176 protein-coding genes, 2 tRNA genes, 2 rRNA genes and 9 pseudogenes (2 of these 189 cut by a window edge) are annotated in these 199,835 nt (G+C 41.8%); 84 read left to right on the top strand and 105 right to left on the bottom strand.

Annotated features, from left to right (window positions below; genetic code table 11):
* The 4 genes from HUN01_RS24035 to HUN01_RS24020 form a co-directional block, all read right to left on the bottom strand.
* Positions 1-831 (bottom strand): 23S ribosomal RNA (locus HUN01_RS24035) (it extends 2,066 nt beyond the left edge of the window).
* A 251-nt stretch (positions 832-1,082) separates the two neighbouring features.
* Positions 1,083-1,155 (bottom strand) — tRNA-Ala (locus tag HUN01_RS24030).
* A gap of 88 nt (positions 1,156-1,243) precedes the next feature.
* A tRNA-Ile gene (locus HUN01_RS24025) sits at positions 1,244-1,317 on the bottom strand.
* 123 nt (positions 1,318-1,440) lie between these two features.
* Positions 1,441-2,939 (bottom strand): 16S ribosomal RNA (locus tag HUN01_RS24020).
* Together the 16S and 23S rRNA genes with 2 tRNA genes alongside form the textbook arrangement of a ribosomal RNA operon.
* A gap of 314 nt (positions 2,940-3,253) precedes the next feature.
* Here HUN01_RS24020 and glyQ point away from each other — a divergent pair.
* The 4 genes from glyQ to HUN01_RS24000 all read left to right on the top strand — a co-directional run bounded on the left by glyQ (position 3,254) and on the right by HUN01_RS24000 (position 8,875).
* On the top strand, positions 3,254-4,153 hold the full coding sequence (gene glyQ / locus HUN01_RS24015; protein WP_181928289.1) for a glycine--tRNA ligase subunit alpha: 900 nt from the start codon (positions 3,254-3,256) through the stop codon (positions 4,151-4,153).
* A gap of 491 nt (positions 4,154-4,644) precedes the next feature.
* Positions 4,645-6,999, top strand: coding sequence for a ComEC/Rec2 family competence protein (locus HUN01_RS24010; protein WP_181928288.1), 2,355 nt, complete (start codon positions 4,645-4,647; stop codon positions 6,997-6,999).
* Between the two features lie 42 nt (positions 7,000-7,041).
* Positions 7,042-7,512 carry an NADAR family protein gene (locus HUN01_RS24005; protein ID WP_181928287.1) on the top strand — a complete coding sequence of 157 codons (471 nt, stop codon included), beginning with the start codon at positions 7,042-7,044 and terminating at the stop codon, positions 7,510-7,512.
* 262 nt (positions 7,513-7,774) lie between these two features.
* Positions 7,775-8,875 (top strand): tetratricopeptide repeat protein, encoded by a 1,101-nt coding sequence (locus HUN01_RS24000; protein ID WP_181928286.1) that lies wholly within the window; start codon positions 7,775-7,777, stop codon positions 8,873-8,875.
* A 21-nt stretch (positions 8,876-8,896) separates the two neighbouring features.
* Here the strand turns inward: HUN01_RS24000 and HUN01_RS23995 are convergent, their stop codons facing one another.
* On the bottom strand, positions 8,897-9,601 hold the full coding sequence (locus HUN01_RS23995; protein ID WP_181928285.1) for a phosphoribosyltransferase: 705 nt from the start codon (positions 9,599-9,601) through the stop codon (positions 8,897-8,899).
* A 192-nt stretch (positions 9,602-9,793) separates the two neighbouring features.
* On the opposite strand from HUN01_RS23995, the gene HUN01_RS23990 reads away from it, so the two are divergent.
* Positions 9,794-10,474, top strand: a complete 681-nt coding sequence (locus HUN01_RS23990; RefSeq protein WP_181928284.1) for a uracil-DNA glycosylase — start codon at positions 9,794-9,796, stop codon at positions 10,472-10,474.
* Positions 10,475-10,642: 168 nt separating this feature from the next.
* Here HUN01_RS23990 and HUN01_RS23985 read toward each other — a convergent pair whose 3' ends face one another.
* Positions 10,643-10,891 carry a helix-turn-helix domain-containing protein gene (locus tag HUN01_RS23985; protein WP_181928283.1) on the bottom strand — a complete coding sequence of 83 codons (249 nt, stop codon included), beginning with the start codon at positions 10,889-10,891 and terminating at the stop codon, positions 10,643-10,645.
* A gap of 232 nt (positions 10,892-11,123) precedes the next feature.
* On the opposite strand from HUN01_RS23985, the gene HUN01_RS23980 reads away from it, so the two are divergent.
* Positions 11,124-13,226, top strand: coding sequence for an N-6 DNA methylase (locus HUN01_RS23980; RefSeq protein ID WP_181928282.1), 2,103 nt, complete (start codon positions 11,124-11,126; stop codon positions 13,224-13,226).
* A gap of 156 nt (positions 13,227-13,382) precedes the next feature.
* Here HUN01_RS23980 and HUN01_RS23975 read toward each other — a convergent pair whose 3' ends face one another.
* The 4 genes from HUN01_RS23975 to hetZ all read right to left on the bottom strand — a co-directional run bounded on the left by HUN01_RS23975 (position 13,383) and on the right by hetZ (position 18,688).
* Complete coding sequence (locus HUN01_RS23975) at positions 13,383-13,787, bottom strand: hypothetical protein (RefSeq protein ID WP_181928281.1); 405 nt, start codon at positions 13,785-13,787, stop codon at positions 13,383-13,385.
* A gap of 92 nt (positions 13,788-13,879) precedes the next feature.
* A complete protein-coding gene (locus HUN01_RS23970) occupies positions 13,880-16,183 on the bottom strand; it encodes a transglutaminase TgpA family protein (protein ID WP_181928280.1) in 2,304 nt (767 codons plus the stop codon).
* 329 nt (positions 16,184-16,512) lie between these two features.
* Positions 16,513-17,490, bottom strand: coding sequence for a PatU (locus tag HUN01_RS23965; RefSeq protein WP_181928279.1), 978 nt, complete (start codon positions 17,488-17,490; stop codon positions 16,513-16,515).
* The gene (gene hetZ, locus HUN01_RS23960; RefSeq protein ID WP_181928278.1) at positions 17,483-18,688 is read right to left on the bottom strand and encodes a heterocyst differentiation protein HetZ; all 1,206 of its coding nucleotides are present in this window, start codon (positions 18,686-18,688) and stop codon (positions 17,483-17,485) included. The genes HUN01_RS23965 and hetZ overlap by 8 nt, the downstream gene beginning before the upstream one ends.
* Before the next feature lie 204 nt (positions 18,689-18,892).
* Here hetZ and HUN01_RS23955 point away from each other — a divergent pair, with 204 nt between their 5' ends.
* The 7 genes from HUN01_RS23955 (at position 18,893) to HUN01_RS23925 (ending at position 28,492) form a co-directional block, all read left to right on the top strand.
* Positions 18,893-19,366, top strand: coding sequence for a hypothetical protein (locus HUN01_RS23955; protein WP_181928277.1), 474 nt, complete (start codon positions 18,893-18,895; stop codon positions 19,364-19,366).
* Positions 19,367-19,998: 632 nt separating this feature from the next.
* On the top strand, positions 19,999-20,841 hold the full coding sequence (hpsJ-B, locus tag HUN01_RS23950) for a hormogonium polysaccharide biosynthesis protein HpsJ (protein WP_181928276.1): 843 nt from the start codon (positions 19,999-20,001) through the stop codon (positions 20,839-20,841).
* Between the two features lie 89 nt (positions 20,842-20,930).
* Positions 20,931-21,839: a glycosyltransferase family 2 protein gene (locus HUN01_RS23945; RefSeq protein ID WP_181928275.1), complete on the top strand. Its 909-nt coding sequence runs from the start codon at positions 20,931-20,933 to the stop codon at positions 21,837-21,839.
* 533 nt (positions 21,840-22,372) lie between these two features.
* Complete coding sequence (locus HUN01_RS23940) at positions 22,373-23,137, top strand: DUF502 domain-containing protein (RefSeq protein WP_181928274.1); 765 nt, start codon at positions 22,373-22,375, stop codon at positions 23,135-23,137.
* Between the two features lie 122 nt (positions 23,138-23,259).
* Complete coding sequence (gene nusB, locus HUN01_RS23935) at positions 23,260-23,901, top strand: transcription antitermination factor NusB (protein ID WP_181928273.1); 642 nt, start codon at positions 23,260-23,262, stop codon at positions 23,899-23,901.
* A gap of 252 nt (positions 23,902-24,153) precedes the next feature.
* Positions 24,154-25,791 carry a signal recognition particle-docking protein FtsY gene (gene ftsY / locus HUN01_RS23930; RefSeq protein ID WP_181928272.1) on the top strand — a complete coding sequence of 546 codons (1,638 nt, stop codon included), beginning with the start codon at positions 24,154-24,156 and terminating at the stop codon, positions 25,789-25,791.
* A 1,309-nt stretch (positions 25,792-27,100) separates the two neighbouring features.
* Positions 27,101-28,492: a PP2C family protein-serine/threonine phosphatase gene (locus tag HUN01_RS23925; RefSeq protein ID WP_181928271.1), complete on the top strand. Its 1,392-nt coding sequence runs from the start codon at positions 27,101-27,103 to the stop codon at positions 28,490-28,492.
* Positions 28,493-29,187: 695 nt separating this feature from the next.
* Here HUN01_RS23925 and HUN01_RS23920 read toward each other — a convergent pair.
* A complete protein-coding gene (locus tag HUN01_RS23920) occupies positions 29,188-30,471 on the bottom strand; it encodes an ankyrin repeat domain-containing protein (protein ID WP_181928270.1) in 1,284 nt (427 codons plus the stop codon).
* A 298-nt stretch (positions 30,472-30,769) separates the two neighbouring features.
* Between HUN01_RS23920 and HUN01_RS23915 the strand changes: the two genes are divergently transcribed.
* The 8 genes from HUN01_RS23915 (at position 30,770) to mtnA (ending at position 44,101) form a co-directional block, all read left to right on the top strand.
* The gene (locus HUN01_RS23915; RefSeq protein WP_084227405.1) at positions 30,770-31,240 is read left to right on the top strand and encodes a DUF4079 domain-containing protein; all 471 of its coding nucleotides are present in this window, start codon (positions 30,770-30,772) and stop codon (positions 31,238-31,240) included.
* Positions 31,241-31,404: 164 nt separating this feature from the next.
* Positions 31,405-31,710, top strand: a complete 306-nt coding sequence (locus HUN01_RS23910; protein ID WP_100898458.1) for a small RNA NsiR4-regulated ssr1528 family protein — start codon at positions 31,405-31,407, stop codon at positions 31,708-31,710.
* A 326-nt stretch (positions 31,711-32,036) separates the two neighbouring features.
* The gene (locus tag HUN01_RS23905; RefSeq protein ID WP_181928269.1) at positions 32,037-32,999 is read left to right on the top strand and encodes an aldo/keto reductase; all 963 of its coding nucleotides are present in this window, start codon (positions 32,037-32,039) and stop codon (positions 32,997-32,999) included.
* Between the two features lie 286 nt (positions 33,000-33,285).
* Complete coding sequence (locus HUN01_RS23900) at positions 33,286-33,732, top strand: hypothetical protein (protein WP_181928268.1); 447 nt, start codon at positions 33,286-33,288, stop codon at positions 33,730-33,732.
* A 702-nt stretch (positions 33,733-34,434) separates the two neighbouring features.
* Entirely contained in the window at positions 34,435-36,342 is a 1,908-nt protein-coding gene (dxs, locus tag HUN01_RS23895) for a 1-deoxy-D-xylulose-5-phosphate synthase (RefSeq protein ID WP_181928267.1), read from the top strand.
* Between the two features lie 357 nt (positions 36,343-36,699).
* Positions 36,700-40,344, top strand: coding sequence for a calcium-binding protein (locus HUN01_RS23890; RefSeq protein WP_181928266.1), 3,645 nt, complete (start codon positions 36,700-36,702; stop codon positions 40,342-40,344).
* A 624-nt stretch (positions 40,345-40,968) separates the two neighbouring features.
* Positions 40,969-42,978 (top strand): cation:proton antiporter domain-containing protein, encoded by a 2,010-nt coding sequence (locus HUN01_RS23885; protein ID WP_181928265.1) that lies wholly within the window; start codon positions 40,969-40,971, stop codon positions 42,976-42,978.
* Between the two features lie 61 nt (positions 42,979-43,039).
* Positions 43,040-44,101, top strand: coding sequence for an S-methyl-5-thioribose-1-phosphate isomerase (gene mtnA / locus HUN01_RS23880; RefSeq protein WP_181928264.1), 1,062 nt, complete (start codon positions 43,040-43,042; stop codon positions 44,099-44,101).
* A 148-nt stretch (positions 44,102-44,249) separates the two neighbouring features.
* Here the strand turns inward: mtnA and HUN01_RS23875 are convergent, their stop codons facing one another.
* The 4 genes from HUN01_RS23875 to HUN01_RS23860 form a co-directional block, all read right to left on the bottom strand.
* Positions 44,250-44,693: an SRPBCC family protein gene (locus HUN01_RS23875; RefSeq protein WP_181928263.1), complete on the bottom strand. Its 444-nt coding sequence runs from the start codon at positions 44,691-44,693 to the stop codon at positions 44,250-44,252.
* Positions 44,694-44,822: 129 nt separating this feature from the next.
* Positions 44,823-46,262: a 9,9'-di-cis-zeta-carotene desaturase gene (gene zds / locus HUN01_RS23870; RefSeq protein ID WP_181928262.1), complete on the bottom strand. Its 1,440-nt coding sequence runs from the start codon at positions 46,260-46,262 to the stop codon at positions 44,823-44,825.
* Positions 46,263-46,541: 279 nt separating this feature from the next.
* On the bottom strand, positions 46,542-46,706 hold the full coding sequence (locus HUN01_RS23865) for a ribbon-helix-helix domain-containing protein (RefSeq protein ID WP_181928261.1): 165 nt from the start codon (positions 46,704-46,706) through the stop codon (positions 46,542-46,544).
* A 1,896-nt stretch (positions 46,707-48,602) separates the two neighbouring features.
* Positions 48,603-50,231 carry a DUF6930 domain-containing protein gene (locus HUN01_RS23860; protein ID WP_181928260.1) on the bottom strand — a complete coding sequence of 543 codons (1,629 nt, stop codon included), beginning with the start codon at positions 50,229-50,231 and terminating at the stop codon, positions 48,603-48,605.
* Positions 50,232-50,850: 619 nt separating this feature from the next.
* On the opposite strand from HUN01_RS23860, the gene HUN01_RS23855 reads away from it, so the two are divergent.
* The 3 genes from HUN01_RS23855 to HUN01_RS23845 all read left to right on the top strand — a co-directional run bounded on the left by HUN01_RS23855 (position 50,851) and on the right by HUN01_RS23845 (position 52,094).
* Positions 50,851-51,207, top strand: coding sequence for an iron-sulfur cluster assembly accessory protein (locus HUN01_RS23855; protein WP_181928259.1), 357 nt, complete (start codon positions 50,851-50,853; stop codon positions 51,205-51,207).
* 92 nt (positions 51,208-51,299) lie between these two features.
* Positions 51,300-51,722 (top strand): tetratricopeptide repeat protein, encoded by a 423-nt coding sequence (locus HUN01_RS23850; RefSeq protein WP_181928258.1) that lies wholly within the window; start codon positions 51,300-51,302, stop codon positions 51,720-51,722.
* 126 nt (positions 51,723-51,848) lie between these two features.
* On the top strand, positions 51,849-52,094 hold the full coding sequence (locus HUN01_RS23845; protein WP_181928257.1) for a hypothetical protein: 246 nt from the start codon (positions 51,849-51,851) through the stop codon (positions 52,092-52,094).
* Positions 52,095-52,204: 110 nt separating this feature from the next.
* Here the strand turns inward: HUN01_RS23845 and thyD are convergent, their stop codons facing one another.
* A complete protein-coding gene (gene thyD, locus HUN01_RS23840; protein WP_181928256.1) occupies positions 52,205-53,170 on the bottom strand; it encodes a thylakoid membrane protein ThyD in 966 nt (321 codons plus the stop codon).
* 330 nt (positions 53,171-53,500) lie between these two features.
* Here thyD and HUN01_RS23835 point away from each other — a divergent pair, with 330 nt between their 5' ends.
* Positions 53,501-53,848, top strand: coding sequence for a hypothetical protein (locus HUN01_RS23835; protein ID WP_181928255.1), 348 nt, complete (start codon positions 53,501-53,503; stop codon positions 53,846-53,848).
* 72 nt (positions 53,849-53,920) lie between these two features.
* On the opposite strand, the gene HUN01_RS23830 is transcribed toward HUN01_RS23835, so the two are convergent.
* From HUN01_RS23830 to HUN01_RS23800, 6 genes are all read right to left on the bottom strand, one after another.
* Positions 53,921-54,361: an FHA domain-containing protein gene (locus HUN01_RS23830; protein ID WP_181928254.1), complete on the bottom strand. Its 441-nt coding sequence runs from the start codon at positions 54,359-54,361 to the stop codon at positions 53,921-53,923.
* 275 nt (positions 54,362-54,636) lie between these two features.
* On the bottom strand, positions 54,637-57,201 hold the full coding sequence (locus tag HUN01_RS23825) for a heavy metal translocating P-type ATPase (RefSeq protein ID WP_181928253.1): 2,565 nt from the start codon (positions 57,199-57,201) through the stop codon (positions 54,637-54,639).
* Between the two features lie 135 nt (positions 57,202-57,336).
* Positions 57,337-57,516 carry a hypothetical protein gene (locus HUN01_RS23820; protein ID WP_084227281.1) on the bottom strand — a complete coding sequence of 60 codons (180 nt, stop codon included), beginning with the start codon at positions 57,514-57,516 and terminating at the stop codon, positions 57,337-57,339.
* A 458-nt stretch (positions 57,517-57,974) separates the two neighbouring features.
* Positions 57,975-58,241, bottom strand: coding sequence for a TM2 domain-containing protein (locus HUN01_RS23810; RefSeq protein ID WP_181928252.1), 267 nt, complete (start codon positions 58,239-58,241; stop codon positions 57,975-57,977).
* A gap of 427 nt (positions 58,242-58,668) precedes the next feature.
* On the bottom strand, positions 58,669-58,944 hold the full coding sequence (locus tag HUN01_RS23805) for a TM2 domain-containing protein (RefSeq protein WP_181928251.1): 276 nt from the start codon (positions 58,942-58,944) through the stop codon (positions 58,669-58,671).
* Positions 58,945-59,520: 576 nt separating this feature from the next.
* A complete protein-coding gene (locus HUN01_RS23800; RefSeq protein WP_181928250.1) occupies positions 59,521-61,092 on the bottom strand; it encodes a CPBP family intramembrane glutamic endopeptidase in 1,572 nt (523 codons plus the stop codon).
* Between the two features lie 113 nt (positions 61,093-61,205).
* Here HUN01_RS23800 and HUN01_RS23795 point away from each other — a divergent pair, with 113 nt between their 5' ends.
* Positions 61,206-61,904 carry a Uma2 family endonuclease gene (locus tag HUN01_RS23795; protein ID WP_181928249.1) on the top strand — a complete coding sequence of 233 codons (699 nt, stop codon included), beginning with the start codon at positions 61,206-61,208 and terminating at the stop codon, positions 61,902-61,904.
* Between the two features lie 24 nt (positions 61,905-61,928).
* On the opposite strand, the gene HUN01_RS23790 is transcribed toward HUN01_RS23795, so the two are convergent.
* From HUN01_RS23790 to HUN01_RS23780, 3 genes are all read right to left on the bottom strand, one after another.
* Positions 61,929-62,561 (bottom strand): Imm1 family immunity protein, encoded by a 633-nt coding sequence (locus HUN01_RS23790; RefSeq protein WP_238845576.1) that lies wholly within the window; start codon positions 62,559-62,561, stop codon positions 61,929-61,931.
* A gap of 77 nt (positions 62,562-62,638) precedes the next feature.
* Entirely contained in the window at positions 62,639-62,938 is a 300-nt protein-coding gene (locus HUN01_RS23785; RefSeq protein ID WP_181928248.1) for a type II toxin-antitoxin system RelE/ParE family toxin, read from the bottom strand.
* The gene (locus HUN01_RS23780) at positions 62,935-63,156 is read right to left on the bottom strand and encodes an addiction module protein (RefSeq protein ID WP_094351740.1); all 222 of its coding nucleotides are present in this window, start codon (positions 63,154-63,156) and stop codon (positions 62,935-62,937) included. Before HUN01_RS23780 ends, HUN01_RS23785 begins: the two co-directional genes overlap by 4 nt.
* 317 nt (positions 63,157-63,473) lie before the next feature.
* Between HUN01_RS23780 and HUN01_RS23775 the strand changes: the two genes are divergently transcribed.
* Positions 63,474-64,145, top strand: a complete 672-nt coding sequence (locus tag HUN01_RS23775; protein WP_181928247.1) for a hypothetical protein — start codon at positions 63,474-63,476, stop codon at positions 64,143-64,145.
* Between the two features lie 28 nt (positions 64,146-64,173).
* On the opposite strand, the gene HUN01_RS23770 is transcribed toward HUN01_RS23775, so the two are convergent.
* The 6 genes from HUN01_RS23770 to sufB all read right to left on the bottom strand — a co-directional run bounded on the left by HUN01_RS23770 (position 64,174) and on the right by sufB (position 70,931).
* Complete coding sequence (locus HUN01_RS23770) at positions 64,174-64,812, bottom strand: Uma2 family endonuclease (protein WP_181928246.1); 639 nt, start codon at positions 64,810-64,812, stop codon at positions 64,174-64,176.
* Between the two features lie 58 nt (positions 64,813-64,870).
* The gene (locus tag HUN01_RS23765) at positions 64,871-65,503 is read right to left on the bottom strand and encodes a Uma2 family endonuclease (RefSeq protein ID WP_181928245.1); all 633 of its coding nucleotides are present in this window, start codon (positions 65,501-65,503) and stop codon (positions 64,871-64,873) included.
* A 362-nt stretch (positions 65,504-65,865) separates the two neighbouring features.
* The gene (locus HUN01_RS23760; protein ID WP_181928244.1) at positions 65,866-67,128 is read right to left on the bottom strand and encodes a cysteine desulfurase; all 1,263 of its coding nucleotides are present in this window, start codon (positions 67,126-67,128) and stop codon (positions 65,866-65,868) included.
* A 28-nt stretch (positions 67,129-67,156) separates the two neighbouring features.
* On the bottom strand, positions 67,157-68,524 hold the full coding sequence (gene sufD / locus HUN01_RS23755; protein ID WP_181928243.1) for a Fe-S cluster assembly protein SufD: 1,368 nt from the start codon (positions 68,522-68,524) through the stop codon (positions 67,157-67,159).
* A 70-nt stretch (positions 68,525-68,594) separates the two neighbouring features.
* On the bottom strand, positions 68,595-69,386 hold the full coding sequence (gene sufC / locus HUN01_RS23750) for a Fe-S cluster assembly ATPase SufC (RefSeq protein ID WP_181928242.1): 792 nt from the start codon (positions 69,384-69,386) through the stop codon (positions 68,595-68,597).
* Positions 69,387-69,491: 105 nt separating this feature from the next.
* Positions 69,492-70,931, bottom strand: coding sequence for a Fe-S cluster assembly protein SufB (gene sufB / locus HUN01_RS23745; RefSeq protein ID WP_181928241.1), 1,440 nt, complete (start codon positions 70,929-70,931; stop codon positions 69,492-69,494).
* 241 nt (positions 70,932-71,172) lie between these two features.
* Here sufB and sufR point away from each other — a divergent pair, with 241 nt between their 5' ends.
* Together sufR and HUN01_RS23735 are read left to right on the top strand one after the other, a co-directional pair.
* Positions 71,173-71,856 carry an iron-sulfur cluster biosynthesis transcriptional regulator SufR gene (gene sufR, locus HUN01_RS23740; protein WP_181928240.1) on the top strand — a complete coding sequence of 228 codons (684 nt, stop codon included), beginning with the start codon at positions 71,173-71,175 and terminating at the stop codon, positions 71,854-71,856.
* 53 nt (positions 71,857-71,909) lie between these two features.
* The gene (locus HUN01_RS23735; RefSeq protein ID WP_181928239.1) at positions 71,910-72,170 is read left to right on the top strand and encodes a hypothetical protein; all 261 of its coding nucleotides are present in this window, start codon (positions 71,910-71,912) and stop codon (positions 72,168-72,170) included.
* A 146-nt stretch (positions 72,171-72,316) separates the two neighbouring features.
* On the opposite strand, the gene HUN01_RS23730 is transcribed toward HUN01_RS23735, so the two are convergent.
* Entirely contained in the window at positions 72,317-72,952 is a 636-nt protein-coding gene (locus HUN01_RS23730) for a hypothetical protein (protein ID WP_181928238.1), read from the bottom strand.
* Between the two features lie 359 nt (positions 72,953-73,311).
* Positions 73,312-73,650 carry a YbjQ family protein gene (locus HUN01_RS23725; RefSeq protein WP_069072825.1) on the bottom strand — a complete coding sequence of 113 codons (339 nt, stop codon included), beginning with the start codon at positions 73,648-73,650 and terminating at the stop codon, positions 73,312-73,314.
* A gap of 662 nt (positions 73,651-74,312) precedes the next feature.
* Between HUN01_RS23725 and HUN01_RS23720 the strand changes: the two genes are divergently transcribed.
* Positions 74,313-74,993: a tetratricopeptide repeat protein gene (locus tag HUN01_RS23720; protein WP_181928237.1), complete on the top strand. Its 681-nt coding sequence runs from the start codon at positions 74,313-74,315 to the stop codon at positions 74,991-74,993.
* A gap of 2 nt (positions 74,994-74,995) precedes the next feature.
* On the opposite strand, the gene HUN01_RS23715 is transcribed toward HUN01_RS23720, so the two are convergent.
* Together HUN01_RS23715 and HUN01_RS23710 are read right to left on the bottom strand one after the other, a co-directional pair.
* Positions 74,996-75,898 (bottom strand): ABC transporter ATP-binding protein, encoded by a 903-nt coding sequence (locus HUN01_RS23715; protein WP_181928236.1) that lies wholly within the window; start codon positions 75,896-75,898, stop codon positions 74,996-74,998.
* Between the two features lie 147 nt (positions 75,899-76,045).
* Positions 76,046-77,374 (bottom strand): hemolysin family protein, encoded by a 1,329-nt coding sequence (locus HUN01_RS23710; RefSeq protein WP_181928235.1) that lies wholly within the window; start codon positions 77,372-77,374, stop codon positions 76,046-76,048.
* A gap of 240 nt (positions 77,375-77,614) precedes the next feature.
* Between HUN01_RS23710 and mfd the strand changes: the two genes are divergently transcribed.
* The 14 genes and pseudogenes from mfd (at position 77,615) to HUN01_RS23640 (ending at position 85,250) form a co-directional block, all read left to right on the top strand.
* Positions 77,615-81,205: a transcription-repair coupling factor gene (gene mfd / locus HUN01_RS23705; protein ID WP_181928234.1), complete on the top strand. Its 3,591-nt coding sequence runs from the start codon at positions 77,615-77,617 to the stop codon at positions 81,203-81,205.
* A gap of 120 nt (positions 81,206-81,325) precedes the next feature.
* The gene (locus HUN01_RS23700) at positions 81,326-81,538 is read left to right on the top strand and encodes a hypothetical protein (protein ID WP_181928233.1); all 213 of its coding nucleotides are present in this window, start codon (positions 81,326-81,328) and stop codon (positions 81,536-81,538) included.
* Positions 81,535-81,798, top strand: coding sequence for a type II toxin-antitoxin system RelE family toxin (locus HUN01_RS23695; RefSeq protein ID WP_181928232.1), 264 nt, complete (start codon positions 81,535-81,537; stop codon positions 81,796-81,798). The genes HUN01_RS23700 and HUN01_RS23695 overlap by 4 nt, the downstream gene beginning before the upstream one ends.
* Before the next feature lie 83 nt (positions 81,799-81,881).
* Entirely contained in the window at positions 81,882-82,145 is a 264-nt protein-coding gene (locus HUN01_RS23690) for a hypothetical protein (RefSeq protein ID WP_181928231.1), read from the top strand.
* Between the two features lie 94 nt (positions 82,146-82,239).
* Positions 82,240-82,467: a hypothetical protein gene (locus HUN01_RS23685; RefSeq protein ID WP_238845573.1), complete on the top strand. Its 228-nt coding sequence runs from the start codon at positions 82,240-82,242 to the stop codon at positions 82,465-82,467.
* 44 nt (positions 82,468-82,511) lie between these two features.
* Positions 82,512-82,828 (top strand): annotated as a pseudogene (locus tag HUN01_RS23680) (TRCF domain-containing protein); the annotation flags it as partial.
* Between the two features lie 35 nt (positions 82,829-82,863).
* Positions 82,864-83,088: a DUF433 domain-containing protein gene (locus HUN01_RS23675; protein ID WP_181928230.1), complete on the top strand. Its 225-nt coding sequence runs from the start codon at positions 82,864-82,866 to the stop codon at positions 83,086-83,088.
* Positions 83,085-83,423, top strand: a complete 339-nt coding sequence (locus tag HUN01_RS23670; RefSeq protein WP_181928229.1) for a DUF5615 family PIN-like protein — start codon at positions 83,085-83,087, stop codon at positions 83,421-83,423. The genes HUN01_RS23675 and HUN01_RS23670 overlap by 4 nt, the downstream gene beginning before the upstream one ends.
* A gap of 67 nt (positions 83,424-83,490) precedes the next feature.
* Positions 83,491-83,811: pseudogene (locus HUN01_RS23665) on the top strand (TRCF domain-containing protein); the annotation flags it as partial.
* Positions 83,812-83,931: 120 nt separating this feature from the next.
* Complete coding sequence (locus HUN01_RS23660; protein WP_181928228.1) at positions 83,932-84,144, top strand: hypothetical protein; 213 nt, start codon at positions 83,932-83,934, stop codon at positions 84,142-84,144.
* Positions 84,141-84,314 carry a hypothetical protein gene (locus tag HUN01_RS23655; RefSeq protein ID WP_181932958.1) on the top strand — a complete coding sequence of 58 codons (174 nt, stop codon included), beginning with the start codon at positions 84,141-84,143 and terminating at the stop codon, positions 84,312-84,314. Before HUN01_RS23660 ends, HUN01_RS23655 begins: the two co-directional genes overlap by 4 nt.
* Positions 84,311-84,667 carry a DUF5615 family PIN-like protein gene (locus HUN01_RS23650; protein WP_181928227.1) on the top strand — a complete coding sequence of 119 codons (357 nt, stop codon included), beginning with the start codon at positions 84,311-84,313 and terminating at the stop codon, positions 84,665-84,667. Before HUN01_RS23655 ends, HUN01_RS23650 begins: the two co-directional genes overlap by 4 nt.
* A 173-nt stretch (positions 84,668-84,840) precedes the next feature.
* Positions 84,841-85,044, top strand: coding sequence for a type II toxin-antitoxin system HicB family antitoxin (locus HUN01_RS23645; RefSeq protein ID WP_181928226.1), 204 nt, complete (start codon positions 84,841-84,843; stop codon positions 85,042-85,044).
* Positions 85,045-85,097: 53 nt separating this feature from the next.
* Positions 85,098-85,250: a type II toxin-antitoxin system HicA family toxin gene (locus HUN01_RS23640; protein WP_238845568.1), complete on the top strand. Its 153-nt coding sequence runs from the start codon at positions 85,098-85,100 to the stop codon at positions 85,248-85,250.
* A 7-nt stretch (positions 85,251-85,257) separates the two neighbouring features.
* On the opposite strand, the gene HUN01_RS23635 is transcribed toward HUN01_RS23640, so the two are convergent.
* Together HUN01_RS23635 and HUN01_RS23630 are read right to left on the bottom strand one after the other, a co-directional pair.
* Entirely contained in the window at positions 85,258-85,728 is a 471-nt protein-coding gene (locus HUN01_RS23635; protein ID WP_203219498.1) for a DUF29 domain-containing protein, read from the bottom strand.
* A 313-nt stretch (positions 85,729-86,041) separates the two neighbouring features.
* Positions 86,042-86,413, bottom strand: a complete 372-nt coding sequence (locus tag HUN01_RS23630) for a hypothetical protein (RefSeq protein WP_181928224.1) — start codon at positions 86,411-86,413, stop codon at positions 86,042-86,044.
* 487 nt (positions 86,414-86,900) lie between these two features.
* On the opposite strand from HUN01_RS23630, the gene HUN01_RS23625 reads away from it, so the two are divergent.
* A complete protein-coding gene (locus HUN01_RS23625; protein ID WP_181928223.1) occupies positions 86,901-88,058 on the top strand; it encodes an extracellular solute-binding protein in 1,158 nt (385 codons plus the stop codon).
* Between the two features lie 83 nt (positions 88,059-88,141).
* Here HUN01_RS23625 and HUN01_RS23620 read toward each other — a convergent pair whose 3' ends face one another.
* From HUN01_RS23620 to HUN01_RS23605, 4 genes are all read right to left on the bottom strand, one after another.
* Positions 88,142-88,693 (bottom strand): hypothetical protein, encoded by a 552-nt coding sequence (locus HUN01_RS23620; RefSeq protein WP_238845566.1) that lies wholly within the window; start codon positions 88,691-88,693, stop codon positions 88,142-88,144.
* 54 nt (positions 88,694-88,747) lie between these two features.
* The gene (locus tag HUN01_RS23615; protein WP_181928222.1) at positions 88,748-89,521 is read right to left on the bottom strand and encodes a class I SAM-dependent methyltransferase; all 774 of its coding nucleotides are present in this window, start codon (positions 89,519-89,521) and stop codon (positions 88,748-88,750) included.
* A gap of 398 nt (positions 89,522-89,919) precedes the next feature.
* Entirely contained in the window at positions 89,920-90,420 is a 501-nt protein-coding gene (locus HUN01_RS23610) for a transposase (RefSeq protein ID WP_181927395.1), read from the bottom strand.
* Between the two features lie 53 nt (positions 90,421-90,473).
* Positions 90,474-90,866, bottom strand: coding sequence for a helix-turn-helix domain-containing protein (locus tag HUN01_RS23605; protein WP_181927396.1), 393 nt, complete (start codon positions 90,864-90,866; stop codon positions 90,474-90,476).
* A 128-nt stretch (positions 90,867-90,994) separates the two neighbouring features.
* On the opposite strand from HUN01_RS23605, the gene HUN01_RS23600 reads away from it, so the two are divergent.
* Positions 90,995-91,165, top strand: a complete 171-nt coding sequence (locus HUN01_RS23600) for a hypothetical protein (protein ID WP_181932957.1) — start codon at positions 90,995-90,997, stop codon at positions 91,163-91,165.
* Here HUN01_RS23600 and HUN01_RS23595 read toward each other — a convergent pair.
* The 4 genes from HUN01_RS23595 to HUN01_RS23580 all read right to left on the bottom strand — a co-directional run bounded on the left by HUN01_RS23595 (position 91,160) and on the right by HUN01_RS23580 (position 98,094).
* Positions 91,160-93,832 carry a U32 family peptidase gene (locus HUN01_RS23595; protein ID WP_181928221.1) on the bottom strand — a complete coding sequence of 891 codons (2,673 nt, stop codon included), beginning with the start codon at positions 93,830-93,832 and terminating at the stop codon, positions 91,160-91,162. The genes HUN01_RS23600 and HUN01_RS23595 overlap by 6 nt on opposite strands.
* A 175-nt stretch (positions 93,833-94,007) precedes the next feature.
* On the bottom strand, positions 94,008-95,405 hold the full coding sequence (locus tag HUN01_RS23590; protein WP_238845563.1) for a deoxyguanosinetriphosphate triphosphohydrolase: 1,398 nt from the start codon (positions 95,403-95,405) through the stop codon (positions 94,008-94,010).
* A 113-nt stretch (positions 95,406-95,518) separates the two neighbouring features.
* Positions 95,519-96,136: a Uma2 family endonuclease gene (locus tag HUN01_RS23585; protein WP_181928220.1), complete on the bottom strand. Its 618-nt coding sequence runs from the start codon at positions 96,134-96,136 to the stop codon at positions 95,519-95,521.
* Between the two features lie 164 nt (positions 96,137-96,300).
* Positions 96,301-98,094, bottom strand: a complete 1,794-nt coding sequence (locus HUN01_RS23580; RefSeq protein ID WP_238845561.1) for an ABC transporter ATP-binding protein — start codon at positions 98,092-98,094, stop codon at positions 96,301-96,303.
* Positions 98,095-98,435: 341 nt separating this feature from the next.
* On the opposite strand from HUN01_RS23580, the gene HUN01_RS23575 reads away from it, so the two are divergent.
* The gene (locus tag HUN01_RS23575) at positions 98,436-98,654 is read left to right on the top strand and encodes a hypothetical protein (protein WP_181928219.1); all 219 of its coding nucleotides are present in this window, start codon (positions 98,436-98,438) and stop codon (positions 98,652-98,654) included.
* A gap of 55 nt (positions 98,655-98,709) precedes the next feature.
* A complete protein-coding gene (locus HUN01_RS23570; RefSeq protein ID WP_181928218.1) occupies positions 98,710-99,069 on the top strand; it encodes an aspartyl protease family protein in 360 nt (119 codons plus the stop codon).
* A 236-nt stretch (positions 99,070-99,305) separates the two neighbouring features.
* Here HUN01_RS23570 and HUN01_RS23565 read toward each other — a convergent pair whose 3' ends face one another.
* Positions 99,306-100,436 (bottom strand): aldo/keto reductase, encoded by a 1,131-nt coding sequence (locus HUN01_RS23565; protein WP_181928217.1) that lies wholly within the window; start codon positions 100,434-100,436, stop codon positions 99,306-99,308.
* Positions 100,437-100,588: 152 nt separating this feature from the next.
* Positions 100,589-101,086 carry a bifunctional nuclease family protein gene (locus HUN01_RS23560; protein WP_094349146.1) on the bottom strand — a complete coding sequence of 166 codons (498 nt, stop codon included), beginning with the start codon at positions 101,084-101,086 and terminating at the stop codon, positions 100,589-100,591.
* A gap of 340 nt (positions 101,087-101,426) precedes the next feature.
* On the opposite strand from HUN01_RS23560, the gene HUN01_RS23555 reads away from it, so the two are divergent.
* The gene (locus HUN01_RS23555; RefSeq protein ID WP_181928216.1) at positions 101,427-102,107 is read left to right on the top strand and encodes a riboflavin synthase; all 681 of its coding nucleotides are present in this window, start codon (positions 101,427-101,429) and stop codon (positions 102,105-102,107) included.
* 92 nt (positions 102,108-102,199) lie between these two features.
* Here the strand turns inward: HUN01_RS23555 and HUN01_RS23550 are convergent, their stop codons facing one another.
* Complete coding sequence (locus tag HUN01_RS23550) at positions 102,200-103,756, bottom strand: M23 family metallopeptidase (RefSeq protein ID WP_181928215.1); 1,557 nt, start codon at positions 103,754-103,756, stop codon at positions 102,200-102,202.
* Positions 103,757-103,846: 90 nt separating this feature from the next.
* Entirely contained in the window at positions 103,847-104,665 is an 819-nt protein-coding gene (locus HUN01_RS23545) for a biotin--[acetyl-CoA-carboxylase] ligase (RefSeq protein ID WP_181928214.1), read from the bottom strand.
* Positions 104,666-104,742: 77 nt separating this feature from the next.
* Here HUN01_RS23545 and pgeF point away from each other — a divergent pair, with 77 nt between their 5' ends.
* Positions 104,743-105,573, top strand: a complete 831-nt coding sequence (gene pgeF / locus HUN01_RS23540; RefSeq protein WP_181928213.1) for a peptidoglycan editing factor PgeF — start codon at positions 104,743-104,745, stop codon at positions 105,571-105,573.
* Here the strand turns inward: pgeF and HUN01_RS23535 are convergent.
* Complete coding sequence (locus tag HUN01_RS23535; RefSeq protein ID WP_181928212.1) at positions 105,506-106,987, bottom strand: glycosyltransferase family 87 protein; 1,482 nt, start codon at positions 106,985-106,987, stop codon at positions 105,506-105,508. The genes pgeF and HUN01_RS23535 overlap by 68 nt on opposite strands.
* 452 nt (positions 106,988-107,439) lie before the next feature.
* Positions 107,440-108,486, bottom strand: coding sequence for a polysaccharide pyruvyl transferase CsaB (gene csaB, locus HUN01_RS23530; protein ID WP_181928211.1), 1,047 nt, complete (start codon positions 108,484-108,486; stop codon positions 107,440-107,442).
* Between the two features lie 343 nt (positions 108,487-108,829).
* On the opposite strand from csaB, the gene HUN01_RS23525 reads away from it, so the two are divergent.
* From HUN01_RS23525 to HUN01_RS23510, 4 genes and pseudogenes are all read left to right on the top strand, one after another.
* Entirely contained in the window at positions 108,830-109,165 is a 336-nt protein-coding gene (locus HUN01_RS23525; RefSeq protein WP_069072856.1) for a DUF2499 domain-containing protein, read from the top strand.
* On the top strand, positions 109,162-109,461 hold the full coding sequence (locus HUN01_RS23520) for a DUF3593 domain-containing protein (protein WP_069072857.1): 300 nt from the start codon (positions 109,162-109,164) through the stop codon (positions 109,459-109,461). Before HUN01_RS23525 ends, HUN01_RS23520 begins: the two co-directional genes overlap by 4 nt.
* 198 nt (positions 109,462-109,659) lie before the next feature.
* Positions 109,660-110,433, top strand: a complete 774-nt coding sequence (gene hisA / locus HUN01_RS23515) for a 1-(5-phosphoribosyl)-5-[(5-phosphoribosylamino)methylideneamino]imidazole-4-carboxamide isomerase (protein WP_181928210.1) — start codon at positions 109,660-109,662, stop codon at positions 110,431-110,433.
* Between the two features lie 539 nt (positions 110,434-110,972).
* A pseudogene (locus tag HUN01_RS23510) lies at positions 110,973-111,200 on the top strand (MFS transporter); the annotation flags it as partial.
* Positions 111,201-111,270: 70 nt separating this feature from the next.
* On the opposite strand, the pseudogene HUN01_RS23505 reads toward HUN01_RS23510, so the two are convergent.
* A pseudogene (locus tag HUN01_RS23505) lies at positions 111,271-112,294 on the bottom strand (IS4 family transposase).
* Positions 112,295-112,385: 91 nt separating this feature from the next.
* Here HUN01_RS23505 and HUN01_RS23500 point away from each other — a divergent pair.
* Both HUN01_RS23500 and HUN01_RS23495 read left to right on the top strand, forming a co-directional pair.
* A pseudogene (locus HUN01_RS23500) lies at positions 112,386-113,429 on the top strand (MFS transporter); the annotation flags it as partial.
* Between the two features lie 14 nt (positions 113,430-113,443).
* Complete coding sequence (locus HUN01_RS23495; protein WP_181928209.1) at positions 113,444-114,403, top strand: N-acetylglucosamine kinase; 960 nt, start codon at positions 113,444-113,446, stop codon at positions 114,401-114,403.
* Positions 114,404-114,429: 26 nt separating this feature from the next.
* On the opposite strand, the gene HUN01_RS23490 is transcribed toward HUN01_RS23495, so the two are convergent.
* Positions 114,430-115,170 (bottom strand): dienelactone hydrolase family protein, encoded by a 741-nt coding sequence (locus tag HUN01_RS23490; protein ID WP_181928208.1) that lies wholly within the window; start codon positions 115,168-115,170, stop codon positions 114,430-114,432.
* Between the two features lie 364 nt (positions 115,171-115,534).
* Between HUN01_RS23490 and HUN01_RS35605 the strand changes: the two genes are divergently transcribed.
* Positions 115,535-115,720 carry a hypothetical protein gene (locus HUN01_RS35605; protein ID WP_238845559.1) on the top strand — a complete coding sequence of 62 codons (186 nt, stop codon included), beginning with the start codon at positions 115,535-115,537 and terminating at the stop codon, positions 115,718-115,720.
* A 73-nt stretch (positions 115,721-115,793) separates the two neighbouring features.
* On the opposite strand, the gene HUN01_RS23480 is transcribed toward HUN01_RS35605, so the two are convergent.
* A complete protein-coding gene (locus tag HUN01_RS23480) occupies positions 115,794-117,125 on the bottom strand; it encodes an FGGY-family carbohydrate kinase (RefSeq protein ID WP_181928207.1) in 1,332 nt (443 codons plus the stop codon).
* Positions 117,126-117,324: 199 nt separating this feature from the next.
* Between HUN01_RS23480 and psaM the strand changes: the two genes are divergently transcribed.
* Complete coding sequence (gene psaM / locus HUN01_RS23475) at positions 117,325-117,414, top strand: photosystem I reaction center subunit XII (RefSeq protein WP_040630342.1); 90 nt, start codon at positions 117,325-117,327, stop codon at positions 117,412-117,414.
* Positions 117,415-117,766: 352 nt separating this feature from the next.
* Positions 117,767-118,177, top strand: coding sequence for a slr1601 family putative cell division protein (locus HUN01_RS23470; protein WP_181928206.1), 411 nt, complete (start codon positions 117,767-117,769; stop codon positions 118,175-118,177).
* 226 nt (positions 118,178-118,403) lie between these two features.
* On the opposite strand, the gene HUN01_RS23465 is transcribed toward HUN01_RS23470, so the two are convergent.
* Positions 118,404-119,123 carry a tetratricopeptide repeat protein gene (locus HUN01_RS23465; protein ID WP_181928205.1) on the bottom strand — a complete coding sequence of 240 codons (720 nt, stop codon included), beginning with the start codon at positions 119,121-119,123 and terminating at the stop codon, positions 118,404-118,406.
* 448 nt (positions 119,124-119,571) lie between these two features.
* On the opposite strand from HUN01_RS23465, the gene HUN01_RS23460 reads away from it, so the two are divergent.
* Both HUN01_RS23460 and HUN01_RS23455 read left to right on the top strand, forming a co-directional pair.
* Positions 119,572-120,036: a hypothetical protein gene (locus HUN01_RS23460; protein ID WP_181928204.1), complete on the top strand. Its 465-nt coding sequence runs from the start codon at positions 119,572-119,574 to the stop codon at positions 120,034-120,036.
* A gap of 6 nt (positions 120,037-120,042) precedes the next feature.
* On the top strand, positions 120,043-120,600 hold the full coding sequence (locus HUN01_RS23455; protein ID WP_181928203.1) for a glutathione S-transferase family protein: 558 nt from the start codon (positions 120,043-120,045) through the stop codon (positions 120,598-120,600).
* Positions 120,601-120,644: 44 nt separating this feature from the next.
* Here the strand turns inward: HUN01_RS23455 and HUN01_RS23450 are convergent, their stop codons facing one another.
* From HUN01_RS23450 to HUN01_RS23435, 4 genes and pseudogenes are all read right to left on the bottom strand, one after another.
* On the bottom strand, positions 120,645-121,136 hold the full coding sequence (locus HUN01_RS23450) for a YajQ family cyclic di-GMP-binding protein (RefSeq protein WP_069072865.1): 492 nt from the start codon (positions 121,134-121,136) through the stop codon (positions 120,645-120,647).
* A 94-nt stretch (positions 121,137-121,230) separates the two neighbouring features.
* Positions 121,231-121,653: pseudogene (locus HUN01_RS23445) on the bottom strand (MAPEG family protein).
* Between the two features lie 87 nt (positions 121,654-121,740).
* Positions 121,741-122,244 (bottom strand): DNA recombination-mediator protein A, encoded by a 504-nt coding sequence (locus tag HUN01_RS23440; RefSeq protein ID WP_181928202.1) that lies wholly within the window; start codon positions 122,242-122,244, stop codon positions 121,741-121,743.
* A gap of 311 nt (positions 122,245-122,555) precedes the next feature.
* Positions 122,556-123,650 (bottom strand): phosphotransacetylase family protein, encoded by a 1,095-nt coding sequence (locus tag HUN01_RS23435; protein WP_181928201.1) that lies wholly within the window; start codon positions 123,648-123,650, stop codon positions 122,556-122,558.
* Between the two features lie 534 nt (positions 123,651-124,184).
* On the opposite strand from HUN01_RS23435, the gene HUN01_RS23430 reads away from it, so the two are divergent.
* Positions 124,185-125,165: an aldo/keto reductase gene (locus tag HUN01_RS23430; protein ID WP_181928200.1), complete on the top strand. Its 981-nt coding sequence runs from the start codon at positions 124,185-124,187 to the stop codon at positions 125,163-125,165.
* Positions 125,166-125,245: 80 nt separating this feature from the next.
* Here the strand turns inward: HUN01_RS23430 and HUN01_RS23425 are convergent, their stop codons facing one another.
* The 4 genes from HUN01_RS23425 to HUN01_RS23405 all read right to left on the bottom strand — a co-directional run bounded on the left by HUN01_RS23425 (position 125,246) and on the right by HUN01_RS23405 (position 131,750).
* Entirely contained in the window at positions 125,246-125,623 is a 378-nt protein-coding gene (locus HUN01_RS23425; protein WP_181928199.1) for a response regulator transcription factor, read from the bottom strand.
* A gap of 125 nt (positions 125,624-125,748) precedes the next feature.
* Positions 125,749-129,501 (bottom strand): PAS domain S-box protein, encoded by a 3,753-nt coding sequence (locus HUN01_RS23420; RefSeq protein WP_238845557.1) that lies wholly within the window; start codon positions 129,499-129,501, stop codon positions 125,749-125,751.
* A gap of 13 nt (positions 129,502-129,514) precedes the next feature.
* Positions 129,515-131,518 (bottom strand): GAF domain-containing sensor histidine kinase, encoded by a 2,004-nt coding sequence (locus HUN01_RS23410; protein WP_181928198.1) that lies wholly within the window; start codon positions 131,516-131,518, stop codon positions 129,515-129,517.
* Complete coding sequence (locus tag HUN01_RS23405) at positions 131,505-131,750, bottom strand: hypothetical protein (protein ID WP_181928197.1); 246 nt, start codon at positions 131,748-131,750, stop codon at positions 131,505-131,507. Before HUN01_RS23405 ends, HUN01_RS23410 begins: the two co-directional genes overlap by 14 nt.
* 334 nt (positions 131,751-132,084) lie before the next feature.
* Between HUN01_RS23405 and HUN01_RS36235 the strand changes: the two genes are divergently transcribed.
* Positions 132,085-132,216, top strand: coding sequence for a hypothetical protein (locus HUN01_RS36235; RefSeq protein ID WP_257798001.1), 132 nt, complete (start codon positions 132,085-132,087; stop codon positions 132,214-132,216).
* Between the two features lie 6 nt (positions 132,217-132,222).
* On the opposite strand, the gene HUN01_RS23400 is transcribed toward HUN01_RS36235, so the two are convergent.
* Together HUN01_RS23400 and HUN01_RS23395 are read right to left on the bottom strand one after the other, a co-directional pair.
* On the bottom strand, positions 132,223-132,723 hold the full coding sequence (locus HUN01_RS23400; protein ID WP_181928196.1) for a sterol desaturase family protein: 501 nt from the start codon (positions 132,721-132,723) through the stop codon (positions 132,223-132,225).
* A 1,488-nt stretch (positions 132,724-134,211) separates the two neighbouring features.
* A complete protein-coding gene (locus HUN01_RS23395; protein ID WP_069073736.1) occupies positions 134,212-134,391 on the bottom strand; it encodes a ribbon-helix-helix domain-containing protein in 180 nt (59 codons plus the stop codon).
* A 442-nt stretch (positions 134,392-134,833) separates the two neighbouring features.
* Here HUN01_RS23395 and HUN01_RS23390 point away from each other — a divergent pair, with 442 nt between their 5' ends.
* Positions 134,834-138,379 (top strand): WD40 domain-containing protein, encoded by a 3,546-nt coding sequence (locus HUN01_RS23390; RefSeq protein WP_181928195.1) that lies wholly within the window; start codon positions 134,834-134,836, stop codon positions 138,377-138,379.
* 61 nt (positions 138,380-138,440) lie between these two features.
* On the opposite strand, the gene HUN01_RS23385 is transcribed toward HUN01_RS23390, so the two are convergent.
* From HUN01_RS23385 to HUN01_RS23375, 3 genes are all read right to left on the bottom strand, one after another.
* Positions 138,441-139,421 (bottom strand): SGNH/GDSL hydrolase family protein, encoded by a 981-nt coding sequence (locus HUN01_RS23385; protein WP_181928194.1) that lies wholly within the window; start codon positions 139,419-139,421, stop codon positions 138,441-138,443.
* A gap of 62 nt (positions 139,422-139,483) precedes the next feature.
* Positions 139,484-140,596, bottom strand: a complete 1,113-nt coding sequence (locus HUN01_RS23380) for a 3-oxoacyl-ACP synthase III family protein (protein WP_181928193.1) — start codon at positions 140,594-140,596, stop codon at positions 139,484-139,486.
* A 20-nt stretch (positions 140,597-140,616) separates the two neighbouring features.
* The gene (locus HUN01_RS23375) at positions 140,617-142,374 is read right to left on the bottom strand and encodes a ScyA-related TPP-binding enzyme (protein WP_181928192.1); all 1,758 of its coding nucleotides are present in this window, start codon (positions 142,372-142,374) and stop codon (positions 140,617-140,619) included.
* 381 nt (positions 142,375-142,755) lie between these two features.
* Here HUN01_RS23375 and HUN01_RS23370 point away from each other — a divergent pair, with 381 nt between their 5' ends.
* From HUN01_RS23370 to HUN01_RS23360, 3 genes are all read left to right on the top strand, one after another.
* Positions 142,756-143,460, top strand: coding sequence for a haloacid dehalogenase type II (locus HUN01_RS23370; RefSeq protein WP_181928191.1), 705 nt, complete (start codon positions 142,756-142,758; stop codon positions 143,458-143,460).
* A 255-nt stretch (positions 143,461-143,715) separates the two neighbouring features.
* Positions 143,716-144,585 (top strand): DUF5895 domain-containing protein, encoded by an 870-nt coding sequence (locus HUN01_RS23365; protein WP_181928190.1) that lies wholly within the window; start codon positions 143,716-143,718, stop codon positions 144,583-144,585.
* 6 nt (positions 144,586-144,591) lie between these two features.
* The gene (locus HUN01_RS23360) at positions 144,592-144,774 is read left to right on the top strand and encodes a hypothetical protein (RefSeq protein ID WP_238845555.1); all 183 of its coding nucleotides are present in this window, start codon (positions 144,592-144,594) and stop codon (positions 144,772-144,774) included.
* Here HUN01_RS23360 and mltA read toward each other — a convergent pair.
* The gene (gene mltA / locus HUN01_RS23355) at positions 144,757-146,007 is read right to left on the bottom strand and encodes a murein transglycosylase A (RefSeq protein WP_181932792.1); all 1,251 of its coding nucleotides are present in this window, start codon (positions 146,005-146,007) and stop codon (positions 144,757-144,759) included. The genes HUN01_RS23360 and mltA overlap by 18 nt on opposite strands.
* Positions 146,008-146,010: 3 nt before the next feature.
* Positions 146,011-146,265 (bottom strand): hypothetical protein, encoded by a 255-nt coding sequence (locus tag HUN01_RS23350; protein ID WP_181928189.1) that lies wholly within the window; start codon positions 146,263-146,265, stop codon positions 146,011-146,013.
* Positions 146,266-146,605: 340 nt separating this feature from the next.
* Here HUN01_RS23350 and HUN01_RS23345 point away from each other — a divergent pair, with 340 nt between their 5' ends.
* A complete protein-coding gene (locus HUN01_RS23345) occupies positions 146,606-146,929 on the top strand; it encodes a DUF4278 domain-containing protein (protein ID WP_181928188.1) in 324 nt (107 codons plus the stop codon).
* 164 nt (positions 146,930-147,093) lie between these two features.
* Positions 147,094-148,473 carry a serine/threonine-protein kinase gene (locus HUN01_RS23340; protein ID WP_181928187.1) on the top strand — a complete coding sequence of 460 codons (1,380 nt, stop codon included), beginning with the start codon at positions 147,094-147,096 and terminating at the stop codon, positions 148,471-148,473.
* A gap of 272 nt (positions 148,474-148,745) precedes the next feature.
* Here HUN01_RS23340 and HUN01_RS23335 read toward each other — a convergent pair whose 3' ends face one another.
* Positions 148,746-149,660 (bottom strand): Tll0287-like domain-containing protein, encoded by a 915-nt coding sequence (locus HUN01_RS23335; protein ID WP_181928186.1) that lies wholly within the window; start codon positions 149,658-149,660, stop codon positions 148,746-148,748.
* Between the two features lie 180 nt (positions 149,661-149,840).
* Here HUN01_RS23335 and HUN01_RS23330 point away from each other — a divergent pair, with 180 nt between their 5' ends.
* The gene (locus HUN01_RS23330) at positions 149,841-150,695 is read left to right on the top strand and encodes a phosphate/phosphite/phosphonate ABC transporter substrate-binding protein (protein ID WP_181928185.1); all 855 of its coding nucleotides are present in this window, start codon (positions 149,841-149,843) and stop codon (positions 150,693-150,695) included.
* A 117-nt stretch (positions 150,696-150,812) separates the two neighbouring features.
* Here the strand turns inward: HUN01_RS23330 and HUN01_RS23325 are convergent, their stop codons facing one another.
* Positions 150,813-151,583 carry a hypothetical protein gene (locus tag HUN01_RS23325; RefSeq protein WP_181928184.1) on the bottom strand — a complete coding sequence of 257 codons (771 nt, stop codon included), beginning with the start codon at positions 151,581-151,583 and terminating at the stop codon, positions 150,813-150,815.
* Positions 151,584-152,394: 811 nt separating this feature from the next.
* On the opposite strand from HUN01_RS23325, the gene HUN01_RS23320 reads away from it, so the two are divergent.
* From HUN01_RS23320 to HUN01_RS23305, 4 genes are all read left to right on the top strand, one after another.
* On the top strand, positions 152,395-153,576 hold the full coding sequence (locus tag HUN01_RS23320) for an aldo/keto reductase (RefSeq protein ID WP_181928183.1): 1,182 nt from the start codon (positions 152,395-152,397) through the stop codon (positions 153,574-153,576).
* A 332-nt stretch (positions 153,577-153,908) separates the two neighbouring features.
* On the top strand, positions 153,909-155,510 hold the full coding sequence (locus HUN01_RS23315; RefSeq protein WP_181928182.1) for an alkaline phosphatase D family protein: 1,602 nt from the start codon (positions 153,909-153,911) through the stop codon (positions 155,508-155,510).
* A gap of 191 nt (positions 155,511-155,701) precedes the next feature.
* Positions 155,702-157,078 carry an AAA family ATPase gene (locus tag HUN01_RS23310; RefSeq protein WP_181928181.1) on the top strand — a complete coding sequence of 459 codons (1,377 nt, stop codon included), beginning with the start codon at positions 155,702-155,704 and terminating at the stop codon, positions 157,076-157,078.
* An 8-nt stretch (positions 157,079-157,086) separates the two neighbouring features.
* Complete coding sequence (locus HUN01_RS23305) at positions 157,087-157,611, top strand: hypothetical protein (protein ID WP_181928180.1); 525 nt, start codon at positions 157,087-157,089, stop codon at positions 157,609-157,611.
* Between the two features lie 85 nt (positions 157,612-157,696).
* Here HUN01_RS23305 and HUN01_RS23300 read toward each other — a convergent pair whose 3' ends face one another.
* A complete protein-coding gene (locus tag HUN01_RS23300) occupies positions 157,697-159,085 on the bottom strand; it encodes an ATP-binding protein (protein ID WP_181928179.1) in 1,389 nt (462 codons plus the stop codon).
* A 347-nt stretch (positions 159,086-159,432) separates the two neighbouring features.
* The gene (locus tag HUN01_RS23295) at positions 159,433-160,656 is read right to left on the bottom strand and encodes a sensor histidine kinase (protein ID WP_181928178.1); all 1,224 of its coding nucleotides are present in this window, start codon (positions 160,654-160,656) and stop codon (positions 159,433-159,435) included.
* Positions 160,657-161,224: 568 nt separating this feature from the next.
* Between HUN01_RS23295 and mutS the strand changes: the two genes are divergently transcribed.
* On the top strand, positions 161,225-163,888 hold the full coding sequence (gene mutS, locus HUN01_RS23290; protein WP_181928177.1) for a DNA mismatch repair protein MutS: 2,664 nt from the start codon (positions 161,225-161,227) through the stop codon (positions 163,886-163,888).
* Between the two features lie 72 nt (positions 163,889-163,960).
* On the opposite strand, the gene HUN01_RS23285 is transcribed toward mutS, so the two are convergent.
* Entirely contained in the window at positions 163,961-164,530 is a 570-nt protein-coding gene (locus tag HUN01_RS23285; protein WP_181928176.1) for a peptidylprolyl isomerase, read from the bottom strand.
* A gap of 340 nt (positions 164,531-164,870) precedes the next feature.
* Positions 164,871-166,853: a primary-amine oxidase gene (locus HUN01_RS23280; RefSeq protein WP_181928175.1), complete on the bottom strand. Its 1,983-nt coding sequence runs from the start codon at positions 166,851-166,853 to the stop codon at positions 164,871-164,873.
* A 291-nt stretch (positions 166,854-167,144) separates the two neighbouring features.
* Here HUN01_RS23280 and HUN01_RS23275 point away from each other — a divergent pair, with 291 nt between their 5' ends.
* The gene (locus HUN01_RS23275) at positions 167,145-167,945 is read left to right on the top strand and encodes a hypothetical protein (RefSeq protein ID WP_181928174.1); all 801 of its coding nucleotides are present in this window, start codon (positions 167,145-167,147) and stop codon (positions 167,943-167,945) included.
* Between the two features lie 105 nt (positions 167,946-168,050).
* Here HUN01_RS23275 and HUN01_RS23270 read toward each other — a convergent pair whose 3' ends face one another.
* The 8 genes from HUN01_RS23270 to HUN01_RS23235 form a co-directional block, all read right to left on the bottom strand.
* Complete coding sequence (locus HUN01_RS23270; RefSeq protein WP_181932791.1) at positions 168,051-168,575, bottom strand: tetratricopeptide repeat protein; 525 nt, start codon at positions 168,573-168,575, stop codon at positions 168,051-168,053.
* 111 nt (positions 168,576-168,686) lie between these two features.
* Positions 168,687-169,502 carry a transporter substrate-binding domain-containing protein gene (locus tag HUN01_RS23265; RefSeq protein ID WP_181928173.1) on the bottom strand — a complete coding sequence of 272 codons (816 nt, stop codon included), beginning with the start codon at positions 169,500-169,502 and terminating at the stop codon, positions 168,687-168,689.
* Between the two features lie 12 nt (positions 169,503-169,514).
* Positions 169,515-169,871, bottom strand: coding sequence for a 50S ribosomal protein L20 (gene rplT, locus HUN01_RS23260; protein WP_069069781.1), 357 nt, complete (start codon positions 169,869-169,871; stop codon positions 169,515-169,517).
* Positions 169,872-169,890: 19 nt separating this feature from the next.
* Positions 169,891-170,088 carry a 50S ribosomal protein L35 gene (rpmI, locus tag HUN01_RS23255; RefSeq protein ID WP_109007939.1) on the bottom strand — a complete coding sequence of 66 codons (198 nt, stop codon included), beginning with the start codon at positions 170,086-170,088 and terminating at the stop codon, positions 169,891-169,893.
* 381 nt (positions 170,089-170,469) lie between these two features.
* Positions 170,470-171,204 (bottom strand): hypothetical protein, encoded by a 735-nt coding sequence (locus HUN01_RS23250; protein ID WP_181928172.1) that lies wholly within the window; start codon positions 171,202-171,204, stop codon positions 170,470-170,472.
* A 130-nt stretch (positions 171,205-171,334) separates the two neighbouring features.
* Complete coding sequence (locus HUN01_RS23245) at positions 171,335-173,785, bottom strand: ATP-dependent helicase (RefSeq protein ID WP_181928171.1); 2,451 nt, start codon at positions 173,783-173,785, stop codon at positions 171,335-171,337.
* Between the two features lie 474 nt (positions 173,786-174,259).
* On the bottom strand, positions 174,260-175,033 hold the full coding sequence (gene aqpZ, locus HUN01_RS23240; RefSeq protein WP_181928170.1) for an aquaporin Z: 774 nt from the start codon (positions 175,031-175,033) through the stop codon (positions 174,260-174,262).
* Between the two features lie 773 nt (positions 175,034-175,806).
* Positions 175,807-176,895, bottom strand: coding sequence for a RuBisCO accumulation factor 1 (locus tag HUN01_RS23235; protein ID WP_181928169.1), 1,089 nt, complete (start codon positions 176,893-176,895; stop codon positions 175,807-175,809).
* A 341-nt stretch (positions 176,896-177,236) separates the two neighbouring features.
* Between HUN01_RS23235 and HUN01_RS23230 the strand changes: the two genes are divergently transcribed.
* The 4 genes from HUN01_RS23230 (at position 177,237) to HUN01_RS23215 (ending at position 180,521) form a co-directional block, all read left to right on the top strand.
* Positions 177,237-178,181 carry a response regulator gene (locus tag HUN01_RS23230; RefSeq protein WP_181928168.1) on the top strand — a complete coding sequence of 315 codons (945 nt, stop codon included), beginning with the start codon at positions 177,237-177,239 and terminating at the stop codon, positions 178,179-178,181.
* A gap of 88 nt (positions 178,182-178,269) precedes the next feature.
* Positions 178,270-178,962: a bifunctional demethylmenaquinone methyltransferase/2-methoxy-6-polyprenyl-1,4-benzoquinol methylase UbiE gene (ubiE, locus tag HUN01_RS23225; protein ID WP_181928167.1), complete on the top strand. Its 693-nt coding sequence runs from the start codon at positions 178,270-178,272 to the stop codon at positions 178,960-178,962.
* A 36-nt stretch (positions 178,963-178,998) separates the two neighbouring features.
* Entirely contained in the window at positions 178,999-179,208 is a 210-nt protein-coding gene (locus tag HUN01_RS23220; RefSeq protein WP_181928166.1) for a hypothetical protein, read from the top strand.
* A 77-nt stretch (positions 179,209-179,285) separates the two neighbouring features.
* Positions 179,286-180,521 (top strand): DUF445 domain-containing protein, encoded by a 1,236-nt coding sequence (locus HUN01_RS23215; RefSeq protein WP_181928165.1) that lies wholly within the window; start codon positions 179,286-179,288, stop codon positions 180,519-180,521.
* Between the two features lie 184 nt (positions 180,522-180,705).
* Here HUN01_RS23215 and HUN01_RS23210 read toward each other — a convergent pair.
* Positions 180,706-181,497, bottom strand: a pseudogene (locus HUN01_RS23210) (Rpn family recombination-promoting nuclease/putative transposase).
* Between the two features lie 178 nt (positions 181,498-181,675).
* Between HUN01_RS23210 and HUN01_RS23205 the strand changes: the two are divergent.
* Positions 181,676-182,146 (top strand): hydrogenase maturation protease, encoded by a 471-nt coding sequence (locus HUN01_RS23205; protein WP_181928164.1) that lies wholly within the window; start codon positions 181,676-181,678, stop codon positions 182,144-182,146.
* A 49-nt stretch (positions 182,147-182,195) separates the two neighbouring features.
* Here HUN01_RS23205 and HUN01_RS23200 read toward each other — a convergent pair whose 3' ends face one another.
* The 4 genes from HUN01_RS23200 to lysS all read right to left on the bottom strand — a co-directional run bounded on the left by HUN01_RS23200 (position 182,196) and on the right by lysS (position 186,075).
* Positions 182,196-182,570, bottom strand: a complete 375-nt coding sequence (locus tag HUN01_RS23200) for a hypothetical protein (RefSeq protein ID WP_181928163.1) — start codon at positions 182,568-182,570, stop codon at positions 182,196-182,198.
* An 18-nt stretch (positions 182,571-182,588) separates the two neighbouring features.
* Positions 182,589-183,875, bottom strand: coding sequence for a nitroreductase family protein (locus HUN01_RS23195; RefSeq protein WP_181928162.1), 1,287 nt, complete (start codon positions 183,873-183,875; stop codon positions 182,589-182,591).
* Positions 183,838-184,326, bottom strand: coding sequence for an ankyrin repeat domain-containing protein (locus tag HUN01_RS23190; protein ID WP_181928161.1), 489 nt, complete (start codon positions 184,324-184,326; stop codon positions 183,838-183,840). The genes HUN01_RS23195 and HUN01_RS23190 overlap by 38 nt, the downstream gene beginning before the upstream one ends.
* A 609-nt stretch (positions 184,327-184,935) precedes the next feature.
* Positions 184,936-186,075 (bottom strand): homocitrate synthase, encoded by a 1,140-nt coding sequence (gene lysS, locus HUN01_RS23185; RefSeq protein ID WP_181928160.1) that lies wholly within the window; start codon positions 186,073-186,075, stop codon positions 184,936-184,938.
* A gap of 429 nt (positions 186,076-186,504) precedes the next feature.
* On the opposite strand from lysS, the gene HUN01_RS23180 reads away from it, so the two are divergent.
* A complete protein-coding gene (locus HUN01_RS23180) occupies positions 186,505-186,714 on the top strand; it encodes a TOBE domain-containing protein (RefSeq protein WP_181928159.1) in 210 nt (69 codons plus the stop codon).
* A 52-nt stretch (positions 186,715-186,766) separates the two neighbouring features.
* On the opposite strand, the gene HUN01_RS23175 is transcribed toward HUN01_RS23180, so the two are convergent.
* From HUN01_RS23175 to HUN01_RS36650, 13 genes and pseudogenes are all read right to left on the bottom strand, one after another.
* On the bottom strand, positions 186,767-187,027 hold the full coding sequence (locus tag HUN01_RS23175) for a FeoA family protein (protein WP_181928158.1): 261 nt from the start codon (positions 187,025-187,027) through the stop codon (positions 186,767-186,769).
* A 103-nt stretch (positions 187,028-187,130) separates the two neighbouring features.
* Positions 187,131-187,430 (bottom strand): 2Fe-2S iron-sulfur cluster-binding protein, encoded by a 300-nt coding sequence (locus HUN01_RS23170; protein WP_069069799.1) that lies wholly within the window; start codon positions 187,428-187,430, stop codon positions 187,131-187,133.
* A 263-nt stretch (positions 187,431-187,693) separates the two neighbouring features.
* The gene (locus tag HUN01_RS23165; RefSeq protein WP_181928157.1) at positions 187,694-188,065 is read right to left on the bottom strand and encodes a HesB/IscA family protein; all 372 of its coding nucleotides are present in this window, start codon (positions 188,063-188,065) and stop codon (positions 187,694-187,696) included.
* Between the two features lie 179 nt (positions 188,066-188,244).
* On the bottom strand, positions 188,245-189,051 hold the full coding sequence (locus HUN01_RS23160; protein WP_069069801.1) for a HesA/MoeB/ThiF family protein: 807 nt from the start codon (positions 189,049-189,051) through the stop codon (positions 188,245-188,247).
* Between the two features lie 10 nt (positions 189,052-189,061).
* Entirely contained in the window at positions 189,062-189,379 is a 318-nt protein-coding gene (nifW, locus tag HUN01_RS23155; RefSeq protein ID WP_181928156.1) for a nitrogenase-stabilizing/protective protein NifW, read from the bottom strand.
* The gene (locus tag HUN01_RS23150; protein ID WP_181928155.1) at positions 189,376-189,576 is read right to left on the bottom strand and encodes a CCE_0567 family metalloprotein; all 201 of its coding nucleotides are present in this window, start codon (positions 189,574-189,576) and stop codon (positions 189,376-189,378) included. The genes nifW and HUN01_RS23150 overlap by 4 nt, the downstream gene beginning before the upstream one ends.
* Positions 189,577-189,653: 77 nt before the next feature.
* Positions 189,654-190,130, bottom strand: a complete 477-nt coding sequence (locus tag HUN01_RS23145; RefSeq protein ID WP_100900532.1) for a NifX-associated nitrogen fixation protein — start codon at positions 190,128-190,130, stop codon at positions 189,654-189,656.
* Positions 190,127-190,540, bottom strand: a complete 414-nt coding sequence (gene nifX, locus HUN01_RS23140) for a nitrogen fixation protein NifX (RefSeq protein ID WP_069069804.1) — start codon at positions 190,538-190,540, stop codon at positions 190,127-190,129. Before nifX ends, HUN01_RS23145 begins: the two co-directional genes overlap by 4 nt.
* Before the next feature lie 210 nt (positions 190,541-190,750).
* Complete coding sequence (nifN, locus tag HUN01_RS23135; protein WP_181928154.1) at positions 190,751-192,088, bottom strand: nitrogenase iron-molybdenum cofactor biosynthesis protein NifN; 1,338 nt, start codon at positions 192,086-192,088, stop codon at positions 190,751-190,753.
* Positions 192,088-193,470 (bottom strand): nitrogenase iron-molybdenum cofactor biosynthesis protein NifE, encoded by a 1,383-nt coding sequence (gene nifE / locus HUN01_RS23130; RefSeq protein ID WP_181932790.1) that lies wholly within the window; start codon positions 193,468-193,470, stop codon positions 192,088-192,090. Before nifE ends, nifN begins: the two co-directional genes overlap by 1 nt.
* A gap of 99 nt (positions 193,471-193,569) precedes the next feature.
* Entirely contained in the window at positions 193,570-193,917 is a 348-nt protein-coding gene (locus tag HUN01_RS23125) for a Mo-dependent nitrogenase C-terminal domain-containing protein (RefSeq protein WP_181928153.1), read from the bottom strand.
* A 183-nt stretch (positions 193,918-194,100) separates the two neighbouring features.
* Positions 194,101-195,636: a nitrogenase molybdenum-iron protein subunit beta gene (gene nifK, locus HUN01_RS23120; RefSeq protein ID WP_181928152.1), complete on the bottom strand. Its 1,536-nt coding sequence runs from the start codon at positions 195,634-195,636 to the stop codon at positions 194,101-194,103.
* A 229-nt stretch (positions 195,637-195,865) separates the two neighbouring features.
* A pseudogene (locus HUN01_RS36650) lies at positions 195,866-196,033 on the bottom strand (nitrogenase molybdenum-iron protein alpha chain); the annotation flags it as partial.
* 335 nt (positions 196,034-196,368) lie between these two features.
* Between HUN01_RS36650 and HUN01_RS23110 the strand changes: the two are divergent.
* A complete protein-coding gene (locus HUN01_RS23110) occupies positions 196,369-197,670 on the top strand; it encodes a site-specific integrase (protein ID WP_181928151.1) in 1,302 nt (433 codons plus the stop codon).
* A gap of 68 nt (positions 197,671-197,738) precedes the next feature.
* Here HUN01_RS23110 and HUN01_RS23105 read toward each other — a convergent pair whose 3' ends face one another.
* The 3 genes and pseudogenes from HUN01_RS23105 to HUN01_RS23095 all read right to left on the bottom strand — a co-directional run.
* Positions 197,739-199,001, bottom strand: a complete 1,263-nt coding sequence (locus HUN01_RS23105) for an ATP-binding protein (RefSeq protein WP_181928150.1) — start codon at positions 198,999-199,001, stop codon at positions 197,739-197,741.
* A gap of 190 nt (positions 199,002-199,191) precedes the next feature.
* Positions 199,192-199,368, bottom strand: coding sequence for a hypothetical protein (locus HUN01_RS23100; protein WP_181928149.1), 177 nt, complete (start codon positions 199,366-199,368; stop codon positions 199,192-199,194).
* A gap of 147 nt (positions 199,369-199,515) precedes the next feature.
* A pseudogene (locus HUN01_RS23095) lies at positions 199,516-199,644 on the bottom strand (Uma2 family endonuclease); the annotation flags it as partial.
* A 132-nt stretch (positions 199,645-199,776) separates the two neighbouring features.
* Here HUN01_RS23095 and HUN01_RS23090 point away from each other — a divergent pair.
* Positions 199,777-199,835: the 5' end (the start) of a dienelactone hydrolase family protein gene (locus HUN01_RS23090; RefSeq protein ID WP_181928148.1), read on the top strand. 739 nt of this gene lie beyond the right edge of the window; 59 of the gene's 798 nt are visible here — the first part of the coding sequence; its start codon is at positions 199,777-199,779; its stop codon lies beyond the right edge, outside the window.

Genomic DNA, 199,835 nt, shown 5'->3' with positions numbered 1-199,835 from the left:
CAGCTAGCTCCTGGTTCGATTGGCATTTCACCCCTAACCACAACTCATCCGCTGATTTTTCAACATCAGTCGGTGCGACCTCCACTTGGTGTTACCCAAGCTTCATCCCTGGCCCATGGTTAGATCACCAGGGTTCGGGTCTATAAACACTGATTATCGCCCTTTTCAGACTCGGTTTCCCTTTGGCTCCAGCATTCTCGCTTTAACCTACCAGTGCCTATAAGTCGCCGGCTCATTCTTCAACAGGCACGCGGTCAGACTTTAAATAGTCCTCCCACTGCTTGTAAGCTAACGGTTTCATGTTCTATTTCACTCCCCTTCCGGGGTTCTTTTCACCTTTCCCTCGCGGTACTGGTTCACTATCGGTCACACAGTAGTATTTAGCCTTACGAGGTGGTCCTCGCTGATTCACATGGGATTCCTCGTGCCCCATGCTACTCGGGATTCAGCTACTATCCTTTAACTTTCGACTACAGGACTTTCACCTTCTTTGGTGCAGTATTTAGCTGCTTCGTCTAGCCTCCAGATTCGATATCGCTGTCCCACTACCCCAATCGGTAAACCAATTGGTTTAGGCTCTTCCCCTTTCGCTCACCACTACTGAGGGAATCTCTGTTTTGATTTCTCTTCCTCCAGCTACTAAGATGTTTCAATTCGCTGGGTTGGCTCTCTCCTGCCTATATATTCAGCAGGTAGTATTAAGGGTTGCCCCATTCGGAAATCTCCGGATCTCTGTTTGCTTCCAACTCCCCGGAGCATATCGTCGGTAACCACGTCCTTCATCGCCTCTGTGTGCCTAGGTATCCACCGTTAGCCCTTATTAACTTGACCACTCAAACATTTGCTGTTCTACAAATTGCATTCACAAATAGTTAGTTCTGCTTACTTCGTCACTTCCTACTGATTTTACTCAGCACTCAGCACTCAGTACTCAGCACTAAAAAATGTCTGTGTCTGCCTGCTAATTTCGCGTTACTATGCAGTTTTCAAGGTTCTGGCTGAGAACTAACTCAGCAGTCTGACTCAATTAAGTCATGTTGCTGATTTCTCACTAGTTTTTCTGTTTTGGCAATCGCCACAGGTGGAGGTTAGCGGACTCGAACCGCTGACATCCTGCTTGCAAAGCAGGCGCTCTACCAACTGAGCTAAACCCCCAGATACAATTAAAAATTGATAATTAAAAATTAAAAATTGAATTTTCTTCATTTTTAATTTTGCATTTTACATTTTTAATTGATTCAGGTGGGCCATCCTGGACTCGAACCAGGGACCTCACCCTTATCAGGGGTGCGCTCTAACCACCTGAGCTAATAGCCCATATCGAACCAAATCATAGTTTGAAAGCTTTCAACAAATGTCTGCGACCGACCTAGGTTAGACCAACTTACTATCTATATAGCTGTATGCTTTTTGATATGTAAGGGGTGTAGGTCTCCCTAAAAAGGAGGTGATCCAGCCACACCTTCCGGTACGGCTACCTTGTTACGACTTCACCCCAGTCACCAGTCCTGCCTTAGGCATCCTCCCCCCCGAAAGGTTGGAGTAATGACTTCGGGCACTACCAGCTTCCATGGTGTGACGGGCGGTGTGTACAAGCGCCCTGGGAACGAATTCACTGCAGTATGCTGACCTGCAATTACTAGCGATTCCTCCTTCACGCAGGCGAGTTGCAGCCTGCGATCTGAACTGGCTCCGGTTTACGGGATTTGCTTGCATTCGCATGCTTGCTGCCCTCTGTCCGGAGCATTGTAGTACGTGTGTAGCCCAAGGCGTAAGGGGCATGCTGACTTGACGTCATCCCCACCTTCCTCCGGTTTGTCACCGGCAGTCTCTCTAGAGTGCCCAACTTAATGCTGGCAACTAAAAACGAGGGTTGCGCTCGTTGCGGGACTTAACCCAACATCTCACGACACGAGCTGACGACAGCCATGCACCACCTGTGTTCGCGCTCCCGAAGGCACTCCCAGCTTTCACCAGGATTCGCGACATGTCAAGCCTTGGTAAGGTTCTTCGCGTTGCATCGAATTAAACCACATACTCCACCGCTTGTGCGGGCTCCCCCGTCAATTCCTTTGAGTTTCACCGTTGCTTTAGCGTACTCCCCAGGCGGGATACTTAACGCGTTAGCTACGGCACGGCTCGGGTCGATACAAGCCACGCCTAGTATCCATCGTTTACGGCTAGGACTACTGGGGTATCTAATCCCATTCGCTCCCCCTAGCTTTCGTCCCTCAGTGTCAGTTGCGGCCTAGCAGAGCGCCTTCGCCACCTAGTGTTCTTCCCTGATCTCTACGCATTTCACCGCTACACCAGGAATTCCCTCTGCCCCGAACGCACTCTAGCCATGTAGTTTCCACTGCTCTTATCTAGTTGAGCTAGACTCTTTAACAGCAGACTTACATAGCCACCTGCGGACGCTTTACGCCCAATCATTCCGGATAACGCTTGCATCCTCCGTATTACCGCGGCTGCTGGCACGGAGTTAGCCGATGCTTATTCCTCAGGTACCGTCATTGTGTTCTTCCCTGAGAAAAGAGGTTTACGACCCAAGAGCCTTCCTCCCTCACGCGGTATTGCTCCGTCAGGCTTTCGCCCATTGCGGAAAATTCCCCACTGCTGCCTCCCGTAGGAGTCTGGGCCGTGTCTCAGTCCCAGTGTGGCTGATCGTCCTCTCAGACCAGCTACTGATCGTCGCCTAGGTAGTCCTTTACACTACCTACTAGCTAATCAGACGCGAGCTCATCTTCAGGCAGTTAACCTTTCACCTTGCGGCACATCCGGTATTAGCCACCGTTTCCAGTGGTTGTCCCAGACCTGAAGGCAGATTCTCACGCGTTACTCACCCGTCCGCCACTAAATCCCGAAGGATTTCGTTCGACTTGCATGTGTTAAGCATACCGCCAGCGTTCATCCTGAGCCAGGATCAAACTCTCCGTTTTGTATTGGAAAGCTCTATAGCTCAATTAGCTGCTCTTTTAAAACTTCAGCTTAGTTCTCTTTATTTGCTTGACGCAGGCCACTTGTTGTATAATGGCTTTCAAACTATAATATTTTCAAGGTTCGGTGTCCTTCAGGCGTCGCTCTTTCGCGCTCCGCTTCAGGCACTTATTCAATATAGCGAACCTACTTCATTGTGTCAACTACTTTTTCCAAAATATTTTTGGATTGTTTCTTAGTCCACTGAAACTGACTACAGTGCTGGGTTGTAGGCAACAATGGTTTATGCACTGTGTTGACTAAGGGTGGGTGAAGCGTGAATTTTCAGTCGGTAATAGCTTTATTGCATCAGTTTTGGGGCGATCGCGGTTGTCTTATTGCCCAGCCCTACGATATTGAAAAGGGGGCTGGTACTAAGAATCCCCATACATTTTTAAGAGCATTGGGGCCAGAACCGTGGGCAGTTGCCTACGTTGAACCATGTCGTCGCCCTACAGATGGGCGCTATGGCGAAAACCCGAATCGCTTCCAACACTATTATCAGTACCAAGTTTTGATTAAGCCATCACCAGATAATATTCAAGAGATATATCTGGATTCCTTGAGGGCTTTAGGCATCCGTCCTGAAGACCACGATATTAGGTTTGTTGAGGATAACTGGGAAGATGCAACGGTAGGAGCTTGGGGCACTGGGTGGGAAGTATGGTTAGATGGGATGGAAGTTACTCAATTTACCTACTTCCAACAGTGTGGAGGAATTGATTGCCGTCCGGTGTCGATTGAGATTACATACGGCTTAGAGCGGCTGACAATGTATCTCCAGCAAGTAGAAGCATTTACAAAGATTCAGTGGACAGACAACATTACTTATGGAGATGTTTTCCTGCAAAGTGAGATTGAGCAGTCTACTTATAACTTTGAAGCGTCGAATCCTGAGTTGCTACTGACGCTGTTTAGTTTGTATGAGCAGGAAGCTACCCAATTGACGGAGCGAGGATTGGTCTTGCCTAGCTTAGATTATGTAATGAAGTGTTCACACACATTTAATCTGCTGGATGCTAGAGGAGTGATTTCGGTGACAGAGAGAACTCGCTATATTGCCAGGATTCGGCATTTGGCTAGGAAGGTGGCTCATTTATATGTTGAGCAAAGGGAAAAATTAGGTTTTCCGTTGCTCAAAGATACTATGAGTTCAACAGGAAGCCCAAGATGCTAAAGGGTGCGGCTACACGGACTAAGTACAGCTTTGTGTGAAAGCATAGCGTTTTTAACTCAGGGAACGCAAAGGTACGCAGAGTCTTGCCAAATTTAATTTGCTACGACTTTGTGTTCTGTTTATCCGTGCTGTGCTGAGGTTTAAGCTAGATATATCTTTAATAATTTGGCTTTTGCTAAAAGACAGAAATACGGTTAAATATTGAGTCTAGAACATTAAAGCTATAAGGATAAGGCCCGCCTGTGCGGGCTTTGTTTGTATAAACTTGATGGACTATACTTCACCAGAAGCATAAAAAATTTTGGCTGTTGCTGATTAAAGAAATGAAAAGCTCACCCAGAGATGCTTGAAGCGCAGATAATAAGAGTTTGGAATATTTTATTTTTGAATTTTATAGCCAAATTCAGAAATCCGATTTTTCTCTATTGCTACCCTCATTATTTTTAAATCAGCTGCAAATTCAGGTTGTCAGGCGCTTTTACAAAAATCTTATGATTCAAGCTAGTGGTGTAATTATTTGTCTTGGCTACATTTTTGGATTGCTGTTTACAGCAGTTCCTTGGGGTGGTGTGTGGATTTTGGTTCTAGGGATAGTAGGAGCAGTTATCTTTAGAAGACGCACTATCCTACGGCAATTTGCTCAGAAACCAGAAAATGTTGGAAGTAAAAATAAGGCAGTGCCTAACACTTGGCAAACTATTCCCCGTCCTCGAATATGGCTAGCTGCTGGCTTGGTGGGATTATTGGCAACTCTATATTTTCAATGGCGAGTGCCGCAACCAGGTGCAAAAGATATTAGTCAGTTCGTTCCGCCTGGAAATAGCAGTAATCAAGAACAACTTGTGATTATTCGTGGTGAAGTGGCGAGTAATCCCCGCTTGACTCGCAGTCAGCGAGGACAATTTTGGCTGGAAGCGACTCAGCTAGATGAGGTCAAAAATGATAAAGGTTCAGCAAGTGTCCCACAAGGGGTGACAGGCAAATTGTATGTGACAGTGCCTATACTTCAAGCTACTGGGTTATACCCTAGTCAACAAGTCGCTGTGACTGGCATTTTGTATAAACCAAAGGCGGCTTCCAATCCTGGTGGTTTTGACTTTCAGAAGTTTCTTAAACAGGAAGGAACGTTTGCTGGTTTGATTGGGCGACAAATAAATGTTTTAGAGCAGGAACGGAAATGGGGATGGTGGCAAATTCGGGAGCGAATTGTGCGATCGCAAGTTCGTTGGTTGGGTGTCCCTGAAGGGCCTCTTGTCAGTGCAATGGTTTTAGGTAGCAAAGCTGTTGATTTACCCTACGATATCCGCGACTTGTTTGTACAAGCTGGATTAGCTCATGCTTTAGCAGCTTCTGGATTCCAAACTTCCTTGATTTTGAGTGTGATCTTGCAGTTAACGAGGCGGGCAAAAAAAGGAACCCAATTTACCCTTGGTTTTTTGGCTTTAATAATTTTTCTGAGCTTAACAGGTTTTCAGCCTGCGGTTCTCAGAGCGGTAATTATGGGTTTTGCGGCATTAGTAGGGCTGCTATTAAAAAGGAAGGTAAAACAGTTAGGTTCGCTACTATTGGCGGCAACTCTGTTATTAGTATTTAATCCTCTATGGATTTGGGATTTAGGCTTTCAATTGAGTTTTTTAGCAACGCTGGGATTAGTTGTAACAGTACCCGCATTAGTCAACCGCCTAGCGTGGCTACCACCTGCGATCGCTTCTTTGATTGCCGTTCCCCTCGCTGCAACTATTTGGACTTTACCTGTGCAACTTTTTGTCTTTGGGGTTGTACCATCCTACAGTTTATTACTAAATGTTCTTAGTACTCCCCTAGTTTCAATCATTAGTATAGGTGGCATCATTAGCGCCATAACAGCGTTAATCTGGACTCAGGCCGGAAGCTTTTTAGCTACTGTGTTGCATTACCCGACTGATTGGCTAATTAAACTAGTGGAATTTTTTAGCAAGCTGCCAGGAAATTCTGTAGCTGTAGGTAGTATATCTACTTGGCAGCTTCTGACAATTTATTTACTGATTCTAATGGTTTGGCTAGTGCCGTGGTGGCAGCGGCGGTGGTGGTTTGCTAATGTGATTGCGATTGGTTTAGTATTTATACCCCTTTGGCATTCTACAAATACATTGTTTAGGATAACTGTATTAGAATCTGGTACGGAACCAATTGTAGTAGTTCAAGATCGAGGTACTGTAACTGTAATTAATAGTGGTGATGAAGGTACAGGACGTTTCACAATTCTACCGTTTTTACAACAGCAGGGTGTCAATCAAATTAATTGGGCAATCGCAACTGATTTCCAAGGCAATGAAAGTAATGCTTGGTTTGAATTAATGCGACGTTTGCCAATCAAAAACTTTTATGAGTATTCCCCCAAATCAGAAAATTCTATTACAATTCAGGCAATTCAACAAGAACTACAAAAGAATCAAGGAGTTTATCAACCTTTAGCTGTTGGTCAAGCTGTGAAAGCTGGTTCGATAGTAGCACAATTAATCAACGACCAATTACCCATCTTACAATTGCAAATTTTAGATCAGAATTGGTTATTAGTAGGTAATGTTAAGTCTAAAGAGGTTCAACAACTAGTTAAAAATGGAAGTCTGCCTCGCCCACAAGTACTTTGGTGTGCCCCTGAATCCTTGAAAGATTTAGTTATTGCTCTGCAACCACAAGTAGCGATTGCTTCTTCTGCAAATTTTGATACAAAAGCTTTATATGAACTTAATCAAAGTAAAACAAAACTGTTCTTTACAGGACGAGATGGAGCTATTCAATGGACACCTAATGGTCAATTTGAAGCGTTTATTGAAGCAACAGAAAATAAATCATCTGTTTTATAAAAAGCTCATAAATTCAGTAAATTCAAACTGGTATCAAATTCTATGACAATCTATTTTTATAGCACTCGTGAAGAATATGGTTGTTTCTCTAACTTTTCGCCCCACGGCTTTCAATTAGATGAATTGTATTGGTCAACTAGCGAACACTACTTTCAAGCACAAAAGTTTGTGGGTACACTTCATGTAGAACAAATCCGTCTAGTTAAAACACCTAAAGATGCGGCAAAAATGGGACGTGAGAGAACCCGTCCCCTACGTCAAGATTGGGAACAAGTTAAAGACGACATCATGCGGCAAGCTGTGCTGTATAAATTTCAAACCCATACAGATATCAGGGATATCTTACTTTCCACAGGCAATGCAGAAATTGTTGAAAACTCACCGATCGATTTTTACTGGGGTTGCGGAGCCGATGGTAGTGGTAAAAATATGCTAGGAAAAATTTTAATGGAGGTACGAGAGATCCTACACCATACATACAATACAGATGTTGATAATAAAAATGTTAAATAATATTATTGCTATGAATATTTGCACCAGTATCGATTTTTAGAATCTAACTTGAAGCAGAGAGATAATTAAAGGTATGAAACTAAGATTACTAGGCTTAAATATTTAGTACTCTATTGCTATAAAAAATATTTTTATTAGCGATCGCTTCATTGGTAAACTCTTATCCATACTAAACTTAGGCTGTGGTAAGCCAGTCTGATGAAAGATATATCCTGTTTTTGGGAACAATAGATTTATCACCAGACTTAACAGGAAGGGGTTGATGCCTAAAGGTGCATGGAATGATAGATCAAAAAATACAGTTCCCCTGCAATTACCCATAACATACCTAAAACCAGTGAAGCGTAATACGATTACCCATGAATTTGACTCTGGTTCACAAGCAGAAATACTACCTCCACAGGAAAGTGATGATAATTCATCGGAAGCGTCAAACCTACTAAGGCAAGGAATTCAACAGCAGCAAGCTGGTGAATTAATAGTAGCGATGAAGTCTTTACAACAATCCTTGGGGCTGTTTCAAGAAGTTGGGGATTTGCAAAAACAGGCACAGGTACTTTCTTTTTTAGCACTGGTAACTTACAGCGCTGGAGACTACAAAGGTGCTATTTCCTACTCCCAACAGTGTCTGTCTTTGCTCAATAACACCTCAGATTTAGCAGTGCAAATGCAAGCACTTTCCCATTTAGGCAATGCATACCGCCACCTGAATGAACATAAAAAGGCAATTGAATTTCTGGAAAAGTGTTTAAAAATAACGAAGCAACTGCAAGATAAACGGAGTCAAGTGGCAGCACTGAATAATTTGGGATTGGTGTATAAAGCTTTGGGCAACTTTACACAGGCTATTGAGTATCAGCAGCAAAGCCTGGAGATTGTGCGGGAACTCAAAGATAACTGGGGTGAGGAACAGGTACTCAAGAATTTAGGTAATGCTTGGTATGCTTTGGATAATTACCCGAAAGCGATCGCCTATTATGAGCAGTGTGTAGTACTAGCACGCTCCTTAAAAAATGTTCGCAGTGCTTCTCAGGTATTGAAGAATTTGGGAAATGCTTGTTATGCCTTAGGTGATTATGCTAAAGCCATTAAGTATTATGAAGATCGGTTGCAATTATCCAAAGAAATTCAAGACAAACGCAGCGAGGAACAATCTTTAGGTAGTTTAGGAGTTGCTTGTGAAGCTTTGGGTGATTACAACAAAGCAATTACATATTATGAAGAACGTTTAGTGTTAGCTAGGAATATCAAAGACCGCCGCAGCGAAGAACAAGCTCTTGCCAGTCTGAGAGTTGCTTGCTACGCCTTGGGTGATTATGCCAAAGCTATGCAGTACCAGCAGGGAACATCTTCAAATAGTTAAAAAGCAAGCGAGGGAAACAATTCAAAATGACTCGCACTGGTCAATTCCTCCCATTGTCTTTTGTTGCTGGAGATATACAAGGACTTCTAATGTATCTACTTGGGGAAATTCTGTGTAAAAGTTACTCACACTCCGGAAGGGTTCGGGTGTTTCCAAAACTATTGTGCGATCGCCCCACTGTTCTAACCAGGGTAGCAATTTTTGTGGCGCTACTGGAGTACATAGCCAAACTGTTGCTGGAGAAAGCGCTTTGAGAGCAGTTGCCGCTACCGCTATTGTCATACCTGTAGCAATGCCATCATCAACTAAGATGAGCGTAGCGTCCTGTGTATTCACTTGGGGACAAGCAGAAATTAATTGAGCCTCAAGATACTTCGCTTGGTTGATGGCTTTATTTAAAGCCACTTCCCGCCACCGCCCATCATGTTTAAGACGAAGTAGCTTTTGATCAGTCCAGAGGACATTTCCAGAAGTAGTTACTGCACCAATTGCTAACTCTGGGTTTTCTGGATGGCTAATCTTTTTTGCTACGACAATTGTCAACGGACAATCTAAAAGACGTGCTATTGGTGCTGCTACTGGTACACCCCCTCTGGGCAAAGCATAAACAATTGGTATAGGCTTTACCCCAGAATCAATAGTTTGCTGAGTCAAAACATCATGGATTACTCGCGCTAATATCTCACCCGCATGGGTGCGATCGGCAAAAAGTGGGGTATATGACATGGTTTTCCCCAGCATCTTAGGACGGGATTGCTTTTATCATGACCGAATTTTGTCTCAAATTAACTGATACAATAAGATTTGTATAAATAATTAAGTATTCAGCAAAAGTCTATTTATCTTGATAAATCTCCAACCAAAGCGGTATTTAACTCAGATAAAACAGCTGGCGCTGATGCCAAAATCCTGATTTTCATGAGCAGCGAAACCCAACTCAGCCTCTTCGACGACTCAAGCTTTAACCAACGAGAACTGATTCCTACAGACGCGAAAATTGCGATCGCTCCAGGAACTTATTCCAGCATCACGGAGTTGACACAGGATTGCGATCGCTGTCACCGTTGTCCATTAGGGGACACTCGGACTCATGCGGTTGTTGGACGCGGTAATCTCAAAGCCCCAATTATGGTTATAGGAGAAGCGCCTGGTCAAAATGAAGATGAAACGGGTTTACCATTTGTGGGCAGATCAGGGCAGTTGTTAGAGAAAATTTTGGCATCAGTGAATCTGACTACTGATCATGATGTATACATTGCCAATATCAACAAATGTCGCCCACCAGATAATAGAGTTCCCACTCCTATAGAAGTGGCGGCTTGTTTACCCTACTTACTAGAACAAATTCGCTTAGTTGACCCCAAAATAATTCTGTTAACAGGTGCAACTGCTGTCAAAGGTATCACTGGCGATAAGCGAGGGATTACGAAAATTCGCGGTCAGTGGCTAGAGTGGGAAGGGCGGTTATGTATGCCAATTTTTCATCCTTCCTACTTGTTGCGTAACCCTTCTAAAGAAAGAGGTGCGCCGAAATGGTTGATGTGGCAGGATATCCAGGCTGTGCGTGCCAAGTTAGACGAAATCCAAAATAATAGCTAATGTGTTAAATTCGCTTAAATCATAGTGTATTTCACTAATTGCGATCGCCTATTTTCGATTGAAGTGGAAGCGATCGCATTTTTAGGTTTTCACTCCAATTAAGCAACATTTCTCTCTCGATTGCTTTTAACAGGCAACAACGGAAGCATTGCCATCTTCAACTATTTTTTATCCATTAAATTTCACTCCTAAGTCAATATTTAGAACTGCCTCAATCTTACGGATGATTCCTTCTGTTGCAGGCGCTCTCAAGTTTTCAGCCTCTAATTGATACCAATAGGCACGACTAATACCAGCCTCTCGGCAAATTTGTGTGAGAGACCGTCCATCTCTCTCTCTTGCCTGCTTCATCCGTTTTCCAATATCTGGAAAGTCCTGCACCACTTCCACTACTCGCTTAACTTGCACTACTGTCATACGGCTCAACTTCAAATCATGATTTTAGTGTAAGTTGTCTAAAAATAGTTGACAACTGTCTACAGACGGTAGACAATAATGGATGTAAATTTAGGATTGCGACAAAATATGATAAAAACCTGTAAGGTAATCTTCAGAGTTTTGATCTACTTCGATCCCAGCAATTACTTTAAATAGCTTGCTAATAGTCTCGATAATTTCAACCCATAATAAGGTTTTATAATGTTTTGCCATGTCTAAATACTTGTCGAGCAAAGCTCTGCACCATGTTAACTCTGTTGAAACTGCCTCGCCCAAGGAACTTCAACAACAGCTTAAGCTATTTTCAGAGAAGACAGGTTTCGTGTCGTCAGATGTGTTCGACTTAAGAAGTATTCGCCTACTGGTATCTCGGCTTCATGACATTCTCCGTGACAATGATAGCCAGAGCAATATCATCAGCCGCTTTGACGAAATCACGAAACTAGTCTTCGCCAAGATTATATCTGATAAAACTTACAACAGTGGAGCATCCACACCCTTCTCCCCTTCTGAACTTTCCGTAAATCCCTGCGTTGTCCGAAAATACTATCAGCACCTTTCACACCAGCACAGCAACCTTATTCCAAAACGGTTTAGTGAACTTGATTGCTCTGATAGTGCAATCATGAAATGTGTCTTAGCCCTTCAATCGTTCAATTTCACATCTACACAATTTGATGTGAAAGGATTGGCTTATGAAGAAATTGTTCGTAATACTTTTGGCAAAGGCGATCATCAACAATTTTTCACACCGCCTCATATTATTGATTTTATTGTTTCCGCTTGCCAGCCTTATATTAAAGGTGATATCTGTGATCCAGCATCCGGGACGGGTGGATTTCTCTGTAGCATTACAAGGCATCAAATAAATTATTCATCCCTTACAAGTATTGAGATTGACGAGCGACTCTCTTGGGTTTCGGGAATTAATATGCTTCTTCACGGAGCAAAAAACATTCGTACAGTGTTTCTTCCTTCTGGGGGAACGCTTGGTAATCAAGCTAAACAATTCTTTTCATGTTTTGATGCAATAATCACTAACCCCCCATTTGGCAGCGATTTTACTGAGTCTGATGTTTTAGAAACATTTGAATTAGGATTAGGTAAATCATCTCGTCGGCGTGGAATTCTCTTTATAGAACGTTGCCATGCTCTTTTACGTAAAAAGGGTACACTTGCCATAATTCTTGACGAGGGTGTTTTAAATTTGCCTCACGCAACTGACGTAAGACAGTTTATTATTAAAAACTTTGATCTAAAAGCTGTTATCAGTCTTCCTGAAACTGCATTCATGCCTTATGCTACCGTGAATGCCTCCATTTTAATAATGTCTAAAAAAACTTGTGCTGAGAATAGCAATCTTTCAGTATTTTTTGCTAAAGCAGATAAAGTTGGACGTAAAACAAGTGGCGATGAAGACATTCGTTATGACGAGGATGGGAAAAATTATCTTAATAGCGATCTTCCCTCTATATTAAATGCTTGGCACAAATACCTTCAAGAAGGCCAGGTTGATGAATCAGAAAATATCTATACTGCTGATATTTATTCTAATTTTGACAAAGAGAGAAATGGGTATCGAATAGATTTTCAGTATCATCACCCGTCTAGAATAAAAAGCCAACAATTAATTGCTACTTGTATTTATCCATTAAAACGTTTAGCCGATATTTGTGCAGAAAGGAATGTATCTATTTCTCCATGTAAAGAACTCTCAAGTGCAATTATTCGGTATACAGGGTTGGCAAATATTGAATCAAATACTGGACAATTTGAACAAGTTCCAACTCCATCTGACTCATTGAAAAGCTCAGTCAAGATGTACCAACCTAGTGATATAGTTTTTGCAAAAATGCGTCCTAACCTGCGAAAGGTTGCATTAATGAGTTTTGCAGAACCAGGTTTTGTCTCGTCAGAATGTTCAGTTTTTGCTGTCAATAAAGCATCTGATGGCACATATCTAATTGACCCTCTTATACTAAGCGTTTTACTTAGGTCAGACTTTGTTTATGGGCAAATTATGCATTTGGTAGCAGGTATTGGCCGTCTGAGAATTAACTCAAAGGAATTGTTGCAAGTAATGATTCCACTTCCACCTAAAGATGTTCAAGAGGAAATTCGCCGTCAGTATTTGAGTCAGCACCAAAAAATAGAGAATCTCAAATCGGATATTGGAAGCTTTTTAGACCGCTCTCAATTAATGCTCACATCGTCGGTACAAGAACTGGTTTGTTCTTTTATTGGAAGCCCAAAGACATCCTCCACGAGAATGAGCGAGTTGGTTGGCAATCAGATGAAGTTTGCTTCTTATTAAGCTCTGCTGTTTCAACAAAGAAAAAACAAAATTTAGTTCTCAGCCAGCTAAGAGTCAGCAAAGTTTACTTACTTACAGATAAATATGCTTGGAGAGAATTTGAGTATAAAAAAGGAAAATTGACATTAAAGCGAACAGGAAAAAAACCAAAGCGACTTATTCAAGGGAATCAAACTCCGTAGATTCAAGTTCAGCAGATTCAGGTTCATCTGGATCAAGCCGGAAATTAATAACTGATTGGCAGAATTGAAATACCCATTCGTTGAACTCCAAGCCTGAACAATGATTTATAAAGAGGGTTATCTGTTCGACAGGTAATGTAGCAACTAACGTTTTCTCAAAGTTGTATAACTCGCATTTGCTTAAATCACTGTCTTTAGGCAGGACATGAAAGAAGTACCCGCCTCGGTTAGTGTGTCCCTCTGTACTACGAATGCAGATACTAGCTCCCTTTTGTCGCTCCCTCAAAATGTTTGAAACTTGATCTATAGAAATTGGAGTATCCGTATCAATGCTGACTAAAGGAGAAAAGGGAATATCTTCAAACTTCTTCTTTGGCATCTAAATTATTTGTCTAATTGGGTCTGTCTCAATAAGTGGATATTCTCTTAAAAGAGATAACCTGAAAATTTAGCGCTCTGCTAGGATTTAAATTACTTAGCAGTCTTTTTCAAACCTTGCCATCTTTCTCGCAGTCGCTTCAAGTTAGGCGTATGATCACCATAACGCCAGCCAACATAGGCTTGGCTAATCTCATCTATTACCTCAGCAGTTGCAGGGGCGTGATGCTGGTATGAGACTCTGGCATACTCTAAAGGTGTTTGTGCTGGATGCTTACCCAAACCTTTTTGGGTTGTCCATTGCAGCATTTGTTGATACAGGCTTTCCATTGCTGGCAATTTCTTTAACCATCGACGATTGCGCCACTGTCGCCACTGACCCCAACCCAGCCAAGCGAAAAAAGCCGTTGTAGTACCCACAATTAAGCCAGTCAATACGCCAAACCAACCTTGAGAAAATAAAGCGATAAACCAAGCGATCGCTCTAATCACCCACCTAAATATTGTCTCAAATACATTATTCAAAAAACCTGTCACCGGAGAAGGCAACCATCCAGCAACCCAATTCCACAATTGGCGCAAGACACTAAAAGTCTGAGTGTCTTCAATAGATGGGGGAATCAGGGGATGATTGGGAATGGGGTCAAAGGCAAACCAACCATATTTAGGAAAATACACTTCCGTCATCGCATAAGCGTCAGTATTACGGACAATATACAGCCCTGTAAATGGATTAAACTGTCCAGGACTAAACCCCGCTACTAATCGTGCTGGAATGCCAATGGAGCGCAGCATCACCGTGAGAACTGTCGAAAAGTGGTCTGGATATCCTCCTTTATACTTGAACAAAAAAGCCTCTACCAAGTCTTCTTTTTCACTTAAATAAGGCAGTTCTAAGGGATTTTGGGGAACAGAGTAGTTTTGCTTTAGGTATTGAGCTAAGTAGAGAGCCTTTTCATAGGGTGAATCTAGGCTTTTAGAAGACTTTGCGACTCGTTCACGATTGTAGTTGGCGAGGATTTCTTCGGTGCGTTGACGGACTTTTTCCGAAATTTCGGGAGGAATTTGCAGATAATGCTTCTTAATCTGTTGCGGGTATTTTGTAGAAGCTTGACCTAATAAAGTGCGATCGCGGTATGGTACTTCGGAAATTACAGTGTAGGTGAGTCCTTCTGATAATTCCACAGGCGATCGCAATCCGTCTTCTTTATCAACTGCGATCATCGGTGTGGGAAAGTAAATCTCTTTGGGATAAGCCATCGTTGGAATTAGATTAGGCAAATCCGCTACTACTGTATAAGTTTGTACTATCTCCTGGGTTTTAGTATTAATCAGAGGTGGGGGAAGAAAAATTTGGTAAGACCAAGGCGATCGCCTGATAGTCGTAACATCTTCATTCCGAGAAACTTCCCATCCCTTACCTGTATAACGGTCAAATCCTAGCACCCGCCAAAAACCCTCAGCTTGCGATCGCACCCGCATCACAACTTTAGGTTTCATCTCGCCACGCAGGTTTTGATTAATTTGGCTATTAAAACCGTAATAAAAGTTATTATCTACTTTTCCTGGTTGACCAGCTTGGTTTTGCCTCGTACCACCGCTACCACCGCCTTGACCATTACCATTGCCTTCGCGGACATAACCGGGATTAATGATACTACGTCCTGTAAAATTACCTTTTACTTGAATAGCAGAACTTACAGGAAAATTCCGTAATTGATAGCCAGGGAATCTGGGTAAAACAGCAAAAATTGCCAGTCCCAGACCGACAATTAGCAAAAAATTCAGAATTAAAAATTTAAAATTAAGAGTTGAGGAATTATTCTTATTGAATTTTTCCTTTTGAGTTTTTAATGGTTGCAAACCCAAGCGTGAGCGGTAATCTAATACTAAAGTTGGTAAAGCGATCGCTAAAAACAACAGCAACACAGGTGCAAATGCTAAAGTCTGACTTAGCGTTGCTGCCACACCCAATAAAATCAGTCCTATAACAATTGAATAGCCCAAATTTTTGCGGCGGGGTGTATCAAAGCTATGCAACACCTGGAGTTGAATTAATAACTCTGCCAAACTCAACCGCGTATCATTTAACTCCCCCACTAATCGCCCAAAAAAAGCACCCAGTGCTACTAACATTCCGATGGCGATGCAGAACTTAACTGCAACATTGCGATCGCAGCGACGATAGTAACTCCAAATCGCGCCTACTACACTTAGGGGTAACGCCCAAAAACTAAATGAAGTCTCAGCTGCGATATCCGTCGCCACAATTCCCAAAATAACCAACGCTAGCACTAGCACCCGCAAGGAAATTGAATCTTCTACTTCTATCAAATGCGACCCCTGCGGATTTTGCGGCCAGAAATTACCTACAGGGAGACGCCAAAACCGATTCATCCTGGATAAGTTAAACATTTGAGTCTAATGGAAGCAATTATGTAGATGCGACAGACACAATGCGGGGGACGTCATTAGCCACCTACTACTGTGTCAAAAAAATGATAGATAGGGGGAGATCGGCGAAGCAAGAAGATACGGAGAGAGAGACGTGGAGACACGGAGAAATGATCAAATTTCTCCGTGTCCTTGTGTCTTTGTAATAACTGCTTCTCGTAGACACCCTAATGACCGCTTGTTGAAAAATAGGATGAGCTTCAAAACTAGGAAAATCCTCTTAATATATGTCGGCGTTGGGCGACGTAGTGTGCTAGCGGTGGTAATTTAAACTAAATCGCGGGATTAATGACGAACAACAATGGCTGTTGATCTATTTCTGGAAACTCAACTTCTAGGGTATAAGTTGGGTTAAGTTGTTCGCAGCTTAACTCTACACTTAAGTATTCTGAAGTTGAAGATGTTGCCATTGCTAATGTGCCACTTCCTCGCAGCGTTAAAGTTCCTTTAACTGGTAACTCGGCTTGAACAAGTAACTTCGTAAGTTTACCTAGAGACTGATACTCTACTCTGATGTTCAAAGTACCAACACTGGTTAGCCATTCTCTTTCTACCACTGGACTGGTTGCTGAAAGTGGTAGAGTCAGATTTTCCAGCAGTTGTTTAGCTGCTAGCAACGACAAAGCCATCTGTTGACGCGGTTGTAAATCTGAGTAATCGCTCTGAATAGTGGGCATTGTCTCCAGAGTATTTACAGAGCGATAGGTGCTTCTTAGCACCAATCCAGCTATGTCATTTAGTGCTTGAGACTCGTTGGGAAAAAAGTTCTCCACCACTTGAACTAATTTTGCCCCCAACGGCACTGAAGATGTCACCAAAGCCTGACACTGTTCTAGCAATTGTTGGAAAACTCTTTCCGGTAAGCGAGTCGGTAAGTTCAACTTTGACTGTTGTACCATCCATCCCCACGTAGGAACGAGTGTCATTGAAGGCTCATCAACAAAATCAGGATATTCGATTAATTGTGTTTCCCAAGGAAACAACGGTGGGTGGTCTTGGGCTTGGATTTGTAACCGATGCTTAAGGACGGCTTGAAAACGATCTTGCACAGTAGGAATTTCTCCCAATTGAAAGGCCTGGGGTGTTCCTCCCAATTTTGGCTCACTGCTTTTTGAAGCAGTGGCTTCTTTGAGGAGGTTTTTTACCCCGTCATTTTCCTCACATTCTACCGATTGCTCGTTATTTTTGACATCATCTGTCAATAACCAACCGAGACACTGGTGTTGTAAGGATTCTGAGTCACTATTCATGAGTAGATGCACCTGATCCGGAAACTAATGAGTTACGAATTTCCCAAGCTTGCTCAAGAATCTTAAACCATCGCTTTTGAAGTTGTGCCATTGACAGCCCTAAAGTTTTTGCTATTTTTTCATCAGCTTGTCCTTGTTGCTTCAACTCTAATAAAGACCGTTGCTTATTGTCCAGCTGTGCTGTATATACTTGCCATTGCTGGGGAGTTAAGCCCAAATTGGTGTGTAAAGAAGCTTCCAGCCACTCGTGAACTAATTCCCAACGGTGTAACAAGGCAAACCGAATCAAATGATACTTAAAGCGCTGCTGCAAATAATCTCTCTGACGAGGAGTTAAACCTAAAATCGACTCAATTTCCTGTGCTGATAAATCCTGGAGGCGGAGGGAAAAGTAATCAGCACAGTCAGATTGTTGCCGTTGTTCGAGATAATTCATTAATTCCGTAACGACAACGGAGCGCAAGGTGTCTTCTTCGGGTTCGGGTTCAGCTTGCGTCGCCATTGTGGAGCGCAATTGATGCACTGCTGGTTCTTCCCAAGAACCATCACCTTCATTATTGCTACCTTCTGCGGCTTGTTCTATATCTACACTAGTTTCCGGGGGCTGCTGTTGGGAAAAAGTTTGTGCCCGGAGGATAATTAGCTGCTGCTGACGGCCTGGTAAAGGAATGCGTCGCTTGCCGTAGCGCTCGGTAAATGCCATATACTCGGACAATTCCAAGAGTGTCTGAGGGCGATAAGTAGCACCGAGTTGATTTTCTCGCCGGAAAGCATTCAACGCTTCCAGATAAAAACTCTGGAGAAAATCTTCAATTATGGTCAGCCGCCCTTGATAGCTCAATTGTCTCTGAGGCGGATTAATGTATCGATAAATAATTGCACTCAGAGTACTGTGTAATTCTACCCTGCCCCGATTTGAACCCAACTGATAGTATCTGAGACATTGTTGCAGCCGATGCCGAGCCAGAGTCATTGCCGAGCTTTCTACAGACCCAGAAGCTTGAATACGTTTGCTTTCATGACAAATCCGGTAGACTTCGGTAGTAATACGTGTTGCGACATCGTGGCAATTTTTTTCCGAAGCTTTAGTTGACTGCTGAAACTCCTTGGACAGGAGTTGAAAGATCACCTCCACGCCTTTAGAATTGTCTCCCAGAATAGTTGCAGATGGAATAGTTGCGGTTGCGGCTGAATTCATAGTCTCGGTTTTCAAAAGACCCTAAGTATTTAAATACAACCTGTACGACTGTGGGTATTGGCTTTTTGAGTTTTACGTATAAGCTAAACGCAGACCAATCCGACATTGAGGATGTGGCTGATTTTATTATTCCCAACTTTGATGGGATTGTTCACACTTTGATAGATGTTATTGCCATTACCCAGGAGCCGTATACAAGTCATTATGGATTTAGAAGCACAAATTCAATTGCTGATTGACAATGCACCCCGCGATGGTATAACACCAAATCTGATTGCAGCAATTGCTCCTGCTCTTAGAGCGATCGCTCAAAAATTACGCTACTCCCAGTACTATATTCTCCAAAATTCGGAGTCAAGCTGGGTTTTAACTACATTGAGCAATCGTGCTAATCCAGGATTGGAAAAGCGTGTGATTTACGCTTTCCCTACCATACAGGATGTCTCTCTAATTTCCCCTGCTGGGCTTGACCCTCAAATGCTAGCTAAAATTGTTCCCGTCACCCATATTTTGTTTCAATTGGTGGCATTAGAACCCGTAGAGAGTATCGTTTTTTTGGAGACGCCGGGTAAGACCACTCATACCGTTGAAGTTCGGCGTTCTGAACTAGAAAAACTCATGCAACAACAGTTGCGACAACAGCGATCGCCAAAACAGATACCCCCTGATATTGCATAGAAAAAATTTGGATGTGAGATTTTTTAAATACAATCCCACATCCAAATTTTTAAATCTAAAATTCATTGAGAAAAGTTTTCTAAGTTGAGAAGAAAAGAATTTTTTTTCTTTCCCTTACACCATGTTGCTGGCTCAACCTTGGTGAAACCTAAAATTGGTTAATAAACAGTTATCAGTGAACATTTTTTAGTTTTAGTTTTCCAGTAAACCAGAGTTTATTCGTGAAATGTCCTCGACCCACAAATATTACCTCCCTAAGTCGTGGCTGATTTATGACGAAGATGGAGAATTGAATCTTGCTTTTTATGTAGTTAAACGTTCGTTGGGACTATTTTATTAATGGTGTGAAGTTAGACGACCGATTGAGAACTGCTATATATGGTAATTCGAGTAATTAATAAGTTTTTTCCTTCAGCCCTGTATTAAGTTAGTATTTTAATATACCAGGAATTTCCTGAAGACACTGTACATAACAAATGTTACTGTGGCCTAGTTGAAAACCAAGAGGCAGATAGCCTTTACCAGTATTGAATCTGCTTTGTGTTTCTACACAACAGTCATGGTCATGGGCACAATATTTAAGTAGCTTGAAATATGAAAATCACTCGTATTCACCGCCAGTTTGAAAAACTATGGTTAACCGTTTTACTTCCGTGAGTACTGCCCTCACAGTTAAGGTAGTTGGAATAATCTGCATTTTGTCCTTTTTCGTTGACTTTTTGATTCTATTGTTACCTTTTCAACCGACTGATCGAGTATGGCAAATCAATTTGGCAACAGCGCTAGTTGATCGGGGAATTGTTCCTCTGGTAGGACTGGGGCTTTTGTTTGCAGGGTATTGGTTTGATAGTGCTGATGCCGGAAGCGATCGCCCCCAAGGTATCGATTTAAGATTGCCCGCTCTGATCATCTCAAGTATTTTAGGGTTGATGTTCTTGCTGATTTTTCCCCTGCACCTCAATAACGTCAATCAAGCTAAGACTCAAACACTCAACCGAATCACCCAAGAAGCAGATCAGGCAGAAACTCAACTGAACACTCGATTATCGCAATTGCAAGCACAACTGAATACTGAGCAAGGAAAAGCTCAACTAGAGCAGCTGCGAAACCAAACCAAAGCTCAGTTTAGTGAAATCCTCAAAGATGAGCAGAGATATAAGCAAGCACTTGAAAGCGCTCAAATTCCCGCAAACATCAAAGAGTTACTGAAGAAGGCTAAAACAGATCCCCAAGTACTTGAGAAAGCTATCGAGCAACAAACAGATATTCAAACGCTCCAAACTCAACAATTGAGCCAAGTTCGCCAGCGCAGAGACGAAGCACTGCAACAAGCTAAAGATACTGCTTGGAAGTCTGGACTGCGGATTGGGATTAGCAGTTTGCTGTTGTCTATTGGTTACATTATCATCGGCTGGACAGGCTTAAGAGGTAGGGGTGCTGTACAAGGTGGTAAACCTAGAGCTACTGCACGCTAATCCTTTCAGGAGTGGGGAGTAAGGAAGAATAACTTCTAACTCCTAACTCCTAACTCCTAACTTTTAACTTTTAACTATAAAACTTGGTAATGTTCTCAATTTACATACTGACATATAACGAAGAGTTAGATATTGCTGCTTGTATCGAATCGGCGATGCTATCGGATGACATCATTGTTGTAGACTCATGCAGTAGCGATCGCACTGTGGAAATTGCTGGTCGCTATCCTATCCGCGTCGTTCAACACGCTTTTGAAAGCCACGGACGCCAACGCACCTGGATGTTAGAGTCTATCCCCCCAAAGCACCAATGGGTTTACATTCTCGAAGCTGACGAGCGTATGACACCAGAACTGTTTGCAGAATGTGAAAAGGCAAGTCAGAATCCAGACTACATCGGTTACTACGTGGCTGAACGTGTCATGTTCATGAATCATTGGATTCGCTACAGCACACAGTATCCCCGTTACCAAATGCGACTCTTCCGCCACGGGAAAGTGTGGTTTACAGACTACGGTCATACTGAGCGGGAAGTTTGTGACGGTGCAACTAGCTTTTTAAAAGAAACATACCCACACTACACTTGCAGCAAAGGTTTGAGCCGTTGGATTGACAAGCACAACCGTTATTCTACAGATGAAGCTCAAGAAACATTGTATCAACTAGAACAGGGAAAGGTTAACTGGCAAGATTTATTCTTTGGTAAATCGGAAGTCGAAAAACGCCGCGCCCTAAAAGATTTGTCTTTACGTTTACCCGCTAGACCGTTGCTACGGTTTGTATATATGTATTTTATCTTAGGCGGCTGTTTAGATGGACGCGCCGGAATCGCTTGGTGTACATTGCAGGCATTCTACGAATATCTAATTTTGCTCAAAGTCTGGGAAATGAAGTATCTACCAAAACCTAATTTAGATACAACAACAATTCTGGTACAAGAGAGTACAGAACAGTTGCAGTGCGTAGATTCTGAAACTACACAGGCTGATGCGGCGTAAAGAGGATTAGAGATTAGAAGGATTCCTAGAGAAATAAACAAGCAGCGATCAGGCGAGTATGCGATCGCAAAATCATAATTCAGAAGTAGGGGCGCATAGTTAACTGTGCGCCCCTACCGCCTTTTACATCTAAAAAAATACGACCATTATAAATTAATATTTTTAACAGAACATTTTCATAAAAGCCCCTCCTGCTCAAAGGTGAGTGAATGACCAGAGAAAATAATTCTTTAGGTTACTCTATAGTACTTTCACAATCATGAGCAGCTTTTGGTTGAGCGCGGTAGATTAGTAATATCTCAGGACTTGCAACAATCATTTACAAGTCTTGCAAAGAAAAGTAACATCCTCTGAAAATAACCAGTCGCCATCGTATTGGTTAAGGTCTATGTGTATGCTTATAGGAAAATAGCTGGTTTACAGCAACAAGTGCGTGTTTTTGCGGCAGCAACAACTTGCTAGCCTTTTGGACAGTTACTTGTGGCAACAACTGCCTAAAGTTAAAGTCTTCGGAATTTGACAAATCTGCTGGTATGGATACCAATAACAAAAGTTCCTCTAGCTTAAAACAGGAGAATCTGAGCTTGGTAATCGATCGCCTAAAACAGGACTTAAAAAACGACCTGATTGCTGGTTTGTTGGTAGTAATTCCCCTAGCAACCACTATCTGGCTGACAATTACCATTGCTACTTGGGTAATCAACTTCCTCACCCAAATTCCCAAACAACTAAATCCCTTTGATGGGTTAAATCCACTTTTAGTAAATCTACTGAATTTGTTAGTAGGATTAGCTGTACCACTACTGTGTATCCTCCTAATGGGCTTGATGGCTCGGAATATTGCTGGGCGGTGGTTACTAGATTTTGGTGAGCGGTTTTTACAGGCAATTCCCTTAGCTGGACAGGTATACAAAACTCTCAAACAGCTTTTAGAAACAATACTAAAAGATTCTAATGGCAAGTTTCGCCGGGTAATTTTGATAGAGTATCCCCGCCGAGGAATTTGGGCGATCGCCTTTGTCACTGGTGCAATTAGCAGTGATATCCAAGCTCAGATGCCTCGCCCCGTGCTAAGTGTTTTTATCCCCACCACTCCTAATCCTACTACTGGATGGTATGCAGTCGTTCCTGAAGACGAGGTGGTGAACCTCTCCATGTCCATTGAAGACGCCTTTAAAATAGTTGTATCAGGTGGCATTGTCGCCCCTAATACACCCTTGGTTTTCCCCAAAGAGTCAACCTTGGAGGTGAAACACAACGAAATCAAGCAGCAAGCTATTCCCGTTGAAGAAACTTAAAATCAATCTGGCAAAGTCACAAGCAAATCCGTAATGTTGTTGTTTGACTGTGCCAAAATTGATAGACTTGTAAGTTTGTCCAGCCAAGTTAATCAGTTCTCGCACAATCACCAATCACTTTTATGCAACCTCGTAAACCCCAACAAATTGCTCGTGAATTGGCGCTTTTAAGCCTTAGCCAATTGCCAGTCAACCCAAAAAAATTAGATAAATTGGAAGACGATCAACTAGTATCCAAGTTGGTGCTAGGAGCAGTACGCACTCTGACTACAGAAGTGCAAGATACCCTCGATAATGCCGCAGGGGAACTCCAACGCAGTAACGATCGCCTTTTAAGTAGCCAAACTCGGGCTTCCGACCTTAATTCTGCCAGAACAATGCTTCAAGAAGCGATCGCCTGCACCCAGACAGCAATCAATCAGTTAGGTACGGCAGTTGAGTTCCCAGTATTGATTCAGTTAGCTAATCAGGACAAGGGAGTTCGGAATTACGCTAAAGAGCTTGTGATTACCGTCCACGAAAATCGACATATTATAGATGAACTCATTTCTGCTGCCTTAGTAGATTGGCAAGTAACTCGCCTCGCCCAAATTGACCGCGACATCTTGCAAATCGCCGTTGCAGAAATGAAGTTCTTAGGAGTTCCAGACAGTATCGCCATCAACGAAGCTGTGGAACTAGCTAAACGCTACAGTGGAGATGATGGGCATCGATTTATTAACGGTGTTTTGCGCCGAGTCACTGAACAGAAAAAAACAGCATAGTACCACTGCGTAATTCGTAATTTTTATACTGCTATGGAGAAAAATTTGTAGCCGCTTCTGCGGCTTCCTCCGAGCGGAATTTCTCCCTTCGAGACGCTGCGTGAACGCAGGGAAACTTCTGTTGTAACGATTTTCCGGAAACTGGCGCTCAAAGGTGAGGATAACCCGGAAGTTTTCACCCCAAGAAAAAGTGCAAAGTTAAATTAAACTCATAACTTATAACTTATAGCTCATATAACTAATACTGCTGCAATGGTATTTAATTGGTTCCGTCGTCAACATAACGATTCCTCTGATCAGAAACAGGAAAAAACTCCTCCTGTACAAGAACCCCAAGCAGAGCCAGCCGAAACGTCAACACCAACTGCTGAAACTGCACCAGATTCGACGGCAGATTTGTTGGCGTTTGCTAAAGCTGCCTACAAAAATATTCAGCAAAAACAACAAGCTGAGGTAGTAGAAACCCCGCCTGATTCAGCAGATACCTCAGCACCATCAGTACAACCTGAAACCCCAGAAATTACCGAGCCAGAAGCAACTGAGGAACCTGTTAATACAACCGCAGAAACAGCACAGCCAGAAGTTATCCCAGCTGCTACTGAGAAAGCAATTACAGAAGATTCCTCAGTCGCGGCAATTACTGATCAGCCAAATGTCGCCAGCCCAGAAGTAACGCTAAGTGAAGTTGAACCAACACCCACCGAACCAATAGCGACAGTAGAGGCAACACAGCCAACAGCACCATCCTTCTTAGAAAGGGCGGCGGCAGAACGGCAAGCCAAGCTGGAACAACTAATAGCCACCGCCATTGAAGTTCCAGAACCGGAGGTAGTACAGCCAGTAGCTACAACCTCAGAAACAGGAGAGGAAATTCCCGGACTGCTATTTGATGATGGGTTTGTCTGGTCGGCGAAAGTTTTAGCAGCTCAAGGTAGAAATCCAGAAGACGTTTCTATTGAAGAAATTACCTGGCTGAAAAAACTCCGGCAAGGGTTAGACAAAACTCGTCGTAGTATTCTTAACCAACTGAAGGCGATCGTCGGTCAAGGGCCTCTTAACCAGGCTGCTGTGACGGAAATTGAGGCATTGCTCCTGCAAGCTGATGTGGGTGTAGAGGCGACAGACTTTATTATCAATGCCCTACAGACAAAACTTCGAGAAGAAGTTACCGCACCTGAAGAAGCGATCGCTTACTTGAAAAAAATCCTGCGGGATATGCTGGATGCACCGAGCAAAACATCCCACAAAACTAGCTTTACCCCAGAAAAAGAAACCTTAAATATTTGGTTAATCACTGGGGTGAATGGTGCCGGCAAAACCACTACCATCGGCAAAATTGCCCATCTGGGACAAAAATCTGGTTATAAATGCTTGATTGGGGCGGCAGACACCTTCCGCGCCGCTGCTGTAGAACAGGTGAAGGTTTGGGGTAGTAGAAGTGGCGTCGATGTAATTGCCAATCCGGGAAAGAATACAGATCCGGCAGCAGTTGTCTTTGATGCGATCGCAGCCGCCCAAGCGCGTCAAACGGAATTACTTCTGGTAGATACAGCGGGGCGACTGCAAAACAAGAAAAATTTAATGGACGAACTCGGCAAAATTCGGCGAATTATCGACAAAAAAGCCCCAAATGCCAAAGTAGAATCTCTTTTGGTTCTAGATGCCACTTTAGGGCAAAATGGACTACGGCAAGCCGAAGTTTTCTCCCAAGCTGCTCAACTGAGTGGCGTTGTCTTAACCAAGCTGGATGGAACTGCTAAAGGCGGCGTTGCCCTTGCAGTTGTGCAGCAGCTAGGTTTACCCATTCGCTTTATTGGTGCTGGCGAAGGAATTGAAGACCTGCGTCCCTTTTCGAGCTATGAGTTTGTCGAAGCCCTCTTGAGTGGCTAGTTGAAAAATTTGAAGTTAAAAATTTTTCTTGACAAATTGATAAATTTAGGGATAACTGATCTGGTATTATCACTTGAACTAACTAGAAACAGTTGAAGTCCTAAAACCATGAGTTTTTTACAACAAATGGGTGACTTTTGCTAAAATTTCAAGCTAATGCCCTTTTTCCATGCCCTGAATGGGCTTTTTAAATGTAGCAGCACGGGCATTTAGTTGCGACACTGCGGGAGGGTTCTCCTCCCTCGGTTACTGTTGCTAGCTATGGCTCTTGTACTCCTACGGAGAAGTAATACGGCAGGCTGCATCTAGCTTACTCAAGAGTAGAGTTACGAGCCTCATCTGTTTGCCCAACGCCTATCTCTCAAGAAGGACGGTTTCTGAACATTAGAATTTCGGAGAATCGTTCACTGTGGACTCAAAAAGAGAATTGGTGTAAGTAAGCTGGTTCAACACTCTCAGGTGTATTCTCATCTGCTACTTGCTAAAGTATCTACAAATCTTTTTAGTAAATTGAGAGGTTTGAATTCTCATGGTTAAACAAGAACACTCTTTCTGGTTTTTGACTTAAAGTTATTGGAGGAGATTTTTTTAGATTTAGTGTCATCTTTTGTATTCATATCCTACACTTACCAAATGGCTTAACCTTAAAATCAATTACAGGCTAATATTTTAAGTCTGTTACCGTTGAATCAAAAGATTGGGTTATCTCATTTTTATTCCGTTTAAATGCGTTGAAGTTTTGCATCTTCAGCAACTCAAAATTCGCAAAATGAGAAAATCAAAATGGAAAAACTCGATTTTGGCAATTATCCCAGCAATTATGGTATACAAATTAAGTATTTGAAGACTTATTTACATAATTCTCAGGTTTGGGAATGAGTGTAAGTCGTTTTTTTACCAAACCAAGCTTGATTTGAGAACTACTAGAGGTTTTGACTCAGAAGACTTATAGTCTCCTAGTTGCATCTTTCCAAGCAGTTATTCTGAATTATTCTTTGAAAAAAGTATTTTTATGACTTTAGAGATATGCTTTGGAAATTAAGTTATGAAAAAATGAAAAGCTTTATGAACTATCACCGAAACTAGTAATTTTTACTGGTTGGGTTTGGACTAAAAATACATGATTTGGAATTGCTAATATTCCATCATAAATACAATAAGCAAATAAAATACTTATAAAATTTGTCTGCTACGTCTTTATACTCTTGCTAAAATGACAAGTCTTGTCTAAATATGGTTTAGCAATGCCAAAGCCAAAAAGTTTATAAGTAATCTAATTAATCTGCCAATATAAAGTGCAATAGTACCTGTGCCTGTGTCTCAACTGCCCTCTCAACCCACTGACAGCAATAGTAGTGCCGCGACAGATGTCACACCAGTCGTAGCACTTAAAGAACTCGTGGCAAGGTTGCACCGGGAACAGAACAAAATTCAAGATTTGCTAAGTTCTTTAGGATTTGCCCTAAGAAGTTTCAATAATTTGAATCAGTTTTTGGAACTGATTCCGCTGATGGCAACAAGAGTGACAGATGCAGACGGCAGCGCCCTGTTTCTCTATAAACCTAATGGTCAAGTCAGGTTAGAACAGTTACATTGGCAAGATAGTGGTCAGCGCAAGAATATCCGCAAAGCGCTAGAAATAGCCAGTAGTCAAATCACGCTTTTGCCCAATACTGCGCCCCTAGCCAATGCCACGGGGATTTTGGATGACCACATGCATCGCTATTTGGGGCCAGATGTGCAAATCTTTGGTACGGCGATTCTGGTGAAGCATACAGAACGGGGATGGCTCTATGTCTTAAGCCGCGATCCAGAATATAGTTGGACAGAAACTAGGCAAAAGTTAGTTAGGTTAGTGGCAGACCAAACAGCAGTAGCGATCGAAAACGATGAACTAGCTGTAGAACTAAGAAAAAAAGAACGCCTAGACCAAGAACTAGAAATTGGCGCAGAAATTCAACGGCGGCTTTTGCCACGTCAATGTCCCACAATCCCTGGTGTAGTCCTAGCGGCACGCTGTAAACCTGCCAATCGCGTTGGCGGAGACTACTACGACTTTATTGCTACCAATCACAATAAGATTCAGCCCAAGACCAAAGGCGGCACGGAAACTAGTCGCTGGGGTTTGGTTATTGGAGATGTTATGGGTAAGGGTGTACCCGCTGGGCTGATTATGACGATGATGCGGGGAATGTTACGGGGAGAAGTGTTACATGGTAATTCCCCAGCAGGAATTCTGCAAAATTTAAATAGAGTTATGTATGCGGATTTGGAAAATTCCCACCGCTTTGTAACCCTATTTTATTCAGAATATAATCCCCATAACCGAGTTTTGTCTTATAGCAATGCGGCACACAATCCTCCGTTGTGGTGGCACGCAGCTACAAAAACTGTCAGCCGTTTAGATACTCTCGGTATGCTAATCGGTTTGGATGCTAACAGCCAATATGAGGATGCCCAGGCACAGTTAGAACCTGGAGATACAATTATCTACTATACAGATGGTTTGACTGATGCTGCTGCCGCTGGTGGCGATCGCTTCGATGAAGATAATTTTGTCGCTAGCTTCAATACTGCTTGTAAGTACTGCAATGGGCCACAGGAGATTGTGGATTATCTATTTGACCAAGTTCAGCAATTCATTGGTGCTGATAAGCAAAACACTGATGATATGACACTAGTAGTTCTGCAAATTTTATAAGAGAAGGCAGGAGGCAGGAGGAAAGAATTATGAATGAAATACTTTCCTTCTCTACGACAGGCTGCGCCAACGACAAGCTCAATAACGACAGTTCTGGGTTATTACCCAGTTTAAAAAAAGGAAGAATTGTTTGAAGCCAAAAGTGCAGTCATTAGCTAATGCTTAAGATTATGGTGACTGAGGATTCACTACAGTAATTCTACTAAATTTAATTTTTTATTTATTTTTCTTTGATTTTCCGTAACTATTGCCCAAATTGTTGCATATCAACCTTTTTTGGCAAATTGTTTGTATTCAGCCTTTTGGATAATACACAAAAAATGATCGTTAGAATACTTTTCTGCTCAAGCAAAAACTATATATTTTGCACATCTAGCACAGTAGGAAACGCCAAGGGGGAGAGCAGGTAAAAGGTAAAAGGTACAGGGTAAAAAGTAAAAGGTAAATTTACTTCTTCATTTTTGCTTTCTTTCTATCCTCGTGACGCAAGCATTTAGCCTGCTCCCTCTTGGCGTTTTAATTTTTCTTTTCTCCGCCGTAGCAAGTTCACAACAGCTACGACGGAGTTTTGCTTTTTTTGTTTCTTAGGTCTAGAATTGGTTGTTTTAAACTTCCTTGGTATTTAAGTAAATAACCTTCATTTAATGATTTGTCAAGATATTTCTGAAAATATTTTAGATGAAGAATTCAGATCGCTATTCTTGTGCCCCAGCTTTTTGCAGACTCCGCACTACATTCTTATAACCATTAAATTCTGCAATCATCAAAGCAGTATAACCACCCCGGTTTTTCAAATTCATATCTGCCCCAGCTTGAAGTAATAACTGCACAATTTCGCCATAACCTGCTGAAGCAGCCCACATCAATGATGTTGCTCTCGCTGAGTCTTGAAAATTTACATCTGCTCCCTTTGCCAGCAGCAAATGTATAATCTCTGTGTGTTTGCGTTCGGTTGCCTTGATCAAAGCAGTTTTGCCATCGTCCCCTACAATGTTGGCATCAGCACCATACTCTAGCAACACTTTCACTGTTTGGGTGTGTCCTTGTGATGCAGCCAATGTCAAAGGTAATTCACCAAGATTTTTCCCATTAATATCTCCGCCAGAATGCAGCAATGCCTGGACAATTTGGCTATGTCCTTGCAATGCTGCTACAAGCAGTGGTGTATCACCTAGGTGGTTCCTAATTTGGACATTTGCATTCCTGTTAAGTAAGACTTGCACGACATCAATGTAGCCTTCCACAACAGCAATATGTAGGGCAGTTTCACCATCTTGGTCTTGGAGATTAATTTCGGCACCTCGATCCAGTAAAGGTGCTGCGATCGCACTGTGTCCAGCGGCGGCGGCCGCCGATAGGGCAGTTCCACCATCAGGATTTTTCACATTCACATCAGCCCCCGCTGCTAGCAGTGCTTCCACAATTTCCAGATGTCCTAAATCTGCCGCTAGCATTAAGAGTGTCTCACCCTCCTCATCTTGGATGTTGACATCAACACCAGTTTGGAGAATTGCTTCTAAAACTTCTATTTTTCCCTGCTTAACGGCGATTTTCAATGCAGTATCATTATCTTGATCTGCGATATTGACCTTTGCACCAGCAGCTAATAAAACTCGCACTACATCTATATAACCTTTGAGGACTGCTGCCATTAAAGCTGTGCTGCCATCTTCATTTGTGGCATTGACATTAGCACCTCTAGATAGTAAAAGCTGCACAATGTCAAGCTGTTTAGCACTAGCCGCCAACATCAAAGCTGTCAAACCATAGAGTTTTCTGGGCAAGTCGATATTTGCCCCAGCATCTAGCAGCGATCGCACAATTTCTGTGTAGCCTAAATTGGCAGCAAACATTAACGCCGTCGTACCTTGGCGATCGCACGCGTCCACCCTTGCACCAGCAGTCAGTAGCCCACGCAACCCTTTAATATCGCCGCTTTTAGCAGCTTTTAACAGCAAAGTATCGTTATTTTCAGTCATGGATGAGATCCCATACAGGGGATTTTGTTCGTCTACCCTCAAAATTTAGTCTGAGATTGTTTATCCACTTTGGCAAGAGGGTTATGCAATTAAAAATTGAAAATTAAAAATTAAAAATTAAGAAATGCAGTCCTGGCAAGCATTCTATCTGTTGACTGGATGCAAATTAAGGCTAAGGGAGGCTTTACTCTTGTCTTCTCTCCTCATCTCTTAGTCTCTTTTAATTTGTGCAACTTTAAGCACAGAAAATAGAGTTATGCTAATTTTTATGAAGATTTAAGAATTAGGCGAGAACACCATGAATCTGGAACTTTCTGCATCGGTAAAATATTGGCTGAACTTCTTCCATCCGGTGCTGATGTGGGCGCTATTAGTACTCTCAATTTATGCCGCCTATTTGGGGCTGCAATTACAGCGTACCAGAAATGCTCAGGGGGAAGAAAAGAAAGAACTGATTAAAGGTAGATATAACGTCAGACACTACCAAATCGGGTCTATACTCCTAGCTTTGATGGTGGCAGGTGCGATCGGCGGGATGGCCGTCACTTACATCAATAACGGTAAGTTATTTGTGCAGCCTCACTTGTTAGCAGGATTAGGTATGACAGGTTTAATTGCATTTTCTGCTGCTTTGTCTCCTTATATGCAAAAAGGAGCAAATTGGGCGCGTGCAACTCACATTTTAATAAATTTCACGCTTTTGGGACTTTTTGCTTGGCAGGCTGTGACTGGAGTGCAAATTGTCCAAAGAATTCTCACTAAAGCATAGTTCAGTAAGTCGGAATCATATTAAGCCTAGTACGGGGCGAGTGGCGATCGCCCCGTTAAAACAGTAATGAACCACGGTTTATCAGGAGAGGCAGAGAGGAGTAGGCAGCTTTGGTGTCAGCAAGGCTGGTAAAATTTATCCATAGCGAAGAGGAGAAAATCACCATGCCTACCGAAACTAACCCAGGGAATCAAACCACTACAGGTGCTGATGCTATTGATGAAGCGATCGCACAGGGAATTGATTTTGATGGTTCTCCCATTCCGCCTGCCAAGCTAGAACTTTATGGTAAAGTCATGGCGCTAGAAGGCAATAGACAGCGTAGTGGTGTATCTAATACTATGCGATCGCGCATTGTGCGAATTGGCGCAAAACATATTCCCCAAGCAGAACTCGACCAACTACTTGTAGATGCTGGTTTCGCACCCCTTAAAGAGAAAGAAATTGCCTTTTTCTATAGTGGCAAATAATTGTTGGTTGATGTTTTACAACAATTTTCATTTATTTGAAACAAATATGTTGTAGGGGCACAGCAATGCTGTGCCCTCAATACTGTTCGGTTAAGGCAAGAGACGCAATGAATCACAGGCAAGAGACGCGATGAATCGCCGTCTCTACAATAATCTCAATTTTTTACCTCACAAATCCTAAATTGCCATCGGTATTTTGGCTTCCTGAGTATTTTCCTGATTGGATCGAAAAGTGTCTCTTCAGCAAGATATTGTTAACTTTTCCTTGTGTTTCAATTAGCACAGCTATATGTACTTAAGTAATAGCTGATAGACAAGGAGAATACATGTCAGGAAGTATGCCAAATTCAGAAATGCCATACCGAGTTCTCGGCAATACGGGAGAAAAAGTTTCTGCTATTGGATTGGGTGGTTGGCACATCGGCTTGAAGCACATTGATGAACAACTGGCTATCCGCATTGTTAGAACAGCCATTGATCGTGGCATCAACTTTATGGATAACAGTTGGGATTACAACGGTGGAGTCAGTGAGATTCGCATGGGAAAAGCGCTGCGCGATCGCTATCGAGACAAAGCCTTCCTAATGACAAAAATCGACGGTCGCTCTAAGCAAGAAGCAGCAAGACAGCTAGACGAATCACTTCAACGTCTGCAAGTTGATTATATCGATCTGGTGCAGCACCATGAAATCATTCGATACGAAGATCCCCATCGAATTTTTGACAAAGAAGGGGCTAATGCTGCTTTAATTGAAGCGCGAGAAGCTGGCAAACTCAGATATATAGGCTTTACTGGGCACAAAGATCCCCATATTCATCTGCATACACTGGAAGTTGCAGCTACTTACGGCTTTAAATTTGATACAGTGCAGATGCCGCTCAATGTTATGGATGCTCACTACCGGAGCTTTGCAAAACTAGTTCTACCAGAACTGGTTAAACAAAACATTGGTGTTTTGGGGATGAAAAGCTTGGCAAACGGTATTCTTTTGAAATCAAACACTGTAACGCCAATTGAATGTTTACATTATGCTTTGAATCTGCCTACATCGGTTGTGATTACCGGAATTGACAGTATGGAGATTTTAGAGCAAGCCTTTGAAGCAGTGCGGACGTTCCAGCCAATGAACGACGAGCAGGTGCGATCGCTCTTAGCAAAAACAGCAGAAGTAGCATCAAGTGGCGAGTTTGAACCTTTCAAAACCTCATCAATTTTCGACAGCACTGCCCAAAATCCAGATTGGCTGGGAGAGGAGCCACAGCGCATCCAGCAATTGATGCCAGCATGATGTTTCAGCAGGCAGCCGAAAAGTTGCTGCTACACAGGCAAAACACACCTGCATGGGTTTGAAATTCTTGATTTTGCATTAGTCCATGCTGGTGGACTTTGCTTTTGTAGTAGTGAATTCCATCCGCCAATACTTGTCAAAAATCTTCCAAGCTTAAAATTCAATCTATCAAAATAGTGAATTCATTTAATAACTAATGACGCCAGAACCTCTATCTAGGGATCGATATGGCTAATAAGCTAAATGAAGTAAAAATAGTATACTAAATCACATGAGATTGTATTGTATGAAATCAAATTATGTTGCAAAACAGCTTTCCAACGTAAAACGCTGGATGGCTACAACACTGTTTTGTATGTTAGCGATCGCTTTCGTTTGGCAAGGTGCATTTTTCTCGAACACTTCAGCAATGGCTGATCCCGCTGCAACCTTGATTGCATCGTCAGACGCAGGCGATCGCGCTCAAGAAAAAGCCAGTAAAGATGCTGGACGAACCAAAAATTTCATCGAAGATACGGCAGATAAAGTTAAGCAAGCTGCCAAGAGCAACGCCAATAAAGTTGACCAAGCAACAGACAATGGTAGTTTTGCTGAACGCAAAGCCAAGAAAGATGCGGCTACAATTCAGAAAAGAGCAGACGAAGATGCTGCTCGGACTAAAAAAGCAGTAGACGACACAAAGAATGTTGTTGAACGTACTGTTGACAACATCAAGGATGCTTTTGGTCAATAGAGAATAGATATAGCAATCCTATTGGATTTGTGAAAATCGAAAACCTCAGATTTCCGATTTCTTAGAGAAATCGGAAATCTTGTTATTTAGGAAAGTATAAGGTTACGTAAATAACACCAATAGAGGAGAGGGGATTGTGTTTAAAAACTCATTTTCACTCAGAGACTCTTAGCGAGACATAGGAATATTAATTTACTAAATAAATACTGAAGTTATATCAAAAAAGCCAGTAATTTTAAATACATATTCATTGCGTCCGTATGAACTAGCGATCGCTAATAAAATTATCTGATGTTACCAAATAGCAGAATAAACAATTGTTAAATATTTACCAGTAAATATGCTAGATATATAGTTAGAAATAAAATATTTAACTTTCTTTTTTACTAACCTTAAAAGGTAAAATTGAAGAACATGATTAGGAAATTTCCGCAAATTACTCCTGGAAAACTTGTTTTTCTATACGGATTACAGACTGTTTTTAAGTAGCATTACTTATTGACAAACGTGTTATAACCTTAACTGATTGCAACCTCATTTGACGAATTGTTAATGGTTAACAAATTTTTCGCCATTATCAATTACGAAATTATACTTTCCACAACAACTTAGTAACAATGTAAGAGTTTGATTCTGTGGACAACCCGACCGTGGGAAAATCAAAATACCGAGACTAGAAGTTAGAGAGGAAAACCCTATAATATGCATCTGAGCGAAATCACCCATCCTAATCAGTTGCACGGTTTATCTGTTCGCCAACTGCAACAGATTGCCCGTCAGATTCGAGATAAGCATCTCCAAACGGTAGCGGTTAATGGTGGACACTTGGGGCCAGGGTTGGGTGTTGTCGAATTAACACTAGGACTTTACCAAACACTGGACTTAGATCGAGATAAAGTGATTTGGGATGTAGGACACCAGGCTTATCCCCATAAACTGCTTACAGGACGTTACGATAGCTTCCACACCCTCAGACAAAAAGACGGAGTTGCGGGTTATCTCAAACGCGGTGAGAACAAGTTTGACCACTTTGGGGCTGGACACGCTTCTACAAGTATTTCAGCGGCATTGGGCATGGCTTTGGCGCGAGACTTGAAAGGCGAAAAATTTAAAGCTGTTGCTGTTATTGGCGATGGGGCGCTGACTGGGGGTATGGCTTTAGAGGCCATCAACCATGCTGGACACATGCCGAAAACTAACTTGTTGGTTGTTCTCAACGACAACGACATGTCTATATCTCGCAACGTTGGCGCAATTCCCCGCTATCTGAACAAAATGCGTCTCAGCCAACCGGTGCAATTTATTAAAGATAATCTTGAGGAACAATTTAAGCAAATTCCCTTCGTGGGTGAATCTTTGTCTCCCGAACTCGGACGCATCAAAGAAAGTATGAAACGCTTGGCTGTTCCCAAGGTAGGTGCAGTTTTTGAAGAACTCGGCTTTACCTATATTGGGCCAGTGGATGGTCATAATCTCGAAGAATTGATTGCCACCTTCCAACAGGCACATCAGATACAAGGCCCAGTTTTGGTACATGTAGCAACAGTCAAGGGCAAAGGCTATGAAATTGCCGAACTAGATCAAGTTGGCTACCACGCCCAAAGCCCCTTCAACGTAGCAACTGGCAAAGCCATTCCTTCCAGTAAACCCAAACCCCCGGCTTATGCCAAAGTCTTTTCTCACACTCTGGTAAAACTTGCCGAACAAAACCCAAAAATCGTTGGCATTACTGCGGCGATGGCAACGGGGACAGGCTTAGATAAACTTCAGGCAAAATTGCCCAATCAATATGTTGATGTCGGCATTGCTGAACAACATGCAATCACCCTAGCAGCAGGACTTGCAACCGAAGGAATGCGCCCCGTTGCTGCTATTTATTCCACCTTTCTGCAACGTGCTTACGACCAGATAATTCATGATGTCTGCATCCAAAACCTGCCAGTGTTCTTCTGCTTGGATCGGGCAGGAATTGTCGGATCTGATGGCCCCACACACCAAGGTATGTATGACATTGCCTATCTGCGTTGCATTCCCAACATAGCAATCATGGCACCCAAAGACGAAGCAGAACTGCAACGCATGGTAGTAACTGGTGTTAATCATACCAGTGGCCCCATCGCCATGCGCTATCCTCGTGGCAATGGCTACGGCGTTCCCTTGATGGAAGAAGGCTGGGAACCTTTGGAAATCGGCAAAGGCGAGATCCTACGTACAGGCGATGACGTGTTAATCGTCGCTTATGGCACAATGGTCTATCCAGGAATGCAAGCTGCTGAAATTCTCAGCGAACACGGCATTGAAGCAACTGTAATTAATGCCCGTTTTGTGAAGCCTCTGGATACCGAGTTGATTTTGCCTTTAGCGAAGAAAATCGGCCGGGTTGTCACCTTAGAGGAAGGCTGTGTGATGGGTGGCTTTGGTAGTGCGATCGCAGAAGCTTTAATGGATGCAGAGATTCTAGTTCCTGTGAAGCGATTCGGTGTACCAGATGTGTTAGTAGATCATGCTGAACCCAATGAATCTAAGACAGAATTAGGTTTAACTAGTCATCAAATAGCAGAGAGAGTGTTGCAAGCTTTCTTTAAACAGCAAGTATCTGCTGTGGTTTAGCTAATTCTTTGTAGAATGAATCGCCCATACTTGTTACTCAGGTGTGGGCGATTCCGTTTTGAAAACGACAAGTTTAATATCCGTAATATGATGTTTGGTTAAACCTTAGTCAATTACCGAAAACTATCAGGTATTAAATAATTACTTAAATTAATTTTTATCGCTTTATTATCTGTATACTTAATCTAGTTAATTACTACGATTCTTATACCATCAATTCACTAGCAGTATCAATTTGGTAGCAAGCGATCGCTTTCTAGTTTTCATGGGTTTAACTTCAATCGTTGAACCCCCTCTTTTGTCGTAGTCTTTTTCAACAATCAAACCGAATTCCAATATTCAAAGGACTGTAAAAGTATGGCTATTGTAGGAACAAACAATAACGATAATTTAGTCGGCACTTCTGGAAATGATACGATTGAAGGCTTAAACGGTAATGATAGCCTTTCTGGTCAAGGTGGAAACGACAGATTATTAGGTGGTGCTGGAAATGATACCTTGTATGGTGGTGCCGGGAATGATGAATTTGTCTTCGAGTACTTTAATAATTCTATCGGTGCCAAAGAGCAAGATATCGTCACAGATTTTCAGAAAGGACAAGACAAAATAGATCTGAGAACTCTAGGCATCAGTGACTTCAATAATCTGTTATTGCTGACAACTAATGATACCGATGGTAACGTCATCATTAGCGTCAGATATCGAGTATTAGATGGCGATTATTATTATCGATTGAAACTCAATGGCATTAGCAAAAGCCAATTACAAGTGAGTGATTTGATTTTCAACAGTGCAGTTGTAGATAACAACGTTATAGGAACTGCTTACAATGATGATTTGTTTGGTGGTTTCGGTAACGATACCCTGCAAGGCGATGGCGGGAATGACCGTTTGTTCGGGGAACAAGGAAACGACAGATTATTAGGTGGTGCTGGCAATGATACCTTGTATGGTGGTGCCGGGAATGATGAATTTGTCTTCGAGTACTTTAATAATTCTATCGGTGCCAAAGAGCAAGATATCGTCACAGATTTTCAGAAAGGACAAGACAAAATAGATCTGAGAACTCTAGGCATCAGTGACTTCAATAATCTGTTATTGCTGACAACTAATGATACCGATGGTAACGTCATCATTAGCGTCAGATATCGAGTATTAGATGGCGATTATTATTATCGATTGAAACTCAATGGCATTAGCAAAAGCCAATTACAAGTGAGTGATTTGATTTTCAACAGTGCAGTTGTAGATAACAACGTTATAGGAACTGCTTACAATGATGATTTGTTTGGTGGTTTCGGTAACGATACCCTGCAAGGCGATGGCGGGAATGACCGTTTGTTCGGGGAACAAGGAAACGACAGATTATTAGGTGGTGCTGGCAATGATACCTTGTATGGTGGTGCCGGGAATGATGAATTTGTCTTCGAGTACTTTAATAATTCTATCGGTGCCAAAGAGCAAGATATCGTCACAGATTTTCAGAAAGGACAAGACAAAATAGATCTGAGAACTCTAGGCATCAGTGACTTCAATAATCTGTTATTGCTGACAACTAATGATACCGATGGTAACGTCATCATTAGCGTCAGATATCGAGTATTAGATGGCGATTATTATTATCGATTGAAACTCAATGGCATTAGCAAAAGCCAATTACAAGTGAGTGATTTGATTTTCAACAGTGCAGTTGTAGATAACAACGTTATAGGAACTGCTTACAATGATGATTTGTTTGGTGGTTTCGGTAACGATACCCTGCAAGGCGATGGCGGGAATGACCGTTTGTTCGGGGAACAAGGAAATGACAGATTATTAGGTGGTGCTGGCAATGATACCTTGTATGGTGGTGCCGGGAATGATGAATTTGTCTTCGAGTACTTTAATAATTCTATCGGTGCCAAAGAGCAAGATATCGTCACAGATTTTCAGAAAGGACAAGACAAAATAGATCTGAGAACTCTAGGCATCAGTGACTTCAATAATCTGTTATTGCTGACAACTAATGATACCGATGGTAACGTCATCATTAGCGTCAGATATCGAGTATTAGATGGCGATTATTATTATCGATTGAAACTCAATGGCATTAGCAAAAGCCAATTACAAGTGAGTGATTTGATTTTCAACAGTGCAGTTGTAGATAACAACGTTATAGGAACTGCTTACAATGATGATTTGTTTGGTGGTTTCGGTAACGATACCCTGCAAGGCGATGGCGGGAATGACCGTTTGTTCGGGGAACAAGGAAACGACAGATTATTAGGTGGTGCTGGCAATGATACCTTGTATGGTGGTGCCGGGAATGATGAATTTGTCTTCGAGTACTTTAATAATTCTATCGGTGCCAAAGAGCAAGATATCGTCACAGATTTTCAGAAAGGACAAGACAAAATAGATCTGAGAACTCTAGGCATCAGTGACTTCAATAATCTGTTATTGCTGACAACTAATGATACCGATGGTAACGTCATCATTAGCGTCAGATATCGAGTATTAGATGGCGATTATTATTATCGATTGAAACTCAATGGCATTAGCAAAAGCCAATTACAAGTGAGTGATTTGATTTTCAACAGTGCAGTTGTAGATAACAACGTTATAGGAACTGCTTACAATGATGATTTGTTTGGTGGTTTCGGTAACGATACCCTGCAAGGCGATGGCGGGAATGACCGTTTGTTCGGGGAACAAGGAAACGACAGATTATTAGGTGGTGCTGGCAATGATACCTTGTATGGTGGTGCCGGGAATGATACTTATTCTTTCCTCGCTAATACTGCCTTGGGAACTGACACAATTATAGAAACCACAACAGATGGTACTGATACTATTGACTTGAGCGGTACTACATCTGCTGTCAACCTAAATCTAGGTGTCACTACCACGCAAACGATTAATAGTAATCTCAAACTGATTCTCTCTGCCAATAACGTTATTGAAAATGCAACAGGTGGCACAGGCAATGACACTCTCACTGGTAATACACTCAATAACAATCTGATTGGCAGTGGCGGAAATGACCAACTCCAAGGGTTAACAGGAAATGATACCTATTCTTTCATAGCTAATAGTGCCTTGGGAACCGACACAATTACAGAAACCTCAACCGGTGGTACTGATACTATTAACTTTAGCGGTACTACAGTTGCCGTCAACCTAAATCTAGGTTTAACCACCTCACAAACGGTTAATAGTAATCTCAAACTGATTCTCTCTGCCAATAACGTTATTGAAAATGCAACAGGTGGCACAGGCAATGACACTCTTACTGGTAATACACTCAATAACACCTTGATTGGCGGTGGCGGAAATGACCAACTCCAAGGGTTAACAGGAAATGATACCTATTCTTTCATAGCTAATAGTACCTTGGGAACCGACACAATTACAGAAACCTCAACCGGTGGTACTGATACTATTAACTTTGGCGGGACTACATCTGCTGTCAACCTAAATCTAGGTGTCACTACCACGCAAACAGTTAATAGCAATCTCAAACTCATTCTCTCTGCCAATAACGTTATTGAAAATGCAACGGGTGGCACAGGCAATGATATTCTCACTGGTAATACACTGAATAACACTCTGATTGGCGGTGACGGAAATGACACTCTTGGAGGAGGCAATGGTAATGATACTCTTACAGGTGGAGTTGGTAATGATAAATATCTGTTCCAAAGCAATGGTGTATTTAACACAAGCTTAGGTGTTGATTACATCACCGATTTTCAAGCCGGACAAGACCAGATTGTGCTGAGTAAAACCACCTTTAATGCTGTTACTAATAGTGCAGGTCAGGCTTTAACTGACTTTGCAGTTGTCACTGGTAATCAATTCGTCAACGCTAGTAATGCGCGTATTGTCTTTAGCCAAAGTAGTGGTAGCCTATTCTATAACCAAGATGGCAACGTTCTGGGTACAGGAACAGTGTTTGAATTTGCCCGTTTAGGAAATTCTGATATTACTCTCAGTAGTAGCAATTTTAGTCTGATTGCCTAGTACTCTGTCAACTTTCAATTGATAGATAATCAAGTTCGTAGTAAGGACTAAAGTCTTTACTACAAACCCTCAAAACTAGCTTAAAAAAGTACTAGTATCACCTTGCCATAATTAGAAAATCCAAATGCTTAGGAATTTCTAATACCATTTTTGATTTACAATTGTGGATTTTGGATTTCGCTCGTTCAAGGTTGTCAACCAATACTGCTACGAGTGATTGAATACACAATTGAACATCCACGCAACTTTGAAAACACGCCGTAGATACTTTTTCTTACCACAGTGTATTGCATATAAATACTAAGCAGTATAGAGTTAAGTCGCTAGTACTGCTTTGCGTAATTCATAATCCGTAATTCGTAATGATGCTCCTACGGACGCTTGATCGTTAACGTAATTACCATTTTTGCAAGGGTTTCAGACATTTGAAATGAGTGATTTATTTTCGCCGTACTGTGCTAGCATTTACCACTATTAATTTAAAAATATTTATGCTAGTTATGCAACATGGCCATATCAAACAATATTAAATCTATTGCCAAAGTATGAGCGTGCCTACATTGGGCTTCGTCCCATTAACGCTCTCGGATGAAATCAGATGTTAACGCAACTCTAGAGCAGAGTATGACAAATTTTTTTCTAGCTTCTGTATTATCTACACCAATTAAAGAACCAGTACCGATTTTTCTGATGATGTTGGGGATTATGTTAATTGCGCCCCTGCTATTTGAAAAAATCAACCTGCCGGGTATTGTCGGATTAATTTTGGCCGGTGTTGTAGTCGGGCCCAATGGACTGGGATTATTGGCACGAGATAATACAATTGTGCTTTTGGGTACAGTTGGTTTGCTATTTCTCATGTTTATGGCAGGACTGGAAACTAGCTTGGATGATCTGAAATATAACGCTGATAAAGCAGTCATATTCGGATTAGCTACCTTTGGTGTGCCGATGGTATTAGGTACCGCAGCCATGATGGCCATTGGCTATGGTGTATTACCTGCCATTTTAGTTGCTTCTTGTTTTGCTTCCCATACGCTACTAGCACTACCGATAGTCAGTAAATTGGGAATTATGCGCTCTCAGACATTAACTACCACTCTCGGAGGCACATTAATCACCAATGTTTTAGCACTTTTGGTTTTAGCGGTGGTAGTGAGAGCGCATCAAGGCAGCTTAAGCCTACAGTTTTGGTTATTCCTGATTCCTTCACTAATTATCTACACATTTCTGACACTATGGGGTCTACCTCGTCTCGGTCGCTGGTTCTTTCAGCGGTTTGGACACGATGAAGGGGCAGAGTTTACCTTTGTTTTAGCTACCCTGTTTGTGGTTTCCTATGGGGCAGAATTAATCCAAATTGAGCCGATTATTGGCGCTTTTTTAGCTGGAGTTGCTATTACCCAGCTAATTCCCCAACTTAGCCCTCTAATGAATCGGATTCAATTTATTGGGAATACATTGTTTGTACCCTTTTTCTTGATTTCTGTGGGAATGTTGGTGAATCCCCTGATTCTGATTCAAGAACCGCGATCGCTCGTAGTATCCGCTGTCATGGTAACTGTTGCGATTATTGCCAAGTTCATACCTGCATGGGGTTCAGGTAAATTGTTCGGATTCAATTTTGACAATATCATGTTGATGTTTGGGCTATCAGTAGCTCAGGCAGCCTCTACCCTAGCTGCAATCACCGTTGCTTACAAAATCGAGTTGGTCGATCAGTTAACAGTGAATGGCACGATCGCCATGATTTTAGTTACCTGCATTGCTTCTCCTTGGGTGACAGATCGGTGGGGGAAAAAAATCAGGCCAGGAGAGGCTAGTATTCAAAGTCATCAGCTAGGAAATCTAGGCGATCGCGTTTTAGTACCAGTTGCCAATCCCAGCACTGAAGATAACCTACTCAAGTTGGCAATACTCCTAACAAAATCAGCAGATGGTACTTTATTGCCACTCCATATTTTACTAGAACAAAGTTCCCCCATTTCTCCAGGGGACAAAGCCAGACAAAGCCAATTATTATCAACCGCAGAAATGATTGCCCATGCTGCCGTGGTCAATGTTAGTCCCATTGGTCGGATTGACGAATCAATTGATAAGGGAATTGCTCGTGTAGCAGAAGAAAAGCAGGCCAGTGTGATTGTCTGCGGCTGGAAAGGTTACTCTACTTATCAGGAAAATCTCTTTGGTGGTGTTATTGACAAGATTGTAAATCGCAGTACAGTGCCTGTTTTGGTAACTCGATTCCCGTTGCCAATTGAGCATACAACACGAGTCTTTCTAGCTTTCACCACCCAGCAAACTTATGCTAGTTCTTTTGGAGAGAGTATTCAATTAGTCAAAAGTTTGGCAACAGAACTCAAAGCTACCGTACAACTTTTGCAAGTTGTCACAAAACAAGGAGTAGATATCGATTTGACTAATGCCGGATTGCCAGAAGATACACCCATTCAAAAAGTGCGGGGCAATTTTGTGCAGCAAGTTTCTCGTTTACTCAAAACCAACGATCTGCTAGTGTTAAACGGGTCTGTTGAGCAGAAAACTCAGCTAGTTTCACTTTTTGGTCGAATACCAGAAGCGATCGCTCGCAATCATCCTGAAGTTGCCATGATTATTGCCTACTTTCCCAAATAGCCCCAAAATTGGGAAGAAAAGGTGAGAATGCTCAATCTATCCCCAATACCAATACCTTCCTATGACACCTTCCCCAAACCAAGTTTATCCCGTTATTTGGCACAACAACTCAGTGTCACTAATTGACCAAACTCGCTTACCTAACGAATATACATTTGTGGAAATTCACCGCAGTGAAGATATGGCGCGGGCGATTAAAACCATGATTGTGCGAGGTGCACCTGCAATTGGTGTGGCTGCGGCTTATGGAATGTATCTTGGTGCAAGGGAAATTGAAACAAGCGATCGCCACGAATTTCTGCAAAACTTAGATAAAGTAGCCCAGTTGTTGCGTTCTACCCGGCCAACAGCGGTAAATTTATTTTGGGCAATTAGTCGGATGATCAAAGCCGCCTACGAAACTTTGGGAACAGTAGAAGACATCAAGCAAACCCTGTTCCAAACAGCCCAAGCTATTAACGCTGAAGATTTGCAAACCTGTCAAGCAATTGGTGACAATGGTTTGACAGTCTTGCCCACTACCCCAGAAAAGCTGACGCTGCTTACCCATTGCAACGCTGGGGCACTAGCTACTGCTGGTTATGGCACTGCTTTGGGTGTTGTGCGTTCTGCTTGGAGGGAAGGACGTTTGGAGCGTTTATTTGCCGATGAAACCCGTCCCCGCTTACAAGGCGCAAAACTCACCACTTGGGAATGTGTCCAAGAAGGTATTCCTGTGACATTAATTACTGATAATATGGCAGCCCATTGCATGAAACAAGGTTTGATTCATGCTGTAGTTGTGGGTGCTGATCGAATTGCCGCTAATGGTGACACTGCCAATAAAATTGGTACATATAGTGTAGCGATCGCAGCTAAAGCACATAATATACCCTTCTTTGTCGCTGCACCCCTTTCCACCGTTGATTTTGAATTAGCCGATGGCAGCAAAATTCCCATTGAAGAACGCGAACCAACAGAAATCTATCAAGTTGGTGATACCATTCTCACACCTGCGGGTGTAGATTTTTACAACCCAGCTTTTGATGTCACTCCGGCTGAGTTGATTACAGCAATCATTACAGAGAATGGAGTATTTGCTCCTGGAGAATTAGTGAAATCTCAGCCACAGCAAGTAGCCTAACATCAATCCCAATACTGCTGGAATTTTGAATTTTAAACTGGAATTTAGTTGGGGGAAAAGGTTACTGGGTTTGGGTTAAAAGTTTTTTCTTTCCCCTTTCCCATTCCCCTTTTCCCCCTAACCGACAAGTATTAATATCAATCCTGTATCAATTAGCTTTAACATTCAGCGCATATTCTTTAAACCTTTCCAAATCAGCTTGAATCGTCGATTCAACTATCCGTCCCAAAAATAAGTTATCCATAATTTTGCCAATAATGCCGGGGATGGCGTAGGAAATTGTCATTTTAACAATGCTACTATTGTGGCGATCGTAAAAACGAATTGCTCCTTGATTGGGCAAACCATCAATCGATTCCCATTGGATAATTTGATTGGGAATAACTTTAAGAATTCGGGATTGCCAATTAAATTCTAGACTGCCAGTTTTTAATTTCCAAAGAGATATATCTGGATTATCTGGCGGAATTTTCACCGAATCAATCCATTTCATCCACCGAGGCATTTGCTCTAAATCAGACCAGAGGCTCCATACTAAATCTATAGGAACTTCTACTTCTACCTGCACAGTATGCTCTAACCAATCTGACATGATCTGTTTTTCCTTCTCTACGAGACGCTTTGCGTAGCTTGCTTGTTTGCAGGAGTACGGGCCCGGGCCCTTTGCGCCCTTCCCTTTACGCGAACGCGGTAGCCTGTGGCAAGCTACTCCGTGTCTATATCAATTCTTCAAACTCTCCAAAATCACCTTGGCCGCACGCCGTCCAGAAATAGTGGCTCCTTCCATGCTGTCGATGTAGTCTTGCTGAGTATAACTCCCTGCAAGGAAGAAATTATCTACTGGTGTTTTTTGGTTGGGACGGTACGCATCCATCCCTGGTGCTTCTCGGTAGAGAGATTGAGCAAGTTTTACCACGCTGTACCAAGTCATATTTAGTTCCCGCGACGAGGGAAACAGTTCATGAACTTGCTTGAGGACATGCTGTGCGATCGCTTCATTACTTTGTGCAATAAACGGATCTCCCGGTGTCAGCACTAGTTGTAACAAAGACCCCTGTCCTGGGCGATAATAATCAGCAGGGCTAGTCAACGCCAAATCGGCAAAACAAGAAAAGTCAGCATCGGCTGTGTAAAGTAAATTATCGATTCCAGCCGCATGATTTAGCTGTTTACGTTCCCTTCCATCGTTCAGTTCTGTTACCCAACCATCGAAGCGTAACTGCACTGTAGCTACTGGCACTGCATCCAGTTTGTAAATATTGTCAAATTCTGACCACTTACGCCACTCGTGGGGTAGGATGCGTTGGATTCCTGGAACATCACAGGCAAAAACGTAAGCATCAGCGGTGATATTTTCCACTGTATCACCTTGGGCAACTACTATACCAGTGACGCGGGTTTGTTTGTCTGACTCTGTAAACTGAATTTCCCGAACTTGTCGGCGCGTGTAAATTTTGGTGCCTCTAGCTTCCAGATATTCCAGAATGGGCTTGTGTAAATATTCAGATGGAGAACCTTCCAGCATTCGCAAAACTGAAGCTTCAGTTCTAACTGCAAATAGCTGGAATATGGTTAACATACAACGGGCAGACATATTTTCGCAATCAATAAATCCCAATGCATAGGCAATTGGGTTCCACATACGCTTAATACTGCCATTGCTCCCACCGTGACTGCGGAACCAGTCGGCAAAGCTAACTTTATCTAAATTGCGGATGGTTTTCATCGCCCCATTAAAGTCTACCAATCCGCGAACTATCGGACTAGTACCCAAAGCGATCGCATTTTGCAGTTTATCCTGCAACGATAGTTGAGAAGTTGTAAAAAATGCCTTTAAGCCATTGAAAGGCGCACCTGTAAGGAAGCGAAAATCCAAAGCACCAGTGCGCCCCCCTTTATTAATAAAAGTGTGGGTATGTTCTTTGAGGCGTAAGTTTTCTAACACCCCCACTTTCTTCATCAAGTCAAAAAGTTGGTAGTAGCACCCGAAAAATACATGCAACCCCATTTCTAGATGGTTGCCATCTCCATCAACCCAACTGCCAACTTTACCACCCACAAACGGACGAGACTCAAAAATCTCTACTTCACAACCAGCATCAGCTAGATCTACTGCGGTTGCTAGTCCAGCCAGTCCCGCACCTACGATTGCAACGCGCATTCCGTCGTTCCTTTTCAGTTTCTTTACAGATTGTAACTGGGTTGGGGTCGGAATTTGCTACTTAATATCAACTCCACCAGCATATTAAGGGATGGCAATGTCGATACTAAAACCTCTTTGTTCGCTTCTTTTAGTCCCGAATAAATAACCAGACGCGTTTTTCTCGCGTCTGTATCAGCTAGACAAACTCTTGTCATAGCGGCAGACTCAAAAAAGTATCATAGCTATTTTTTGGTGGCAAAGTAGTTATCTGGATAAGTATTTAAAGCATCTTCTTACCTATTTGCTGTCGTCGGAGACAGGCAAACTTCTAATCAGTTCACGAATCACGTCGGTTGCGGGTCTACCTGTTTGTTGGCAATATTTTTCCAGTTTTTCCGCTTCTTGTGTTGCCAGATTGACTGTTATACGTTTAACGGCCCATTTTTTATTTGTCATTATCATGCTATCTGCTGTATATTTTAGATTGTCGAAAGAGTCTAAGTAAAGAGGGAACCGATAAGATTATCAGAGTTTGTCTCAGGAAACAAGTCATATCATTAATATTAAAAATGTTCGTTTTGTCAAAGGATTCATCATTTTCTAAAAAAATCAAAAAACTACACTTTATTGGTTACGATTGTGACAGCAGAAAAAGCACATTGTTGCTTGTGAAGATAATAACCCTACTAACAGCATGAGTAAAGCCTGAGAATGAAATTTGATAGATGAATTGAGACACCTAATGTTGACTCAATTAAGATTTCCAAAGTTATTCTCCATTGAAAGCATTTGACCTTATTTCTTAAGCAAGTTCGCCAAACCCACTTAGAGAGAACATCTACTACAACACCATAAAATAAAGCTTTCAGAATCATTATTATGCTGAAATGCTACCTTACACGCAGGTTAGAGTGGTATTTGTAGATCGTGAATAATCCCCTATGAAGTAGGCAAATGAGCGATCGCTCCATAACAAACACCCATCTGCACCCATTAAGTTAAGAGCTACTTGAACGGTTATGATTTTTGGCTTACCTCGATCAAGCTCATTGCTTTTACGTGCCAATATAGTAACCAGAAAAAAGAAGAGAAGATTCAGTTTACTGGGTGTAAATAGCCCAGACTGTTGGTAAATTTTTACAGCATTATCTGTAATTTCACACAGATGAATTAGCCCGTAAATAGATATGATGTTACTTGACTGTTGCCGATAATAATATTTTAGTTTTGTTTCATGCTTTTGCACTAAACTTCCCGTAAAGATACGATGAAATTTTGCCTATTTTTTATCTTCCCTCTAGCGATATAGTTTGATTTCAACCCAGAGATTTTTTCCATTCTTTGTATTCATCTATCTAGAGGTTAAAAAAAATCATTTTTAGCCAATTATGTAGCTAAAAATTGGACAATATACCTTCTTTTTAGATTTAAACCAAGAGATAAATTATCGGCAAAAAAGTATTGATTCACAAGCATTTTGTATTTGGCAAGTATACCTATAAAAACAATTGTGCATTTCAATCTTTTTTGCTGGTGTGTTCATTATAGCCATTATTTACGCACTTTAAATAATCTTCATTTAGAGACTAAATAATCTTATTTTTATCCTTTATAAAAAAATTACAAAGAAAAAGATAGACATTTGAACCTTTGCTTAATGATATTGATATATAACAAGATGCTAAACTCTAAAACTTCTAAAAAAAAAGATTTCGATATCTAAGAGTGTCAGTAAGGTTTGATTAAACCAAACTTTGCGGATATTATTTTATTGATTAGTAGTTATTTATACTGAGATTATCTGAGTAAAATAACTGGAAAACGATGAAAATATAGGTACTTCATGAAATTGAGGTAAAGTTAACTTCTAATCATTGGTCGCCTAAAACACCGTTTCAATAATCAAAAACCTAACCCCTTTATCTTCCTCGTTATCTGGCTCCGCCAGGTAAGTGTATTAAGAGTAGAGACGGCGATTTATCGCGTCTCTCTAACCGTCAAAATGAATTTGACGGACTACTAATACCAATTTGACAAAAGAATGCAACACAAAGATAATACGCTTCCCCAACCCTACCCTTACTTTGGGAAGATGCGCGTCGTGCGGATGGGGTTATTCGTCCAAACATTTTTTAATTTGGTATAACTCTGGTTAAAAGACCACTTACAAGAGATAAGTACTTTTACTTCACTCAACACCAGTAGGTAAAAAGAAGAGGGGTAAATTTTAAAAGGTAAAGCCTTTCTTTTTTCCCCTCCCAAGTGCAGTTTCAGTTAACATGTAAATCAAATACACATTGACTTAATCTCTCATACCCATAATTTGAGATTAAGGATGGCAGGAATTGGTGCAACTATTCAAAGTTTAAGTTGGGGCATCAGTTGGAGAGTGCCAATACCTAAATCTTTGGGTGAAAGCGATCGCGCTTCAAACAAAGCCATCATATCTCGTAACTGAGGATTGCCACGGGAAGCTCCCGTTAGTCCTTTGGCAATGATTAAACCACAGTAGCCCTTAGTATTTTTACACCGTTGATTCCATTTCTTTCGGGCTTCTACATGAATCGGATCTTCGTCTAAGAATTCACCGAATAGGAACAATTCGCCATTTTGAGTTTGCAATAAACCCAGGTCATAGCGATCGCCATCGAAGGGGTCGGCACCTGGATTAAAGCAAATTGCTCTCAATCCACCTGCTGTTTCAATTCTTTCAATTACAGTCTTCGCCTTGGGACGAGAAGTTTGGATTAAAATCACCGGCAAACCATCACCTACGTGTTTGATTTCACCAGCCGGATGGTAGCTGACTCCCTTACGCAGGTGTTCCAACATTTCCCAGGACACCACACCTAAGCTGAGGAAGGAATCTTCTGGTATCAAGTCATCTTGCAATGATTGAAAATTAGGGTTGTCAATCTCTTGATCATCGACACCGAAGCCTGCCATTTCCTCTAATTCTGCTGCTAACTGCGGCATGGTAGAGACTGTCACAGGCACAGATTTAGTTGATTCTTCCGACTGTGGCAGAGAAATCCGATAGCGACGGCTGAGGGTAGGGAAGATGTCTTCATGAAGCGGGCGACGGTGATCGCGAATAAAGCGGATCAGGCTTTCGATCGCAACCAAGATTACCAATGCTTCTTCGTCATATAAAACAGAACGGAGTCCTTCTAAGGGGTGGATGTTACCGAATGTGGGGTCAATTTCTGATAATGGCAGATCGGCCAAATCATCTTCTTCATCTTCTTCATCCTCATCTTCATCAGCAGTCTCAAAAGTGAGAAACAGGCAATCTTGCTTAAGGAACGCTTCTTCTAGATGCTCCGTTGATTCTTCATCTCTTAAAACGGCGGCGCGAAACTGTTTTAAAGACTCTTCTGAGCGATAAAACAAAATCCCATACTCCATTCCCAGCATTCCCATGATTGAGGCGTAGAGTGTGCCAACATCCCACTTATTAATCTCAATGGATAAAATTTGCTGTTCTTCCAAAAATTCCCAAGGTGCTGCTTGCCAAATTGCAAATGCTTTCTCTCGCAAGATTTGTGCATACTGTGGGGGTAAGTCGGGCGTTTGACTATCGAGGATGTCGGCGAATCCACGAAATAGTTCGTCAATTAAAGGCAGTTCTGGTGCGTAATCAATGGCAATATCTAAATCTTGTAGCACTCCCCGCAGGTAAAATTGGATCTCGCGGTCTTTGACTACAATTCTTTGGGGTCTGGCAGGTCTTGCCGGACTCTGAGGATGCTCCATTGCTTGCATTAAGGTGCGAACAATTGCTTCTGGGCCGATATCTGAAGCTACCACGTCCATTCCTCGGACAACACCTTGGGAGTAATCTACCCAAAGAATGCATTCTCCCTTTGCCTCTGAGTCTGAGAACTGGTTTGGTGATGACAACGGACGGCGATCGCCCTCCCATACAGAAGGAATTTGAGTTAATTTTTTCAACCGACGACTGGTAGAGCGATTAAAACTTGTCATAGAGATCAAAAGAAGCAATTTGGAAGTAAACTTTGGGGGATAGCTAGCCTCAGATTAAATTTTTATGGCTGCACCTGAAGGTGGTTGCTTTTCAGGTTGCCATAAGGCTTTAACTTAAAAAATACCAACTGTTTTAGGAGGCAGGAGTAACCCATATTTAAAAGCGTGAGACTTAGGCTGTGGACGACGATGCCAAATTAATCCACTTGGAATGTATCCTAGACCCTCTCTAGGAGACACTGCGCGTAGCTGACTTCTTTGTAGAAGAAGGGGAGACGCCAATAGAGAAGACCAGATCGGCTACGAATGTATTTTCTGCTATATGTCTCGATACAATTCATCTTTTTAAACTGAATCTTATACCGAGAACTAAAATTTTCATTCATAATTATTTCCTCCTGCCTCTTGCCTCTTGCCTCCTGTCTTCTCCTATAAACACACTGAGTCTCTCAATTCTAGAATAAAAATTTTTGGCTGCTTTTAACGGAGTGTTTACAATTTGGCATCTAGCGGCATCTAAGCCGCTAGAATGAATACAAAAACACCAAGGGCAACCTACAGGCATTAACAAGCTGATATAGGGTAAAGCTTAAACTAAATTAAGGAGTTGAAAAAGCAGATGACACAAGCAATTCAGGCTCAACAACGCGGAATTCTGTTGAGTGAAGCCGCATTGAAGCAGGTAAAATCCCTCCGGGACAAGCAAGGCACAGACTTCTGCTTACGGGTAGGAGTCCGTCAGGGTGGCTGTTCTGGGATGTCTTACATGATGGACTTTGAAGACACTAGCAAGATCACCCCTCAGGATGAAGTTTTTGACTATGATGGCTTCAAAATTGTCAGCGATCGCAAGAGCCTGTTATATCTCTACGGTTTAATGCTCGATTATAGCGATGCCATGATTGGCGGTGGCTTCCAATTCACTAACCCCAATGCCAACCAAACTTGTGGTTGCGGTAAGTCATTTGGGGTGTAATATTGTCATTTGTCATTTGTCCATTGTCTTTTGTCCTTTACAAATGACCAATGACTAATGACTAATGACTAATGACCAATGACTAATGACAAATGACTAATACAGTTGAATCCCTGTTTGATACAGGTTTAGAACGCTATAAAGCTGGAGAATCAGTAGAATCTTTAATCCCTGTGTTTAAAGAAGTATGCGATCGCGCTCCTAAAACCAGTGCTGCTTGGATTTGTTTAGCGTGGTTGTATCTACTTGATAACAAACCCAACTTGGCATACAAAGCCGCACAGAAGGCAGTCAAGTTAAACCCACAAGATCCACAAGCTAGAGTAAATCTCGCCTTAGCAATGCTGGAAACGGGTCAAAAAGGTTTGCGAGAACACATTGACATAGCACAACAGTTGATATTTGTCAATGAAGAATGGAGTGATGAAATAAAAAATAGTATTGAAGACGGTTTAAGTAGAAAACCAGATTGGCAGAGTTTGACAAAAGTCAAAAATTGGCTGTTTGAAAAATGATGATTGGGGACTGGGGACTAGGGACTAGGGGGAATTTATTGAAGTAAGTCTCTAAGTTGTCTCTTCCCATTCCCCATTCCCCATTCCCCATTCCCCATTCCCAATTCCCAATTCCCCAATTCAATCATGAAAGATAAATTGTTAAATTGGCTAAACATGGTTTTAGTCGCAGATGTTTTTTTGGTTTTGTTTGGCTTTGGCTGGTTAGCGATCGCAGCGATCGGTGATGCTGTGGGAATAAACCTGGGTTTGGATTTGTGGCATCAACTGTGGCAACCTGTGTTTAACCCAGCAATTGGTATCCTCATGGGCGGTGCTATTCTCAGCGGTATTATCAGTTGGGTTTCCAGAAAATTTCTCTCTAGTCAATAGTCAAGAGACTGGGGACTAGGGACTGGGTACTGGAGAATAGGGAATAGGGAACAGGGAACAGGGAAAAGTTTTTAAATCCCCAATCCCCAATCCCCACTCCCCACTCCCTTTTAATTAAGAATTTGTGTTAATGCGGATTGCAAATTAGGATATTTGTACTCAAAACCTGTTTCTAACGTGCGTTTTGGGATGACTTGCTGACCTTCTAAAACTACTATAGCCCCGTCTCCTAAAAGAGCTTCGATCGCAAAAGCAGGAACAGGCAACCAAGAAGGGCGATTCATGACTTGTCCCAAAGTTTGGCTTAAATCTGCCATCCGAACTGGTTTAGGGGCGGTTGCATTATATACGCCTTCTATTTCCGGTTTAGTTAAAGCTTCCAGAATCAGGCTAACTAAATCGTCTACGTGAATCCATGAGAACCACTGCCGACCACTACCAATAGGCCCACCAGCGAAGAGTTTGAAAGGCGGAATCATTTTACCTAAAGCACCACCATTGCCCAGAACAATCCCAAAACGTAGAATTACCAGCCGGACACCAGCATCTTTTACCTTTCTCGCTTCAGCTTCCCAGGCTTGGCAGACTTGGGCAAGAAAATCGTTACCAGATAGATTTGTTTCATCAAAGATTGCCGTTTCACTGGTGCCGTAGTAGCCAATAGCTGAAGCGTTAATTAACACAGTTGGAAGGCAGCGCGTTGCGGGAGTTCCCCCAGTTGTAGCGACTGCCGTTTTGGGGTTAGCGTTGGCTATTGCTTCAACTACTTTTTGTGTACCAAACTTCCGACTATTGAGGATTTCTTGTTTCCGTTCTGGTGTCCAGCGTCCTTCACCAATAGGTTCTCCTGCCAAATTAACTACGCCATCACAACTAGCAATGACACCTTGCCAAGAACCAGATGCATTTGGTGTATAGGCAACAATTTCTACATTGGGGAAAGCCTCAGATGGAAAAACCTTTTGAGCAAAGGTGGTATTCCGAGTTAATACTACTATTTTGTGACCTTTTCCGTGGAGTCGTTGTACCAAACGGCTACCAACAAATCCTGTTGCTCCAGTAATTGCGACTTTCATTTTCTACCTCAGCCAAACCTTTATTGTAAAGTTTTTGATCAAACTTTCAGCTTACCAAAGAAGGCAGAGGGCAAGAGGTAGGAGTTAGGAGGCAGGACGAAGAAAATATATTTTATCCTTTTCGCTAACGGAGCGTTGGTTACCAGCGCTCTGACTTTTCGCTCTATCACAGGATTATGAGCCGCCTAAGATTATTTATAAAATTAGGTAAATTGTATATCTTGGTAATGCCTAACCTCAAAACTCAAAAACTTTGCTTTTATAATGACTTTCCGTTTAGATACTTCGGTATTATAGGATGGACGGAGTGTTGCAAGGCGTGGGGCTATTATGGCTCGCTATACCTGTTCATTTATTGTTTCTGTTCCTAGTGACCATCTGTTGCCGTTACTTGTAGAACTTCTACAGGACTGTCAGTTGGATATTCAATACAATACGGCCGATTACATTATCGCTCGTGAGGTTCCTGGCAATGTTCCTTTTCCTAAATTGGTAACAGTAGAAGTACTGATTGATAAATCAAAATCTACTGAAGCAGAAACCCGGATGAGTATTGTGCTTAAAAATGAAGAACTACCACTCCAACTAGATAATTACTGCCGACAAATGTTTGAATTCATCAAGCAGGCTATTGAAAATAGCCGCCATTGGCATTTGATTGAAAGTCTTGCAGGATAGCTTTGGTGGTTGAATTGACACTCCCACAGCTTGAAGTTGTGGGAATGTCAGACTTTGATTGGTAGTTATAATTCAGTCTTCTATATCCTCTAAATCCTCGGCCATACCGGGGTTTATTAGTGTAATATCGTACTCGCTCGAATCCGTTTGTCCCAAACGCTGAGTGTTTCTTAAAAGGTAATAAATGGCACGTACTTGAGGCCCAAAAACGATCTCGTCTTCATTTCTGAGATCGTGAGATGGTATCTTGCGTCCATTAATCATTAAACCGTTAGAACTAGACTTACCTTTAGCATCGCCATCTACAATCCGGTAATAGTAGCTATGACTATTATGATCTCGTGGCAATCTCACTAATGTGGCATGGCGTCGGGAGACAAATTGCGACATCAAACGGATATTACATTCGCGATCTCTACCAATAGAGTAGACGGGTTGCTCCAGAGAAAATTCTTTGCGACCTTGATCGTCTTCAATAATCAGTAGATGGTTTTCATTGGTTTCTGCTGCCATTGACAAATTTGTGGAACTGTGATTTAAGATTTTTTAGTATCGTATCCTGTCATTTTCGCGCACCATAAGTCTGTGGTGCCGGTCTAAATAAGCTTTAAAATTGCATGATACCTTGAAAGAGTAGAACATATCCGTTCTACTCCAGTAGCTATGATAGCTTTGGTAAGTGTCTTAAGAAGTTTTTTGGGCTGCGTAAAAACTGAATACGACTCAGTTTAACTTTATATGGGAATAACCAAGATTTGTGCTTGGAAATTCACCTGTAAAAGACTATTCTACGAGTGATGAGCTAATCGCCTTAATAATATTGAGTTGGTGACGACGCTGACAGAGCTAAAAGCCATTAGTGCAGCTGCACCAGATGGGTTCAGGACAAAACCCAGACTAGGGAACAAAACACCTGCTGCTAAAGGAATGCCAACAGTATTGTATGCAAAAGCCCAGAATAAATTTTGGCGGATTTTGTTGAAGGTGGCGCGACTAAGCTGAATAGATTCGACGACATCATTTAAGCGATCGCGCATTAGGATAATTTCAGCAGTTTCCATCGCCACATCTGTCCCTGAGTGTAAAGCAATTCCTACATCTGCTTGGGATAAAGCTGGAGCATCGTTGATTCCATCTCCTACCATTGCGACTACTGAGTGGGGAGTGGGGAGTGCTGAGTGCTGAGTGCTGAGTGCTGAGTGGGGAGTTAGGAGTGGAGAGTTAGGATCTTTCTTTGTCCCCTTGTCTCCTTGTCCTCTTGTCCCTTCTAACTGGAGAGATTGTATTGCCGCCGCTTTTTTGGCTGGGGGGACACCTGCTATTACATCAACGCTATCTATTCCTAGTTGTTTGGCTATAGCGCTAGCTACTTCTTTGCGATCGCCACTGAGCAACATTACCCGTAAGCCCATCTGACGTAATTTGTCTACGGTAGAACGGGCATCTGGTCTGAGGGTATCAGAAACAGCAATTAATCCGGCTAAAGTTCCCGCAACTGCTACGCAAACGACTGTTTTACCATCTGTTGCTAAATCCTGTGCTACCTGTTGTGCAGTTTCACTACTTGAAATACCGTGCCAACTCAACCAGTCCCAGTTACCCAAGAGTACAACTGTACCCTCCACCACAGCAGACACCCCTAATCCTGCTTCTGTGTGAAAATCCACAGCCTCTGGAATAGATAACTGTTGCCGCTGTGCTTCTTGCTGAATCGCTTTTGCTAGAGGGTGGTGAGTACCGCTTTCTACGGCTGCTGCTAATTGTATTAGGGATTGGGCATTGGGCATTGGGCATTGGGCATTGTTATTCTTCTCCTGTTCTTCTGCCTCTTCCCCAGTCCCCATTTCCTCAATTAACAGACAATCTGTGACGATAGGATTACCTGTGGTCAAAGTGCCGGTTTTATCAAATACTACGGTGTCTAACTGGTGTACTCTTTCTAAAACGTCGCCGCCTTTAATTAATAAACCCCGTTCTGCGCCCATAGCAGTCCCGACAAGAATGGCTGTTGGGGTAGCAAGTCCCAAAGCACAGGGACAGGCGACTACCATAACTGCGATCGCTAGTTTTAAACTAATTAATAAAGGGGATTGGGGAGTGCTGAGTGAGGAATGGCGAGCATTATGTGAAGCGTGGCTCATCATTTCCATGCCACCAGACATGGTGATATCAGTCCAGATGTGAGTGCCAAAAAAGTACCAAAAGACAAATGTCAATATAGATGCTGTCAGTACCCCGTAGGTAAAGTAACCAGCTACCGTATCTGCTAATTTTTGTACTGGTGCTTTCCGAGTTTGGGCGGCTTCTACTAGGGTGACAATTTGAGCTAGAGTTGTATCACTTCCAATACGGGTTGCCTGAATAGCGATCGCTCCTGACTGGTTTAGTGTGCCCCCTGTCACCGTATCTCCGGGTTGCTTAATTACTGGTACGGCTTCCCCAGTTAGCATTGACTCATCGACCGTTGTTTGACCAACCATCAATTCACCATCAACGGGGATTTTATCACCTGGCAGCACTTGTAACCATTCACCAACACGCACCTGTTCAGCGGGAATTTCTACACTAGAAGATCCCACTCCTCCTTTCTCTGGGTTGGCAATCAATCGCGCTACTTGTGGCTGGAGTGCTAGCAATTTCCTAAATGCCGCAGCGGCGCGACCTCTAGCTTGTTGCTCTAATGTCCTTCCCAAAAGAATAAAGCCCAGCATCATTACTGGTTCATCAAAGAAGCACTCCCAACCCAATTGGGGAAAGAGTAGCGCTACTAAACTAGCAATGTAGGCTGTCAGCGTTCCTAATCCCACCAGGGTGTTCATGTTGGGTGCATTTCGCCGCCAGCCCAGCCAACCATCTACTAAAATCGGGCGACCGGGAATTAATAGTGCCACTGTCGCCAATCCACAGTGAAACCAGATGTTATTCAGTACTGGCAGCACTGAGCTACCAAGATTACCAAAATGCCCACTTCCCGACAATATTAGCAACATCGCTGCGATCGCCAACTGCCTAAAAGAAGATCGCATTTCTCGGCGTTGTCGTTCTGCTGGGTCTGGTAAGGTAGATATTTCGCCTGTGACTGTGCCGCTAGCTTTTCGGGGTTGAGTTGGGAATCCCACCCCTGTTAATCGCTCTGCCAGTGCATCTGCATCTACTGCACCAACTTCTGATTCTACAACAGCTACCTCTGTGGCCAGGTTCACACAGGCACTCTTGACTCCTGGATGTTGGGTTAGCTGTCGCTCTACTGCATTCACACACCCGGCACACTTCATACCCCCAACATCGAGAATAATTTTCTCTAAGATTGGGTCAAGTTCTGGGGCTAGCTTAGTTTTCGGGACAAGTTGCATGGCAAGTGTTTAGATTCGCTACAGAAATTCAACGCCTGACTAAAAGCGTCTCTAATTTGAGAGTAGGCGAAATATTGAACTACGACTGTATGTCAACCCTATTGAATTTCTTAATTTATCCTACTCTGCTGAGGGTCACTGACGGCTCCATCGTAGGTAAGTTACATAAACAATAGCTCCAACCTGCATTGGCATGAGTACAATTAGGCTTTTCCAAAAATTGTGAATTTCCAAATTAGACATGGCGCTGAAATAGCCCAAGCCCAACAACAAGAAGAATATCCAGATTAGCTGTTTACGTTTGATAGTTGGCATAGAAGTAGAATTGAGAATTTTTTAGAAAAAATTTCTAGTAATACTTAGAAATACTGTACAAAAGACACAATAAATTTTAAATTTTCTGCCACTGCTTGAACCAAATTTCTTGGGAAATAGCCATAAAAGAGCAAGTCACGCCACAAGTTTGACATGAAATTCCAGTTAAGTTCCGTATTGGGAAAACTAAGAATCTTACTCTATAACCTACCTTGGTGATCAAAATATAGAGTTTTCTAATCATACAAGGTACATCATAGTCCCCTATCAAAGAAGGGGGAGGGTTCTTGTATCTCACCCAAGTGAGAACCGCTACAAGTACCAAGTAGGGGTGTACAGGAAAATCCTAGTAAACCCCAGCGAACTAATTTACTTTGGGATGAAAAAAGATAAAGGGATAATTCAAACACCAATGAACATTAAATCAAAACGGCAAACAAAACTTCAGAAGCAGGTAATCAAAACCAGCCTTTCTTTTCGACAATGTAAGCATTGAGGAATTGTTCATCAGTCTTGGTTAAGTAGATGATACCCTCAACCAAACCGATAATCCCCATTATTGCCCCACCCAAACCAAATGTAAGTAGGGTGACAAGCAGCATGATCAGACCTTCAGTCTTGTAACCAAGAATAAACTTGTGAACACCTAAAGCTCCTAACAAGATAGCGCAGATGCCAGCTGCAATTTTTTTGCTGTTAGCATCACTGGGGTTGATATTAGACACTATGAGTCATACTCCTCAACTATAAATGACAGCCTCAATTTTAATGTAATTATTCTTACTTGGCATCTCCATATCTTTCGCAATAATAAATTGTCAAATTTTAGCCAATTTAGAAGATATATAGAAATCTGGTTTTATTCGGAGAGTTTACTCACTTGGGCAGGGAACTCGTAACAAAAAATAAGGGATAGATGCGTACTGAGTCTTGTTCAAAAATCCGACAGCAGTTTTATAAATTTACACCTAAGTTTTTCGCTAGATGTAAGCATTAATCGAATAACTCATAATTAAAGAATGAGTACAGAGTCAACACTAAATCAAAAATTCAATGTTAGCTCTGTACTCTCACAGGTTGAAATTATTAATTATTTTGACAAATTCGTTATATGTAACTTCACGCAAGAATGCAAACGTGAAAAATAAGTTTCTAAAACCAACCCTGCTTATTCACAAAGTAGGTATTTACAAATCCTTCAGGAGACTTATTCAAGTAGATCATGCCTTCAATTAAACCTACAAGTTGCATAATTAACAAGGCAATGCCGTAGGTGAAAGAACCCGCAACTACGGAAATCACCAACATGATAAAGCCTTCCGAAGCGTATCCTAGAATAAACTTATGAACCCCAAATGCTCCAAGGATAATGCCACAGTAACCAGCTAGAAGTTGTTTGGTAGGGTGACTGGGGTTGAGATTTGACATAATTGAGTCCTGCTCCTTGATAAGTGAGTATAAAAATAAAGTCTTTATTGTAATGAAAGCAAGTAAATATATTTGCTTAATCAATAGATTTTTAGGTAAGACATTTATCTTGAGAAAAATGAACCTCAGTAATCAGCAAAAGCTGCTACATACACTACTTTTTACAAGTCCGTCAGTATTATTTCCGGATTTTTTTGCGTAGTTGCAGCCCGTCGTAGACATCGCTTCCAGTGAGCGTGAAACGCCCACATCATTATGAGACTAGTTAAATATAGAAGCGCAAGAGACATCTTCCATATCTTTCTAACCTGTTTTTAGTTGCCAATACCTACTTCCATAAGCGCAAAACGGAATTGCAATCAAATTTATGACAGCTCAAACGGTTTCGGAAGACAATTAAAATAATTCGTAATGACGCTCTTTACGAGACGCTAAAAGCGAATGCGGACTCGCTACCGCTACGCTAACGTAATGCCGCTCTCTACGAGACGCTGCGCTAACGTAATTCGTAAATTATCCCCACTTATGCAGATAAAAGCAAATATTTTCGTTTTAGGCAACAGTAATTTTATTGTACTAATTGCTACCCAAAACAAATAAGCTTAATAGTGTACCACTATTCCAGAGACTGTGGAGGAGCATAGGAGCGAGGAGGTTTCGCGATCGCGTGTAAACTACCCCTAAAACGATCCCCAATGCGGTGAGGGGAAGAATTTCCGACAAGCTGAGGTGAGCGATCGCAAACAATAAACTGCTAATCAGAATCGATCCCCACACGGGTAAGTAGCGAGTTAGAGAAGGTAACAAAAAGCCGCGAAATAAAATTTCTTCAAAAAATGGAGCTGCGATCGCTGCTGTAGAGAAAAATATGCCAAGTGCAACACCATCTTGGCTTTCCAGCGCTAGTTGTAACAGTGGGTTACTACCACCCTGTCCTTGCCATAGCTGTTGATTAATTAAAGATACCACCACAACTATAGGTAAAGCCGCACAATAGCCTCCCAGTCCCCATAAAAACCACTTATCTTGAAAACGGAAGCGAAACCAAAATTCTGGTAGTGGAAAAAAGCGCTTAAGAGAAAAATACAGCACTAACAGCGCACCCGATGCTACCAATAAGTAACTAACCAAAACATAAAAAGCCTGAAGTCGCACATCACCTACAGGACGAGGGATGGGGAACAGCAATAGCAATGAAGGGACAAAAATTTGCCCCATGAAGAAAAAGCCGACGATAAAAACCTGTAAAATCGTTTCACCATCCCACGGCGTTGACCAAGGGATATCAGCATTTTGAGCTAGTAACGAGGCTTTTCCTTTCAGTAAGCGTTGAGCAAATAAGAAAATCAGCAATATTAGACCACTTAAAGCTGCCAATGTAGGAATAGTGCCAATAACCGCTAATTTCAACACTGCTTGAGCAGCAGATTCTTGTTGTGTAGCTTTAACTGCTGATAAAGCATCTTGTCGTTGCTGAAGTTGGTATAGCTGAACCAAAGCAGTAGAGCGAAACCAACCTTCTAAATTCTTTTGAATTCGTTCTTGAGAATTTTGGAGCAGACGGGGAGGATTGCTCCACAGTCCACTCAATACAGCTGCGGTTTCTCCAAATTCTGGATTAATACCTGAACGTTGTTGTAATTCGCTCCAAGTTTTGAGAGCTGTATCCGTCTGTCCTTGCTGTGCTTGTAAAATTCCCAGCCGCAAGTCTAATTCAGCTAGTAATTTTTGTAATTGCTTAAAAGACTGCTCTAACTGTTGCTGTCCCTGTTTAGAGGTTTTAGTCGTGGGAGGAACATCAGGTAGAGGTTTTGGAGGTGTGGGAGTTATTTCAGGTTGAGAGCGTAATTGTGTAAGTTGATTGTTAACTTTGTCCAAATTAGCTTGAACTGATTGACGCGCCTCCTGATACTGCTTCGTAGCGGCCTCCAGGGGTTGCTCACCAAGTATTGCTTCCCGAATCGCCTGAAGATTGTCATCGTTGCTATCTTCTGATTGCCAAGCTTGAGCTTGTAAAGCAATATTGGTTTGGTATAGTTCTAGGCGACTTTGAAACTGAGGTTTTTGCCAACTACTCAGTAAAGCCGAAACTGCCAACAGAACTGCTATTAGCGTCACAAAAATTAAAACCAACCGCTTGATTGTCATCTATCCCCCTTTTACGAACCAGTAGGGAACGCGTCCCCCTTGGGAATTATCGCAAGAAAAAGTCAGAGGTGGATAGATATCATCAATATTATAAGTTTTCGCTTGCACCCACCATGTTAAATTACAACCCATTGCACTGCTTACCCTCCGCCGAGGATCTGCCTGATTCGGACGATGAACCTGTGGATAATCAACTACAACATTTGATTCCTGGATTGCTGGAAGCCATATTAGCTTGGCTGTGGACAAGCCGGATGGATTGGTTTTTTGGCGTTGATATGGGGATATATTACGATCCCGAACTACAGCCGATTGTCCCTGATGGGTTTTTAAGTTTAGGAGTCGAGCGAGTTTTTGATGAGAACTTGCGTTTAAGTTATGTGTTGTGGGAAGAAAAGGTGATGCCGATTATGGCATTAGAAGTTGTTTCTCACAGACGGCGTGGGGAATACACCAGCAAAAAGAAACTTTATGCTGAGATGGAGATTTTGTATTATGTTGTCTACAATCCTCAACGGCGGAGAAAACCACCTTTAGAAGTTTATCGCTTTGTAAATGGTGAATATGTATTGCAGCCAGGAAATCTCGTTTGGTTGTCAGAGATAGGTTTAGCAATTGGTTATGAACGGGGAACCTATCAGGGAATTACGCGGGATTGGTTGTATTGGTATGACAAACAAGGAGTCAGATATTTAACACCAGAAGAACGAGCGATAGTAACCGAACAACGCGCTACCACTGCTGAAGAACGCGCTCAAAGACTGGCGCAAGAATTGCGAAAGTTGGGGATAGATCCAGATTCTTTGAGTTGACTTTGCGGGGTGCGATCGCTTTGATTACACTGTTACTAATGACTTATCTTCTTCCCAATAAAGTAATGGATCAAGTTTACCTGATTCAGTAAATGTTCTAGCAGCTACTAAACAGCGCAGCAAATCAACACACATTTTGGCAGGATAATTTTTTTCTTCTCCATCGACTACTAATGTTTCTATTTCATCAGATTTTGATAAATCAACTAAAACATCAAAAATTTTGCTATTCAAAGTTGCATTTACAACATATTTAGCTGACTTACCGCCTCCAATATTCATGTAAGTCTCATCATCAGATTTCAAGGTTACTAAAGTTTTGCTTTTGCCATCTAACTCGCAGATAGCTGCTTCAATTTGAATCCAATTTGGATCTTTTACTAATTCAGCTTGATTGCTATTAGTAACCCATTTTTCTGCTGATAGCTTAAATACTAAACTGGTTTCGCTTTTTTGTGGCAAATCTGGCCAGCGATCGAAACCAAGTAACTTACCAATCTCAGAATTTTTGAGAAATGCCTGTCGTTCAGCATAGCTCATAATTACATTGGTTCCAGCCCGGACTTGCTCAGGAGTCAACAGGCGTGGGGATTCCCCATTGGCTTTCGTGTCTTCTGCTGAAGGCTGCGGCGTTGTCTCTTGAGAATTTGAACACATAGCCATCTTCTCCAGACTTATTTGAGAACAGGAATTATAGATGTTTTCGGTGATTGTAGGCGAGAACATACAAGCGTTCAAATATTCCTGCTCTGCCATTGTTTAGGATTACGTTTGACGTGGTAACAAGCAATGATAGTGATAACATTTTCTTCTACAACATAAATAACACCATAGGGAAACCTACGTATCAATAATCGCCGCGCTTGTTGATATACCACGGGATAAGCTGAAGGGTTACGTCCGATTAATGCTAAACAGCTATCAACTGCGCGTACAAACTCCGAACCTACTCCAGATTCACGTTGCTCATACCATTCAAAAGCATCTTGAATATCCAGTTCTGCTTCTGGACTAATTATTAACTGATAGCTCATTCAGTTAAACCTAGTCTTTGCTTCACGGATTGCCAGGTTGAACCTTGGTTTGGGTTTTGGCGATGCATCTCCAAGCGTCTATCTAATTCTTGTTTTTGCTCATCGCTGAGAGGAACTTCATCTGGTGTAGTAAGAATGCTGTCCCATAAGTCTTCGGCAAGCTGTATACGTTCAGATACACTTAGTTCAGAAATATCGACTTTTAATATAGGGTGCATGGTTGTTGTTAATGTAGTTGCTCAATATAATCTTATTTTAGATTGTAAATTACTTATCTTATTCACAATAAAGTAAAGCATCAAGTTTACCTGATTCGGTAAATGTTCTAGCAGCTAGGAAACAGTGCAGTAATTCCGCTTGCATGGCGTTAAGGAATGAGGGTGCGATCGCCTTTTAGACTCAAACAAGCAATATATTTTGATTCTTTGCTCTTTTTGATACATTAATACCACTGTTAGATTAGAGTAGTACATCAGACACAGTGTGACTTCGTAATTAGACTAAATGGCAAACATTCAGATTAAAGAACGCAAGATTGTTGAACTTCATCCACATCCAAAAAATTGTATCAGCTATTGATGAGGCAATTATAGCTGGAAATTTTGACAAAGCAGAGGAATTACGAAAGACATTAAATAACAAAAGTGTAAATGCTGCTATCAAAATGATTAGTAGTGCTGAAACTTTTAACGAAATACAACATACCCAAATACAGTGGATATTAGCTAAGTTAGGTAAAAAGTTTTGTGGTTCGGTATGGATTGATATTACTGACAGTTCAGATGTGTGGGATAAAGAAAAATTGGGAAGCTTGAGTATTGATTCTTTGCCGCCACTAGGAATTGGTGATGATGAACGATCAACAGTTCAGTACATTGATGTCATTTGGCTCACTGGTAGGAATCAAATTACTGCGGCATTTGAAGTTGAAATGACTACACCTGTTTACTCCGGTTTGCTAAGGATGGCAGATTTAGTAACGCTTTGTCCAAACTTAAATTTTCCACTTTATATAGTAGTTCCAGAATCACGTATTAATAAAGTGAAGGATGAACTGAAACGTCCTACTTTTAAGAAGCTTAAACTTCAGGATAAATGTAGTTACATAGTCGCTGAAGAAATGGTGCAAGAATGGGATATTATTATGAAATATGGTCATCTAGACTCTATTAAGGAAATATCCCACAATTTTGATAGTGACTCATAAATAGGATGGTGAAAATATAATTAAAAAATCACTCTATCTTAATCTTCTCCCTTACCCAAGCGCGAAATGATTTAAGCAAAGTAATTTCCCCCATACTTTTACTTTGCTCAATAAATCTGCTTATCTCACTGACTGATACTATAGGGAAGGCAATACTAAACTTACACTCGACATATTGCCCTTCTATCAACTGATAAAATTCTAAATTTTGCCCATCATATCTCCAAAGTTCAGTTACACCCAACGCTGAATAAATCCCCAATTTGTTAACTGAACTACTGGTAATGTCAATCTCAATTGCTAAATCAGGCGACGGATCATTTTCTAAATCTAAAGTTTGCTTACCCCTAATAGCTAGTTCATTCTGGATATAATAGCAAGTATCTGGTTCTATTCCCCGCTTTGATATTTTCCGGTTCAATGTTGTTGAACCAGCACTTCTAATTTCAATTCCTAATTCTTCGGCTAAAACTAGAATAAAACGGTCAAATTGAATTTTGGTGTTTTCATGTTCAAAAAGTGGAGTCATGATTTCTAAAACACCGCAGTCATAAGCAAACCGAGAACCTCTATCCTCACCTGTATCTCTCAACAAGGCTTCAAAGGTTTCCCAGCTAATGTTATGTAGCACTGTTCTTTGTTCACCAACCGTTGACTTCACAAGCATATTAAAATAATTCGTAATTCGTAATTCGTAATTCGTAATTCGTAATTAATTCATGATTTTAAGCTATCTTTCCACGCACCCAAGCGCTGAAGGATTGCACCAGATCAATTTCATCCATAGTTTTACTTTGCTGGATAAATCTATTCATATCACTAACAGAAATTAGAGGAAAAGCAATACTCGACTTTATTTCAATATATTCGCTTGCTACTAATTGATAAAATTTTAAAATTTCACCATTATATCTCCACAATTCTCCGACACCTAAAGCCGCATAAATCTTAAATTTATTAATAGAAGTGCTAGTAATATCAATTTCAACTGCTAAATCTGGTGCTGGGTCTGTTGTTAAATCTAATTCTTGTTTACCTCTAATTAGTGACTCAGTTTGAATATAATAGCAATTATCAGGTTCTATTCCCTTTGCTATTGGTTTACATTTTAATGTTGTAGAACCAGCACTTCTAATTTTAGTTTTTAATTCCACTGCTAAAGCGAATATCAATCGGTCAAACTGAATTTTAGGATTTTCGTGTTCAAAAAGTGGAGTCATTATTTCTAAAACACCGCAGTCGTAAGCAAACCTAGAGCCTCTATCCTCACCTGTATCTCTCAGTAAGGCTTCAAAAGTTTCCCAGCTAACGTTGTCTAAGACTGTTCTTTGTTCTGCAAGGGTTAACTTAACAAGCATATTACAATCCTTTTTCTATCAGGATGTTATAGCGGTTCCCGACCTAGTGAGGTACGTTTTTAAAGCTATATTAACCTTGGTGAGCAAGATTTGGATGTACCTCAGTTGCCTGGGAAACGCTATAGATAAAACCCCGATGATTTTACCTATGTCATTAATATAATACTCGCCCAAATTAATTTCAAGCACTTGCCCAATGAGCTTGAGAAACTTACTGTTAGTTTTAGTGATGACAACACCATAAATTTTTTGAATTTTATTGCCTTCACGTTCATTAAACTCCAGATAATTAAATTGTGCCAAATATTAGCAAGGTATGTTGCTGATATTTGGCACAATAAGGATCTAAATATTTTCTAACTTTAAGCAAGGAAACCCGCAAAAAAGTCCAAAGTTTCTTTCAGCGCTTTGATGAAAACATCAATTTCGTCGCGGGTGTTGTAGAAAGATAGACTTGCTCGTGCGGTTGCAGGAAGACCTAAGTAACGGTGTAATGGTTGAGTACAGTGGTGTCCAGAACGGATGGCAACGCCTTCTTGATCTAATAATGTAGATAAGTCGTTAGCGTGAACTTCTCCGGCTGTGAACGATGCAAGAGCGGCTCTACCTTCACCTTTTGCATTTGGTTTGGGGCCGTAAATTCTAATTTGGGGAATTTGCTCTAATTGTTGGAACAAATAAGCTGTTAATTCTGCTTCGTAGGCGTGGATTTTATCCATGCCGATACTGCTAAGATAATCTATCGCAGCACCAAGTGCGATCGCTTCTCCAATTGCAGGTGTACCAGCTTCAAATTTGTGCGGTAATTCTGCATAAGTGGAATGGTCTAAATATACCTCTGCAATCATCTCACCACCACCAAAAAATGGTGGCATTGATTCTAACAATTCCAACTTGCCATACAGAAATCCTATACCAGTTGGCGCACACATTTTATGACCAGATGCTACCAACCAGTCACAATCTATCTGCTGCACGTCAATGGGGTAGTGAGGAACACTTTGACAAGCATCAACTAAGAATTTAGCACCGTATTTGTGAGCGATCGCAGCAATTTCTGCCACTGGGTTAATGCAACCCAACGTATTGGAAATATGCACCACCGACACCAATTTTGTTTTGTCAGAAATCAGCTTTTTAAACTGTTCTAAATCAAAAGTTTCTTCTGGTGTTAATTCTACAAATTTCAGTACTGCACCCGTTTTTTGTGCCACCAATTGCCAAGGCACAATATTACTGTGGTGTTCCATCACCGAGAGAATAATCTCATCTCCCGGCTGCAAATTGTTCATTCCCCAACTGTAGGCTACTAGGTTAATCGCCTCTGTTGCGTTGCGGGTGTAGACGATTTCCTGACGCGAAGCAGCATTGATGAATTTGGCAACTTTATCTCTAGCACCTTCATAAGCATCAGTAGCTTTAGCACTGAGGGTATGGGCACCGCGATGCACGTTAGCATTATATCGCTCGTAATAATCCCGTAGGGTATTTAATACGGACAAAGGCTTTTGCGATGTCGCAGCATTATCGAGATAAACCAAGGGTTTCTCATTGACTTCCTGATGCAATATCGGGAAGTCAGCGCGAACTTTATCAGCAATAGTTTTGGTAGAGGTAAAAGTCATTGGTAGATTAGTTATTAGTCAGTAGTCATTAGTCGTTAGTCAGGGACTTAAGATTATTGACTGTGTTTAACAGGATTTCTCGGAGAGAAGGAACTGGTATTTTGTTGATGACTTCAGCGGCGAAGGCGTTAATTAACAACTTCCGAGCATCGTTTTCATCAATTCCCCGACTTTGCAGATAGAATATTTCATCATCTTCCAATTGGCTAACGGTAGCACCGTGAGCGCATTTGACATTATCGGCTGTAATTTCCAATTGGGGTTTGGTATCAACTCTGGCTTTCGATGATAGCAGCAAATTACGATTCAACTGGGCTGCATTTGTCAACTGCGCTCGTTTGGGGACAAAAACTTTACCGTTGAACACCGCATGAGCGCGATCGCCTACAATACATTTATGCAATTGGTCACTTGTACCGTGAGGATAGTTAAGTGCGATCGCACTGTGAGTATCAGACAACTGCTTACCAGAAATTATCGTCAAACCATTGAGAGTCGTTTGTGTCTGCTCACCAGTTTGCAAAATCTCCAAATTGTGCCGAGACAGCTTTGCACCTAGAGTTATGGCATGACAAGTATATCGACTATCACGAGCCTGTGCGATCGCAGTTTTCCCAATATGAAAAGCCTCTGCACCTTCCCACTCAACCCTAGTGTGGCTCACCTCAGCATTGTCACCAACCCAAACTTCCGTAACCGCGTTAGTTAAATAAACTTCTTCCTTCGCGCCCTTCGCGCCTTCGCGGTTCGTATACTCCTCAACCAAAGTCACCTGCGAACCACTTTCCGCCACCACCAAACAACGCGGCTGCGAAATTGTCAGCGTCTCACCTGAAATAAACACCAGATGAATAGGCGTTTCAACTACCACATTCTTCTTCACCCACACCACAGCTGCATCAGTTATCCCAGCCGTATTGAGAGCAGTAAAAACCTCCTGCGCTCCCTCAGCTTGAGCTAAATACTGCTGTACAGCTTGCTGCTCAACCGCAGACAAACCAGCCAAATTACTTACCACAATTCCATCTGGCAAATCTGAAACTGCGGATAACTCCGGTGCAAAAACGCCATTAACAAAAACCAAACGACTATTAGCCGCTTCTGGCAAAATATCAAATTCTAAAGACGCGTAATTTACCGTCTCTACATTAAATTGAAGCTTTCGCAGAGACGACAAATCAGTAAATCGCCATTCTTCCTCGCGGGTGGTGGGAATAGTCGAGTGGCGTACCCAACTAGCAGCACTTTGGCGTAATTGCTGCAACCACCCCTCTGTTTTGGGTGCAGTTACCTGATTTAACAATTCAGTTAGATAGGTATCTTTATCTAACAGAGGAGATGTCAAACTGACTAAATTTGAATTAGGTATTGGACTGGGAGATACTTGAATACTCATTAGATACTCGTAACTGGTTTACAATATTAAGTAGTGCTGGAATTAAAAATCCCTATCAGGGATTGAAACATTACACACCCACCTCAGCAGCTGCAAATTCTTCCAGCACCCAGTCATAACCGCGAGACTCTAATTCCAGCGCTAATTCCTTACCACCACTGGTAATAATTCGCCCCTGCGCCATCACATGCACAAAATCAGGCACAATATAATCAAGTAATCGCTGATAGTGAGTAATCAAAATTGTCGAATTGTCTGGACTTGCCAGTTGATTTACCCCATTCGCCACAATTCTGAGCGCGTCAATATCCAAACCCGAATCTGTTTCATCCAAAATTCCCAACTTTGGTTCTAGAAGCGCCATTTGCAGAATTTCATTCCGCTTTTTCTCACCACCAGAAAACCCTTCATTCAAACTCCGACTGAGGAAACTGGGATTCATCTTCACCACATCCAGCTTTTCCTCAATCAAATCGTCAAAATCAAAAGCGTCTATTTCCTCTAATCCTTGCGCCTTACGACGGGAATTGTACGCCACTCGCAAGAAATCCAAATTGCTCACACCGGGAATTTCTAATGGATACTGAAACGCCAAAAATACACCGCTTCTAGCGCGTTCTTCTGGTTCCAATTCCAGGAGATTTTGTCCCTGAAAAATCACTTCACCGCCAGTTACCTCATACGCCGGATGTCCTGCCAATACCTTAGAAAAGGTACTCTTACCAGAACCATTCGGCCCCATGATCGCATGAATTTCACCCGATCGCACATCCAGATTCACACCCTTCAAAATCGGTGTTCCATCAACATTAGCCGTCAGATTCCGTACTGACAGCACAACTTCACTATTTTCAATAATCATCTTCTCTCCCTTCTCTCTTCGCGCTCTTAGCGTCTTCGCGGTTCGTTACTCTTCTAAAAGATAAACACAGAACACCGATGTCCCTGTGTTTATCCTTGCTTCCATTTATCCAACACTGCCTTCCAACTTCAAACTCAACAACTTATCAGCTTCCACAGCAAACTCCATCGGTAGCTGATTGAAAACATCCTTACAGAAGCCGCTAATCATCATCGAAATAGCATCTTCCGAAGAAATACCCCGTTGAGCAAAGTAAAATAACTGATCTTCCCCAATCTTAGAAGTAGAAGCTTCATGCTCCACCTTCGCACCATTATTTTGCACCTGAATATAAGGGAAAGTATTCGCATGGGCATTATCCCCAATCAGCATTGAGTCACACTGAGAATAATTTCTCGCCCCTTTAGCCGTCGGGTTAACTTTCACCAAACCCCGATAGCTATTACTAGATTTACCTGCGGAGATTCCTTTAGAAATAATTGTACTGCGGGTATTCTTCCCAACGTGAATCATCTTACTACCCGTATCAGCTTGCTGCATGTGATTTGTCAGCGCCACCGAGTAAAACTCACCCACAGAATTATCACCCACCAAAACACAGCTAGGATATTTCCAAGTAATTGCCGAACCTGTTTCTACTTGAGTCCAGGAAATCTTAGAATTTACGCCCTGACACAAACCGCGCTTGGTGACAAAGTTGTAAATACCGCCTTTACCGTTGGCATCGCCAGCGTACCAGTTTTGGACGGTGGAGTATTTAATTTCGGCGTTGTCAAGGGCGACAAGTTCCACCACTGCGGCGTGCAATTGGTTGCTGTCATACATCGGTGCGGTGCAACCTTCGAGGTAAGAAACATAACTACCTTCTTCGGCGACAATCAAAGTCCGCTCAAATTGTCCCGTGTCACCAGAGTTGATGCGGAAGTAGGTAGACAGTTCCATTGGGCATTTTACGCCTTTAGGAATGTATACAAAAGAACCATCGCTAAATACGGCAGCGTTCAAGGCGGCAAAATAATTGTCAGCGATGGGAACAACGCTACCCAAATATTTTTTAATTAATTCTGGGTGTTCTTGTAACGCTTCCGAAAACGAGCAGAAAATAACGCCATCTTCCGCTAGCTTTTCTTTAAATGTAGTGGCGACAGAAACGCTATCGAAAATTGCATCGACGGCGACATTTGCCAGTCGCTTCTGTTCAGATAGGGAAATACCTAACTTCTCAAAGGTTTCTAAAAGGGTTGGATCAACTTCGTCCAAGCTGTTCAGCTTTTTTTTCTTCTGTTTCGGCGCTGAGTAATAAATGATATCCTGATAATTGATTGGCGGATACTTGACATTCGGCCAAGTTGGTTCCGTCATTTTTTGCCACTGGCGATAAGCTCTGAGGCGAAAGTCCAGCATGAACTGTGGCTCGTTCTTCTTAGAAGAGATCAAGCGGATAACGTCCTCGTCTAGTCCACGCGGAATAGTGTCGGCTTCAATATCTGTAATAAAGCCGTACTTGTAGGGTTGGTTGACTAAGGTTTTGACAGTGGCACTCATCAGTAATAATCTCTCGTGTTCGGAACTCTTTTAGGATGGGAGGCGGATTGCGGCTAACCGATTCCCATCTCCCGTTACGGAATGGTTACACGGCTGCTAGAATATGGGTGGAGACTAAAACAACAGCTTTGTTGTTTAACGTATCTTCATTTTACGCTAAATTAACAACAACAATGTTGTCAAAGTCAAATTTTCCAAAAAATTTTTGTGATGTTCGCTGAACGTCTCGCACCAAATGAAGATGGCGACTACCCACCAGTCCTCAACCAAGCAAGATATCCTTGAGTATCTGCACAAACACGAAAAAGCAACGGCTTTGGAGCTAGCTGAAGTTTTAGACGTTACCCCCCAAGCTATTCGTCGCCATCTCAAAGATTTGGAGACGGAGGAGCTAGTTTTGTATTCGACATCAGTGCAGGCGGCGGGGATGGGGCGGCCGCAGCATCTTTATGAATTGAGTCGTCAAGGACGCGATCGCTTGCATCGAACAATGAGCGATCGCTTTGGTGATGGCCACGGAAATTTTGCGGTTTCGTTGCTGGACACTTTAGCCGAAACGGTAGGACACGACCAATTTAAATCGATTTTAGAGAAGCAGTGGCAGCGTAAAGCTAAAGAATATCGCGATCGCGTCGGTAATGGTTCACTGCGAGAACGTGTAGCCAACTTAGTAGAGTTAAGAAAAGCGGAAGGCTTCATGGCGGAGTATCATGCTGTTGATGTAAATGACTCCTTTGAGTGCGATCGCTTTATCTTAATGGAGCATAACTGTGCGATTTCTAATGTTGCCGAGTCTTTCCCCAGCATTTGTGGTCACGAATTAGAAATGTTTGCAGCTGTATTACCAGATTGTACCGTAGAACGCACCCACTGGATTATTGATGGTGAACATCGTTGTGGGTATTTGGTACAAGTTCGTCATTAGTCATTTGTCATTTTTTCAAGAACCAATGCCCAACTAAATTTGAGATAGCGTTTATGGACGTACTACCACAGCAACCATCAGCACAATTTTTAACCCTGGAAGAGTCAGCAAAAGTAGACGCGGCTTTGTTGTCTTCCCCAGAAAAGTTTTTAACAAGATTGACAATTTCATCACTTAAGCTTTTGAAGCATATCGCCCAAGAGTATGATGTTGCTATTGAAGATTTGACAGCACCACAAGTAATTGCTTGGTTTGAAAAAGATGGCAAAATTCGGCGTGAAGAGGGGATTGAAGGTTCATACCTGAAATGGTGAACTAAGGATACAAGTCAACCCTCATGTAGAGACGCGATTTATCGCGTCTTCAAAGACCAATTATCTACACCAATAACCCAGATCCCCAACTTTTAGCAAGAAGTTGAGGATCTGGGTTATTAATATTTGATTTTTCAGATACTTCTTTAAGCTGTGTAATTGTTAGTCCGGGGACTACGAGCACCAGCTACGGCTCCCATCATTGCGGCTACTAAACCCAATAAGGAACCAAACACAAACCACCATAATCCCGAACGTATATTTGCTGCAATGTCACGAGCTTGTTGAGCAGTTACATTTGTTTGCGGTATGTTGGGGGCAGTACCCTGCTGTTGTACCTGGTTTATCACTTCCCCAGCGTTGGAAGCCGCAACACCAAAAGCACCCGATACTCCACTTGCAAAGAGCCATGAGCTAACTGCCAAAGTCGTTGCCCAAAGAATTGCGCCGTTAAGAAGCGCTGTATTGCGATTCATTGGCCCACAAGCACGGGCTGTAACCCAACCACCAGTAAATAAGGAAATTAGTAAAGCGATAGTTGACCAAAGCCCCGCATTACCCGTAGCATCAGGGGCAATTGTTCTAGGCGCACCTGAACCTTCCACTGTACCAGCTGCGATCGCACCAATTATAGAACTCAAAATTAGTTGTGTAGCTAAAGAAACCAACAAACCGGCAATAATTGGCCCCCAGCGAACACGGTCATGATATTCGGCTACTCGACCTGCTACCACAGTGTCAGTAGGAATAACGTCATTGCCTGTTCGATTTACGTATGACATAGCTTATGTTCTCCAGTGCTTTTTCAGCAAAGTTCTTGCTCAGGTATATTCATCTTTATGATTAAGATTAAATAACTAAATCACCTACTTTTATCTCTATCAATAGAAAGAGTTAATACCTATGTCTTTAGTGATAAAAAATAGACTTTTGTTTAACAAGTTTTAATATAATTTAGTATTTTTTAATGTCCAAAATAATTATTTAGAAATTATCAATTATGAAAATTTTTAAATTAGGATTAAATTATTAATTTTTACAAGAAACTAGCTTGAATTGTGTATGCAATTAGACTTCATACAAAACTGAATTGCCAGTTAAAAAGTCCGGGAGCGCCATTACGAATTACGAATTTTACAAATTACGAATTATTTGAACGCATCCTCACAGCTGTGCCTGTGGCAGTAATCAGCAAAAGAACTCCTGACTGATCAAGATTGATTGTGCCAGTATCAATTTCAATCCCGATCACAGCATTAGCTCCTAAACGTTGTGCTCGTTGTTCTAATTCTTCTAATGCCTTGCGTTGACCCTGCTCAAATAGACGCTCATAGCTAGCAGTGCGTCCACCGATAATATCTCGAATACCAGCCAAAAAGTCCCGCAAGAAATTGCTGCCGTAGACTACTTCTGCTGTCACAATGCCTAAATACGACTCAATCATGGCTCCTTGAATTACATCAGTGGTCGTTATAATCATAAATTAGCCTCCTAGATAGAATATAGGTTGATATTTATTATCAAAGTGTTTATCAAAATACTTTAGCGATTGTAACTTCGATTACAGAAGATAAGTGTGAGAGAATGTTTCTCACACAATTTTAGCTCGCGTTTGCATCTGTAATATTTTCCTCAACAGAAACTAAGACTTAAAGGAACATTTGACTGATTAAGTTTATCTTACCGTGTAATGACAAAAAAATGATGTTAACGCCTGGATCATTACTTCTCAAAGGGTAGTATTAAAGACTAAAAAGATGAGCAAAGTTGGATACAGAGCCAGCAAATTCTTAAACTCAATAAAAACAGGAATGAATCTCAAAGCCTGTAAGCTTGGCAAATCAATATCTAGAATTAAGTCAGATGGCTGTTGGGATTTCTAGGAAACACGTATAACTACTGACAAAAAACAGTGTTATTTCGCGATTGTACTGATTTATATGTAGGGTAACTTCATCTGAAACTTGATATCTTACACTTTATCCTTCAGTAAAAACTCTGTTATGAAGTGCTGATTGTAAAGGAAAGAGTGGATGAAATATTGACATCTTAATTAATACGAAGAAATACAGTTTTCAAAAGTCCATATTTTTGTTTTAATGTACAAGAAAAAAAGTCCTCTAAAATTTCAGGAAATTTACTGTGTACAAGCCAACATCATTCGTGTTTAGTGTGGTGTTACTAGGATGTTTTACCTTCACCATACCTTCAGTAGCTCAGGCTGAGGTATTAGTGGCGCAAGCCAAAAACCCAGAGTTAAAGCAACTACTAGAAGAAGGACGGAGGTTAGTAGATGCTGGTGATTATGGTGGTGCGATCGCGGTTTATCAGCAAGCAGCTAGCATAGATCCCAAGAATGCTAAAATCCATTCAGGTATTGGCTACTTATACGCTCAACAGGGAAATTACCAGGCAGCATTAACTGCTTATCGTCGTGCGATCGGTATCAACCCTAACAATAGTGATTTTTACTACGCTGTGGGTTACATCAAAGCCAATTTGGGCGACACACGTGGGGCAAAGGAAGGCTACCGTCGTGCTATACAACTGAACCGTAACAACGTTAACGCCTATTTAGGATTGGCTGTAACGCAATCGCGTATGGGAGACTATACTGCTGCTACCTGGGCTTATGAACAAGCAATCAGCTTAGATAAAAACAACGCCCAGACTTATGAATTGATGGGTTCGATGTATAAACAGCGACGACAAGCCAAACAAGCAAACAGCTTGCTTCAGAAAGCGCGTGACTTGTACAAGCGACGCAATGACTCAGATGGCGTAGAAAGGGTAGAAACCATGCTGCGACAGTTAGGAGGATGAGGTTAATCTAACTGGCGTCCCGTTAATTCCACAAAAATATCTTCCAGGTTAGAGGGACGCACCATCATTCCGGTTTTATCGGGCTGTTCATTCAAGTAGATATTTGCTGCTTCCAAGGATGGGAAAAACAGATATTCCCAACTACGAGCGCCATCACTTCCCACATCAGACACACCTAATTGTTTCATCACTAAACCTTCACCGTGAGCAGAACGCAGTTGTTGTAAAGTTCCCAAAGAAATCAGCTTACCGCTATCCATAATGCCGATGCGTCCTGGCTTGGTAGAGCCGAAAGCATCGCACAAATATTCGACCTCATCCATATAATGGGTCGTCAGTAGCATCGTCATCCCTTGTTTATTCAAATCCCGAATAATTTCCCAGAGGCGTCGCCTGGTTTGGGGGTCTAGTCCTACCGTTGGTTCATCCAAAAACAAAATTTGTGGTTGATGTAATAAAGCTCTCGCAATCTGCAACCGTCGTTTCATACCCCCAGACAAAGTTTTTACCAAATCATCGCGTTTTTCTGTGAGTTCAACATACTCTAGCCATTGATTAATCAATTTTTGTCGCTGCGGGTTACTAATGTGATGTAGTCTCCCGTGCAGTTCCATATTTTCCCAGACGGTTAAATCATTATCCACACTGACTTGTTGCAAAACCGCGCCAATACTCTGTTTTGCCAACATTCCTTGGCTCATCACATCATATCCACCTACTTCTATCCGTCCTTGGGACGGTTTCGTGAGTGTAGTCAGCATCCGAATTGTGGTTGATTTACCCGCACCATTCGGGCCAAGTAGAGCAAATATCTCTCCCGCCTCAATTTTGAATGACAGGTCATTGACTACAGGTACATTGTTGTAAAACTTGTAGACGTTTTCTAAAAAGACAGCAGCAGTCACGTCGCTTCGCTCCGAATTCAAAATTCAAAATTCAAAATTAACCATCCCTATAAATAAATGTAGGGACTTGTATCCGTTTAAGTAAAAGTTGCAAACGGCATGACTTTATAATCGTCAAATGCCCAATGCCCAATGCTCTAGCGATCGCTAGTCAGATTTTCTCGTATCCGCTGATTTACTTGCCTTTGGTACGACTAGCACTTTATCAACGCGGTTACCATCCATATCCATCACTTCAATTCGCATCCCCTGCCATTCAAAATGATCTGCTGCGGCAGGAATACGTCCTAAATGGGTGATGACAAAACCGCCTAGTGTTTGATAACTGCCGCGTTCATCAGATTCCCACTCTTCCATACCGAAAAGTTCCAAAAACTCCTCTACAGGTAACATCCCATCCAAAAGCCAGGAACCATCTTCACGTTGCACAGCTTGTGGTTGATCCTGTCCATCTGTTGAAGGAACATCACCCACGATTTCGCTCATGATGTCGTTGAGAGTGACTAATCCTTGAATCACGCCGTATTCATCGACTACCAGCGCCATGTGAGTAATGGTTTGCTTGAACAATTCCAAAACTTTCAAGCCACGGGTGCTTTCTGGCACAAATACGGGCTGGCGCAATCCGATAGTCAAGTCGAGTGGTTCTCCTCGGAAACTCCTAGCTAATAAGTCGGTGACTGGGATAACACCCAGCACATTGTCAAGTCCCCCCTGACAAACTGGATAACGAGAATAGGCACTATCAACCATTTTTTGGCGATTTTCTTCAGCAGAGTCGTCTAAGTCGAGCCAAACAATATCGGGACGGGGTGTCATTAAGTAGCTGACAGGGCGATCGCCTAAACGAAAGACTCGCTCCACCATATCCTGTTCAGCTTCCTCAAAAGTTCCTGCCTCAGTGCCTTGCTCAATTAAGATTTTAATTTCTTCCTCGGTGACTTGCGGCTCGGTAGAAGCTGTAATTCCCAGCACTCGCAGGATCAAATCTGTAGAGGCGCTTAAGAGATAAACCATTGGAGAAGCGATCGCCGATAAAGCACGCATTGGAATCGCTACAATCGATGCAATCCTTTCTGGGTTATTTAACGCCAGACGCTTCGGAACCAATTCGCCAATAATCAGTGACAAATAGGTAATAATCAAAACCACTATTCCAAAGGATAGCGGTTCACTATAAGGTGCTAACAAGGGGACAAGTTTTACATAGACTGCCAATCGACTGGCAATTGTTGCTCCTCCAAAAGCACCAGTCAGGATACCGATCAGGGAAATACCCACTTGAACGGTTGACAGGAAATGATTTGGAGACTCCGCTAGTTTCAATGCTGCCTTTGCCTTGACATCTCCTTGATTAGCAAGCTGCTGTAGCCTAACTTTCCGTGCCGAGACGATCGCCATCTCAGACATAGAAAACACGCCATTGGCAATAATTAGCACCAAAATGATTAAAATTTCAAAAGTGATGGAGGACATGTTTAAAATTGCCGCTTATCAGAGCGAACGTAGCTCAATCCCTAGTATCTAGTATTAAAGGTGTTTTGATAAATGCTTTGACTGTACACAAAGTAATAGTTATAGTTCTTAAGTTTATTAGTCGCTGTAGATTATTCTTCCACCGAAGGAATAAGAAGGCTGTTAACACTTTTAAAATAGTTGACATAAACTGCCTCAAGACTTGCTGACCCACAAAGACTCCCATCGCTAGTAGTACTTATGTCATTTTCTTCTATTGTGCGTGCCTTAGGCCGATCGTCGCTTACTACTGAATTTATTTCTAAGCTGAATCGACAACAAGAATTGCGGTTAAATGGCATTCCCAGACTGCCCAAATCTCTGGTGGCTTCGGCATTAGCACAGGCTCAGGGCAAAGATTTATTCGTAGTTTGCGCCACTCTGGAAGAAGCTGGACGCGTTTACGCACAACTGGAGGCAATGGGATGGCAAACAGTACATTTTTACCCCACCTCCGAGGCTTCTCCCTACGAACCTTTTGACCCGGAAACTGAGATGAGTTGGGGGCAAATGCAGGTATTGGCGGATTTGGGAATGGGGCATGGGGCATTGGGCATGGGGCATGGGGAAGAAAACCAGATCCCATCCAATTCTCAATTACCCAAGATGGCGATCGTGGCTACTCAAGGGGCGCTGCAACCTCATTTGCCACCACCAGAAGCTTTTGAGCAATTCTGTCTTACCCTGAAAAAAGGGATGGAATTAGACTTGAATGCCTTCAGTGAGAAAATAACTATTTTGGGGTACGAAAGAGTTCCTTTGGTGGAAATGGAAGGGCAATGGAGTCGGCGGGGCGATATTGTTGATGTGTTCCCGGTTTCCTCTGAGTTTCCAGTCCGATTGGAATGGTTTGGTGATGAAATTGAGCAAATGCGGGAATTTGACCCCGCAACCCAACGTTCCGCCCTCGACAAAGTTGACCAGTTAATTCTTACCCCCACTAGCTTTACTCCCATCGTCATGGCTGCACTGAAAAATAGTGCTGAGTTTGGAGTGCTGAGTGCTGAGTTAAATTCTGACTCAGAACGGGCTGAACGCCCCGCTACCGCTAACAGCACTCAGCAATCATCACTGATTGAGGGTAGTCGTCGCTTTTTGGGGTTAGCGTTTGAGCAACCAGCATCTCTGCTAAACTACTTAGCAGAAAATACCCTGATTGCTATTGATGAGCCAGAACAGTGTCATGCTCATAGCGATCGCTGGGTAGAAAATGCTGAGGAACAATGGGGAATTGGGCATAGGGCATGGGGCATGGGGCATGGGGAGGAATCTACCCCCACTTCCTTAACATTGCCAAAAATCCATCGTTCTTTTGATGAGTGTTTGGCTGATGTTGCTAAGTTTAAAACATTATATTTATCGGAACTTTCAGAAGAAAATAGTGGGATAAATCTTGCTAGCCGTCCTGTTCCAGCTACGCCACACCAGTTTGCGAAACTAGCTGAAACCATCCGCCAAGAACGCGATCGCAATTTCTCGATCTGGCTGCTTTCTGCTCAACCTTCGCGTTCTGTCTCGCTGTTGCAAGAACATGATTGTCCGGCTCAGTTTATCCCGAATCCCCGCGACTACCAAGCGATTGATAAGCTGCAAATTAACCATATTCCCATAGCCCTAAAATATTCTGGGCTTGCAGAATTAGAAGGTTTTATCCTGCCTACCTACCGCTTGGTAATCGTTACAGATCGGGAATTTTTTGGGCAGCATTCCTTGGCGACTCCCGGCTATATCCGCAAGCGCCACAAAGCGACTTCTAAGCAAGTTGATCCCAATAAGCTGCGTCCAGGTGATTATGTAGTTCACAGAAATCATGGTGTTGGCAAATTTGTCAAGCTGGAAAGTTTGGCGATTAATAACGAAACTCGTGATTATTTGGTGGTGCAGTATGCTGACGGATTACTCAGAGTTGCAGCCGATCAAGTAGGTGCTTTATCCCGGTTCCGCGCCGCAGGGGATAAAGCACCAGAACTCAATCGGATGACTGGTAAAGCTTGGGAAAATACCAAGAATAAAGTCCGCAAAGCCATTAAAAAATTGGCAGTGGACTTGTTGAAACTGTATGCAGCGCGATCGAAACAAGAAGGTTTTCGCTTTCCAGGTGATATGCCTTGGCAAGAGGAACTGGAAGATTCTTTTCCCTACCAAGCTACAACGGATCAACTCAAAGCTGTCCAAGATGTAAAAAGAGACATGGAAAGCGATCGCCCAATGGATCGCTTAGTTTGTGGCGATGTCGGTTTCGGGAAGACGGAAGTGGCGATTCGTGCTGTTTTTAAAGCAGTCACCGCCGGTAAACAAGTGGCACTCCTTGCGCCGACGACTATTTTAACACAGCAGCACTACCATACACTTAAAGAACGTTTTGCACCGTACCCTGTGAATGTCGGTTTACTCAACCGTTTTCGCTCCGCTGAAGAACGCCGTGATATTCAAAAGCGATTGGCAACTGGTGAATTAGATGTAGTAATTGGTACACACCAACTTTTAGGTAAAGGTGTGACATTCCGCGATTTAGGACTATTGGTAGTAGATGAAGAACAACGGTTTGGAGTGAACCAAAAAGAGAAAATTAAAAGCCTGAAAACTCAAGTGGACGTGCTTACCCTCTCAGCTACTCCCATTCCCCGGACTTTGTATATGTCGCTGTCGGGAATTCGGGAAATGAGTTTGATTACCACGCCACCTCCAACCAGACGCCCGATTAAAACTCATCTGTCACCGATTAATTCCGAAAGTATCCGCACTGCTATTCGTCAAGAATTAGACAGAGGTGGACAGGTATTTTATGTAGTTCCACGAGTAGATGGAATTGAAGAGACAACAGCCAATTTGCGAGAAGTGATACCGGGAGCTAGATTTGCGATCGCTCACGGTCAAATGGATGAAAGTGAGTTAGAGTCAACCATGCTAACTTTCAGCAATGGCGACGCAGACATCCTCGTTTGTACGACAATTATTGAATCTGGCTTAGATATTCCACGAGTCAACACCATTTTGATTGAAGATGCTCACCGCTTTGGGTTATCACAGTTGTATCAATTACGCGGTCGTGTGGGGCGTGCAGGTATCCAAGCTCACGCTTGGTTATTTTATCCGAAACAGCGGACGTTATCTGACGCGGCACGGCAACGATTACGAGCAATTCAGGAATTCACTCAGTTAGGTTCTGGATATCAGCTAGCGATGCGCGATATGGAAATCAGAGGCGTGGGTAACTTGCTAGGTGCAGAACAATCTGGTCAAATGGACGCCATCGGTTTTGATTTGTATATGGAAATGCTAGAAGAAGCAATTCGGGAAATCCGAGGACAAGAAATTCCGAAAGTGGAGGATACCCAAATTGACCTCAACCTGACGGCATTTATCCCCGCAGATTACATCACCGATTTGGATCAAAAGATGAGTGCATACCGGGCGGTAGCTACAGCCAAATCTAAATCAGAATTAAAGCTAATTGCAGCCGAGTGGAGCGATCGCTATGGTAGTTTACCTGTCCCTGCAAATCAACTTTTGCGAGTCATGGAACTCAAACAGCTAGCAAAAAAACTCGGATTTAGCCGGATTAAACCAGAAAACAAGCAACACGTTGTTTTAGAAACACCGATGGAGGAACCTGCTTGGAATTTGTTGGCGGCGAATTTACCAGACAATCTGAAGACGCGTTTTGTGTATTCTCCTGGAAAAGTGACGGTGCGCGGGTTAGGAGTTTTTAAAGCAGATCAACAATTGCAGAATTTGATTGATGCTTTCGGGAGAATGCAGGGTGCGATTCCAGAGGCGGCTGTTGTTTGATCAGTAGAAAAAGATTAGTCATCAAGTGAAAACATATCTCAGACTTACTGAGAAGTAGTTTAGAGTAAAATAAGGTGTTCAAAGTATAGACAATGACGAGCAGTTGAAAAGAGTGGAAACATGGAAACTACAACTAAAAGGCAAGCGTTAATCAAGGCTATTAATGAACTAATAGAACTGGCTTATGACGATACATTGCAAGAAATTTTATCACTGTTGGAAATCCGTAAACAGGAAGACGAGTCCGACGAAAGAGACTTTGAAGAGGGATTAAAAGATATCGTAGAAAATGGCACTTTAACTTGGTCAGAACATCAGCAAAAAACTGCATGAGCTACCAAGTAGAAATTTCCAAAAGTGCATCTAAACAGATCAAAAAGTTATCCGTAGATATTCAAGAAAGGCTAGAGAGCAAAATTCAACAATTAGCTCTTGATCCACGCCCTGATGGTGTTGGAAAATTAAAAAATGGTGAAAATCGTTATCGCATCAGGGTAGGAGATTATCGGATTTTGTATCATATTTATGATGATGTCCTAGTCGTAACTGTTGTCAGAGTAGGGCATCGTAGAGAAGTTTATAAAGGTGATTGACGCTTGAGTAGGCAAGAATTTCAGATCCAGACCTTTGAGACTAATTAGTAGAATTAAAGGAAATACCAACCCAACTTCAACTCATGATAAAAACTATCGAAGGCATTTATCAGGATGGACAAATTCACCTTACCCAACTACCGCAAGATATTAGCGATCGCTCTCAATTTCTTGTTACCTTTCTAGATCCTGGCAAAATCGACCCTACCAAATTACGCCAACTGATTGATCAGTTGGAGACAATTGCTGGAATTGGACAAGGTTTCGAGGAACTCAACGCTGGTCAAACTCGCCCCATTGGGGATTTTTTCCAAGAAATGCAGCAAAAGTATGGCATTTCAGGTTGAGATTACCCCAATCGCGGAAACTCAGATTGAGCAAACTTATCGCTGGTATCGAGAGCGGAATCCTGAATTTGCTGATCGTTAGTTTCGAGGATTGATGAATGCTATTGCTACCTTACAAGAGAAGCCCCAACGTTGTGCTTTAGCAGTCGAACATGAAATTTTTCCAGAAGAAGTACGCCAACTCCTTTATGGGAAAGCCAAAAACTTATACCGAATACTTTTTACGATTCGAGGTACTACAGTTAATGTGTTGTATGTGCGCCACAGTGGCCAAGCACCACTGACAGCAAATGACCTAGAGGAGTTAGAAGGCGGAGTTTAGCATTTCAAGGCGTAGTCTCTCGTAGAGAAGTCCGTCGCAAACATCGCTATGGTAGTTTACCTGTCCCTGAAATCAACTTTTGCGAGTCATGGAACTCAAACAGCTAGCGAAAAAACTCGGATTTAGCCGAATAAAACCAGAAAACAAGCAGCACGTTGTTTTAGAAACACCGATGGAAGAACCCGCTTGGAATTTGTTGGCGGTGAATTTACCAGACAATCTCAAAACGCGTTTTGTGTATTCTCCTGGGAAAGTGACGGTGCGCAGGTTAGGAGTTTTTAAAGCAGATCAACAATTGCAGAATTTGATTGATGCTTTCGGGAGAATGCAGGGTGCGATTCCAGAGGCGGCTGTTGTTTGATCAGTAGAAAAAGATTAGTCATCAAGTGAAAACCTATGTCAGACTTACTTAGAAGAATTACAGTTAATCCCAAACAATGTAGTGGTCGCCCATGCATTCGGGGCATGAGAATTCGGGTATCAGATGTACTGGACTTGTTTGCTGCGGGACTTAGTGCAGAACAAATTTTAGAAGAAATGCCTGATCTTGAAGCCGACGATCTCAAAGCAGCACTACTATATGCTTCGCGGAAGCTTAATCATCCAGTGTTAGTAGCATGACAATCTGGGTAGATGCACATTTATCCCCTGCGATCGCAACTTGGATCAGCCATACTTTTGGTATAACAGCTTTAGCTTTACGTGATGTTGGTCTGAGAGATGCTGAAGACCTTGAGATTTTTGAGGCAGCAAAAGCTCAAGGAGTTATCTTGATAACCAAGGATAGCGATTTTGTTGACTTGGTTGAGCGTTTGGGAACACCACCGCAGATTATCTGGTTAACTTGCGGAAACACATCAAATGCTCGGTTGCAAGAAATTTTAAATGCCACTTTGCTACAAGCACTAGAACTTTTACGAACAGGTGAAACGTTAGTCGAAATCAGCAAAGACTAGCAATTGTACTGCCACATAAGTTAACAGCCACCCAACACTGCGACGTTTTGATTAAAATGCAAAGTGCGATCGCTATGGTAGTTTACCAGTGTCGGCAAATCAACTTTTGCGAGTCATGGAACTCAAACAGCTAGCGAAAAAACTCGGATTTAGCCGGATTAAACCAGAAAACAAGCAGCACGTTGTTTTAGAAACACCGATGGAAGAACCAGCTTGGAATTTGTTGGCGGCGAATTTACCAGACAATCTGAAGACGCGTTTTGTGTATTCTCCTGGGAAAGTGACGGTGCGCGGGTTAGGAGTTTTTAAAGCAGATCAACAATTGCAGAATTTGATTGATGCTTTCGGGAGAATGCAGGGTGCGATTCCAGAGGCGGCTGTTGTTTGATCAGTAGAAAAAGATTAGTCATCAAGTGAAAACATATCTCAGACTTACTGAGAAGTAGTTTAGAGTAAAATAAGGTGTTCAAAGTATAGACAATGACGAGCAGTTGAAAAGAGTGGAAACATGGAAACTACAACTAAAAGGCAAGCGTTAATCAAGGCTATTAATGAACAAATAGAACTGGCTTATGACGATACATTGCAAGAGATTTTGTCACTGTTGAAAATCCGTAAGCAGGAAGATGAGTCCGACGAAATAGACTTTGAAGACGGATTAAAAGATATCGCAGAAAATGGTACTTTAACTTGGTCAGAACATCAGCAAAAAACTACATGAGCTACCAAGTAGAAATTTCCAATCTAGCCAATCGTGCTGATATTGATGCTGATCTAGAAGCCGAGTCAGCAGCATTTGATACTATGCCTCAACCACTACAAGCCGCCGATCCTGCTTTGTATAACAAGCTTATGGCAGCCAAGGCAGCAAGACAACAGGTAGAATCGTGAATATTATTAGCTACCAAGCCGATGCTGATTTGAAGCAAGCGATCGTTACGGGAGTTCTGCGACAAGAACGCTGGATTGACTTCCAAACAGCCAAGGCTGCTGGATTAAAAGGTGTAAAAGATTCTGAAGTATTAGCGATCGCAGCACAGCAGGAACGTATCCTCGTCAGCCATGATCTTAAAACAATGCCATCAGAGTTTCGCAAGTTCATCAGAAGCAATTATAGTCCAGGACTGATCATTGTTCCCCAGAAGTTGCCAGTTGAAGTCGCGATCAAGGAACTGCTGATGATTTGGGAGATATACAGTGCAGAGGAATTGGTTGATCTGATTTTAATACGGCCTATATTTTAAATGCGCTGGAATGGTTGATCAATGTATCGGTGTAGACCAAACTAATTGCAAAGTGCGATCGCAGCAGCAGCTATTGTTTGAACCATAGCAACCAACATTAATTTGAGTAGCCACATTTAAGAGCAAACAGGTATGGTTACTAACATATTCTCACAAACTAGCTCAACAGGTTTATGAAAATCAGAGCAATCATTCATCCAGCAGAAGAAGGCGGCTTTTGGGCAGAAGTTCCCGCGCTTCTCTGTTGTATTACCGAAGGAGACACCATAGAAGAGGTGATGGCTAATTTAAAAGATGCTATTGAAGGTTGGCTTGAAGTTGCCAATAATCGTAATGCAATTGAGTCAACAGATCAAGTTGTCGAAATTGCTGTATGAAATCGGTTTCTGGCAAGCAACTTTGTAAGATTGTGGAATAAAAAGTTTGGGTTTTGCAAAGAATTACTGGCAGTCATTATATTTATGAAAACCCCGAAGTAGAAAAAATCCTGTCAATTTCTGTTCACCGCAATCAAGATTTGAAAGTTGGAACCTTGAAAGCCTTGATGAAAATAGCCCAGCTATCTGAAGAAGATTTACTTTAATTGTGAATTACTGCTCTGATTCATCCACTAACTTGCTTGGTTCACCGGGGTAAAAATCATAGTCCACAATCTCTGATAAACTGTAAGGACACTCTAGCGGAAAAGTCCGCTTGGGCAAATCTGTTTCTCCAACAGCTAATTCGACACCTTTAAGGTAGGCTTTGCGAAGTGCTTCTTCAAGGTAGGGTTTGAGGCTAGGATTGTCTTCGAGCAGTTCAGCAATATCTAAGCGTTGAATCCGGAGTGTTGCTAACCAGCTACGGCTACGGCGTTGAGATTGGTACTGCCATTTTAGTAAATGTCCAATCAACACACTTAGACGGTTTCGCAATTCTTGACGTTGCTGTTTACCCAAAGATTGAATCTCCTCAATCAGATTGTGCAGATCAATCTGACTCCACTGCTCATTACGAAGTAAAGTTACTTGTTCCTGTGTCCAAGCGTAAAAATCACTTTCGTAGAGGCTTGGTGAAGGCATTGGTATCTTTGGGTTTATTTCAGGTATACCCATTAGGTTAGTTCAACCTTAATGTCTTTGCTTTTATTGTAGAACTGTCTCAAATAGAGGCGAGCAATAAGACGCTCAACTGAATCGTATTAGCTTATAGGTAGATATATCACACTATTACGTAGATATATGTAATAGTGTGTTTAACTTGTTTATCAATTTGATGGCTGAATTAGTTGTTTATACTTAATATATTCCTACAAAGCCATCACTCGACATTGAGCCTAAAGGCTTGTCTTCCCTAACTCTAGACATTTTTTCATTCGTCAAACTCAGGTTAAATTCAATGAATTCTCTCTCTAAGTAATTGTTCTTCTAAAGCAGCAATACGATTGTATGCCGCTGTTAATTGTGCTGTCAGTCGTTGTATTTGAATTTCTGGTGTTATGTTATTTCCAGCTTGACGATGCATGTCTAAATAAATGCCATCTGTCAATACATCCTTGTGTTCCATTTCTGGATTTAAACTGATACGTCCTTTGAACTGGTAGCCCCCAATCGAGCCATTTTCCTGATAATTATCCTTTGCTTGTGTATTCGCTAAAGAACACTCTGAGAAAGCTTGAGTAACTTTAACATCAAGTTGCTCAATCACTTGGCAGAGGGCATCCAGTTTTTCGCTTAAAGTCAGGATCTGCTGCTGTAATGGCTCCATTTAATACCCTGTATCCGTACATTTTCTCTATGTTATTCAATTTACTCCCAACCTTAACAATACTTATGGATTATTTAAGTATTGATAATTTTTGGCGGAAATTCTAAATATAAGTAAAGTTTGACCATGAGTACCACTAAGGAAATTTATGGAGAAAAATTAATCTTTAGGTAGTGATTTGCTGACAAACTTGCTAAGTTGAGTAAAATCTTCAAATTTATACGTGTTACCAATAAAAAATACTGGTAATTTTCCAACTCTACTTTTCAGCTAATCAGCCTCTGGTAAATCTCTGCTTAATCAGGACTTACGCAAACAATAGCCAAAAAAGAATGATTTTCAGGTAGGGGCAATTCATGTAGACACAAAGCGGCTACTCTTACGAGAACATTTTCAGTAAACTCGCAGGTATTGCCCCAGAGCGCTTATAGTTTTGCGTCACTCCTATTAATATTAGGTATAATCAAAAATTTTAAATCCAAAATCAATGGATCGACGGTATTTTTTGTTAAGTACAAGTACGCTGGCACTTTCACAACTGCTTTTTGGCTGTGGTGGAAACAAGCAGACACAACTAAAAGTGCAGTTATTAAAAGGTTCTATACCTGGTCAGGTGGTGAATCAGTTCCACAACGGTTTGCAGCAACAGGTGCAGTTAAAGTTTTCTCCAGTCGAGCAGTTACAGGATTTATTTCAGCAATTACAAAATTGGCAGCAGAAACCGAAAAGTACTGATGAGCAGGGATGGAGTCGCTTTATACCCTTTAGGCAAGGTCAAAAAGCAGCTGAGGCAGACCTAGTGACATTGGGAGATTACTGGCTAAAGGCAGCTATTGAGCAGAAATTGATTCAACCACTCCAAGAAGTAGGGGGAAACCAATTAAAACAGTGGTCTGCTTTAGATGAAAGGTGGAAGAAATTAGTAACGCGCAACGACCAAGGTAACTTGGATACTCAAGGGAAGGTGTGGGGTGCGCCTTACCGCTGGGGTAGCACGGTGATTGTTTATAACCGTGACAAGTTGCGAAATTTGGGATGGATACCCAAAGATTGGAGTGATTTATGGCGAGATGAAATGCAGCAGCACATTTCCCTACTCAATCAACCACGAGAAGTTATTGGTCTGGTCTTAAAGAAGCTAGGAAAATCTTATAATACAGAGAATCTTGACCAAGTACCAGACTTGGAAAAAGAATTACAGACATTAAATCAACAGGTGAAATTTTACAGTTCCAATAACTATTTGGAACCCCTAATTATGGGAGACACTTGGCTAGCGGTTGGTTGGTCAAGCGATGTACTACCAGCTTTGGCACGTTATCCGCAACTCGGCGCAGTTATCCCCCAGTCAGGAACAGCAATGTGGGCAGATTTGTGGGTACGTCCGGCAGGTATTACTAAGGATACTTTATCAGATCAATGGATTGATTTTTGTTGGAAACCAAGTACAGCTAAACAAATTTCGGTGCTGACCAAAAGTAATTCACCAATTTCTACAAACATTGTCACTTCCGATATCCAAGAACCATTATTGAGCATCTTACAGAGCGATCGCAACATTTTCAATAAAAGCGAATTTTTACTTCCCTTACCCCCATCAGTAATAAAACAATACGAGTCTTTATTCGCCAAAATTAAGGTTTAATTAGGAATTGGGAATTGGGCATGGTTATTCTCCTTGTCCGTTTCATCTCTCCCAGTCACCAGTCCCCAGTCCCTACTAATTGTCTAGAGTGAACGCTGTAACCCTATCTTGTTCTTAAGATTTGTTTGGATACTGCATAAAGCTGGACTTGTACTAAAGTTACAGGTGTAGGTTGCCAAGGGTTCTTTTTGATAGTTAAATACCCTGACGTTGTAACCAAAGTTCCGTGCAGCGCTACCCAAGCGATTTACGAAGTCGTAGCGCTCCACATACTCTAGTAAGCTCCAAATTTGCTGATTCACGATCAAGTCTACTCGTGCAGGTTCTTTGTTAGAAGCTGGATATGCTATCCAATTATCCAATAGCTTTTTCTCAGAGTTTTGTTGTGCCCACCATAAGCTGGGAACGGTTAATTGTACTGGGTTAATGGTGTTAGCTGTAATTACATAGTCTTTTGGCTTGGTTAATAAGTCTAGTTCCAGAGGCGCACTAGAAGGTGACGGTATTGAGGAAGTTTGCGCTAGTGAGGGCGGGACTAATAAAGCTGAGAGGGTAATGGTTAGTAGTAATGAAAAGGATATCTGGCGATCGCTACACCAATGCCAAGGGCGATCGCACAATTTAGGTATATGCATAGCTGATACTAATTCGTAATTCGTAATTAAGGCACAAGTCAAAATTTGTACAATTTAAAGTTTAATGGCAACTATACGAATTCTTCGATAGTCTGCTTTCCAAGTTCCCTGTTGATACAGTGTTGGCTTAAGATATTCCTCGATGACGCGAATTACTTGTATTTGTTGCTCATCAGAAAGTGCTGCTAAAAAACTGCTGGCGAACATCCGAATCCAGTTTGCCATACCTGCTTCTCCTTCTGCTAATGGAGTTGGACGAGCAAATAGAGTGCTATAGATGACATCAAAGCCTTGCTGTTCTAATAGGGTGGCGTATTCACCAATACTAGGGAAATACCAAGGATTTAGGGCTTGTGCGGGGATATTAATTGCTTCTAAGGCGTTAGATAAAGCTGTGGCGATCGCTAGCACATTTCCCTTACCACCAAATTCTGCCACAAAACGCCCCCCTGGTTTTAGGGATTGATGGATGGATGCGATCGCTTGATCTGCTTCTTTCACCCAATGCAACACAGCGTTAGAAAACACAGCATCTAATGGCTTATTTACTTGAAAGTTCCTAGCATCAGCAACTTCAAAGCGCAAATGGGGATAGTTTTCTCTTGCCTTTTCGATCATTGCAGATGCATAATCAACTCCCATTACTTCAGCCTGAGATTGGGCAATTTTTTCTGTGAGTTGTCCAGTACCACAGCCGAGATCCAAAATCGATTCTCCTGGCTGAGGGTTCAGTAATTGCAATAAGTCTTCGCCATATTGCCACACAAAGGCGTGTTTATCTTGGTAAAGCGAAGTGTCCCAATAATTGCTTGTCGAAATATTATTCATAAATACCCCTCTTCTGTCACTTTCCGGGAAAGTGATCGCTAGAAGCCTCATGAGGCAATCAATACAAGCTATACTATTAGAAAAAAATAGGACTTGTATTTGTTATTAGAAAATAATCGCGCAATCGCTTGTTATACAAAAGCTCTAGATTTTAGAAAAGGCAAATGTTTTCGGAGAGTGACAGAAGAGGGATACCCCTCTTCTGTCACTTTCCGGGAAAGTGATCGCTAGAAGCCTCATGAGGCAATCAATACAAGCTATACTATTAGAAAAAAATAGGACTTGTATTTGTTATTAGAAAATAATCGCGCAATCGCTTGTTATACAAAAGCTCTAGATTTTAGAAAAGGCAAATGTTTTCGGAGAGTGACAGAAGAGGGATACAGCACCTACGGCTGTTATGAGGTACAGTAGCAGCAACTAGCAAACCAGTTTCTTAAATGTTGAGGATTTATTAAGTCGAGTGCAACTGAGATTAGTTTATCAACCATTTCTGTTGTAGTTGGAGCAAAATTGCGTAAAAAAGATTTAAGTTGTGACCACCATAATTCAATTGGATTAAAATCGGGGGAGTATGAGGATAAACAAATAACTTTCGCACCTACAGCTTCAATCATTGGCACAATTGAATCTAGTTTATGTGCGGATAAATTATCCATCACCACTACTGCTCCTGACCATAAATGTGGTACTAAAAACTTCTCAATAAATAATTCAAATGCAATGCCATCCATTGAACCATTCATTGTCATTAATGCAACTACTTTTTTAAGACTAATTGCTCCAATTACTGTAACTTTTGAGCCTCTATAGAAGGGGTTAAGAGAGTAAGCTCTTGTTCCCATTTGTGAACGGGCATGAGTCCTCGCTAACCCAAGTAGGACACCAGTTTCATCCAAAAATACTAAATTTTCTGGCTCTATATTTTTGACCTTTTCCCAATAATCTAATCTTAAATGCAGGACTCTCTCAGTAAGAGCTTGGGTACTCCGCTTCGTTTTTTTTTACGATTTAATCCTAATTTCTGTAACGCCCGACACATTGCACTTTGACCTACCCAATTACCAGTCTTGTCTGCAAATAATTCACACAACTCTATCAATGTTGCATCTGGATATGATTCAACTAATTCTCTCAACTCTATGTCAGCATTTGTTAGATGACTAAATTGTGGCTTTCCTCGCGGCTTGGATTGTAAATTTCCTTCAAGTTTTTGTTGTTTTACAAGCTTTTGAACTAAACTTTTTGAGACGGAAAATATGTTAGCTACTTTTCTGATTGAGATATTTTTTTGAAGATGTGCTGCAACTATTTTTTCTCGAAGATCGACAGAGTATGACTTCATTTAGAGGTATTTATATTTTAATTTATTGTACCTCATAACAGACGCAAGTGCTGTAACTATGGTGGATTTTAATTGAATAGAATAAAACCTTTATCTTGTGATGGTTAGATTCCTGACTTTTAAACAAGTTGGGAATTTTATCGGTTTATTATTTGCTGGATGGTGAGTATCAAATTAACCTGTTTCGGGGAAGCGATGCCTGCGGCGGTAAACAACGCATCATATCGCCTACATTCCCAGAATTAAACTTGACCGCCGAACAGATTTTTCAAGCTGGGCGTTCAGAAAATCAATTATGACCGCAGTGCAGATACTCCCATCGGGCCACGAGTTACGCCTAGCTGATTTTGCAACTTCAACTCTCGCCATAGTTGGGAACCTGTAATCTCACCTCGCAATAATTGACTATAGCAATGTATTGTTTTACTCACTTGCTCTGGCGTTTCATTCACAAACTCGATACGAAAGTAACGTAATCCCAGTTCTATAAGACGCTGTACGTACTCGGCTCCAGTTTGAGCAGTGCCGTTAAATACAGTATTACGACAGCCTACATCTGCTTTGAGAACGTGTTCGCTACCTACACGGTCTTTTAATTTCACTTCCTGCTTTTCACAGGGTCGTCCACAGTTTGTATAGTCAGTACCCGTTGATAGAAAGGCACAAAAAACACAATGTTCCATGTGGAACATGGGCATGTGTTGATGGATTGTCACCTCAAACCACTGGGGTGGACAACTGGTAAGTAGGTCTTGCAGTTGGGTAATATTCAGGTCATAGGATGCCGTCAGCCGTTCTAAACCAAAGCGTTGCTGAAAGTAGTCTGCTGTTAAGGGATTAGCAACGTTGAGCGAAAAATCTCCAATGCAACGGTCTGCTGCAAAGAATTGCAATTGGTCATAGTTCCGCACCAGATAGCCATCTGCCTCACAAGCACGTACCTGCTGCAAAATCCAATTTTCGCCCGGTTTGGTAATTCGGGGTGGTGCAACCCAAATTGTGGGGAGTGGGGAGTTAGGAGAGACGCGATGAATCGCGTCTGTACAAAAAGGAGTTAAAAGTGAAGAATTTTCTGCTTTGTTTTTTTGCTCTTGTTGGCGCACCATTTGCACCGCTTCTCGATAAGCGCGGGGGTCTTCAAATTCACAGTATAGTGTTTTAACACCAGCTTTGAGGGCGGCTTGGAGTTGCTTGAGGTTTCGTACTAAGACAATGAGTGAGGGAGATGTAGCTTTAGCTTCCCGCAGGGTGGGAGATGAAGAGGGTAGTAGGTCTTGGAAAGAGACATCAGAATGTAATTGCCAGCGTTTGGGTTGACTTCGCAATTCTTCCAACTGCGTCACGATTTCCCGCCGCATCCGGTTCAACTCACTTACGGGTAGCATAAAAGTACCACTGAGGTGGTTAGTTAGCGTTCCCAAACAGAAAGGGGTGTTACCGAGACGACCAAATTGTTCTTGTAAACGGTCTGTATCTAGGGGTTTGGTGTGCGCTTCAACTAGTGAAATTGCGGACTCTACCTGTACAATATTACCAAGTTGATCACGAGCGATCGCAATCAATGCCTGACCAACTTCTCCATAAACCTCCAAGTCAATCGGACGCTGAAATTGTGGGTTATCGCCAGCAAAACTTTGACGTAGTTGCTTATCTAATTCTGGATCACTGGTTTTCCAAATGCGATCGCCTATATGCACTCGACGCAGATTCAAGTCATTTCGCCCAAAGGACAGCATGGTTTCTTTACCTTTGGACACCACAGCATAAACCCGGCCGCCTTCTTCCTTCGCCTCTGGATGACCGCAGTCAAAGACAATTCCATCTCCCGGTTTTACAGGCGCTTCCAGTTTGACTGTTACCTGTTCGTTGTGAATGCGGCTGACTTCACCTAAATAAACCCCACGTTTTTTACCAAAACGGGCGTGAACTAGTTCTTGATTATTAATCCCGCCAAACCAACCTGTGTAAAGTCCGCGAGAAAATGCCATCTCTAAGTTGTAGTGTTCTTGATCTGATTGACCTCTCCCCCAGCCCCTCTCCGAAACGGAAAGGGGAGCTTTAATTCCCCCTTCCCTTGTAGGGAAGGGGGTTAGGGGGTTAGGTCTTTCCAGTTCCTCCATCACCCGATCTAAAGCTTGCCGATAAACACGGGTGACATTGGCAACATACTCTGGAGCTTTCAAACGACCTTCAATTTTGAGACAAGTTACTCCTGATTTCACCAAATCTGGCAAAACATCCAACCCTGCTAGGTCTTGAGGACTGAGTAAATATTTGCGTTCTTTTAAATTTACAACTTGCCCATCAGCGATTAAATCGTAGGGCATCCGGCAAGCTTGGGCACATTCACCTCGATTGGCAGAACGTCCGCCTAAAGCCTCACTAGTCAAACACTGACCGGAATACGCCACACACAAAGCACCGTGAACAAAGACTTCCAAAGGCAGCGAAGTTTCCTGTTGGGCGATCTGCTGCTGAATTTTATTGATTTCCTGAAGAGAACATTCACGCGCCAGCACCACTAATTGACAGCCGAGAGACTTGGCAAATTCCACCCCAGGCGCACTGGTGATGGTCATTTGCGTGGAAGCATGAATAGGAAAATCAGGCGACAGGTGACGGATGAGACGGCATATACCAATATCTTGGACAATCACCGCATCCACACCTGCGGCAATAATTGTGCGGAGATATTGCTGTGCTTCTGCTAGTTCTTTGGGAAATATTAGTGTGTTGACAGTGACATAACCCTTTACGCCGCGCTGATGCAGAAATGTCATCAATTGAGGTAAGTCCGCCTCAGTAAAATTTTCTGCCCGCATTCTGGCGTTGAAGCGATCCAAACCGAAGTAAATCGCATCTGCCCCATTTTCCACAGCAGCTTTAGCACATTCCCAGTTACCTGCTGGCGCGAGTAGTTCGGGACGTTGAAGGGAGGGTTGAGAAGGGGAGCGATCGCTTTTCATTAGACTTAGGGTTAAGTAGCACCATAGTGATTTTATCTAAGTTGGTAGGGAAATGAGGGGAAGGGTGCGATCGCTGTCACTTTAGAGACTTCCAGTGAAAAAACATCCCGTAGGGGCACTGTGCGCCCCTACGAATGTACACATAATTTGGGATAATTTATTTTTTGGAATTCCCTCATCCCAAAGAAATACCGCTAAATTGTTGGAATAAACTGGTAGCGTAAGAATCAGTCATGCCGGAGATATAGTCTGTAACTCTAAGAATTTTGTTATAGGTATCTTCATCTGGATTTGGATCATTATATTCTTTAGGAAGCATGTAATAGACCAAATTGCCTTTTTTACTATTGTGCAGTACGGCATTAACAAATTCAGCAAATAATTTCCCTAAAACTTCATACCCAGCAATCTGGATACTAACAACGTCAGGATGTTGAAAAACAGCCGACCGAGTTTCCTTTCCAATTTCTTGTAGGTGGTTTGCATAAGTGCTTAGAGATAACAAGTCCTTATCAAATTCTCCAGAAAGTATATCTTCTTCGTGTTTCAGGAAAATATCACTTGCCTCATTTATGAGTTTATTGATAGCTAAAGCCCGCAATCGCTTAACTATTTCTGTATTGCTTTCACCATGTTCTTGAATATCTTTATTTGCAATAACGTTAAGTAATTCCTTGGTTTTGTCAAATGAGATGTAACCCATACGATGGGCGTCTTCTACATCAACAATTGAGTAACAAATGTCATCTGCTGCCTCAACAAGAAAAGCAAGCGGATGTCGGGACCACCATGCTGCATTGTCATGACGGCGAATTAGTCCAACTGTCTCTGCTACCTCAGCAAATAAATCTTTTTCTGCCTGAAAGAAACCATATTTTTTAACACTTCTACCTGAGTAACAGTTTAAGGTAGGTTCTGATAGTAATGATTCTCTAGGGTACTTTGTGAAAGCAGCTAAAGTTGGGCAGGTGAGTTGCATTCCCCCTTTTTTAGGAGGCATTTCAAGCTTGGTTAAAATACGAAAGCCTTGTGCATTGCCCTCAAATGAATCAAAGTCAGCTTCTTGAGACTTGCTGAGAAGTTTTTCTCCTACATGGTTAACAGTGTTGTACCACGATTCAAATCCTGTACGAATAGCATCCTCTCCAGAATGGCCAAAGGGAGGATTCCCAATATCATGAGCTAGACAAGCAGCAAATACGATATCACCAAAGTCTGAAGCACGTAACCCATCCTGATTAAAGTCGTATTTTTTTACAATTGCCTCACCCACTATTCTGCCAAGGGAACGACCGACGCAAGACACTTCAAGGCTATGAATGAGACGAGTACGAATGTAATCATTTGTGGACAAAGAAAAAACCTGAGTTTTATCTTTGAGACGACGAAAAGGTGAGGAAAACACTAGGCGATCATAGTCTTTTTGAAAGGGAGTACGATCAAACTGAAGATTTTCTACTTCAGTTTTGCCAAGTCTTTTTGGTGTCAGGAGTTTCTTCCAATCCATCATTGCTGTGTTATGTGAAAGTAGGTTAGACAATGCCACTGAGCTAGAAGCAATGGGCAATGCCACATTGTAACCATACTTGTTCAAAAGTAAAATTTATTCTGTGTTATTAAACTAATTTAAGTAATAACCACATTTTCCATTACTCTAATCAAATCAAGTGATCGCATGATCGCATCTTACCCCAATCCTTCAACATCAGTACTGTCCGCTTCCGACTCAACAGGCTCAAATTTCACCTTGTTATATAAATCCTGTAGGGAAATCTCAAATGGTACGGTTACAAGTGCGATCGCTTCATCTTCTTCATCATATTCACGAAGCGTCCATTGCTTTTTCCCAATTTTGGAAAATTGCTCTACATGAATCCGAGTTTGGTCAATTAATAGGTATTCTTGAAACGTAGAAATAGTTCGATAAGCCTGAAATTTATCTTCGCGATCGTACCCTTTTGTTGATTTTGATAAAACCTCAACAATAATCTGTGGATTCAGAATTACATCCTTCCGGTTGTTAAAAAACTCTGGTTCACCTGCCAGAATCATCACATCTGGATAGGTATAGGTAAGCTTTTGGGGTATCCACAGACGAACATCACCCATGAAAACTTCGTAATCTTGCTGGCGAAACGCAAAATTTAAGGCAGCACTGAGATTCAACGAGATTCGATTGTGATTTATTGTTCCACCCGCCATAGGAATTATTTGCCCGTCAATGTATTCACTTTTGTATTCAGCAGCTTCTTCTAGCTCTAAATATTCCTCTGGGGTATAGTATCGCTGTTTTGTTATTTGCATAATTTATCAGGTAGCAATGTTTAACAATACGGAGTGTCTAGTGACCCATGTTTACTGAACAGTTTAACGTGGTTAGATAGAGATGTTATGTGCTTTCTACACAGTGAGCGTAGACGCAGCCCAACCTAGGCATCGCTATCTAAATCCACACAATAGCTCACATCCTATTGATAACCGGCTGCTTGCAACAGAAACAACTTGGCATAACGTCCTCCTAGCTGTAACAACTCTTCGTGAGTTCCCTGTTCTATAACTTCCCCGTTTTCTATAACCACGATTTTGTCAGCCATCCGTACCGTTGAGAAGCGATGGGAAATCAAAAGTACCATCTGATTTTGAGTAATAGCGCGAAAATGATTGAAAATCTCAAACTCAGCTTGGGCATCTATTGCTGATGTTGGTTCATCTAACACCAAGATATCTGCTTGCGATCGCATAAATGCACGAGACAAGGCAATTTTCTGCCACTGTCCCCCAGAAAGTTCCTGTCCTCCCTTAAACCAACGACCAAGTTGAGTCTGGAAGCTTTGGGGTAATTGGTCGATAAAAGATTGGGACATGCCTTTTTCAGCAGCAGTTTGCCAACGGGTTTTGTTTTCGAGATGTTCTACATCGCCCACGCCAATATTCTCACCCACAGTAAATTGATAGCGAACAAAGTTCTGAAAAATCACTCCAATGCGACGCCGCAACACATCCACATCCCATTCCTGCAAGTCCAAGCCATCTAAGAAAATTCGCCCAGAGTCCGGCGTGTATAGTCGGGTAAGTAGTTTGATTAAGGTAGTCTTACCGGAACCGTTTTCACCCACAATTGCCAGTTTCTCTCTGGGTTTTAAGTGCAGCGAAATGTTTGTCAACGCTGGCTTGGAACTTCCTGGATAAGTAAATGATACGTTCTCAAAACGGATACCATCTTGAGGATTTAAACCAATGGTTGCCTTACCCCAAGATTTTGGTACTTCTTCTTCGAGAAAATCATAGAGATTTGATAGATATAGGTTGTCTTCATACATCCCTCCAATAGAAGTGAGGGCATTGGAGAAAGTAGACTGTCCTTGGCGAAACACAGTGAGATACATGGTCATATCTCCCAAGGAAATCCTACCTAGCACTGTTTCCAGCACAATCCAAGCATAAGCTAGGTAAAAAGCACCAGTACTAACTAAACTCAAGAGATATCCCCACAATCCTCGCCGCAGAGTTAAATCACGGTCTTCGCCATAGAGTTGTTCAAATAGGCTGCGGTAACGTCCTAGCAACATCTCTCCCAAGTGGTAGAGTTTAACTTCTGTGACAAAATCTTCTCTTGCTATGAGATTTTCTAAGTAATGCTGTTGGCGGGTTTCTGCTGCACGCCAACTAAACAAACGAAAGGCTTCTCCGGCAAATTTCGTTTCGGCAATAAATACAGGCATAGCTGCCAAAACCAGTACCACCACCGCCCAAACTGAGAAATTTACTAGCAAAATCCCGTAGGTAATCAGGGAAAGGGCATTTTGTACTAACCCAAAGGTGCGGTTTACTAAAGAAAGGGGACGAACCGATGCTTCTCGTCGGGCATTGGTCAATTTGTCATAAAATTCTGAGTCTTCAAACTGCCTCAAATCCAGTGTTAGCGCCTTTTCTAAGATGAGTACATTCACCCGTTGACCCATTAGCGCCCGCAATAACGACTGACAAATGATGATTCCCCGTTGACTGCCTGCTAGTAAAATTACAGCGATCGCTTCTAATCCTACATAAAATAGTGAGGGATAAATATTGACAAAATCATTGCTGTCTGAGTTAACTTGAGATGCAAATACCACTGCATCAACGATTAACTTGCTTATGTAAGATATCGCCGCCGGTAAAAGACCAGCAACTATTGTTAAACTCGCCAAAAAAATAGTAAGCGATCGGCTAGTAGTCCATACTAAGCTGACAGCCCGTCCACTGTAGCGGAAAACCGTCAATGATTGACGTAGGATATTTCTTTTTTTTTAATTTTCATCTTTTTTTGGCGAGATACCCCAGCTTTGGCTTGATCTTCCTGACTCTATTTAATCTTTATAAATTTTACATTTTTATCAGAATGTTGGCTGAAAACCCCGAAGTTGAAACCTAAAAACTAGTTTTGTATGGTGTGTTATGCCGTAGGCTGGGTTGACAACAGGAAACCCAGCATTATTACTTTCTGGCAGTACTAATCAGAAGCCAGATTGCACTTTAAGCTGCAACCGTGGATGCGATCGCAAGGCTAAAATGAGAGGGCGATCGCTTCCTTTCACCAGCCCTCAAACGAGGAGATTCTCAAATGCCATTAGCTGAACTCATGTCACAAATCCAGGAACTTTCAAAAATTGACAAGCTTCGGCTAATGCAGTTCCTTGCCACAGAACTGGTCAAAGAAGAAGATGCAAACTTCTTTGTTGCGAACCGGGAGTATCCAGTCTGGTCGCCGTACAATTGTTCTGAGGCTGCTAATGTCTTGATGAATCTTCTGGCGACAAAGCAGCAAGAGAAGAATGGTTGACACTCAAAAATTTCCCTACAAAATCATTGATAGCAGCCTTGGCATGGTTGATTAAATGCCATACCTACCTTTGATGCTCAGTCTTGATGGTCAATCTCTAAACACTGAAGGTTTATTGGATACAGGTGCAAGCGTTAATGTTTTGCCCTATGAGTTGGGTTTACAACTGGGCTTAATTTGGGAGGATGAAACTCTCTCAGTTCTATTGGCTGGGAACTTGGCTCGATTTGAAGCTCGTGCAGTCGTTGTTGATGCTCAAGTCAGTTCATTCCCCACCATTAATCTTGCATTTGCTTGGACACAAACACCTAATGTGCCTTTAATCTTGGGGCAAGCTAATTTCTTCTTTGAGTTTGATGTTCGTTTCTTCCGTGCGCGTTCTGAATTTGAAGTTCGTCCCAAACAAGTTGGATAAAATGAAGACAGGAGCGTTAGTTGGCAGCGATCGCTGAGGTACGGTCTAACAATCCCGTTGTACACCGACCGTACAGAGTCTCTTTGTTGAGTCCGAGAGGTTGCTTGCGGCGGGTGAACGGGGGCGTTATACGTCGTTATACATATAAGTCCATAACGCACCCTACCAGATTCAAGCCAATGTGGATGAGGTTTTACGACTCGTGTTTACACAGTAAGTCTTTAGACCGGAGAGTGTCAACCCCACAATCTCCTACCTGCTTTCCCACTTAATTGTTGGTGAGTATCTGACAATAAGGCTGGAATATCTAACTTTTCTGGACACCGAGGCAAACAGTCACCGCATTCTGTACAGCGGTTGCCTTTCATTCCAGGGAACCAATGACCGGCATTTTCAAACATTCCGTAACGATATTGCCCGTAATCTTTCATGTCGTATGCCACTGCGAGATTTCGTAATCGCAATATCTCTGGAATATTGATATTTTCTGGACAGGGCAAACAAGCATAACACTGGCTACAATTATCAGTTTCCAAAGCAAGTTTTTGGTGATTTTCTAAACGCCAAAAAGCAGAAATTTCTGCCGATGTTAACTCTCCATCATGGTCAGCAACTTGCAAAGGTTCCCTTAATTCTTCTGGGTTTGCTGGCCCTATACTCAAAGTAGTAATACGGTGATCAGCAAGTAAAAATCGATAATTCAATTCTAGGGGTGAATACGGCTGACACAGGTCTTTTAAGATTTGGGGTGGCGTGTACAGGCGTCCTCCCTTGTCAGCAGGGGAAATAATGAAAATGCCCATATCCTTTTCGGCAGCTAGTTGAATCGCTGCTGCGTGCCGTTGAAAAAAATAGTAATAATGCAGATTGACAAATTCAAATAAATCTGTATTGATTGCTGCCTGAATTACCTCTAGTGGTCCGTGGGTAGAAAAACCAACGTGTCGCACTCGACCATCAGCAACAGCTTCTTCCACAGCTTGCATACAGCCATTTTTGGCTTGTACCCACTCCAAATGTTGCCAAGTATTCAAGCCATGAACGCCTAAGCAATCTAAATAATCTAGCTGTAATCGTTCTAGAGATTCGTCGATGCACCGACGCATGGTGTCAACATCTGCTGTGGCTGAAATTTTGGTAGTGATGTGAAGCTTCGTCCGGGGTACTGACAACCCAGCTTTTAGCGCCCTACCAAGATACTCCTCACTTTTGCCGTAACCTCTGGCGGTTTCTAAATGATTAATTCCTAGCGCTAAGGCTTGTTCGATCGTCTGGTGAGCATTTTCAAAATCAGCCAAGTAGCGCATTGTTCCCAGAGAAAAAACCGAGAGGCGCAGATTCGTTTTCCCAAAGCGTCGGTATTGCATAAATTGATTCCTGAGTAGTGAGTGCGGAGTAGAAATACGATTAATAGTGTCTCTACAAAAATGAAATGAACAGAGAAAGAATAAAGAAATTATTTTATTCTCTAGATTCTCTATTCTTTCTCAGCACTCAGAACTCAGCACTCAGCACTTTCCTAGCTGTCGCCATTACCAAAGCGCTTAATCAAATCTTCAGGACGGAGATTGGAAATAAATTCACGGAAGGCTTGCTGTTCAGCTTCATCGGCATCACGGTCAACAGGGATAGAAGCATCGGCAATTACTTCTTCCATTACCCAAATGGGAGTATTTGTACGGAGGGCAATGGCGATCGCATCGCTAGGACGCGCGTCAATTTCCTTTTTGACTTCGCCTTGCTGGACAATTAAAGCTGCATAAAATGTATCCTTTTGCAGGGAATGAATAATTACCTTTTCTAGAGTCATGTTCCAAGTCTCTAGAATATTCACAATCAGATCGTGGGTTAAGGGTCTGGGAGGCTTCTGATTCTCCAGTGCACCCATAATTGCCCTAGCCTGTTCCTGACCGATGTAAATTGGCAAAGCCCGCCGATCTGAAGAATCTTTCAAAAGGACGATCGGGCTGCGGGTTATGGCATCTAATGCTATGCCAGCGACTTTCATTTCAATCATTGGCTAGGCCTCTACAATGCTTTGAGAACCTTGGATGCTGTGTAACAAATAGTACCCCTTTTTGGGCGGTTTGGCGACAGTAATAAACATAAGCATTCGTTCTCTATAATTGCTTCTATTAAACTCCGAACTTGTGGTGAAAACCAGAGTAAGTCAAATTGGTCTTCTTAGACAATAACCTTCTTACCCAAGTATGCCTTGTGAAGGATGCTAATGTGTTAATATCCCTATACGAAAAAAAGTCAGAAAATATACTTGGATGTTCGAGATTTATGTGACAATTACCAATTGATTTCAGCCAAATTTAGGCAATAAATAGAGATAGTTTGACAAAAAAGCCGTGTTTACAGGATTAATCCAAGCATTAGGAAAGATGGAACCCTTAGGGGGCGATTCTTGGCAAATTACTTGCGTCAGCCATTCGGGTGAAGTAATTATGCAAGATTTGGCTTATGGTGACAGCGTTGCAGTAGATGGTGTTTGCTTGACAGTAGAAAAAGTTTTAAAAGACGGGTTTATCGCCACCGCTTCACCAGAAACTCTCCGCCGCACGACTTTGGGAGGCGAGCAAACGCAACAGAGATATGTCAATTTGGAAGCGTCGCTAAGGGTAGGCGGCAAAGTTGGCGGCCATTTTGTGATGGGTCATGTAGATGGCATCGGTCGATTGCTAGTGGCAGAACAAACGGCTAGTTCTTGGGAAATGAGCTTTATTGCATCTGATGCGATCGCACGTTACATTGTCTCCAAAGGTAGCATTGCCGTCAATGGCATCAGCCTCACAGTAGCAGCTTATGACCCAGAACTATCCCAATTCAAAGTGGCTGTAATTCCCCTCACATACGCCGAGACAAATCTTCGCTACTTGGTTCCGGGGAGTTTGGTGAATCTAGAAGGGGATATTCTCGGCAAATACGTGGAAAAATTCCTTTATTCTGGCAACCCAAACACCATAGCTACTGATGAAACTAGTATAGATAGCATTACACCCGCATTCTTAGCAGAACACGGGTATTTGTAATTGGGCACGGGGCATTGGGCATGGGGAATGGGGAATGGAGCATTAGTTATTCTTCCCCTGCTTCCCCTGCTCCCTCTGCCCCCCTGCTTCTTCTAGCTACCTGGTTTCTGGCTTACCTGAGTAGTTTGTAAGCCTAGTACTAACTGACTGAGGCCACTTTGTAACTGCACGCCTGGGTCAACAGCAACCCACCCATTTGGTGACAGATGACGGACTTCAAAGTGCAGGTGAGGGCCTGTGGAGTTGCCTGTGCTGCCAACTCGACCGATGACAGTTCCAGGCTCTACCCACTGACCGGGTTGAACAAAGATTTCTGACATGTGACCGTAGAGGGTTTGTTGAGCCGATTTATGATTCAGGGTAACGGTTAAACCATAACCGCCCAACCAGTTAGCAGTCTCCACTTGACCAGCAGCAGCGGCCAAAACTGGTGTACCCGTGGGCGCACCCAAGTCTGTACCAGCATGGAACCGTTGATTACCTGTGATTGGATGAACTCGCCAACCAAATACAGAAGTGATGGAAGCGGGAATAGACAAGGGATACATCATTCCCGTACCACTATATGCAACTCTTCCCGTATAGGGGATTTGCGGCAATACTGATGCTAGTGAGAAGTCGTAAGCTACGTTGCTGGGGCGGGGTGCAATATTGCCATCTGCCATTGGTGGTGGTAAAGTTCCGCCACTGGGTGCGATGGGAGTTGCACTTACTGTTGTGGGGCTGAATTCGCCGGGAGTGGGGATAAACCGATTAGGGCGAAATCCGCTCTTGGTGACACCGCTAGAACCACTTTGAGCAGCACGCCATCTGCTGGTATTGCCAGTAGTTGCAACTTGCCGCCCAGGTGGAACGTTTGCTAATTGGGCATTTTGACTTCTTTTGAGCCAATTAGGTGCTATTTTACCATTAGAATCAGCTACACTCCTTTGGGGTACTTTGGCGCAAACGCTGCCTAATACGCTTTGCCCTGAAGGCAAAATGGCTCGACAACCACTGGAACGTTCTGTGAGAATTACAGAATTTGGTGCTTGATAAGTACCTGTTGCACCACTGTCATAACTATTAGGATCAATATAGGCGTTATTATAATCCTTGGTTTTCCCCGCCGTTGCCCTAACAGTATTGTTCGAGTTATTTGATGGTTGAGCAACTTCTGGGAGTTTTTCAGGTAAAGAGCGGGCAGGAGTATTGGGTTTTTCCTGTCTCACCCTTGTAGGAGTAACCTGGGAGGCTTCTACCTTGGGCTTTGACTGTCTGATAATCACAACAGGTTCAGCAGCTTCAATTTTGGGTGTAGACTGCCTAACTGGCTCTTTTGATTGAGCAACCTCTGGCTGGCGTAATCTTTGTTTGAGTCTGGCTCGCCGTTGGGAAAATTCCGGTTGTGCTGGCGCGGCTTGGGGCGCAACAGTCTGCTTTTTAACTGGATTTGTAAATGCTGTTGGCTGGGAACTTTCAACAGTGGGAACGATGTTGTCTATTTGTGTTTCCGTTTGGGCAAACACAAAGCCGCCGCCCAGGAGGCTAACGCTACTCAGCCAACAGAGGCTCTGGGCTGGTAGGGTTGAGGCAAAACGTTTTTTCGTTAAACCTTGCTGCCATAAGTAATGCAAACGATGAGGGGCAGAATTATTGCGCTGCGTCATTTGTTCTCTCAGTTGTGTGTAATTAGCCTAAAGAGATGATGCTAGTGGTTTGTCTTGCCCAAAGAGCGAAATTTTGAACAAACCTCAAATTTAAACGGAAGATTTATGGTACCCCAAACTGATTGTACCGGGTTCAATATAAATTTCCGGTGTAATTAGTTCCTTTGTATCATCTGTTTCTAAATCAACTCGTAAATTTCCTTGAGAAGTTACCCCAACTACTGTACCTGAAAGATTATTGACATACACCCGATCGCCCATATTTGTAAGCAAGTCTAAATAGCGAGACAAGAGTATGCTTACTCCTTCTTGACAAAGGCACTCCATACCGGATTCTATTCCCCGCAAGACGATAGAGGTTAGCATTTCCAGACAAGAAATTGGTCTGAAATCTTGGGATGTTTGCCACGATTCTAGATTAATTCCAGTTTTTGGTACTGGGTTTGTCCAGTTAATGCCAACACCAATTACTGCTTGGGTGATTTGTCCTTTGTTTACTTTGGTTTCTGTCAAAATGCCGCCTAGTTTGCGACCATTTAAAACTAAATCATTGGGCCATTTTATCCCAACATCTATACCGGATTGGCGCAATTGAGACGCAATTCCCCAAGCACTAGCGAAAGTTAGCTGGTAGCTGTCAGTAGCTTCTATTTTGTGGTCAAAAGAAATCCCCACGGAAACATATAATCCACCAACCGGAGAAATCCACTGGCGTCCCCATTGTCCCCGCCCAGCGGATTGCTGAGTTGCAATTACTACTGTTCCTGAAATAGCCCCTTGGTTGAGTAAGTCCCAGAGGGTTTGGTTAGTTGAGGAGACGCTTTCAAAAAAGTGAAGGGAAAATGGTAAATATGTATACTGACGCCCTGCTTGCAAGGCTGCTTCCAAGTTTTGCAGATTAAATCCCACAGCAGTTAACCCAAATTCCGTTGTTCAAGTTAGCATTGATTGGCTGATGAGTGATTTCTGTTTAGGTTTGGTTGAAGATGCACACTTGGCACTGGCGCAATTGGGAAGGACTGCCTTATCTAACTTGTAGTATTCTGGAACATTGGCATCACGGCTTCTTTACACAGCAGTTTTGGCCGCGATCGCCACAAGTTATCACAGAAGTATTGCAACCAGAGGCATCAGTCTATCGCTTAAAGCAGGTTCATGGCAATACTGTTCTCACCCCCCAAGAAGTTGAAAGCTTCTTAAGCTCTGCTGAGGAGGATTTAGCGTCGGCGGATGGTTTAATGAGTGAGCAGCCTCTACAAGCTGTTTGGGTTGCTAGTGCAGATTGTACACCCGTGCTGATTGGGGATGTGAAAACTGGACGAGTGGCAGCATTACACGCAGGCTGGCGGGGAACTGCCAAGAAGATTGTCCCCCAAGCGATCGCTCGACTACAATCTCAAGGCAGTAAACTCGATGATTTACGCATTGCGATGGGCCCCGCGATCGCTGGTGAGGTTTACCAAGTCTCGATTGAAGTGGCTGCGGAAATCGGGGCTAGCATTATACCACACGAAAGCGAAGAAAAAATTATCACTGTATTATATGAGTTACCAAATTCACCTTTGCAAGAAGACCCCAATCCTGGCAAGGTACGGCTGGATGTCCGACGAGTGAATACCTTACAACTGGAAAATTTGGGGATTAGTGCAGAACAAATTGCGATCGCACCTTATTGTACTTTCCAAACTCCAGAGCATTTCTTTTCTTACCGCCGAGAGAAAGAGAAAAAAGTTCAATGGTCAGGTATTGTTAGCGGTAAATTGACACCCGATTCAAAGGTTGAAATTTCAGAATCGGTTTTTGACGCAGGGAGCTAATTGCTAAGACTAAAATACTGACGGTGATTGCTAAAATGGCATAACTCGGTAGGGCGAAAATAGTTACTTTTATAATGTATGGCAATTCCCCTGCTTTCACCTTCCAGTGCTTTGCTAGAGAGCCGATAAGCCAGCCATGAATTACCGCTGTTTGCACTGCTAGACAGCAAACTCCTGCTAACCAAACAGACATTCTTGTTCTAGAAAATTTACAATGCCTAATTTGATACAGCAAATCATTTAGCAAAAAAACCACAGCCGGTATTAACATCACAGAACCAGTTTGCTGTGAATAGTTAATGGCAATACTCAAGCAAGAAACTAGTACCAATTCTGCTAAGTATATTTCCTTTGCCCAGGCTGTGAGAGATTGTTGCAAATACCAATACCAACCCACTAAACCAACAAGTATCAGAACAATTAAGTCTGAAAATAGCTTGGCAAAGAATGGATTATTGGGAAATAATCTTGGGCCCACCACCTTCAAATCGATGCGACTAATCGAAAGATAGGGACTATTCGATGGATCATTTAGCCAGAGTGAAAATCCACGAGATGCATCTGGTAGGAATTGTGTCAAAGAATTGCCCGTCAAGGCTAGACCTAAAAATACTAGAGCAGTTCCTGTGACAACAGATACAAAAACTAAAGAGAACCGTCTTTTAAGTAGAAAATACAGAATGAATAATGCAGCTAATGTTGGTTTACAAACAGCAATACCTAAGCAAATTCCTGCTGGAATATCCTGATTTTTTTTAGCCCAGATAAACATCCATAAGATCAAAACTGCAACGAATATGGCAATATTACCAACTTGAAGATCGCGAACTAAACCATAAATCAATGCAACCGAGATTGTACAAATAGTTCTGAAAGCTAGCGACTTAGACTCCAGCAGGATATTAGCTCCCCATAAGGCCAAACCGATTGCTAATACATGCATTCCAATCCAGATACTAAATGCAGTACTACTCGAAAAATAACCGACAAACCAAATAAGAGGAATAATATTAGGTGGATAGACAAAGGGTGGAATAAAGCCACACGCATTAGTTAGGATACAGAAACTTCGATTAAAAATCTCGGCATTAAAGGGACTCAAATGCTGATGAGCTAATTTACTCGCTACATAAAACCACTTAAAATCCCATAAGGGTGGATCTGGTTGATTTAGTAAATAAACTAGCCAACCTGTATAACAAAGGAATCTTGTAACGACTAAGACAACACCTGCTTGGATCAGAAAGCTAACAATTGGTTGACGAAAAAATTGCATCAACCGTTGGATTACAGGGGATTTTAAAAATAAAGAATTTTTCCAGGCTACTTTTTCATCATCTAATCGCCAATTATTTTTGAGAACTAAAGCAACAACAGTTATTATAAGTAGGTTCCAAAAGCCAAAGCTGATCATTAGCAACAATTATGTATGTATCTTCTACATAATATCCCTGAAGTTTTTCGTAAGAAAGGATACTTAAGTATTTTCATAATCAATTTACAAAATTTTGACAATTACTCCCTTCCAACTATAAGAGAATACACCGTAGCTCCTTTTAGGAGAGATAGGGAAGGCTGGCTCGGTAGGTTAGAGGTTGTTTGAAAAGTGTTTCGCTATAACTATAAGCACTTTTAGATCCCTCCTAACCCCCCTTTTTAAGTTAATTATTACCAAAGAAGAATTCAGGAGCCAGAATCCAGAATGGATTCTGTCCGACTGGATGGAGAATCGAGGTTTAAAGCACCCGATTTTAAACGCGCGTGATATTAAATTCTTTCCGATTGTTACCCCTGACTTCAGGCATGGGGTATTCTGAATTCTGTTAGCGCAGCGGGGCGTAGCCCATTCTGTCTTCTGACTCCTTCTCATAAAAAAGCTTGGCTCAATAACTCGCGGTGTATTAATGCCCTATCTACTAAAGATTTTATTTGCTCTGGTGATAACGGATCACCGTTAGCATAGTGCTCCATCCAAGTCAGACTAATTAAATTGGGGTCATCGGGTAAACTCGCCAAATCCCACCCAGGCATTTCCAAGTCTTCCATAAGACGATTTACCTTGGGGTCATAACTAAGAGCAAAACAGCGACAACCAACAGATGCAGCCATAATTAAGCTGTGCAAACGCATCCCAATTGCCATTTCGACACCGCGAAACACACCTTTTAAAAGTTGTGGATCTTCCAGACATAAAATCTTGCTGACATCTTTAAGATGTGGTTGAATAGCTTCGGCAATACTTAAATCTTCACTTTTTTGAAATGGCAGTAATAAAATAAAAGCCTGCGTAGCTTTTTGAAAGTCAACCAAAGCACGAGTTAAGTTTGCTAAACGTGTTTCTGTAAGTTGGGGATGCGATCGCAACGTTACCGCAACTCTCGGCGCTGGTAAATCCCAAAGTCCTGGAACTGGTTTAGATTCCAACGCCCAAACCGGGTCAGGAGCTATGATACAAGGAATCTGCCAATCAGATAATAAAGCCGCACTGGCGCGATCGCGGACACTGATTTTGGTACAATTACCAAAGGTTTGCCGTGCCAACCAACGAGTTTGCGGACGCAGTAACGGGCCAATACCCTGCGCCCAAGCAACAGTTTTCAAACCCATTTTCTGCGCCAATGCCATCAGTCCCCCATAATAAAATGGGCTGATGGTACTGGTAACATCTTGAATAAGACTGCCACCGCCCCAAATCAAGGCATCACTTGAGCGTAAAGCTTGCAGTACAGCTAAAGGAGCCATGCGATCGCAGGTTTCTACATTGTAGCGATCGCGGGTTTCCTCTGGATTACCAGAAAGCACCACAGGCGTTACGTGAGATGGTAACATTTGCAAAAGCGTTGCCAATAAAGCTTCGTCACCACCATTACCTTTACCGTAATACCCAGACAATAACGCCCGCATCTTGACCATTTTGGATTTTAGATTAACAACTTTTTTATACAAAACATCTGTACTTGTTACAGATAAATAGTAGAGTAATTCACAATTTTTATTTTCAAACTTCGTAACAAAGGAAGATAAAAAGGATTCCTAAGAGGATGTTTAAAAAGTCCTCTTAACCGATATCAAAAATTTTAGATCCCCCTAAATCCCCCTTAAAAAGGGGGACTTTGATTCCGGTTCCCCCCTTTTTAAGGGGGGTTAGGGGGGATCTAAAAGTGCCTAAAGTCACAGCGAAACACTTTTCAAACAACCTCTAACTCCTGTACGCGATTAATCGCGTCTCTCCCAACTCCTAACTCCTAACTTTCTTATGCACGTCTTATCGATTCCCACCTGGATTATTCATGTTTCTAGCGTTATTGAGTGGATTGTCGCCATTTGGTTAATCTGGACTTACGGCGAACTGACTAATAACCGCAATTGGTGGGGATTATCCCTTGCCATGTTACCAGCTTTAGTCAGCGCTATGTGTGCCTGTACCTGGCATTACTTCGACAACGCCGAATCTCTAGAATGGATGGTAACGCTTCAAGCTACCATGACCTTAGTTGGTAATTTTACGCTTTGGGCAGCGGCGTATTTGATTTGGCGTTCTACCAAATCTTCTAACACTGTTGAACCAGAACCTATCAAATCAGAGCAATGATTTCTAAAGAAACCCTGTTTGCACTTTCACTGTTTCCCTATTTGGGTTTCTTGTGGTTTATCAGCCGTAGTCCGCAAATGCCGCGTTTAGCGCTGTATGGATTTTACGGCACTCTCGTCTTTGTTGCCATCACCATCCCCGCCGGAATTTACGCCCAATTGCATTATGGCGAGTCTTTAGCCAATGTAGATTGGTTGCACGGTGGTGCAGAAGTATTTTTGACGCTTTCAAATATTTTGCTTGTGCTGGGTTTTGGACAAGCTGTACGGCAATTACAAATAAAAAATGAAAAATAGTAAATTCAGCTATAGCCATTTTCAATCCGGTGAGGTACAGGTGTGCAAATAGACCTAACCCCCTTCCCGAAGGCGGGAAGGGGGAACAATTCAAAGCCTCTCTCCTTTTAGGAGAGAGGTCAAAATTGTACTTCACGCTTATCGAAAACCGCTATATAGCTAGCGTTTTGATTGCATTGAGTTTAGAGGAAAAATTAAATGGACGTAATTCCAGCGATTGATTTACTAGAAGGTCACTGTGTGCGACTGTATCAGGGAGACTACGATCGCTCGCAAGTTTTTAGCGAAAATCCTGCTGATGTTGCCAAACAGTGGGTAGATGAAGGTGCTACCAGATTGCATATAGTTGATTTGGACGGGGCCAAAGCAGGTAAAGTAGTAAACTTGAGGGCAATTGAAGCGATCGCTCATGCAGTGTCAGTTCCCATTGAAATTGGTGGAGGATTGCGCGATCGCACCAGCGTGCAACAAGTATTCAATCTCGGCATACAGTGGGCAATTCTTGGCACTATCGCCGTAGAACAACCCCAGCTAGTACAAGAACTCTGTCAAGAATTTCCTGAACAAATTATCATCGGTATTGATGCCCGTAACGGCCTAGTAGCAACTCGCGGTTGGTTAGAAACCTCAGAAGTTTTAGCAACCCAATTAGCTGTACAAATGCAAGAATTGGGTGCAGCCGCCATAATTTACACAGATATCCACCGAGACGGTACACTCACAGGCCCGAATTTGGAAGCTTTGCGAGAACTTGCAGCGGCAATTTCCATCCCGATAATTGCCTCTGGCGGGGTAAGTTCTGTCACCGATTTGTTGAGTTTGTTGGCGTTAGAACCTCAAGGCGTGACTGGTGTGATTGTCGGACGTGCTTTGTATACTGGGGATATTTTACTCAAAGAAGCATTACGAGCGATCGGGCCTGGACGGATTCAGGATATTCCACCGAATCTAGATTTTTCTACCTTTGCTTGACAGTCTAATTACCCCCCTTAATCTCCCCGATGCATTGTGGGAAACAAGAAAATCTAGTTCCCTCCCCTTTGCACTACGGTGTATACACAAGTCCTAAAAACCTAGCTTGATAAGACTTTCCTCGTTCCTAGTCTCTGACTGGGAATGCATTCATTGAGTCTCTGACTCAATGCCAGATTGGAGGCAGAGCCTTAACGAGGAGCATTCCCATGCTCTGCATGGGAACGAGATAAACGAGAGAACAATGAAAAATCAAGTTTTTTTTTGACTTGTGTATACACCGTAGCCCCTTTGCAAGGGGAGGGTTAGGGTGGGGTAAAACCTTGGTTAATAAGCTATTTCAGACTTGTGTGTACACCGTAGACCGGCGGAGAGGGGATTAAGGGGTGGGGTTCTTTAGATTTAATTAAGTAATCAAGCGGACATGATATGAGAACCAGAGCGTCCATAATCAGACATACCGGAACATTATGGAAAGTGGGAACGCATAGCAACAAGGTTTTACTGATGGCAAAAAGCCAGAGTTTGGAACCAAATCCATGAAAAATCAAACAACCTCTCCTTGGACTTTCATCCCCACCTTATATTTCGCCTCCGGCATCCCTTACGTCATCATCAACACAGTTTCTGTAATCTTTTACAAAAAACTGGGAATAGATAATACGCAAATTGCCTTGTGGACAAGTTTTCTCTATCTGCCCTGGGTAATCAAAATGTTTTGGGGCCCAATTGTCGATATTTACTCTACCAAACGTCAATGGATACTTTCAGAAATGTTGAATGCTGATACAAAACTTTACATAAATAGTTACACTAACTCTAAAAAGGCTAAATTAGTCAACATAACATCATCTCCTCAAACCAATGAACATAGCTGATTTTCTGACACATACAAGATTGCAAATAGCGGAATTTATCTAATAGTGTATGTCCCCATTGTGCGGGAATAGATAAAAGCTGTAAAATCAGATAAGCTATTAAACTAACGTAAATTTGTATGGTGATACCGTTGACGTTTTTGGTAATTAATTTGTCAAGTTTTAAGTGCATCTTTAAAAACTTCCACAAGAGTTCAACTCCCCAACGTAATCGATAAATATCCCTAATTTCATCATCATTAACAGCTGCATCTCCCGACTTTGGTAAATTAGTCACTAAGCGGAACTCAGTTTTCGTTTCTAAATCACAAAAATTAATGACTCTATAGGCAATAGCCTCATCAGATGCACCTACTTTGACTAATCCAGTTGCATCCTCAAATTCTAGTAACGAAATTGTTTTTAATCCGCAAAACAAAATATTTGTTTTCTTGTACCAATTCTTGAATGAATTTTAATCCCGCAAAGCCTCTATCCATTACCCCTACAGCATTAGTTGGGAGACTAGACATCATCTTGGAACCAAATTTATAATCATGATCATGTCCAAAATTGATAAAGTTATCTTCTGGGCTACCTGTAGCTAAATTCAAAGAACTAAAAAGTTTGACTTGATGATGACCCAAAACCCATAACAATTTACTTGTCAGGGTAATAATTGTTGAATCAATAGGACAAATAGCATATTTATCGTGTAATTTTTTGTGAATTTTCTTCTATACTAATTCATTTAATTTTTGGTAAATTCCTTGAAATTGTTTTTGGCTTCGATGTAAATTTGCTTTAGAAAAAGTAGAAATATCTACCTCAAATCCTGTATTGTTTAATCTCTTAAATAAATCTCGCATACTTGTTAAGCTATTATCCAGAGCATAGGATAGCCAGCACTCAAAGAATAGACGACTATTCAATACTGGATAATCATTTTTTGGCAGGCTTTTCAAGATATCTTTGACAATTTTGGGAAATGAATTTATAATCACAATCAAACTAATATAGTTTAAGCCTTCGCCCAAAAATACCATATTTTGGGCTATTTTTATCGGATTTTTCTTACCGTTCAACACTTCTGGGATACTTTATACCCAATTTGCCATGTTTGGTTGTTTAGGTTTGATAGCTTTCTCCTTACAACTACCAAATTTCTTTTTCATTTCCCTCGCAACATTAACAGTAGGAGCATTTATTTCTGCAACTTATGATATTGCCACAGATGGCTTCTACCTGCTGGCTTTATCTCCAGAACAACAAGCCTTTTTTGTTGGCATCCGCTCACTATTTTATAGAATGGCTGTTATTTTTGGATCTGGAATATTAGTAGTTTTAGCAGGTCAGCTTGAAGTATCTCTCAACAACATTCCTTTAAGCTGGACTATAGCTATTGGTTTCTCAGCTTTAATTTTAGCAATCCTGTTTATTTCGCATCGCTTAATTTTACCCTTACCTGAATCAGATGAACAACGGCAAATAAAAACTAGAGAAAATATCCCTTTTTGGTCAATTATTAGTTCATATTTTGCTCAGGATAAAATTATAAATATTTTAGCATTTATCTTGCTTTACAGACTTGGCGAAGCAATGCTTGTCAAGATAGCTTCTTTATTTTTATTAGACAAGCCAGAAGTAGGAGGCTTAGGGCTATCTACATCAGATGTCGGATTAGTCTATGGAACCTTTGGGGTAATTTCCCTGATTTGCGGAGGGATATTAGGAGGTTTACTAATTTCCAAATATGGATTAAAAAAGTGTCTGTTTCCTATGGCTTTAGCTTTGAACTTACCTGATATATTTTATGTGTATATGGCTTACAGTAAACCTTCACTAACATTAGTGTATCCCTTGGTTTCCTTAGAGCAATTTGGATATGGTTTTGGATTTACCGCTTTTAGTGTTTATTTAATGTATATTTGCCAAGGCGAATATAAAACTTCTCATTTTGCTATTTCCACTGGCATTATGGCTTTAGGAATGATGTTACCAGGTTTAATTAGCGGTTATCTACAAAAAGCATTTGGCTACCCATTATTTTTTATTTTGGTTTGTTTGCTGACTATTCCTGGGATGATTGCTCTCTTTTTCATCCCTTTAAAAGAAGAACCCAAGCGTCAGAATAATTAACATAATTACAGATCATGAGTTATGTTTTGGGAATAGATGGCGGCGGTAGCAAGACTGTTTGTATTTTGATGGATGATTTGCATCAAATTCTAGGTCGTGGTGAAGCTGGCCCGTCTAACTATCAAAGTATAGGTATTGAAGCCACTCTACAATCTATGCAATCTGCAATTCACAACGCGGTTGAGGCAGAAATAATTGCAAATACTGTGAATGTTGAAGCGGTATGTTTGGGTTTAGCAGGTGTAGGTCGTACCGCAGATATCGAAGTAGTAAAAGGTCTAGTCCAAGAGTTGCAGAATAACAAATATCTGCCTATAACTTGGGCGTTACAGCCAGCTAATATTGTAATTTGTAACGATGCTTTTATTGCTTTAATTGGTGGAATTGGTCAGCCTGTAGGAATTGTGGTTGCAGTCGGTACTGGTTCGATAATTTTCGGGCGAAATCATCAGGGATATACCAAGCGAGTTGGCGGCTGGGGGTACATTTTAGGAGATGAAGGTAGCGCTTATAAAATTGCTGTGTCTGGTATGAATGCAGCATTAAAATCTTATGATGGACGGGAGATGTCAACGAACTTGGTAGAGAGTTTCAAACAGCATCTTGATTTTGAAAGTATAGAAGATTTAATAGAAGTAATATATCGGCGAGAATGGGGAGTTCAACAGATCGCAGCTTTAGCACCAATTGTAGATTTTGCCGCAGCTTCAGGTGATGTCTTAGCGAATATGATAATTGATGATGCTGTCAAAGAATTAGTGAAAGCTACATCTACAGTAATTGATGCAATTTTTAGTGCTGACTCAGTTTTAGAAGTAGTCACAACAGGGAGCGTGTGGCGCAGTAGATGCAAGATGTATGAGAGATTTACAGCGTCTCTTGTTAACAAGTTTCCTAAAGTAAATGTGATTCTTCCGAGGTACGAGCCTGCTTACGGTGCTGCTTTGTTGGCATTGCAAACAACTCAAAATTGACGCGAAGAAAGCAATAATAGGAGTTTTCAGTTTGCAAATATGCGCCCCAAGAAAGTTATTATTTCAGACCAAGCAACGGTGGTAGCACTAGAATCATAACGATAACCGTCGTCGCGCATGAATGTATGTTCTGCTTCATACGAAACAACTTGATGAGGTATATTAGCACTCTCAATTGTTTTTATTATGGTTTGGCGATCGCTCTCTGGTATATGAGGATCAAGAGTACCGAACACCATGAGCATCTCGCCTTGGATTTCACTTACCCGCTGGATTGTATCGGCTACCTCCTTACCAAGTTTACCACTGGGAATACCAGTAGGGTAACAGCAGACAGAAGCCCGAATTTCGCTTTGAAATGCTGCGCGGAAAGCTAAATGTCCACCAATGCAAAAGCCGAGAGTGCCTATTTTATTTGGAGAAACCGCACTCTCTGTTTTCAGAAATTCAATCACAGCAAGGCAATCGGCATCATATTCAGCTACCGACGTTCGACGCGCATCGTCATTACCCCGCATCCGTCCCAAATCGTCTGGCTCAATTACTGAACCAACTGGCTCAATTCGGTGAAAAATTTCTGGCGCTGCTACTACATAGCCGTATCCTGCTAAGTAGTTAGCTAGACGAATCATTGGATCACCTAACTGATAAATATCACTGTAGAAGACAATACCAGGGTATTTTCCTGCTGCTTTCGGAGCCGCAACATAAACACGCATTAAGCTACCATCTACTCTTAACTCAACATTGCGCTTAGTGATTTGCACTTTTTTGTCTCCGTGTTACGCTTGCTGTCATTAGCTTCTACACTGTAGCGCCGCAACATCCGGTTACTTTCAACCTACAATTTGGCGTTTTTCTGCCATGATTGCGATCGCCTTAATACACCCATTAAATAAGTGGGCAAGAATAAATCAAACTATATTAAGTAATGTAAAATTCAATTTAATTAGCTCGTAGTAAGGGCTTTAGCCCTTAAGAGAGGACTAAAGTCCCCACTACAAACCTTTAATTATTTACGCCCACTTACTTAGCTTCGCAATGGTATTACTTTAAAACTCACACCAATTAGTAAAGGGGATAGATGACATTCGCTTGTGGCGAAGCACCCATCCCCGAATAGCTGCCCAGATGATCAACCTGGAATCCTATAGTCCGGTATCTAATAATTTGAGTATCGGCCGAGATATGCCGATTGTCACTGGGATACATACGGATTTAGAAGATATCTGCGAAAAGAGGGTAAGGATAACTATTACTCAACTAACTCAAAATTCCTGGCTAAAACAAAACATCACTGGAGGCTTAAGCCTCTAAAAAAGCTTTCATTTCTGGACTGTTCGCGTAGCTTCTCCCAAGGAGAGACGCCACAAGGTTTTCAGCATTTTCCTTATAAGTCATTTGTACAGTTCGTAATTCCTAGAATTTTTGAGCATTTTCCCACTACACACCCGTCCCCATGTCCTTTTTTCACCCCCCGCATCGCCAACAGCGCCGTCCCGTAGGCTGCTTCTGTATAAACTGACGCTACTACAGGAACCTGCAAATTACGCGCCCTAATTGCAGTCCAGATATGATTCGCCGCGCCACCGCCAGCAGTATAAACACGGCTCACCTTATCTGCACCCATTTGCTGTAATAATTCATATCCTCGCGCTTCTATGCGGGTAATACTTTCTAACAAGCCATGCAAAAATTCCACTGGATGATCTGGGCGTGGTTCCAATCGTGGGGGTAGATTGGGATCATTTATGGGAAAGCGATCGCCTGCTTTCAATAACGGATAATAATCTAACTCACTAGCTTTTGATGGATCAATCTCACAACTAAGGCTGGCTAACTCAGCGCTTGTGAAAAATTGCTTAAGTACTGCACCTCCTGTATTAGAAGCACCACCAGTCAGCCACAGATTACCCAAACGATGGCTATAAATTCCATATCTAACATCTTCTACACGGGTACGATTTAACAACTTTAATACCAACGTTGAACCAAGGGAAGTTACGGCTTCACCTGGTAATTTTGCCCCACTGGCGAGAAAAGCGGCAATACTATCAGTTGTCCCAGCACATACCAAACAATCATTGCGTAAACCGAACTTATCTGCAATTTCTGGGTGTAATTCTGCAATCGGAGTCCCAGGAGGTAAAACTTTGGGTAACTGAATCGGTATTTGCAGCAATTCTAGCCATTCTGGGTATTTCAACTCTTCCACGTCATAACCCAGCTTTAAAGCATTGTGGTAATCACTAATACCTAAATACCCATGTAGGAGAAACGCCAGCCAATCTGCTTGATGTAGAAAATATCTAGCTTCACTAAAAGTAGGTAATTGCCTCATCCACATTAGTTTGGCTAGGCTGGAGGTGGCACTCAATACGGTATGATTGGGGGGTGCTATGCTTCTCAAATCCTCTATTACCAGTGATCCCCGTGCATCGTTATACAGCAGTGGTGCATCTACAGGATTGCCAGCAGCATCAACCAGCAAGACGGTGGAAGAAGTACCGTTAATTGCGATCGCTTTAATTTCCCGCCGCAATTCTTCAGGTATTAGTTCCACCAGCGCAAACAAAGCCTCCTGCCAAAAACTTGGCGTAACAGCGTCTCCTGAGTCCTGGAAGGGATATCGCACCTCAGCCTGGATAGAAGAAGCTTCCTCGTCAATTACTATGCCGCGTGCGCCAGAGGTGCCGAAGTCGATACCCAAATACAAATTCATATTTTTATAAATTTTTCTCAGGTCGAATAACTAATGACTACTGATTAATAACTGCTTTTGTTGCATCTTGTTACAAGATATTCCACAATTTTGGCAAAACAAGGAAAAGTAGTAAACGAACTGTTCAAAATCTATTCTGGTTAGGAGGTTTTCAGCCATGCCTATCTTAGATACTCTGTACATCGCTCAGATATCTTCCATCTCAGATACTCAAGTCTACATCGCTCTAGTTGTGGCGCTGATCCCAGGAGTTCTAGCTTGGCGATTAGCCACAGAACTTTACAAATAACGTTCCGATGTGACACAGTTGAAAAGCTAATAATCCTGGCAGTACGGGGTGCAATTTCTACACCTTGTGGTTTTATACCATAAGTAGCTAGAAACCTTGCACTTACGTAAGCCAGGTTATTTTTTAACTAGTGCAACACTTGTAGCTATTTCAAAAAAATGAAGTAATATGACAGCTAAATCAAGCATTCAGGAGTGCTGAGTGCTAATTCAGTTCCAAGTACTGAGTGCTGTTAGCGGTAGCGGGGCGTTGAGCCAGTGCTGAGTAAGATTCCCCACTCAGAACTCAGCACTCGAAACTCAGCACTCTTGATAGTGCTTCCCTTCACTAAGCGAGGTTATCTTTTAGCATCATGAACGCGATTCAACCGTCCAGAGTACCGTCACAACCTATACAAAAACGCCGGGTCATCCCTCGACCAAAGCGGCATCTTCGTCAACGTTCTTACCAGATGATGGCACTGGAAAGTACAGCCAAGATAGCAGTTAATCTTGTGATTACAGCCGTTGCGGCATCTGCTCTAGCACAACTTCTGCCTTATCATTGGTCACAGCAAGGAAAGTTGCGAGAAATTGGTACTGAAGTCAAGTTAATGGAAGGGCACGTCAATGGTTTACAGGCGGAATTTAGCCGCAACTTCGATCCTCAGCAAGCTAAAAGTATTAGACAACAACAAGGGTATCGATTTGATCCCAGTCAGCGTCGCGTGGTCTTGATGAATCCGGATCGCCGAGAAAATGAACAAACAGAGTCATTACCCTAAGACAAATAGCGAATTTGGGATTATTTCGGTTTCTGGTAATTTAGGCTACGTATAAACCGGGTGTTAATTTATATTATTGCTAATAAATAATGGTTAATAGCTAATTTTTGAATAGCTATGTAGTTATCATCTATTAGTCATTAGCGATACAGCGTCACTAAACTCTAATTCAAAATTTAATCAATTATTTTGAATTTTGAATCCCCCAGAAGGACTAATCTACCAACTAGGACGCTGATTCAGATAGCAGCTCGTTTAGCCAATTTTCGAGTTGTAAACGCAAGCGACAACCAGTAATATCCTTACTTTTGTCGAGAGAGGGCAGTTGAGTGAGGGCGCGACGATAATCAGCGATCGCACAATTCCAGTCGCCCCAAAGATGGTAAGTCCTGCCGCGTTCAGCCCAAATATGACCTTCTAGTTGACCAAAAAGCAGTACTACCTCAAAATTCTCAATTGCCTCCTCATATTGCCCCAAATCACGCCAGGTAATGCCTCGATTAATCCACGCCCGGACATGGCGAGGATTCAAATCAATGGCTTGATCGTAGTCGGCAAGTGCTACTGCTAATTCTCCACAAGCCGCGTAGTAATTTGCCCGATTATTATAAGCACTAGCCAAATCAGGATTAAGTTTGAGGGCTGTATTATAGTCGCAAAGTGCTTTTTGCATTTCGCCACTTTGAAAATAAATTAGTCCCCGGTTGTTGTAATCAATGGCATTGTGGGGATGGCGGAAAATTAGTTGGGTTAAAAGTGCGATCGCCTCACTATAATCTCCTTGTTGAGCCAACCTCAAAGCACAAGACCGGAAGTAGCCATCCCCTAAAGTCGATTCGCTGCGATCGTTTTCCCCCTGCTCTTGGAATTTACTTGTAGTATTTAAAACATATTTATATTGCTTGCTTTGCTGGTCATCGTCAGCTAAAAATGAGTTAATATTCATCTTTCCCTGCCTGAAATCCCTGCTTTGTGAAATAAAATTCTAGTTTTTTCCGGTAGTGGTTTTACCGCGGTGTCTATATTGTTAAGGTATTTATGGTTACTTGAAAGCCATCCCAAGACTGAATTTTAACTACTCACACCAGTAGAAATCTATGCCCTAAAGAAGCGATCGCTCCTCAACCCTAATCATGGATACTTGATCCCGAAGGTGAATTCCAGAAATGGCAGATGTCAATCTCAAAGACTAGTCAAGTAGTGAGAGCGACAAATTGGTAGAATGCCTACAAGCCGTTCGTTAGAGATGAGAAATAGGACACGGGACACGGGACTGGGGACTAGGGACTGGGAACTGTGGAGAATTCACTCCCCCTCTCCCTTGTTTCTTCTCAATCCCTAATCCCTAATCCCCAATCCCCACTCTCTGCATTTAATTTTTGAGAAATTTTCCGATGACAACTGCAATTTCTTATCCCAATGCCCCAGATTTAGCAACCGATGATTACATTGTTATCGGCTTGGCAACCTGCTTCGTCAAAGAAGATGGAGAAGTTTATCAAATCGAAGTTATAGAACCAATTCCCTCTGCGGCTTTGGAAGCGCTGTTAAAGGGCATTCCTACCTCCTATAAGCTGGCTCATGCAACAACTTTGGGATCTTTGCTGGATGGCGATTCACAATTCCTGCCAGATGGCTTCCCAGAGTCGGCTCAGTTTGGAGAGGAATTTGTGCCACGGGCATTTGCAGCCGCTCGTACTTACAAGCGTCGTGAATCTGCAAAATCCCTGATTCCTTTAGGTACAAACTACACTGAATTTAAGTATTCCATTGAACGCAAGCGGGTATTAAATGCCGCTAGAGTTGTCACCAAAGAAGACAACATTAAACAGCATTCTCACACTCACAAAGTTCTTTAAATAATTATGCTAAAACTTTACGGCGGCGCTCGTAGTCGAGCCTCAATTGTTCACTGGTATTTAGAGGAACTAGAAGTTCCTTACGAATTTGTCAAGCTTGACATGCAGGCGGGTGAACATCTCAAACCTGAATATATGGCAATTAACCCAGTTGGTAAAGTTCCAGCAATTGTTGATGGGGATTTTCAGCTTTGGGAATCTGGTGCAATTTTGCTGTATCTTGCTGATAATTACAGTAAAACTACACTTTCACTCCAAGAACGTGCTGTATTTTCCCAATGGGTGTTGTTTGCCAATGCTACCCTTGGGCCAGGGATTTTTGTGGAAGCAAATCGAGAGCGGGAAATGCCCCGCTTGTTGACTCCGTTAAATGAAATTTTCAGTAAGCAACCTTTTTTGCTGGGTAATGAATTCACTGTTGCTGATGTGGCAGTGGGGTCTATCCTGAATTACATTCCCGTTATGCTGAAGCTAGACCTCAGTTCTTACCCAGCGGTATTGAGCTATATGAAGCAGTTATCTGAGCGTCCGGCATTTCAAAAAAGTATTGGCGGACGGGCTTAAAATAATTCGTAATTCGTAATTTGTAACTACGAATTACGAATCTTTTAGCGATAATTTGTAAATTGCAAAGCCACCGGGTAGTCTTCTTGTTTTAGCCGCTGCATGACTACTTGTAAGTCATCTTTAGATTTGGCAGAAACCCGCACAGCATCACCTTGAATTGAGGCTTGTACCTTTTTGAATTCGTCGCGAATCAATTTGGAAATTTGTTTGGCAATTTCCTGACTAATGCCTTTTTGGAGTTTGATTTCTTGACGCACACGATTACCACTGGCTGATTCAACTTTGCCAAAATCAAAGATTTTCTGGGAAAGGTTACGCTTGGCGGCTTTTTCCCGCAAAATGGTATGTACAGAATCTAAAGTAAACTCGCTGTCAGTACTAACGTTAATACTTTCTTCGACTAACTCGACAGTAGTTTGAGTGTCTTTGAGGTCATAACGACCTTTGATATCTCTTACAACTTGATCGACAGCGTTAACCAACTCTTGTCGGTCAAAGTCGCTCACAATGTCAAATGAAAAAGTAGAAGCCATAAAATATTTTGGATTTTAGATTTTGGATTTTGGAATTGGGCATAAAACATTAATAATAATTCCCATGCCCAATGCCCCATGCCCAATGCCCGACTTAATTAGTAGCTTGGATGATGCTCAAGAAGATGAGAGCGCTAGAGCTAAGTATGCCAATGCCAAACATCAGCGAGCCTCTTTCAGAGGAGCTACGCTAACGCAAAAGGGGTATATTCAAAATATAAAAAATTGAGTATAGCAAACGGGCCACTACAAAGGCGATCGCAGCTACTTGTGCTGTAAAAGAATTTACACCAGTTACATACGCCATGAATGCCACTACGGCAAATATCATAAACGCTTCAAAAGCGTTCTGATGTGCCCAAGTAGCTCGTTGGGCATAAGGTGGCAATTTATCGAACATAGCGCCAGGAGTAGAAAACATTTCATACCCAATACGCACACGGGCATAAGCTACCACCAAAAATGGCACATAAATTAGAATGGCAGCAGCCGCGATCGAGTACAAAAAAATTATCATTACTTATTAGTTATTGGTTATTAGTCATAGTCATCAGTCATCAGTCATTAGTCAAATACCAAATGACAAAGGACAAATGACAAATGACTAATCAAAGTAGAACAGGGTCACTACTTTTCTTTGTTCTTCTGCATCTTGACAGGTTTGCAACAGGGTGCGGCTGTCATGAAACGCAAAACAGATTAGTTGCTGGCAACGAGAGACAATTTCCTTGTTGCACAGGTAACTAGCTTCAGCAAGGGACAGATTATCATTACTGGGATTTTCCACCAGATGCATTACCTGTTCTAGTTGCTGGCGCGATTCTAAAGGCTGGCGTTCCAGACTTTGGGGGAGAATCACCGTTAGCAAATTCGGATCAGCCCGCGTTGCTCCCTTGATGGCAGCGGAATTTGTACCTGTAGCACCAGAAGTAATGATGCGATTACCCGATAAAACTAGGGCATAAGTCATCATTTCAATAAGATTCTGATGCGTAATCGGGACGTGACGAGAACCAAGCAAGGCGATTCTTTTAGAACCAGTTTGCTGGATTGTCGCTAGTTCTTGGGCTAATGTATCGAGGTTAATAAGGTCTGTTGATTGGCTCAAAGATGGACATAATCCGAATTAAACGACCCAGATATTTTACCAAACAGCGTGTAGATGCGAGAAAAACTTGAGCTAAACATTGCTACTAATTTTCGATATTTATCTGTTAAGGCAGGCAGGGGGAGCAGGGGAGGCAGGGGAAGCAGGGGGAGAAAAAAAGGCTTAACTGAACCGTATTGAGCTATGGGGCGGAAGGAAACAGCAGGCCGTCGCCTAGGAGGTGACGGCGAACCATCTGCACCCTCACCAGTAATACAGCTTCCTAACTGATAACTGATCATAGATGCTCTTAATTCTCAAGGCTGAGGAATCTAAGACAATGCCGCGGCGGGAGTCAAACCCAGTTTAGATAACAGGCGATCAATGTCAAAATGCTCAGACATCAACTGGCGAACGCATTGAACCTTAATCGGCTCGTGGAGGCGGACTTGTCCGAAAGTGCGGTCAACAATTTCTACAGTGGTGAGGGTGTCTAAGTCAACAGATAAAATGGGGATTTCTAGTTCTTCAGCGCGATTGAGAATGAACGGCGGCGGGGGTAGTTGCCCGGTGAGAATTAAGCATTGGGTAGAAGTTTCCAAAGCCGCTTGCTGAATTTCCACGCGATCGCCTCCTGTTACCACTGCCATATTCCGGCGTTTGCGGAAATATTTCACAGCGGAGTTGACATTCATCGCTCCAATTGCCAGACTTTCCACCAACAAATCTAGGCGATCGTTGCGACAGAGAACATCAGCCTTTAACTGTTTGACTAGTTCGCCAACACTGACGCTGCGGAGCAAAGCGTTATTTGGCAGCATTGCTAGAACTGGAATCCCTTGCTGTTCCAAAAAAGGACGCAAGAGAGTGTCAACTGTTTCTAGTTGGGTGACAGGAATATCATTGATCACAACTCCCAGCAAGCGATCGCCCATACGCCCTTTAGCAGCCAATAACGCCTCAACCGAAAGCAACGATTTATAGCGGGCTACTAACAGCACACCAGCATCCAATACTTCAGCCATTTGCAGCAAAGATAAGTCAAACAAATTGCCCTCGGATAAATCACCAGGCCCCTCCAGTAACACCAAATCTCCTTGGGACTTATGTAAATATTGCTGTATTAGGGACTGCTGATAATCGGTTTTGTCTTCCCCCCGCAAGCGCTTTTGCACGTTTGGTTCATCCAAAGCCAGCATTGTCGGTGCAATGCGGTTTTCCGGCAAATTGAGGCTAAGAGCGATGAACTGGACATCTTCCTCAACTACAGTTCCACTGGATGAATTAAAACATGTACCGAGGGGTTTACCGTAGGTAATATCCAGTCCTTTTTGCTGTAGCTGATGAGACAAACCCAGAACAGTTGCAGATTTACCGCTGTAAGTCTCGGTTGATCCAATCAGCAAATATTTAGGGGATTTTGGCACACATGCACTCCTAATTTCAAAAGTCAGAAGAACCCAGCTAGGTGTTTCCTAATTCTAGTTCCTTCTGGCAAAAGCCTCTCGCTCTCACAAATTAAGCTTTCCCAGAATTAGCTTCTGAATAAGCAGGGTTACGTGGACTTGCTCTCCCTCTGTTATCCGCTTTTTCGGTCAGAATTTATTCTGAGTGAAAACGAAAAGGATACAGAGCAACTAAATTTATTTATGGGGTGATTAATTTTGAATTTTGTTAGCGCAGCGTCAAGCCTGCGGCATGGCTTCTCTACGAGAGCCTTCACCAATCCTTAAAGCCAGTCCGTGTACCCTTGCTCTTAAACAAGCTAGCAAGAGCGTCTGTCTTCGACACACTGCGCGAATGTAGAGAGCGGTATTTTGAATTCGGAGCTTTGAGTAATATATTTTTTAACCGTTTCTATCAGTAAATACTTCTAAGTGTAGATGACTTGATAAGAGGAAAAGGGATAATTCTGAAAGACTTGATTTCCTCTGAGCAATTACTGACTAGGAGATTATTTTATGAAAACCAGAAAGCTAGGTAAACAAGGGTTAGAAGTTTCAGCTATCGGACTTGGTTGCATGGGAATGTCTGAATTCTATAGTGGCCGTGATGAAATTGAGGCGATCGCTATAATTCATCGAGCATTGGAACTTGGAGTTAATTTTCTTGATACTGCTGATATGTATGGGCCGTTTACTAATGAGCAACTAGTAGGCAAAGCAATTAAAGATCGCCGTGATCAAGTAGTATTAGCAACCAAATTTGGCAATGTCCGCACTGAAGATGGTGGTTGGAAAGGGATTAGTGGCAAACCCGAATATGTCCATCAAGCTTGTGATGCCTCGCTAAAACGTCTGGGAGTGGAAGTGATTGACCTCTATTATCAACATCGGGTAGATCAAACCGTACCTATTGAAGATACTGTAGGAGCAATGGCAGAGTTAGTTAAGCTGGGAAAAGTTCGTTATTTAGGGCTTTCAGAAGCTGCTCCTGCTACGATTCGACGGGCTGTGGCAGTTCACCCCATTACGGCACTGCAAACCGAATACTCTCTTTGGAGTCGAGAGCCAGAGGATGAAATTTTACCTACTGTGCGAGAATTAGGAATTGGGTTTGTTCCTTATAGTCCATTAGGAAGAGGGTTTTTATCAGGTGCGATCGCTAGCCCTGATGATCTAGCACCTGATGACTATCGCAGAAATGCTCCTCGCTTTCAAGGTGAGAATTTCTCTAAGAACCTGCAATTAGTCGAGCAAGTAAAGGCAATTGCCACCGAAAAAGGAGTAACTGCGAGTCAGCTTGCACTAGCATGGCTATTCGCTCAAGGGGAAGATATTGTCCCAATTCCTGGTACAAAACGCCGTACCTACTTAGAGGAGAATGTTGCAGCTACCGAAATTACCCTGACAGAACAAGAGTTGAACCGACTGGAAGCAGTTGCACCAAAAGGTGTAGCAGCAGGTGAGCGCTACCCTGACATGAGTACTGTTAACCGTTGATCCATTAACGAAGTGTAACCAAATTTGTGCCGATTATTCTAAGTACTGCGAAAGCAGGTGAAAAGCATTTAAGACTTTCCTCAAAAACCCAACACCTGCATTGATTTTTCAAGTACTTCTTTAGGGCGAAATGGTTTAGTTAGATATAAGTCTGCACCCACCTCAATACCTTTTTGTTTATCAAATTCTTGTCCCTTAGCTGTCAATATCACAATGTAAACATCAGTCATTGCCAGGTCGTGTTTGACAATATGGCAGACTTGCAGACCATTCATTTTAGGCATCATCACATCAAGAAAAACTAGGTTTGGTTTTTCAGTTTTAATAGTTTCGAGAGCTTCTTCTCCATTTCTAGCAGTTAGAAGTTCAACACCCTCGTCTTCTAATGCTTCTAAAGCTTGTTCCATCAAAATCAAGATATTGGGTTCATCGTCAACAATCAAAATTTTCTGGGTCATAGGGATTGGGGATTGGGTATTGGGGATTGGGTATTGGGGATTGGGTATTGGGTATTGGGTATTGGATTTTAGAAAAACTCTTCCCTAGTCCCCAGTCCCTAATCCCCAATCCCCAGCCCCGGTAATTACTGTTCGGACAACATAATAAAAAACACATTTTCCAACTCTTTCTCAAAGCGTAGAGTTTTCACCAAATCTGCTTCTTGAGAGAAGATAGAATCGATAATGATCATGTCAGGTTTGGCTAACAGGGCTTTATGGATGCATTCTTGTGGATCGGAGGCTTCAATGACGCTGTATCCCTGAGTTTGCAGTACATCTGATAGAGTTTTTAAGGCTGATGCATTTTTATCTACAACCAATACCTTTTTACTAGAAGTGCCCTGGTAAAGTAGTGAGCCAATTTCGCTGAGGAGTTTCTCTGTGTCAATGGGCTTGGTAAGATAGCGATCGATGCCAATGTGGTAGCCCCGTTCTTTGTTTTCAATAATTGACAGAATAATGATCGGAATGTCTGCGGTCTGAGGATCATTTTTGAGGACGGCTGCCACATCAAAGCCGTTGATTTGCGGCATCATCACATCCAAAAGAATCAAATCGGGACGGGCTGTTTTTATTTGATGAATTGCATCCATGCCGTCTTTCCCTTCCCGAACGTTGTAGCCTTCATTTTCTAATTGTTGACGGAGCAGTTCCCGAATGTTAGCGTCATCATCTACAACCAAAATGGTTTTACGGTTTTGGTTCAGCACAGTGTTTTTGGTGATGACGTGTTCTTTGAGTTGTTTGACTAGGGTATCCAGATTCAGATTAGCAGTGGTTTTTTGATCGCTGGCGTAGGTGGGAATGATGAAGGAGAATATGCTGCCGTTCCCTGGTTCACTCTCAACCCAGATTTTACCGCCGTGATGATCAACAATTTGCTTACAGATGGGCAGTCCTAAACCTGTACCCTTGGGTTTGTCCGTGAGGGTGTCACCAACTTGGCGGAATTTCTCGAATACTTTCGGTTGGTCTTCAGGTGCAATCCCAATGCCTGTATCGATGACGCTAATGCAAACACCGTCGTTTCTTTGTTTGACGCGACAGGTGACGCAACCAGATTCGGTAAACTTAACGGCATTGGAAATCAGGTTGATTAAAACTTGCAATAGACGGTTGCGATCGCCTACTATCTGAGGCAATCCAGGTTCAATCTCGCTGACCAACTGCAAACCATTGGTTTCAAACAACGAGGCTGTAGAATTGGTTGCCCAATCAAGTAATTCACTAGGATCAATGGGCTGCATCTGCCATTCCACCTTCCCTGCTTCCATCTTGGCGATGTCTAGAACATCATTAATCAAAGATGTCAGCCGTTCTGCCTCAGAGACAATAATGTTGAGATTGTCACCCACCCGCTTGATGGTTTTCTGAAGTTTCCGGTCTTCGGTAGGAAGAATTGGGAACACATCGGTTTCTAGCTTTTCTTTAATGATGGACGCAAAACCAAGAACAGAAGTTAGTGGCGTCCGCAACTCATGGGAAACCGTTGAGATGAAGTCGGTCTTCATCTTGTCAATTTCCTTTTCTGCCGTTACATCCCGAATCAGCAGCGCCGAACCGAAGCAGGCTGCGGGTTCTTGATCTGCCGTCTTTTTGAAAATGGCAGTCGCTACTGCCTGACCAATGCGTTCCTTCGTCAGTGCAACTTCAGCAGAGAAAACTTCTGCGGGATGAGACTGCGTTTGTGCAATCAACTCCGCTAAACCAGATAGTGACAATTCTCGGTAGTGACCATTGAGGGCGGTAGCTGTCAATTCATACATAGCTAAAAAGGCAGGATTGAAGTGGGTAATTTGTCCTGCGGTGTCTGCCACTAACAAACCATCTGCTAAGTTATCTAAAATGGCATTTAATCCCTGCGCTTCAGCTAAGGTATTTTGCAGAGCAGATGTCCGTTCTATAACTCTGGCTTCCAATTCTTGATTCAGTTGCCGCAGGGCGATTTCTGCTTGTTTGCGGGCAGTGATGTCGGTATTGATTTCCAGCACTGCACAGGGCTGACGGTCGATATCCCGTTGCAACGTCCATCGGCTCTGGACGGTAATCAGTTTGCCTTCATGGGTGAGATGTTCCACTTCTCCTTCCCAATTACCTTGCTCTAATAACTCTGCGATAATTTCTTGTTTTGGTTTTGGAAAGGTTTTTTTGATAAAAGTCTGAATGCATTTGTCTTTCACTTCTTCACGCGTCCAACCGTAGAGCCTTTCAGCACCCTGATTCCAATGAGAAATTTTGTCGCTCATGTTGCGGACGATGATGGCATCGCTGGAATGATTCAACATATCCAACAAACGTTGATTTTCCGCTTCTGCCAGCTTGCGATCGTGAATATCAGTACAGGTACCAATCCATTCCCGAATACTGCCATCTTCTTCCAGGACGGGGGCACCACAGACAGAGAAGTAGCGGTATGTGCCATCCTTGTTACGCAGCCGATATTCAGTTTGGTAGATACCTCGGTTTGCCACAGCACCATTCCAAGCTTCTGTGGAACTGGCACGGTCATCGGGGTGAATTTGATCAATCCAGCCCCAACCCTCAACTTCAGCTTCGCTCTGCCCCGTATAGTCCATCCAGGTGAGCATTTCCCTGCTTATTGCCAGTCCTTCCGGGGTAGCTCCCCAGATGATCTGTGAAGTAGCAGTTACTAAAGAGCGATAGCGTTCTTTAAGACGCTGATTTTCAGCTTCTGCCAGTTTGCGCTCATGAATATCAGTGCAGGTGCCAATCCATTCTCGGACACTGCCATCTTCTTCTAAAATGGGGGTACCACAGACAAAAAAGTGGCGGTAGCTGCCGTCTTTGCCACGTAACTGATATTCAGTTTGAAAGAGACTCTGATTCGCCACAGCATTACTCCAGGCTTGGGCGGTTCGAGCGCGGTAATCAGGGTGAATCGGATCGAGCCAGCCCAAACCCTCAATTTCATCTGCACTCTGACCTGTGTAAGCCAACCAGGTAGACATTCCACAACTCACCGCCCGTCCTTCAGGGGTAGTCAACCAGACAATTTGTGAGCTGGCAGTCACCAAAGAACGAAACCGTTCTTCGCTCTGTTGTAAAGTTTTTTCTGCTAGCTTGCGATCGTGAATATCTGTGCAGGTGCCAATCCACTCGCGGATGCTGCCATCTGCTTCTAGGACAGGAGCGCCACAGACCCAGAAGTAGCGATAATTACCATCCTTGCCACGAATTCGGTATTCAATTTGGTAGAGACTGCGGTTGGTCACGGCTGCACCCCAGACTTGGGCTGTGCGATCGCGATCTTCGGGATGAACGGCATCAATCCAGCCCCCATTCTCCGCTTCTGCTAGACTTTGACCTGTATAAGCTATCCAGCTTGCTAGTTCAAAGCAAATTCCATCTGGTGTGCTTACCCAAACAATTTGTGTAGTAGCTCTCACCAGAGAACGATATCGAGCTTCACTTTGTTTCAGGATTTGTTCAGTATGTTGGCGTTCCTGCTGAACGCGTCGAAGGTCGCTAATATCCTCCACACTAGACCAGATAAGTTGCTCTCCATCTTTCTTAATCATCTGTCCAGAAATTCTCACCGGAACCAGATACCCGTCTTTGTGGATTAACTCTTTCTCATAAGGGCCGTAGCGACCAGTTTGTTCTAGGTTCTTTAGCGTAACTTGGTCTGCGATCGCATAGTTTTCAGGAGTAATCTGGTGATAGTTGAGATTTAGGGTTTCTGAAACAGTACGTCCCAAAATGGCAGCATAGGCAAGGTTGATGTTAATTAGCGTCCCATCTGTTCGGCATAATACTAGCCCAACAGGACATTGTTCAAATAGCTGACTGTTGTATTCATCAAGTTGCTTAAACATGGTTGAGGTTTCTTTAGTGGCGTATTTGGGTAGAGTTAGAACAACAGAACCAAGACAACAAAGTGGCGTAAAGCTTTAACGAAATTGGGTGGTGTTGAAACATCTGGTAAATTTGATCGGGTGATGCACCTTCCACATCTGGACTGTGCTGTGAAAGCCGCTGGATCAATTGAGTGTGGCGGATCAGCAAATCCGTCGGTTTGAGCATTGGAATTGTTGATGGAATGAAGCCGTCGATATCGGAAGTGGAGGATGATTCGATTGTGAAAGCTAGCGACGCCAAAGTGCTATTTGGTTCTTCAGAAGCATCTGCCAATGCACAATTGACTGGAATCTGAATCCAGAATTCTGTGCCTTCATCTGGTTGAGAACGACACTTGAGTATTCCCCTATGTTTGTCTACAACAATTTGGTAGCTGATTGCCATGCCTAACCCGGTTCCCTTACCAATATCTTTCGTGGTGAAAAAGGGATCGTAAATGCGGCGAATTACTTCCTCCTTCATGCCAGGGCCGTTGTCAGCAATGCGAATTACAACCCACTCTTTGTCCAGGGCTTGGGTGCGAATGGTAATGCTTGGGATTGTCATTTGTCCTTTGTCATTTGTCATTTGTGATTCGTTTGATGCCAATGACCAATGACTAATGACTAATGACTCTTCGAGCGCATCAATGGCATTTACCAGGATGTTCATAAATACCTGATTCAACTGTCCGGGATAACATTCAATTAGGGGAAGTTTGGCATAGTCTTTAATGATTTCAATTGCCGGACGATGAACATCTGCTTTCAGGCGATGGTGAAGAATCATTAAGGTTCCATCGATGCCATCATGGATGTTGACGGCTTTCATGTCGGCTTCGTCATGGCGGGAGAAGTTTTTCAGGGATTGGACAATTTCAACAATGCGACTTGTGCCCAGTTTCATTGAATCTAGCAGTTTGGGGAGATCCTGCATAATAAATTCTAGGTCTATGTTGTCTAACTCTAATTCCAGTTCTGGAGGAGCAACAGGTATGAATTTCTGATACTTTTCCAACAGGTGCAACAAGTCTTGGGCGTATTCGGCAACATACTTTAAATTGCCGCAAATAAAGTTAACTGGGTTGTTGATTTCGTGGGCAACTCCGGCAATGAGTTGACCGAGACTGGACATTTTTTCGCTTTGGATTAACTGAGTTTGGGCCAATTGCAACTCATGGAGAGCTTGCTGAAGTTTCTGTGTCTGGGCTTTTGCCTGGACGGCTGCTTGAGTGCTTTGCTCGTAAAGCACAGCTTTGTCAATAGCGATCGCTGTTTGAGAGGCAAAGATACTCACAAGTTTCAGGTGTTCGGCTTTGTATGAGTCAGTTTTAGGCGTTCCAATGGCGATCGCTCCCAGTACCCGCTCCTTAGCTCGTAACGGTACACAAATCATTGCACTAACGTTTTTTTGCCCCTCTAATCGCGGATCAGCTTGCACATCATTGACGAGTTCTGCCCGGTTGGATTGCACAATGTTGCCAATAATTCCCTTACCCGGTTCCGGCTGACCGTGGTCAAAGAACACACCAAATTCGGCAATGACTTCAAAGGTAGTTGCATCTGGACTGAGGAGCAAAATCATCCCCGCAGATGATTCAATTAATTGACTCAATTCCTGAAGCACGAGTTGGCCAATCTGTCGCGTATCTAAACTTGTTGTGAGTTGAGTCGAGATATCGTCAAACAAATCAATTTCCTGATATCGCTCCAGCAATTCTTTAGCAAGTACTTTCTTCTCAGCTTCCTGCTTTGCCAGAAACGAGAGCAAAGTCGCAAGTAGAGTTGCTTGTTCTTCCCCAACAACCCAACCAATGATTTCTCCTGACACCTCAATGGGATATCGGTTTTTTGCAGTTTGCTCCCCAATGCTAATCAGTTTCGTGCCGTCCACCAGTTCAACATCAATGGCAATGTTGAACTGGTAAACTAAGTTATGAATAAGAGATGGCAACTCTTTTTTGTTGAGCAGCTTTCTGAGGCTAACTGCGGACATGAAACACCTCATCTAGAGCAGGTTGCAAATTTCTGGCAATCAGTGTGAGTTTGTTCGCGTAGCGTCTCCAATAGTTACCTACACTGTATTTCAACCTTCTGCATCCTGCTGCCGCTTGCGGACTCGCTATTGCTACGCTATCCTGCCTCCTGCCTTCATCACTGTAGCTATCCGTACCCCTTCGGATAAGCAAGCTACGCCCAGTATCTCTAGAAAAGAGAGGAATTGTCATAAAATCTAGGGATATAATATTTCACTAATTAAGACTAGTCTTCCCAAAAATATTGGTGATATAACAGCGAAGTTGAGCAGTCGCAAATACCTTTAAATTCCGTAGCAGAAACAGGCTTCTGTCTGTGTAACTCGCTTACCTTGTAATGAGTTATAGAAAAACTATAAGTAAAGCTTTTATATTTAAAGAAACTTATGTAGCGTTTCTCGCTTGAGTGAAGTACAAGAATCCCACCTGCAAGCGATTAGGGCACATGATCTACCTTATATGATTAGGAAATAATATAGGTTTAAATTATAATCAATTAATCTCTCTTATTGTTACTACTTGGAAATTGGGAATCAGCTTTTTTGAGTATGTAGGTGAGCGCATTTATGATACTGGAATAATCCCCTTGATTGTACAAAAAGAAGCTGCGATCGCAGCTTCTTTTGGTAATTTTAAAAAATATTTTGGTACGTGGTAGCTTCAGTTAGATCCGAGAGTAGCGAAAACGAAGTCTAAGCAGTCGAAGCCAGCGTAACCACATTTGTGCAGGTTGTTCAAAGAAGGTGAAAATATCACCGAAACCTAAATTAGTTTTGTGATGATGTAACCAGTGTCTCTCAGGAGTAGTAATAAATAGAATTTGGCATAAAATATTTACAGGCTTTGGAGTTTGCCAACCCAGTACACTTATGTGTCTCCACCATACATGAAACTGACCAAGTAGTAATCCAGAAATCACGCCAATGGGAGAGAAAGACCATAAGACTACTGCTATGAGTACATAAGGCAAAGCTCCCAAGATACCATCTAAAAGAACCTGGCGATTAAAAGTCAAAATAGCATAGTGACGGAAATCCTTCTTCCAGGAGTGGTGCGTTTTTAAATGAAGGCTACCAAAAACGTGCTCGGGTACGTGGTAAAAGAATGTAGATAGAAAATCGCCAACAAACAGTAATAACCAAGCAACAGCGATAGCCTCAAGCATTTGTACTCCTCAAGAATAGTTAAGAAAACTCCACAGAAAACATGCAAATGTCATGCTGTCAGCGTAGACACTTAGTTTTTCGCTATGCCAGCAGCATCTGTGCGCTTCATGTGTCTACGCTTCAGTTAATTTGGCTCAGAGTATATGTAATTGGGTTGGTTGCAGTTTCATGAATCTCCAATCCTTAATGCAGTAAACAGCAACTCCTAAGAACCTCCAATTTGACTACTAGCTCTGGGTTAATGGTAGTAATACAGCTAAAACCCGATTGGAATACAGTATTTTACCATAGTTACTACACAATCTTCTTACTAAGACATACAGCGTAAGCAAAGGTTGAGTTAAAGTTAGTACAAATTTAGGTTAAGACTTTCTTCAACATTGTTAATTATAAAATGATTGTAATTAAGCTTCAATTATGATTTTAATTACAAGGATGTAATTGGGCAGTAGACTGAGTGATTGAAGTGAATAAAGCGGGATTCAATTAAATTAATAGGCAGTACAATTTGGAGTATCTAGAATTAACTAGATACCATTGGGACTTTTCGTTAAAATAGCAAGAATGTAGACTTTCTGTTGATCATTTATTAACAAGTTAGGAACTTAGTAAAGCACAGATGCAATATTTACTTACAACGTATTCCAATACTTTTCTGTTAATGGGGAAAGGTTAAAGAGAAAGAGTTTGATTTTACCTTTATCTCTTACCCTTTAACCTTTAGCTTGAGAACTCATTTTAGCCTTACCACCGACGAAATAAAAGTATATTTGTGAACTATTTCACCTTTGTTCATTCTCAATATCTAAAACATTGGTTTGATTAATGAAAACTTTTTTAGATAAAAGCCTTACTGGATAAAGATTTTAGGCTCAGTCTATTTTCACCATTCAAGTTGGATTCCTATGCAAGTATTAGAATTTGATTGAATTGGAGGTGTTAAATTAACTGGTGATAATTGAGAGAGATATAGAAATCCGATTTGATTCCTGAACTTACTTACGTAGGAAGGGAACAGGGAATAGAGTACAGGGTACAGAAAGAAGGGAATAGATGTGTACTGAGTTTTATTTAAAAATCAAATAGGAGTCTTATGCCAGAATTTAGTGAAGGCGTGCTACGCCCGTAGTAAACGAGTGCAGCACGCCGGAAAAAGATGATATAATTACCTCTTATTGAGTTGCACAATAATGAGGAGTAAGAGACTATTTCTTTGGTTTGGCGACTATCCTTCTTCTGTCGCCACTTTGGTCGAAGATTAATTTCTAACCCTTGTTTTTTAGTATTTTCGCAACAAACAACAGTATAGAAATAGCAAATATCTAATCGTGACGATCTAATATATAGAGTCTAATCTATGATTAACACTCTGAAATTACTCTCGTCAAAGTAAAGTTGAAAACATTTGTCTAAATCTGCAATACTTTCTACCTTTAGCTATGATTCTTCCGGACTGATGCTTTTCACTTTTGGGAGGAAAAGTTAGTTCAAGGCAAGGCTTGAATGAGTTCCCGAATCACATCTATTGCTGGTCTGCCTGTCTGTTCACAATACTTTTCAAGGTTCTGAGCTTCATCTGATGTCAAGTTTAAAGTAATTCGCTTAAGCGCTCTTTTTTTACTGGAGGTTGCCAAACGGGGAAATTTAAGTGCAGCAGTTTTATTCATTGATTGATAGGCTAGATATATACAAACTTTCTTTATCAAGATTGCCAATTAATAACTGTCTTTACCAGTGAAAATCGAGATTTTAAGATTGAACTTAAGCCTTACACCCCAAATGCATTACTGAAATAGTAAAGTATAAAATATACCAAGTTTTGCGTAATAGCAGAGCCATTACGCAAGTGCAAGAAGGTTGGGGCTAAAAAGATGATGTTAACAATGCTCTCACAGACCAGATTGTTTATTGAATAAGCGATGTGGAATTATTGAGATGAGTAGATTGCCAAAGGTGGTTTTCATCTGTGAATATTTTGGTAATATACCTGCTTTAAATCCTTTGCAATATGAGATTATTCGTTTGTTATGACTATCACCTCATATCTATAGCAACCTAGTAGATAATTCCTTTTAGTCAAAGGTGATTACACGAACAGTGAGTTAATACATGACTTTACAGAATTGGAGACGCAAGCGTGGCGTTGCACTTACTACCAAGGGTTTACAAAAAATTAAGGAAGCAAAGCATCAGTCAGAAGCAAAGGAAAATTTTGGAAACAGATACACTCTTGAAGACATGAGTGCACGCTCTGGGTTATATTCCGCTACTATCTCGAAAGTATTAAATCGAGAAGGTGGAGTTGACAAACAGACTATTGAAAAGCTTTTTTTAGCTTTTCACTTAAAAATAGATAAAAGTGACTATTCAAGCTCTAATACTCGTCTAGATTGGGGAGAAGCTATCTTTAACTCAGCTTTTTATGGACGTACAGAAGAAATTACTACCCTAGAGGAATGGATTCTCAATGAGCACTGCCAATTAGTTGCACTATTGGGAATAGGAGGTATTGGGAAAACGACACTGTCTGTAAAGCTTGCTCAAAAAATTCAGGACAACTTTGAGTATGTGATCTGGCGATCGCTACGAGAAGCTCCACCTGTTAAAATTATTCTAGGTAATCTAATCCAATTTTTATCTGACGAACAGGAAACAGAAGGCAACTTACCAGAAAGCTTTAGCGATCGGGTATCGCGACTACTCTATTATTTACAAAATTATCGCTGTTTAGTGATCCTTGATAATGCAGAATCAATTCTCCGTAGTGGTAGCCGCGCCGGACTTTATCGAGAAGGATATGAGGAATATAGTGAGCTTTTAAGACGGATAGGAGAAGCAACTCACCAAAGCTGCTTAGTGCTTACTAGTCGTGAAAAACCTAAAGAAGTGGCATTACTAGAAGGACAAGCACTACCAGTTCGCTCATTACTACTGAGTGGTTTGAAGATGCTGGAAGGGCAAGAAATATTGAAACTCAAAGGATTATCAGCAGCACAGGATGAATGGAAAGTAATGATTGAACGCTATGCAGGCAATCCTTTAGCCTTGAAGATAGTTGCTACGACCGTTCAAGATATCTTTGATGGTAATGTGACTGCCTTTTTGCAACAAGATACATCTGTTTTTGGAGACATTCGCGATATTTTAGAGCAGCAGTTTGAGCGCTTGTCAGATTTAGAAAAGGATATTATGTACTGGCTAGCGATTAATCGGGAGTCGATGACACTCTCAGAATTGCGAGATGATATTATATCACCAGTACCACAAGCAAGATTACTGGAGGCGATAGAATCGTTGGGGAGGCGATCGCTAATCGAGAAAGCTACGCCTACACTCATTGAGAAAACTGGATCACTTTTTACCCTCCAGCCTGTAGTTATGGAGTATGTAACTAGTAGCTTGATAGAATATGTCTGTGAAGAGATTCTCACTCAGAATATTGATTTATTCAGAAGTAAAGCTTTAATAAAAGCGACGGCAAAAGAATATGTTAAAGATACTCAAATTCGCCTCATCATCAAACCAGTTATAGATGGGCTTCTTACTGCCTTTAGAAGTAAAAAAACCTTAGAAAATCACTTAGCTCAAATTTTAGCAACCCTACGAGAGATATCCCCTCTAGAACAAAGTTATACGGCAGGAAATATCTTGAACCTGCTTTGTCATTTAGAAACTGATCTGGGAGGTTATGATTTTTCTTATCTAACTATTTGGCAAGCCGACTTGCAGAATGTAAAGTTGCATAATGCAAATTTTGCTCACGCCCATCTAGCTAAGTCTGTTTTTGTTGAAACCTTTGGTGGTATTTTTTCGGTAGCCTTTAGTCCTAATGGTAAACTTTTAGCTACTGGTGATACCAATGGAGAAATTCGCTTATACGAAGTTGCGAATAGTCAGCAACTTCTGACTTGTAAAGGTCATACTGGTTGGGTTTGGTCAGTCACATTTAGTCCCGACGGTCAGGTTATTGCCAGTGGCAGTAATGACCAAACAATAAAACTGTGGGATACCAGTACTGGTCAGTGTTTAAAAACTTTGGAGGGTCATAATGGTGGGGTTCGTTCAGTCATTTTTAGTCCCGGCGGTCAGGTTCTTGCTAGTGGTAGTGATGACCAAACAGTAAAGCTGTGGAATATCAGCACGGGAAAATGTCTGAAAACTTTACAGGAAAATGGTTGTAGTGTATGGTCTGTTGCCTTTAATCCAAAAGGTGATGTGTTAGCAAGTGGAAATGATGACTATAAGGTAAGGCTGTGGGATATTAACAGCAGTTCATGTATTCACACCTTAGAGGGTCACACTCAACGGGTATACTCAGTCACCTTCAGCCCTGACGGGAATACACTAGCTAGCGCCAGCCATGACCAAACAGTTAAAGTTTGGGACGTGAGTAACGGTAAATGTATTAAAACTTTGCAGGGACATACAGACTTGGTACATTCAGTTACCTTCAGTGTAGATGGTAGCGCTCTTGTTAGTTGCGGTGATGACCAAACAGTTAGGATATGGGATTTCGTAAGTGGTCAATGCCTTAAAACTCTACAAGGACACAAAAGTAGGGTATGGTCATTAGCAATATGTATAAATCAAAATATTTGTGCTAGTAGCAGTGATGATCAAACGGTAAAATTATGGAATATCAGCACTGGTCGATGCATTAAGACTTTCCAGGGTTACAACAATGGGATATGGTCAGTTGCTGTCAGCCCAACCGATAATAATATTCTTGCCAGTGGTAGTAATGACCAAACAGTTACACTTTGGGATGTTACGACTGGTAAATGTCTCAGAACTTTACGGGGACATGGTAGGAGAGTCACATCAGTTGTCTTTGTCCCTGATTCTCACTTGCTTGCTAGTGGCAGCGAAGACCAAACTGTAAGGTTATGGAATCTAAGTACTAGTAAATGTCTTAAAATACTGAAAGGGCATATTAATCGAGTTACATCAATTACTTTTAGTAGCGACAGCTATTTTTTGGCCAGTGGTAGCGATGACCAAACAATAAGAATATGGGATGTTACCACTGGTCAATGCCTCAATACTTTACGAGAACATAGTGGTAGAACATGGTCAGTTACCTTCAGTCCTGACAGTCATGTATTAGCTAGTGGTAGTCATGACCGAACAGTGAAACTCTGGGATGTTCGCACTGGTAGATGCCTTAAGACTTTACAAGGTCATACTGACTGGATATACTCAGTTAACTTCCATACGGATGGTTGCACCCTAGCAAGTGGGAGTGGCGACCAAACAATTAAACTCTGGGATGTCAGCACTGGTCAGTGTCTTAGAACTTTGCAAGACCATACAAATACTGTGTATTCAGTTGCTTTTAGTTCGGATGGTCGCATACTGGTGAGTGGCAGTGGCGATCAAACAGTTAAGCTTTGGGACGTTAACACAGGTAGGTGTTTAAGAACTTTATTAGGACATACTAGATGGGTTTGGTCAGTTACCTTTAGTTCCGATGATCAGACTGTGGTCAGTTGTAGTGAAGATGAAACAATTAAGATTTGGGATGTACAAACAGGTGAATGTTTGAAAACTTTGAAAAGTAAAAATCCTTACGAGGGAATGAATATAGCTAGCATAAGCGGGTTAACTGAGTCTCAGAAGGATACTTTAAAAACTTTAGGAGCAGTTGAGTATTAAAGGAGACTTAAATATTAGAGTTAGAATACAGAGCCAAACCAGCTTGCAAACAAGTGCTAATTCAATTAGTTATTCTGCTTTTCAATAGCGAAACTGCACCTAAAATGCTGTATGCTAGCATTCCTAATCCAAGAGATGGTTCGGGTACTGGTACTGGCTTAAGTGCTGAGAATGCTAATTCTCCAATTAGCTTATGAGCAGTAGTTGTAGGATGCACTTCGTCCCAAAACAAAAATTCTTCAGGGTTACAGGAAACTTGTTGTGTGGGAACATCTATAAACACTACTGATAAGTCTTTGCTAATACAAGAGTTAGTAACGTTTGTAAAACCGAATTCCTCTGGAGCAGCAATGATCCTATCAAATAGGGAATTAACATTCAGTTCTATAATGTTGACATCGGGACTTAATTGTTGGTTCAAAACTTGGAGTTCTGTATTTAAGCTAGAGTTATGTTCACTGCTGAATGTGTTGAATAAGTTCGAACGTTGACTAGTGAAATTTGCAAAAGGCGATTTTCCCAAATCCGGTAAGTTTACCACCATGATATCTCTAGCACCATCAGCAACAAGTGATGTCAACGCTGTTGATAAATTTGCCACTGTATTGCTAGGATTTGGCTCACCATCGAAAAAGTAACTTAGGTAGTCATTAGTACCAGCCCAAATAATATATAGAGCATTAGGATCAGCAGTTTCTGCTGCTACAAAGTTATTTATCTGTTGCTGCAATCCTGGTAAAGTAGCCAAACCGATATTCTCAGTTCCTGTAGTTGCGCCACCAAAAGCAAAGTTATTATTCAGATTTAATGTTAATCCTAGATCAGAGGCAAGATAATCAACCCAAATTGGGCCATTAGAAAAACGCCCATTAGAGTAGGTTGGACTTGGGGGAATAATTCCATTAGTGGCATTAAACACATTACCAATATCAGATAAACTGTCTCCAAAGACATAAATATTTTCATAATCTTTTGCTAATACTTTGAGTGGAGATATCAAAGATAAAAGCAAAAATCCTGTTGTTATAATTTGTCTTTGCACAGTTAATTCCTTAATCTAATTTAAAACTTGTAAAGATATTTTGGGAAAAATCTCGCTCCTTTCTAGAGAGCTTTTTTGGCTAATTTAAAACTTTCAAGAGGGTGAGGGGCTAACGCCACATTACCCCAGCGCATTACACTTGCAGAAGCAACACCTGCTGCACCAGAACCATAAATGAGAACTAAGTCATTTTCGTGAATCTTACCCAAATGTGCAGCATGGTACAAATTTGCTACAGTCAGTACTGGGCCTATATTTGCATATAGAGGGTAGAGATTGATTGTACGTTCTGGATCAATACCGAGTAGGCGAGTGCAGAAGCGTGTCATCCAAGCAGTAGGGGTATTGAAAAGAAAAAAGTCGATTTGCTCTAAGGTTACACCAGCAGATGCGATCGCACCCTCACAACATATAGAAAGAAACTCCGCAGCCGTTTCGCGTAGAGCCTTCGCACCCTTACCAGTCTGCATACGGAATCGTGAATTTCCTTGCTCATCCTTTGTCAGTTCAGCAGATACGACCTCACACAGCGCACCTGTATGGACTGTCTTGGTACCAAGGATACCCTGATTTCCTTCAAGTGAACTGACTACAAAGGCTCCAGCACCATCACCAAGAAACCAAGACACAGTATCTTGCTCGTCAAAAACGCGAGAGTACGAACACGAAATCACTACGAGTACATTGCGATAATCTCCAGATCGCACCAAAGCACAGGCAGTTTGAAGTGCAACTGGCGTACTTCCACATGTTCCATCAAGATTCCATGCAGCACCTACAAGACCAAGTTTACGGGCAAGAAAGGCGGCATTGCCAAATCCAATCTGTTCAGGCCAAACTGAGGCCACAATCATCAAATCAATATCATTAACAGAAAGTTTGGCTGCATTCAAGGCATCTGTTGCTGCGCGATATTCTAAGGTTAATGAAGACTCCTCATGACTCAGCAGCCAGCGCTCAATAGTACCACGAAAGGGATCTGAGAGATAAGGCAACATCTCCATATCAAATTCGTTAGCTGGAGGGGTTCCAGTTAGCGAAAACATCCTTGCCAATCCTTTTTGTTCAGCCTGAGCTATTAGCTCAGGGTACTTTTCTAAGTAATAGTTATTGGTACGTCTAATAGTTGGAAAACTTAGTGCAACTGAGCGAATACCTACTGGAGAATGCACCATATAAAAAACTTTCTTTTATCTTAATAGTTGGTAGCGCCCTGTGAAATTAGGCTTTGATTGCGACTTTGAGCGGGTGCTATTTGGGTGTGATCTATGATTACATCAACCACAAATGGCCCAGTGGCTGCGATCGCTTTTTCTAACGCTGCCTGGATCTCGTACTCTGTTTCAACGCGTATACCTTCGGCTCCCATACCCTGAGCAATCTTGACAAAATTCGCTTGGGGAATCGTTGCATCCACGTCCTTGAAACCCAAATACGCCATCCCCTGTTCGCACATATTGTAGCGCCCATCGTTGAGTACAATCCAGACGACAGGAATTTGGTAGGCTACCGCAGTGTTTACCTCACTGCTCATGAGCATAGCACCGTCCCCGACAATAGCAACTGCCTTCCCATTCGATGCTAAAGCAGTACCCAGGACACCAGTCACAAAATGTCCCATAGACCCGAAGCCAGTGCTGACCCGGAAACGAGACGATTCGGCAAATCGCAACAGGTGAATTGCCCAAACCAGAGAGTTACCCACCTCGGTCATGACAACTGCATTGCTCTGTTCAACAATCACCTGTTGAATCATATTCATAAGCACATCTGGTCGTACTTTACCATTAGCACGCGGATGGATTGAATTTCGCTTAGATTTCGGCAGTGACCGAACTTTTGACATACCAGAACGATCTGGAAAATATTTCAGTAATGCCTTACAAAAAACTCCCACATCAGAGTGGATCGCAAACGTCTCAACAGATGGATATGCGCTTCCTGGAACTTTTGGGTCTATATCAACATGCAAAAAACTACGCCTAGGGATCATCTCAGGGTTCCAAAATGATGTTAGTTCGCCAAGACGTGTTCCTAATACCAGGATGTGCCTTGGACGTTGCTCCCTCATGTACCTGAAAACAGACTCATGCCCACCAAAGCCGGTAACGCCTACAAACTGAGGATGATCTTCAGGAAAAATACCCTTAGCTCGTGGCGAACACATTACGCCAGCCCCTGTTCTCTCAGCAAGCTGGCGAATCTCTTTTGCAGCACCCCGTGCCCCAAAGCCTATCCAGATTGCAAACGACTCCTCAGAGAGTAAGTGGACACATTTGGCTATTGTCTCCTCACTTGCTGTTGCCGCAGACTGAGACAAAGTGACTCGTGGCAAAGATGGATTTACTGAACTTGTTTGGATGTTTGCTGGAATACTGAGATGAGCTACAAATCCTCCTGGTTGTCCTAGACCAAGAGCAATTCTTCGAGCAACCTCTGGAAGTTCATCGCTGGATTCGAGGGTTGTCGCATAATGGAATATTGTTCCCGAAGTAAAAATACCTGCACTAGGCATGGTGTAGTTGCTAGTTTCTTGACAAGCCCAGCGGCCACGCTGTGGTGAAGAGGTCGAAGCTGATACGAAAATTACCTTAGCTCCCTCCCAACGGGCAGCCAACAGCCCTGTTAAAGCATTAGTGATCCCTGGCCCTGTGGTAGTGAATACCACAACCGGGCGATCGCTAGCAAAGTGCGCCTCAATAGCCGCAAAAGCTGCTCCGGCTTCATGCCGAAAGTGCAACACCTGGATGGAACTTTGGTGTAACGCTGCCCACACTGGGGCGATCGCGCCTCCCGAAACACCAAAGGCATACTGCACTCCCATATCTCCCAGGATTTTTACTACTGCCTCTGCTACCGAAAAATTCACGGTTGGCTTGCTATCAAATAGCTGTTTAGTTGAGTTTAATTTTTCAGTGGTATTCGCTTGTGTATCCTGAAATTTAACATCCATACAAACTATACTTAGGAATAATTTCCTCTGTGGGATAACATTATCCCACACTGAAAGTAGGCCGGTGTAAATATTCGTCGTTATAAATAACGTAGCAAGCAGCTATGCTGAAAGCAATAAACTACAGGGTTTTAGCCTACTTTACCTTTGATTGAGATACCTTAATTTTATTGTTCCAATCTATCTGCTTATCTTCACATAGTTTGGTACTTTATTATCTACCTACTTCAACTCTGCTTTGATACCGAAGAAATGTTTAGAGACTTTAAGAGTAGCAAATGTGGCGATGCCTGCGGCGGGCTGTGCCAATACAAATGGGTTAACCCATGTTTTAGTTTGTGAAAACTGAACACCATTGATCAACCCCTGGAGTATAAAAAGGTGATTGAATTAAATCAGTACAAGACTTTAACTTTCGATTGTTACGGAACCTTGATTGATTGGGAAAATGGTATTTTAGGGGTGCTAAAGCCACTTCTGCTGGTACATGACACTAATCTGGATGACAAAGAAATTCTCAAAATTTTTGCGGAATTTGAAGCAGAACTGGAAACAGGAGAATATCTCAAATATCGAGAAGTTTTAAACAGAGTAGTCCAGAAATTTGGTGAGCGATTTGGCTTTGAGCCAACTACTGACGAACTAAATTCACTGGCTGATTCGATTCAGTATTGGCTGCCTTTCCCCGATACAGTTGAGGCACTTAGAGCTTTAAGCCAAAAGTTTAAGTTGGTAATTATCTCAAATATAGATGACGATCTCTTTGCTTTCTCGGCGAAGCACTTACAGGTGGAATTTGACCAGATAATCACAGCAGAACAGGCAAAAAGCTATAAACCCTCCTTAAACAACTTCAGACTGGCTATTCAAAGAATTAATTTGCCGCTAGAGCAGATATTACACATTGCTGCTAGCGTATATCACGATATCGTTACAGCCAAATCTCTGGGACTATCAACAGTTTGGGTAAACCGTCGAGCAGACAAAAACAAAACTGGTGCCACATATCCGCAAATAAGTCAACCTAACCTAGAAGTGCTTGATTTAAAGACTCTCGCTGCTATGAGTTCACCGAATCCCCAGTGAGTCATAAGTGCTAGATACTCAGTACTGTTTCGATGAGGATCTGTTGTTACAAAACGAAACAGGAATTGCAACATAGATTGATTCTGCCTTAATCTGGAAAAACTACTACACCAGTTTGACGGCACTTTCGCCCTTCTTTTGAGAGCGACGCGCAAGGGACGGGTAACGCTCGTATCAACTCTCTGCTTCTGGCTCTCCAGGATCAGCGCCCTGCCGATAAACTTGTTCAATAAAACACTTTGATAGCCTAAAACGATGAAAGCATCTGCTAATTTCGACTTTGAAGACGAGAAATTTAATGCACCGCCTTCTCAAGTCATCCCTTGGTGTCAGATGATTAATCCTCGATATGGCACAGATGGGATGCAATCCCACGGTTTGGCGATTAAGCTAGATAATGCTAATGCTGTCGGCTTTGTGCCAGATGATAATTGGCAGCAGGTAGAGCATGAATTTAGTTCTGGAGTCGAAACAGTCTTTATTAGCAATACTCCAAACTTAGTGTTAGTGCGTCGGGGGCCATTGTCTGTTAAAGACCGAGAAAGTGGTCTAAAACTGGGTACGCTCAAAGAGAATTATGATGCTTTTTTAGCCGACAAACTTAAATTTAAAACCTTTACTCGCTATCTAATTTTTATAGTGGGTGAGAATAAAAAGTTTTTGCATGAATCACCACTACAACTAACTCTTAATGGTGCCGCCGGAGCGAGCTTCAGCAAAACCTACTGCGAATATCAACAAGGGAAAGTAGTTAGTGGATTCGTTGCTGAACTCGAAAAAGCTTATGCTGTCTATCGCAAGCAACCTTTGACACCAAAAGGCCCTTTGTTCCACGCCCACGGGATTTTTTGCCCGATAATTGAGTGTGAAGAAAGAGGTATTGAACCAAATACGGTTCTGGTAGCTTCAACTGTGGATTACAAACATCCCACCGTAGGAACTTTAACACAATACTTAATTGCTTCCGATTCTCTTGAGTCTGCAATGATTTGTAAGACTTTTGAAGAATACAAAGATTTTGGAAAGGAACCTGTAAAATCAGAAACGCCTAAATTGGCAATGGCAGGAGTTTCCAACTCTTACGTTTATGCTGATGAAGATGATTTTGCTTATCCGCCGTATTAGGTGGGAGTGGGGAGTGGGGAGTGGGGAGTGGGGGGAGATGAGGGAGATGAGGGAGATGAGGGAGATGGGGGAGATGAGGGAGATGAGGGAGACAAGGGGAATAACATCCTCACTCAATACTCCCAATGCCCCATGCCCCATGCCCCATGCCCAATGCCCCATGCCCAATATCTATTTCTTGAGCAGTAAATAATATAGTGAACCATTACCGCCTGTGATCCCAGCGCGATCGCCTGCTAGTTTACCAGAACCCATGAAATAATCCACCCGGCCTGGGCCTTTGATGGCGCTTCCTGTATCCTGATCAAGTACATAGCGGCTGACAGTACGCCTCTCTAGTTTGCCACCAGTGGTGGGATAGGGAAACGAGTTGTAAATCAGTGCTAGCGCTCCCGGTGGCATGAGAGACTTATCTGTAGCAATGGAACGTTCTGCTGTTACTGGCACATGAATACTACCAGTAGCCGCTCTACCGCTTGTTTCTTGGAAGAAAACAAATCGTTCCCAGCGGGGCAGATAATTGCTCAACTCTTGGGGCTTTCCTTTGAAATAACTAATTAGACGTGGCATTGTCAATCCTTCCAGTGGAAGTTTGCCATCTTTGGCTAGTTCTCTGCCGATACTAGTCCAGGGATAATCAGTTCCACCTGCATAGCCAATTGACGTTGTTTTGCCATTAGTTAATTTAATTTGGGCAGAACCTTGGATATGTACCATGTATGCGTCTAGGCGATCGCGAAACCAAAGCATTTCTAAACCGCGCAACTGGCTTTTATTCCCTTGTAAACCATCCTTCCCTTCCAACTCAATTCGTTTTGGGTGGGGTTTCGGCCATTGGCTGAAATCAGGTGGTAGCCGATAAAGGGGATACTTATATGTTGCAGTCTTGACACGGCTAGCAGTGTAAATAGGTTCGTAGTAAGCAGTGAATTTAACAGTACCCTTGCCATCGTTGCCCACAGACTGGTAGAAGACAAACTCACGGCGGACAGCGGCTTGTAATTGCGCTGCTGACTTAGAACTGACAACCAGTTGGCGAAAACGTATCAAACTCCGGCGGACGCGATCAAGGGTAATTCCCTGAACTGGATAATTTTGATATGCTGCGATCGCCCCACTCTTCGTTAGGTAAAGCAGACTGTTGTCAATGGAAGCTAACAACGCTTTGCGATCGCCCTTTTGACCCCAAAGTTGCTCATCCCAACCCAAGCAAGCGTGCTGGGGCTTACAATCGCTTCCTATAGCTATTGGTTTTAGTGGCGGCGTTATCTCTGGAGTGATTGGTATTGGCACCGGCGAGAGATCAGGAGTAGTGGGTACTGGCAACGGCAGTACATTAGGAACCTGAGCAACAGCCAACCAGAGAGGATTTATAAAAGCAATTCCCAGACTCAAGGAAAGCAAAGCAAGGCTTTTTCTCATCATTTAGTTGAATCTTTCAACACTGGAACTAAAAACGGGTTCTACCCGGATTGCCACGATCCGAGAAGGTCTTACTACCATATACTCCCCTTGAATATTTTTGATCGGCACGCTAATAAAGTCATTAGAAGCAGACTTTGGCACAAGTTCGCCGCTATACCACTTCTGAAACTCTTGAATCGTAGGAAAACGTACTTCTTCCCGGTGGCCGCTTTCCAGTAGGAGGTATACGGCATATTCATTTGGAGTTCTAGCCATAAGGTTGAATCATTAAAAAAAACATTCAACCCATTGTTAACCACGCAACCCCCGAATGAAAAGAGTAAGCATACGGGAGGTGGGGAGCAGAGAAGTAGGGGAGCAGGAGGAGACGAGGAAGATAAGGCGGACAAAGGAGAATTATTGAACAAGTTTTTTCCCAATGCCCAATGCCCCATGCCCAATGGCCTATTCCCAATGACTCTTCACTCTAGACGCCTAATCCTTTAAGCAGTTCCTTAAAAAGTGTAAGTTTACATTCGCTCTTGCATAACTCTCCAATCAACCTCTGATAAATCATTGACATTGTTGAACAACAGTTATTCAGGAAGCGAAAATTATGAAACTTTACTATCGTGGTCTGAGCTATGAATACGACCCAAACAAAGTTGGTAGCAAAAAAACAGAACAGCCGCTTCACCCAGTTCCTCAAATTGGGTCAGCTTATAATATGGTCTACCGTGGCGTTAACTATCGTGTTAATCCAAATTCAAAATCAGCGGCAGATCCTTTAGCACCAGTAACCTATAAATTGAGCTTTCGGGGAATCACCTACTTTGTAAATAAAACTCCATTAGGAGAAGTTAGTGTAATTTCTCAACCAACAATTACTTCAAAAATTGAGGGACTGCTGATTTCTGACGAATTAAAGCTTCAAAAATAATATCGCTGCAAGCCGATCTGGAGTCTAGGAAGTCATAAACTTGTAGTAAAATCCTTAAAAACCTTGAAATTTCAGCACTACTTACCTACTTGCTCTCTCCACAAACCTTACTAAAGCTGGTAGTTGTGCCAAGATGAATTTGAGGACTTGAGGCTTGTGACAAAATGTTAGGACAATTATTAGACGGACGTTACCAAGTCCTCCAGGTTTTAGGTGGAGGTGGATTTGGTCAAACCTACATAGCCCAAGATACTCATCGGCCAGGTTTCCCGAAATGCGTTGTCAAACACCTTAAGCCCGTCACTCGTAGCCCTGAATTTCTCGAAACTGCTAGACGGCTATTTAGCAGTGAAGCAGAAACACTAGAAAAACTGGGTAACCATGACCAGATTCCTCGGCTTTTAGCCTATTTTGAAGATAACCAAGAGTTTTTCTTGGTGCAAGAGTTCATTGAAGGGCAAACTCTGAAAGCAGAACTGTTCCCCAATCAACATTGGACGGAAGATCGAGTAATTCAACTTCTCCAACAGGTTTTGAGTATTCTGCAATTTATTCACAGCCACAATGTTATCCATCGAGATATCAAGCCGGACAATATAATCAGGCGGCAACAAGACGGCAAGTTAGTGCTGATTGACTTTGGCGCAGTTAAACAAGTCCAAACTCAATTGCTTACAGTTCCAGGGCGCACGGGGGCTACTATTATTATTGGCACCCCAGGATATATGTCTACAGAACAAGGGCAAGGTAAGCCCCGCCCCAACAGTGATATTTATTCCTTGGGTATTATTGCTATTCAATCGCTGACGGGGTTACATCCTATAAATTTTGAGGAAGACTCAGATACAGGAGAAATTTCTTGGCAGCATCAGGCTAACGTCAGTTCTGAGTTGGCATCTGTGCTATCTAAGATGGTGCTACACCACTTCAAACAGCGCTATCAGTCTGCGGCTGAAGTTCTACAGGTGCTTAAACATTTCGATACGAAAGTAGAAGCGCCATTACCTCAACCAGCATTTTTTACACAACCGCCTCAAGCTTCACTTTCTCAAGAAAACTCAATTGGGTATCAGCCTGCTTCTATCCTGTCTGCGGAAAATTACAACCGCTTAGAAACAATTCTTTTAGAATTTGTAGGCCCCGTTGCCTCAAGATTACTACGACAAGTTGCGGCATCAGCGCCTAACCTTGAAGAATTAATTAATCAGTTGAGTCTTCATCTCAGAGGAAATCAACAAATTGATTTTAAGAAGAAAACAACCTTCCTTCTAGAGAAACCTACTTTACTACAAGAACTTACTGTTATATCTGAAATTAAGTCAAATAATTTACCAAGCCAAGAACCTCAATTAATCAGCGACAGCTTTGTGAATCAGTGTGAGCGAGAGTTAGCTGATTTAATTGGCCCAATAGCTAAATTCTTAGTGCAAAAAGCTGTTAAATCTTCTGGACAAATCTCTCGTGCAGAATTTGTGAAACTTTTAGCATCTCAAATTCCCGAACATCAAAAAGCTTTACAATTTCAGCAACGCCTACTTTCTTGAATTTTAACTTATAACTCTTTCTTGAAGAAGAATTCAGAAGTCAGAATTCAGGAGTCAGAATGAAGACGCTCGATGACTCGCTCTAAGCGTTCGCGCAGCGTCTCGTAGAGAAGCCATGCCGTTCGCGTTAGCGTCTCTGAAAGAGAAGGCTTTACGCTGCGCTATCCACCAGTAGCACAAAATATCATTCTGTTAGCGGTAGCGGGGCGTTTAGCCCATTCTGGCTCCTGACTCCTGAATTCTGTTTCGATAATCCAAAGTCTAAAATTGTATCAGTTCTGGTTATTCAGCATCTCCATAGCTATTTTTAAGCTAGCTTTCATCCGATTAAATGCTTCTGCTAACCCACCAATTTCATCATTAGATGTTTCTTCAAAATCAGCGCTCATATCACCAATGCTAACCTTTTGGGCTATTTTCTCTATTCTTCTAATACGCTGAATTACATATTTTTTGATTAAGAAGTTAATTAAGAAAACTACGATCGCAAAGATCGTAATTAAAAGTCCCATTATCAATATCCAAGTCCGTTTAGCATTGGCAAAAATTTCTTCAGAGGGAACAGAGATGATTTGAGCAGAAACAATCTGATTGAGTTGCCAGCCAAAACCATTTTCTGAGCCATAAGTTGCCAACTGACTCTTAGGAGCCTGATCTGGTGTAGAATGACATCGTAGACATTGCTGCTGTGTAATCTTTAGTGGTCGGGCAATGTAAAATACTTCGTTTTCTGACAAGTTACGAAAGCCAGTAATTTCTAGAGTGTTGGGTTCGTTGCGAAAACGCTCTACAAGTTGAGTTTCAAAACTATCAGCTTTATCCGCTAAGTTAGTAGGATTAAGTGTTGCATCCTTATGAAAAAAGTTTTTATATTCAGGCTTTTTCCGAAAATTTTCAAAAACCTCTTTAGAAGAAAAAGTTGGAACGGTTTCAGGAATGAAGGTTGGATTAGTTTCTAGTCTAGGCGATAATAAGGGATCAATGCGATCTTGTGTATAGTTTCTAACTGCGTTCACCATTTGGATAAGAATCTGCGCTTGAGAAACCACTTCATTTTGCGCTCTCCCTTGAAGTACACTGGATAAGGCAACGCCACTTCCCAAAATACTGACTATGAAAACTAATATTAAAAGTAAGTTAAATTTAGCACCTATTTTCAAGTTTTTTAACGTAATGTTGTTCAACATAACCTAACCAACGAAGGTGGTATCTGAGTTTCTCTGATATTTATTTATACCTGTTAGAAAGCATCTGAACAATATTTAAATAAATATTAATTTTTTGCCTTAATATAAGCTATTTAGGCAGTATTCAAACTTATCTAAATTAGTCCTGAAAGCCAATTTACCTTCTTACCATAATTAGTGATGTTTTTGCGATTTCCCCGTCGTTTCTTTCTGTTTAATCTGCTAGGCTTAACATTTACTGCCTGCCAATCACCAAAGAAGTTTGAGGGTGCTTTAACTGTTGGTGTTATCAATTATGGTGGTGGCGAACAGATAATTAACCAATATGCTAGATTTAATAGTTACTTAGGTGAAAACACAAAGTCATATATTCAGCTAGAGCCTGTTTTTAATGAAAATAAAGCGGTTGAGCGCCTTGAAGCTCGTGCTTGGTCATTGGTATTTGCGCCACCGGGTTTAGCGGCTGTTGCGATCGCACGGTATCAATATCTTCCTCTATTTCCTTTAATAGGTATTAATAATTTGCGCTCAATTTTCGTTGTTCGCAAAGAGAGTCCGATCACCGAGTTGAAACAGTTACAAGGTCAAATAGTAGCTTTAGGGCAGTTAGGTTCAGCAACAGGATACTATTTTCCACTTTACAATCTTTATGGTACAACACTAGCTGACATACTATTTGCACCCACACCCAAAGCTGCGCTGGAATTGGTTGCTGAAGGAAAAGCGATCGCCTGCGCTGTCTCGGAGGCGGAATTGAGTCTCCATGCTTCGCAGTTGGCCCCAACCGAATTCCGCATACTATTTAAAGACCCTCACTATGTACCATTAGGTGTAGTCTTGATTGGGCCAAATGTAGAGCGAAACCGTCAAGAGTTTATTCGCAAAGTGCTGAGTGATGCGCCTTCAGATTTAGCTCAAGAAGTGGGGTATGTACCCAATGGACAAGTACCAGATTACAGATACATGATTTCTGTGGTTGATCGAGTAAGTTCGATTACTTCTCAGCTAGAAAAAAAACCTGTGCGTTTATTTTAAGATTTGTCATTTGTCATTCGTCATTCGTCATTCGTCATTCGTCATTCGTCATTTGCCCCATGCCCCATGCCCAATGCCCCATGCCCAATGCCCAATGCCCAATGCCTATCACCTTGCTCAAAAAAACAATTTAAATCGTGCTAGCTGGCTTTCAATTGTCCCTGTCAGGATTTTATTCAGTTCTGTGGTGTCTTGGAATTGCAAAATCTGCTGTGTGGGTAAGTCGAAGGGAAATTGTCCTTCAAAGTCTGGACGTTGCATTTGTGCTAGTAGAATCTGTTCAGAACGCTTACTTTGGATGGCATAGCCAATTTCAATACAGACATTCGGACTGGGAATTAATTGAGGGGTTTCTTTGCCATCAATACTAGCAATGGGCGTGGTGTCAGCGATAAATAATAAACTCTTACGGATTTTTCGCATGATCGTGCGGTTAATTCGGAAAGTAGCACCGCTGGGACGAGATGATTCTATTAATGTTAAGGGAAGGCGCGATCGCAAGTTTAAACTTTCCAAACTTTCTCGCAGTTCTTCTCTAAGAATATTTGTCGCTGCGGCATACTCAGTTTGACAGGATAAAAAAATCGTTGGTTCTAACTGAGCCAACACCGCCTGCTTGGTAAAATAAATTTCATGACTAATTAAGTCAATATTAGAGACGCAATAGCCACCACTACCTTCTACATAAAATTCAATATTTTCCCCTTCCAGATAGCGCCCAAACCAAGTTGATTTTTTAACTTCGTCACTTTCTTCCAAAAAGTCTGCTCGCAATGCTGATTTCAGCAGGCTTTTTTTGCTTAAGCGAATGTCTGGCGGACGTTTTTCCAGTTCTGGAATCGGCTCATAATCCTGTAGATACCACGCTCTGAGCGCAATAATTGACATAAGGCGCTATTTAAACTGTTTCTCGTTATTAAACTTAGTATAATCTTACACCAAGAGTAGTCACTATTTCAGACTTCTCTTTAAACACAACAACACCCAAACCTCTACTCGCTGAACCATCTCCTCTCGTTGTTTATCATAGCCAGGGATGTACTAACTTTCACCGCTTGTCGTAAACAAGTTATGAAAACTAGTTACAGCGCCCCCTAATCTTCCATATTTGAGGAAATAGCAGTTTTCGCGTTGGGTGTTGCTGTTTTTTGACGAGACAGATGTAAGTTAAACAGCGTCTTTTACCTCTTATTACATTCCATACGCAGCTGTTATATCTGCCAGGGAAGCTTATTTAGTAGCTTCAATTATTAATTTATCACTTATGGATGGGAGGGATTCTTTTTGCAACTAAACTTTACGATGGGTGAGGAAGGTAAGTTTACTAGAATCCCTTTGATTCAAGAATCCTACGGCTTTCTTTCTAAATGAGGCTTGCGCTATATTTGGGCAGTCGTAGGAATGTCAATTGTGTAAATTCTAGCTAAGAACTTGGTTGTGATTGTTGAACAGAGGAGGTTGACGCATTCCTTGTTCACTGCCCACGCAAGTAAATTCAGGAATTGTTATAGGATGAGATAATGACTCTGTGGAACTGGAATACTGGTCACAGTCCAATAAACAAAAGACTTGACCGATTTGATGATGCGATAAATCTTGCTTGTGTCACAGATTGAACAGAGGTAATTATTGTGCCACAAAAAGCTCGAATGACTGTCGTTTTTAGATTTGAAGTTGATAAGCAATCCACAATCCACTGATGTTATATAGACGATTTGGACGTACAGAATTACAGATGCCAGTGTTTTCCTGCGGTGGCATGAGATATCAGTTTAAATGGCAGGATGTTCCCAATGATGAAATTCCTGCTGATAACCAGGCAAATCTCGAAGCGACTATTAGAAGGGCTATCGAGGTTGGGATTAATCATATTGAAACTGCTCGTGGTTATGGCACTTCCGAAATGCAATTGGGAAGGATTCTACCTCAATTTCCCCGTGAAAAGTTGATTGTTCAGACTAAAATCAGTCCAACGGCAGATGCGAAAGAATTCCGCAAGACATTTGAACAATCATTGAAAAATCTCCAGCTAGATTATGTTGACCTTTTAGGGTTGCACGGCATCAATCATGCGGAGTCGTTAGATGACAGCATTCGTCCCGGTGGCTGTTTAGAAGTAGCACAGCAGTTGCAAGCTGAGGGAAAAGTCAGATTTATTGGCTTTTCTACACATGGTTCAACAGAGTTAATTGTGGAGACAATTAATACCAATCTATTTGATTACGTGAACCTGCACTGGTACTACATTAATCAATGGAATTGGGCGGCAATTGAAGCAGCCAAAAGCCACGATATGGGGGTGTTTATCATTAGCCCATCTAATAAAGGAGGTTTGTTGTATGAACCTCCACAAAAATTAGTAAATCTTTGTGCGCCTTTGAGTCCAATGGTGTTTAATGATTTGTTTTGTTTGAGTCATCAAGAGGTGCATACTCTAAGTTTGGGAGCAGCCAAACCACAAGATTTTGATGAACATCTGAAGACTTTAGAATTAATAGATCAGGCATCGTCAATTTTGCCACCAATTTTAGCAAGGTTGGAGTCAGAAGCGATCGCTACTTTGGGAGAAAATTGGGTAAAATCCTGGGAGACAAATCTACCAACCTTTAAGGAAACCCCTGGTGAGATAAATATTCGGGTGATTTTGTGGCTACGGAATCTAGCGATCGCTTATGACCTGGTAGATTATGCTAAAATGCGCTACAACCTGCTTGGCAACGGCAATCACTGGTTTCCTGGCAACAAAGCTGAACGCCTAGAGGAATTAGACTTGCGGCAATCTCTCGCCCGTAATCCCCACGCTGATAAAATACCAAAAGTTTTGGCACAAGCCCATCAGATGTTAGTGGGTGAAGAAGTGCAGCGTTTATCTCAGCAGTAAATGTGAAGTTGGGGACTTTGAATGTTTCTATGCAATTCTATCCCTAACTTGACGACGCATTACAGTACCTATCAATTCAATTGAGATGGTAGGTGGATTTACATCAATTATGCAAGACAAACACATCTAGAGTTAGATGTGTTTGTCTTATTGGCAAAGCTTATAAAGTACGCAGTTGAGAATAACCCAGACTAAGCAAAGTTTGATAAAAATTTTCTAAGGTTAAATTGTTTTATTAACCCTTAGATAACTCAATCTTTACTTATTACCATAGCAGAATATGGTAAACACTTATCCTGTAATACTTTAGTTTAAGCTTGCTATTATTTAGTATGGAATCTCATCACCCATTAAAGCTAAACCGTCGCCAGTTTTTGCTACGTTCGGCTATCACAGCCGGTGGAATTATTTCCACAAATCTTGTATCAAAATCACCAGTTTTTGCTCAAGCACCTGCAATTATTACCTCTGATAAAATGCGTCCTGCCATACCTTATGGCGTAGCTAGCGGAGATATATCTAACGATAGCATCGTCATTTGGAGTAGGAGCGATCGCCCCGCAAAAATGATCGTAGAATATTCTACCAGCGAGTCTTTTCGCAATGTGCAGCGAGTTGTGGGGCCCAATGCTTTAAAAAATAGCGACTTTACAGCACGACTTTATCTGAAGAATCTACCCCCAGACCAAAAATTATTTTATCGGGTGATTTTCCAAGATTTAGATTATCAAGGTACTTACAGCGCTCCCTTTTATGGCACTTTCCGAACTCCCCCTAAATATGGACGAGATATATTCTTTGTTTGGGGTGGCGACACAGCCGGTCAAGGATGGGGGATTAATCCTGATTTTGGTGGCATGAAAATTTATGAAACTATGCGTCAACTTAATCCCGACTTTTTTATCCATTCTGGCGATAATATTTATGCTGATGGCCCCATTCAATCAGAAGTTATCCTAGACGACGGCACTATTTGGAGAAATATCACTACACCAGAAAAATCAAAAGTAGCAGAAACTCTCACCGAATTTCGTGGAAACTATATTTACAATTTGCTGGATGAAAACATCAAGCGTTTCAACGCTGAAGTTCCCATATTGGCACAGTGGGACGACCACGAAACCACAAATAACTGGTATCCTGGTGAATTTCTTTTAAACGATAATCGCTACACAGTTAAGGATGTTAACTTGCTAGCCCAAAGAGCAAGACAAGCATTTTTGGAATATTTACCTATTGGGTATCCAACCAATAATCCAGAGCAAGCAAGAATTTATCGCTCTTTCAACTATGGCCCATTATTAGACATTTTCATGCTGGATGAGCGCACCTATCGGGGGCCAAATACTCCCAATCGTCAGCCAGTACCAAGTAAAGAAACAGAGTTTTTGAGCAGAAAACAATTGCAATGGTTGAAAAGGCAATTGCTGTCATCAAAAGCAACATGGAAAGTGATTGCTAGTGATATGCCTTTGGGTTTGATAATTCGAGACGGTAGCACTGATTTTGAAGCTTGGGCAAATGGAGACGGCCCGGCTTTAGGAAGAGAATTAGAACTTGCCGATTTATTACGATTTATCAAAAACAAAAATATCCAGAATGTTGTTTGGTTAACTGCTGATGTACATTACGCAGCAGCCCACTATTACAACCCCGCCAAAGCACAGTTTACCGACTTCAAGCCTTTTTGGGAGTTCGTCGCTGGGCCTCTTAACTCTGGCACATTTGGCCCCAACCAATTGGAAAATACTTTTGGCCCACAATTGGTATTTCAAAGCCTTCCTCCAGGTACGAAAGCAAATCGACCCCCAAGTGAAGGTTTGCAATTTTTTGGAGGAGTCAAGATTGATGGAAATACAAAGGTAATGACGGTAACATTGCGTAACTTGGCAGGCGAAATTGTTTACAGCCTAGATTTGCCACCAGAAAAATAAATCGTCAAAATCACAGTGAGATGTAGCCAGTTAGATAGAGTAGCTAGACAATTTTTTACTCTGTCTGCTGGCTTTGCTGTTTTTTAGTGAGATATTGAAGGATGAAAAAACTTTGTGCGATGCCTGCGGCGGGCTTTGCCAACGCTACTGTTAGGAGCTAAATTTAAGTAGGTAGAGTTTTGGAGTTGATCATGCTTAAGCAACTCATCTTAGAAAACTGGAAAAGTTTTCGTTATGCCGAGCTTCCACTTGACCCATTGACTGTTCTGATTGGTACAAATGCAAGTGGAAAGTCTAATGTAGTTGAAGCTTTGGAATTTTTACAACGAATTGCTAAAGGTGAAAATATTGAAGCAGCTTTAGCAGGAGATAAAACACTTCCATCTCTTCGCGGTGGTGTAGAATGGGCTGCACTTAAACCTGAAACTCAATTTATATTGAAACTACTAGTTCAAGGTGAAGATGACAAAACAGATTATTTTTATAGGATTACAGTACAAAGTAAACCAAGTGTTCATATTGTCCAAGAATATCTTGAAAGACAAAAAAAATCTTCAGATTTTCAGGTAAGTGATCAAATGTTAATAGATAATAATTTTTTAACTGAAAAGTCATATTTATCAGAAGTTAATCATTTGTTTGCACAAAGCCAAAAGCAACAGGAGGATATAAAACTAAAACTTAGTAATTTAAATAAGACTAACCAAGATTTATTAGAAACAGTTAATAAACTAAAAAACAGTATAATTATTAATGAGGTAAAAGTTAAAGTAATTGAAAATATAGAAAATATCAAAAAACAAACGAATGATTTGATTGAAAGAACTTATGAGGATGATAATGATTTGGATTTCCTTAGCAAGGATATTAAGCTAATGAATATTATAATTAATAAAATTAGTAGTATTTTTATATTAAATCCCATTCCTTCTACGATGCGCGGCTATTCACCCTTATCTAACATCTTAGAAAGTGATGGTTCTAATATTGCTGGTGTACTAGCAGCATTAGATGGTGAACAAAAAACCGAAGTGGAATCAACTCTTTCAGCCTATATCAAAGATTTACCAGAAGGTGATATTAAAAGAATATTTGCTGAACCAGTTGGCAGACTTAAAACTGATGCAATGCTCTACTGTGAAGAAGAATGGAAACCAGGTCACATCACAGAAATAGATGCTAGAACTATGTCAGATGGAACTTTACGCTTTCTAGCAATTCTCACAGCACTACTAACTAGACCAGAAGGTAGTCAATTAGTAATTGAAGAAATAGATAATGGGCTTCATCCCTCGCGTGCAGAATTGTTGGTAAGAATATTACGGGAAATTGGCAGCAAAAGAAAAATTGATATTTTACTTACTACCCATAACCCAGCTTTGCTAGATGCTTTAGGCCCTGAAATAGTCCCTTTTGTGGTTGTCGCACACCGCGATAAAGAAACTGGAGAAAGCAAACTTACTCTTTTAGAAGATATTGAAAATCTTCCTCTTTTGTTAGCATCAGGAACTTTAGGCAGACTAGCAGCTAAAGGCGCAATCGAAAAGAGCCTTTCTGATAATAAGTAAAATTAAATATGAGAAAGGTTTTGATTATTGACACATCAATACTTTGCGTCTACTTGGGTGTCCCTGGTAAAGAGACTTGTGGCTCTGATAATGATAAATGGGATAAAAAAAGAGTTGAAGCCCGTTTTCAGGAAGAAGAACAACAAGGTGCAAAATTTATACTACCAATAGCAACAATTATAGAAACTGGTAATCATATTGCCCAAGCTAACTCTAAGCGATATGAAATTGCTCAAGCTTTCGGTAATATTTTAGTGAAAGTAGCGGATGGAGTTATACCTTGGGGAGTTTTTGAAACTCAAGTGGGTGAACTTTGGAATTCAGAACAATTAAAACAGTTAGCTAATGAATGGCCTACTTTAGCATCTAGAAAGATTTCCATTGGAGATGCGACAATAAAAACTGTGGCTGAATATTACGCCAAAACCAGTAGCACCTTTCAAGTAGAAATTTTTACAGGCGATGGGGGACTTAAAGCTTATGAACCAGCAACTCCAGCACCTACACGCCGAAGCGATCGCACAAAAGGGTAAAATATCCTTGAGCGTAAGCGTAGCCAGCCGCAGGCATCGCTATTCATCTCTATTTACCCAAAATAGAGCTTTTTCAACTAACTTGTCATGAATTAATTTGGATAGGAATTGTGATAATAAACTCCGTTCCTTCTTTTACATTAGATATGAATTGCAGTTGACCACAATGTTTTTCCACAACAATTTGATAGCTGATAGATAGTCCCAATCCAGTACCTTTACCGACGGGTTTTGTCGTGAAAAAAGGGTCAAATAATCGCTTTTGTATATCCTTGGGAATTCCCATACCGTTATCGGCAATGCGAATAACTACTTGCTGATTATCTGTGACTTCAGTCTGAATACGAATTAAGGGTAATTTGAGAGTTGAAGAAGCTGATTCAAAACTCAATTTTGACTCATCATCGCTCTCAAATATAGCATCAATTGCATTTGATAAAATATTCATAAATACTTGATTTATTAACCCAGCGTAGCATTCTACTGGGGGGATATTTCCATATTGTTTATCAACAGTAATTTTTTGACCTGTTTGCTGATTTATTAAACGGCTTTGTAATATTATTAGGGTACTATCAATACCTTCATGAATATCAACTATTTTTTTCTCAGATTCATCGAGACGAGAAAAATTACGTAAAGAAAGAACTATCTCTTGGATACGCTCAGTACCAAACTTCATAGAATTAAGAAGGTTGAGGAAATCAGTAGTTAAAAACTCTAGTTCTATTTCTGCGATCGCAGCTTTAATTTCTGCTACTGGTGCAGGATAATGGTATTGGTATAGGCTAACTAATTCCAGTAAATCTTTAGTGTAGTTAATTGCATAAACAAGATTGCCAGCGATAAAATTGACAGGGTTGTTGATTTCGTGTGCAATGCCAGCAACCAGTTGTCCCAAAGCAGCCATTTTTTCATTTTGCATTAATCGAGTATAGTTATTCTTAAGGTTCCGAAAACCTCTTTTAGCGATTCTAGATTGTTCTTCTACTTGCTCTAGTTGAGCTAGTGTTAAAATATGAATTTGGGAGTGGGCTAAAAGTAAGTGATGGAAATCTAGGAGCTTATAACTACCTAACTGAGTTTTTATTAAAATCGGCTCATATACAAATTGAGGTTCTCGTTGCAAGGCTACCTTATTTGCTTCTATAATGAGCGTATCTTCAGAAATTACACACACATCTGACTGAAGAAAGTTAATCAGATTTATCACAGGTCGTTTAGAAAATAGTGGAAAACTATAGGGGCGACTCATGTGTTCAAAAAATCTTTGCCGGGAAATCATCCCTACATAGTTATGATTTTTCACCAGGATAATTCCTGGTAGTAAAGGCTCTTGCTTAAAAAGTTTATTCAAATCATTTGCTGGACTATCTGCATCGAAGTAAACAGACCAAAGTGGTAATTCTTGCAAAGTAGACTCTAATCGCAAGTTCAGATTATTAGCGTTTGTGATGCTATGTATAGCCAACATATTTTCCATCCTTTACCTTTAAATAACCTTTCTGCTAACACCCCGAACAAGCATTGCGATAATTACAAAGTCAATCAAACTTATATTTCCCTGATTACTGCTTAAAATCACAGTTTTGCTGTAAAAATATTGGTATTAGGGCATCCCATAGTTTTCTAGACTGGAGAAGTGATACCAATTAAGAATTATGTAAAAATTGCCAAAAAGCTTTATTTATCAGCTTGGAAGGAAGCTTATGCACAGTTGAAGGAAGTTACAGAGGATAAAGATTAAGGCACAAGCCTATAAAAAATATCCCACAGGATTTTTTATTTTGTACAATGGGCATTATTACTATAATTGTTATTTTATACTTGTTTAATCGGAAGTCTAATATCGATTTTAGTTTCCTGGTTTGCAATGGAAGTACATTTGATAGAGCCACCATGTTGCTCAACGATAATTTGATAGCTAATAGACAAACCTAAACCAGTTCCTTGACCAACGGGCTTAGTAGTAAAAAAAGGTTTGAAAATACTCCGGCAAATCTCTTCACTCATGCCACAACCATTATCAACAATTGAGATAGTGATTTGATTTTCCTGAGAATGAAATGTACGAATCAGAATAGTTGGTATTTCATCTGTAGTTTGACTGAGAGTAGCTGCTTTTTTAATCAATGCATCAATTGCATTATTAATTAAATTTAGAAATACTTGATTTAAAGAGCGAGGATTACAAAAAATCTTAGGAATATTTCCGTACTCTTTAATCACTGAAATAGGTTTGCTATTACTAGCAGAAGTATTAAGCCGATGTTGCAAAATGACTAGTGTACTATCAATCCCCTGATGAATGTCAGCTTTTTTATAGTCAGCTTCATTCAAACGTGAGAAATTTGAGAGCAATTCTACAATCTCCCCAATACGAGTAGTGCCAACCTGCATCGAGTTCAGTAGCTTTGGCAAGTCACTCTGGATAAAGTTCAGGTCGCTGTTAGCAAGAGCCTTGACTATTTTGACATCTGGATTTGGATACACAGAAGCATAAGTTGCTAGAAGGTTTAGTAAGTCATGGCTATACTGATGTAGATATTGTAAATTCCCATGAATAAAACTCACTGGATTATTAATTTCGTGGGCAACTCCAGCAACCATTGTTCCCAAAGCTAACATAGTTTCGCGTTGAATTAATTGCATTTGAGCTTGCTGAGTTTCTTGTAATTTAAATAAAGCGGACTCCGCATTTTCTTTTGCTGTGCGGTATTTTTCCTGTATTAGAAACAAGCGTTGCAGTGTGAGGTGGTAGATAGTAACACTGAAAAATACGAATAATGATCCGAAAAAGAAAACCATGCCAGTTAGCAATGGTATCCATTCAATCAGCCTCTCAATTGTTAAATAGATGCATAACAAATAACCACCAAGAAAAAAAATCATTAATAAAAACATGATTCTCCAACTCAGCTTCTCTGGTTCTGTCTTAAATAATTGGAGAATCTTTTGAGTCTTGATAATTGATAGTCCCATTATCCAAGCGCCCAGAGTAATCAGGATGATAATCAAAGATAGAACAATTGGAGAACTAAACATGGTATTGAGCCAAAATAGACGTAAAAACTGATAAATGGTCTATAAAATGTTGCTATATCTACGTTTTATCATTTTTTGTGTCAAAATTATTTTGTGCATTCATCCGCTGCCTCTTTTCACTCTATAATTGCTTTTTGTCTAGAAAGCAGAAGTCAACAGTATGTTGAGTTGAATGTCTCATAGTGTTAGGGCATACCATACTTTTCTAGACTGGGTAAGTGATAGAAATTAAAACTTATGCAAAATTGCCAAAAAGCTTAATTTATAAATTCGTAAAGTGTGCATAACTCTTATACAAATTCTTGATGAACACCCTTGTAAAGAACCCTACCGCCTGCGACATCCCCCTTACCAAGGAGAGATTGGGAAGGGTCAAAATAATGTACAACTTTACATAGAATTGGTATTAGTCCTAGCAATGTTACGCAAATATCTCAGCACCATTTTTCAGATAAAGGTAAAATATCCTTGAGCGTAGGCGTAGCCCACCGTAGGCATCGCCATTAAACTTTCACATCACGTTATCATCGGATATTGTGGAATTTTCGTGCGTAACCCAATAGCATCTATGACCGCTTCTCACTCTGAAACTCCATCTACCAAACCCGACGCGAGTACTTTTATTTCTGACCATCGACAGGTAGACCGCAGTAAGCTAAGTCAAATGTACCTGCACTATGTCGAGACGAAGGATAAATATCCTCACGCCGTATTGCTGTATCGGGTAGGAGATTTCTTTGAATGCTATTTCCAAGATGCTGTAAAACTAGCGCAAGAATTAGAATTAGTTCTCACTAGCAAGCAAGCTGGAGAACAGGGACGGGTGGCGATGTCTGGTGTTCCGCATCATGCTTGGGAACGCTACGCGACGCTGCTGGTAGAAAAAGGCTACGCGGTGGTAATTTGCGACCAAGTAGAAGATGCTTCCGAAGCTGCTGGGAGATTGGTACGGCGGGAAGTAACGCGCATTTTGACACCCGGCACTTTGCTGGAAGAGGGAATGCTCAAATCAAGTCGCAATAATTACTTAGCAGCAGTGGTAATTGCCGCAAATCATTGGGGTTTAGCTTATGCAGACATATCTACAGGCGAATTCCTTACTACTCAAAGCAGTGATTTAGAACATTTGACACAAGAATTAATGCGTTTGCAACCTTCAGAAGTGCTGGTTCCGACAAATGCGCCTGATTTAGGTAGTTTGCTACGTCCGGGAGAGACTTCGCCACATTTGCCGGAGTGTTTGCCACCATCATTTTGTTATAGTTTGCGATCGCAACTACCTTTTTCTCAAGGTGAAGCTAGACCTAGATTATTGCAGAAATTTAAGGTGCGATCGCTCGAAGGACTCGGTTGTGATCATCTTCCCCTCGCTGTTCGTGCGGCTGGCGGTCTTCTGGAATACCTGGAAGATACTCAAAAAGAAAACCCTGTCACTCTTCAAAGACTCCGCAGCTATACTGTCACCGACTACTTAATTGTTGATAATCAAACCCGCCGTAACCTAGAAATTACCCAAACCGTCCGAGATGGCACTTTTCACGGTTCCCTACTTTGGGCGTTAGATAAAACTAGTACAGCAATGGGTGGGCGGGCTTTGCGGCGGTGGTTGTTGCAACCGCTACTCGATATTAAAGGCATTCGGGCGCGGCAAGATACCATTCAAGAATTGATGGAAAATACGCCTCTGCGTCAAGATTTACGGCATTTGTTAAGGCAAATTTATGATTTGGAACGACTCACAGGAAGGGCGGGTTCTGGTACAGCGAACGCTAGAGATTTAGTAGCTTTGGCAGATTCCCTCTCACGCTTACCGGAATTATCCAATTTAGTAACTGAGGCGCGTTCCCCATTCCTCAAAGCTTTGCAGAAAGTCCCAAGTGTGTTGGAAGAATTGGCACAAAAATTACACGCACATCTTGTAGAGTCACCACCCATACTAATTAAAGAAGGCGGATTAATTCGCCCTAGTGTAAATCCCCTGTTGGATGAAAGGAAGGCGACTGTAGAAACAGACCAGCAATGGATTGCCAACTTGGAAGTTGATGAAAGAGCCAAGACAGGAATTTCCACACTGAAGGTAGGATTTAACAAAACCTTTGGTTATTACATCAGTATTTCCCGCAGTAAAGCTGACCAAGTACCCGCTAATTATATCCGCAAGCAAACCCTGACCAATGAGGAACGTTACATCACCCCAGATTTAAAGGAACGAGAAGCCCGGATTCTGACGGCGCGAGATGATTTAAATCAGTTGGAATATGAGATTTTTACGGCGTTGCGGGAAGAGGTAGCACAAGAGGCGGAAGTAATTCGCAATCTGTCTCGTGCAGTGGCGGCGGCGGATGTGTTGTGTGGTTTGGCTGAGTTGGCGGTGCATCAAGGTTACTGTCGTCCTGAAATGTTGTCAGGAAGAGAGATAAACATTGTTGATGGTCGTCATCCGGTGGTGGAACAGTCTTTACCTGCGGGGTTCTTTGTGCCGAATTCGACGCAATTGGGTCAAGAGTCATTAGTCATTAGTCATTTGTCATTAGCAGATGAACAAGAACATATAACAAATGACATAGACGCGCCAGCGGCTTCCCGCAGGGTAGGACAAAGGACAAATGACAATCCCGATTTAATTATTCTTACCGGGCCAAATGCCAGTGGCAAAAGTTGTTATTTGCGTCAAGTGGGATTGATTCAGTTAATGGCGCAGATTGGTAGTTTTGTACCAGCGAGGTTTGCTAGATTGGGAATATGCGATCGCATTTTCACCCGTGTCGGTGCAGTAGATGATCTTGCAACTGGTCAATCTACGTTCATGGTGGAAATGAATGAAACGGCAAATATTCTCAACCATGCCACATCTAGGTCGTTAGTATTATTAGATGAAATTGGTCGCGGCACAGCAACTTTTGATGGTCTTTCTATAGCTTGGGCGGTGGCGGAATATATAGCAGTTGATATTCGGTCACGCACAATTTTTGCCACCCATTACCACGAGTTAAATGAACTGGCTAGCATTATACCGAATGTGGCTAACTATCAGGTGACGGTGAAAGAATTACCTGACCAAATTATCTTTTTGCACCAAGTTCAACCAGGAGGTGCTGATAAGTCCTATGGAATTGAAGCGGGAAGATTGGCGGGTTTACCAGCCGTAGTTATTCAACGCGCAAAACAAGTTATGGGGCAAATTGAAAAACACAGCAAGATTGCGATGGGACTACAAAATCTCGATGGTTAAGCAAGTTTGTAGTAAGGACTTTAGTCCTTATTTTCTAAGCACTAAAGTGCTTACTACAAACTGAGGTGTTAATTACTGCCGAAAAATTTCTACTTTTTGTAACACAACCTCTTGATTCGGACGATCTCTAGTTGTACGCACATTAGCGATCTTGCTGACTACATCTAGACCTTCGACAACTTCACCAAAAACACTGTGTTTGTTGTCAAGGTGAGGCGTTGGTGCTTCTGTAATGAACCATTGCGAACCATTAGTACCGCGTCCGGCATTAGCCATCGACAGGATACCTGCACCAGTATGTCTCAATTCAGGATGAAACTCATCCTCAAATTGATATCCTGGGCCACCAGTACCCCATCGGCTGGCTGTATCTAGATAACGACTCAGAGGATCGCCACACTGAATCATAAAATCAGGGATGACGCGGTGAAAGCGAACCCCATCGTAAGCTGGAGTTCCCTTACCAGATTCACCAGTTTTAGGGTCTTTCCAGTCGATTGTTCCGGTTGCTAGACCGACAAAATTTTTGACGGTATTGGGGGTTCGCTCTTCTTCCAAACGAACTACAATTTCACCCAAGGAAGTAATTAAGCGAGCGTGCAGCTTGCCATCACCGGGAATATTAATTTCTGGAAAGTTCATTAGATATCCTATTTAACAAGTGCCAGTATTTGAACTATATAAGTTTATCAGCATTCAAGTTACCCCCTTTAGACATGACAAAAAACCTGAAGGAAGGAAACTTGAGCCAACAAATTATTTTATCGAACAGAATTCAGGAGTCAGGAGTCAGAATTCAGCAATGTTTTCTGTATGACTGGCGGATAGCGCAGCGTTAGCGAGTATTTTCGAGTCGCGTCTGAATAACCGGCGTTTTTGCACCCCCACCAAATCGTAGATTTGGTGGTTTTCAATTCCTGTGTCGGTCTGAATGCCCGACTGATTTATTCTGACTCCTGAATTCTGACTTCTGAATTCTTCTTCATTCAGGCAAATTTATCGCTGGATTCCGGCTAAAGAATCCTCTAGGGACTAGCTTAAAGCCAACTCGGTGAACAGGCATCACCGGCCAATCTTCCGATCGCGGAATATGAGTTACGCCCATTGTGTACCACAGTACGATATCTTCACCCATCAAGGCTTCATCGTCTGCAATATATTTTGGTAAACCTTGTCCTGGTTGAGTTTGGTTGGGATAATCTCCCCCAGCATAAAGTTCAGTAGGTTTATATTTTGTTACCCAAACGTGATGAGTCGCAAATTCTGCCCTTTCCCGGATTTTCGAGCCTTCCACAGGGAAAAATATCGAATTTCCTTCAGGCATCAGCATATATCCAGGTGTAGCATCCAGAACATTCTTTTTGTCTGCACTAACAATCATCCATTCCCGACTGCTTTTCATATCCAAATCGCGCACAGCAGCCGTTTCTTTGGCTAATGGGGTTTCTGTAACTGCGATCGCATTTCCTAAAGGATTTTTCTCATCCATCGGCAAAGCTTTCACATTCATTTCCATCACAGAATTAGCTTGACCATCGACATCGAAATCTAGGCGATAGTTGAAAAAGTGCTGGTGATTTACTCCGAAGATATTTTTTGCAATTAGCCGACCAGATGAATCATCCTCAGATTGTTTTTCAGAAGCCGTTCCCTGCGCCAATACGATACCCGTTAATTCATTTTGGACTTCCAAAGTCCCATCCTGGTGAAAGATCCAATTGATGCTGTAATCATAGTTATCAATGGCCGCATTCATCGTCATGATTAATTCTCGACTGCGACGGACATCATTACGCTGCGTGCCATAGTCATAGTGCTTCCAGAGCATACCGTTATTTCGCTCGTATATGCCGATAACTCCTGGCATCACATAAGGTTCTCCGTCGCCATTAGCAAACACAGCATCTAGCAAAAGACCATTTTCCGGAATTTCCTTACCTAACTGCATCGTGGTTGCTAGGGAACCAAAATTGTATTCCCCAACATCAAAGGCATTTCTGAATGACCAAGTGGGATTTGGATCGCCGTAAGGCACTACCGTCTCTGATAGGCTAGCGCGGTACAGCACTGGTCGGATATTTTCCCCGTCGTTGTGTGTCACTTGGTACAACACTAATCCACTGCGGGGATGCATTACATAGCGAAATTGCCAACCTTGCCAGCTAATTTCATTGCCTTTGATCTGGAAACTTGCACCATTTGGTTGGAGAATTTTTAATGCTTTAAGTGGTGAAAGTAATTTACCCAAGGAGTTTACATCATAGTTCCAGTTCTCTTTAGAAAAAGGAACTATCCCTCTATCCACGAAACTGGAAATTTTACCTGTGTTTAAATTAACAGTTGCCAGTATTCCTTCAATTGGACTGCCGTAATAATTCCAGTGTTCGCCCTTGTAGTAAAATAAGCCCCGACAAAGACGATTTCCTGTTGCTTCTTCTTGTTTACTCAGGATTCCTGGTGCCCAACAACTTATTTTGACTTGGTTGAAATCTGTAATTCCCCGCTTTTGCATCGCTGTTTGCCATCGGGGATCGGATTTAAAAGCTTCAGTGGCCAATTGATATTCTGAAGCGACGATCGCAGGTTGGACAGACGGTATTTCTTTCCAAGAACTTAAGGTTTTGCTTGTCAGGTCAACGACACCCTCATAAGTTTTGTTTTGCGATCGCTCATAGATTACCAAAAAAGCTTTTCGCTGGAAAACTTTACCAGGTGTAAAATTTAGAACTTCTTTTTTATCTGGTTCTTGTAAAGCAATAAGTGGAAAAGCTGCCATTTCGCTCAAAGTTTTTTCTCTTTGGATGACCGAAACAGCTGTATTAATTTCTGCCTCAGTTAGCGAAGTCAGAGGATGGGAAATAGAAGGCTGTTGAGCCATCAATGTTTCCATTAATCCGATTGAGATAGAAATGATGGAAATGATCGCAATAGATAGCCATAAAAAACGCTTTAGCCGCTTAATCATCTTTTACATTTTTACAAAAGACTTATATAGCGCTTCTCAGTTGAGTGGAATACAGACCTAACCCCCAACCCCTTCCCTACAAGGGAAGGGGAGTAAGATTCAAAGCCTCTCTCCTTTTAGGAGAGAGGTTTGGAGAGAGGTCAAATTGTATTGCATATAAACGAGAACCGCTATAGTTATCTATTTCCAAGCCTAAGATTGAAACCCGATAAAATATAGAAGCTAAAACCAAATTAATTTGCCAACAGTGTCCCCGATTGTGAAACCCAATATATTCCTGGATTTAGTAGTATGGACGAGCAATTCATCCGTGAAGCAGTGGAGAATTTTACACGCCCTTGGCCCCAAAGGCGAGGTATTGAGTCGATTGATCGAAATGCTGCCGTTGTACTTGTGAAAGTACCATTAAATCAGCTATCTGATGCCCTTGCTGAAAAAGCGATCGAATCCCAACGCAATGTCATGGGATCGGAAATCGAAGTTTCAGGTGCTTTTGTATTCGCGTATCAACTAGTTGGACACCCTTGGTCGATTATGATTTCTGGCGATCTGTCTTATCCATCAATTTTGGAATCAAGCGAGTTCGCTCTACTTTCAAAACAGTTAGAACAAACAGTGATCATGCTGCTTGTAAGCGACAGTGCAGGCGAAATCAGCTATGACTTATTTGAGGGTGGAGAATTAGTTGAATACTTCAGGGGGTCAGATGGTGAGTTAACTGACGACTCTAATAAATATGGAATTCAGTCTCAGCGATATCTATTGTTTCCGTACCCAGACGAACTCGAAGAAGATGAGGACTCCGAAGCTCAACAAACAGCATACTTCTGGTCGCGTCGTCGCCAAGTAACAGCCGAAGAGATTGGCAATATTTGGGATTTTGCACGTCAGCTTATGCTTGATTATGATGCGTTTGATCCTGCCATTGACTCCAGCTATTTACTAAGAGAATATTCTCTGAGGGCTGGCCGCTATCAAGTTCAGAATCCAGGGTTCACTTTAGTTTTTGGTTATGAAAAAGATGGGCGTAGTCAGGAAGTCACTTCTGTACCTGATTTAGTTAGGGTCGATTACTTCAGATTCGGAAAATAAATTCATAAAGACGCTACGCTATCGTCAATCCAAAATCAAAAAGAGCAAGCGCATTTATCTTGCGTTGCTCAATCTAAAATCTAAAATTATTTGATATCTCAGCAATTACGCAGAAACCAAACGGCGTAAAGACTCAGCACGACGTTTAGCAATAGGGTTATTTGGAGACAATTTGAGTGCTTCTTCGTAACTTTGTAACGCCTGAGTAGTTAACTTTTTCTTTTCGTAGGCGTGACCGAGATTATTCAATCCTGTTACGTAGTCTGGTTTAGCTTTGAGAGCTTCTTTATACTGACGAATTGCTAAGTCATATTGCTCTTGGGTAAAATAAATATAGCCCAGCCCGTTATAAATGGGGGCAATATCTTCTTCTTCCTCTTCTTCAGCAGCTTTGAGAGCTTTTTGAAATAGCGCGGTCGCTTGGGAATACATTTTTTTTTCTGAATAAATACTGGCTAACTCATAATATTCTTGAGTCGTACCCTTTTCTTTCTCTAACTTCTTTCGCAACCTTGCAAAAGCGCCTTCAATCTTGCGAGTTTTGAAAATCTGGCGAAAAACACTCACGGCTGCAATTGTGAGTATAACCACCAAAATTGAGAGATAAACAACGGCTAGACTGTTATCCATTGCTGCAAATACAAATATTATAAAGTTTGTTATTTGTCGTTTGTCATTTGTCATTTGTCATTTGTTATTTGTTATTCGTTAATGACCAATGACCAATGACCAATGACTAATTTATGGTAAACCCCAGTATTGAGAGCGTTGCTGGAGCCAACCTTCTTCTAAATAACGAGCGATCGCTTGATTGATGCTTCGTCTTAACTCATCATATTGCAATCCCTTGGGCGTTACTACAGACAAGGGTTCAGTTGATAGCTTGGTTGGTAGTAGCCGATATTGGGGATATTCTTGCACCCAACCGCTTAGAACGCTAGCATCTGCGGCAAAGGCGGCGACGGCATTATTTTCTATTTTGTCTCGCGCTTCTTGATATGAATTCACCCCTACTAATTCGGCACTTGGCACATAGTACCGCACTTGAGCAATAGTGCTGGAGTTGTTGAGTACAGCAATTTTTTGTTTTGCCAAATCACTCAACTTCTGCACAGAGGTATTTTTTGTAACTAATACAGTGCCATCCAAATAGTAGGGAACACTGAAACTAACTATGCGGCTGCGAGATTCGGTTGCTGTGATTCTAGCGATCGCAAAATCAACTTTCTTGTCTAAGACTACAGATAAGCGATCGCGATTCGCTACAGGTTTAAATCTGATAGCCTCGGTTTTACCAACCAAGTCAACTGCCAAACGCTTTGCCAAGTCAATTTCTAAGCCTTGTAAGTTACCCTTAGCATCTTTAAATCCCAAGGGACGCAAGTTATCTTTAACGGCAATATTTAAATAGCCGCGCTGCTGAATTTCTGACATTTCGGCAGCAGATGCAGTTAATCCCATCCCCACTATGGAAAAGCAAAAAATCAAAAAAATAGTGGCGGATAATACCAGATGTAACCGAGTAATTACTTGCCATCTGTTACATCTGTTATACATCCCTTACCACCTTTATCCTTTAGCTTGATTTGCCAATTCAGCAACTTTGCCGAAGCTAGCTGGATCGAGGACTGCCAATTGCGCCAACATCTTGCGATTTAGTTGGATATCAGCTTTTTTCAAGTTACCGATCAACTGGCTGTAGCTCAAGCCGTGTTGCCTGGAAGCAGCGTTGATGCGGGTGATCCAGAGGCGACGAAAATCGCGCTTTTTCTTTTTGCGATCGCGGTAGGCACTCCGTAGCGCCTTCATCACTTGTTGGTTGGCAGTTCTAAACAGAGTTGAATGGGAACCGCGAAAACCTTTAGCTAGTTTGAGAATTTTATTGCGGCGCTTCCGAGCTACATTACCGCGTTTTACCCGAGTCATAACTTATTTCCTAAAATACTTACAAATATGGGAGCATCAAGCGAACGTTAAGTTCATCACGTTCATGTACAAGCGCACTTTGGCGCATACTACGCTTTTTGTCAGAAGATTTGTGCTCTAAAAGGTGGCTTTTGAACGCTTTACGACGGACGATTTTGCCGGTACCGGTGGCACGGAATCGCTTTGCCGCTGCTTTACGAGTCTTTAGTTTAGGCATGGGTCTAGCTTTGATTCGACACGATCCATTATTATATACTATTAAAATTGCTATAACTGCAATTAAATAAAGGATTTAATCAATCGCGATCGCTATTCAGGAGTCAGAATTCAGGAGTCAGAATTCAGGAGTCAGAATTTTGTACAAATGGTGGATACCGTAGCATAAAGCCTCTCTTCTCCTTTGGAGACGCTAGCGCGTAGCTTGCTTCTCCGTAGGAGTACGCTTAGAGTAAGTCCGCGATCGCCTGAATAATCGGGTTTAAAATCTCACCAAATCGTAGATTTGGTGTTACAACAATTCCCTGGCGAGTCTGAATACCCGACTGCTAGCGCAAACGTCTTGATTCTGAATTCTGAATTCTGAATTCTGCATTCTTCTTCAATAACTTTTTCCAGTGGCGCTGACTTTGGGATCTAAAACTATTTGCGAACCGGATTTATTCACATGGTAAGTCCAAGATTGCTCTTTAACCTTAACAATCACTTCCCAACCTTCAACGGGGTCATACTGCTGGGTGCAAACTTCGCCAAAGTTAAATTGGCAGGGGTTTCCAAAGGTTTTTGATGTAGCTTGAGTAATTTTTAAATCAGCAATTCCCACCCCAGAACGCTTTGAGGCATCGCTTAAAACTGCATCTGCGATCGCTTTTGGCAATGTCTGTGAAGCACTCACTTGCGGATCTAAAACGATTTGCTTTCCAGATTTATCTACACGGTAAGTCCACGAATCTTTGCGGACTCTGACAACTACTTCCCAGCCTTCAACGGGGTTATATTCCCTAGTACAAATTTCTCCAAAATTGAACTCACAAGGATTACCAAAGGTTTTCGATGTGACTTGAGTAATCCGTAATTGCCGTTTAGGTATGCCGGAACGCTTGGACGCATCCTGTAAAATTTGATTAGCGATCGCCTTCGGTAACTTATTTCCTTGCGATTGGGGTCTTTGGGACAATTGAGTGCTGTCTGGGCGAGGAATAGCCCCAGCGAAGTTGTTTTCAGCAAGTCCAAATCCACAAGATAGCAAGCTTGTCAACGCCAGCGTCAATAAAACTCCTCTGGGTGATTGAAAGGTGCTTTTGAGTACAGAAGATACTTTGATGATTGATTTCATATATTTTTTTAAATTGAACAGTTTGTTTGACGTTGCACTCTCAATTCAGTTTCTTTGTAACAAGTGGGGACAAGAGGAACACCAAAGATTTCTTCCCAATGCCCAATGCCCAATGCCCCATGCCCAATCCCTATTTGATCATTGCCGCTAAATTCATCACACATTCAGGAAACTGGCGTTTTAATGCCGGAAACACGGGACAAGGCGCTTGTTCTTGTAAATTATCTGGTTTACTCCAAGTAAAGGGCGCTTTCTGCGCCGCAGACATCCACAACAGAAGTTTCGCTCGTGTCATGGCAACATAAAGTAAACGATATTCTTCAGATGTTTTCAAATTCTTTGCCACCTCCCATGCTTGACTAACGTCCGGTATGGTAGATTCTTCGTGGAGAGTAGCGCGAATTTGAGCGCGGGCTACTTCTGATAAGGTAAAGTCGCCTAAGAATTGGCTTTGGGGAGGAACCCAAAATCTGCCAGGAATCAAGTTTTCATGGAGAAAGGGAAGAAACACATAGTCCCAATCCAGCCCTTTGGCTTTGTGCATGGTAATAATCGTCAGTTGACCGCGACGAGTGTAACGTTCTTCCGAATCCTCGGTTTCCACTGGTTCAAACCGTTCAGAACTGACGATTTCACTTAAGGCTGAAAGCATCCCACTCATTGAACTATTGCCAGCTATCTGCTGGTTAACCCGTTCTGCGAGTTTGTCAGCAGTTGCCAATTCTGCTTGGTCGTAATTTAAGGTCAAGGCGAGAAAGGAAATTAGCTGATAAAGAGGCAGTTCTAAGCGAGCGCGAAGTAAATTACGACACAAACGGGCAGCTTTTTGTACTGTTTCTGATTGGGGTGCTGCTAGTGGACTAGGATACAAAAATTCTTCTGGCAGACTAGCAAGGGCGTTGAGGTCTTGGGTAGGAATTAACTGACGCTGTACTAAAGCTTCTAGGGCGGCTTTGAGATAATCGGGGGAGTGGGGGCGATCGCAAAATTGCAATAATGCCAAAATTTCTTGGGGGACATGGGAACGGCGATCACGTTCTCCCACATCGTAAAGTGTAATATTATGCTCTTTGCACACAGGTGCTAAAGCCTCTCCTAGCCAGCGTCCTTGGCGATTTTCTCTGACTAAAATCGCTGCACTATTTTTTGTTGGGTCTTCGCCAAATAACTCAATCACCCTTTGAGATAACAATTCAACGGTGTGATGAATATCACGCGGTGTATAAAGTTCTAGTCCTCGTCCTACTGGTGCGGGGTTGGCGTTAGTTTGCGGATCACCAGCATTAACAGGGCGAATTGTCTGTAAGCGAAATGGGACTTGTCGGTTGTCAGGAATCTGTTGTCCGTTATTGGTTTTTGCTAACCACTGATTATTGATCCACTTGAGGGCAAAGTTAGCCGCTTCAATGATAATTCTAGTACTGCGACCAGCTTGATCCATCGTTGCCAATCGCTCAATGCGATCGCACTCTTCGCAAAATTGGCGAAAATAAATCGGATCGGCTGGAGTAAAGGTAGAGTTAATCGCCTGGTTGGGATCACCGACGCGTACTAAGTTGAGTATTGACTGATGACTGATGACTGATGATTGAGGAGTTATTATTCTCTCCCTGCCCCCTGCCCCCTGCCCCCTGCCCCCTGCCTCATCTCCCCCATCACTTGCCAAAATTTCTAATAACTGCGTTTGAAGCGGGCTAGAATCTTGGGCTTCGTCTTCAAAGACGGCGAATACTTGGTTTTGCTCGATGCGACGGGCGCTGTCATTTTCTAAAACGCGCAGTGCGGCTAAAATCATATCGTCGTAATCAATGAAGTCACGCGATCGCATTAAGTTTTGATATTGCTCATACAATCCCGCCGCTACACTCAAAATTGCATATTCGTCTGTGGTTTGTTGACTCCACTCCCGCAACAATTCTGGCGATATTCCAGAACTTTTGGCTTCATGAATTACCGTATTCGCTAATTCTGGCAAGACTTCTGTTCGCAGCACCGATTGACGACGTAACCTTTCTGTCTCTTCTCCGTCAAATTGATGACCTTCTAATAACCGCAAATATCTATCTTGATTATTTCCAATCCATTGTTCTACAGCAGTTCTGATAAAGCGATGACTTTGGGTTGGTGTAATTAATGTGACATTTTCTAACTGCAAACCCGACAAATCAGAATGGCGGCTGGCAATGTTTAACGCTAGACCATGTAAGGTATAGACAAAAAAGCCCATCTGGGGTAAAGATAAATCATCTCGTAAGAATTTACGAATCTTGGCTTTAATATTGGCAGCAGCAGAGCGAGTAAAAGTAACGACTACCAATTGACGGCGTGAGGATGAACGTTCATACTGTCGTGCGATCGCGATCGCTGCCGCCGCCGCCATACCCGTAGATTTTCCTGCACCAGGAACGGCGGAAATCGCCAAAGGGCCAGATTGCCAGTCAGCCATTTGCTGCTGTCCTGGGCGTAAACTGTTGCGGATTTCGAGAATCTTCTCTTGTAAAGAAGGAACAAGCGATCGCTCCAACAATTGTGAGTGGAGTAATTCTTGAGCCACAGGAGCAGTAAATTTAGAGTCAGACATATAAAATTTTAGATTTAGGATTTAATTCTAAAACCGCAGATATGAATAATTTTAGGTGATTTATCGAACAGAATTCAGGAGTCAGGAGTCAGGAGTCAGAATTCAGAATGAATTCTGTACGACTGGCGGATGAATAATCGGCGTTTTTGCACCCCCACTAAATCGTAGATTTGGTGGTCTTCAATCAGTCGGGGATTCAGACCCGCGACTGATTGATTCTGACTCCTGAATTCTGACTTCTGAATTCTTCTTCAAGAATTCCAAATTACTAGATTGCTGATATAGCAATCCTAAATGAGTTATGAACAAAAAGATCCCCGACTTCTTTTTAAGAAATCAGGGATCTAAGTCTCGCGGTGGAGAGCAAATCAAATCAGATTGCTACGGTAGTCTGTCAAATTTGATTTGATAGGTTTGTAGTGTGCGCTGTCTTTGCTAAAGTGCAAACTACAAACAATTACTAGAAAATGAATCTTAGACTAGCTCTTTGATAGTTTGCCGTTCATCCACAGTTGATTCACTAAAGACGGCTACATACAACCATCCTGCTAAAATAGCTCCTAAAATCGGAGCTATCCAGAACAGCCAGACTTGGGAAAAGAGTCCTGCGCCTGCAAATATAGCAACTCCCGTACTACGGGCGGGATTAACCGAGGTGTTGGTTACAGGAATGCTAATTAGGTGAATCAAGGTGAGTCCAAAACCAATTGCCAATGGTGCAAATCCTTTAGGAGCGCGGCTATCAGTCACACCCAGAATAATCAGCAGAAACATGAAAGTCATCACAACTTCACTAATAAAGCAAGCAAACAGCGTGTAACCACCTGGAGAATGAGTACCATAGCCGTTGGTAGCCAATGGGTTGGAGCCAGTCAGGGCAAATCCAGTTTTGCCACTAGCAATCAGATAAATAATGCCCGCACCAACAACTGCACCGATTACTTGAGAGGCAATGTAAGGTAATAAGTCAGATCCCGGAAAGCGCTTACCTGCCCACAATCCAAAGGAAACAGCTGGATTGAAATGCCCACCAGAAATATGACCAAGAGCATAAGCCCCTGTGAGGACGGTAAGCCCGAATGCCAAAGATACACCAACCAATCCAATACCCAATGGAAAGGAAGTACTTTCGCTGATTTTTGCAGCATCAGCTGTGTAGGCTGCGGCTATAACAGCACTACCACAACCACCTAAAACAAGCCAGAATGTGCCAATAAATTCGGCCAAACAACGTTTAGTTAGAGACATTTTTGGAAAACTCCTTGTTCAGCTACAAATGAGCGATCGCTACGTTGGACAATGCTTGAGTCATGACATAATCAACAGGGAATCTCTGGGTTTATTTCATGCCCATCAAATTTCCCCTGAATCCCTGACTAATTGATTCTGACTTCTGAATTCTTTAAGAAACTAAATCGAAAAAAATAGGAATTTGTTTTTTACTCAATAATTGTGGTAATAAAAGAAGATACAGGAAAAGTTAAAATAACAAAAAAAATACTTAATTTCTTAAGTATTTTGCTCTAATGATGCATTTTTTGAGCAATTAAAATGGTTTGAAAATTTATTTAAATTTTGCAATATAAATTATAGTTTATACATTTTAGGCTGAAAAAATGAGAATTTTTTCTCTTAATGTTGGTACTTAGTAACTGTTCAGAGCATGTGATCATCCCTCAAAATCTGGACTTACACAAATTAATAGAACAATGAAAAATAAAGAGTTGAAGTAGGGCATTGGGGAGCCAGTGGCTTGCTCTAGTTAATAGAGTTAAAGCAACTGGCGACATTGGCCAAAGATAAAATTCAACTAATGCCCCATTTCCTATGCACTATTGGAGGATATCAACTCCTCGCCGCTCCGGTACTGGGTAATGGGTATCAGGAATTGTTTTTTAAAATTTGGTGGTGGGTAAGAGCAAGCACCATAATTTTTCGATTTTACACCCAGTCCCCAATCCCTAATCCCCAGTCCCTTTTGCCAAATCACATCACGGAGTTAGTCCTCTTGAAAATTGAAATTATTCATCAATCTGCCAAGAATCCTTAGTTAATTCTTCATCTAGAATTTTCTTAGGACGAACAATAATGATAATTTGTCCTAATAAGGGAATTTCTGGTTCAGTTTCAAACCACTGAAAATCTAATTCATCACCATTTTCAACAACAAAGTAGCTGGAGGCATCCCATTCTCGTTGGGCACGATCTATCACTACTACAACTGGCCCTATTTGGCTTTGGGTTTGGATGGGGAAGCGATCGCTATTCGCTAAAATCACTACTGGATCTTCTGCCGCTAACAGCACTTGCCAACCTGGTAAAGGTATCCAAGCTTGTTCTCCAGAAAACTTGACTAGGCGAAATGGTTCAATTTCTGTGAGTATAGGCACAGCTTGTAAGTCTTGCCGTGACAATGGCAACTCACCGACTACGGGCAAGATTCGGGGTAATTGTTCTTCAAACTCCAGTCGGTAAAAGGGTAAAATTGGCGCTGGACGCTGGGGAACGGTAGTAAAATCAGTCAGTAGTTGTTCAATTTTTTGCCTTGCTGCTGGTGTGTGAGCAAAACGCAAACCTTTGGCGATCAGGCGCGATCGCTGTTGTAAATCTGCATTTTGGCGTGCCAGCTTCCAAACTTGGTGAGCAACGGCATCCCCAGGATGGGCAGAAAACCCTTCTGGTAAAGTGCGGTAATAAGAGAACTCTTTCAGGGCTTTTGCTATTTCCCGTGCCTCATCGGCATCAACATTGTGGACGAAGATGAGTTCGGCGGCGGCGGCGCGTTCTTCTTGCGTGAGCAAACGCAGTTCGTATAAAACATCACTTCCACGTGTGGTGTAGTGCGATCGCGTTGCTTCCGATACTCCAAACTTTTCTAAAGAATTGTAAACTTGAGAACCAACAACCACCTGATTTTGTTGAATCGGCTCAAATCCAGTTGCCTCAAAAATTTCTTGGGGGTTATAACCGATTTTTAGCAACGAGGCGATCGCGCCTCCCCATTCCACCCAGTTGCCTTGTTTTTGCCTCAGCCTTCGCAGTAATTCTTGTGCTACATCGTTAGTAACATTGTCTTCGGGATTCTGAGCGTTGGGTGGTAGATCAGTCATAATCGGAGTGCAAGCTTCAACTTGAGAGGTTGGTTAATACCTCATGAGCAAGTCTTATTCTAATCTATGAACTACCCAGACAGACTGCCTTAAGTTCATCTGTGGAAACTTACAGCAGTTTTCTTTGACATGAAGTACAAAGCTACGGGTTTTGAGGCAGGAGGTGGGAGGCAGGAAGCAGAAGGAAAAAATTCCGCAGCAAATTTACTCTGTAGCGCTCACTATTAGCGTTTTAAAAGATGCAAAATAACTCCGTATAAACCCTTGGCAATTTTCGGCTATTCTCAACTAAACTTGGTATGGAATATAACAAGAGTGTGAATATTTAAAGGAAATATCTTATGGATAATCCCAGTGTCGAAATTGATAAAGTCCAATATCAAGTAATGACTCTCGAACGACCAAAAAAGCTGAAAATCCTGGTAGTTGACGATGAGCCAGATAATCTCGATCTGCTTTATCGCACATTTCGACGCGACTTTAATGTTCTGAAAGCTGATAGTGGAGTGAACGCCCTACAAGTTTTGGCAACAGAAGGGGAGGTAGCGGTGATTATCTCCGATCAACGGATGCCAGAAATGAAAGGGACTGAGTTTCTCAGTAAGACTGTACCTCAGTTTCCCGATACGGTGAGAATTATTCTCACCGGATTTACAGATATTGAAGACTTGGTAGAAGCGATTAATGCTGGGCAAGTCTACAAATATATCACCAAGCCTTGGGACCCAGGGGAACTGAAGGCAGTGGTGCAAAGAGCAGCAGAAACTTACGACTTGCTCAAGCAACGTACAGAAGAATTACGCCGTGCTCATGCTCAAATGGCGCTGCTGAGTGTTTTAGTACAGGTAACTCAAGCTGCTTCTAGCTTAGAGGAAACTCTTGCTCCCATTGCTAGGGCTGTGAGCGAGACTTTTGGGGCAGAAGGCTGTATTTTACAACTTACAGATGGAAATACTCTGGTTGCGACTCAAGGAACTTACAGCGAAACAGGTACAATAGAAAATTGGTTATCTGAAGACCCACTAACAAGGGAAGCGATCGCCACTGGGCAAATCCAAGTCTCCTTAAATGTAGTTAAAGACACTAAATTAGTTGATGCTATTCACTATCGGAATACGGGTGTGCAAGCACATTTAGTGATCCCGATTAGCTACCGGAATGAGCTTTTGGGCGTATTATCACTACAGTGGAAACAACCCTGCACTTTGCGGGAAGATGAATTAACCCTAATTAATTTATCAGCGCAACTGGTAGCGATCGCTCTCACTAGTAGCCGCTCTCATTAAACCATTGTGTAATTGTCATTAGTCATTAGTCAAAAACCAATGCCCAATGCCCAATGCCCAATGCCCCATGTCCAATGACCAATGACTAATGACTAACGAAATTCAGTCCATTTTTAACCGTATTGCTCCAGTTTATGACCAGTTGAACGATTGGTTGAGTCTGGGACAGCATCGAATCTGGAAGGAAATGGCAGTAAAATGGAGTGCAGTTAAACCGGGTGATACTGCATTAGATTTATGTTGCGGTAGTGGTGATTTAGCCTTACGTTTAGCGAGGCGCGTGGGAGCGACAGGACAAGTGTATGGAGTAGATTTTTCCCCAAACCTGCTAGAAACTGCTTCATTACGTTCCCAAAAGCAATATCCCCAACCTGCGATCGCCTGGGTAGAAGCCGATGTGCTAAATTTACCCTTTGAAGATAACCAATTTGATGCCGCAACAATGGGCTATGGCTTAAGAAATGTTAAAGATATTCCTCGCAGTCTCCAAGAGTTACACCGCGTTTTGAAGCCGGGTGCTAAAGCCGCAATTTTAGACTTTCATCGACCGAGCAATCCTCAGCTACGTGCTTTTCAGCAGTTGTATCTGGACAGTTTCGTGGTACCAGTTGCCAATTATTTAGGCTTAAAAGAAGAATATGCTTACATCAGTCCCAGCTTAGACCGTTTTCCCATCGGCAAAGAGCAAATAGAGTTAGCTCATCAAGTTGGTTTTGCTATTGCCACACACTACCCCATTGTGAACGGTATGATGGGAATGCTGGTAGTCAGCAAATTTTAGATTTGGGATTTTGGATTGGGGACTGCGGAATCGGTAATGGCTAATGGAAAATCGTTAGTAGTTAGTGGAAAAATAAAAAACTCCACCCACAAGGGGATGAAGTTTTTGGGCATAGGGAATGGGGCATGGGGAAGAAGTTACCAATGCCCAATGCCCAATGCCCAATGCCCCAAGCGACGGGGCGACTATCCCTCTACAGACACCTGGGGATGGAGTTTCCCGTCGCTTTCAATAAATCATAACTAATAACCGCCAATTACCAATCCCCAATCCCTAATTTCTAATCTAGAATCCAAAATCCAAAATCCAAAATCCAAAATCCTGTGGACTGGTTTCATCTTTGGTTTTATGTCGCTCCCCCGGTACTGGGTGGAATTATTGGCTATTTCACAAATGATATAGCCATTAAAATGTTGTTCCGTCCTTACCGAGCAATTTATATTGCTGGACGAAGAGTACCCTTCACCCCTGGATTGATTCCCCGCAACCAGGAACGTCTAGCTAAGAACATTTCCAATACAATCATGGGGTCACTGCTGACACCACAAGAGTTGCAAAATCTGGCCCGGCGTTTGTTGCAGACAGAACGCGTGCAAGCAGCAATTATCTGGTTGTTGCGGCTGGCGATTGAACAAATCAAAACAGATAAAAACCAGAAAAGTACCAAAATTGTAGCCGGAATTTTGCGGGATTTACTAGGGGAATCCTTACCACGCTTACTCAAGGTTTTGGCGCGACGTGAAGACTTTTTAGAAGCGCAAATAAATCAGATTTTTGACCAGATATTGCTGGAATTTCAACTGAGTGAAGAACAAGCCACGCGGCTTGTTGATTGGTTGTTGGAGGTAGTTTTACCACCGGATCTGCTGCGCCAAGCGATAGTTGATTTTTTGACCGATCGCACGATTCAAATTATTGATGAAGGATTCCGCGAAAAAACCAGTGGGACTTATTGGGTAGTAGCAAATTTGTTTGGCTTACGCAACACTCTTACACGGCTACGGACTTTTTGCTTGGATGAAAAGGAGGCTACCAATACTCGCTTGCAGGAATTGACTCAAGATTTGCAGGTGCGCGATCGCATTCGGAAATTCTTGCAAAATTTATCATTACAAAACTTGCCAATTGGTACGGTGCGCCAACTACGAAAAACCACCCGCGAAAGTGTCCGCCATTACCTGCAAAACAGTGGTAGCGATTTTCTACAAGGATTAACTGATTCTGTTGATTGGGAAAATATTGCTGTAGTACTGCTGAATCGTCTTAGTAATTCACCCGTTGTCAGTACTTCTTTAGAAGTGATGAGTCAAGAATTGGCTCTAATTTTAGAGAAATATTTGGAAAAAGATTTAGAAGCAATTGTGGCACAGGTAATTCCAATTTTGTCAATAGATGAAGTGATAGTTGACCGTGTGAAATCAACTTCACCAGCTGATTTAGAAAATGCGATTGAGGGAATTGTCAAAAATGAATTGCAGGCAATTGTGACTTTAGGTGGTGTTCTGGGTTTTGTTATAGGTTTATTGCAAACAGTGTTTTTAATATTAAGTCAATCTTAATTGTTTGTTTTTGCCTGTAAAATTTTATCAATTTATAGTGAGAAATTACTTATATTTTGAAGCAAGTGAAATTGAGCGATCGCCTTCTGAGCAGAGGTGTAAGTAAGAAGCGATCGCGATCGTTTTTATTCAGAGCCATCCTAATTTATTCGCAGCGTAATAATTACGAATTACGAATTACGAATTACATTGACTTCCTCTCTATCTCTGTTTGCAACAACTGTACATCTTCAATTGATAACCCAGTTAATTTTGCCACTTCCTCTAAAGGCATTTGGCTTTTGAGCAGATTCACCGCAACCCGCCGAATCCCCTCTTGTAAGCCTTCGGCTCTACCTTCGGCTTTAGCTTCAGCCTCAATCTCTTGATAAATTACAGATTCGCGCATATTGTCTCTCCGTAATACTCTTTGAATGAACCCTTTCTCTAATACTAGACCAGCTAGAATTGATGTTGCAGCTGCCACATTATTCTGCAACCGTTGGTCAGGAATCCCTGTAATTTTCTGTGCTACTTATTGTAACATAATTTCACGGTCATCTGTCCCACCCAACACCGCGAATGGAAGTAAACCTGGATAGCTCAAAAATACTGCTGTCGGCTGTTCCCATAGTCGAACTACCTCGAACTCATGGCGAGTAGCACCAATAGTAAAAGTATTTTGTTGCACAAGTTCTGAGCTTGTTTCTTTAAGATAGATCACCACTTGACGCATCTGCTTTTGGGGAAAGCGTCGATACACTCGCAAGCGATAGTCAATCATACGAAATGGGATATTAGGATCGGGTTGAGTCTGAAACTCTAGGTGAAGCACTAGTTCTGTTGATTCCAATAAAATTAGTGCATCAGCTCGAATGGGTTCCAACGAGAGTTCAGAAGGACTTAACTCCGTAAGGGAAATGGGTTCTCCCAGCAGCCAAGTGGCAAAGTCAGTGGAAAAGTTTTCGGCGAGGAATTTGCAGATGTTATCAAACATCCAAAAATCCTACCACTCCAAAACTTCAAATTGGGTCATAGTCACTAAAAAACATTTTAATGACGTGGAATTATTCAACCCAGGGGTTACCAAAAGTATTATTATGTTAGCTTTTAAACCTCAAAGTGAACGTGCTTTAACTGAATTTAGAACTGTTTAAATAATTAAATATCATCTTATGCTAACTATTATTGGTTGCGGAAATCTCAATCGCAGTGACGACGCAGTAGGCGTAATTATCGCCCAACGCTTACAGAAATATCTAGCTGAAAACCCTCACCTTCATGTGCGAGTTTATGACTGTGGTACCGCAGGGATGGAAGTAATGTTTCAAGCTAGAGGTAGTAAACAATTAGTAATTATTGATGCAAGTTCAACTGGTTCTGAACCCGGTGCTGTGTTTAAAGTTCCAGGAAAAGAACTGGAAGCTTTGCCAGAACCTAGCTATAACTTGCACGATTTTCGTTGGGATAATGCTTTAGCCGCCGGACGTAAAATCTTTAAAAATGACTTTCCCGAAGATGTGACAGTTTATTTAATTGAGGCGGCAAATCTTGGTTTTGGACTAGAGTTAAGTCCTGCTATTAAACATTCTGCTGATTTGGTTTTTGAAGAGGTAGCTGCACTTATCAGCCAGAATAATAAGTAAAAATTCCTAACTCTTGTACAGATGCGATTAATCGCATCTCTCCAATCTTTTATGCCCAATCCCGATAAACAGAAAGTTCATCTACCCTCATTTCAAAAGGTATACCTTGACTTTCTGGGGGACAAACACGGATTTTCGCACTGCTGACAATTGCGTAGAGTAATGTCCCCATTGGCACAATTTTTTGTAAAATACGCCAATTAGTAACCTGATCGGGACATTCAATTACCAATGTCAGAGCATTGGCATGGGTTGTGACATACCACCGACAATCAGATAGAAGATTTTGAATAGTGCGATCGCAAGCGTCATAAAAGTATCTGCTAATAGAATATTCTAGTTGCTGCCGCAGTATAATATCCGCAGATGTCGGTTGCATAGGATGTGAGTCATCACTATTAAAGTAATACATCTTTTTAGCCATCTCTCTTTAGTTTCCTACTTATATTCCAATTGCCATCCCATAAAGTACATCTTTATTTGTCTCTAATAATTCTTGGGTTTCATCATCATAATAAGCACCAATTCCACTACACTGAATTCCCAAATAATTACTAGTTAAATAAAGTCTCTGTCCGAGAAAACCAGCTATTTGCATAGCAGTTTGATAATTTAAATAATCTGACACAAAAAATAAAGTTACAGCGCCATCTCTAGCAATAGCCTGATTAATACATAGGTAACCTGTTTTTTCACTAAAATTACCTGTCTTAATCAGATTTGTTCCTTTATATAACCCAGGTGTCATTCCATTTACTCGATGCACCACTGAGTAAATTTCTATTTCCTCATAATTTTCTGTCGGTATTGACTGTTGAAGTTGTTGCACTACATATAAATAATCTTCTTGAGAAATAGCCTCTTTCCGGAAACGTCTAATAGAACGTCTATTCCAAACAGTTTGATAAAATTTATCCTGATCAAAATCAAATTGAGGATACTCTAATTTTTGCTGGCGACTCTTTTGTAGAGTAGTTGCTTGATAGGCATCTTCAATAAATTGATTGGATTCAAAATAATCAGTACCAGAAACAAAAGGAATTTTCAGCCTTAAGTGTCTGATTTTCTTGTCTTGTACTTCTCCTGACACCACACAAGCAGTGATAAACTCTTTGTTCTCAAATCCCAAATATGAATTGAGCGAAAGTTTATCAAAGTCGAAAACTAGTTGTATATTTCGGTTGTGGAGAAAAGCTGAAGCTGCGATCGCACCTAAATGGTGTCCGCTATCTAATAAGCAATATCTTATGCTTCTATTTTGATATTTCCAGCTAGACCTATAATAAACACAACTAATTAAAAAGATGAATCCGTTGATACTTTTACCCGGTATAATATAACTCTCTAACCCATCATCGATTAATTCATAGATAAGTGTTAGACAATTATTCTCAACTTCTAAATGGTATATACCATCTACCATTCCCTCAATCCCGCGAACCTGTACGTAAACTTCTGTAGGATACAGAGCGCCTGCTGATGGATTCACCCGCAATTTATAAGGGCCATCTTTATATACTTTTTCTAGGGTTATCGCACTGGTTAATGAGATAAAAGAATGAACAGGATTATTGAGATTTAATTTCACTCTCCGATAAAACTTGGGATAAATTTTAAATGAAGATGGCTGTGTTGAAGCATCTACATAATTTGGATCAAGTTGTACCGATAAGTAAGAATGCTTGGTAGCGTCATGATAGGCTTTTCCCGATATCTGACTTGATGGCATTTTTAAGTATCCTTAAAACTTCTACATTGCTAGCAAAATCTATCGCTTTATAATCGTCTAAGTTTTTTAAATATAAATTAGGATGGTGTTGTAAAAGTAACTTGACGACTTCTGTCTTTCCGGCTGATGCTGCGTACATTAAAACAGTTGCACCGTTATCATTTTGGTTGTCAATATTAATGTTGTGAGCCAACAATAAATTAATTAAATCGTAGTGATTACCAAAACAAGCAAACCACAAAGCGTTGTTGCGATCGCTATTTCGAGCATTGATATCCACACCTACATCAATTAGTTCTTTGACGACTACATAAACTCCTTCTCTTGTAGCTTTCATCAAAGCTGTGTCACCATTTTCACCTGTCTGATTTAAATCGCCAGGATTATAGCCTTTTGCTATTAGCCATTGGGTTGTTACGCCACTCAAATTTTGACTGTTGGTTCGATTCATAACTACTCCTCAGTTAACTTTTTTACTAATATAAATTTGCTTGGCAAATATAATGGTGAGCAATGCTCACCATCTTTGCAAAAATGTTATTTAAATCCTTTTAACTTACATATATGCTATCAATTTTATAAGTTTAAATTATGAATCATTTATAAAGAACAGCAAACATTCTTCTTAAAAAAGCTTGAAAAATAATGGGAAAGCAGTAATTTTTACAGTTTTCTTCCATAAGATAGATTAATAGCAGATATAGGTGGATTTAGATCCCCGACTTCTTCAAGAAGTCGAGGATCTGCACTTGGATATTATCCCTCTTCTGTCACTTTCCGGGAAAGTGATCGCTAGAAGCCTCATGAGGCAATCAATACAAGCTATACTATTAGAAAAAAATAGGACTTGTATTTGTTATTAGAAAATAATCGCGCAATCGCTTGTTATACAAAAGCTCTAGATTTTAGAAAAGGCAAATGTTTTCGGAGAGTGACAGAAGAGGGTTATAGCGGTTCCCGATCTAGTGAGGTACGTTTTTAAAGCTATTAACCTTGGTGAGCAAGATTTGGGTGTACCTCATTTGCCTGGGAAACGCTATAAGTGCGTATATTTTAAAATTTACTGGCAATGATAAGAATATAAGATATTGTCTACATCTTCGATGGTAAGACTTTGTTGATCAGCTAAAGTTTTCAACCTATGGGTAATATCTTTAAGCTGGGATAAATTAAAGGAAAGTCCTAATTCATTAGCTCGGTGATTAATCGCTTGTTTACCAGCTAATTTATGATTGATTAAAATTGAGCGCGTTACACCAAAACTCCGGGGGTTAATAGCTTCATAAGTCTCAGAACTATTGAGCATAGCTTTAGTATGAATCCCAGCTTTATGACTAAAAGCACTCTCCCCAAAAATACAGTGATTAAAAGGAATAGAAATTCCAACTTTTCTCGCAACTAATTCATGCAAGTTAGCCAGTTCTTCCAAGCGATATTTACACTTAATCTGCTCCGGATTTGTAGCATATAACCTAGCGATAAATCCGGCTAGTGAGGTAATACCATTGCGTTCACCAATACCAAGCACACAAGTATCGATATGAGTTGCTCCTGCTTCCAGTGCTGTATAACTGTTAGCAGTAGCGCATTCTGTATCATTATGTCCATGAAACTCAATATCTAAATTGGTGAACTGGCGCAAAGTCTTCACTAATTCAAATACTTGCATTGGGGTACTAATTCCTACCGTATCAGCAATTCCTATTCGTTTGACAACTCCTAATTTCTCAATCGCCGAGTAAATTTTGATTAAATCTTCTGTGGAAGTGCGTGAGGAATCCTCAGCAGAAAAACGTAACTCAATATTGGGAGCTTGCTGATGAATAAAAGTTAAGACTTCCGACGCTAAATCAATAATTTGATTAATATTTTTACCATGACTGAACTGACGCATCAAAGAAGAACTACCTATAGTTAAATTAATCCCAGCTACACCTGTGGCTAAAGCGACTTTAGCATCTTCTAAGTGACAGCGAATGTGAGTTAAAATTTTGGAAGGTAATCCTAACCCAGCCAATCGTTCACAGTCTTGTCTCGATTGAGGTGAAGCGATTGGTGAAGTTAACTCTATATATTCAACTCCAAATGCACCAAGCGCCTCAGCAATTTCGACTTTATCATCTGAGGAAAAATTGGCTTTTATAAATTGTTCGCCTTCACGGAGAGTACTTTCTACAATTGCAAATTCAGATAGCGACATCGAGCAATCCTTGTGTTAATTCTTGCTAAGGATATTTACTTGTTAATTTTTATATTAGCAGATTCGCATAATCGAGAACTAATTACTTTGGCTGATTCTTGGAGACTGGCTATAGTATCAATTATAAGAGAGCGATCGCTTGTATCCATCGCTTCTAAAATCTGTTTCTTAGAAACTTAATCATAATAAGAACAGCTATCCTAATATTGATAATAAAATCCATCAATATTAGTTTTGTTTAAATTGTTTTATCCTATGCTTTGCAGTAAATGACCACGCATTTTTGTAATACTCGTCAAGTAGAGGCATCAACATTAGATAAATGATAATTATTTCAAAAATATTAAGATATTTTAAAGAAAGCTAGTTTTAAAATCAAAGCTTGCTACTTTACTAAAGTAAAAATAGTTAACTTTGGTAAGTAAAAACATGGAAATTAGCGCTCGTAATTCTCTTAAGGGTACTGTCAAACAAGTTGTACATGGTTCAGTTAATACTGAGATAACTTTAGAACTAGCACCAGGAGTAGAGCTAGTATCAATCATCACAAAATCATCGGCAGAAAAGCTAGGGCTTACAGAAGGTAAACAAGCTTATGCCGTAATTAAATCATCAGATGTAATAGTTGCTGTTGATTGAAAAATAGAGTGGCTTGTAAAGTATAAGCCACTCTATTTTTAATATCCAAATGTTAATTAATTGTATTATCAATAATACGAACGTAAATGGCGCGAACACTTTCTATATCTAGTGCCAAATCTGTGTTTCCAATTGTGATAATCAAAGAAGGTAAGTTTTGTTTTAAAGTGATAGTAGTCCCTGATATTATTCCCATTGATATAAGTTGGCTTAAGATTTTTTTATTCTGACTTTTACAGAAGGTGACGATTGCTTGCTCTCCTATTCTCAATAATTCTAATGAACAGCCAGTTACACTAAAGCGAGTAAACATTTTAATTATAAATTAGGAATTGTGAAGGGAAGAAGGAAGTATATTTTCATCCTTCATCCTTCATTTTTCTTTGGTCGCTAAAGGCAGAAACCAAAGTAATACTTTATACGAGATACGCTTCTTGATGTGTTTTGATTGTGCAATTAGAACGAGGATAAGTTACACAAAGTAGAGCGTATCCTTTAGAAACCTGATCATCATCTAAAAAGTTTTGATCGTCTTGATTAACTTCACCTTCGACAACTTTACCAACACAGCTAGAGCAGGAACCTGCATGACATGAAAAGGGCAACTCAATACCATTCTCTTCTGCTGCTTCCAAGATTGTCGTCTCTTCGTCAACTTCAATTGTGGTGTCGATGTCTTCTTTTTTGTTGATTAATCTAACTTGGTAGGAAGCCATTTTCCGATTCTCCTCAAACGTTATACAGTGGGTCTAATTTCCGAAATTTTTGAGCAACCTATCCTACTTTTTGTTTCCCTTCTTACAGAGATGCTAAGTTTGGTCAGCTTCTCTATGAGAGTGAGGAATGCAAAGCGAACTAGAGGCTAACTCAAGGCAAGGCGATAAGCCCGCGGCAAGGCAACTCTTAGAGACGCTCCGCGATCGCTTACCGCATCTATAGAAAGCCTTTACAATCAAACTTGGCGCCTAACGGAATGATGTTAGCTGCAAGGTACACCAGTAGGCGTACCATCGTCTGTTTTGAAGGACTTTCCACAACCGCAGGTATCAGTTGCATTGGGGTTGATGAACTTAAAACCGCTTTCCATCACTCCCTCAACGAAGTCAACGATAACTCCGTCTAATAAGGGCGCACTTTTGGCATCAACGTAAACTAGCACTTTGCCTTGCTGGCTTACTAAATCATCTGGTTGAGGCTTGCTGGTGATGTCTATCGCATATTCATAGCCACTGCAACCACCATCTCTTACAGAAATGCGGACACCTTTAGTTGCGCCATTAGCATCGGATGCGGAACCTTTGAGGAATGCCCGCAGATGAAATTCTGCTTTTTCTGATAAAATAACGGCCATGAAGTCTCCTGATTTGTAGCGATTAGTTGTTCTGATTTCAGGTGGGGTTTGTCCTTCGTCAGTTGTCCTTTGTCAGTTGTCCTACCTGCGGGTTTGCTGAAAGCGTTCTCGTAAGAGTAGCCGCTGGCGCGTCTATGTCATTTGTTAGTTGCTATTTACTAATGACCAATGACTAATGACTAATGACTATTTTGTGTAATACCTGTGGGTTCCATCGAATTAGCCTGTGCGTGTCTCCAAGGCGCACTATTACCGCATACTGGACAAGAGCGATCGCGGTGAGAACGGCGTTTAGCAAATTCCATCCGATTTAGGTCGATTGTCAGCAATTGCGACAATAGAGGCTGACTAAATCCGGTGATCAGCTTGATAGCTTCCAGTGCTGTTAGACAAGCTAGGGTTCCAGAAACAGCGCCTAGAACTGAAAAGCCGCGCTGATCCCAATCAGGCTTTTCTGGAAACAGACAAGACAAGCAAGGAGTCACACCAGGAATAATCGTCGTCAGGTAAGCCTCCATGCCATTCATTGCGGCTTCCACCATTGGCTTACGCGATCGCACACAGGCTTCATTTAACAAATTGCGCTCTGTAAAGTTGTGGGCGCAATCAAGAGCCATATCAGCCGACTGCACTAACGAATCTACATTTTCCGGGGTGATGTAATCATGAACAATTTCCACTTGGACATCAGGATTAATCGCATCCAGAGTTTCTTTAGCTTTGAATACCCTTGGCTTACCTACCCAATCATCAGTCATAAGAACCTGACGATTCATATCATCTAGCCGCAAGTCACCACCCCGGACTAAGATTAGCCGCCCAACGCCCGCTACTGCTAAGTAAAGCGCCGCCGTACCGCCTAATCCTCCCACACCTGTAACCAAAACTGTCGCTGACTTTAGGCGTTTCTGTGCTGTTTCGCCAAAATTCGGAAGCATCATTTGGCGACGATAGCGTTCTAATTCGGTAGGCGTCAGGTTAACCAATTTATACCTCCTAATCAGAAGTGATTTCTGTCAGTGTGACTACATTTTTCGGCTTATCGTTAAACACTTTGAACAGCTTTTGTTCATAAGCTGTCGATTCGATAAATAGCTGATAAGCTTTTTGCAAAGCCAAAGAATATTGATTTAATTTCTCTTCTTGACTCAAGTCAGGAGAATTATCATCAATTTCCTGAATGTGTTGAGAAAACTTTTTCAGAATATGTAGACGATGTACATTCACAACTTCTAAGTCGTAGGACATATTAAAGAATTGAAAAAATTCTTCTGCATCTACGAGCTTCTTGAATTCATCAATAGTTCCAGTCATTTAGCATTCTCCAATTGTTTCAGATGTTGCTTAAGTTCATCTAACTGGCGATAGATTTCATAAGTTGCGGCGGCAACATCCATAAGTTGTGTGTAATCTGTTGGCAGACCTTCGGCTAAATCATGCAGATCCATTTTCATTTGACCTGCTTTGCTGTTAAGCCGTCTGATTTTTGCTTGTATTTCCTCAATAGTCATTTGTCCTTTGTCCCTCATCTGTTGTCATTAGTCATGTGTCTTTTACTAATGACCAATGACCAATGACCAATGACTAATTAAATTTTGCCAACTTCAGGAAAGCGCTTCGCCAAATCAAGACCTTTTTTGACGTAGTTTTCTCCCTCTTCTGCCAGTTTCTCTAGCGAGTCAAAGCCAAAGCGATGAGCATCTCGCAGGGTTTTCACAGTTAGCAAAAGACGACCAGAAAAAACTAGTGCCCAGCCAAATCCTTCATGGCTCAAATCAACTACAACCTGGGATATCAAACCTGTTTCTTGTTCAATCCCAGCCGCTACAGCCCGAAAAAATGCCATAATCCGGGCTTGAGTTACTGCATCAACTTCGCCCTCAACGGAGATTTCCCGTTTCTTTTGTTTGGTGACAATAAAGGGTTTGAGAATCAACTCATCCGACCAAGTACGATAAACTCCATAGCTGTCTTGACCACGGATTTGTTTGATTAAGACCTTAAGAAAAGGTGAGTTCAAGACTTCAGTTGTAGCGGTTCCGTTCACACTATTATTTGCGGTCATACTGTTGCTTCGTCTTCAATTTCATCAGCAAAGTTTGTTGTTTTTGGCTGCAAAGCTTTACGCAACCAAGGTGGAGGATTACCTTTGAGGGTTTTTACTAGCTTATTTAGCACTTCACTAATTTCTTCTTCTTCCGATCGCGCCTTCACTGGGGTGACACCTTTCTTGATTAACCGAGCGGCGGCGCTACCACCAATTGCTGTTACGTAAATAATCGTACAGTCACCTATTGACTCAAGTTTTGGAGTGATTTTGTCTTCATTACCATCTTCTTTGAGTTCGCCTTCAAAGGTGAGGGTTTCTACGAAGTGATATCCCTCGTCGGTAATTTCGTAAACATCAATCATTTTTGCCCATCCGAAGTGGGCGTTAATATGAACTCGGTCGCTCGTCGTGAAGGCAATTTTCATTGTAATTCTCCTCTCTAAAGTTTTGAATTTTGAATTGGGAAGAAGGAATTCAGGAGTCAGGAGTCAGAATTCAGGAGTAAGAACTAAATCTGCATATTTAGTGGTTTTCCCTATGGAAATGCCAAATGCAAACCATCAGTGGCAGGTTTTACTCTTTCTGAAAAGCATTCTGAATTCTGAATTCTGACTCCTGAATTCTTGAAGAAGAATTCAAAACTCTGCGCTCACAGTTCCGAACTCTTGGAATTGCTTAACTCTCGCTTCTTCTGCCTCTAAAAACAGGTTGCCGATGCCAAATAAAAGCTCCATCGTGCCTCGATAGCCAACTTTGGTAAATTGACCATTACCTAAGCGGTCATAAATGGGCAGTCCTAGACGATAAAGAGGAATCGAGAGGCGTTTTGCGATCGCACCGACATTCGAGTTACCAATCAGCAAATCAGAACCACCCGCTAGACTCTCAAAATCTTCTAAGTCGCCGATGGTAATGCTTTTAACTGGGAGTTTTTCTAAGAGAGGCGATCGCGTGGTTGTCACCACAGCATGAATTTGACTACCCATCGATTGCAGGAAATGCACGGTTGACCACAACAAATCTGGTTCTAGTGCTAGAGAAACTCGTTTTGCACCGAAGTAAAAGTGGGTGTCCAGCATCGCATCTTGCAACTGACGACGTTGGCGGCGGTATTTTTCGGGTACACTATTACCGCTCAGAATCGCCAATGCTTGGATAAATTCATCTACTGGTTCTAATCCAGTCAGTTCGCCAAACACCTCATAAGGTGTACCAAAGCGTTCTTCGAGAATCTTGGCAGCCCCCCGCATACTTTCACCCAATGCCAGGGTAAAGGCAGAACTACCTACTTCTCGTAGCTGTTTTAAGGTAGTCCCACTGACTGTAACCGCACTGTAATTATCCTCTAAATGTCCATCTAGAGAAGCGCCAAGGTCAGGTACAAAGATCGGCACTAATCCAAAGGACGTGATTATCTCTTTGATTTCCTGTACATCCCCAGGTGTGAAAGCAGAACCCGCCAAAACGGTGACTTGTTCAGTTCTGAGTCCACCTGGGCGAGGAATTTCCTTAACTATGCTTTCCACAGCGACAGCAAAACCATCTTGCAACGCACCTTTAAAATCTGGGGTAGGTGCAAAAACGATCGCTAAATCATTCAATTCGGGATGGCGATCGCGGATTTCCTTCAGAAAACCTTCGATGTCATCGCCTCTAGTTTCCGTTAACCCAGTGGTACATAAACCAATAATTTCTGGATTAGCTTTTTCCACCAGAGTCAGAATTGCTTGCTCCACATTCTCTTCACCACCCAAGATTGTAGTAACTTCCGTCATCGCTGTGGTAGCAAGGGGGATTGCTTCCCGGAAATGCCGCACTAGGACAACTTTGGCGAAAGCAGTACAACCTTGAGAACCGTGGAATAAGGGCATTGTCCCTTTCAATCCCAAAAAGGCTAAGGTTGCGCCCAAAGCTTGACTTTGCTTGAGGGGATTAACTGTCAGTGCTTTGTTAGAAGCGGTAACGATCGCCATTAAACTTCCTCCTCTTCTTCCCAAGGAGCGGGTTTGCGTATTTGTTCCCAAATCGGGCTATACAGAGCTTCGTACAGTTCCCGCGCCATCTCAATCATTCCTACATAACCTGCATAAGGATGGTGGCGTTCTTGGTTGATATCAAGGAAAGGAATCCTAGCTTTCAAAGCTGTGTATTGGTTACGTCCACCAGCAATCAGCATATCTGCGCGAGTATCTTTAACCAGTTGTAGCAATTCTTGAGCGTTGCCTTTCTCTAGCATGATGCCATCGTTGCCAATCAACTTCTTGATTTTGGCTTTATCTTCTTCAGTACTTTTTCGAGTACTGGTAGCAACAACTTCAATGCCCAAGTCTCTAGCAGCCGAAATAATCGACCAACTCTTAACACCACCAGTATACAAAACAACCCGCTTACCTTTGAGTCGAGCGCGATAAGGAGCTAATGCCAAATCTAAAGCAGCCGTTTCTTCTGCAATTAGCTTTTCTGTCCGCTCCTGCAAATCAGCGTCGCCTAATTTAGCGGCGATGTTTCGCAGACAGCGATTCATATCATCAATGCCGTAGAAAGACTCTTCAATGTAAGGGATGTTGTAACGCTCCTCCATCTTTCTTGCCATATTCAGCAACGCTCGTGAGCAGATCATGACGTTGAGCTTGGCGCGGTGGGCGTAGCGAATTTCATTGTAGCGAGCATCGCCCGTAATTTTAGACAAAATACGGATGCCTAATTTTTCTAGCAGTGGTGTTACTCCCCACATTTCACCGGCGATGTTGTATTCACCGATTAAGTTAATATCATAGGGCGTTGTATGTTCCGGTTCTGCTGTTCCGACAACATATTCTAATAAAGATTCACCGCCAAAACGGTTGCCGAGATTTTTACTGCCAATGAATCCTGGGGCAATGACGGGAACAACAGGAGTACCAATTTTCTCAGCCGCAGCTTTGCAGACAGCATCGATATCATCGCCAATTAAGGCTGTAACGCAAGTGGCGTAGACGAATACTGCTGCTGGTTGGTAGCGATCGTGAAGTTCCAAAATCGCTTTGTAGAGTTTCTTTTCGCCACCGAAGATGACATCATTTTCACCCAAGTCTGTGGTAAAGCCCATTTTGTAGAGTTGAGGGCCAGACGACAGACTACCACGACTGCCCCAGGAATTACCAGCACAGGCGATCGGCCCGTGGACTAGATGCGCTGCATCTGCGATCGGCACTAGAGCAATCATTGCACCATCAAAGGCACAGCCCCCTTGAGCCGCGCCAGGTTGTGCCTGTTGAGCGCATGATTTGTTTTTCTTTTCCGCTTGTTTGTGCTGATTATGTTCGCATCCTGTCTCAGTCAGCAGCTCGTTGATTTTGCCTTGGGTGCTTTTCATCTCTCTTCTCTTAATTGTTAATTGTCCTTTGTCATTTGCCATTTGTCCTTTGAATAACTAACAACTAATGACTAATGACCAATGCCCCATGCCCAATAATTAGCAAATGTATTTCGTGACATCCTCTCCACATACATCGGCGAGGTAAGATAGAGCGCGGAAACGCAATCCTACAAATTCGTCATATAAAGGATTGAGTTTACATAGTGGTGGGATATCAATAGTCTTCCCAAATAATTTAATTTGTCGCTCAAAGGGACAACAACAAGGAATTGTTTGGCAAATTAGATGAGCGATGCGATTATTTTTAACCTGAATTTCATCCACCACACGGCGCAACGGATTAAGAAGATTGTGGAACCACCCTGGTTTTTTCTGATTAGGTGGATGGTAATTAGGATGAGGATGAGTGTGAGTGTGTTCGTGAGTGTGATTGATGGTTTCCATTTATCAATTCCTTGGGTAAATGCTATGAAGAAAAAGGGGAGTTGGGGATTGGGAATTGGGGATTGGGCATTGGGTTTGGATATTTCCCTATTCCCGTTCGGCTACGATCACGGCAAGCCTATTCCCTATTCCCTACTCCCCTTCTTTACCCTTTAATTAACACGTTGTGTTTCTACGCAATTTCTAACGAATCAAGTCGTAGGAAATATCTGTCTTAGAAGGAATGTTGGTGTTGCGATCGATTTCTTCAAACAGGGTGTTTACAGTCCAGTTGAGGAGGTTGATCACACCTTGATAACCAATGGTGGCATAGCGGTGTAGGTGGTGGCGATCCATGATGGGGTAGCCGATTCTCACGAGGGGAATCTTGGTGTCGCGCCACAGGTACTTACCGTATGTGTTACCAACTAAGAAGTCTACTGGTTCGGTGAACAACAGTGAACGCATGTGCCACAAGTCCTTACCAGGCCAAACAGTTGCATGTTGACCGAAGGGGCTAGAAGCAAGCAGTTCTTTCATTTCTGCTTCAAATACTTCGTTGCTGTTGTGAACCAAGACATGCACAGGTTCAGCACCCATTTCTAGCATAAAGCCAACTACGCTGTATACTAAATCTGGTTCGCCGTAGATAGCGAAGCGCTTGCCGTGAATCCATGAGTGAGAGTCAGTCATGGCATCAACTGCACGACCGCGTTCGATTTCCAATTCTTGAGGAATGGGGATACCACTCAATTCGCTGAGTTTCATCAAGAACTCATCAGTACCCTTAATGCCCCAAGGACGGGAAACTGAGGTTGGTTGCTTCCATTCTTTTTCGATGTACTCGCGGGTTTTGGGTGTAGAGTGTGCTTGCAGAGCGATCGTAGCTTTCGCATTGATTGAATCTGCTGCATCTTCTAACTTTGTACCACCTGGGTACATATCGAATTCACCTGTGTTTGGTGAATCCAAGTAGTCGCTGTTGTCGGCTAGAATTGTGTAGTCAAAGCCGAACAAAGAAGCAATCCGCTTGATTTCGCGGTTGTTACCCACGTAGGTGTCAAAACCTGGGATGAAGTTGATTTTACCATTGCTGGTTTCTTTCTTATGACCTGCGGTCAAGTTAGAAAGAATTCCCTTCATCATGTTGTCGTAACCAGTGATGTGGGAACCGACAAAGCTAGGGGTGTGAGCGTAAGGTACTGGGAAATCTTGAGGAACTGAACCAGCTTGCTTAGAGTTGTTGATGAAGGCTTGTAAGTCATCACCAATTACTTCTGCCATACAGGTGGTGCAGACAGCGATCATCTTGGGCTTGTACAGTTGGTAAGAGTTCGCCAACCCATCGATCATGTTTTGCAGACCACCAAACACGGCTGCATCTTCAGTCATTGAAGAAGATACACCAGAGAATGGCTCTTTGTAGTGACGGGTTAAGTGGGTGCGGAAGTAAGCAACGCAACCTTGAGAACCTTGAACGAAAGGTAGAGTACCTTCAAAACCAACAGCAGCAAAGATTGCTCCTAGTGGTTGGCAGCCTTTAGCAGGGTTAACGGTTAAAGCTTCACGAGCGAAGTTCTTTTCACGATAATCCCAACCCTTTGTCCACTCTGCAACCCGTTGTACTTCTTCGGGTTCGTGACCGTTTTCAAACTGCTTTTTGTTTTCAAATAGCTGTTGGTACTCAGGCTGGTGGAATAACTCGACGTGATCTTGAATTTTTTCTGGATTCTGAGGCATTTCTTCTGGACTCCAAGGTTACTGAATTCTTTTACTGATTGAGGCGAGAGTAGGTAGAGACGCGATTAATCGCGTCTGTCTTTACAAGGGAGATGGGAATATGATTCAAAATTCAAAATGCAAAAATCAAAATAAATTTTTAATCTTTCAATTTTGAATTTTGGATTCCCAACTCCCCCCTGGGGTTTTAGCCCCAGGTTATCCTTACTTATCTCACTCTCCCATTTCCCTAAACGGCAGCCTTAGCCTTAGCTTCAGCCTTCTTAGCCTGAGCTTTTTCATTCCAAGGAGCGCCAATTAATCCCCAGGTTGGGCTGTTGAGTGCTAAGTCCATGTCACGTGCGAAGATGGCGAAGCCGTCATAACCGTGATAAGGGCCGGAGTAATCCTTTTTGTGGTTTAATTCTTTTCACCAGCCTAATGTTTGCAGTAAACAGTGTCAGCGATAAGCATTGTTCGCTGATAACACATTTATTTTTAGGCTAAATATAGGCTAAAAACACAGCGATGCCTAATCAGGTTTTGGACTCACGCATCATCTAAATGTTGTCCTAAGCCAGGGCGTTGCTGAATCAAGTGATGATTTTTGTAGGGTGGGCATCCTACCCGCCTGGAAATACAAGGGACGGGCAAGATGCCCATCCCACAAAACCAGCAAAATCATCCTGCAAATATGCAACACCGCCCGGTGTTTGTGTTGATCTCTGCAATCATAGCAACAAAGAGCGCACGATGAGAACTAGAGTACTACTAGAATTAGAAAAAGTTAATCTGCGTTTGAAGTCTGCAAAGGCAAAGGTGACAATTAGAGAATCGAATGGAAGTCTGCAATTACGGGCGACGTTACCAATTAAACCGGGAGACAAAGATAGCAATGGTACTGGGAGAAAACAATACAATCTCAGCTTGAATATTCCTTCTAACTTAGATGGACTCAAGACGGCTGAGGAAGAAGCCTATGAATTAGGGAAGTTAATCGCTCGTAAAACTTTTGAATGGAATGATAAATATTTAGGTAATGAGGCAATTAAAAAAGAATTTAAGACTATAGGAGAATTACTCGAAGACTTTGAGAGTGAGTATTTTAAAACTCATAAACGAACTACTAAAAGCGAACATACTTTTTTTTATTACTTTTCCCGAACAAAGAGATTTACGAATCCTAAAGATTTGGCAACTGCTGAAAATCTGATCAGTTCAATTGAACAAATAGATAAAGAATGGGCTAAGTATAATGCAGCTAGAGCGATCGCAGCATTTTGTATAACATTTAAAATCGACATCGATTTATCTAAATATTCCAAAATGCCGGAGAATAATTCCCGAAATATACCGACCGATGCAGAAATATCTGAGGGAATTATCAAGTTTGAAGATTACCAACATAACAGAGGTAATCAAGTTAATCAAAATGTTCAAGATAGCTGGCAACTTTGGCGCTGGACGTATGGAATGTTAGCAGTTTTTGGCTTACGTCCACGGGAACTTTTCATTAATCCTGATATTGATTGGTGGTTGAGTCAAGAAAATGTAGATTTGACATGGAAAGTTCATAAAGATTCTAAGACTGGTGAGAGACAAGCATTGCCATTATATCGGCAATGGATTGAGGATTTTGATTTGAAAAATCCGAAGTATTTAGAGATGTTAAGGGGTGCGATCGCTAAAAAAGATAACACTAATCATGCTGAGATAACGGCGTTAACACAGCGAGTTAGTTGGTGGTTCCGCAAGATAGGATTAGATTTTAAACCCTATGATTTGCGTCACGCTTGGGCAATTCGGGCGCATATTTTGGGAATACCAATTAAAGCGGCGGCGGATAATTTGGGGCATAGTGTGCAAGTTCACACCCAAACTTATCAGCGTTGGTTTTCGCTAGATATGCGGAAGTTGGCGATTAATCAGGCGTTGAGTAAAAGGAATGAAGTTGAGTTGATTAGAGAGGAGAATGCTAAGTTAAGGATGGAGAATGAAAGCTTGAAGCTGGAGATTGAAAAATTAAGAATGGAAATGGTTTATAAACAAAGTTAAACTTGTTAATAACATTGATGTAGTGTGTTGTGGCGCACTGCAACGCACCCCTTACAATCTGTACTAACTTAAACTTTACGCCATGCAGCATTAATCCTTGATTTACCTGGAACAATTTCTATAAGTCCTTTACGCCGCAGTCTATCAAAAATATTATTGATTACTGCACGTGATTCTACTCCAATGGCTTCTCGGGCAATACGATTAGTTATTTCTTCATGAGATGCAAGATAGTTCATGACTAGTTGCTCATACTCTGGATACATCTCATATCCTGAAATGACATTTTCTTGACTAGAGTAAATAGTTCCAACTTTGCACCATGCTGCATTTCTTTTTGCTCTTCCAAAAACAGCTTCAATAAGTCCCCTATCTCTTAGTCTACAAAATGCTTCTTTGATAGTTGCTTCTGAACCAATTCCAGTTTCCTGTCGAGCAATTCTGTTAGTAATCTCTTTATGCTCGTCTAAATATGCCATTATTGTTGCTTCTATTGAAGCTAGAGGTTCGTGTTTAATGTGTACAACTACAGAAGTTTCAGTTTCATATATCTCAGGAGGTTGGAGTCTCAACCGAGCCATCGCTTGAAAAGCAGTATTCAGACCTTCTCCAACATCTTTATTAGGTGGATTGGGAAATTTGTTGATTATACGAACAATAGCTCCGTTACGGGCATACTGCTCTTTAAGAATATTTTTTACTGTAATGTGACCAGGCAATTTTCCTGGATTTTCAATTTCGATTCTGTTGTCAAAAATGCGAATGTGAGTATCAGAGGCTATACTATAGTCTCTATGTAGCAAAGCATTTGTTACAATTTCATGAATAGCTTCTTCTGGATAGGTGATTGATTCTAATCCTTTATCTCCTATTTTTGGAATTCCTTCAACTATTTCTTTTGTTTTTGTTACTGTTTGCATAATTTGCTCGTACAAACAACCTTCAATAGTTATTGGATCAAAGGCAAGAGTGTCTCGTGTTCCTTCTACTCCTTTTGTTTTATATCGATAGACTTTAACACCACAATGCTTTGGAAAAATAGCTTGAGGCTCATCAGTAAATAGTAAAATACCTGCAATTATTGGCTTATTCTTTTGAATTAATTGCTGTTTTTTGAGCCACAACTCAGCCTCTGTAGTTGGAACTACAAAGCTAATAAATTGGAATATTACCTGTGAGGTTGTCATTATCTCAAGCTCTATGTCAATAGTTTTTCTCTCAAATGACTCAATGCCTTTGTCGAGCTTTAATCTTTCTAGAGCTTGTTGAGTTTTAATAGGCAGAGTTTGTGCTCCGCGTCTTAAATATGGAACACCATCTGAAGCCTCCACTACTCCTCGTGATTTAAGGATTGTCACTTGTAGGACTAAACCAGGAGAACCTTCAGAAATAAGGAATGTATATGAATAACCATCTCCAAGAGGAAAAAGTTGTTCAAAAATTTGTAAATGCCCATTTGCAGATTCCTGATCAGCAAAACCTCGCCAATATCTTATTTTTTTGCCTTCTACAATATCCTCATCAATGCCAATGAAAAGTTAAAAGTTCTCCACCATCAGCATTGGCAAATCCAGAAATAAACTTACATAACTTCCCTGGTTGTACATCGACCGCCTTTAGGTCGAGAAAGTGGCTTTCTTGGGATAGAAGTATCTGATTTAACTGATTAGAGGTGATTCTAACTACTTCAATTGACATATAGCTATGGGCGGTGTAATAAGTATTAGATTTTTGGCATATATCTTCGGCACATATTCGGCACACAATGTAACCGAATGAGGGGCTAACTCAGTTCTCGTATCCTCAATTATCTTGTTTTTGTGTCATTAATATTACTAGTGATAAGCTATACTTAAGTGTTACTCCGGATACAAATACAATTTCTCCATCTCGATATTCGCTGCGTCCTTCGGCTTTTTCTTTGATCGCACGATATTCATCCAAGCTGTAGCGGCGCGAGATGGTAAAAATCATAGATCGTAGGCGATCGCATTAGCCATAATACAACAATATTATTTTGTCACAGATTTGCTTGTGAGGTGATGTCATATCTGTGTCGAAAACAGTCAGAATAGACAAGTTGGTATCAAAGCAGCCGAAACAAAGATGGTAGAAACAACAAACATCGAAATTAACACTTGCTATGTCAAAGTACCTAACAATGA

Source organism: Nostoc edaphicum CCNP1411 (assembly GCF_014023275.1).
Taxonomy (GTDB): domain Bacteria; phylum Cyanobacteriota; class Cyanobacteriia; order Cyanobacteriales; family Nostocaceae; genus Nostoc; species Nostoc edaphicum_A.
This window is presented reverse-complemented; position numbering and strand designations above follow the sequence as displayed.

Coding starts and splice junctions, on each gene's coding strand:
- HUN01_RS24010 (WP_181928288.1), top strand. CDS start 4,645: ATGATTCAAGCTAGTGGTGTAATTATTTGTCTTGGCTACATTTTTGGA.
- HUN01_RS24005 (WP_181928287.1), top strand. CDS start 7,042: ATGACAATCTATTTTTATAGCACTCGTGAAGAATATGGTTGTTTCTCT.
- HUN01_RS24000 (WP_181928286.1), top strand. CDS start 7,775: ATGCCTAAAGGTGCATGGAATGATAGATCAAAAAATACAGTTCCCCTG.
- HUN01_RS23995 (WP_181928285.1), bottom strand. CDS start 9,601: ATGTCATATACCCCACTTTTTGCCGATCGCACCCATGCGGGTGAGATA.
- HUN01_RS23990 (WP_181928284.1), top strand. CDS start 9,794: ATGAGCAGCGAAACCCAACTCAGCCTCTTCGACGACTCAAGCTTTAAC.
- HUN01_RS23985 (WP_181928283.1), bottom strand. CDS start 10,891: ATGACAGTAGTGCAAGTTAAGCGAGTAGTGGAAGTGGTGCAGGACTTT.
- HUN01_RS23980 (WP_181928282.1), top strand. CDS start 11,124: ATGTCTAAATACTTGTCGAGCAAAGCTCTGCACCATGTTAACTCTGTT.
- HUN01_RS23975 (WP_181928281.1), bottom strand. CDS start 13,787: ATGCCAAAGAAGAAGTTTGAAGATATTCCCTTTTCTCCTTTAGTCAGC.
- HUN01_RS23970 (WP_181928280.1), bottom strand. CDS start 16,183: ATGAATCGGTTTTGGCGTCTCCCTGTAGGTAATTTCTGGCCGCAAAAT.
- HUN01_RS23965 (WP_181928279.1), bottom strand. CDS start 17,490: ATGAATAGTGACTCAGAATCCTTACAACACCAGTGTCTCGGTTGGTTA.
- hetZ (WP_181928278.1), bottom strand. CDS start 18,688: ATGAATTCAGCCGCAACCGCAACTATTCCATCTGCAACTATTCTGGGA.
- HUN01_RS23955 (WP_181928277.1), top strand. CDS start 18,893: ATGGATTTAGAAGCACAAATTCAATTGCTGATTGACAATGCACCCCGC.
- hpsJ-B (WP_181928276.1), top strand. CDS start 19,999: ATGGTTAACCGTTTTACTTCCGTGAGTACTGCCCTCACAGTTAAGGTA.
- HUN01_RS23945 (WP_181928275.1), top strand. CDS start 20,931: ATGTTCTCAATTTACATACTGACATATAACGAAGAGTTAGATATTGCT.
- HUN01_RS23940 (WP_181928274.1), top strand. CDS start 22,373: ATGGATACCAATAACAAAAGTTCCTCTAGCTTAAAACAGGAGAATCTG.
- nusB (WP_181928273.1), top strand. CDS start 23,260: ATGCAACCTCGTAAACCCCAACAAATTGCTCGTGAATTGGCGCTTTTA.
- ftsY (WP_181928272.1), top strand. CDS start 24,154: ATGGTATTTAATTGGTTCCGTCGTCAACATAACGATTCCTCTGATCAG.
- HUN01_RS23920 (WP_181928270.1), bottom strand. CDS start 30,471: ATGACTGAAAATAACGATACTTTGCTGTTAAAAGCTGCTAAAAGCGGC.
- HUN01_RS23915 (WP_084227405.1), top strand. CDS start 30,770: ATGAATCTGGAACTTTCTGCATCGGTAAAATATTGGCTGAACTTCTTC.
- HUN01_RS23910 (WP_100898458.1), top strand. CDS start 31,405: ATGCCTACCGAAACTAACCCAGGGAATCAAACCACTACAGGTGCTGAT.
- HUN01_RS23905 (WP_181928269.1), top strand. CDS start 32,037: ATGTCAGGAAGTATGCCAAATTCAGAAATGCCATACCGAGTTCTCGGC.
- HUN01_RS23900 (WP_181928268.1), top strand. CDS start 33,286: ATGAAATCAAATTATGTTGCAAAACAGCTTTCCAACGTAAAACGCTGG.
- dxs (WP_181928267.1), top strand. CDS start 34,435: ATGCATCTGAGCGAAATCACCCATCCTAATCAGTTGCACGGTTTATCT.
- HUN01_RS23890 (WP_181928266.1), top strand. CDS start 36,700: ATGGCTATTGTAGGAACAAACAATAACGATAATTTAGTCGGCACTTCT.
- HUN01_RS23885 (WP_181928265.1), top strand. CDS start 40,969: ATGACAAATTTTTTTCTAGCTTCTGTATTATCTACACCAATTAAAGAA.
- mtnA (WP_181928264.1), top strand. CDS start 43,040: ATGACACCTTCCCCAAACCAAGTTTATCCCGTTATTTGGCACAACAAC.
- HUN01_RS23875 (WP_181928263.1), bottom strand. CDS start 44,693: ATGTCAGATTGGTTAGAGCATACTGTGCAGGTAGAAGTAGAAGTTCCT.
- zds (WP_181928262.1), bottom strand. CDS start 46,262: ATGCGCGTTGCAATCGTAGGTGCGGGACTGGCTGGACTAGCAACCGCA.
- HUN01_RS23865 (WP_181928261.1), bottom strand. CDS start 46,706: ATGATAATGACAAATAAAAAATGGGCCGTTAAACGTATAACAGTCAAT.
- HUN01_RS23860 (WP_181928260.1), bottom strand. CDS start 50,231: ATGACAAGTTTTAATCGCTCTACCAGTCGTCGGTTGAAAAAATTAACT.
- HUN01_RS23855 (WP_181928259.1), top strand. CDS start 50,851: ATGACACAAGCAATTCAGGCTCAACAACGCGGAATTCTGTTGAGTGAA.
- HUN01_RS23850 (WP_181928258.1), top strand. CDS start 51,300: ATGACTAATACAGTTGAATCCCTGTTTGATACAGGTTTAGAACGCTAT.
- HUN01_RS23845 (WP_181928257.1), top strand. CDS start 51,849: ATGAAAGATAAATTGTTAAATTGGCTAAACATGGTTTTAGTCGCAGAT.
- thyD (WP_181928256.1), bottom strand. CDS start 53,170: ATGAAAGTCGCAATTACTGGAGCAACAGGATTTGTTGGTAGCCGTTTG.
- HUN01_RS23835 (WP_181928255.1), top strand. CDS start 53,501: ATGGCTCGCTATACCTGTTCATTTATTGTTTCTGTTCCTAGTGACCAT.
- HUN01_RS23830 (WP_181928254.1), bottom strand. CDS start 54,361: ATGGCAGCAGAAACCAATGAAAACCATCTACTGATTATTGAAGACGAT.
- HUN01_RS23825 (WP_181928253.1), bottom strand. CDS start 57,201: ATGCAACTTGTCCCGAAAACTAAGCTAGCCCCAGAACTTGACCCAATC.
- HUN01_RS23820 (WP_084227281.1), bottom strand. CDS start 57,516: ATGCCAACTATCAAACGTAAACAGCTAATCTGGATATTCTTCTTGTTG.
- HUN01_RS23805 (WP_181928251.1), bottom strand. CDS start 58,944: ATGTCAAATCTCAACCCCAGTCACCCTACCAAACAACTTCTAGCTGGT.
- HUN01_RS23800 (WP_181928250.1), bottom strand. CDS start 61,092: ATGACAATCAAGCGGTTGGTTTTAATTTTTGTGACGCTAATAGCAGTT.
- HUN01_RS23795 (WP_181928249.1), top strand. CDS start 61,206: ATGTTAAATTACAACCCATTGCACTGCTTACCCTCCGCCGAGGATCTG.
- HUN01_RS23790 (WP_238845576.1), bottom strand. CDS start 62,561: ATGTGTTCAAATTCTCAAGAGACAACGCCGCAGCCTTCAGCAGAAGAC.
- HUN01_RS23785 (WP_181928248.1), bottom strand. CDS start 62,938: ATGAGCTATCAGTTAATAATTAGTCCAGAAGCAGAACTGGATATTCAA.
- HUN01_RS23780 (WP_094351740.1), bottom strand. CDS start 63,156: ATGCACCCTATATTAAAAGTCGATATTTCTGAACTAAGTGTATCTGAA.
- HUN01_RS23770 (WP_181928246.1), bottom strand. CDS start 64,812: ATGCTTGTGAAGTCAACGGTTGGTGAACAAAGAACAGTGCTACATAAC.
- HUN01_RS23765 (WP_181928245.1), bottom strand. CDS start 65,503: ATGCTTGTTAAGTTAACCCTTGCAGAACAAAGAACAGTCTTAGACAAC.
- HUN01_RS23760 (WP_181928244.1), bottom strand. CDS start 67,128: ATGACTTTTACCTCTACCAAAACTATTGCTGATAAAGTTCGCGCTGAC.
- sufD (WP_181928243.1), bottom strand. CDS start 68,524: ATGAGTATTCAAGTATCTCCCAGTCCAATACCTAATTCAAATTTAGTC.
- sufC (WP_181928242.1), bottom strand. CDS start 69,386: ATGATTATTGAAAATAGTGAAGTTGTGCTGTCAGTACGGAATCTGACG.
- sufB (WP_181928241.1), bottom strand. CDS start 70,931: ATGAGTGCCACTGTCAAAACCTTAGTCAACCAACCCTACAAGTACGGC.
- sufR (WP_181928240.1), top strand. CDS start 71,173: ATGGCGACTACCCACCAGTCCTCAACCAAGCAAGATATCCTTGAGTAT.
- HUN01_RS23735 (WP_181928239.1), top strand. CDS start 71,910: ATGGACGTACTACCACAGCAACCATCAGCACAATTTTTAACCCTGGAA.
- HUN01_RS23730 (WP_181928238.1), bottom strand. CDS start 72,952: ATGTCATACGTAAATCGAACAGGCAATGACGTTATTCCTACTGACACT.
- HUN01_RS23725 (WP_069072825.1), bottom strand. CDS start 73,650: ATGATTATAACGACCACTGATGTAATTCAAGGAGCCATGATTGAGTCG.
- HUN01_RS23710 (WP_181928235.1), bottom strand. CDS start 77,374: ATGTCCTCCATCACTTTTGAAATTTTAATCATTTTGGTGCTAATTATT.
- mfd (WP_181928234.1), top strand. CDS start 77,615: ATGTCATTTTCTTCTATTGTGCGTGCCTTAGGCCGATCGTCGCTTACT.
- HUN01_RS23700 (WP_181928233.1), top strand. CDS start 81,326: ATGGAAACTACAACTAAAAGGCAAGCGTTAATCAAGGCTATTAATGAA.
- HUN01_RS23695 (WP_181928232.1), top strand. CDS start 81,535: ATGAGCTACCAAGTAGAAATTTCCAAAAGTGCATCTAAACAGATCAAA.
- HUN01_RS23690 (WP_181928231.1), top strand. CDS start 81,882: ATGATAAAAACTATCGAAGGCATTTATCAGGATGGACAAATTCACCTT.
- HUN01_RS23685 (WP_238845573.1), top strand. CDS start 82,240: ATGAATGCTATTGCTACCTTACAAGAGAAGCCCCAACGTTGTGCTTTA.
- HUN01_RS23675 (WP_181928230.1), top strand. CDS start 82,864: ATGTCAGACTTACTTAGAAGAATTACAGTTAATCCCAAACAATGTAGT.
- HUN01_RS23670 (WP_181928229.1), top strand. CDS start 83,085: ATGACAATCTGGGTAGATGCACATTTATCCCCTGCGATCGCAACTTGG.
- HUN01_RS23660 (WP_181928228.1), top strand. CDS start 83,932: ATGGAAACTACAACTAAAAGGCAAGCGTTAATCAAGGCTATTAATGAA.
- HUN01_RS23655 (WP_181932958.1), top strand. CDS start 84,141: ATGAGCTACCAAGTAGAAATTTCCAATCTAGCCAATCGTGCTGATATT.
- HUN01_RS23645 (WP_181928226.1), top strand. CDS start 84,841: ATGAAAATCAGAGCAATCATTCATCCAGCAGAAGAAGGCGGCTTTTGG.
- HUN01_RS23635 (WP_203219498.1), bottom strand. CDS start 85,728: ATGCCTTCACCAAGCCTCTACGAAAGTGATTTTTACGCTTGGACACAG.
- HUN01_RS23630 (WP_181928224.1), bottom strand. CDS start 86,413: ATGGAGCCATTACAGCAGCAGATCCTGACTTTAAGCGAAAAACTGGAT.
- HUN01_RS23625 (WP_181928223.1), top strand. CDS start 86,901: ATGGATCGACGGTATTTTTTGTTAAGTACAAGTACGCTGGCACTTTCA.
- HUN01_RS23620 (WP_238845566.1), bottom strand. CDS start 88,693: ATGCATATACCTAAATTGTGCGATCGCCCTTGGCATTGGTGTAGCGAT.
- HUN01_RS23615 (WP_181928222.1), bottom strand. CDS start 89,521: ATGAATAATATTTCGACAAGCAATTATTGGGACACTTCGCTTTACCAA.
- HUN01_RS23605 (WP_181927396.1), bottom strand. CDS start 90,866: ATGAAGTCATACTCTGTCGATCTTCGAGAAAAAATAGTTGCAGCACAT.
- HUN01_RS23595 (WP_181928221.1), bottom strand. CDS start 93,832: ATGAAAAGCGATCGCTCCCCTTCTCAACCCTCCCTTCAACGTCCCGAA.
- HUN01_RS23585 (WP_181928220.1), bottom strand. CDS start 96,136: ATGCAAATAACAAAACAGCGATACTATACCCCAGAGGAATATTTAGAG.
- HUN01_RS23575 (WP_181928219.1), top strand. CDS start 98,436: ATGCCATTAGCTGAACTCATGTCACAAATCCAGGAACTTTCAAAAATT.
- HUN01_RS23570 (WP_181928218.1), top strand. CDS start 98,710: ATGCCATACCTACCTTTGATGCTCAGTCTTGATGGTCAATCTCTAAAC.
- HUN01_RS23565 (WP_181928217.1), bottom strand. CDS start 100,436: ATGCAATACCGACGCTTTGGGAAAACGAATCTGCGCCTCTCGGTTTTT.
- HUN01_RS23560 (WP_094349146.1), bottom strand. CDS start 101,086: ATGATTGAAATGAAAGTCGCTGGCATAGCATTAGATGCCATAACCCGC.
- HUN01_RS23550 (WP_181928215.1), bottom strand. CDS start 103,756: ATGACGCAGCGCAATAATTCTGCCCCTCATCGTTTGCATTACTTATGG.
- pgeF (WP_181928213.1), top strand. CDS start 104,743: ATGCACACTTGGCACTGGCGCAATTGGGAAGGACTGCCTTATCTAACT.
- HUN01_RS23535 (WP_181928212.1), bottom strand. CDS start 106,987: ATGATCAGCTTTGGCTTTTGGAACCTACTTATAATAACTGTTGTTGCT.
- csaB (WP_181928211.1), bottom strand. CDS start 108,486: ATGGTCAAGATGCGGGCGTTATTGTCTGGGTATTACGGTAAAGGTAAT.
- HUN01_RS23525 (WP_069072856.1), top strand. CDS start 108,830: ATGCACGTCTTATCGATTCCCACCTGGATTATTCATGTTTCTAGCGTT.
- HUN01_RS23520 (WP_069072857.1), top strand. CDS start 109,162: ATGATTTCTAAAGAAACCCTGTTTGCACTTTCACTGTTTCCCTATTTG.
- hisA (WP_181928210.1), top strand. CDS start 109,660: ATGGACGTAATTCCAGCGATTGATTTACTAGAAGGTCACTGTGTGCGA.
- HUN01_RS23495 (WP_181928209.1), top strand. CDS start 113,444: ATGAGTTATGTTTTGGGAATAGATGGCGGCGGTAGCAAGACTGTTTGT.
- HUN01_RS35605 (WP_238845559.1), top strand. CDS start 115,535: ATGATCAACCTGGAATCCTATAGTCCGGTATCTAATAATTTGAGTATC.
- HUN01_RS23480 (WP_181928207.1), bottom strand. CDS start 117,125: ATGAATTTGTATTTGGGTATCGACTTCGGCACCTCTGGCGCACGCGGC.
- HUN01_RS23470 (WP_181928206.1), top strand. CDS start 117,767: ATGAACGCGATTCAACCGTCCAGAGTACCGTCACAACCTATACAAAAA.
- HUN01_RS23465 (WP_181928205.1), bottom strand. CDS start 119,123: ATGAATATTAACTCATTTTTAGCTGACGATGACCAGCAAAGCAAGCAA.
- HUN01_RS23460 (WP_181928204.1), top strand. CDS start 119,572: ATGACAACTGCAATTTCTTATCCCAATGCCCCAGATTTAGCAACCGAT.
- HUN01_RS23455 (WP_181928203.1), top strand. CDS start 120,043: ATGCTAAAACTTTACGGCGGCGCTCGTAGTCGAGCCTCAATTGTTCAC.
- HUN01_RS23450 (WP_069072865.1), bottom strand. CDS start 121,136: ATGGCTTCTACTTTTTCATTTGACATTGTGAGCGACTTTGACCGACAA.
- HUN01_RS23430 (WP_181928200.1), top strand. CDS start 124,185: ATGAAAACCAGAAAGCTAGGTAAACAAGGGTTAGAAGTTTCAGCTATC.
- HUN01_RS23425 (WP_181928199.1), bottom strand. CDS start 125,623: ATGACCCAGAAAATTTTGATTGTTGACGATGAACCCAATATCTTGATT.
- HUN01_RS23420 (WP_238845557.1), bottom strand. CDS start 129,501: ATGTTTAAGCAACTTGATGAATACAACAGTCAGCTATTTGAACAATGT.
- HUN01_RS23410 (WP_181928198.1), bottom strand. CDS start 131,518: ATGTCCGCAGTTAGCCTCAGAAAGCTGCTCAACAAAAAAGAGTTGCCA.
- HUN01_RS23405 (WP_181928197.1), bottom strand. CDS start 131,750: ATGACAATTCCTCTCTTTTCTAGAGATACTGGGCGTAGCTTGCTTATC.
- HUN01_RS23400 (WP_181928196.1), bottom strand. CDS start 132,723: ATGCTTGAGGCTATCGCTGTTGCTTGGTTATTACTGTTTGTTGGCGAT.
- HUN01_RS23395 (WP_069073736.1), bottom strand. CDS start 134,391: ATGAATAAAACTGCTGCACTTAAATTTCCCCGTTTGGCAACCTCCAGT.
- HUN01_RS23390 (WP_181928195.1), top strand. CDS start 134,834: ATGACTTTACAGAATTGGAGACGCAAGCGTGGCGTTGCACTTACTACC.
- HUN01_RS23380 (WP_181928193.1), bottom strand. CDS start 140,596: ATGGTGCATTCTCCAGTAGGTATTCGCTCAGTTGCACTAAGTTTTCCA.
- HUN01_RS23375 (WP_181928192.1), bottom strand. CDS start 142,374: ATGGATGTTAAATTTCAGGATACACAAGCGAATACCACTGAAAAATTA.
- HUN01_RS23365 (WP_181928190.1), top strand. CDS start 143,716: ATGAAAGCATCTGCTAATTTCGACTTTGAAGACGAGAAATTTAATGCA.
- mltA (WP_181932792.1), bottom strand. CDS start 146,007: ATGAGAAAAAGCCTTGCTTTGCTTTCCTTGAGTCTGGGAATTGCTTTT.
- HUN01_RS23350 (WP_181928189.1), bottom strand. CDS start 146,265: ATGGCTAGAACTCCAAATGAATATGCCGTATACCTCCTACTGGAAAGC.
- HUN01_RS23345 (WP_181928188.1), top strand. CDS start 146,606: ATGAAACTTTACTATCGTGGTCTGAGCTATGAATACGACCCAAACAAA.
- HUN01_RS23340 (WP_181928187.1), top strand. CDS start 147,094: ATGTTAGGACAATTATTAGACGGACGTTACCAAGTCCTCCAGGTTTTA.
- HUN01_RS23335 (WP_181928186.1), bottom strand. CDS start 149,660: ATGTTGAACAACATTACGTTAAAAAACTTGAAAATAGGTGCTAAATTT.
- HUN01_RS23330 (WP_181928185.1), top strand. CDS start 149,841: ATGTTTTTGCGATTTCCCCGTCGTTTCTTTCTGTTTAATCTGCTAGGC.
- HUN01_RS23325 (WP_181928184.1), bottom strand. CDS start 151,583: ATGTCAATTATTGCGCTCAGAGCGTGGTATCTACAGGATTATGAGCCG.
- HUN01_RS23320 (WP_181928183.1), top strand. CDS start 152,395: ATGTTATATAGACGATTTGGACGTACAGAATTACAGATGCCAGTGTTT.
- HUN01_RS23315 (WP_181928182.1), top strand. CDS start 153,909: ATGGAATCTCATCACCCATTAAAGCTAAACCGTCGCCAGTTTTTGCTA.
- HUN01_RS23310 (WP_181928181.1), top strand. CDS start 155,702: ATGCTTAAGCAACTCATCTTAGAAAACTGGAAAAGTTTTCGTTATGCC.
- HUN01_RS23305 (WP_181928180.1), top strand. CDS start 157,087: ATGAGAAAGGTTTTGATTATTGACACATCAATACTTTGCGTCTACTTG.
- HUN01_RS23300 (WP_181928179.1), bottom strand. CDS start 159,085: ATGTTGGCTATACATAGCATCACAAACGCTAATAATCTGAACTTGCGA.
- HUN01_RS23295 (WP_181928178.1), bottom strand. CDS start 160,656: ATGTTTAGTTCTCCAATTGTTCTATCTTTGATTATCATCCTGATTACT.
- mutS (WP_181928177.1), top strand. CDS start 161,225: ATGACCGCTTCTCACTCTGAAACTCCATCTACCAAACCCGACGCGAGT.
- HUN01_RS23285 (WP_181928176.1), bottom strand. CDS start 164,530: ATGAACTTTCCAGAAATTAATATTCCCGGTGATGGCAAGCTGCACGCT.
- HUN01_RS23280 (WP_181928175.1), bottom strand. CDS start 166,853: ATGATTAAGCGGCTAAAGCGTTTTTTATGGCTATCTATTGCGATCATT.
- HUN01_RS23275 (WP_181928174.1), top strand. CDS start 167,145: ATGGACGAGCAATTCATCCGTGAAGCAGTGGAGAATTTTACACGCCCT.
- HUN01_RS23270 (WP_181932791.1), bottom strand. CDS start 168,575: ATGGATAACAGTCTAGCCGTTGTTTATCTCTCAATTTTGGTGGTTATA.
- HUN01_RS23265 (WP_181928173.1), bottom strand. CDS start 169,502: ATGTATAACAGATGTAACAGATGGCAAGTAATTACTCGGTTACATCTG.
- rplT (WP_069069781.1), bottom strand. CDS start 169,871: ATGACTCGGGTAAAACGCGGTAATGTAGCTCGGAAGCGCCGCAATAAA.
- rpmI (WP_109007939.1), bottom strand. CDS start 170,088: ATGCCTAAACTAAAGACTCGTAAAGCAGCGGCAAAGCGATTCCGTGCC.
- HUN01_RS23250 (WP_181928172.1), bottom strand. CDS start 171,204: ATGAAATCAATCATCAAAGTATCTTCTGTACTCAAAAGCACCTTTCAA.
- HUN01_RS23245 (WP_181928171.1), bottom strand. CDS start 173,785: ATGTCTGACTCTAAATTTACTGCTCCTGTGGCTCAAGAATTACTCCAC.
- aqpZ (WP_181928170.1), bottom strand. CDS start 175,033: ATGTCTCTAACTAAACGTTGTTTGGCCGAATTTATTGGCACATTCTGG.
- HUN01_RS23235 (WP_181928169.1), bottom strand. CDS start 176,895: ATGACTGATCTACCACCCAACGCTCAGAATCCCGAAGACAATGTTACT.
- HUN01_RS23230 (WP_181928168.1), top strand. CDS start 177,237: ATGGATAATCCCAGTGTCGAAATTGATAAAGTCCAATATCAAGTAATG.
- ubiE (WP_181928167.1), top strand. CDS start 178,270: ATGACTAACGAAATTCAGTCCATTTTTAACCGTATTGCTCCAGTTTAT.
- HUN01_RS23220 (WP_181928166.1), top strand. CDS start 178,999: ATGGCTAATGGAAAATCGTTAGTAGTTAGTGGAAAAATAAAAAACTCC.
- HUN01_RS23205 (WP_181928164.1), top strand. CDS start 181,676: ATGCTAACTATTATTGGTTGCGGAAATCTCAATCGCAGTGACGACGCA.
- HUN01_RS23200 (WP_181928163.1), bottom strand. CDS start 182,570: ATGGCTAAAAAGATGTATTACTTTAATAGTGATGACTCACATCCTATG.
- HUN01_RS23195 (WP_181928162.1), bottom strand. CDS start 183,875: ATGCCATCAAGTCAGATATCGGGAAAAGCCTATCATGACGCTACCAAG.
- HUN01_RS23190 (WP_181928161.1), bottom strand. CDS start 184,326: ATGAATCGAACCAACAGTCAAAATTTGAGTGGCGTAACAACCCAATGG.
- lysS (WP_181928160.1), bottom strand. CDS start 186,075: ATGTCGCTATCTGAATTTGCAATTGTAGAAAGTACTCTCCGTGAAGGC.
- HUN01_RS23180 (WP_181928159.1), top strand. CDS start 186,505: ATGGAAATTAGCGCTCGTAATTCTCTTAAGGGTACTGTCAAACAAGTT.
- HUN01_RS23175 (WP_181928158.1), bottom strand. CDS start 187,027: ATGTTTACTCGCTTTAGTGTAACTGGCTGTTCATTAGAATTATTGAGA.
- HUN01_RS23170 (WP_069069799.1), bottom strand. CDS start 187,430: ATGGCTTCCTACCAAGTTAGATTAATCAACAAAAAAGAAGACATCGAC.
- HUN01_RS23165 (WP_181928157.1), bottom strand. CDS start 188,065: ATGGCCGTTATTTTATCAGAAAAAGCAGAATTTCATCTGCGGGCATTC.
- nifW (WP_181928156.1), bottom strand. CDS start 189,379: ATGACTGGAACTATTGATGAATTCAAGAAGCTCGTAGATGCAGAAGAA.
- HUN01_RS23150 (WP_181928155.1), bottom strand. CDS start 189,576: ATGACTATTGAGGAAATACAAGCAAAAATCAGACGGCTTAACAGCAAA.
- HUN01_RS23145 (WP_100900532.1), bottom strand. CDS start 190,130: ATGACCGCAAATAATAGTGTGAACGGAACCGCTACAACTGAAGTCTTG.
- nifX (WP_069069804.1), bottom strand. CDS start 190,540: ATGAAAATTGCCTTCACGACGAGCGACCGAGTTCATATTAACGCCCAC.
- nifN (WP_181928154.1), bottom strand. CDS start 192,088: ATGGCGATCGTTACCGCTTCTAACAAAGCACTGACAGTTAATCCCCTC.
- nifE (WP_181932790.1), bottom strand. CDS start 193,470: ATGAAAAGCACCCAAGGCAAAATCAACGAGCTGCTGACTGAGACAGGA.
- HUN01_RS23125 (WP_181928153.1), bottom strand. CDS start 193,917: ATGGAAACCATCAATCACACTCACGAACACACTCACACTCATCCTCAT.
- nifK (WP_181928152.1), bottom strand. CDS start 195,636: ATGCCTCAGAATCCAGAAAAAATTCAAGATCACGTCGAGTTATTCCAC.
- HUN01_RS23110 (WP_181928151.1), top strand. CDS start 196,369: ATGAGAACTAGAGTACTACTAGAATTAGAAAAAGTTAATCTGCGTTTG.
- HUN01_RS23100 (WP_181928149.1), bottom strand. CDS start 199,368: ATGTCAATTGAAGTAGTTAGAATCACCTCTAATCAGTTAAATCAGATA.